Annotated in this window: 185 protein-coding genes, 2 tRNA genes, 3 rRNA genes and 4 pseudogenes (2 of these 194 running past the window's edge); 109 read left to right on the top strand and 85 right to left on the bottom strand. The window is 58.8% G+C overall.

The window, feature by feature from the left end; all coding sequences use genetic code 11:
• On the top strand, positions 1-1,043 hold the 3' portion of the coding sequence (locus VY732_RS20535; protein ID WP_331691621.1) for an aminopeptidase P family protein. The gene continues 766 nt to the left of window position 1, outside the view; the window shows 1,043 of its 1,809 coding nt (coding positions 767-1,809); the start codon falls outside the window, past its left edge; its stop codon occupies positions 1,041-1,043.
• Positions 1,044-1,086: 43 nt separating this feature from the next.
• On the opposite strand, the gene VY732_RS20530 is transcribed toward VY732_RS20535, so the two are convergent.
• Positions 1,087-1,683, bottom strand: a complete 597-nt coding sequence (locus VY732_RS20530) for a 2-hydroxychromene-2-carboxylate isomerase (protein WP_331691620.1) — start codon at positions 1,681-1,683, stop codon at positions 1,087-1,089.
• Between the two features lie 36 nt (positions 1,684-1,719).
• Positions 1,720-2,448 (bottom strand): SDR family oxidoreductase, encoded by a 729-nt coding sequence (locus tag VY732_RS20525; protein WP_331691619.1) that lies wholly within the window; start codon positions 2,446-2,448, stop codon positions 1,720-1,722.
• 91 nt (positions 2,449-2,539) lie between these two features.
• On the opposite strand from VY732_RS20525, the gene VY732_RS20520 reads away from it, so the two are divergent.
• Entirely contained in the window at positions 2,540-3,103 is a 564-nt protein-coding gene (locus VY732_RS20520; RefSeq protein WP_331691618.1) for a TetR/AcrR family transcriptional regulator, read from the top strand.
• A gap of 1 nt (position 3,104) precedes the next feature.
• Here VY732_RS20520 and VY732_RS20515 read toward each other — a convergent pair whose 3' ends face one another.
• Entirely contained in the window at positions 3,105-3,386 is a 282-nt protein-coding gene (locus VY732_RS20515; RefSeq protein WP_116030587.1) for a hypothetical protein, read from the bottom strand.
• Between the two features lie 168 nt (positions 3,387-3,554).
• A complete protein-coding gene (gene rhtA, locus VY732_RS20510; protein WP_110720978.1) occupies positions 3,555-4,442 on the bottom strand; it encodes a threonine/homoserine exporter RhtA in 888 nt (295 codons plus the stop codon).
• 612 nt (positions 4,443-5,054) lie between these two features.
• On the opposite strand from rhtA, the gene VY732_RS20505 reads away from it, so the two are divergent.
• The 6 genes from VY732_RS20505 (at position 5,055) to mrdA (ending at position 12,401) form a co-directional block, all read left to right on the top strand.
• Positions 5,055-6,591: ribosomal RNA gene (locus VY732_RS20505) — 16S ribosomal RNA — on the top strand.
• A gap of 123 nt (positions 6,592-6,714) precedes the next feature.
• Positions 6,715-6,791 (top strand) — tRNA-Ile (locus VY732_RS20500).
• 10 nt (positions 6,792-6,801) lie between these two features.
• Positions 6,802-6,877: transfer RNA gene (locus VY732_RS20495), tRNA-Ala, on the top strand.
• A 234-nt stretch (positions 6,878-7,111) separates the two neighbouring features.
• Positions 7,112-10,005 (top strand): 23S ribosomal RNA (locus VY732_RS20490).
• Positions 10,006-10,170: 165 nt separating this feature from the next.
• Positions 10,171-10,286 (top strand): 5S ribosomal RNA (rrf, locus tag VY732_RS20485).
• The 16S, 23S and 5S rRNA genes sit together here with 2 tRNA genes alongside, the layout of an rRNA operon.
• A 222-nt stretch (positions 10,287-10,508) precedes the next feature.
• Positions 10,509-12,401: a penicillin-binding protein 2 gene (mrdA, locus tag VY732_RS20480; RefSeq protein ID WP_116030939.1), complete on the top strand. Its 1,893-nt coding sequence runs from the start codon at positions 10,509-10,511 to the stop codon at positions 12,399-12,401.
• A gap of 49 nt (positions 12,402-12,450) precedes the next feature.
• Here mrdA and VY732_RS20475 read toward each other — a convergent pair whose 3' ends face one another.
• The 4 genes from VY732_RS20475 to VY732_RS20460 all read right to left on the bottom strand — a co-directional run bounded on the left by VY732_RS20475 (position 12,451) and on the right by VY732_RS20460 (position 14,977).
• Complete coding sequence (locus tag VY732_RS20475; protein WP_331691617.1) at positions 12,451-13,122, bottom strand: hypothetical protein; 672 nt, start codon at positions 13,120-13,122, stop codon at positions 12,451-12,453.
• 85 nt (positions 13,123-13,207) lie between these two features.
• Positions 13,208-13,414, bottom strand: coding sequence for a helix-turn-helix domain-containing protein (locus VY732_RS20470; RefSeq protein WP_003226632.1), 207 nt, complete (start codon positions 13,412-13,414; stop codon positions 13,208-13,210).
• Between the two features lie 9 nt (positions 13,415-13,423).
• The gene (locus VY732_RS20465) at positions 13,424-14,029 is read right to left on the bottom strand and encodes a hypothetical protein (protein ID WP_123595014.1); all 606 of its coding nucleotides are present in this window, start codon (positions 14,027-14,029) and stop codon (positions 13,424-13,426) included.
• 309 nt (positions 14,030-14,338) lie between these two features.
• Positions 14,339-14,977 (bottom strand): NAD(P)H-dependent oxidoreductase, encoded by a 639-nt coding sequence (locus VY732_RS20460; RefSeq protein WP_331691616.1) that lies wholly within the window; start codon positions 14,975-14,977, stop codon positions 14,339-14,341.
• Between the two features lie 113 nt (positions 14,978-15,090).
• On the opposite strand from VY732_RS20460, the gene VY732_RS20455 reads away from it, so the two are divergent.
• A complete protein-coding gene (locus VY732_RS20455) occupies positions 15,091-15,531 on the top strand; it encodes a MerR family transcriptional regulator (protein WP_116030931.1) in 441 nt (146 codons plus the stop codon).
• A gap of 73 nt (positions 15,532-15,604) precedes the next feature.
• Here the strand turns inward: VY732_RS20455 and VY732_RS20450 are convergent, their stop codons facing one another.
• Together VY732_RS20450 and VY732_RS20445 are read right to left on the bottom strand one after the other, a co-directional pair.
• The gene (locus VY732_RS20450; RefSeq protein WP_116030929.1) at positions 15,605-16,009 is read right to left on the bottom strand and encodes a lysozyme inhibitor LprI family protein; all 405 of its coding nucleotides are present in this window, start codon (positions 16,007-16,009) and stop codon (positions 15,605-15,607) included.
• A gap of 57 nt (positions 16,010-16,066) precedes the next feature.
• Entirely contained in the window at positions 16,067-16,987 is a 921-nt protein-coding gene (locus VY732_RS20445; RefSeq protein ID WP_123595132.1) for an ADP-ribosylglycohydrolase family protein, read from the bottom strand.
• A 195-nt stretch (positions 16,988-17,182) separates the two neighbouring features.
• Between VY732_RS20445 and VY732_RS20440 the strand changes: the two genes are divergently transcribed.
• Together VY732_RS20440 and VY732_RS20435 are read left to right on the top strand one after the other, a co-directional pair.
• Entirely contained in the window at positions 17,183-17,671 is a 489-nt protein-coding gene (locus tag VY732_RS20440) for an SRPBCC family protein (RefSeq protein WP_137218658.1), read from the top strand.
• Positions 17,658-18,473, top strand: a complete 816-nt coding sequence (locus tag VY732_RS20435) for an aminoglycoside phosphotransferase family protein (RefSeq protein ID WP_331691615.1) — start codon at positions 17,658-17,660, stop codon at positions 18,471-18,473. Before VY732_RS20440 ends, VY732_RS20435 begins: the two co-directional genes overlap by 14 nt.
• Before the next feature lie 346 nt (positions 18,474-18,819).
• Here the strand turns inward: VY732_RS20435 and acnA are convergent, their stop codons facing one another.
• Positions 18,820-21,561: an aconitate hydratase AcnA gene (gene acnA / locus VY732_RS20430; protein WP_331691614.1), complete on the bottom strand. Its 2,742-nt coding sequence runs from the start codon at positions 21,559-21,561 to the stop codon at positions 18,820-18,822.
• Between the two features lie 222 nt (positions 21,562-21,783).
• On the opposite strand from acnA, the gene rlmM reads away from it, so the two are divergent.
• Positions 21,784-22,857, top strand: coding sequence for a 23S rRNA (cytidine(2498)-2'-O)-methyltransferase RlmM (rlmM, locus tag VY732_RS20425; protein ID WP_137218655.1), 1,074 nt, complete (start codon positions 21,784-21,786; stop codon positions 22,855-22,857).
• Positions 22,858-23,039: 182 nt separating this feature from the next.
• Positions 23,040-23,291, top strand: a complete 252-nt coding sequence (gene tusA / locus VY732_RS20420; RefSeq protein ID WP_007910424.1) for a sulfurtransferase TusA — start codon at positions 23,040-23,042, stop codon at positions 23,289-23,291.
• Between the two features lie 136 nt (positions 23,292-23,427).
• Here tusA and VY732_RS20415 read toward each other — a convergent pair whose 3' ends face one another.
• Complete coding sequence (locus VY732_RS20415; RefSeq protein ID WP_127929161.1) at positions 23,428-24,837, bottom strand: MATE family efflux transporter; 1,410 nt, start codon at positions 24,835-24,837, stop codon at positions 23,428-23,430.
• A gap of 159 nt (positions 24,838-24,996) precedes the next feature.
• On the opposite strand from VY732_RS20415, the gene pdxB reads away from it, so the two are divergent.
• Entirely contained in the window at positions 24,997-26,139 is a 1,143-nt protein-coding gene (pdxB, locus tag VY732_RS20410; protein WP_212621399.1) for a 4-phosphoerythronate dehydrogenase PdxB, read from the top strand.
• Between the two features lie 167 nt (positions 26,140-26,306).
• Here the strand turns inward: pdxB and VY732_RS20405 are convergent, their stop codons facing one another.
• Positions 26,307-26,486: a PA1571 family protein gene (locus VY732_RS20405; protein WP_038369402.1), complete on the bottom strand. Its 180-nt coding sequence runs from the start codon at positions 26,484-26,486 to the stop codon at positions 26,307-26,309.
• Positions 26,487-26,740: 254 nt separating this feature from the next.
• Here VY732_RS20405 and VY732_RS20400 point away from each other — a divergent pair, with 254 nt between their 5' ends.
• Both VY732_RS20400 and VY732_RS20395 read left to right on the top strand, forming a co-directional pair.
• A complete protein-coding gene (locus VY732_RS20400) occupies positions 26,741-28,525 on the top strand; it encodes an ABC transporter transmembrane domain-containing protein (RefSeq protein ID WP_331691613.1) in 1,785 nt (594 codons plus the stop codon).
• Entirely contained in the window at positions 28,525-28,827 is a 303-nt protein-coding gene (locus VY732_RS20395; RefSeq protein ID WP_331470857.1) for a Fic family protein, read from the top strand. Before VY732_RS20400 ends, VY732_RS20395 begins: the two co-directional genes overlap by 1 nt.
• Before the next feature lie 80 nt (positions 28,828-28,907).
• Here the strand turns inward: VY732_RS20395 and VY732_RS20390 are convergent, their stop codons facing one another.
• Positions 28,908-30,836: a transglycosylase SLT domain-containing protein gene (locus VY732_RS20390; protein ID WP_331691612.1), complete on the bottom strand. Its 1,929-nt coding sequence runs from the start codon at positions 30,834-30,836 to the stop codon at positions 28,908-28,910.
• Between the two features lie 214 nt (positions 30,837-31,050).
• Here VY732_RS20390 and VY732_RS20385 point away from each other — a divergent pair, with 214 nt between their 5' ends.
• A complete protein-coding gene (locus tag VY732_RS20385) occupies positions 31,051-32,973 on the top strand; it encodes an ATP-binding cassette domain-containing protein (protein WP_077573840.1) in 1,923 nt (640 codons plus the stop codon).
• Between the two features lie 174 nt (positions 32,974-33,147).
• On the opposite strand, the gene VY732_RS20380 is transcribed toward VY732_RS20385, so the two are convergent.
• On the bottom strand, positions 33,148-33,585 hold the full coding sequence (locus tag VY732_RS20380; RefSeq protein ID WP_077573839.1) for a universal stress protein: 438 nt from the start codon (positions 33,583-33,585) through the stop codon (positions 33,148-33,150).
• 103 nt (positions 33,586-33,688) lie between these two features.
• On the opposite strand from VY732_RS20380, the gene VY732_RS20375 reads away from it, so the two are divergent.
• From VY732_RS20375 to VY732_RS20345, 7 genes are all read left to right on the top strand, one after another.
• Positions 33,689-34,126 carry a hypothetical protein gene (locus tag VY732_RS20375; RefSeq protein ID WP_077573838.1) on the top strand — a complete coding sequence of 146 codons (438 nt, stop codon included), beginning with the start codon at positions 33,689-33,691 and terminating at the stop codon, positions 34,124-34,126.
• A gap of 517 nt (positions 34,127-34,643) precedes the next feature.
• Positions 34,644-36,791 (top strand): fatty acid oxidation complex subunit alpha FadB, encoded by a 2,148-nt coding sequence (fadB, locus tag VY732_RS20370; RefSeq protein WP_034156439.1) that lies wholly within the window; start codon positions 34,644-34,646, stop codon positions 36,789-36,791.
• Between the two features lie 32 nt (positions 36,792-36,823).
• The gene (fadA, locus tag VY732_RS20365) at positions 36,824-37,999 is read left to right on the top strand and encodes an acetyl-CoA C-acyltransferase FadA (protein WP_007910465.1); all 1,176 of its coding nucleotides are present in this window, start codon (positions 36,824-36,826) and stop codon (positions 37,997-37,999) included.
• Positions 38,000-38,097: 98 nt separating this feature from the next.
• On the top strand, positions 38,098-38,334 hold the full coding sequence (locus VY732_RS20360; RefSeq protein WP_007910467.1) for a DUF1653 domain-containing protein: 237 nt from the start codon (positions 38,098-38,100) through the stop codon (positions 38,332-38,334).
• Positions 38,335-38,448: 114 nt separating this feature from the next.
• A complete protein-coding gene (gene topA / locus VY732_RS20355; protein ID WP_077573837.1) occupies positions 38,449-41,079 on the top strand; it encodes a type I DNA topoisomerase in 2,631 nt (876 codons plus the stop codon).
• 143 nt (positions 41,080-41,222) lie between these two features.
• A complete protein-coding gene (locus tag VY732_RS20350) occupies positions 41,223-41,747 on the top strand; it encodes a DUF6586 family protein (RefSeq protein WP_007910470.1) in 525 nt (174 codons plus the stop codon).
• 106 nt (positions 41,748-41,853) lie between these two features.
• Positions 41,854-42,087 carry a hypothetical protein gene (locus tag VY732_RS20345; protein ID WP_003226592.1) on the top strand — a complete coding sequence of 78 codons (234 nt, stop codon included), beginning with the start codon at positions 41,854-41,856 and terminating at the stop codon, positions 42,085-42,087.
• Between the two features lie 94 nt (positions 42,088-42,181).
• Here the strand turns inward: VY732_RS20345 and sulA are convergent, their stop codons facing one another.
• Together sulA and lexA are read right to left on the bottom strand one after the other, a co-directional pair.
• Positions 42,182-42,655: an SOS-induced cell division inhibitor SulA gene (gene sulA, locus VY732_RS20340; RefSeq protein ID WP_016986749.1), complete on the bottom strand. Its 474-nt coding sequence runs from the start codon at positions 42,653-42,655 to the stop codon at positions 42,182-42,184.
• Between the two features lie 10 nt (positions 42,656-42,665).
• On the bottom strand, positions 42,666-43,274 hold the full coding sequence (lexA, locus tag VY732_RS20335; RefSeq protein ID WP_003226590.1) for a transcriptional repressor LexA: 609 nt from the start codon (positions 43,272-43,274) through the stop codon (positions 42,666-42,668).
• Between the two features lie 229 nt (positions 43,275-43,503).
• Here lexA and VY732_RS20330 point away from each other — a divergent pair, with 229 nt between their 5' ends.
• The 4 genes from VY732_RS20330 (at position 43,504) to VY732_RS20315 (ending at position 49,433) form a co-directional block, all read left to right on the top strand.
• Entirely contained in the window at positions 43,504-44,211 is a 708-nt protein-coding gene (locus tag VY732_RS20330) for a TetR/AcrR family transcriptional regulator (protein WP_007910473.1), read from the top strand.
• Between the two features lie 158 nt (positions 44,212-44,369).
• Positions 44,370-45,380 (top strand): beta-N-acetylhexosaminidase, encoded by a 1,011-nt coding sequence (gene nagZ, locus VY732_RS20325; RefSeq protein ID WP_116030902.1) that lies wholly within the window; start codon positions 44,370-44,372, stop codon positions 45,378-45,380.
• A gap of 12 nt (positions 45,381-45,392) precedes the next feature.
• A complete protein-coding gene (locus VY732_RS20320; RefSeq protein ID WP_016986745.1) occupies positions 45,393-46,130 on the top strand; it encodes an S-methyl-5'-thioinosine phosphorylase in 738 nt (245 codons plus the stop codon).
• Between the two features lie 9 nt (positions 46,131-46,139).
• Positions 46,140-49,433, top strand: a complete 3,294-nt coding sequence (locus tag VY732_RS20315) for a DEAD/DEAH box helicase (protein ID WP_331691611.1) — start codon at positions 46,140-46,142, stop codon at positions 49,431-49,433.
• 169 nt (positions 49,434-49,602) lie between these two features.
• Here the strand turns inward: VY732_RS20315 and VY732_RS20310 are convergent, their stop codons facing one another.
• The 3 genes from VY732_RS20310 to mfd are packed head-to-tail and all read right to left on the bottom strand — an operon-like array spanning position 49,603 to position 56,331.
• Positions 49,603-52,293 (bottom strand): DEAD/DEAH box helicase, encoded by a 2,691-nt coding sequence (locus VY732_RS20310; protein ID WP_116030898.1) that lies wholly within the window; start codon positions 52,291-52,293, stop codon positions 49,603-49,605.
• Between the two features lie 11 nt (positions 52,294-52,304).
• Positions 52,305-52,871, bottom strand: a complete 567-nt coding sequence (locus VY732_RS20305; protein WP_077573833.1) for a CsiV family protein — start codon at positions 52,869-52,871, stop codon at positions 52,305-52,307.
• Between the two features lie 10 nt (positions 52,872-52,881).
• The gene (mfd, locus tag VY732_RS20300; RefSeq protein WP_077573832.1) at positions 52,882-56,331 is read right to left on the bottom strand and encodes a transcription-repair coupling factor; all 3,450 of its coding nucleotides are present in this window, start codon (positions 56,329-56,331) and stop codon (positions 52,882-52,884) included.
• A 354-nt stretch (positions 56,332-56,685) separates the two neighbouring features.
• Between mfd and VY732_RS20295 the strand changes: the two genes are divergently transcribed.
• Positions 56,686-58,149: a glyceraldehyde-3-phosphate dehydrogenase gene (locus VY732_RS20295; protein ID WP_077573831.1), complete on the top strand. Its 1,464-nt coding sequence runs from the start codon at positions 56,686-56,688 to the stop codon at positions 58,147-58,149.
• A 170-nt stretch (positions 58,150-58,319) separates the two neighbouring features.
• On the opposite strand, the gene VY732_RS20290 is transcribed toward VY732_RS20295, so the two are convergent.
• A complete protein-coding gene (locus VY732_RS20290) occupies positions 58,320-59,621 on the bottom strand; it encodes an MFS transporter (RefSeq protein WP_016986740.1) in 1,302 nt (433 codons plus the stop codon).
• Between the two features lie 162 nt (positions 59,622-59,783).
• Between VY732_RS20290 and VY732_RS20285 the strand changes: the two genes are divergently transcribed.
• Positions 59,784-60,728: an FAD:protein FMN transferase gene (locus tag VY732_RS20285; protein ID WP_331691610.1), complete on the top strand. Its 945-nt coding sequence runs from the start codon at positions 59,784-59,786 to the stop codon at positions 60,726-60,728.
• Positions 60,729-60,925: 197 nt separating this feature from the next.
• Complete coding sequence (gene sthA / locus VY732_RS20280; RefSeq protein ID WP_064117858.1) at positions 60,926-62,320, top strand: Si-specific NAD(P)(+) transhydrogenase; 1,395 nt, start codon at positions 60,926-60,928, stop codon at positions 62,318-62,320.
• Between the two features lie 42 nt (positions 62,321-62,362).
• Here the strand turns inward: sthA and VY732_RS20275 are convergent, their stop codons facing one another.
• Both VY732_RS20275 and VY732_RS20270 read right to left on the bottom strand, forming a co-directional pair.
• A complete protein-coding gene (locus VY732_RS20275; RefSeq protein WP_016986737.1) occupies positions 62,363-63,085 on the bottom strand; it encodes a glycerophosphodiester phosphodiesterase in 723 nt (240 codons plus the stop codon).
• Between the two features lie 14 nt (positions 63,086-63,099).
• Positions 63,100-63,681: a PilZ domain-containing protein gene (locus tag VY732_RS20270; protein ID WP_016986736.1), complete on the bottom strand. Its 582-nt coding sequence runs from the start codon at positions 63,679-63,681 to the stop codon at positions 63,100-63,102.
• Positions 63,682-63,775: 94 nt separating this feature from the next.
• Between VY732_RS20270 and VY732_RS20265 the strand changes: the two genes are divergently transcribed.
• The 3 genes from VY732_RS20265 (at position 63,776) to VY732_RS20255 (ending at position 67,025) form a co-directional block, all read left to right on the top strand.
• Positions 63,776-65,026 (top strand): lipoprotein-releasing ABC transporter permease subunit, encoded by a 1,251-nt coding sequence (locus VY732_RS20265; RefSeq protein WP_077573829.1) that lies wholly within the window; start codon positions 63,776-63,778, stop codon positions 65,024-65,026.
• Entirely contained in the window at positions 65,019-65,717 is a 699-nt protein-coding gene (lolD, locus tag VY732_RS20260) for a lipoprotein-releasing ABC transporter ATP-binding protein LolD (protein WP_442968548.1), read from the top strand. The genes VY732_RS20265 and lolD overlap by 8 nt, the downstream gene beginning before the upstream one ends.
• Positions 65,718-65,780: 63 nt before the next feature.
• Positions 65,781-67,025: a lipoprotein-releasing ABC transporter permease subunit gene (locus VY732_RS20255; RefSeq protein WP_077573828.1), complete on the top strand. Its 1,245-nt coding sequence runs from the start codon at positions 65,781-65,783 to the stop codon at positions 67,023-67,025.
• An 87-nt stretch (positions 67,026-67,112) separates the two neighbouring features.
• On the opposite strand, the gene VY732_RS20250 is transcribed toward VY732_RS20255, so the two are convergent.
• The gene (locus VY732_RS20250) at positions 67,113-68,462 is read right to left on the bottom strand and encodes a heavy metal sensor histidine kinase (protein ID WP_123595028.1); all 1,350 of its coding nucleotides are present in this window, start codon (positions 68,460-68,462) and stop codon (positions 67,113-67,115) included.
• A complete protein-coding gene (locus VY732_RS20245; RefSeq protein ID WP_331691608.1) occupies positions 68,462-69,142 on the bottom strand; it encodes a heavy metal response regulator transcription factor in 681 nt (226 codons plus the stop codon). Before VY732_RS20245 ends, VY732_RS20250 begins: the two co-directional genes overlap by 1 nt.
• Before the next feature lie 164 nt (positions 69,143-69,306).
• On the opposite strand from VY732_RS20245, the gene copI reads away from it, so the two are divergent.
• Together copI and queF are read left to right on the top strand one after the other, a co-directional pair.
• Positions 69,307-69,834 (top strand): copper-resistant cuproprotein CopI, encoded by a 528-nt coding sequence (gene copI / locus VY732_RS20240; RefSeq protein WP_331691607.1) that lies wholly within the window; start codon positions 69,307-69,309, stop codon positions 69,832-69,834.
• Positions 69,835-69,895: 61 nt separating this feature from the next.
• Complete coding sequence (gene queF / locus VY732_RS20235; RefSeq protein WP_331691606.1) at positions 69,896-70,726, top strand: NADPH-dependent 7-cyano-7-deazaguanine reductase QueF; 831 nt, start codon at positions 69,896-69,898, stop codon at positions 70,724-70,726.
• A 173-nt stretch (positions 70,727-70,899) separates the two neighbouring features.
• Here queF and VY732_RS20230 read toward each other — a convergent pair whose 3' ends face one another.
• Both VY732_RS20230 and VY732_RS20225 read right to left on the bottom strand, forming a co-directional pair.
• Complete coding sequence (locus VY732_RS20230; RefSeq protein WP_122596978.1) at positions 70,900-71,163, bottom strand: DUF4404 family protein; 264 nt, start codon at positions 71,161-71,163, stop codon at positions 70,900-70,902.
• A gap of 108 nt (positions 71,164-71,271) precedes the next feature.
• Positions 71,272-71,892 carry a phosphatase gene (locus tag VY732_RS20225; RefSeq protein WP_077573822.1) on the bottom strand — a complete coding sequence of 207 codons (621 nt, stop codon included), beginning with the start codon at positions 71,890-71,892 and terminating at the stop codon, positions 71,272-71,274.
• A gap of 198 nt (positions 71,893-72,090) precedes the next feature.
• Here VY732_RS20225 and VY732_RS20220 point away from each other — a divergent pair, with 198 nt between their 5' ends.
• Complete coding sequence (locus VY732_RS20220; protein WP_116030884.1) at positions 72,091-72,780, top strand: MlaA family lipoprotein; 690 nt, start codon at positions 72,091-72,093, stop codon at positions 72,778-72,780.
• A gap of 52 nt (positions 72,781-72,832) precedes the next feature.
• Here VY732_RS20220 and VY732_RS20215 read toward each other — a convergent pair whose 3' ends face one another.
• Complete coding sequence (locus VY732_RS20215) at positions 72,833-73,132, bottom strand: PilZ domain-containing protein (protein WP_077573820.1); 300 nt, start codon at positions 73,130-73,132, stop codon at positions 72,833-72,835.
• 275 nt (positions 73,133-73,407) lie between these two features.
• Between VY732_RS20215 and rssB the strand changes: the two genes are divergently transcribed.
• Together rssB and rssC are read left to right on the top strand one after the other, a co-directional pair.
• Entirely contained in the window at positions 73,408-74,589 is a 1,182-nt protein-coding gene (rssB, locus tag VY732_RS20210; protein WP_016986724.1) for a two-component system response regulator RssB, read from the top strand.
• A complete protein-coding gene (gene rssC / locus VY732_RS20205) occupies positions 74,589-75,071 on the top strand; it encodes an anti-sigma factor antagonist RssC (RefSeq protein ID WP_003226553.1) in 483 nt (160 codons plus the stop codon). The genes rssB and rssC overlap by 1 nt, the downstream gene beginning before the upstream one ends.
• A 131-nt stretch (positions 75,072-75,202) precedes the next feature.
• On the opposite strand, the gene tal is transcribed toward rssC, so the two are convergent.
• Both tal and VY732_RS20195 read right to left on the bottom strand, forming a co-directional pair.
• Complete coding sequence (tal, locus tag VY732_RS20200) at positions 75,203-76,129, bottom strand: transaldolase (protein ID WP_038362268.1); 927 nt, start codon at positions 76,127-76,129, stop codon at positions 75,203-75,205.
• Between the two features lie 202 nt (positions 76,130-76,331).
• Positions 76,332-77,288, bottom strand: a complete 957-nt coding sequence (locus tag VY732_RS20195; protein ID WP_331691605.1) for a cellulase family glycosylhydrolase — start codon at positions 77,286-77,288, stop codon at positions 76,332-76,334.
• A 293-nt stretch (positions 77,289-77,581) separates the two neighbouring features.
• Between VY732_RS20195 and VY732_RS20190 the strand changes: the two genes are divergently transcribed.
• The 8 genes from VY732_RS20190 to VY732_RS20155 all read left to right on the top strand — a co-directional run bounded on the left by VY732_RS20190 (position 77,582) and on the right by VY732_RS20155 (position 87,240).
• Positions 77,582-78,022, top strand: a complete 441-nt coding sequence (locus VY732_RS20190) for a low molecular weight protein-tyrosine-phosphatase (protein WP_077573818.1) — start codon at positions 77,582-77,584, stop codon at positions 78,020-78,022.
• 39 nt (positions 78,023-78,061) lie between these two features.
• Positions 78,062-80,290 carry a polysaccharide biosynthesis tyrosine autokinase gene (locus tag VY732_RS20185; protein ID WP_331691604.1) on the top strand — a complete coding sequence of 743 codons (2,229 nt, stop codon included), beginning with the start codon at positions 78,062-78,064 and terminating at the stop codon, positions 80,288-80,290.
• A gap of 40 nt (positions 80,291-80,330) precedes the next feature.
• Positions 80,331-81,413 (top strand): glycosyltransferase family 4 protein, encoded by a 1,083-nt coding sequence (locus VY732_RS20180; protein WP_331691603.1) that lies wholly within the window; start codon positions 80,331-80,333, stop codon positions 81,411-81,413.
• A gap of 15 nt (positions 81,414-81,428) precedes the next feature.
• The gene (locus VY732_RS20175; RefSeq protein ID WP_095121071.1) at positions 81,429-82,541 is read left to right on the top strand and encodes a polysaccharide pyruvyl transferase family protein; all 1,113 of its coding nucleotides are present in this window, start codon (positions 81,429-81,431) and stop codon (positions 82,539-82,541) included.
• The gene (locus VY732_RS20170) at positions 82,538-83,770 is read left to right on the top strand and encodes a phosphoribosylaminoimidazole carboxylase (RefSeq protein WP_331691602.1); all 1,233 of its coding nucleotides are present in this window, start codon (positions 82,538-82,540) and stop codon (positions 83,768-83,770) included. The genes VY732_RS20175 and VY732_RS20170 overlap by 4 nt, the downstream gene beginning before the upstream one ends.
• On the top strand, positions 83,761-84,864 hold the full coding sequence (locus VY732_RS20165) for a hypothetical protein (protein WP_016986717.1): 1,104 nt from the start codon (positions 83,761-83,763) through the stop codon (positions 84,862-84,864). The genes VY732_RS20170 and VY732_RS20165 overlap by 10 nt, the downstream gene beginning before the upstream one ends.
• A gap of 12 nt (positions 84,865-84,876) precedes the next feature.
• Positions 84,877-85,923 carry an acyltransferase family protein gene (locus VY732_RS20160; RefSeq protein ID WP_331691601.1) on the top strand — a complete coding sequence of 349 codons (1,047 nt, stop codon included), beginning with the start codon at positions 84,877-84,879 and terminating at the stop codon, positions 85,921-85,923.
• A 186-nt stretch (positions 85,924-86,109) separates the two neighbouring features.
• The gene (locus VY732_RS20155) at positions 86,110-87,240 is read left to right on the top strand and encodes an SGNH/GDSL hydrolase family protein (RefSeq protein ID WP_331691600.1); all 1,131 of its coding nucleotides are present in this window, start codon (positions 86,110-86,112) and stop codon (positions 87,238-87,240) included.
• Positions 87,241-87,382: 142 nt separating this feature from the next.
• Here the strand turns inward: VY732_RS20155 and VY732_RS20150 are convergent, their stop codons facing one another.
• Both VY732_RS20150 and galU read right to left on the bottom strand, forming a co-directional pair.
• Positions 87,383-87,787 (bottom strand): mannose-1-phosphate guanylyltransferase, encoded by a 405-nt coding sequence (locus tag VY732_RS20150; RefSeq protein ID WP_331691599.1) that lies wholly within the window; start codon positions 87,785-87,787, stop codon positions 87,383-87,385.
• A gap of 29 nt (positions 87,788-87,816) precedes the next feature.
• Positions 87,817-88,650, bottom strand: a complete 834-nt coding sequence (galU, locus tag VY732_RS20145; protein ID WP_093433753.1) for a UTP--glucose-1-phosphate uridylyltransferase GalU — start codon at positions 88,648-88,650, stop codon at positions 87,817-87,819.
• A 391-nt stretch (positions 88,651-89,041) separates the two neighbouring features.
• Here galU and galE point away from each other — a divergent pair, with 391 nt between their 5' ends.
• The 6 genes from galE to VY732_RS20115 all read left to right on the top strand — a co-directional run bounded on the left by galE (position 89,042) and on the right by VY732_RS20115 (position 95,241).
• On the top strand, positions 89,042-90,058 hold the full coding sequence (gene galE, locus VY732_RS20140; protein ID WP_331691598.1) for a UDP-glucose 4-epimerase GalE: 1,017 nt from the start codon (positions 89,042-89,044) through the stop codon (positions 90,056-90,058).
• Positions 90,059-90,288: 230 nt separating this feature from the next.
• On the top strand, positions 90,289-90,525 hold the full coding sequence (locus tag VY732_RS20135) for a hypothetical protein (protein ID WP_007910552.1): 237 nt from the start codon (positions 90,289-90,291) through the stop codon (positions 90,523-90,525).
• A 144-nt stretch (positions 90,526-90,669) separates the two neighbouring features.
• Positions 90,670-91,731, top strand: a complete 1,062-nt coding sequence (locus VY732_RS20130) for a polysaccharide biosynthesis/export family protein (RefSeq protein WP_049802139.1) — start codon at positions 90,670-90,672, stop codon at positions 91,729-91,731.
• 11 nt (positions 91,732-91,742) lie between these two features.
• A complete protein-coding gene (locus tag VY732_RS20125; RefSeq protein WP_123595040.1) occupies positions 91,743-92,408 on the top strand; it encodes a YjbF family lipoprotein in 666 nt (221 codons plus the stop codon).
• Complete coding sequence (locus tag VY732_RS20120; protein ID WP_331691597.1) at positions 92,408-93,166, top strand: capsule biosynthesis GfcC family protein; 759 nt, start codon at positions 92,408-92,410, stop codon at positions 93,164-93,166. The genes VY732_RS20125 and VY732_RS20120 overlap by 1 nt, the downstream gene beginning before the upstream one ends.
• A complete protein-coding gene (locus VY732_RS20115; protein WP_331691596.1) occupies positions 93,163-95,241 on the top strand; it encodes a YjbH domain-containing protein in 2,079 nt (692 codons plus the stop codon). The genes VY732_RS20120 and VY732_RS20115 overlap by 4 nt, the downstream gene beginning before the upstream one ends.
• 887 nt (positions 95,242-96,128) lie before the next feature.
• Here VY732_RS20115 and VY732_RS20110 read toward each other — a convergent pair.
• From VY732_RS20110 to VY732_RS20100, 3 genes are all read right to left on the bottom strand, one after another.
• Positions 96,129-97,523 carry an undecaprenyl-phosphate glucose phosphotransferase gene (locus VY732_RS20110; RefSeq protein ID WP_007950006.1) on the bottom strand — a complete coding sequence of 465 codons (1,395 nt, stop codon included), beginning with the start codon at positions 97,521-97,523 and terminating at the stop codon, positions 96,129-96,131.
• A gap of 390 nt (positions 97,524-97,913) precedes the next feature.
• Positions 97,914-98,546, bottom strand: a complete 633-nt coding sequence (locus tag VY732_RS20105) for a winged helix-turn-helix domain-containing protein (RefSeq protein WP_331691595.1) — start codon at positions 98,544-98,546, stop codon at positions 97,914-97,916.
• Positions 98,547-98,825: 279 nt separating this feature from the next.
• The gene (locus VY732_RS20100) at positions 98,826-99,566 is read right to left on the bottom strand and encodes a winged helix-turn-helix domain-containing protein (RefSeq protein ID WP_331691594.1); all 741 of its coding nucleotides are present in this window, start codon (positions 99,564-99,566) and stop codon (positions 98,826-98,828) included.
• Between the two features lie 505 nt (positions 99,567-100,071).
• Here VY732_RS20100 and VY732_RS20095 point away from each other — a divergent pair.
• Complete coding sequence (locus VY732_RS20095) at positions 100,072-100,905, top strand: undecaprenyl-diphosphate phosphatase (protein WP_102902269.1); 834 nt, start codon at positions 100,072-100,074, stop codon at positions 100,903-100,905.
• Here the strand turns inward: VY732_RS20095 and VY732_RS20090 are convergent, their stop codons facing one another.
• Both VY732_RS20090 and dusA read right to left on the bottom strand, forming a co-directional pair.
• Positions 100,906-101,277: a DUF2388 domain-containing protein gene (locus VY732_RS20090; protein WP_331691593.1), complete on the bottom strand. Its 372-nt coding sequence runs from the start codon at positions 101,275-101,277 to the stop codon at positions 100,906-100,908.
• Positions 101,278-101,352: 75 nt separating this feature from the next.
• The gene (gene dusA / locus VY732_RS20085; protein ID WP_331691592.1) at positions 101,353-102,348 is read right to left on the bottom strand and encodes a tRNA dihydrouridine(20/20a) synthase DusA; all 996 of its coding nucleotides are present in this window, start codon (positions 102,346-102,348) and stop codon (positions 101,353-101,355) included.
• A 175-nt stretch (positions 102,349-102,523) separates the two neighbouring features.
• Between dusA and VY732_RS20080 the strand changes: the two genes are divergently transcribed.
• Positions 102,524-103,225: a hypothetical protein gene (locus tag VY732_RS20080; protein WP_331691591.1), complete on the top strand. Its 702-nt coding sequence runs from the start codon at positions 102,524-102,526 to the stop codon at positions 103,223-103,225.
• A 237-nt stretch (positions 103,226-103,462) separates the two neighbouring features.
• Here VY732_RS20080 and VY732_RS20075 read toward each other — a convergent pair whose 3' ends face one another.
• Both VY732_RS20075 and VY732_RS20070 read right to left on the bottom strand, forming a co-directional pair.
• Positions 103,463-103,909 (bottom strand): hypothetical protein, encoded by a 447-nt coding sequence (locus VY732_RS20075; RefSeq protein WP_139353616.1) that lies wholly within the window; start codon positions 103,907-103,909, stop codon positions 103,463-103,465.
• Positions 103,910-104,738: 829 nt separating this feature from the next.
• Positions 104,739-104,960: pseudogene (locus VY732_RS20070) on the bottom strand (hypothetical protein).
• A 440-nt stretch (positions 104,961-105,400) separates the two neighbouring features.
• Here VY732_RS20070 and VY732_RS20065 point away from each other — a divergent pair.
• The gene (locus VY732_RS20065; RefSeq protein ID WP_116255973.1) at positions 105,401-105,763 is read left to right on the top strand and encodes a DUF6124 family protein; all 363 of its coding nucleotides are present in this window, start codon (positions 105,401-105,403) and stop codon (positions 105,761-105,763) included.
• Between the two features lie 86 nt (positions 105,764-105,849).
• On the opposite strand, the gene VY732_RS20060 is transcribed toward VY732_RS20065, so the two are convergent.
• From VY732_RS20060 to VY732_RS20050, 3 genes are all read right to left on the bottom strand, one after another.
• On the bottom strand, positions 105,850-107,265 hold the full coding sequence (locus VY732_RS20060) for an amino acid permease (protein ID WP_160041167.1): 1,416 nt from the start codon (positions 107,263-107,265) through the stop codon (positions 105,850-105,852).
• A gap of 124 nt (positions 107,266-107,389) precedes the next feature.
• The gene (locus VY732_RS20055; RefSeq protein WP_331691590.1) at positions 107,390-108,442 is read right to left on the bottom strand and encodes an ornithine cyclodeaminase; all 1,053 of its coding nucleotides are present in this window, start codon (positions 108,440-108,442) and stop codon (positions 107,390-107,392) included.
• Between the two features lie 50 nt (positions 108,443-108,492).
• Positions 108,493-109,527 carry a histone deacetylase family protein gene (locus VY732_RS20050; RefSeq protein ID WP_331691589.1) on the bottom strand — a complete coding sequence of 345 codons (1,035 nt, stop codon included), beginning with the start codon at positions 109,525-109,527 and terminating at the stop codon, positions 108,493-108,495.
• A 119-nt stretch (positions 109,528-109,646) separates the two neighbouring features.
• Between VY732_RS20050 and VY732_RS20045 the strand changes: the two genes are divergently transcribed.
• Positions 109,647-110,147: an Lrp/AsnC family transcriptional regulator gene (locus VY732_RS20045; protein ID WP_093433799.1), complete on the top strand. Its 501-nt coding sequence runs from the start codon at positions 109,647-109,649 to the stop codon at positions 110,145-110,147.
• A gap of 77 nt (positions 110,148-110,224) precedes the next feature.
• On the opposite strand, the gene VY732_RS20040 is transcribed toward VY732_RS20045, so the two are convergent.
• Positions 110,225-110,593: a DUF7079 family protein gene (locus VY732_RS20040; RefSeq protein ID WP_331691588.1), complete on the bottom strand. Its 369-nt coding sequence runs from the start codon at positions 110,591-110,593 to the stop codon at positions 110,225-110,227.
• Positions 110,594-110,771: 178 nt separating this feature from the next.
• Between VY732_RS20040 and VY732_RS20035 the strand changes: the two genes are divergently transcribed.
• The gene (locus VY732_RS20035; RefSeq protein WP_038362448.1) at positions 110,772-110,984 is read left to right on the top strand and encodes a hypothetical protein; all 213 of its coding nucleotides are present in this window, start codon (positions 110,772-110,774) and stop codon (positions 110,982-110,984) included.
• A 3-nt stretch (positions 110,985-110,987) separates the two neighbouring features.
• Here VY732_RS20035 and VY732_RS20030 read toward each other — a convergent pair whose 3' ends face one another.
• The 3 genes from VY732_RS20030 to VY732_RS20020 form a co-directional block, all read right to left on the bottom strand.
• Positions 110,988-111,776, bottom strand: a complete 789-nt coding sequence (locus tag VY732_RS20030) for a transporter substrate-binding domain-containing protein (protein ID WP_331691587.1) — start codon at positions 111,774-111,776, stop codon at positions 110,988-110,990.
• A 109-nt stretch (positions 111,777-111,885) separates the two neighbouring features.
• On the bottom strand, positions 111,886-113,157 hold the full coding sequence (locus tag VY732_RS20025; RefSeq protein ID WP_123595090.1) for a hypothetical protein: 1,272 nt from the start codon (positions 113,155-113,157) through the stop codon (positions 111,886-111,888).
• Between the two features lie 128 nt (positions 113,158-113,285).
• On the bottom strand, positions 113,286-113,756 hold the full coding sequence (locus tag VY732_RS20020; RefSeq protein ID WP_331691586.1) for a hypothetical protein: 471 nt from the start codon (positions 113,754-113,756) through the stop codon (positions 113,286-113,288).
• Positions 113,757-113,921: 165 nt separating this feature from the next.
• Here VY732_RS20020 and VY732_RS20015 point away from each other — a divergent pair, with 165 nt between their 5' ends.
• Both VY732_RS20015 and VY732_RS20010 read left to right on the top strand, forming a co-directional pair.
• Positions 113,922-114,587: a ribonuclease T2 gene (locus tag VY732_RS20015; protein ID WP_123595092.1), complete on the top strand. Its 666-nt coding sequence runs from the start codon at positions 113,922-113,924 to the stop codon at positions 114,585-114,587.
• 273 nt (positions 114,588-114,860) lie between these two features.
• Positions 114,861-116,432, top strand: a complete 1,572-nt coding sequence (locus VY732_RS20010; RefSeq protein WP_123595099.1) for a sensor domain-containing diguanylate cyclase — start codon at positions 114,861-114,863, stop codon at positions 116,430-116,432.
• A gap of 146 nt (positions 116,433-116,578) precedes the next feature.
• On the opposite strand, the gene VY732_RS20005 is transcribed toward VY732_RS20010, so the two are convergent.
• Positions 116,579-116,878 (bottom strand): hypothetical protein, encoded by a 300-nt coding sequence (locus tag VY732_RS20005; protein ID WP_077573787.1) that lies wholly within the window; start codon positions 116,876-116,878, stop codon positions 116,579-116,581.
• Between the two features lie 188 nt (positions 116,879-117,066).
• Between VY732_RS20005 and VY732_RS20000 the strand changes: the two genes are divergently transcribed.
• Positions 117,067-117,507 (top strand): carboxymuconolactone decarboxylase family protein, encoded by a 441-nt coding sequence (locus tag VY732_RS20000; RefSeq protein WP_108225718.1) that lies wholly within the window; start codon positions 117,067-117,069, stop codon positions 117,505-117,507.
• A gap of 140 nt (positions 117,508-117,647) precedes the next feature.
• Here VY732_RS20000 and VY732_RS19995 read toward each other — a convergent pair whose 3' ends face one another.
• The 3 genes from VY732_RS19995 to VY732_RS19985 form a co-directional block, all read right to left on the bottom strand.
• On the bottom strand, positions 117,648-119,240 hold the full coding sequence (locus tag VY732_RS19995; RefSeq protein WP_331691585.1) for a DHA2 family efflux MFS transporter permease subunit: 1,593 nt from the start codon (positions 119,238-119,240) through the stop codon (positions 117,648-117,650).
• Entirely contained in the window at positions 119,237-120,346 is a 1,110-nt protein-coding gene (locus VY732_RS19990; protein ID WP_331691584.1) for an HlyD family secretion protein, read from the bottom strand. Before VY732_RS19990 ends, VY732_RS19995 begins: the two co-directional genes overlap by 4 nt.
• 96 nt (positions 120,347-120,442) lie before the next feature.
• Complete coding sequence (locus VY732_RS19985) at positions 120,443-121,207, bottom strand: AraC family transcriptional regulator (RefSeq protein ID WP_331691583.1); 765 nt, start codon at positions 121,205-121,207, stop codon at positions 120,443-120,445.
• Between the two features lie 99 nt (positions 121,208-121,306).
• Between VY732_RS19985 and VY732_RS19980 the strand changes: the two genes are divergently transcribed.
• From VY732_RS19980 to VY732_RS19915, 14 genes are all read left to right on the top strand, one after another.
• Entirely contained in the window at positions 121,307-122,440 is a 1,134-nt protein-coding gene (locus VY732_RS19980; RefSeq protein WP_331691582.1) for an MFS transporter, read from the top strand.
• A 108-nt stretch (positions 122,441-122,548) separates the two neighbouring features.
• A complete protein-coding gene (locus tag VY732_RS19975; protein WP_331691581.1) occupies positions 122,549-124,276 on the top strand; it encodes a ShlB/FhaC/HecB family hemolysin secretion/activation protein in 1,728 nt (575 codons plus the stop codon).
• A 109-nt stretch (positions 124,277-124,385) separates the two neighbouring features.
• Positions 124,386-128,855, top strand: coding sequence for a hemagglutinin repeat-containing protein (locus VY732_RS19970; protein ID WP_331691580.1), 4,470 nt, complete (start codon positions 124,386-124,388; stop codon positions 128,853-128,855).
• A 1,665-nt stretch (positions 128,856-130,520) separates the two neighbouring features.
• The gene (locus VY732_RS19965; RefSeq protein WP_116030947.1) at positions 130,521-130,895 is read left to right on the top strand and encodes a c-type cytochrome; all 375 of its coding nucleotides are present in this window, start codon (positions 130,521-130,523) and stop codon (positions 130,893-130,895) included.
• Between the two features lie 117 nt (positions 130,896-131,012).
• Positions 131,013-132,191: a 4-hydroxybenzoate 3-monooxygenase gene (locus VY732_RS19960; RefSeq protein ID WP_212621452.1), complete on the top strand. Its 1,179-nt coding sequence runs from the start codon at positions 131,013-131,015 to the stop codon at positions 132,189-132,191.
• Between the two features lie 46 nt (positions 132,192-132,237).
• Positions 132,238-132,951, top strand: a complete 714-nt coding sequence (locus VY732_RS19955) for a glutamine amidotransferase-related protein (RefSeq protein WP_077573779.1) — start codon at positions 132,238-132,240, stop codon at positions 132,949-132,951.
• A 29-nt stretch (positions 132,952-132,980) separates the two neighbouring features.
• Positions 132,981-133,646, top strand: coding sequence for a LysE family translocator (locus tag VY732_RS19950; RefSeq protein WP_161986593.1), 666 nt, complete (start codon positions 132,981-132,983; stop codon positions 133,644-133,646).
• Between the two features lie 31 nt (positions 133,647-133,677).
• On the top strand, positions 133,678-134,490 hold the full coding sequence (murI, locus tag VY732_RS19945; RefSeq protein WP_331691579.1) for a glutamate racemase: 813 nt from the start codon (positions 133,678-133,680) through the stop codon (positions 134,488-134,490).
• A 91-nt stretch (positions 134,491-134,581) separates the two neighbouring features.
• Entirely contained in the window at positions 134,582-135,193 is a 612-nt protein-coding gene (locus VY732_RS19940) for a glutathione S-transferase family protein (RefSeq protein WP_331691578.1), read from the top strand.
• Positions 135,194-135,334: 141 nt separating this feature from the next.
• Positions 135,335-136,858 (top strand): anthranilate synthase component I family protein, encoded by a 1,524-nt coding sequence (locus tag VY732_RS19935; protein WP_331691577.1) that lies wholly within the window; start codon positions 135,335-135,337, stop codon positions 136,856-136,858.
• A complete protein-coding gene (locus VY732_RS19930) occupies positions 136,839-137,444 on the top strand; it encodes an anthranilate synthase component II (protein ID WP_331691576.1) in 606 nt (201 codons plus the stop codon). The genes VY732_RS19935 and VY732_RS19930 overlap by 20 nt, the downstream gene beginning before the upstream one ends.
• Positions 137,445-137,545: 101 nt before the next feature.
• The gene (locus VY732_RS19925) at positions 137,546-138,037 is read left to right on the top strand and encodes a sigma-70 family RNA polymerase sigma factor (RefSeq protein ID WP_077573773.1); all 492 of its coding nucleotides are present in this window, start codon (positions 137,546-137,548) and stop codon (positions 138,035-138,037) included.
• A gap of 88 nt (positions 138,038-138,125) precedes the next feature.
• A complete protein-coding gene (locus tag VY732_RS19920; RefSeq protein ID WP_331691575.1) occupies positions 138,126-139,109 on the top strand; it encodes a FecR family protein in 984 nt (327 codons plus the stop codon).
• A 98-nt stretch (positions 139,110-139,207) separates the two neighbouring features.
• Positions 139,208-141,634, top strand: a complete 2,427-nt coding sequence (locus VY732_RS19915) for a TonB-dependent siderophore receptor (RefSeq protein ID WP_331691574.1) — start codon at positions 139,208-139,210, stop codon at positions 141,632-141,634.
• 85 nt (positions 141,635-141,719) lie between these two features.
• Here VY732_RS19915 and VY732_RS19910 read toward each other — a convergent pair whose 3' ends face one another.
• Positions 141,720-142,871, bottom strand: coding sequence for an MFS transporter (locus VY732_RS19910; protein WP_331691573.1), 1,152 nt, complete (start codon positions 142,869-142,871; stop codon positions 141,720-141,722).
• Positions 142,872-143,248: 377 nt separating this feature from the next.
• On the opposite strand from VY732_RS19910, the gene VY732_RS19905 reads away from it, so the two are divergent.
• Positions 143,249-144,232 (top strand): diaminopimelate epimerase, encoded by a 984-nt coding sequence (locus tag VY732_RS19905; protein WP_331691572.1) that lies wholly within the window; start codon positions 143,249-143,251, stop codon positions 144,230-144,232.
• Positions 144,233-144,247: 15 nt separating this feature from the next.
• Here VY732_RS19905 and VY732_RS19900 read toward each other — a convergent pair whose 3' ends face one another.
• The 8 genes from VY732_RS19900 to VY732_RS19865 all read right to left on the bottom strand — a co-directional run bounded on the left by VY732_RS19900 (position 144,248) and on the right by VY732_RS19865 (position 157,029).
• The gene (locus tag VY732_RS19900; protein ID WP_077573768.1) at positions 144,248-145,564 is read right to left on the bottom strand and encodes a T6SS immunity protein Tli4 family protein; all 1,317 of its coding nucleotides are present in this window, start codon (positions 145,562-145,564) and stop codon (positions 144,248-144,250) included.
• On the bottom strand, positions 145,564-148,968 hold the full coding sequence (locus VY732_RS19895) for a hypothetical protein (protein WP_331691571.1): 3,405 nt from the start codon (positions 148,966-148,968) through the stop codon (positions 145,564-145,566). Before VY732_RS19895 ends, VY732_RS19900 begins: the two co-directional genes overlap by 1 nt.
• On the bottom strand, positions 148,965-151,457 hold the full coding sequence (gene tssI, locus VY732_RS19890) for a type VI secretion system Vgr family protein (protein ID WP_331691570.1): 2,493 nt from the start codon (positions 151,455-151,457) through the stop codon (positions 148,965-148,967). Before tssI ends, VY732_RS19895 begins: the two co-directional genes overlap by 4 nt.
• A 231-nt stretch (positions 151,458-151,688) precedes the next feature.
• Positions 151,689-152,936 (bottom strand): cytosine deaminase, encoded by a 1,248-nt coding sequence (gene codA, locus VY732_RS19885; RefSeq protein ID WP_331691569.1) that lies wholly within the window; start codon positions 152,934-152,936, stop codon positions 151,689-151,691.
• A gap of 15 nt (positions 152,937-152,951) precedes the next feature.
• Entirely contained in the window at positions 152,952-154,223 is a 1,272-nt protein-coding gene (gene codB / locus VY732_RS19880) for a cytosine permease (RefSeq protein WP_331691568.1), read from the bottom strand.
• 245 nt (positions 154,224-154,468) lie between these two features.
• Complete coding sequence (locus VY732_RS19875) at positions 154,469-155,281, bottom strand: alpha/beta fold hydrolase (protein WP_331691567.1); 813 nt, start codon at positions 155,279-155,281, stop codon at positions 154,469-154,471.
• 226 nt (positions 155,282-155,507) lie between these two features.
• Positions 155,508-155,864 (bottom strand): 6-carboxytetrahydropterin synthase QueD, encoded by a 357-nt coding sequence (gene queD / locus VY732_RS19870; RefSeq protein WP_007915588.1) that lies wholly within the window; start codon positions 155,862-155,864, stop codon positions 155,508-155,510.
• A gap of 85 nt (positions 155,865-155,949) precedes the next feature.
• Positions 155,950-157,029 carry a patatin-like phospholipase family protein gene (locus tag VY732_RS19865; protein WP_331691566.1) on the bottom strand — a complete coding sequence of 360 codons (1,080 nt, stop codon included), beginning with the start codon at positions 157,027-157,029 and terminating at the stop codon, positions 155,950-155,952.
• 246 nt (positions 157,030-157,275) lie between these two features.
• Here VY732_RS19865 and VY732_RS19860 point away from each other — a divergent pair, with 246 nt between their 5' ends.
• From VY732_RS19860 to VY732_RS19845, 4 genes are read left to right on the top strand one after another with little or no spacing between them, the layout of a single operon-like run.
• Positions 157,276-157,584, top strand: coding sequence for a PepSY domain-containing protein (locus VY732_RS19860; RefSeq protein ID WP_331691565.1), 309 nt, complete (start codon positions 157,276-157,278; stop codon positions 157,582-157,584).
• Positions 157,584-157,895: a PepSY domain-containing protein gene (locus tag VY732_RS19855; RefSeq protein ID WP_331691564.1), complete on the top strand. Its 312-nt coding sequence runs from the start codon at positions 157,584-157,586 to the stop codon at positions 157,893-157,895. The genes VY732_RS19860 and VY732_RS19855 overlap by 1 nt, the downstream gene beginning before the upstream one ends.
• A 3-nt stretch (positions 157,896-157,898) precedes the next feature.
• Complete coding sequence (locus VY732_RS19850) at positions 157,899-158,567, top strand: response regulator transcription factor (RefSeq protein WP_016986295.1); 669 nt, start codon at positions 157,899-157,901, stop codon at positions 158,565-158,567.
• Complete coding sequence (locus tag VY732_RS19845; protein WP_331691563.1) at positions 158,564-159,877, top strand: sensor histidine kinase; 1,314 nt, start codon at positions 158,564-158,566, stop codon at positions 159,875-159,877. The genes VY732_RS19850 and VY732_RS19845 overlap by 4 nt, the downstream gene beginning before the upstream one ends.
• Before the next feature lie 383 nt (positions 159,878-160,260).
• On the opposite strand, the gene VY732_RS30030 is transcribed toward VY732_RS19845, so the two are convergent.
• Positions 160,261-160,965: a methyl-accepting chemotaxis protein gene (locus tag VY732_RS30030; RefSeq protein ID WP_370872671.1), complete on the bottom strand. Its 705-nt coding sequence runs from the start codon at positions 160,963-160,965 to the stop codon at positions 160,261-160,263.
• A gap of 201 nt (positions 160,966-161,166) precedes the next feature.
• Positions 161,167-161,223: pseudogene (locus VY732_RS30025) on the bottom strand (hypothetical protein); the annotation flags it as partial.
• 1,440 nt (positions 161,224-162,663) lie between these two features.
• On the opposite strand from VY732_RS30025, the gene VY732_RS19835 reads away from it, so the two are divergent.
• The 3 genes and pseudogenes from VY732_RS19835 (at position 162,664) to VY732_RS30015 (ending at position 165,861) form a co-directional block, all read left to right on the top strand.
• On the top strand, positions 162,664-163,980 hold the full coding sequence (locus tag VY732_RS19835) for a Na+/H+ antiporter family protein (protein WP_116030645.1): 1,317 nt from the start codon (positions 162,664-162,666) through the stop codon (positions 163,978-163,980).
• A gap of 198 nt (positions 163,981-164,178) precedes the next feature.
• A pseudogene (locus tag VY732_RS30020) lies at positions 164,179-164,955 on the top strand (cache domain-containing protein); the annotation flags it as partial.
• Positions 164,956-165,039: 84 nt separating this feature from the next.
• The gene (locus VY732_RS30015) at positions 165,040-165,861 is read left to right on the top strand and encodes a methyl-accepting chemotaxis protein (protein WP_409077500.1); all 822 of its coding nucleotides are present in this window, start codon (positions 165,040-165,042) and stop codon (positions 165,859-165,861) included.
• Between the two features lie 208 nt (positions 165,862-166,069).
• Here VY732_RS30015 and VY732_RS19825 read toward each other — a convergent pair whose 3' ends face one another.
• Positions 166,070-167,005 (bottom strand): LysR family transcriptional regulator, encoded by a 936-nt coding sequence (locus tag VY732_RS19825; protein WP_077573756.1) that lies wholly within the window; start codon positions 167,003-167,005, stop codon positions 166,070-166,072.
• 113 nt (positions 167,006-167,118) lie between these two features.
• On the opposite strand from VY732_RS19825, the gene VY732_RS19820 reads away from it, so the two are divergent.
• The 3 genes from VY732_RS19820 (at position 167,119) to VY732_RS19810 (ending at position 169,181) form a co-directional block, all read left to right on the top strand.
• A complete protein-coding gene (locus VY732_RS19820) occupies positions 167,119-167,604 on the top strand; it encodes a DMT family transporter (RefSeq protein WP_016987941.1) in 486 nt (161 codons plus the stop codon).
• Positions 167,605-167,607: 3 nt separating this feature from the next.
• Positions 167,608-168,060, top strand: coding sequence for a DMT family transporter (locus VY732_RS19815; protein ID WP_116030641.1), 453 nt, complete (start codon positions 167,608-167,610; stop codon positions 168,058-168,060).
• 956 nt (positions 168,061-169,016) lie between these two features.
• The gene (locus VY732_RS19810) at positions 169,017-169,181 is read left to right on the top strand and encodes a metallothionein (RefSeq protein WP_077573617.1); all 165 of its coding nucleotides are present in this window, start codon (positions 169,017-169,019) and stop codon (positions 169,179-169,181) included.
• A 25-nt stretch (positions 169,182-169,206) separates the two neighbouring features.
• Here VY732_RS19810 and VY732_RS19805 read toward each other — a convergent pair whose 3' ends face one another.
• On the bottom strand, positions 169,207-169,479 hold the full coding sequence (locus tag VY732_RS19805) for a hypothetical protein (protein WP_077573616.1): 273 nt from the start codon (positions 169,477-169,479) through the stop codon (positions 169,207-169,209).
• A 39-nt stretch (positions 169,480-169,518) separates the two neighbouring features.
• Positions 169,519-169,746, bottom strand: coding sequence for a DUF6555 family protein (locus VY732_RS19800; protein WP_034154602.1), 228 nt, complete (start codon positions 169,744-169,746; stop codon positions 169,519-169,521).
• A gap of 136 nt (positions 169,747-169,882) precedes the next feature.
• On the opposite strand from VY732_RS19800, the gene VY732_RS19795 reads away from it, so the two are divergent.
• The 3 genes from VY732_RS19795 to VY732_RS19785 all read left to right on the top strand — a co-directional run bounded on the left by VY732_RS19795 (position 169,883) and on the right by VY732_RS19785 (position 172,047).
• Positions 169,883-170,665, top strand: a complete 783-nt coding sequence (locus tag VY732_RS19795; RefSeq protein ID WP_077573615.1) for an AraC family transcriptional regulator — start codon at positions 169,883-169,885, stop codon at positions 170,663-170,665.
• A gap of 221 nt (positions 170,666-170,886) precedes the next feature.
• On the top strand, positions 170,887-171,060 hold the full coding sequence (locus VY732_RS19790; RefSeq protein WP_331691562.1) for a DUF1427 family protein: 174 nt from the start codon (positions 170,887-170,889) through the stop codon (positions 171,058-171,060).
• A gap of 30 nt (positions 171,061-171,090) precedes the next feature.
• A complete protein-coding gene (locus VY732_RS19785) occupies positions 171,091-172,047 on the top strand; it encodes a quinone oxidoreductase family protein (protein WP_331691561.1) in 957 nt (318 codons plus the stop codon).
• A gap of 123 nt (positions 172,048-172,170) precedes the next feature.
• On the opposite strand, the gene VY732_RS19780 is transcribed toward VY732_RS19785, so the two are convergent.
• Together VY732_RS19780 and VY732_RS19775 are read right to left on the bottom strand one after the other, a co-directional pair.
• On the bottom strand, positions 172,171-173,193 hold the full coding sequence (locus VY732_RS19780) for a purine-nucleoside phosphorylase (RefSeq protein ID WP_331691560.1): 1,023 nt from the start codon (positions 173,191-173,193) through the stop codon (positions 172,171-172,173).
• A gap of 15 nt (positions 173,194-173,208) precedes the next feature.
• Entirely contained in the window at positions 173,209-174,168 is a 960-nt protein-coding gene (locus VY732_RS19775) for a nucleoside-specific channel-forming protein Tsx (protein WP_116030633.1), read from the bottom strand.
• A gap of 510 nt (positions 174,169-174,678) precedes the next feature.
• Here VY732_RS19775 and VY732_RS19770 point away from each other — a divergent pair.
• The 3 genes from VY732_RS19770 to mnmH all read left to right on the top strand — a co-directional run bounded on the left by VY732_RS19770 (position 174,679) and on the right by mnmH (position 187,588).
• Complete coding sequence (locus VY732_RS19770) at positions 174,679-185,202, top strand: autotransporter-associated beta strand repeat-containing protein (protein ID WP_331691559.1); 10,524 nt, start codon at positions 174,679-174,681, stop codon at positions 185,200-185,202.
• A gap of 248 nt (positions 185,203-185,450) precedes the next feature.
• Positions 185,451-186,485 (top strand): selenide, water dikinase SelD, encoded by a 1,035-nt coding sequence (gene selD, locus VY732_RS19765; protein ID WP_212621473.1) that lies wholly within the window; start codon positions 185,451-185,453, stop codon positions 186,483-186,485.
• Positions 186,485-187,588: a tRNA 2-selenouridine(34) synthase MnmH gene (gene mnmH / locus VY732_RS19760; protein WP_331691558.1), complete on the top strand. Its 1,104-nt coding sequence runs from the start codon at positions 186,485-186,487 to the stop codon at positions 187,586-187,588. Before selD ends, mnmH begins: the two co-directional genes overlap by 1 nt.
• Positions 187,589-187,707: 119 nt before the next feature.
• On the opposite strand, the gene VY732_RS19755 is transcribed toward mnmH, so the two are convergent.
• Positions 187,708-188,382, bottom strand: a complete 675-nt coding sequence (locus tag VY732_RS19755) for a histidine phosphatase family protein (protein ID WP_077573608.1) — start codon at positions 188,380-188,382, stop codon at positions 187,708-187,710.
• A 315-nt stretch (positions 188,383-188,697) separates the two neighbouring features.
• Between VY732_RS19755 and VY732_RS19750 the strand changes: the two genes are divergently transcribed.
• Together VY732_RS19750 and hemB are read left to right on the top strand one after the other, a co-directional pair.
• Positions 188,698-189,396: a glutathione binding-like protein gene (locus VY732_RS19750; RefSeq protein ID WP_331691557.1), complete on the top strand. Its 699-nt coding sequence runs from the start codon at positions 188,698-188,700 to the stop codon at positions 189,394-189,396.
• A 251-nt stretch (positions 189,397-189,647) separates the two neighbouring features.
• A complete protein-coding gene (gene hemB / locus VY732_RS19745; protein WP_077573606.1) occupies positions 189,648-190,622 on the top strand; it encodes a porphobilinogen synthase in 975 nt (324 codons plus the stop codon).
• 125 nt (positions 190,623-190,747) lie between these two features.
• Here the strand turns inward: hemB and VY732_RS19740 are convergent, their stop codons facing one another.
• Complete coding sequence (locus VY732_RS19740; protein WP_331691556.1) at positions 190,748-192,283, bottom strand: FAD-dependent oxidoreductase; 1,536 nt, start codon at positions 192,281-192,283, stop codon at positions 190,748-190,750.
• A gap of 283 nt (positions 192,284-192,566) precedes the next feature.
• Positions 192,567-194,771 (bottom strand): TonB-dependent receptor, encoded by a 2,205-nt coding sequence (locus tag VY732_RS19735; RefSeq protein ID WP_331691555.1) that lies wholly within the window; start codon positions 194,769-194,771, stop codon positions 192,567-192,569.
• A 292-nt stretch (positions 194,772-195,063) separates the two neighbouring features.
• Here VY732_RS19735 and VY732_RS19730 point away from each other — a divergent pair, with 292 nt between their 5' ends.
• A complete protein-coding gene (locus VY732_RS19730; RefSeq protein ID WP_331691554.1) occupies positions 195,064-196,155 on the top strand; it encodes a DUF1615 domain-containing protein in 1,092 nt (363 codons plus the stop codon).
• Between the two features lie 70 nt (positions 196,156-196,225).
• Here VY732_RS19730 and VY732_RS19725 read toward each other — a convergent pair whose 3' ends face one another.
• The 12 genes from VY732_RS19725 to VY732_RS19670 form a co-directional block, all read right to left on the bottom strand.
• Positions 196,226-196,666: a phage infection protein gene (locus VY732_RS19725; protein ID WP_331691553.1), complete on the bottom strand. Its 441-nt coding sequence runs from the start codon at positions 196,664-196,666 to the stop codon at positions 196,226-196,228.
• 135 nt (positions 196,667-196,801) lie between these two features.
• Positions 196,802-197,494 carry an anti-sigma factor gene (locus tag VY732_RS19720; RefSeq protein WP_331691552.1) on the bottom strand — a complete coding sequence of 231 codons (693 nt, stop codon included), beginning with the start codon at positions 197,492-197,494 and terminating at the stop codon, positions 196,802-196,804.
• On the bottom strand, positions 197,491-198,024 hold the full coding sequence (locus VY732_RS19715; protein ID WP_331691551.1) for a sigma-70 family RNA polymerase sigma factor: 534 nt from the start codon (positions 198,022-198,024) through the stop codon (positions 197,491-197,493). The genes VY732_RS19720 and VY732_RS19715 overlap by 4 nt, the downstream gene beginning before the upstream one ends.
• Positions 198,025-198,188: 164 nt before the next feature.
• Entirely contained in the window at positions 198,189-198,710 is a 522-nt protein-coding gene (locus tag VY732_RS19710; RefSeq protein WP_077573743.1) for a DUF3455 domain-containing protein, read from the bottom strand.
• Positions 198,711-198,877: 167 nt separating this feature from the next.
• A complete protein-coding gene (locus VY732_RS19705) occupies positions 198,878-200,512 on the bottom strand; it encodes an ABC transporter ATP-binding protein (protein ID WP_331691550.1) in 1,635 nt (544 codons plus the stop codon).
• Between the two features lies 1 nt (position 200,513).
• Positions 200,514-201,536 carry an ABC transporter permease gene (locus VY732_RS19700; protein WP_134174889.1) on the bottom strand — a complete coding sequence of 341 codons (1,023 nt, stop codon included), beginning with the start codon at positions 201,534-201,536 and terminating at the stop codon, positions 200,514-200,516.
• Positions 201,536-202,600 carry a microcin C ABC transporter permease YejB gene (locus VY732_RS19695; RefSeq protein ID WP_123594117.1) on the bottom strand — a complete coding sequence of 355 codons (1,065 nt, stop codon included), beginning with the start codon at positions 202,598-202,600 and terminating at the stop codon, positions 201,536-201,538. The genes VY732_RS19700 and VY732_RS19695 overlap by 1 nt, the downstream gene beginning before the upstream one ends.
• Before the next feature lies 1 nt (position 202,601).
• The gene (locus VY732_RS19690) at positions 202,602-204,467 is read right to left on the bottom strand and encodes an extracellular solute-binding protein (protein ID WP_331691549.1); all 1,866 of its coding nucleotides are present in this window, start codon (positions 204,465-204,467) and stop codon (positions 202,602-202,604) included.
• Between the two features lie 148 nt (positions 204,468-204,615).
• Positions 204,616-207,327, bottom strand: a complete 2,712-nt coding sequence (locus VY732_RS19685) for a TonB-dependent receptor (RefSeq protein WP_331691548.1) — start codon at positions 207,325-207,327, stop codon at positions 204,616-204,618.
• A 207-nt stretch (positions 207,328-207,534) separates the two neighbouring features.
• The gene (locus tag VY732_RS19680) at positions 207,535-207,936 is read right to left on the bottom strand and encodes an ExbD/TolR family protein (RefSeq protein ID WP_007918272.1); all 402 of its coding nucleotides are present in this window, start codon (positions 207,934-207,936) and stop codon (positions 207,535-207,537) included.
• A complete protein-coding gene (locus VY732_RS19675) occupies positions 207,936-208,622 on the bottom strand; it encodes a MotA/TolQ/ExbB proton channel family protein (protein ID WP_371044186.1) in 687 nt (228 codons plus the stop codon). The genes VY732_RS19680 and VY732_RS19675 overlap by 1 nt, the downstream gene beginning before the upstream one ends.
• Positions 208,623-208,689: 67 nt before the next feature.
• The gene (locus VY732_RS19670) at positions 208,690-209,514 is read right to left on the bottom strand and encodes an energy transducer TonB (RefSeq protein WP_331691547.1); all 825 of its coding nucleotides are present in this window, start codon (positions 209,512-209,514) and stop codon (positions 208,690-208,692) included.
• A gap of 1,117 nt (positions 209,515-210,631) precedes the next feature.
• On the opposite strand from VY732_RS19670, the gene VY732_RS19665 reads away from it, so the two are divergent.
• Positions 210,632-211,255, top strand: a complete 624-nt coding sequence (locus VY732_RS19665; RefSeq protein ID WP_331691546.1) for a glutathione S-transferase — start codon at positions 210,632-210,634, stop codon at positions 211,253-211,255.
• Positions 211,256-211,387: 132 nt separating this feature from the next.
• Here the strand turns inward: VY732_RS19665 and VY732_RS19660 are convergent, their stop codons facing one another.
• Positions 211,388-211,828 (bottom strand): CBS domain-containing protein, encoded by a 441-nt coding sequence (locus VY732_RS19660; RefSeq protein ID WP_008084932.1) that lies wholly within the window; start codon positions 211,826-211,828, stop codon positions 211,388-211,390.
• 198 nt (positions 211,829-212,026) lie between these two features.
• On the opposite strand from VY732_RS19660, the gene VY732_RS19655 reads away from it, so the two are divergent.
• A complete protein-coding gene (locus VY732_RS19655; protein ID WP_331691545.1) occupies positions 212,027-214,387 on the top strand; it encodes a DNA polymerase II in 2,361 nt (786 codons plus the stop codon).
• On the opposite strand, the gene VY732_RS19650 is transcribed toward VY732_RS19655, so the two are convergent.
• Positions 214,352-214,822, bottom strand: coding sequence for a DUF1810 domain-containing protein (locus VY732_RS19650; protein WP_007918280.1), 471 nt, complete (start codon positions 214,820-214,822; stop codon positions 214,352-214,354). The genes VY732_RS19655 and VY732_RS19650 overlap by 36 nt on opposite strands.
• Before the next feature lie 25 nt (positions 214,823-214,847).
• A complete protein-coding gene (locus VY732_RS19645) occupies positions 214,848-215,669 on the bottom strand; it encodes an aldo/keto reductase (RefSeq protein WP_331691544.1) in 822 nt (273 codons plus the stop codon).
• Between the two features lie 480 nt (positions 215,670-216,149).
• Between VY732_RS19645 and VY732_RS19640 the strand changes: the two genes are divergently transcribed.
• From VY732_RS19640 to VY732_RS19605, 9 genes and pseudogenes are all read left to right on the top strand, one after another.
• Positions 216,150-216,665, top strand: coding sequence for an Hcp family type VI secretion system effector (locus VY732_RS19640; RefSeq protein WP_007919523.1), 516 nt, complete (start codon positions 216,150-216,152; stop codon positions 216,663-216,665).
• A gap of 127 nt (positions 216,666-216,792) precedes the next feature.
• The gene (locus VY732_RS19635; protein ID WP_331691543.1) at positions 216,793-219,468 is read left to right on the top strand and encodes a type VI secretion system Vgr family protein; all 2,676 of its coding nucleotides are present in this window, start codon (positions 216,793-216,795) and stop codon (positions 219,466-219,468) included.
• Positions 219,429-219,698: a hypothetical protein gene (locus VY732_RS19630; RefSeq protein ID WP_331691542.1), complete on the top strand. Its 270-nt coding sequence runs from the start codon at positions 219,429-219,431 to the stop codon at positions 219,696-219,698. Before VY732_RS19635 ends, VY732_RS19630 begins: the two co-directional genes overlap by 40 nt.
• A pseudogene (locus VY732_RS19625) lies at positions 219,695-224,052 on the top strand (RHS repeat-associated core domain-containing protein); the annotation flags it as partial. The gene VY732_RS19630 and the pseudogene VY732_RS19625, both read left to right, overlap by 4 nt.
• Positions 224,053-224,133: 81 nt before the next feature.
• Positions 224,134-224,325, top strand: a complete 192-nt coding sequence (locus VY732_RS30010) for a GH-E family nuclease (protein WP_442968577.1) — start codon at positions 224,134-224,136, stop codon at positions 224,323-224,325.
• Positions 224,322-224,888, top strand: a complete 567-nt coding sequence (locus tag VY732_RS19620) for a suppressor of fused domain protein (protein ID WP_331691212.1) — start codon at positions 224,322-224,324, stop codon at positions 224,886-224,888. Before VY732_RS30010 ends, VY732_RS19620 begins: the two co-directional genes overlap by 4 nt.
• Before the next feature lie 181 nt (positions 224,889-225,069).
• Positions 225,070-225,555, top strand: a complete 486-nt coding sequence (locus VY732_RS19615; RefSeq protein WP_116030221.1) for a DUF4265 domain-containing protein — start codon at positions 225,070-225,072, stop codon at positions 225,553-225,555.
• A gap of 75 nt (positions 225,556-225,630) precedes the next feature.
• The gene (locus VY732_RS19610; protein WP_116030220.1) at positions 225,631-225,894 is read left to right on the top strand and encodes a PAAR domain-containing protein; all 264 of its coding nucleotides are present in this window, start codon (positions 225,631-225,633) and stop codon (positions 225,892-225,894) included.
• Positions 225,895-225,974: 80 nt separating this feature from the next.
• Entirely contained in the window at positions 225,975-226,370 is a 396-nt protein-coding gene (locus tag VY732_RS19605) for a hypothetical protein (RefSeq protein WP_331691541.1), read from the top strand.
• Positions 226,371-226,512: 142 nt separating this feature from the next.
• Here VY732_RS19605 and VY732_RS19600 read toward each other — a convergent pair whose 3' ends face one another.
• Complete coding sequence (locus VY732_RS19600; protein ID WP_150751157.1) at positions 226,513-227,661, bottom strand: aldose epimerase family protein; 1,149 nt, start codon at positions 227,659-227,661, stop codon at positions 226,513-226,515.
• 278 nt (positions 227,662-227,939) lie between these two features.
• Here VY732_RS19600 and VY732_RS19595 point away from each other — a divergent pair, with 278 nt between their 5' ends.
• From VY732_RS19595 to VY732_RS19585, 3 genes are all read left to right on the top strand, one after another.
• Complete coding sequence (locus VY732_RS19595) at positions 227,940-228,689, top strand: hypothetical protein (RefSeq protein ID WP_077573723.1); 750 nt, start codon at positions 227,940-227,942, stop codon at positions 228,687-228,689.
• Positions 228,690-228,865: 176 nt separating this feature from the next.
• Positions 228,866-230,080 (top strand): MFS transporter, encoded by a 1,215-nt coding sequence (locus VY732_RS19590; protein ID WP_331691540.1) that lies wholly within the window; start codon positions 228,866-228,868, stop codon positions 230,078-230,080.
• Positions 230,081-230,309: 229 nt separating this feature from the next.
• Positions 230,310-230,686, top strand: the 5' portion of a protein-coding gene (locus tag VY732_RS19585; protein ID WP_077573721.1) for a sulfite exporter TauE/SafE family protein. Its footprint extends 409 nt past the window's final position; 377 of the gene's 786 nt are visible here — the first part of the coding sequence; it begins with the start codon at positions 230,310-230,312; the stop codon falls past the right edge of the window.

The following is a 230,686-nucleotide window of genomic DNA, read 5'->3' as shown; positions in this document are numbered from 1 at the left end:
TGCGCGATTACAGCGAAGTCACCGACGCGCTGCGCTCCGTGCCGAGCGGTGCGAGCTTGCTGGTTGATCCGGCGCGCGTTACCAGCGGCTTGCTGGATAACCTCGACAGCGGCGTGAAGCTGGTCGAAGGCTTGAACCCGACCACGTTGGCCAAGTCGCAGAAAAGTGAAGCCGATGCTCAGCACATCCGCCAAGCGATGGAGCAGGATGGCGCCGCACTGTGCGAGTTTTTCGCTTGGCTGGAATCGGCCTGGGGTCGCGAGCGCATTACCGAACTGACCATCGACGAAAAGCTCACCGCTGCCCGTGAGCGTCGTCCGGATTACGTATCGCTGAGTTTCAACACCATTGCCGCGTTCAACGCCAATGGCGCGATGCCGCATTACCACGCGACCGAAGAAGAGCACGCGGTCATCGAGGGCGATGGTTTGCTGCTGATCGACTCGGGTGGACAATACCTCGGCGGCACCACGGACATCACGCGAATGGTGCCAGTCGGCACGCCGAGCGAAGAGCAGAAGCGCGATTGCACGCGCGTGTTGAAAGGCGTGATTGCGCTGTCGCGTGCACAGTTCCCGAAAGGCATTCTCTCGCCGCTGCTCGACGCCATTGCCCGCGCGCCGATCTGGGCCGACAGCGTGGATTACGGTCACGGCACCGGTCACGGCGTTGGCTATTTCCTCAACGTCCATGAAGGTCCACAGGTGATTGCGTATCAGGCCGCGCCTGCACCGCAAACGGCCATGCAGCCGGGGATGATCACTTCGATCGAGCCAGGCACCTACCGTCCGGGTCGTTGGGGCGTGCGCATCGAGAACCTGGCGATGAACCGCGAGGCGGGCAGCAGCGAATTCGGTGAATTCCTCAAGTTTGAAACCTTGACGCTGTGCCCGATCGACACGCGTTGCCTGCTGCCAGCGCTGCTGACGGAGGAAGAGAAACAGTGGTTCAACACCTACCACGCAGAAGTGCGTGAGCGCTTGAGTCCGTTGCTTGAGGGTGCTGCGCTGGAATGGCTGAACACCCGCACTGCGGCCATCTGATCGACTGGAATTCAGGCGCTGTTAGCAGCGCCTGAATGATCGCTTAGCCTTGGCGCAAAGCCTCTTCAACAAAGTCGAGCCGATCCTGGCCGAAGAACAGCTGATTGCCGATAAACATACTGGGTGCCCCGAACACACCGCGTTTAACCGCGGTCTCGGTGTTGTCCTTGAGTACGGCTTTGACGGACTCCTCGTTAGTCAGTGCCAGCACTTCAAGCGGATCGAAACCCTGTTCGCTTAGCACTGCGGCGACAGTCGCGGGTTCGTCCAGACTGCGTCCATCAACCCACAGCGCTGTGAACAGACAATCGATAAACGCCTGAAAGCGTTCTGGCTGACGCAACTGGATGCCAGTGACGGCACGCATCAACATCAGTGTGTTGATCGGGAAGTGCGGATTGAATGTCAGCGGCACCCCGTAGCGTTTCGCGTAGCGGTCCAGATCCTCGAACATATACCGACCCTTCGCCGGAATCATCGCTGGCGATGCGTTGCCGGTTGCCTTGAAGACGCCACCGAGCAACATCGGGATGTAGATCAGTTCACTGTTGGTTTCGGCGCAAATCTTCGGTAACTGGGTGTAGGCCAGATAGGTGGCAGGGCTGCCGAGGTCGAAATAGAACTCCACGGTTTTCGTCATTTTCGCGTCTCTGTCGTTATTGTTATGGCGGGGGGCTTACCAGCGTTCGTTCCAGGGGCGCAGATCCAGCTCGAACGTCCAGGCATCCCGTGGCTGACTGTGCAGATACCAGTAGTTCTCGGCGATGTGCTCGGGATTGAGGATGCCATCCTGATCTTTGGTGGCGTACTTCTCGGGGAAACTGTTGCGAATGAAATCGGTGTCGATCGCACCATCGACCACCACATGGGCGACGTGGATGTTCATCGGCCCCAGTTCCCGCGCCATGCTTTGCGCCAGTGCGCGGATGCCGTGTTTGGCACCGGCGAAAGCGGCGAACCCGGAGGCGCCGCGAAGTCCGGCGGTGGCACCGGTGAAGAGAATCGTGCCGCGATTGCGCGTGACCATGCGTTTGGCCACTTCACGGGCATTGAGAAATCCTGAGAAACAGGCCATCTCCCAGATCTTGAAATACTTGCGCGCGGTTTCCTCAAGGATGCTGCACGGCACGTTGGCGCCGATATTAAAGACAAAGGCTTCGATCGGCCCGAGGCGGGTTTCGATGTCTTCAATCAGCGCGATGACATCTTCTTCCTTGCGCGCATCGCAGGCAAAGCCGTGGGCATCGCCGCCTTCAGCCTTGATCGCGTCCACCAGCGGTTGCAGTTTGTCGGCGCTGCGTCGGGTGATGCAGGCGACGAATCCTTCTCTGGCAAAACGCTTGGCAATCGCTCCGCCCGTGGCATCGCCGGCGCCGACAACCAATACGACCTTCTTGTTATTCATGGGTGAATCCCTTTATTAAACGATCGTTAAGTGAACGAACGTTATGCTAGGATCCAGGCAACGTCAAGGCAGTCGATTCGAGGGCAAACACATGCGTTACTCCGCCAGTCACAAGCTGGAAACACGGGAAAAGCTACTGCAGAGCAGCGCGCTGTCAGCAAAGCGCTCCGGGTTTTCCACTGTGGGCGTCGATGGTTTGATGAAGGCTATCGGATTGAGTGGTGCGGCGTTCTACAGTCACTTTTCGTCAAAGGATGCGTTGTTCACCGCCATCGTCGAGCGAGAGCTGGGGCAAAGCCTTGAGCGACTGGGAGGCGAGGGTACGCAGGATCGTGAGCGACTGGCGCGTTGTCTCAAACACTATCTGAGCATGGCCCACGTAGAACAACCTGAGGCCGGTTGCGCGTTGCCGGCGCTGGGGGCAGAAATTGCCCGATCGGATGTGCAGGTGCGCGAACAGGCCGAGCTGTGGATTTGTCGGCTTCAACAGCGCTGGGCACAGATACTTGAGAGCGAGACCCTGGCGTGGTCGGTGCTGTCGCAATGCGTCGGCGCATTGGTGGTGGCGCGCATGCTGGCGACGCCGGACGTTCAGCAAGCGGTGCTGAAGTCCAGCCATGAAGAGATTGGCCGGCAGATTGCCGGGCAGCGCTGATCTATTTACAGATGACGATCATGCTGCGACTGGTGTAACCCGCAGGATTGAGACCGAACGGGTAATCGCCGGGCTCTTCCACGGCGTCACCGGATTTGGCGATAACCTTGTAGCCTTTCGGCAAGCAGGCGTTGGCGGCACTGGTGTAGCACTTGTCCCAGGAGGACGATAGCCCCGAACAGTTGATGTGCAGCCCTTTTTTTCCGCGTTTTACCTGAGTTTCCGAAGTCGCCGCACAACCCGCAACAGCCAGTATGGCGATCAGTATCAAAATTCGTTTCATTACCGTCCTTATAGCGGCCACGAGTCTGACGCTCGGGTTTGCCTGTGTTCGCTTGCGCTTTAAGCGTTTTGAAATCCCTGTCCGAAAAAATCCATGTCTGGCATTGGGTTACGGGTCTAAACATGGCCTAAATGCGCGCCAATTGCCAGACCTTCGTAAAAACCTCTTTCAATCAGCCGCGATGGCGGGTTTCGCAGCGCTACCCATGGTCATGGTGGCGCCGACGGATGCCAGAATAATGCACAGGATCGCCATCCATTGTGACAGCGTGAGGAATTCATGCAGAAACAGAAGGCCCGATAACGCTCCGAAGGCCGGTTCGATACTCATCAATGTTCCGAAAGTGCGTGCCGGGAGGCGGGTGAGGGCGACCATCTCCAGTGTGTAGGGCAGGGCGGTGGACAGGATGGCGACGCCAATGGCAATCGGGATCAGCGATGGGGTCAAAAGGGCTGCACCTGCATGCACAATGCCGATAGGGGCCACGAACAATGCTGCGATCATTACCCCTAAAGCAGCGGTCGTCACTCCGTTATCGGCGCCGGCCTTCTGACCGAACAGAATGTAAAGCGCCCAGCAGACACCCGCTCCCAGTGCATACCCGGCGCCTACCAGATCGATACCAGCGCTGGTTGCGCCTGTAGGAATGAGCAGCATCAAGCCTGCGGCGGCCAAGGCGATCCAGAGAAAGTCGATGGCGCGGCGGGAGGCATAGATGGCCACGGCCAGTGGCCCGGTGAATTCGAGGGCGACGGCAATTCCCAACGGCACCGTGCGCAATGACATATAGAAGAGGAAGTTCATGCCGCCCAATGCCATGCCATAGACAATGACCGTGCGCAATGATTTGGCGGTTAACCTGGCGCGCCATGGACGCAGTATCAACAGCATGATCACGCTGGCGAAGATCAGGCGCAGCGTGGTGGTTCCCTGAGCGCCAATGATGGGGAACATGCTTTTGGCCAGAGAAGCGCCGGACTGGATCGACGCCATGGCTATTAATAGCAGGCCAACCGGGAACAGCATTGAGGCAAGAGATCGTGGCTGGTCATTCATTACGTGGCGTCGTCCAAGGTGAGAGCAAGGCTTTATTGTTGATGTTGGGCAATATACTGCGCACTCGATCGAGTTACGTCTATATAGAAGAGGCCTTTTTCCACTGATCGATAGAAAAGCTAAATTAACAGTTGACGGCAGATTTCAGATGTCTATAATTCGCCCCACTTCCGGCGCAGTCGAAACGGAAAACTCCTTGAGATTCAACGAGTTATGTAGGTTTCGGCAGTGAGTTGCTTCAGTTCATCGAAGCCGAAAGGAAGTTGAAAAAGAGGTGTTGACAGCAGCGTGTAACGCTGTAGAATTCGCCTCCCGCTGACGAGAGATCGGAAGCGCAAGTGGTTGAAGTTGTTGAAGAATTCTTCGAAAGCTTCTGAAAATAATCACTTGACAGCAAATGAGGCTGCTGTAGAATGCGCGCCTCGGTTGAGACGAAAGATCTTAACCAACCGCTCTTTAACAACTGAATCAAGCAATTCGTGTGGGTGCTTGTGGAGTCAGACTGATAGTCAACAAGATTATCAGCATCACAAGTTACTCCGCGAGAAATCAAAGATGTAACCAACGATTGCTGAGCCAAGTTTAGGGTTTCTTAAAAACCCAAAGATGTTTGAACTGAAGAGTTTGATCATGGCTCAGATTGAACGCTGGCGGCAGGCCTAACACATGCAAGTCGAGCGGATGACAGGAGCTTGCTCCTGAATTCAGCGGCGGACGGGTGAGTAATGCCTAGGAATCTGCCTGGTAGTGGGGGACAACGTTTCGAAAGGAACGCTAATACCGCATACGTCCTACGGGAGAAAGCAGGGGACCTTCGGGCCTTGCGCTATCAGATGAGCCTAGGTCGGATTAGCTAGTTGGTGAGGTAATGGCTCACCAAGGCGACGATCCGTAACTGGTCTGAGAGGATGATCAGTCACACTGGAACTGAGACACGGTCCAGACTCCTACGGGAGGCAGCAGTGGGGAATATTGGACAATGGGCGAAAGCCTGATCCAGCCATGCCGCGTGTGTGAAGAAGGTCTTCGGATTGTAAAGCACTTTAAGTTGGGAGGAAGGGTTGTAGATTAATACTCTGCAATTTTGACGTTACCGACAGAATAAGCACCGGCTAACTCTGTGCCAGCAGCCGCGGTAATACAGAGGGTGCAAGCGTTAATCGGAATTACTGGGCGTAAAGCGCGCGTAGGTGGTTCGTTAAGTTGGATGTGAAATCCCCGGGCTCAACCTGGGAACTGCATTCAAAACTGTCGAGCTAGAGTATGGTAGAGGGTGGTGGAATTTCCTGTGTAGCGGTGAAATGCGTAGATATAGGAAGGAACACCAGTGGCGAAGGCGACCACCTGGACTGATACTGACACTGAGGTGCGAAAGCGTGGGGAGCAAACAGGATTAGATACCCTGGTAGTCCACGCCGTAAACGATGTCAACTAGCCGTTGGGAGCCTTGAGCTCTTAGTGGCGCAGCTAACGCATTAAGTTGACCGCCTGGGGAGTACGGCCGCAAGGTTAAAACTCAAATGAATTGACGGGGGCCCGCACAAGCGGTGGAGCATGTGGTTTAATTCGAAGCAACGCGAAGAACCTTACCAGGCCTTGACATCCAATGAACTTTCCAGAGATGGATTGGTGCCTTCGGGAACATTGAGACAGGTGCTGCATGGCTGTCGTCAGCTCGTGTCGTGAGATGTTGGGTTAAGTCCCGTAACGAGCGCAACCCTTGTCCTTAGTTACCAGCACGTAATGGTGGGCACTCTAAGGAGACTGCCGGTGACAAACCGGAGGAAGGTGGGGATGACGTCAAGTCATCATGGCCCTTACGGCCTGGGCTACACACGTGCTACAATGGTCGGTACAAAGGGTTGCCAAGCCGCGAGGTGGAGCTAATCCCATAAAACCGATCGTAGTCCGGATCGCAGTCTGCAACTCGACTGCGTGAAGTCGGAATCGCTAGTAATCGTGAATCAGAATGTCACGGTGAATACGTTCCCGGGCCTTGTACACACCGCCCGTCACACCATGGGAGTGGGTTGCACCAGAAGTAGCTAGTCTAACCTTCGGGAGGACGGTTACCACGGTGTGATTCATGACTGGGGTGAAGTCGTAACAAGGTAGCCGTAGGGGAACCTGCGGCTGGATCACCTCCTTAATCGACGACATCAGCTGCTCCATAAGTTCCCACACGAATTGCTTGATTCATTGAAGAAGACGATAGAAGCAGCTTTAAGCTCCAAGCTGATAGCTCCAAGCTAACAGTTACGCGCTCGAAATTGGGTCTGTAGCTCAGTTGGTTAGAGCGCACCCCTGATAAGGGTGAGGTCGGCAGTTCGAATCTGCCCAGACCCACCAATTTTGTTATGGGGCCATAGCTCAGCTGGGAGAGCGCCTGCCTTGCACGCAGGAGGTCAACGGTTCGATCCCGTTTGGCTCCACCATATAACTGCTTCTGAAAGTTTAGAAATGAGTATTCCCTTGAGAATATTGATTTCTAGTCTTTTGATTAGATCGTTCTTTAAAAATTTGGGTATGTGATAGAAAGATAGACTGAACGTTACTTTCACTGGTAACGGATCAGGCTAAGGTAAAATTTGTGAGTTCTCTTAATTGAGAAATTCGAATTTTCGGCGAATGTCGTCTTCACAGTATAACCAGATTGCTTGGGGTTATATGGTCAAGTGAAGAAGCGCATACGGTGGATGCCTTGGCAGTCAGAGGCGATGAAAGACGTGGTAGCCTGCGAAAAGCTTCGGGGAGTCGGCAAACAGACTTTGATCCGGAGATGTCTGAATGGGGGAACCCAGCCATCATAAGATGGTTATCTTGTACTGAATACATAGGTGCAAGAGGCGAACCAGGGGAACTGAAACATCTAAGTACCCTGAGGAAAAGAAATCAACCGAGATTCCCTTAGTAGTGGCGAGCGAACGGGGACTAGCCCTTAAGTGGCTTTGAGATTAGCGGAACGCTCTGGAAAGTGCGGCCATAGTGGGTGATAGCCCTGTACGCGAAAATCTCTTAGTCATGAAATCGAGTAGGACGGAGCACGAGAAACTTTGTCTGAATATGGGGGGACCATCCTCCAAGGCTAAATACTACTGACTGACCGATAGTGAACTAGTACCGTGAGGGAAAGGCGAAAAGAACCCCGGAGAGGGGAGTGAAATAGATCCTGAAACCGTATGCGTACAAGCAGTGGGAGCAGACTTTGTTCTGTGACTGCGTACCTTTTGTATAATGGGTCAGCGACTTATTTTCAGTGGCGAGCTTAACCGAATAGGGGAGGCGTAGCGAAAGCGAGTCTTAATAGGGCGTCTAGTCGCTGGGAATAGACCCGAAACCGGGCGATCTATCCATGGGCAGGTTGAAGGTTGGGTAACACTAACTGGAGGACCGAACCGACTACCGTTGAAAAGTTAGCGGATGACCTGTGGATCGGAGTGAAAGGCTAATCAAGCTCGGAGATAGCTGGTTCTCCTCGAAAGCTATTTAGGTAGCGCCTCATGTATCACTGTAGGGGGTAGAGCACTGTTTCGGCTAGGGGGTCATCCCGACTTACCAAACCGATGCAAACTCCGAATACCTACAAGTGCCGAGCATGGGAGACACACGGCGGGTGCTAACGTCCGTCGTGAAAAGGGAAACAACCCAGACCGTCAGCTAAGGTCCCAAAGTTATGGTTAAGTGGGAAACGATGTGGGAAGGCTTAGACAGCTAGGAGGTTGGCTTAGAAGCAGCCACCCTTTAAAGAAAGCGTAATAGCTCACTAGTCGAGTCGGCCTGCGCGGAAGATGTAACGGGGCTCAAACCATACACCGAAGCTACGGGTATCACCTTCGGGTGATGCGGTAGAGGAGCGTTCTGTAAGCCTGTGAAGGTGAGTTGAGAAGCTTGCTGGAGGTATCAGAAGTGCGAATGCTGACATGAGTAACGACAATGGGTGTGAAAAACACCCACGCCGAAAGACCAAGGTTTCCTGCGCAACGTTAATCGACGCAGGGTTAGTCGGTCCCTAAGGCGAGGCTGAAAAGCGTAGTCGATGGAAAACAGGTTAATATTCCTGTACTTCTGGTTATTGCGATGGAGGGACGGAGAAGGCTAGGCCAGCTTGGCGTTGGTTGTCCAAGTTTAAGGTGGTAGGCTGAGATCTTAGGTAAATCCGGGATCTTAAGGCCGAGAGCTGATGACGAGTGTTCTTTTAGAACACGAAGTGGTTGATGCCATGCTTCCAAGAAAAGCTTCTAAGCTTCAGGTAACCAGGAACCGTACCCCAAACCGACACAGGTGGTTGGGTAGAGAATACCAAGGCGCTTGAGAGAACTCGGGTGAAGGAACTAGGCAAAATGGCACCGTAACTTCGGGAGAAGGTGCGCCGGTGAGGGTGAAGGACTTGCTCCGTAAGCTCATGCCGGTCGAAGATACCAGGCCGCTGCGACTGTTTATTAAAAACACAGCACTCTGCAAACACGAAAGTGGACGTATAGGGTGTGACGCCTGCCCGGTGCCGGAAGGTTAATTGATGGGGTTAGCTAACGCGAAGCTCTTGATCGAAGCCCCGGTAAACGGCGGCCGTAACTATAACGGTCCTAAGGTAGCGAAATTCCTTGTCGGGTAAGTTCCGACCTGCACGAATGGCGTAACGATGGCGGCGCTGTCTCCACCCGAGACTCAGTGAAATTGAAATCGCTGTGAAGATGCAGTGTATCCGCGGCTAGACGGAAAGACCCCGTGAACCTTTACTATAGCTTTGCACTGGACTTTGAATTTGCTTGTGTAGGATAGGTGGGAGGCTTTGAAGCGTGGACGCCAGTTCGCGTGGAGCCATCCTTGAAATACCACCCTGGCAACTTTGAGGTTCTAACTCAGGTCCGTTATCCGGATCGAGGACAGTGTATGGTGGGTAGTTTGACTGGGGCGGTCTCCTCCTAAAGAGTAACGGAGGAGTACGAAGGTGCGCTCAGACCGGTCGGAAATCGGTCGTAGAGTATAAAGGCAAAAGCGCGCTTGACTGCGAGACAGACACGTCGAGCAGGTACGAAAGTAGGTCTTAGTGATCCGGTGGTTCTGTATGGAAGGGCCATCGCTCAACGGATAAAAGGTACTCCGGGGATAACAGGCTGATACCGCCCAAGAGTTCATATCGACGGCGGTGTTTGGCACCTCGATGTCGGCTCATCACATCCTGGGGCTGAAGCCGGTCCCAAGGGTATGGCTGTTCGCCATTTAAAGTGGTACGCGAGCTGGGTTTAGAACGTCGTGAGACAGTTCGGTCCCTATCTGCCGTGGACGTTTGAGATTTGAGAGGGGCTGCTCCTAGTACGAGAGGACCGGAGTGGACGAACCTCTGGTGTTCCGGTTGTCACGCCAGTGGCATTGCCGGGTAGCTATGTTCGGGAAAGATAACCGCTGAAAGCATCTAAGCGGGAAACTTGCCTCAAGATGAGATCTCACTGGAACCTTGAGTTCCCTGAAGGGCCGTCGAAGACTACGACGTTGATAGGTTGGGTGTGTAAGCGCTGTGAGGCGTTGAGCTAACCAATACTAATTGCCCGTGAGGCTTGACCATATAACACCCAAGCAATTTGCGTCGAAAGGCCAAGTTGCGGTGTGTGAAGACGAAACGAACCGAAAGTTCGACTGCACTTAAAAAAGCAGCACAAAACACCGAAAACTACCACATACCCAATTTGCTGAAGCGAGGCCAACTGGCCACGACTCAGTACCCGAATTTCTTGACGACCATAGAGCGTTGGAACCACCTGATCCCATCCCGAACTCAGCAGTGAAACGATGCATCGCCGATGGTAGTGTGGGGTTTCCCCATGTGAGAGTAGGTCATCGTCAAGATTAAATTCCGAAACCCCAATTGCGAAAGCAGTTGGGGTTTTGTTTTGCCCGCAGGAAAGTACTTCCAACGCATTGATCCGCCCCAACCGTCGCAAGAGTGGCCATTGGGGAAATTCCTTCTGAAGTGACCGGGCACTTTTTGGTATGGTGCAGCTCGTTTTTCAAGGACTGATGTCATGCCCACGGATCGGCAATCATTTATGTCAAAGAGTTGCTGTAGAAATGCCTGAACCCATCCCGATCAAGGATCACGAGAAAGAGACGCGTCTGGTCAACAAACGGTTGATCGCCTGCGCCATGTTCGTCTTCGCTGTCAGCTGCGCTCTGGTTGTGCGCCTGTACATCCTGCAAGTGGTGGAATTCGACTACCACTCGACTATCTCTGAGAACAATCGCGTCCATGTCTTGCCGATCCCGCCGACACGCGGTTTGATTTACGATCGTAATGGCGTGCTGCTCGCGGATAACCGTCCCAGTTTCAACCTGACCATCACCCGCGAACGCGCCACTGACGTCAATCAGGAACTGGACGAAGTCATCAATCTCCTGCACCTGCCTGCAGAAGATCGCACAGTCTTCGATAAAGCCATGAAGCAGTCTCGCCACCCGTTTACACCGGTGACGCTGTTCTATGAGCTGACGGAAGAGCAAATTGCCGTACTGGCCGTCAACGAGTTCCGCCTCCCGGGTCTGGATGTCGAGCCGCAGTTCGTTCGCCATTACCCGCTCGGCGCGCACTTCGCCCACTCGATCGGTTACGTTGGCCGTATCAACGAAAAAGAATCCAAGAGCCTCGACTCGGTGGAATACCGGGGTACTCAATCCATCGGTAAAACCGGCATCGAGCGTTTCTACGAAGCGCAGCTACACGGCCATGTCGGTTATGAAGAGGTGGAAACCAACGCCCAGGGACGCGTACTGCGTGTGCTCAAACATACCGATCCGGTTCCTGGCCAGAATATCGTCCTGAGCCTCGACATCAAACTGCAGGAAGCTGCCGAAGCCGCACTGGGTGATCGTCGCGGCTCAGTGGTAGCGCTCGATCCGTCGACCGGTGAAGTGTTGGCCATGGTCAGCAATCCCAGCTTCGATCCGAATCTGTTCGTCACCGGGATCAGCTCCAAGGAATACTCGGCACTGCGCGATTCGATCGACCGTCCGCTGTTCAACCGCGTACTGCGCGGGCTCTACGCGCCTGGCTCGACGATCAAACCAGAGGTGGCCATCGCCGGCCTCGACGCTGGTGTCGTGACGCCGCAGACCCGCGTCTTCGACCCCGGTTACTACCAGCTCCCGGACTTCGATCACAAGTATCGCAACTGGAACCACAGCGGCGACGGATGGGTGGACATGGACGCGGCGATCATGCGTTCCAATGACACCTATTTTTACGACCTCGCGCATAAACTCGGCATCGATCGCCTGCACGATTACATGGCCATGTTCGGGCTCGGCGAGAAAGTCTCGCTGGACATGTTTGAAGAGTCGCCCGGTCTGATGCCATCGCAAGCGTGGAAACGCGCGACTCGCCGGCAAGCGTGGTTCCCGGGCGAAACGGTCATCCTCGGCATTGGTCAGGGCTACATGCAGGTCACGCCACTGCAACTGGCTCAGGCCACGGCATTGATCGCCAACAAAGGAGTGTGGAACCGGCCGCACCTGGCCAAGACCGTCGATGGCGTCGCCCCGGTCGATGAGCATCCGATGCCGAACATCCTGCTCAAGGATCCGCGAGATTGGGAACAGGTCAACCATGGCATGCAGATGGTGATGCACGATGCCCGCGGCATCGCTCGGGCGGCAGCGGCAGGCGCGCAATACCGTATCGCCGGTAAGAGTGGTACGGCGCAAGTGGTGGCGATCAAGCAAGGCGAGCGCTACAACCGCGAAAAAACCCTCGAGCGCCACCGCGATAACGCCTTGTTCGTTGGCTTCGCGCCGGCCGAGCATCCGAAGATTGCGATTTCGGTGATGATCGAAAACGGCGAGGCCGGAGGTCGTGTTGCCGGCCCTGTGGTGCGGCAGATCATGGATGCCTGGCTACTTGATCAGGACGGCCATCTCAAGCCGCAATACGCGGCGCCGACCAAGGCGCCTGGAGACCCGCACGTCTAACGGTTCGCAGCCCCGGCTCATGCTGGATGAGCCGAGGTTGTGAGTTGCCCTATTTGCAGCGGTACCCCTCGGGCATCGTGACGGTGTAGTTGCGCTGCACACGATCCTCGAAGTTCAGGTTCTGCAAGCCTTGCTCTACTAGAAAGTCTTCGACCTTGGCGGACTGGCAGTCCTCGTTATACGACGAGGCGCGAAGCAGGTAGACCGTGCGTTTGCTGGCTTCATCCCGGGCCGTGGCATTGAATGTACTGAGCGTGGTGTAACCGGTTCGCTCCGAGGTACCTATCGGGCCGTAGGTCGTGTTGGGTGTACTGGTGCAGGTCAGTCGGTCGTCCTTTTTCTTGCTGTTCTTGCACACGGTAGAGGTGCTGGTCGGCACGTGCCCATACTCGGTGGCGGTATAACGATAAGTCACTTGTCGACTGCCAATATCGAGGCTGACCGTCATGTTTATCGGCGCATGGTTCTTTGGTAGGTTGGCGTCGCTGTAGACCTCCCGGTAGCCCCGGTCTTTCAGCGCGTTAACCATGTCGCGAAGATAGTAGCGGGCATTAAGCGCATTTTCGTCACTGCCGCCTACAGACGTCACCAGCACAGTTGCCTTTCGATCAAAATGATAATCCGGATCAGGTGTGGCATTTAGCGCTACGTCCATTTGTGTGGCGCAGCCGCTGATCAACGCTGTCAGTAAAAACAGCGCGCAGAATAAAAACCGGGTCATGACAAAGCCGCCTTACAAACTAAGGATTGAATAAGAGTTAAACGGTGTGGACTGACGACAATTAACTCGCGTGGATGCGCAAGGTTCAGTCTTTCTGGTATTCCAGCAGATCGCCAGGCTGGCAATCGAGTGCGGCGCAGAGTTTGTCCAGGGTGGCCATCTTCACGCCCTTGACCTTGCCATTTTTCAGTAACGACAGGTTGGCCTCGGTAATGCCCAGCAGCGCAGCTAACTCTTTCGAGCGAATTTTTTGCGTGGCCATGACAACGTCAAGGCGGACGATAATGGTCATTGTATTGTTCTATATGTATTGGCTTTGCTCATCGCTGAGTACTTTTGCATCGCGCATGATAATTGAAAACAAACAGAGCAATACGCCTTTGACAATCTCGTAGGCAGAAGTGGAAGACAGGCCGACCGAGAACTGAAAAATACGATCCCCTGGCGGCAGATCGATAGACAGGGCCAAACCTTGCAACGTTTCTACCAGCGGGTAGGCGGCCGGAGAAATGATGCACAGAATCCCCACTCGCCATAGCACCTTGATGTTGCGCTCGGTCCAGGTTTCACCGCGCGACAAGCGCAGGAAAAACAACCCTGTCAGCCAGAGCACGTAGGTCGAAAGCAGAACGGGCAGGAAATCCAGAACGACGAGCAACCCAGTGACGATTGGCGAGAGCCATGTTTCAGGGGCAAGCAGCGCACCTTCGACAAACGGGTCAAGTAATTGCGGCGAATTTTCGGCGAAGGCGTAGAGCAGAGCTGCGAGCATTTCATCAGTTTTGAAGAACCAGATCGAAGCGTTGCCACCGACCTCGGTCACCCCCAAAACCCAGACAAGAATCGCAGCCAGTAGTCCGACCCAATGCATGCGCTGCAGTGCCAATCCGTTGTTACGAGTACTCATGAAAAATCCTTGCGGTGTCATTGGAATGACTAATTCTCGATGTTAAATTATCGAATGGCAATAATAAATTGTTCTTGTTTTGTGAAGGGCAACGCTCGCATCGGAGGTGAGCTCCACAGAGTAGAGGTCAGTTCAATCGCTTTGGGGGGATTTCAATGTCGATAGGCTCTCGAAATTCGAAACAAGTCGAGCGCAGGGGAGGGACGCGACCCACTCGGTGGCCGCTGGTATCGATGATGGGGTCTGGAATTGATTAGAGCGGGGGGGCACACGCCAGAGGCATGTTTGAGTCGCCCGCTCTTACCGGGTTTATTTGATTTCGGTAACGAAGTTTTCCCGCGAGCGGCGAACCTTTTTCAAGTTGACCAACCAGTCTCCCTCAGTGGCTCGATGCCCCAGCGGCAGAATCACCACGCTACGCAGGTTGCGGGCTGCGAGTCCGAGGATTTCGTCGATCGCCGCAGGGTCAAAACCTTCCATCGGTGTGGCATCGACTTCTTCAAACGCCGCGGCGATCAACGCCGAGCCCAAACCGATGTAAGCCTGCCGCGCAGCCGCCTGATAATTGGCCTCTTTGCCACGTCCAGCGACAATGCCCAAGAGCATCTGACGGTAATTTTCCCATCCTTCGTTGATGGTTCCGCGAACTTCGTTAGTCAGGTCAAACATCATGTTGACCCGCTCGGCAGTGATGTCGTCCCACGCGGCAAATACAAGCAAGTGAGAGCAGTCGGTGACCTGCTCCTGGTTCCAGCTGACGGCTTTGATCTTTTCGCGAATCTCTGCATTGGTCACTACGAGCAATTCAAAGGGCTGCAGTCCACTTGATGTCGGCGTTAACCGCACCGCCTCCAGAATTCGCTCGATTTTTTCATCGGGCACTGTCCGGGATGGATCGAACTTTTTCGTTGCGTAGCGCCATTTCAGCAGGTCTGTCAGTGTGCTCATCATCAAATTCCATAAAGGTGAAGTTGTTCAGGTGGGTCAATAACGACTGGCTGTCGTGCTGAACCTGGGCTTATGCTAACGATTAAAGCCAACTTGAAGGTCAAGCAGTTTTTATGAAGATTGGAGAAGTTTCCAAGCGCACCGGTGTTGCCGCTTCGGCCATTCGCTATTACGAGGAACAAGGGTTACTGGAGCCTTCTACCCGTGACGCCAATGGATATCGCCATTACGCAGAGGCGGCTGTTGCCCGATTGATACTGGTACGCGACGCGCAGCGGCTCGGTTTTTCTCTCGACACCATTCGCGGTCTGTTCCTGCAGGATGGCAGTTGTTCGAAATCGCTGACCATTGAGCAAATCGATATCCGTATGGATGAGATACGCCAGATCGAGGCCAACCTGGCGATGCAACGTGAGGGATTGTTACGGCTAAGGCATGTGCTGGAGGAAAGTCTGCGCAGTGGTGCTCCTGTCGTGTGCGCGAGTGTGCACAGGGCCGAGTCGTATCGGCCTGAGCAAAACATGATCACGCGCAACGCGTTGAACGGGCGTTGACCCACATTTGAAATACATTCCAATATGGGAGCGAGTCTGCTCGCGAAAGATCCCTCAATACCGCCGCAAAAAATCAGGCCCCGGGCACCGGGCAGCTCATGTCACCTTCTTCACACTTCAAATACTGTTTCAACGCCTCAACCCGCACCTTGGTCACCCCCGTCAGACAACTGCTGTAAACCCACGGATAAACGCTCCCGCCAGTTACCCCGGACGATGAAAACTTGCACTCGGCATCCCGAAATCCGAGCCACGCCCGCTGCGCGCTGACCAACAGCTTCTTGCCATCCGGGTTGTCCTTCAAACGCCCGCTGATCTGCTGGTACACCGTGTTCAACTCTTTGTCCGCCGCTTTGAAGTCCTGCCCGGCGCACTGATTCATCGTCGCCTGGTCGCTGGCGTTGGCACAGTCGATGGCGGCATCGGCGAGGGGTGTAAACAGGAAGGGCATCAGAGTCAGAAGCAGGCGTGGGGACATGGTCAAGTCTCGCTGTATCGAAGATAAGTGCCGAGCAGTGTAGCGTCTGCTTTGCGCTTATTCAGGCAGGCGCAGTCGGGAGGCGTCGAGCAAACGGTCTGCTGTCGCCGCAATCTCTTCACCGTCGTGCAGCTTTTCCAGCCAGTGTTCAGGAATCCCCCGCACGCCGTAATAGGCGCCGGCCAACTGGCCGGTGATCGCGGCAGTGGTATCGGCGTCATCGCCCAGGTTGGCCGCTCGCAAAATGGCCGCTTCGAAGCTGTCCGTGTGGTGAAAGCACCACAACGCTGCTTCCAGCGACTGCACGCTGTAGCCACTGCCTTTGATGTCTGCCTCGGACAGACCGAGGAAATCGCCACGCCCAATTGAAGCGACCTTGGGTTGCGAGAAGCTGGCAAGGGGCAGTTGACGCAGTTCTGCTTTGCTCGCGCCTTCAAGCGCGCTGGCAATCAACCCGGCCAACAATTGGCAGCATTCGATGGCTTCTGGTGCTGCGTGGGTGGTTCGCGAACTGTCGGCGGCAAAGCTCTGGATTTGCCGGGCGTCGGGAAAGTAGAACAGCACCACCGGAGCCAAACGCATCAGTGAACCGTTGCCGGCGCTATAAGGGTCTGCAGAGCCAGCGAAGGGTTCTGCGGTTTGCTGATATTGCGCCAGCGCCTGACTGACGGTCATGCCGATATCGAAACATTCACCGGTCGAACTGAGGTAACCCCATTGCCACCAGTTGAGATAGCGGCCCATCTGATCGGCAGCATTGAATCCATTCTTGTTCAGCAGGCTTTCTGCCAGACACAGGGCCATCGAGGTGTCATCGGTCCACTGCCCTGGCTTGAGGTGGAACGGGCCACCGCCGACCATATCGGTCAACGGTTGGAATGATCCCCGTGGTTTGAACTCAACCGTAGTACCGACAGCGTCGCCGCATGCAAGACCGAGCAGGGCACCGCGGTAACGTTCAGCGAGGGATGGCGGCATGATTCGTCCTTGTGGATTCAGATTCGCTGGAAAAGGTAACAGTTTCGTTGGGCTGAAGGTGCCATGGTCCATCACGCACCGGTCAAAAAGTGCAGCTTGATGTGTCCTTGCTGATGAATGACTGCACCGCTCTGATACAACTTCACATTGGACATGTGGTCATACAGGCCTAGTGTTCAGAACAGGAGGTGACGTATGAAACCAGTACCCAATAGTTTCGAACGCAAGATCACGCTCAAGGCGCCGCGTTCGCATGTCTGGCGCGCATTGGTCGATGCCGAGGCGTTTGGCCAGTGGTTTGGGGTGGCGCTTGAGGGCAGGCGGTTTATTGCCGGCGAATGGACGCAAGGGCAGGTCACGTATCCGGGTTATGAACATGTGTTGTGGAATGTGCTGATCGAGCGGGTCGAGCCGCAGCAGTTGTTTTCGTTTCGCTGGCATCCGTATGCGGTCAATCCGAATATCGACTATTCCCAGGAGCCGACCACGCTGGTCAAGTTCGAGCTGCAGGATTACGAGGAGGGCACACTGCTCAAGGTCTCCGAGTCAGGCTTCGCGCATATTCCCGATGTTCGCCAGAAAGAGGCCTACTTCATGGACAGCCGTGGCTGGGAAGAACAGTTGAGCCGTCTCGAACTGTTTCTTTTCGAAAGCGCCAAGGCCCGCGAGCGTGACGGTGGCTGACATTTTCGAACCTTGGCTGAGGCGCTGGGCACTGGTGCCGGACGGCGCGCCGATCATCACGCCCGGCAGCCGTTTGTTACCGGTACGCCTGAACGATAGGCCGGCCATGCTCAAGGTGGCGCTGGATGTCGATGAAAAGTACGGCAATCGGCTGATGACCTGGTGGGACGGTGACGGTGCCGCGCAGGTGTTGGCGCATCACGAGGATGGTCTGCTGCTGGAGCGCGCCATGGGCAGCCGCTCGCTGATGCACATGGCAATGAATGGCGAAGACGACGAGGCGAGCCGGATTCTGTGCTCGGCGCTGGCACGATTGCATGCACCGCGTGAAACGCCGCCTCCGCCGCTGGTGGAGTTGGGTCCATGGTTTGCTTCACTGCGCATCGCGACTGCACAACATGGCGGCCTCTACGCCCTGAGTCTGCAAACCGCCGAAAACCTGCTCGCCAACCCACAGGATGTGGTGGTGCTGCACGGCGACATGCATCACGACAATGTTCTGGATTTCGGCGAGCGTGGCTGGCTGGCAATCGATCCGAAGCGGGTCAGGGGCGAGCGCGGTTTTGACTACGCCAACCTGATGTGTAATCCGGACTTGCCGACGGCGACGGATCCCGCGCGTTTTCGCCGGCAGCTGGATGTGATTGTCGAAACTGCCGGGCTTGATCACCGAAGACTGCTGCAATGGGTGCTGGCGTTCGCCGGTTTGTCGGCTGCGTGGTTTCTCGAGGATGACGCGCTGGAACAGGCCTCAGGGCAGTTGAAAGTCGCACAGATCGCGGCTTCCATGCTCGATGCCTGACAGGGCTAAGGGTTTTCGGAAGGGTTGCTATGGCGAATGTCTTACACGCGCTGGTAGCTTTTACGACTATTGCTGATTGGATCCACTGCGTAATCTACACACATCAACTGAGACACAGGGAGTGTTTCAGGATCACGGATGATCGACCATTTGCAAGGATCGCTGCCGACAGGGAGTCGATAATGGTCTTGGGAAAAACCCGCTTCGGCGGGTTTTTTTTCGTCCATGGAAAAGTGTACCCCTTTGTAGGAGCTGCCGCAGGCTGCGATCTTTTGATCTGGTTTTAAAGATCAAGATCAAAGGATCGCAGCCTGCGGCAGCTCCTACATCGGTTATGCGTGATTCGTCATGAGGCGATCAACTGGCGCAGGACGTAATGCAGAATCCCGCCCGATTTGAAGTATTCCACTTCATTCAACGTATCGATCCGGCACAACACTTCGATTTTCTCCTGCTTGCCATCCTCACGGGTAATCACCAACGGCAAGTTCATTCGCGGTGTCAGCTCGACGCCGGTGAGACCCTGGATTTCAAAGGTCTCCTTGCCGGTCAGGTTGAGGCTCTTGCGGTTCTGATCAAGCTTGAACTGCAGCGGCAACACGCCCATGCCCACCAGATTGGAGCGGTGGATCCGCTCGAAGCTTTCCGCGATCACCGCTTTCACGCCCAGCAGATTGGTGCCCTTGGCCGCCCAGTCACGGCTGGAACCGGTGCCGTATTCTTGCCCGGCAATCACCACCAGCGGCGTGCCCGAAGCCTGGTACTTCATCGCCGCGTCGTAGATCGCCAGTTTCTCGCCGGTTGGAATGTAGATCGTGTTGCCACCTTCTTCACCGCCGAGCATTTCATTGCGAATACGGATATTGGCGAAGGTGCCGCGCATCATCACTTCATGATTGCCGCGACGTGAGCCGTAAGAGTTGAAGTCCCGTGGTTCCACGCCTTTTTCGCGCAGATAACGTCCGGCTGGGCTGTCGGCCTTGATGTTGCCGGCGGGGGAGATGTGGTCGGTGGTTACCGAGTCGCCGAGCAAGGCCAGCACCCGTGCAGCTTTGACGTCTTTGATTTCCGGCAGCGGCCCGGAAATATCATCAAAAAACGGTGGATGCTGGATGTAGGTCGAATCGTCCTGCCACACGTAAGTCGCCGCTTGCGGCACCTCGATGGCCTGCCATTGTTCATCACCGGCAAACACTTCGGCGTATTCCTTGTGGAACATTGCCGTGCTGACCTGATTCACTGCATCGGCGATCTCTTTGCTGCTTGGCCAGATATCGCGCAGATACACCGGATTACCTTGCTGATCTTCGCCCAGCGGTTCGCTGCTGATGTCGCTGCGCACGCTACCGGCCAAGGCATAGGCGACCACCAGCGGCGGTGAGGCCAGCCAGTTGGTTTTCACCAGCGGGTGCACGCGGCCTTCAAAGTTGCGGTTACCGGAGAGCACGGATGCCACGGTGAGATCGGCTTTCTGGATGGCTTTCTCGATCGGTTCCGGCAGCGGCCCGGAATTGCCGATGCAGGTGGTGCAGCCATAACCGACCAGGGAAAAGCCGAGCTGGTCGAGATATTGCGTCAGCCCCGCTGCCTTGTAGTAGTCGGTAACCACTTTTGAACCCGGTGCCAGCGAACTCTTCACCCACGGTTTGCGGGTCAGTCCTTTCTCCACGGCTTTCTTCGCCAACAACCCGGCGGCCATCATCACGCTCGGGTTGGAGGTGTTGGTGCAGGAGGTAATCGCGGCGATGACGACCGCACCGTTTTTCAGACGATAGGTGTGGCCTTCGTATTCGTAATCGGTTTCCCCGACCAGATCGGCGTTGCCCACCGCGACACCACCACCGCCCTCACTCTCCAGACGTCCTTCTTCTTTGCTGGTGGGTTTGAATTGCAGATCGATGAAGTCGCTGAAGGCTTGCGGCACGTTTGGCAGCGAGACGCGATCCTGTGGACGTTTCGGTCCCGCCAGACTCGCTTCGACGCTACCCATGTCCAGCGCCAGGCTATCGGTGAATACCGGTTCCTGACCGGGCAGACGCCACAAGCCCTGAGCCTTGGTGTAGGCCTCGACCAGTTTCACCACTTGCGGCGGCCGCCCGGACAGGCGGAGATATTCCAAAGTCACGTCATCAACCGGGAAGAAGCCGCATGTCGCGCCGTATTCCGGGGCCATGTTGGCGATGGTCGCGCGGTCGGCGAGCGGCAGATCAGCGAGGCCGTCACCGTAGAATTCGACGAACTTGCCCACTACGCCTTTCTTGCGCAGCATCTGCGTCACCGTCAGGACCAGGTCGGTGGCCGTGATGCCTTCCTTGAGCTTGCCGGTCAGTTTGAAACCGATCACTTCCGGAATCAGCATCGACACCGGTTGCCCGAGCATCGCCGCTTCCGCTTCGATCCCGCCGACGCCCCAGCCGAGTACGCCGAGGCCGTTGATCATGGTGGTGTGCGAGTCGGTGCCGACCAGCGTGTCGGGGAACGCATAGGTGCGGCCGTCTTCATCCTTGGTCCACACGGTGCGGCCGAGGTATTCGAGGTTGACCTGATGGCAGATGCCGGTGCCCGGCGGCACCACGCTGAAGTTGTCGAAGGCGCTTTGGCCCCAACGCAGGAAGGCATAACGTTCGCCGTTGCGCTGCATTTCGATGTCGACGTTCTGCTCGAAAGCGCTGGGCGTGGCGAATTTGTCGACCATCACCGAGTGGTCGATCACCAGGTCCACCGGCGATAACGGATTGATTCGCTGCGGATCGCCGCCGGCCTTGGCCATCGCCGCACGCATGGCGGCAAGGTCGACCACGGCGGGCACGCCGGTAAAATCCTGCATCAGGACGCGGGCAGGCCGGTACTGGATTTCGCGGTCGGAGCGACGCTCCTTGAGCCACGCGGCGATCGCCTTGAGGTCGGCGCCGGTGACAGTTTTTTCATCTTCCCAGCGCAGCAGGTTTTCCAGCAGGACTTTCAGTGACATCGGTAACTTGTCGAGGTCGCCCAGGCTTTTGGCGGCATCCGGCAGGCTGAAATAGTGGTAGGTCTTGTCGTCGATTTGCAGTGTTTTAAGGGTCTTCAGACTATCGAGGGACGGCATTACGATCACTCCTTTGAATCCGCACGGCTACGGATTGAGGGGACGGGCAGAGCTATCAACGTAGCCCTGTTTTCATTAGCTGGCTAATAACTGGACTCTATGGGTAAGTCCAAGGTTCCGACATCGGCTATCATGCGCCGGTTTTCGTGACAGGCTTTGCTGCAACGCAAGGCCTGAGCATCGCGCAGGGGCCGAATCACCGCCCTCTGCCCAGGAGTAAGAATGAACACCCTATTCATGCATTGCCGGCCAGGCTTCGAAGGCGAAGTCTGTTCGGAGATTTCCGACCTCGCCGCGCAACTCAATGTGGCCGGCTACGCCAAGGCCAAAGCGGCCACCGCGTGCGCCGAGTTTGTCTGCACCGAAGAAGATGGCGCCGAGCGCCTGATGCGCGGTCAGCGTTTCGCCGAACTGATCTTCCCGCGCCAATGGGCGCGCGGGGTTTTCATTGATCTGCCGGAAACCGATCGCATCAGCGTGATCCTCGCGCACATGGCCGAATTCCCGGTGTGCGGCAGTCTCTGGCTGGAAGTCGTCGATACCAATGACGGCAAAGAACTGTCGAACTTCTGCAAGAAATTCGAGGGCCCGCTGCGCAAGGCGCTGACCGGCGCCGGCAAACTGGTGGAGGACGCCAGCAAGCCGCGTCTGCTGCTGACCTTCAAGAGCGGTCGTGAAGTGTTTCTGGGTATGGCCGATGCCGGTAACTCGGCGATGTGGCCGATGGGCATTCCGCGCCTGAAGTTTCCGCGTGAGGCACCGAGCCGTTCGACGCTGAAGCTGGAAGAGGCGTGGCACCACTTCATTCCGCGTGATCAGTGGGAAGATCGTCTGCACAGCGACATGACTGGCGTTGATCTTGGCGCCGCACCGGGCGGCTGGACCTGGCAACTGGTCAACCGCGGCATGCTGGTGACCGCCATCGACAACGGCCCGATGGCCGAAAGCCTGATGGACACCGGCCTGGTGCAGCATTTGATGGCCGACGGTTTTACCTTCAAACCCAAGCAACCGGTGGACTGGATGGTCTGCGACATCGTCGAGAAACCGGCACGTAACGCCGCGATGCTCGAAGAGTGGATCGGCGAAGGGCATTGCCGCGAGGCGGTGGTCAACCTGAAGTTGCCGATGAAACAACGTTACGCCGAAGTGAAGCGCTTGCTCGAGCGCATTGCCGATGGCTTCAAGGCACGCGGGATCAAGGTCGATATCGGCTGCAAACAGCTGTATCACGATCGCGAAGAAGTGACCTGCCATTTGCGCCGGCATGACATCAAGAAACCAAAATCCCGCTGACACACCGCAAAACCCTGTGGGAGAGAGCCTGCTCGCGAAAGCGCAATCCGATCCAGCAATGATGTTGGCTGATACGACGCCTTCGCGAGCAGGCTCGCTCCCACAGGGTGTGTGGTGTAACGCCACAGATGACCGAACACCCGGCAATGCGCGACAATGCCGGCCAGTTTCAGGAGTGAATCATGAGTGAAATGATCGATACCCCGGTCGACGGCACCCTCGACGCCACCGGCCTCAATTGCCCGGAACCGGTGATGATGCTGCACCAGCACATCCGTGACCTGGTACCCGGCGGCCTGCTCAAGGTGATTGCCACCGATCCATCGACCAAACGCGATATCCCCAAATTCTGCGTGTTTCTCGACCATGAACTGGTGAGCCAGCACGAAGAGGCCGGTACTTACCTGTACTGGATCCGCAAGAAACACGCCTGAATCCCAAGCGAACGCAAAACCAAATGTGGGAGCGAGCTTGCTCGCGAAAGCGGAGTGTCAGTCACTGTAAATGTCGACTGAATCACCGCATTCGCGAGCAAGCTCGCTCCCACTTTTTTTGTCCTGTGTTAATGGCTTAGCCTGCGCTACGACTGATCCGAATCCGCTTGCGCGCACTGCGCGTCAGGCGAATCGACAGCATCAACGCTGCGCAGCTCAGGCCAACGATCAGACCCTGCCACAAACCGCTCGGGCCGCGTGGCTCGCCGAGCCAGTCGGTCAGGCCGAGGGCGTAACCCACCGGCAAACCAATCCCCCAATAGGCGAACAGGGTCAGGATCATCGTCACCCGAGTGTCCTGATAACCACGCAGCGCGCCGGCAGCGGTGACCTGAATGGCGTCGGAAAACTGGAACAGCGCCGAGTACACAATCAGCATCGCCGCGATGTGAATCACCGTCGGGTCAGCGGTGTAGATCGCCGCAATCGGCTCGCGCAGTAACAGCATCATGCTCGCCGACAGGCAGGCGTAAGCCAGCGCGGTACCCATGCCGACACCAGCGGCAAAACGCGCCTCTCGCGGTTCTTCACGACCGAGTGCCTGACCGACACGCACGGTAACGGCCATGCCCAGCGAGTAGGGAATCATGAACACCAGCGAGCTGACGTTCAGTGCAATCTGATGCCCGGCCACCACCGTGGCGCCGAGGCTGCCGATCAGCAGCGCGATCACGGCAAAAATGCTCGACTCGGCAAACACCGCGATGCCGATCGGCAGACCAATCGCCAGCAGACGCTTGATCACCGCCCATTGCGGCCAGTCGAAACGGCTGAAAATCTCGCTCGAACGATAGGCCGGGGCCCAGCGCTCATAACCGGCCAGACCCAGCGCCATCACCCACATAACGATCGCCGTGGCCCAACCGCAGCCGACGCCGCCCATCGCCGGCACACCGAAGTGGCCATAGATGAAGACGTAGTTCAGCGGAATATTCAGCGCCAGACCACACAGGCCCAGCACCATCGCCGGACGCGTGCGACCGATGCCGTCACTGGTGCAGCGCAGCACGTGATAGAACGCCACCGCCGGCAGGCCGCTGGCGATGCCATGCAGATATTGCATGCACGGGCCGATCAGCTCGGGATCGACCTTCATCAGGTGCAGCACCGGCTCGGCGGCGACCAGCATCGCCGTCGCAATCAGCCCTACCACCAGCGCCAGCCACAACGCTTGACGCACGAGCGGGCCGATTTCGCTGTGAGTGCCAGCGCCAAAACGCTGGGCGACTTTCGGCGTGGTCGCCAGCAGGGTGCCGGTCATCAGCAGAAACACCGGCACCCAGATCGAGTTGCCCAGCGCCACCGCCGCCAGATCCTTTGGCCCGACGCGGCCAGCCATCACCGCATCGACGAAGCCCATGGCCGTGGTCGCCAATTGCGCGATGATGATCGGCAGCGCGAGGGCCAGCAGGTTCTTGAACTCCAGGCGAATCCGCGCGGGGCGGGTCAGGGAAACAGCGACAGGTTGATCAGTTACAGAATTCACAGGCAAAGCGTCCACAGGTGTTGATGCGCAAGGCGCCGCATTCTACGCCGCTGACGTTACAGTCAGGAAAAATCCTCTGTTGCGGATTTGTAAGCGCAAAGCCCGCTGGCCCGGCAACCGATCTGCACCTAAACTGCCGATCCGCCTAAGGAGCCCGCCATGCTGATTGTTGCCGACGAAAATATCCCGCTGCTCGATGCCTTTTTTGCCGGTTTCGGCGAGATCCGCCGGGTACCGGGCCGTTCCATCGACCGCGCGACGGTCGAGCAGGCCGACGTGTTGCTCGTGCGCTCGGTGACCAACGTCAATCGTGCGTTGCTCGAGGGCAGCAAGGTGCGCTTTGTCGGCACCTGCACCATTGGCACTGATCATCTGGATCTCGAGTACTTCAATGAGGCCGGCATTACCTGGTCCAGTGCGCCCGGCTGCAACGCCCGCGGCGTGGTTGATTACGTGCTGGGCAGTCTGATGACGCTTGCCGAAATAGAAGGTCTCGATCTCACTCAACGGACCTACGGTGTCGTTGGTGCCGGCGAGGTAGGCGGGCGCCTGATCAAGGTCCTGAAGGGCCTGGGCTGGAACGTCAAAGTCTGCGATCCGCCGCGTCAGGCTGCCGAGGGCGGTGAGTACGTCAGCCTCGAGCAAATCATTGAGCAGTGCGACGTGATCAGTCTGCACACGCCGTTGACCCGCAGCGGCGGCGGGGCCACTTGGCATCTGTTCGATCAGCAGCGTTTGCAGCAACTCAAACCCGGCGCTTGGTTGATCAACGCAGCGCGTGGTCCGGTTGTGGATAACGCCGCGTTGCGCAAAGTGCTGTTGGAACGTGAAGACCTGCAAGCCGTTCTCGACGTCTGGGAAGCCGAGCCTGAGGTTGACACGGCGCTGGCCGAACTCTGCGTATTGGCCACGCCGCACATCGCCGGTTACAGCCTCGACGGCAAACAGCGCGGAACGGCGCAGATTTATCAGGCGTATTGCGCATTCAGCGGCCAACCGGCAGTTATCCAACTCAGTGATCTGTTGCCGGCACCGTGGTTGTCTGAAGTGACCCTGCATGCTGACAGCGATCCGGCCTGGGCGCTGGCGATGTTGTGCCGTGGGGTGTACGACCCGCGCCGCGATGACGCGGATTTTCGCCGCAGCCTCGTAGGCAATGTCGGTGAGCAGCGGGCGGCGTTCGACATGTTGCGCAAGCAATATCCGGTGCGACGCGAGATTGAAGGGCTGAAGGTGCGGATTGAAGGGGAGTCGCTGGCGTTGGCGAGAATTGTGGCGGCGCTGGGGGCGGTGGCCGTCTAGATACCGGGTCGGCCCTTTCGCGAGCAGGCTCGCTCCCACAGGAGATCTTCAGCGAATAAAGGTCCATGTGGGAGCGAGCCTGCTCGCGAAGGCCGCGCCACAAATACCTGATCTGCAGACAGAAAAAACCCGGTCAAAAGGACCGGGTCATGAAGACGGTGGCTATATCACTCTTGTTCGGCAGGCTTGACCAATCGCTTCTCCAGTTCGCTGCACGCTTGCTGGATCATTTCTTCAGTGATCGGTACTTCACGCCCATCCTTATCCAGTATCGAGCAACCCAGAGATTGGCCGGGCTTGGTGCGGATCACTTCAATTTTGTCTTCGCTGCTGTGTTGCAAGGACATGGCCTGTCTCCTCATCAGGTTGTGTGCCTAGGGTAAAACCGCCACGTGACCGGGCTGTGACAATTCCCTGCGGTCTGTCAGTGGGGCATCTCCACTCAAACAGAAACGACCGCTCGTCTCAACCGGGACTTTAGACCAATAGTAACTATGGCCTAGTCTTTGGGGGCATATTTAACCTGACTCATTGTGATTTACAGAGTTCCGCTCCAAGAAGGTTTAGGCTAGCCCTTTCACCAACACGGATGTGTACCTGAATGACCCCGAAGCTTTCTTCACGACACCGTCGGGCCCTGCGTCTGACCACTCGATTTCTGGCCCCTTACCGCTGGCAAGTCATCGCTGCGCTGCTGGCATTGATCGTCACCGCCGCCGTTACGTTGTCGATGGGGCAGGGCATCAAACTGTTGGTCGACCGCGGCTTCATGACTCAGTCGCCGCATCAGCTCAATCAGAGCATTGGCATCTTCATGTTGATGGTGCTGGGCCTGGCGGTCGGCACGTTCGCGCGGTTCTACTGGGTATCGTGGATCGGCGAGCGCTGCGTGGCCGATATTCGTCGTGAAGTGTTCAACCATCTGGTCTATCTGCATCCGGGCTTTTACGAGAACAACCGCAGTTCGGAGATCCAGTCGCGACTGACCGCCGACACGACGCTGTTGCAATCGGTGATCGGCTCGTCGCTGTCGATGTTCCTGCGCAACCTATTGATGGTGATCGGCGGTGTCATTCTGTTGTTCGTGACCAATGCGAAACTCACCAGCATCGTGGTAATTGCCTTGCCGTTCGTGGTGGCACCGATTCTGATTTTCGGCAGGCGCGTACGCAATCTGTCGCGGTTGAGCCAGGACCGGGTCGCCGATATCGGCAGCTATGTTTCCGAGACTCTCGGCCAGATCAAAACCGTGCAGGCCTACAACCATCAGGTGCAGGATGAGCGCCGTTTTGCGACAACCGTCGAGGACGCGTTCGATACGGCGCGCAAACGCATCTTTCAGCGTTCATGGATGATCACCATGGTGATCGTGCTGGTGCTCGGCGCGGTGGCGGTGATGTTGTGGGTCGGTGGCATGGACGTGATCGCCGGGCGCATCACTGGAGGTGAACTGGCGGCGTTTGTCTTTTACAGTCTGATCGTCGGCAGTGCGATCGGCACCTTGAGTGAGGTGATCGGTGAGCTGCAACGCGCGGCGGGTGCCGCCGAACGAATCGCTGAGCTGTTGGGTTCGGAAAATATCATTCAACCGCCCACCACCGGGCTGGTAACCCTGCCGCAGCGCGTGCGGGGTGAATTGCAATTGCAGGAAGTACGTTTTTCCTATCCGTCGCGTCCTGAAAGCTATGCCGTCAACGGCTTGAACCTGACCATCCGGGCCGGTGAGACGCTGGCGCTGGTGGGTCCATCCGGCGCCGGCAAGTCCACGGTGTACGATTTGCTATTGCGCTTTTATGACCCCGTGGAAGGGCGGATCATGATTGATGGTGTGCCGCTGACCAGCCTTGATCCGCTGGACCTGCGCCGTCACTTCGCCTTGGTCTCGCAGTCGCCGGCGCTGTTTTTCGGCAGCGTTGAAGAAAATATTCGTTACGGCAATCCGGGGGCGACGCTGGAGCAAGTCAAGGACGCGGCAAAAATTGCTCACGCCCACGACTTCATCGAGAAAATGCCCAACGGTTATCAGACCCATCTCGGCGATGGTGGCCTCGGCCTGTCCGGTGGTCAGCGTCAGCGTCTGGCGATCGCCCGGGCATTGCTGGTCGACGCACCGATCCTGCTGCTGGACGAAGCCACCAGTGCCCTCGATGCGCAGAGCGAACACCTGATTCAGGAAGCGCTGCCGAGCCTGATGCAGAACCGCACCACGCTGGTGATCGCGCATCGACTGGCCACTGTGAAAAACGCTGACCGGATTGCAGTGATGGATCAGGGCAAACTTGTCGCCATTGGTACTCATCAGGAACTGATTGCCAGCAATCCGCTGTATGCGCGGTTGGCGGCGTTGCAGTTCAATGATGGAAAAGTAACGGTTGATCAAGTCTGATGGACACTGCTCGTATCGGGCATTATGGCGCTAATGAGTCAGCAAGCGACCTAGTGACCGACTCAGTAACCGACCTAGTAGCGAGATTATTGTTAACGCTGGGGCCCCGTTCTCTGAGGATCAGTGATCTGATGGCAGAGATGAGCCTGGTCCACAAGGCTACGTTCAGATCCAACTATCTCAAGCCGGCCTTAACCGCTGGAATGATCGAAATGACCGATCCTCAATCACCCAAGAGTCCAACCCAGAAATATCGGCTTACTCAACTTGGCAAAATGATGGTTAAAAAGTTGAAGTGTTAATTTGGCAGCCGACAGCTCAATAAAAAATGCCCGTATCTCGCGATACGGGCATTTTTCGTTATCCGGCATTAAGCGCTGGATTACTGATCATCAAAATACCGCTCATGCCAATCCACCAGCGGCTGTGGCGAGTTGAGCTTCTGGCCGTAGATCACCGAGTACGACAACACGTTCTGCACGTACTGACGGGTTTCATCGAACGGGATGCTTTCCACCCAGACGTCAAAGCTCAGGTGATCAGCGCCGCGTAGCCATTGGCGCACACGGCCGGGGCCGGCGTTGTAGGCGGCGGAGGCGAGGACGCGGTTGCCGTTGAACTGGCTGTGCACCTGGCTCAGGTAAGCGGCGCCGAGCTGGATGTTCTTGTCCGGATCGAGTACCTGCTGCGGCGAGGCCAGCGGGATGCTGAACTTGCGCGCGGTTTCCTTGGCGGTGCCGGGCATCAACTGCATCAGGCCGCTGGCGCCAACGCCGGAGCGGGCGTCGTCCATGAAGGCGCTTTCCTGGCGGGTGATGGCGAACACCCAGCTCGAATGCAGACCACGCACCTTGGCTTCACGCACGAGAGTTTCGCGGTGGGCCATCGGGAAGCGGATATCCAGATCGTCCCAGTACTGCGCCTGGCTGATGGTGCGGATCGCCGGGAAGTACCATTTCAGGTCGTAAGCCAGTTTCGCCTGGGCAACCATTTCATCGCGATTGAAGTGGCGGCTGACGTGATACCACTCGCGACGACCGTCGACGATCTGCCCGCGAGCATGGAACTCCAGCGCGCGGCGCACGCCCGGGGTGTTGCGCACCTTGTTGATCAGCGCCTGACTGAGGACTAGCGGCTTGTTGTTCAGCGAGTACGGCGATTGCGAGCGGTCGGCGGCGAGGAAGCCGTAGAAATCACGTTCCCGCGCGAGGCCTTTGTACAGCGTCTGTGCTTCCGGGTTCTGCGGCTGGGCCAGTTCCAGACTGCGTGCCTGCCAGTAGCGCCAGCGGTTGGTGGTGGCCAGATCCTGCGGCAGACGGCGAGTCAACTGATACGCATCGTCCCAACGGGCCAGACGCAGCAACAGGCGCAGACGCCATTCCGAGACAGTGTTGTCACGCAGTTCCGGGTCGTACTTGGTCATCACATCCAGCGCGCGGCTGTCGAAACGACGAGCGAGAGTCAGGCCGATTTCCCGGGCGATCGCGACTTTTTCATCGCGAGAGAAATGCATGCTGCTGGCGTAACCGTCGAGCAAGGCCATGGCCTTGTCCGGATCCTGGCGCGCCAAACGGCGCAGGCCGAGGCTGACCACGTCGGACATCGGCTCATCGGCCGGGGTGAAACGTGAAGGCTGATTGAGCAGCTCCGGTTTCTGCGCGACATCGACCAGCAAACGACCGCGTGGGGCAAGGGTGGTCAGGCCGTTGACCAGGCTGTTGGCCAGCGGATAGTTGCGGGCCTGAGCGGCGAGTTTGGTGCGCTCCCAGCGTTTCTGCTCGGTGAGCTGGCCGTCGGCAGCCCAGATGCCGAACAGCGCGTCGCACGCAGCGGGTTGCGATTTGCCGGTCAGCCAGAGCTTGTCGGCGTTGGCGTAACCCTCGGCCTTGTGGTTGCTGCTGATCTGGTACTGCGCGTTGAGGCAGTCCAGTTCAGTGAAGTTGAGTTTCGAGTCGTAGTACTTGACGAAGGTCGCCCAGTCGCCTCGGTCGGCGAGCCAGCGCAACCAGCGCAGTTTCATCCAGTTGGCCTGGGGCAGGTCACCGTGTTCGGCGAGGAATTTTTCGATTTCCGCATTGCTCGCGGTCTTCAGACGCGCGGTCAGTTCGTCGTAGGCCAGATACGGCTCCAGCGGGTAATCGGCCAGCGCCTGGCTGTAGCGCAAGTACGGGCCGGTATCGCCCTTGGCCAGCGCGCGCTTGGCTTCATCGTAATACTGGCGTTGGGTGGACAGGTCCACCGCCTGGGCGGATTGAGCGGCAGCGGCGGTAAGTAGCAAACAGGACAAGACACTGAAAAGGCGACTGCGCATGAGACATCCGGGCAGAGAAATCATGACAAGTGCCGACCTCGGTCAGCACTGAATTGTCTGTAGCTTAGCCTTTTGCCAGCAAGCGGCGAAAGCTTTGCGGGCCTCGCAGCACAAGTTCGCAACAAATGTTGTGCAGAGTGCTTCGACAGACAAATTGCCGGCCTGCTGAAGCCCTAACTCAGGTAGAATGCGCGCCCGGTTTTTGGAGAAGCTCATGACCCTGCTCAAATTCAGCGATGTGTCCCTTGCGTTCGGCGCTATGCCGTTGTTGGACAAGGTGTCCTGGCAGATCGCCCGTGGTGAGCGGGTGTGCATCATCGGCCGCAACGGCACTGGCAAGTCCAGCATGATGAAACTGGTCAAGGGCGACCAGAAGCCCGATGAAGGCTCGGTGTGGCGTGCCCCCGGTCTGAAAATCGGCGAATTGCCGCAAGAATTGCCAGTGGCCGACGATCGGACGGTGTTCGACGTGGTCGCTGAAGGCCTGGATGGCGTGGGTGCGTTGCTCGCCGAGTATCATCACCTCGCGCAGAACTGCGTCACTGAGGAAGACCTGAACAAGCTTATGCACGTTCAGCAAGACCTCGAAGCCCGTGATGGCTGGCGTTTGCAGACGCTGGTCGAAAGCACCTTGAGCCGTCTGCAACTGCCGGCCGACAAGACCCTCGCCCAGTTGTCCGGCGGCTGGCGTCGTCGCGTGCTGCTGGCGCAGGCGCTGGTGTCCGAGCCGGATCTGCTGCTGCTCGACGAACCGACCAACCACCTGGACATCGGTGCGATTGCCTGGCTCGAAGAGGCACTGAAAGATTTCCAGGGCGCCGTGCTGTTCATCACGCACGACCGTTCTTTCCTGCAAAACCTCGCCACGCGCATTCTCGAACTGGATCGCGGCGGCCTGATCGACTGGAACGGCGACTACGCCAGTTTCCTCGTGCACAAAGAAGCTGCACTGGCCGCTGAAGAGACCGCCAACGCGCTGTTCGACAAGAAACTGGCCCAGGAAGAAGTCTGGATCCGCCAGGGCATCAAGGCGCGCCGCACCCGTAACGAAGGCCGCGTCCGCGCCCTGAAAGCCCTGCGCGTTGAGCGCAGCGAGCGTCGTGAACGCACTGGCAAGGCCAACATTCAGTTGGACACTGCCGACAAGTCCGGCAAGCAGGTGATGGTCCTCGAGAACGTGAGTTTCGCGCACCCGGGCGGCCCGTTCCTGATCAAGGACTTCTCGATGGTGCTGACGCGCGGCGACCGTATCGGTCTGCTCGGCGCCAACGGTACCGGCAAGACCACTCTGTTGAAACTGATGCTCAGCGGTCTGCAACCGACCAGCGGCAAAGTGGAAGAGGGCACGCGGATCGACGTGGCGTACTTCGACCAGTTGCGCCATCAACTGGATCTGGAAAAGACCGTGATCGATAACGTTGCCGAAGGTCGCGACTTTATCGATATCGACGGCCAGAGCCGTCACGTGCTGAGCTACCTCGGCGATTTCCTGTTCAGCCCGCAGCGTGCCCGCACGCCGGTCAAGGCGCTGTCGGGTGGCGAGCGTGCGCGTCTGTTGCTGGCCAAACTGTTCAGCAAACCGGCGAACCTGCTGGTACTCGACGAACCGACCAACGACCTCGACGTGGAAACCCTCGAGCTGCTCGAAGAAGTGCTGCTGACCTTCAACGGCACCGTGCTGATGGTCAGCCACGACCGGGCATTCCTCGACAACGTGGTCACCAGCACCCTGGTCTTCGAGGGTGAAGGCAAGGTGCGTGAATACGTCGGCGGCTATCAGGACTGGATCCGTCAGGGCGGTTCGCCGCGTCTGTTGGGCGTGACTGAAAGCAAGTCGGGCAAGGCTGACCTGAATTCGGCGGTGGTCACTGCCGAGCCAGCAGTGGCTGCAGCGCCTGCGGCAGCGGCTCCGGCGGCGAAGAAAAAGCTGAGCTACAAACTGCAGCGTGAGCTGGAAGCGTTGCCGGGCGATATCGACGCCAAGGAACAGCAGATCGCCGCAGTGGAGGCCGAGATGGCTGAAGGCGGTTTCTATCAGCGTCCACCGGCTGAAACAGCCAAGGTGATTGCTTCGCTGGAGCAGTTGCAGGCTGAGCTGGATGCGTTGATGGAGCGTTGGGCCGAGCTGGATGCCTGATTGATCCGGATGTGAAAAAGCCCGGCGTTCAGTGATGAACGCCGGGCTTTTCATATGTAAACGCAGTTCCCTTGTAGGAGTGAGCCTGCTCGCGATAGCGGTTTGGCATTCAACGGATTCGTCGACTGTCAGAGCGCTATCGCGAGCAGGCTCACTCCTACATGGAAAGGTGTTTCAGCGTTTGACCAGGTGGACGGCGAGGACGTCGCATGGCGCGCCGTGCAGCACGTCATTCGCGGTCGAGCCGAGCAACAGCGCCAGACCATGTCGGCCATGACTGCCGACCACGATCAGATCGCACGTTTGTTCTTTGGCGAAATGATGGATTTCCTGGCGTGGCTGGCCATAGGTCAGATGGCAGTTGGCGCCCTCAAGCTCTGAGTATTTGGCTTTCAGGCGCTCCAGGCGTTCCTTGGCCTGATCGAACTGCTGTTGTTGCAGTTGTGACAGATCCATCGGCACGTCGCCGCCGAATGCCATGGCCATCGGCTCGACGATATGCACCAGCGAAAGCTTGGCGCCATTGCTTACCGACAGCTCGCGGGCGCGGTGAATCACAGGGTCGCACTCTTCGGTCAGATCTACGGCGACCAGGATGTGGTGGTAGGGCATGAGGTGCTCCTCGTGAGGTTTCAATATTGTTAAGTATGGCTGGTTTCAAGCGCATTGGTTCCAAAGTGACACAATGCGCTCACCGAGAATTGGGAATAGAGATATGACGGTCTGGTTGGTGGTGTCAATCCTGCTGGTGGTTTTAAGTCCGCTGGCGTGGTTGCGCCCATCGCGCGCGCAAAGCGGTCGCATCGCCCTGCGTATGGAGGCACGACGCATCGGTCTGGCCATGCAGTTGGCACCTCAGGAATGGCCACACTGGCTGGCGCAAGAGCCACCAAACCCGTGCGCACAGTATCATCGGCCGCGCCGTGGCAAGTCGCCTGCCTGCTGGACTTACTGGCAGAAAACGCCGGGTATCTGGGTTAATCAGTGGCAGGAAGTCTGCGAAGATCGGGCGCTGCTCAATCATTTCGAAAAGTTGCCGGGCAACGTTTTCAAAGTCGAGGCAGACAAGCAGATGATCGCCTTGTATTGGGGCGAGAAGGGCGACGCCACGGTTTTGCTGGATATCGATGCCACTCTGAAAGCGCTGGCATGACGCGCGGACTTTTCCCACTGCAACGGTGGGGAACGTCCGGCAGACGCGCAATAAAAAGCCCGACATGATTCATCGGGCTGGGGTGGCCAGGCAGGCCGGAAATCTTTTTGATGCTGAGTCAGTCAGCGCATTTCTCTGTCGTCCACCCAGCGTAGCCCTTTAAACAAGGGCTGCCGCGAATTAGGGCGACTTTTCTAACTATTGATTCTATGAATGGCTTCACATGCAGACGCGTGTTGCGGGTCTTCGTCTTACAGAAATGACCGCAAAGTCGCATTTCAACCCGTATTTTGGGCGATTGACAATTGTCGGAAATTCCGTGAAGGTGACGTACCCAAATCAAACGGGCGTATGAATTGAGCGTTTGTCTTACAGACTGCTCCTACAGAATCCCGACTATCGCGTTGGCGGGTGTGCCGGGTGGATTGGCGTTAGCATCGACGAAAAAGCGTCCTGCCGAGCCATTCGCCTGCGTCCGACGTGTACTGTTCAGCTTCCATATCGTGGAGATCAGTTGATGATTTACGAAGGTAAAGCCATCACGGTTAAAGCTCTTGAAAGTGGCATCGTCGAATTGAAATTCGACCTCAAGGGTGAGTCCGTCAACAAGTTCAACCGTCTAACCCTGAACGAACTGCGTCAGGCCGTAGACACCATCAAGGCAGATGCTTCGATCAAGGGCGTGATCGTCAGCAGTGGCAAGGACGTGTTCATCGTCGGCGCCGACATCACCGAATTTGTCGACAACTTCAAGCTGCCGGATGCCGAGCTGGTTGCTGGCAATCTCGAAGCCAACAAGATCTTCAGCGATTTCGAAGACCTCAACGTCCCAACCGTAGTGGCCATCAATGGCATCGCACTGGGCGGCGGTCTGGAAATGTGCCTGGCAGCTGACTATCGCGTCATGTCGACCAAGGCCAAGATCGGTCTGCCGGAAGTCAAACTGGGCATCTACCCAGGCTTCGGCGGCACCGTGCGTCTGCCGCGTCTGATCGGTGTCGACAACGCCATCGAATGGATTGCCTCCGGTAAGGAAAACCGCCCTGAAGACGCGCTGAAAGTCAGCGCTGTCGACGCCGTGGTTGCTCCGGAGAAGCTGCAGGAAGCTGCCCTTGAACTGATCAAGCGCGCCATCTCCGGCGAGTTCGACTTCAAGGCCAAACGTCAGCCGAAACTTGAAAAACTCAAGCTGAACGCCATTGAACAAATGATGGCTTTCGAAACCGCCAAAGGTTTCGTCGCCGGTCAAGCTGGCCCGAACTACCCGGCGCCGGTTGAAGCGATCAAGACCATCCAGAAAGCCGCGAACTTCGGTCGTGACAAGGCGCTGGAAGTCGAAGCTGCAGGTTTCGTCAAACTGGCCAAGACCTCTGCCGCGCAGAGCTTGATCGGTCTGTTCCTGAACGATCAGGAACTGAAGAAAAAGGCCAAGGCCTACGACGAAATCGCCAAAGACGTGAAGCAGGCTGCTGTACTCGGCGCCGGCATCATGGGTGGCGGTATCGCTTATCAGTCGGCCTCCAAAGGTACGCCGATCCTGATGAAGGACATCAATGAGCACGGTATCGAGCAGGGTTTGGCCGAAGCCGCCAAACTGCTGGTTGGCCGCGTTGATAAAGGTCGCATGACCGCTGCGAAAATGGCTGAAGTGCTCAACGCCATTCGTCCGACCCTGTCCTACGGCGACTTCGGTCACGTCGATCTGGTGGTCGAAGCTGTCGTCGAAAACCCGAAGGTCAAGCAAGCCGTGCTGGCTGAAGTCGAAGGTCAGGTCAAAGAGGACACCATCCTCGCGTCCAACACCTCGACCATTTCCATCAGCCTGCTGGCCAAGGCCCTCAAGCGTCCGGAAAACTTCGTCGGCATGCACTTCTTCAACCCGGTGCACATGATGCCGCTGGTGGAAGTGATCCGTGGCGAGAAGTCCAGCGAGCTGGCCGTTGCCACCACCGTTGCCTACGCCAAGAAAATGGGCAAGAACCCGATCGTCGTCAACGACTGCCCGGGCTTCCTGGTCAACCGCGTGCTGTTCCCGTACTTCGGCGGTTTCGCCAAGCTGGTCAGCGCCGGTGTCGACTTCGTCCGTATCGACAAGGTCATGGAAAAATTCGGCTGGCCGATGGGCCCGGCATACCTGATGGACGTGGTCGGCATCGACACCGGTCACCACGGTCGTGACGTCATGGCTGAAGGCTTCCCCGACCGCATGAAGGATGACCGTCGCTCGGCCATCGACGTGCTGTACGAAGCCAAGCGCCTGGGTCAGAAGAACGGCAAGGGCTTCTATGCCTACGAGGCCGACAAGAAAGGCAAGCAGAAGAAAGTTGCCGATCCGTCGGTACTGGAAGTGCTCAAGCCGATCGTTTACGAGCAGCGCGAAGTCACTGACGAAGACATCATCAACTGGATGATGATCCCGCTGTGCCTGGAAACCGTGCGTTGCCTGGAAGACGGCATCGTTGAAACTGCCGCCGAAGCCGACATGGGTCTGGTCTACGGTATCGGTTTCCCTCCATTCCGTGGCGGTGCGCTGCGCTACATCGATTCGATCGGTGTTGCCGAGTTCGTTGCCCTGGCTGACCAGTACGCTGATTTGGGCGCGCTGTACCACCCGACCGCGAAACTGCGTGAAATGGCCAAAACCGGCCAACGGTTCTTCGGTTAAGCGTCCCAACTTTTGAGCGAGAGTGAAATTTTATGAGCTTGAATCCAAGAGACGTCGTGATTGTCGACTTCGGTCGTACTCCGATGGGCCGCTCCAAGGGCGGCATGCACCGCAACACCCGCGCCGAAGACATGTCGGCGCACCTGATCAGCAAATTGCTGGAACGCAACGCCAAGGTCGATCCTGCTGAAGTCGAGGACGTGATCTGGGGCTGCGTCAACCAGACCCTGGAGCAGGGCTGGAACATCGCGCGCATGGCGTCGCTGATGACCCAGATCCCGCACACTTCGGCTGGCCAGACCGTCAGCCGTCTGTGTGGCTCGTCGATGAGTGCGCTGCACACCGCTGCGCAAGCGATCATGACCGGCAACGGTGACGTGTTCGTGGTTGGCGGCGTCGAGCATATGGGCCACGTGAGCATGATGCACGGTGTCGATCCGAACCCGCACATGTCGCTGTACGCGGCGAAAGCCTCGGGCATGATGGGCCTGACCGCGGAAATGCTCGGCAAAATGCACGGCATCACTCGCGAACAGCAGGACGCTTTTGGCGTGCGTTCCCACCAGTTGGCCCACAAGGCCACCGTGGAAGGCAAGTTCAAAGACGAAATCATCCCGATGCAGGGCTACGACGAGAACGGTTTCCTGAAACTGTTCGACTACGACGAAACCATTCGTCCGGAAACCACCCTGGAAAGTCTGGCGGCTCTCAAGCCTGCCTTCAATCCAAAGGGCGGCACCGTGACTGCCGGTACTTCGTCGCAGATCACCGATGGTGCTTCGTGCATGATCGTGATGTCGGCGCAACGTGCACAGGACCTGGGTATCCAGCCAATGGCGGTGATCCGTTCGATGGCAGTGGCGGGTGTGGATCCGGCAATCATGGGCTATGGTCCAGTTCCGGCAACACAAAAAGCCCTGAAGCGTGCGGGCCTTGGCATCAACGATATCGACTTCTTCGAACTCAACGAAGCTTTCGCCGCACAGGCCCTGCCAGTGCTGAAAGATCTGAAAGTGCTCGACAAGATGAACGAGAAGGTTAACCTGCACGGCGGCGCGATCGCCCTGGGTCACCCGTTCGGTTGCTCCGGTGCCCGTATTTCCGGCACCTTGCTGAACGTGATGAAGCAGAATAGCGGCACCTTCGGGGTGGCTACTATGTGCATTGGTCTCGGCCAAGGCATCTCCACCGTCTTCGAACGCGTCTAAGCGTCTCGTTGATGGAAGCCGGGGCCAAGTGCCCCGGTTTTTGTTTTTGTGGATTTATTTTGTTTTTATTTTGAAAAAATTTGAGTGAGGGCCAAACCATGCCGATACAACCTGGGCTCTACCAACATTACAAAGGTCCGCAGTACCGTGTATTCAGTGTTGCGCGGCATTCCGAGACCGAAGAAGAAGTGGTCTTTTACCAAGCCCTGTATGGCGATTACGGCTTTTGGGTACGCCCTCTGAGCATGTTTCTCGAGTCAGTCGAGGTTGACGGCGAGCAGGTGCCACGCTTTGCTTTGGTGCAAGCCGAACCGAGCCTTTTTTCCAAGGCATAAGGCGAGTGCGCGCAGAACCCTGTGCTTGACCTCACCTTGTATCAACTATATATAGCGGTGCCGCGTCAGGCGCCAACCGCCTTTCACTTCTAGAATTCAGGAATTTTCTGATCCATGGGCAAATCGCTGGTCATTGTGGAATCCCCGGCTAAGGCCAAGACCATCAACAAGTATCTGGGTAACCAATACGTGGTGAAGTCGAGTATCGGCCATATCCGAGACCTGCCCACCAGCGGTTCGGCTAGCGCCAGCAAAGAGCCAGCCGCCAAGCGCGGCAAGGCTGCTGCGGGCGAAGGTCCGGTGCTCTCGCCGAAAGAGAAAGCGCGCAAGCAGCTGGTCTCGCGTATGGGTGTCGATCCCGATCATGGCTGGAAAGCCAAGTACGAGATCCTCCCGGGTAAAGAGAAGGTGATCGAAGAGCTGCGCCGGCTCGCCAAAGATGCTGACACCATCTATCTCGCAACCGACTTGGATCGCGAGGGGGAAGCCATTGCCTGGCACCTGCGCGAAGCCATCGGTGGTGACGACAGCCGCTACAAGCGCGTGGTGTTCAACGAAATCACCAAGAAGGCGATTCAGGAAGCCTTCTCGGAACCGGGCGAGCTGGACATCGATCGAGTCAACGCTCAACAGGCGCGTCGTTTCCTCGACCGCGTTGTGGGCTACATGGTTTCGCCGCTGCTGTGGGCAAAGATTGCCCGTGGCCTGTCCGCTGGCCGTGTGCAATCGGTTGCTGTGAAGCTGGTGGTCGAGCGTGAGCGCGAAATTCGTGCGTTCAACCCGGAAGAGTACTGGGAAGTGCATGCCGATCTCGGCACCACCAAAGGCTCGACCGTGCGTTTCGAAGTAGCTCGCGAGAAAGGCGAAGCCTTCAAGCCGCTCAACGAAGCTCAGGCCATGGCCGCGCTGGAGAAGCTCAAGTCTTCCAGCTACAGCATCGTCAAACGCGAAGACAAACCGACCAGCAGCAAGCCTTCGGCGCCATTCATCACGTCGACCCTGCAACAGGCTGCGAGTAACCGCCTGGGCTTCGGCGTGAAGAAAACCATGATGATGGCTCAGCGTCTGTACGAAGCCGGCTACATCACTTATATGCGTACCGACTCGACCAACCTCTCGGCCGATGCCGTGGCAATGGCGCGCACTTACATCGAAGACGAGTTCGGCAAGAAGTACCTGCCGGAAACGCCAAACGTCTACAGCAGCAAAGAAGGCGCGCAAGAGGCTCACGAAGCGATCCGTCCTTCCGACGCCAACACCACGCCGAGCAAGCTCGCAGGCATGGAGCGTGACGCTGAGCGCCTCTACGAGCTGATCTGGCGCCAGTTCCTCGCTTGCCAGATGCTGCCGGCGCAATATCTGTCGACCACCGTCAGCGTCGGCGCTGGCGATTTCGAGCTGCGCGCCAAGGGCCGTATCCTCAAATTCGACGGTTACACCCGCGTCATGCCGCAGATTGCCAAACCCGGCGACGACGACGTTCTGCCTGATATGGCGCAGGGCGATGTGATGAAGCTGATCAAGCTTGATCCATCGCAGCACTTCACCAAGCCACCGGCGCGCTACTCGGAAGCCAGCCTGGTTAAAGAAATGGAAAAACGTGGCATCGGTCGTCCTTCGACTTACGCTGCGATCATTTCGACCATTCAGGATCGCGGTTACGTGACCTTGCACAACCGTCGTTTCTACTCGGAAAAGATGGGCGACATCGTCACCGAGCGTCTGTCGGAAAGTTTCTCGAACCTCATGGACTACGGCTTCACCGCCGGCATGGAAGAGAACCTCGATGACGTGGCGCAGGGCGAACGCGACTGGAAAAGCGTGCTGGACGAGTTTTACGGCGATTTCAAAAAGAAACTCGAAGTAGCCGAAAACCCGGAAAGCGGCATGCGCGCCAACCAGCCGGTCATGACCGACATTCCGTGCACGACCTGTGGTCGTCCGATGCAGATCCGTACTGCGTCGACCGGCGTGTTCCTCGGATGCTCGGGCTACAGTCTGCCGCCGAAAGAACGTTGCAAGGCCACCGTCAACCTGGTGCCGGGCGATGAAATCGCTGCGGACGACGAAGGTGAGTCGGAATCGCTGGTTCTGCGCGGCAAGCATCGCTGCCCGATCTGCAGCACGGCGATGGACGCTTATCTGCTCGATGAGAAGCGCAAGCTGCACATCTGCGGTAACAACCCGGATTGTGCTGGCTACGAAATCGAAGAGGGCAGCTATCGCATCAAGGGCTACGAAGGTCCGAGCCTGGAATGCGACAAGTGCGGCAGCGAGATGCAGCTCAAGACCGGCCGTTTTGGCAAGTTCTTCGGTTGCACCAACCCTGAGTGCAAGAACACCCGCAAGCTGTTGAAAAGCGGTGATGCAGCGCCGCCGAAGATGGATCCGGTGAAGATGCCTGAGCTGAAATGCGAAAAGGTCAACGACACTTACATCCTGCGTGACGGTGCCTCTGGTCTGTTCCTGGCCGCCAGCCAGTTCCCGAAAAACCGTGAGACCCGTGCTCCGCTGGTGATCGAGATTGTGCCGCACAAGGACGAAATCGATCCGAAGTACCACTTCCTCTGCGACGCGCCGAAGAAGGATCCTGATGGTCTGCCAGCGGTCATCCGCTACAGCCGCAAGACCAAGGAGCAATACGTGCAGACCGAAGTCGACGGCAAGCCTACCGGTTGGAAGGCGTACTTCGACGGCGGCAAGTGGACGGTTGAAGACAAGCGTACGAAGCCAAAAGCTGAGTAAGCCTTAGCCTGATACTGAAAGGCCGCATGAGAACCCTTGGGTTTTCAGGCGGCCTTTTTGTTTTGTGCTTGCGGTGGGATTGGCTGATCCACGACACTGTCCGGCCTGTGTGAAGCAATTATTTCGTTGTGGAGAGCGCCGTCATGGCTCACGAACTCTATACCCGTACCAATCAGAAGATCTATTTCGCCGGCCTGTCGCTCGAAGCCTTGGCTCGTGCTGAAGAAGGGCGTGCGATGAATTCTCTGGCGTTGATTCAGGCTGGGCGTGAATCGGCGCTGTTTCACCTGTACGGGGCCTTGCTGGGGCTTTGTCATGAGATCGCGGGTTTCTATCGTCTGCCGCAGGCCAATGCGCCGCGGGCGGAGATGCTGCTGACGCGTGAAGTGCTGGAGTCGATCGCAATTCCCGAACTGGCCGAAATGGTTGAGTTGGCGGGCAATTCTGAAACCTGGTTGGCGAAACTGCTGGCAGCGCATTCGGCGCTGTTTCAACCGCCACGAGTGCCGCACAAGCCGAAGGGTGATGTGACGCAACCGTTGATTCAGGCGATTAATCTGGACGAAGAAGAAGCGCCAGAAGAGTTGAGTCGAGAGGAGCTGGAGAGCTGGCGGCAGAACTTGAAAGGTCTGGCGATACGTTTCCGCGAAGGCTTGAACGAGTGCTGAGGGCGATTGACACGGTGGCAATCTGAAACATGCTGCTGGTCAAGATCCCGAGCGAAGCCTGAATGATGTCTATATAATCCCTGCCTTTCGTGGAGAACAGACCTATATGCCAACGTCCTTTCTAGAAATTGTCGAGTTACCCGACGGCCGAATCGAGCTGCGCAGGGCCGAGGACGAGGGTTCTCTGGTGACGCTGGATTTCTCCGAGGATGCCAAGGCGTTCCTGCAAGGTCAGCATGTGGAGATCGCCAAGGCGATGTTAAGCGTCGGCGTGCAAATGGCCGGGCGCATGGTCGAAGGCGAGTTTGATAAGGAAGAAGGACCGCGGGTTCTTCATTGATCCCCGTCTTTTTACTTTTTGACGTTACCGCTTCAGATCGGCTTCTCTGTCCCTGGAGAAGCCCTGCGCTTCACACAGCGCGTGTAAGCACCAATCAACCCAAACGAATATTCAGGCTCTGAGCATCGCCCGTGCGTGCGGCGTTGATCAGTTGTTGCCGTGAATTTGCGTTCAGCGGGTTGAGCCAAGTGACTACGGTATGACTGCGACCCAGCTTCAGGGCTTCGCATGCCAGTTGCTGAGCGCTTTGAGCGCCTCTTGGTTGCAGCAGCAGAATACGCTCGCGATTCAAACCGGCATCCCGCAGCCATGTTTGGGTCAGGCTCGCAGGAGGCGCTATCAGCGTCAGCCAGCGTGCGTCCTGATCTTCACTGAGTTCGCGAAGGATCGGGGCAAGCAGGTTCAGGCAGTTCCCGGTAGCACCGCGCAGTGACAGCTCGCTGAATACTTCAGGTTCGGCAATCCACGGGCGCTCGACGACCTCTTTGAGGATCGGCGCCATCGGTTGTGCCAGAAACGCTTCGAATAAAGGCAGTTGTGTTTGCTGAGGGGGGTGTGGGAACTGCATAAAGCCTCCTTTAGCGGCGAATGACGCCGACACTCAAGCCTTCGATCACCAGTTCCTGATCTTTCAGGTCGACTTCGATAGGGGCGAACTCAGGGTTTTCGGCAATCAGCCAGACCTTGCTGCCTTCACGCTTGAAGCGCTTGACGGTCACTTCATCGCCAATGCGGGCGACGACAACCTGGCCATTACGCGCTTCGCGGGTGGTGTGCACGGCGAGGAGGTCACCGTCGAAAATGCCGATGTCCTTCATGCTCATGCCGTGCACGCGCAACAGATAGTCGGCGCGCGGATGGAAGAAGGCCGGGTTTATATTGCAGGACTCTTCGATGTGCTGCTGGGCGAGGATCGGCGCGCCGGCAGCGACCCGGCCAATGATCGGCAGGGTAGAGTCGTCGGCCTTGGCTTCGAAGCCGGGAATGCGAATACCGCGCGAAGCCCCTGGGGTCATCTCGATGGCGCCTTTGCGGGCCAGTGCCTTGAGATGTTCTTCTGCCGCGTTCGGCGACTTGAAGCCCAGTTCCTGAGCGATTTCCGCGCGGGTTGGCGGGTAGCCGTTGTCTTCGAGGCAACGTTTGATGAAGGCCAGAATCTCGGCTTGGCGTGGCGTCAGCTTTAGCATATTGATCGCTCTGTCTTTTTATACAGTGACTGGGATTATATACAGTGAAGCGTCCTTGGCAATGCCCGTTTTTTTGCCGGCCGCCAGACGGTCGGCAGCCTTGCTTATTAATGCATCGGTCTTGTGTGGTTAAATAGCTGACCGACCATTCCCAAAACGAACCGGCAGGCTTGACAAGGCACAGGCTGAAACGTATGTTTCAAACAAGTGTTTGTCAGGCGGAGTAGCCATGGCCCAGTCGGAAACCGTTGAACGCATTCTTGATGCTGCCGAGCAGTTGTTCGCGGAGAAAGGTTTCGCTGAAACCTCGTTGCGTTTGATCACCAGCAAGGCTGGCGTCAACCTGGCAGCAGTGAACTATCATTTCGGCTCGAAAAAAGCCCTGATCCAGGCGGTTTTTTCGCGCTTCCTCGGGCCGTTCTGCATCAGTCTCGATAAAGAGCTGGAGCGCCGCCAGGCCAAGCCTGAAAACAAGCCAACTCTTGAAGAGCTTCTGGAAATCCTCGTCGAGCAAGCCCTCGTGGTTCAGCCACGCAGCGGCAACGACTTGTCGATCTTCATGCGTCTGCTCGGCCTCGCGTTCAGCCAGAGCCAGGGCCACTTGCGTCGTTATCTGGAAGACATGTACGGCAAGGTTTTCCGTCGCTACATGTTGCTGGTCAACGAAGCCGCACCACGCATTCCGCCGATCGAGCTGTTCTGGCGCGTGCACTTCATGCTCGGCGCTGCCGCGTTCAGCATGTCCGGTATCAAGGCCCTGCGCGCGATCGCCGAGACCGACTTCGGCGTCAACACTTCCATCGAACAAGTGATGCGTCTGATGGTGCCGTTCCTCGCTGCAGGCATGCGCGCCGAAACCGGCGTCACCGATGCCGCCATGGCCACCGCGCAACTGCGTCCGCGTAGCAAATCAACGCCGGTCGCCGCCAAGGTTTAACCGCACACGGGTGGGCGCGGCAGCTTGTATCCGCTAAGCTAGCCGCCCATGCCGACTCTCGTTCTGAACCCGAAATCCATAGAAATTGCCAACCTGCCGAGCATGGCTCACGGTAGCGATTTCCTGCGGGTCGGGTTTTTCGTTTTCAAGGAATCTCTATGACTGCTGGCCTGCAAGGCTCGTTGATGGTGGACGTCGCCGGTACCTGGCTGACGGCCGAAGATCGCCAATTGTTGCGTCAGCCCGAAGTGGGCGGCCTGATCATTTTCGCGCGTAACATCGAGCATCCACGTCAGGTGCGTGAGCTCAGCGCATCGATTCGCGCGATTCGCCCGGATCTGCTGTTGGCAGTGGATCAAGAGGGCGGTCGCGTGCAGCGCCTGCGTCAGGGCTTTGTGCGTCTGCCGGCCATGCGTGCCATCGCCGATAACCCGAATGCCGAATACCTCGCCGAGCAATGCGGCTGGATCATGGCCACCGAAGTACTCGCGGTCGGGCTCGACCTGAGCTTCGCCCCGGTGCTCGATCTGGATTACCAGCGCAGCGCCGTCGTTGGCACCCGTTCGTTCGAAGGTGATCCCGAGCGCGCGGCACTGCTCGCCGGAGCGTTCATTCGCGGCATGAACAGCGCCGGCATGGCGGCCACCGGCAAACACTTCCCTGGTCACGGCTGGGCAGAAGCGGATTCCCATGTCGCGATCCCCAACGACGAGCGCAGTCTCGACGAAATCCGCGCCAACGACCTCGTGCCGTTCGCCAGACTCAGCAAGCAACTGGCCGCGATCATGCCAGCGCACGTCATCTATCCGCAGGTCGATTCGCAGCCCGCCGGCTTCTCTCGCCGCTGGTTGCAGGACATCCTGCGCGGCGAGTTGCAGTTCGACGGCGTGATTTTCAGCGACGACCTGTCGATGGCCGGTGCTCACGTGGTCGGCGACGCAGCCAGTCGCATTGAAGCCGCACTGACTGCCGGTTGCGACATGGGCCTGGTCTGCAACGACCGCGCTGCCGCAGAGCTCGCCTTGAGCGCCGCGCAACGCATGAAGGTCAAGCCATCGGCCCGAATTGCCCGTATGCGTGGCCAGGCATTCGCCAGTACCGATTACCGTCAGGATCCGCGCTGGCTCACCGCCATCGGCGCGCTCAAAGACGCTCAACTGATCGATTAAGGATTTTTCGCTATGACGGTTTACGCAATCATCGGTGGCACCGGCCTGACCCAACTCGAAGGCCTGACCATTCGCCAATCGCTGGCAGTGGACACGCCCTACGGCGCGCCATCGGCCGACGTGCAGATCGGCGAGTACGCCGGCAAGGAAGTGTTGTTCCTCGCCCGTCACGGCCACCCGCATCGCTTCCCGCCGCACAAGGTCAACTACCGCGCCAACCTGTGGGCGTTGAAGCAGGCCGGTGCCGAAGCGATCATCGCTGTAAACGCCGTGGGCGGGATTCATCCGGCGATGGGCACCGGGCATTTCTGCGTGCCGCACCAGATCGTCGACTACACCAGCGGGCGCGAGCACACCTTTTTCGCCGATGACCTGGAACACGTCACCCACATCGACTTCAGCTTTCCTTACAGCGAGCCGTTGCGTCAGCAATTGATCGCCGCTGTGGCTGCTGAAGGTTGCGAGTACAGCGATCAAGGCGTGTATGCCTGCACTCAGGGCCCGCGTCTGGAAACGGTCGCCGAGATCGTGCGTCTGGAACGTGATGGCTGCGACATCGTCGGCATGACCGGCATGCCGGAAGCGGCACTGGCCCGCGAGCTGGATTTGGATTACGCCTGTCTGGCGCTGGTGGTGAACCCGGCGGCGGGCAAAACCACCGAAGTGATCACCATGGCCGAGATCGAGCAGGCCTTGCACGATGGCATGGGCAAGGTGAAGTCGGCGTTGGCGCGGGTGTTGGCCGGCTAAGGACTGCCCATGAGCATTCTCATCGAACGGCTTAAGTCATTGGCCTGGCCCCGGGTATTCACTAGCAGCGCGCTGGCCAAGGCCCGGGCTTATGCCGCCGATGATCGGGTAGAGATCATCGAGATCGATGACAGGAAGATCGAGGCGTTCTGCGTCGGTTCGGAAAATCAGGCGTATGAACAAACCATTTACCTGTCCGAAGATCGGTTGGGTTCGGTCAACTTGCGTTGCCTGTGCACCTGTCCTGTCTCAATCGACTGCAAACACTGCGCTGCGGTGCTCTATCACCTGCAGGGCAGTAATCATGAAGCGTCTGAAAGTGACGCACAGATCCCTTTGGGGCGGGCGCTGGAGCATTGGCTTTCGACGATTCCCGTGCCGGCCAAGCCCGCCGAAGAAGGCGCGCAAACCGCAGGCACGCGCCTGTTTTACAAGCTCAAGCCAACGTCAGTGAGCGGCAAGTGGCTGCTCGATATTTTCAAGGTTTCCCAGCTCAAGAGCGGCGAGTTACGCGAAGTCAAACCGATGTATTCGCTAGCGGAAATGCTCATGCGTCAGCCCGGCTACCTGTCCGAGCTGGATCTGCGCGTCGCCAGGCTGCTGGTTGCCATGCACTCCCATCACGCCTATTACAGCGGCTATCCGCTGGAAGGCAGCAGCGGCGCCGAACTGCTGGAAATGCTCCTGCGCACCTCGCGGCTGTTCCTCGATTTCGAGGATCTGCGACCGTTGGTGCCGGGCGCGAAGCGCATCGGCCAGTTCGCTTGGGCCGAGCAGGCAGACGGCGGTTTCCGTGCGCAGTGGAGCAGTGCCGAGGCTGAGCAGGAGACCGTGCTGGCGCTGGAGCCGCTTTATTACCTGGATCGTGAACAGCGGCAGATTGGCCCTCTGTTCAATGAACTGGAAGAAAAACTGGCCAGCCATTTGACGCTGGCACCGGATATTCCGGCGCGTCAGGCGATGCAGTTCAGCCACCGCATGAGCGCCGCGACGAGAATCCCGCCGCCCCACCAACTGACCGAACGAGTCATCGACGACGTACTTCCGCAGCCGCAACTCACCCTCGTCAGCGGTCGGGAGCGCTCGCGCTGGGAATACATTCTTGAGCACCGCGCCGCCCTGGTGTTTACCTACAACGGCCAACCTACGGTGGATCGCAACCCGGAAGTGATGATCCTCAACGGTACCGAAACCCAGCGCATTCAACGCCAGCCTGCGGTGGAAAAGAAACTGCGCCAGATCCTGCAAAAGCTCGGCTTCAAGAAAGCCACGCGCAAGAGCTCGCTGGATCGTCCCGGCGAGATGTTTACGTTGCCGGATGATTCCGCCTGGCTCGGGTTTATGCACGAAGGGCTTGCCACGTTGCGCGCCTCGAACTGGGAAGTGGAGATGAGTCCCGGCTTTCATTTCAATGTGCAACCGGTTGAGCACTGGTACGCCGAGGTCGAAGAAGAGGCTGGGCATCAGTGGTTTGATTTGCAGTTGGGTATCGTCGTCAATGGCCAGCGCTACAGTTTGCTGCCGATCCTTCTGCACTTGTTGCGCACCCAGCCGCGCTTGCTTGACCCGGTCAATCTGGCACAGCGCAGCGATGACGAAAAGCTCTTGATCGAACTGAAGCCCAGCGGCTTTGGTGACTCTTCGGGCGCCAAGGTCGCGCTGCCGCTGAGTCGGGTCAAGCCGCTGATGGCCACGCTGGGCGAGTTGTACCTGGGTGGTCATCAGGGCGATGCACTGCGTTTGAGTGTCCCGGATGCCGCGCGCTTGAGTATGCTCGATGGCGTGCCGCTGGATTGGCAGGGTGGCGAGCGGCTGCGCACCTTCGCCAAGCGCTTGCAGAATTCCAGTCACACCCACGTCGCTGCGCCGGCCGGCCTTAACGCGCAACTGCGCCCGTATCAGCTCGAAGGCCTGAACTGGATGCAGACACTGCGCGAGCTTGAGGTCGGCGGCATTCTGGGCGATGACATGGGGCTGGGCAAAACGCTGCAAACCCTGGCGCACTTGCTCACGGAAAAACACGCCGGGCGCCTCGATTGCCCGGCACTGGCGGTGATGCCGACCAGCCTGATTCCCAACTGGCTCGACGAGGCCGAGCGTTTCACCCCCCAGTTGAAAGTATTGGCGCTGCACGGCACGGGGCGGCAAAAGGATTTCGCTAATCTGGCTGAGTACGATCTGGTGCTGACCACTTACGCCTTGCTGCCAAGGGATTTGGAGACCTTGCAGCCGCAGCTGTGGAGCGTACTGATTCTCGACGAAGCGCAGAACATCAAGAACCCGATCAGCAAAGCGGCGCAAGCGGCCCGTGACCTGCAGGCCCGCCAGCGTTTGTGCCTGAGCGGCACGCCATTGGAAAACCACTTGGGCGAGCTTTGGTCGCAGTTTCATTTCCTCATGCCCGGTTGGCTTGGCGACAGCAAGTCCTTCAATCGCGATTACCGCACGCCAATCGAAAAGCACGGCAATGTTCAGCGTATGCAGCACCTGACAGCGCGCATCAAGCCGTTTTTGCTGCGCCGCAAAAAGGATCAGGTCGCCACGGAGTTGCCGCCGAAAACCGAAATTGTCCATTGGGTGGATCTCAGTGACGGCCAGCGTGATGTCTATGAAACGGTGCGCGTGGCGATGGACAAAAAAGTCCGCGACGAAATTGCCCGCAGTGGCGTGGCGCGCAGTCAGATCATCATTCTCGATGCCTTGCTCAAGCTGCGGCAGGTCTGTTGCGACTTGCGCCTGATCAACATGCCGATAACAGCAAAGGCACTGCGTTCCGGCAGTGGCAAGCTGTTCAGCTTGATGGAGATGCTCGAAGAACTGCTCGGCGAAGGTCGCAGGATCCTGCTGTTCTCGCAGTTCACCTCGATGCTTGCCTTGATCGAGGAAGAATTGCAGCAACGTGACATTGCCTATTCGTTGTTGACCGGTGACACCACGGATCGGCGCACACCGGTGAAGGATTTTCAGGGCGGCAAGGTGCCGCTGTTTCTGATCAGTCTGAAGGCCGGGGGGACCGGTTTGAACCTGACCGCTGCGGACACGGTGATCCACTTCGACCCTTGGTGGAACCCGGCGGTGGAAAATCAGGCCACCGATCGTGCGTATCGAATCGGGCAAAACAATCCGGTGTTCGTTTACAAGCTGATTGCCCGTGGCACGGTAGAGGAAAAAATCCAGGCGTTGCAGCAGGAGAAAGCAGCGTTGGCCGGGGCGGTGCTTGAAGGCGGGACGACGGGTGGCTGGAAGCTGGAGCAGAGTGACATTGAGGCGCTGTTTGCGCCGTTGCCCGTTTCCAAGGGTTGAGCCTGGGTTTTAACCGTTAGACCGAGGTGAGCCATTCGCGAGCAGGCTCGCTCCCACATTAGATTTGTGTGATTCACAAAATCCCTGTGAACACTGGATTGGTGAATGCCACAGATCCAGTGTGGGAGCGAGCCTGCTCGCGAAAGCTATTTAACAGACGAAAAAGATTTCAACGCTTATCGAGCTTGTCCGGCAACGGCGCAAACAACGCTTCAATGTCATCACTCTGCAACTTCCAGTCCCCGGCCTTGCGCCCATCCAGCACGCCCGCCGCCAAGTCGGATTTTTCCTTTTGCAGGTGCTGAATCTTCTCTTCCACCGTGCCCCGGGCAATCATCTTGTAAACGAAAACCGGTTTCTCCTGACCAATCCGATACGCCCGATCTGTCGCCTGATTCTCGGTCGCCGGGTTCCACCACGGGTCGTAGTGAATCACCGTGTCCGCCTCGGTCAGGTTCAAACCGACGCCGCCGGCCTTCAGGCTGATCAGAAAGATCTGACGCTTGCCGCTCTGGAATTCCTTCACCGGAGTACGTCGATCGCGGGTCTGGCCGGTCAACAGTGCGTAGGAAACGTTACGTTTTTTCAGCTCTTCTTCGATCAAGGACAACATCGAGGTGAACTGCGAAAACAGCAGGATCCGCCGGCCTTCCTCGAACAGCTCCTCGAGCATTTCCATCAAGCTGTCGAGCTTGCCCGAGGTGCTGCCGCGAGCGGGCAGGGTGGCGTCGTTGACCAGACGCAGATCGCAGCAAACCTGACGCAGCTTGAGCAGCGCCTCAAGAATGATGATCTGGCTGCGCGCCACGCCTTTGCGGGTGATCTCGTCGCGGACTTTCTTGTCCATCGCCAAGCGCATGGTTTCGTACACATCGCGCTGCGCTTCGTTGAGATCGACCCAGTGGATGATCTCGGTTTTCGGCGGCAACTCGGTGGCGACCTGCTCTTTGGTACGGCGCAGCAGGAACGGTTTTATCCTACCGTTAAGGTGCTGAAGTCTGACCTCACTGCCGCGCTTTTCAATCGGCACCCGGTAATCGGCGTTGAAGCTTTTCACGTCACCGAGCCAGCCCGGCAGCAGGAAGTGGAACAGCGACCACAGCTCGCCCAGGTGGTTTTCCAGCGGCGTACCGCTTAGGCACAACCGTTGACGTGCATTAAGCTCGCGCGCGGCCTGGGCGGCTTTGCTGTTCGGGTTCTTGATGTACTGCGCTTCATCCAGCACCAACACATGCAGCGGCTGCCTGGCCAGACGTTCGACGTCTTTGGGCAGCAGCGCGTAAGTGGTGAGGATCAGGTCGTAATCCGCCAGATTGTCGAAGTGCTTTTTGCGCGTGGCGCCGTACAGCGCAACCACTTTCAGTTGCGGGGTGAAGTGCGCCGCCTCATCGAGCCAGTTCGGAATCAGACTGGTCGGCATCACCACCATGCACGGGCGATCGAGGCGACCGGCGTTTTTCTCACTGAGAATATGCGCCAGAGTCTGCAGGGTTTTACCCAGACCCATGTCATCCGCAAGAATCCCGCCGACCTCCAGTTGCCGCAGCGACTGCATCCAGCTCAAGCCTTCAAGTTGATACGGGCGCAGCGTCGCGTTCAGGCCTTGCGGCGCTTCAACGCTGAAATCACGAATATCGCGCAGGCGCTGAGCCAACGTGCGGATCTGCTCGCCACCCTCCCACAGCAGCGGCAGGCCTTCCAGCGAATTGAGGCGGGTGGCATCGGCCTTGCTCAGGCGCAGGGTGGTTTCGCCCGGTTCCTGCAGATAGAACTCGCCGAGCGTCATCAGCACTGGTTTCAACCGGCCTAGCGGCAGCGCTACCTGCAACGGCCCGTGCTCGGTGTTGCGCTGCGGAATATTGACCAGAATCAACTCGTCATCGCGACGGCGGGCGAGGCGTTCCGGGTTGAGGATCTCCGCGTGCGAGCGCATCAGGTTGAGCAGAATCGGCAACAGGCTAAGACGCTCACCGTTAACGATGATACCCAGCTCCAGATCAAACCAGTCGCGCTCCGGCACCTGTTCGACGGTGGCGTACCAGTCATCTACTGCAGTCAGGTCGAAGCCGAATTCCTCGTCGATCTGCAGTTCCCAGCCTTGGGTTCGCAGTTTCGGCAGATCGTTAAGAGTGAAGGTCAGCCAGGCGCTGTCATTGACCATCTCATACAGTTCGCCCGCGCTTTCCGGCAGCGCTTTGCTCTGGCGTGTGGCGATGCGAAAACCGAGGATTCTTAACTGTTCACGGTAGGACTGTTCGACTTCCGGGTGACGTTTTATCCGCAGCGTCTGGGTTTCCTGACGAATCAGGATGTCGCTGTTCTTTTGTCCGCTGACGTATTCATCCAGATAGCTGAACGACAGCGCCGCGCGATGCTGAATGTAGCGCTGCATCTTGCCGTTGCGCGGTTCGAAAGCGCTGAACTCGACGCTGGCCAGCCACAGACGTGGCAACGGCTGCACGTTATCGACCAACACTTGCGGTGGCGCTTTCGGGCTGCGGTTTTCCAGCACGGCTTGCAGCTTTTCCAGCAGTTCGGCGTCTTTGGCGGCGGCGGGGTAATCGAGGGTTTCCTGCACTTTCAGCAGCACCGCTGCGCAATGTTTGCAGTTGCTGCGCACCGGGCAGGTGCAGCCGGCATCGACCAGCAGCAAGGTGCCTTTGGCTGACTCGCGCAGGTGAATGGTCTGACGGTACACGTTACCGCCAGAGCCTTCGCAACTGGCGGTGATGGTCGCATCGCCGACTTGCGCGATGCGTACCCGGTTTTCCAGGGCGTAGCGGCGGCCACGCTCCAGGCTCTGTTCCTTGAATCGGCTGACCCAGGAGGGCGCCAACGGTTTACTCAGCGGCGGGTTCATAAGGACTTCGATCAGTCCGGAATCGCTTCAGGTGCTTCCCGTGGCGCAGGCGCGGTCAGGGAAGTGATCTTGATCAGCAGGGCCAGATGGCCGTTGTCGAGATAGTTGAGTTGGCCGTTCTTGGTGTGGCTGTCCTGTTTCAGGCGCTCACTGGCGGTGACCAGGCCATTGGCGTCGATCTGATTGACCCAGAAGTCGGCGTTCACATCGGTGAAACGCCCCAGTTTCATTTCCAGCGTGCCCTCGATCGGGAACTGGCCGAACTGCTCCTGACCGTCGCTGACCGCGACTTTCGCCGGTGCTTCGCCGAGGGTTTGCTGCCAGGCCTTGTGCATCAGCACGCTGTAGTCGCCGCTGGCGGTGAGCTTGGTGACCACATCATTCAGCGCAGGTGTGCGCTGGCTGTCATCGGCCAGGCGCTGGGCGCCAGCGGCCCAGTCTTCCGGCGCGGCACGGCTGACGATCGCCGGCACGGCGTTCTGCCGGACCAGAATCATTTCGACCTGATACAGGTCATCGGCATAAACCGAAGGGACTGCCAAAGTCAGCAGCAAAGTCAGCGAACGAAACAGGCGCATTGGGCGTCCTTCAAACAGATTTCGGGAGGAGGCGCTCAAACAGCGCCTCTACAGTATTAAAGCGCTCTTCCGGGCGTTCCATCGGCACCTGGAACTTGAACATCGTCGCACCTTCGAATTTGTAGCGTTTCGGCTGGCTCTGGATCAGCTTGATCAGCGTCATCGGATCGACCGGCGTTTGCGCTTCGAATTCGATGCGTCCACCTTGCGGGCCGCCATCGACTTTCTTGATGCCCAACTGCTCAGCCTGCAGCTTCAATGCCGTGATGCGCACCAGATTCTTTGTCGGTTCCGGCAGCAAGCCAAAGCGGTCGATCATCTCGACTTGCAGATCCTTCAGGCCTTCCTCGTCGGTGGCCGAAGCGATGCGCTTGTACAGAATCAGGCGCGCGTGAACGTCCGGCAGATAGTCTTCCGGAATCAGCGCCGGCACCCGCAGGTTGACTTCCGGGCCACCGCCCAGCGGTTGATCGAGGTTCGGTTGCTCGCCCTTGCGGATCGACTTCACCGCGCGTTCGAGCATCTCCATGTACAGCGTGAAACCCACAGCCTGAATCTGCCCGCTCTGGCCATCGCCGAGCAGTTCGCCGGCGCCACGGATTTCCAGGTCGTTGGTCGCCAGTACGAAACCGGCGCCGAGATCCTGCGTATTGGCGATCGCTTCCAGACGCTTTTCCGCATCGGAAGTGATTTGCTGGCGCGGCGGCGTCAGCAGGTAGGCGTAAGCCTGGTGGTGACTACGGCCGACGCGACCACGCAACTGGTGCAGTTGCGCCAGGCCGAACTTGTCAGCGCGCTCGATGATGATGGTGTTGGCGCTCGGCACGTCAATGCCGGTCTCGATGATGGTCGAGGCGATCAGCACGTTGAAGCGCTTGTGATAGAAGTCGCTCATCACCTGTTCGAGTTCGCGTTCGCGCATCTGCCCGTGACCGATGCCGATACGTGCTTCCGGTACCAGTTCGGCGAGATCGGCGGCGCATTTCTCGATGGTTTTCACGTCGTTGTGCAGGTAGTAAACCTGACCGCCACGCAGCAGTTCGCGGAGCAAGGCCTCTTTGACCGTGCTCTTGTTCTGCTCCATGACGAAGGTGCGCACGGACAAGCGTCGCGCCGGCGGCGTGGCGATGATCGACAGGTCGCGCATGCCCGACACCGCCATGTTCAGCGTGCGCGGAATCGGCGTCGCGGTCAGCGTGAGAATGTCGACTTCGCTGCGCAGGGCCTTGAGCTGTTCTTTCTGACGGACACCGAAACGGTGCTCTTCGTCGATGATCACCAGCCCGAGATTCTTGATTTTGACGTCGTCGGACAGCAGTTTGTGCGTGCCGATAACGATGTCGATCTTGCCTTCGGCCAGATCGGCGATCGCCGCGTTCACTTCCTTGGCCGATTTGAAGCGGCTCATTACTTCTACGGTCACCGGCCAGTCGGCGAAGCGATCGCGGAAGCTGTTGTAGTGCTGCTGGGCGAGCAGGGTGGTCGGCACCAGGATCGCCACCTGACGACCGCCGTGCACGGCGATGAACGCCGCGCGCATGGCCACTTCGGTCTTGCCGAAACCGACGTCGCCGCAGACCAGTCGATCCATCGGTTTCGGCGCGAGCATGTCTTCGCGCACGGCTTCGATGGTCGACTGTTGATCCGGGGTTTCTTCGAACGGGAAACCGGCGCTGAACGTTGCGTAGTCGGCTTTCGGATCGGCAAATGCGTAGCCTTCGCGAGCGGCGCGGCGGGCATAGATGTCGAGCAATTCAGCGGCAACGTCGCGTACCTGTTCGGCGGCTTTGCGTTTGGCTTTCTGCCAAACCTCGGAGCCGAGGCGGTGCAGCGGGGCCAGGGCATCGTCGCTGCCGGTGTAGCGCGCAATCAAATGCAGGTTGGCCACCGGCACGTAAAGCTTGGCGTTCTCGGCGTATTCGAGGGTGAGGAATTCGGCAGCCTGATTGTCGATTTCCAGAATGGTCAGGCCCAGATAACGGCCGACACCATGATCGATGTGCACCACCGGCGCGCCTTCACGCAGCTCGGTGAGGTTTTTGATCACCGCGTCATTGCTGACGTCGCTGCGCTTCTCGCGGCGACGACGTTGCATCACGCGTTGGCCGAACAGCGGACTTTCCGCGACCAGTGCCAGCGCCGGGTCATCGAGCATCAGACCTTCGTCGAGCGGGGCAATGGTGATTGCCAGACGATCCTTGCTCGCGATGAAGTCCGGCCAGCTGTCGACGGTTTTCGGCCGCAGCTTCAGGCGTTCAAGCAACTCCAGCAGCACTTCGCGACGGCCCGCGGATTCGGCGGTGAACAGCACGCGCCCGGGGAATTCATCGAGAAATGCCGACAGCGCTGCCAGCGGTTGCGTGGCTTTCGCTTCAATCGCCAGATTCGGCAGTGCCTGCGCGGGGAAGCGCTCGCGGCCGACGCCGGTTTCCACGTCTTGCTGGCTGGCGACCACGCGTGGCCAGCTCTTCAAGCGAGCAAAGCAGTCTTCTACCGGCAGGAACAATTCGGCGGGTGGCAATAAAGGACGCGATGGATCGACGCGCCGCTCTTCATAGCGATTGCGCACATCGTTCCAGAAATTCTCCGCCGCTTGCTCGATGCCCGGCAGCGAGAACACTTGCGTGTCCTGCGGCAGGTAATCGAACAGCGTCGAGGTTTCGTCGAAGAACAGCGGCAGGTAGTACTCGATACCGGCTGGGGTGATGCCGCTGCTCAGATCCTGAAAGATCGGGCAGCGCCGGAAGTCGACGTCGAAACGCTCGCGGAAGCGTGCCTTGAAACGGGTGACCGCGTCTTTCTGCAGCGGAAACTCACGGGCCGGCAGCAGCTTGACCGAATCGACCTTGTCGATGGAACGCTGGTTTTCCGGATCGAAGGTGCGCAGGGTCTCGATTTCGTCATCGAACAGGTCGATGCGGTAGGGCAACTTGCTGCCCATCGGGAACAGGTCGATCAGCGCGCCGCGTACGGTGAACTCGCCGTGTTCATAGACGGTGTCGACGTAGCGATAGCCACTGGCTTCGAGCCGCGCACGCATCTGTTCAACGTCGAGCTTCTGGCCGACATCCAGTACCAGACTGCTGCCGAGCAGGAACTTGGTCGGTGCCAAGCGATGCAATGCCGTGGTAATCGGCACCACCAGCACGCCATGTTCCAGCTCCGGCAGTCTATATAGGCTAGCGATGCGCTGGGAAATGATGTCCTGGTGCGGCGAGAACAGGTCGTAGGGCAGGGTTTCCCAGTCGGGGAAATGCAGTACGGGCAAATCCGGGGCGAAGAAACTCAGCTCCTGTTCCAGTCGTTCAGCACTTTGGCTGTCGGCGGTCAGTAGCAGGGTGAAGCGCTTGGCAGCGCTGGCAGCCTCGGCAATCGCCAGGCTGAGGGCAGCACCGGGCAGATTGCCCCAATGCTGTTTACCTGCCTCGGCAGGGAGTAGCGGTAGACGCAGAACGGGCACGGAAGGTTGAGCTCCAGGCTTTGCGACAAAGTCGGTAATTGTAGCGGCGTCCGGTGCCGCCTGTCAGTTGCAGACTACGTCTATCTTCGCTGTTTGGACGAAATGTAGTGGTAACCATAAAAACCAGCCGTTTTTTTGTGGTTATGTAGTGCCAAAAGAGGCTGGTGTTACGGAGGGTTACAGACATCGTCTAACAGTCGTCGAAAAATTGACAGCGCTGGAAGCCGCGTATTTACTGGGCTGGCGCGAGGCGTGATTTTTTTGAAAGGGATTTTGTTACCGATTTCGCGACAAGCGCGCATTGCTGAATGAGGTTGTCGGCGGCATAATGTAGCCCCTTTTTTCTGCCCCTACATGTGGAAGGTTACCGTGACTCAGAAGCCCGACCAGTGTCTTGGTGAATGGATCGACCGTGAAGCACTCGCAGAAGCGATGATTCCGCTTATCGGTCAGCTCTACCGCAATAACAACGTGGTGAGCTCGATCTATGGCCGCAGCCTGATCAACCAGTCTGTCATCGCGATTCTCAAAGCTCACCGCTTTGCGCGCCACCGTTCTTCCGACGACAGCGAACTCTCCGTCCACGAAACATTCCCACTGCTCAAAGCCATGAGCGAGCTCAAGCTCGGCGCGGCTTCGGTAGATCTGGGCAAGTTGGCGTTCAAATTCCGTAACGAAGGCAATGGCCGCAGCGCCGAGCAGTTCGTTCGTGAAGAGATGGCTGACGTGGTTGGCCAGCAAAACGCTTCCGCACGTAAAGGCACCGACGTTGTGCTGTACGGCTTCGGTCGTATCGGCCGTCTGCTGGCGCGCATCCTGATCGAAAAAACCGGTGGTGGCGACGGTCTGCGTCTGCGTGCCATCGTCGTGCGCAAAGGCGCCGACAACGACCTGACCAAACGCGCCAGCCTGCTGCGTCGCGATTCGGTACATGGTTCGTTCAATGGCACCATCACCATCGACGAAGAAAACAACACCATCACCGCCAACGGTAACCTGATCCAGGTGATCTACGCGAAGAACCCGACTGAAGTGGATTACACCCAGTACGGCATCAAAGACGCGCTGCTGGTGGACAACACCGGTGTATGGCGTGACGCCGATGGCTTGGGTCAGCACTTGCAGTGCCCGGGTATCGACCGCGTTGTTCTGACCGCGCCTGGCAAGGGCAAACTGAAGAACATCGTTCACGGCATCAACCACGGTGAAATCACCGCTGAAGACAAGATCGTGTCCGCCGCTTCCTGCACCACCAACGCCATCGTGCCGGTGCTGAAAGCTGTCAACGACAAGTTCGGCATCATCAACGGTCACGTCGAAACCGTTCACTCGTACACCAACGACCAGAACCTGATCGACAACTTCCACAAAGGCGATCGCCGTGGCCGTAGCGCCGCGCTGAACATGGTCATCACCGAGACCGGTGCTGCCACCGCTGCTGCCAAGGCCCTGCCTGAGCTGGCCGGCAAGCTGACCGGTAACGCTATCCGTGTTCCGACGCCAAACGTGTCGATGGCCATTCTCAACCTCAACCTTGAGAAAGCCGCCACCCGTGAAGAGATGAACGAGTACCTGCGCTACATGGCGCTGCACTCCGATCTGCACAAGCAAATCGACTTCGTCAATTCGCAGGAAGTGGTTTCGACTGACTTCGTTGGCTCGCGCCACGCCGGTGTGGTCGACGCTGAAGCGACCATCGTTCAGGATAACCGCGTTGTTCTGTACGTCTGGTACGACAACGAGTTCGGTTACAGCTGCCAGGTTATCCGTGTGATGGAAGACATGGCCGGTGTAAACCCGCCAGCGTTCCCGCGCTAAGCGATAGCTACACATGAAAACGCCCCGACTTTGGTCGGGGCGTTTTTGTTTGTGTGTCAGTTGGATCTGTGATGCCAGTCTAGGCCTCATCGCGAGCAGGCTCACTCCTACATGGGGATTTGTGAACGACGCAGATCCAATGTAGGAGTGAGCCTGCTCGCGATAGCTATTTAACGAGCTCCGCCGGGTATGGCGGCCTGCGCAGTGCGCAGTTCATGTTTATTGCCACGGAACAACACCAGCGTCGCAATCAGCCCCAACACCGCCGCGCCACTGAGCCAGATCCCCGGCGCAGCCTTGTTATCCAGCACATGAATCAGATACGTGCACGCCGCCGGGGTAAACCCGCCGAACGTCGCTGTCGCCAGACTGTAGGCCAGCGAGAACCCGGTCGTACGCACTTCCACCGGCATGATCTCGGTCAGTGCCACCACCATCGCGCCGTTGTACGAGCCGTACAGGAACGACAACCACAACTCGACGATCAGCAAATGGCTGAAGCTCGGGTTCGCCACCAGCCACGACAGGGCAGGGTAAGCGGTCAGGATCGCCAGAATCGTCGCTGCCAGCAGTAAGGGTTTTCGGCCGATCTTGTCAGACACCGAGCCCATCACCGGCAACCAGAAGAAGTTCGACAGGCCGATGCACACCGTCACCAGCAATGCGTCGAAATCCGACAGGTGCAGCTCGGCTTTGCCGAAGGTCGGGGTGTACGCGGTGATCAGGTAGAACGACACCGTGGTCATCACCACCAACGCCATGCCGGCGATGACAATGCCAAAGTTCTGCCCGATCGAGCGGACGATTTCCCGCAGGGTAGGGCGGTGTTTCCGCGCCTGGAATTCCGGGGTTTCCTCCAGCGAGCGGCGAATGACGAAGATCACCGGCACAATCATGCAGCCGATCAGAAACGGCACGCGCCAGCCCCAATCACCCATTTGTTCCGGACTCAGCCAGTGGTTGAGGCCAACGCCGAGCAAACCGGCGAATACCACCGCCGCTTGCTGGCTCGCAGACTGCCAACTGACGAAGAAGCCCTTGCGGCCCGGTGTGGCAATCTCAGCCAGATACACTGACACGCCACCCAGCTCCACGCCGGCCGAGAAGCCTTGCAGCAAACGACCGAACAGTACGATCAGCGGCGCGGCGACGCCGAGGGTGGCGTAGCCCGGAACGCAGGCAATCAGTACCGTACCGGCAGCCATCAATGCCAAGGTGATGATCAAGCCTTGGCGGCGGCCATGACGGTCGATGTAGGCGCCGAGGAAAATCGCCCCCAGCGGACGCATCAGGAAGCCCGCGCCGAAGGTCGCCAGCGAAAGCATCAGCGAGGCGAAGGCACTGTCGGTGGGGAAGAAGGTTTTGGCGATGGCCGTGGCGTAAAAGCCATAGACCATGAAGTCGAACATTTCGAGAAAGTTGCCGCTGACAACGCGAAAGATCGCTTTGCCTTTGCCCGTGGTGGAGGACATGTTCAGGTACTCGCTATTGGATTTTGTATAAAGATGTTGCAGATCCTTTAATTCATAATGGCCGCCGCGGTTTTACGGAGAGATGAATAATTGTTCACTGGACGGTTGTTTGGGCTTGTGATTCTGGCTGGCGTATTGGCTGGCTGTGGTAATGGCGAGTCCATGGAAAGCTTTGGCGGGCCTACCATGGGCAGCACGTATTCAATCAAGTACGTGCACCACGCTGGCATGCCTGAAGCGACGCGGGTTCGCAGTGAAGTGGAGGGCATCCTCGGCGAAGTCGACCGGCAGTTGTCCACTTATCGCAATGATTCGGACATCGAGCGCTTCAACGCTTTGCCCGCCAACAGCTGTCAGAAAATGCCTGGGTCGGTACTCGAATTGGTCCGCACAGGCGAACAACTGTCAGCGCAAAGCGAAGGCTCCTACGACCTGACCGTTGAACCGCTGATGAACCTCTGGGGCTTTGGCCCACAAGGCCGCGAAGAGAAAGTCCCTGACGCCGCTGCGCTGGCCGAAGTGATGCAGCGAGTCGGTCACCAGCATCTGCATATCAGTGGCGATCAGTTGTGCAAGGATGCCGCCGTCGAAGTCGACTTCAACAGCATCGCCGCCGGTTATGCCGTCGACACCATCGCGGCCAGGCTCGACGCATTGGGCATTCACGATTACCTCGCTGAAGCGACGGGGGAGTTAAAGGCAAAGGGTCGAAAGCTTGACGGCTCATCGTGGCGCATCGCCCTGGAAGAACCCCGCGACGATCAACAAGTCGCCGAGCGCATCATCGATGTCGACGGCTACGGCGTTTCCACCTCCGGCGACTACCGCAACTATTTCCTGCAGGACGGCCGGCGCTATTCCCACACCTTCGATGCGCGCACCGGTGCACCGGTCCTACACGACCTGGCGTCAGTCACGGTGATTCATCCTTCAGCGCTGATGGCCGATGGACTATCGACGCTGTTGCTGATTCTCGGCCCCGAAAGGGCGTGGGACTATGCCGAAAAACATGACATTGGTGCATTCTTTGTGATTCGTGCCGATACAGGTTTTGTCGTCCGCACCAACGCGGCTTTCGAACGCCTCAGTGGCAAGAAAACTGACTGAGAACAATACGAAAGCTGGCGTTGTAGTGCAGGCAAAAGTAGCCTACGACGCGACCAAGGGTTAATGTGCGCGGCGTTGACGCTTCTATAGACTGTGTCCGGGTTCTTGATTGACCCCCAATTGTTCCTTCGCGCCGCCGTTCGGCGTGATTTAGCCGCCGGTGCTGCTGGCACCGCGGCCTGTTCTGAGGAGTACGCATGGCTGTCTACAACTACGACGTGGTGGTGCTGGGTTCCGGCCCGGCGGGAGAAGGCGCGGCAATGAACGCCGCCAAAGCAGGGCGCAAGGTCGCGATGGTCGACAGCCGTCGCCAGGTCGGCGGCAACTGCACCCACCTCGGCACCATCCCGTCCAAGGCACTGCGTCATTCGGTGCGGCAGATCATGCAGTTCAACACCAATCCCATGTTCCGGGCGATCGGCGAGCCACGCTGGTTCTCCTTCCCGGACGTGTTGAAAAGCGCCGAGAAAGTCATTTCCAAACAAGTCGCTTCGCGTACCGGCTACTACGCCCGTAACCGCGTCGACGTGTTCTTCGGCACCGGCAGCTTCGCCGATGAGCAAACCATCGAAGTGGTTTGCGCCAACGGCGTGGTCGAGAAGCTGGTGGCCAAGCACATCATCATCGCCACCGGTTCGCGCCCGTATCGCCCGGCGGACATCGATTTCCACCACCCGCGTATCTACGATAGCGACACTATCCTCAGCCTCGGCCACACACCGCGCAAACTGATCGTTTACGGCGCTGGCGTGATCGGTTGTGAATACGCGTCGATCTTCAGTGGTCTGGGTGTACTGGTTGAACTGGTCGATAACCGTGGTCAGTTGCTGAGCTTCCTCGACTCGGAAATCTCCCAGGCGTTGAGCTATCACTTCAGCAACAACAACATCACCGTGCGCCACAACGAAGATTACGATCGCGTTGAAGGCGTCGACAACGGCGTGATCCTGCACCTCAAGTCCGGCAAGAAGATCAAGGCCGACGCCTTGCTCTGGTGCAACGGCCGTACCGGTAACACCGATCAATTGGGTCTGGAAAACATCGGCGTCAAGGTCAACAGCCGTGGCCAGATCGAAGTCGACGAGGCTTACCGCACCTGCGTGCCGAACATCTACGGTGCCGGTGACGTGATTGGCTGGCCGAGCCTGGCCAGTGCCGCCCACGACCAGGGTCGATCGGCCGCTGGCAGCATTGTCGATAACGGTAGCTGGCGCTTTGTGAATGACGTGCCGACCGGCATTTACACCATTCCGGAGATCAGCTCGATCGGCAAGAACGAGCAGGAGCTGACCCAGGCCAAAGTGCCGTATGAAGTCGGCAAAGCGTTCTTCAAGAGCATGGCGCGTGCGCAGATCGCCGGTGAGCCGCAAGGCATGCTGAAGATCCTGTTCCACCGTGAAACCCTGGAAGTGCTGGGCGTTCACTGCTTCGGTTATCAGGCGTCGGAGATCGTCCACATCGGCCAGGCGATCATGAGCCAGCCGGGCGAGCTGAACACCCTGAAGTATTTCGTCAATACGACGTTCAACTACCCGACCATGGCCGAAGCCTATCGGGTAGCGGCGTACGACGGCCTCAACCGGCTTTTTTGACGGGCTCCGGCCGGTGGCCTGAGCCGGCCGGGGAGACCGATTTCAGCAATTCTCGAGGGTGGCAGTGGCCAAACCGGGAAAGTCTGTAATCAGGCTGTCAACGCCGAAGTCGGCGAGTCTGCGCATCAGCGCAGGCTCGTTGACGGTCCACACCGACACATGCAGCCCCTGACGCTGCGCCTTCTGCAGGCGTTCCGGCGTACACAGTGTCCAGTTCAGCGCGAGAATCTCACAGCCATAGCTGGCCGCGACCTTCAACGGGTCTAGCCAAGCGTATTCGGCGACCAGTCCGCGCGACACATCCGGCACCAGATCCAGCGCCGCTTTCAGCACTTCCCGCGAACTCGAGGTGATGGTCACCTTGTCGAGCAGGCCATGCCGTTGGGCCATTTCACGAATCGCCAGCACCGTGGTTGCCGCGCGAGTGCGTGAAGCGCTTTTGACTTCCAGCTGCCAGTGCTCGAAATCGCACTTCTCGAACAATTCTTCCAGCGTCGGAATCGGGCAGGGTTTGATCCAGCCCGGGCCGCCCTTGCGCGCGTCGTAAGTCACCAGTTCGGCTGCGCTGTGCTCGACAACCTTGCCGCGGCGTTCCGTGGTGCGTTTGAGGGTCGGGTCGTGAATGACCATCAACTCGCCGTCCTTGGACAGGTGCAGATCGAGTTCACAGCGGCGCACGCCGTGCTTGAGACATTCCTGAAAACTGCTCAGGGTGTTTTCCGGTGCTTCGCCCTTGGCGCCGCGGTGGCCGTAGATGAGGGTCACGGTTCTTCCTTAAATTAAATGCCTGATTCGTTCTGTTCGCGGGCCAGACGTCGTTCCTGGGCCTGCTTCTGCAAGATATAGCGGGCGAGCAACTGGCGCTGGGCATCGGTCAAGTGTTCGAACTCGGTGCCGACGTCGTACCCCTCGCCCTTGCGGTCGCAATGGGTGACGCGTGCGCGCAGGAGCAGGCCGAGAGCTTGCGGCATCAGCACCAGTTTCACCGACAGGTGTGCCCCGGTGGCAATCGGCGTCGGATACTGAAAGTCGATCCCGCCTTCGGAGATGATCACCGGTTGCGGCTCGCCGATATGGCCGAGCACGGTCAGGGCGACCACCTGACTGAGCAGGTCGATGCGCTTGTTCTGGGATTTCAGGAACGCGGCGATGGCCCGGTCGCGCTCGCTGATCTGGCGCAACAGGTGCTGCGACTCGAATTCGCTCAGGTGCAGTTCGCTGAGCAGGTTGAAGAGTGGGGAAGCATCCTGCAACACTTCCTGGCCTGCGGCTTCGGGAGCGGACAGGGGCCGAATTTCCAGTGCGATCGTGTCCTCGATACGGTAGTATTCGCGGCGATCTTCTTCATCTAATGTCGACATGGCGAACCCATGGTAGCGGCGGTGGTCTGAGTGTAAAGCTGGTTATCGACCCCCGCCACAAGGACGTTCCTTTTCCCTCCGAACAAGCCCCGACATGTTCAGACCTCTCTTCGTATTTATCGGCACGCGTTATACCCGTGCAAAGCGTCGCAATCATTTTGTGTCATTCATTTCCCTGACTTCGATGATCGGGCTCGCCCTTGGCGTGGTCGTGATGATCGTCGTGCTCTCGGTGATGAATGGCTTCGATCATGAGATGCGCACCCGCGTGCTGGGCATGGTGCCCCACGCGACCATTGAATCCACTGAGCCGATCAACGATTGGCAAAGCCTCGCGACCCAGGTCAAGCAGAACCCGCAGGTGACGGCAGTTGCGCCGTTCACCCAGATGCAGGGCCTGCTGACCAATAACGGTCAGGTGTCCAAGGTGTTGCTCAACGCCATCGACCCTGCGCTTGAGCGTAACGTGTCGATCATCGACAACTTCATGAAGCAGGGCAAACTCGACGATTTGACGCCGGGCAGCTTCGGCATCGTCATCGGCGACAAGGCCGCGACCAAGCTCGGCGTGGGCATCGGTGACAAGGTCACCTTCGTCGCGCCGGAGGTCAGCGTGACCCCGGCCGGGATGTTTCCGCGCATGAAGCGCTTCACCGTGGTCGGCATCTTCCATGTCGGCGCCGGCGAGCTCGACGGCTATCTGGGCGTCACCAACCTGCAGGATCTGGCGAAGATGCACCGCTGGAAACCGGATCAGGTGCAGGGCATCCGCCTGAAGTTCGACGATTTGTTCCAGGCGCCACGGGTGGCATGGAACATCGCCCAGCAGCTTGGCGAAGACCATTACTACGCCCGCGACTGGACCCGCACCCACGGCAATCTGTATCAGGCGATCCGCATGGAAAAAGCCATGATCGGTCTGCTGTTGCTGCTGATCGTCGCCGTTGCCGCGTTCAACATCATCTCCACGCTGGTGATGGTGGTCAACGACAAAAAGGGCGACATCGCCATTCTGCGTACGTTGGGCGCGACGCCGGGCACGATCATGCGCACGTTCATGGTGCAAGGCACGGTGATCGGTGTGGTCGGCACGGCGATTGGCGCGGTGCTCGGGATTCTCGCGGCGCTTAATGTCAGCGCGGCGATCTCGGCGCTGGAAGGCCTGATCGGCCACAAATTCCTTAATGCTGACGTGTATTTCATTGATTATCTTCCGTCGCAGGTGCAGAGCCAGGACGTGGTCATGGTCTGTGCGGCGGCGTTGGTTCTGAGTTTCCTCGCCACCCTGTATCCCGCCTGGCGTGCCGCGCGCACCCAGCCGGCGGAGGCGCTACGTTATGAGTGAGTCGGGCATGAGTGAACAAGCAATCTTGAGCTGCCGCAACCTGGGCAAATCCTACGAGGAAGGCCCGGAATCGGTAGAAGTGCTGGCCGGCTTGCAACTGGAGTTGCACCCGGGCGAGCGAGTGGCGATCGTCGGCACCTCGGGTTCCGGCAAAAGTACTTTGCTCAACCTGCTCGGTGGTCTGGACACACCGACCAAGGGCAGCGTCTGGCTCGACGGTGAAGAACTGTCGGCACTGAGTGAGAAGAAGCGTGGCCTGCTGCGTAACCGTGCGCTCGGTTTCGTTTACCAGTTCCACCACTTGCTGCCGGAATTCACCGCGCTGGAAAACGTCTGCATGCCGCTGCTGATCGGCAAGACGCCAATCCCGGAAGCCCGTCAGCGCGCCACCGCGTTGCTCGAGCGCGTCGGCCTCGGCCATCGTCTGGAGCACAAACCGGCGGAACTGTCCGGTGGTGAGCGTCAACGTGTGGCCATCGCCCGAGCCTTGGTGAACAAGCCGGCTCTGGTGATGCTCGATGAGCCGACTGGCAACCTCGACTCCCACACCGCGCAAGGCATTCAGGATTTGATGCTGGAACTCAGCACCTCCATGCGCACGGCGTTCCTGGTGGTGACCCACGACATGAACCTGGCTCGCCAGATGGACCGCGTACTGCACCTGCAAGAAGGTTGCCTGACGCCCATCTGATTGGCTGAAACCCGGCGCCTGCAACGGCGTCGGGTCTTTTATTTTTATACGGTGCCCCAGCGAATGTTCAGACCGTTATCGATCTTTATCGGCACGCGCTATACCCGCGCCAAGCGCCGCAATCGCTTTGTTTCGTTCATTTCGATGACCTCGATGATCGGCCTCGCCCTCGGCGTGCTGGCGATGATCGTGGTGTTGTCGGTGATGAACGGCTTCCAGCGCGAAATGAGCTCGCGCATCCTTGGCATGGTGCCGCACGCGACCATCGTTGGTGTAAAGCCGATTGATGACTGGCAGCCAGTGGCTGCCGCCGCGATGAAGAATCCTGAAGTGACTGCCGCCGTGCCGTTCACCGAGATGGAAGGCATGCTCTCCTATAAGGGCCTGATGCAGCCGATCCAGATCAGTGGCGTCGATCCGGCGCAGGAAGGCAAGGTGTCGATCGTTGCCCAGCACATTGTGCAGGGGCGTCTGGATGCCTTGAAACCGGGCGAGTTCGGCGTGGTGATTGGTGAAATCACCGCACGACGTTTCCGCCTCAATGTCGGCGACAAAATCACCCTGATCGTCCCGGAAGTCAGCACCGCGCCGGGTGGCATCACCCCGCGTATGCAGCGACTGAACGTGGTCGGCGTGTTCAAGGTTGGTGCTGAACTGGACGGCTCGATGGGCCTGATCCACGTCGCCGATGCCGCGACCATGCAGCATTGGGAACCGAATCAGGTGCAGAGCGTGCGCCTGGCGGTGAAAGACCTGTACGCCGCGCCGAAAGTCTCCTCGGACATCGCTGCCGGGTTGGGCGCCGAGTTCAAGGCTGATGACTGGACCCACACCCAGGGCAGCCTGTTCAGCGCGATGAAAATGGAAAAAACCATGATCGGCCTGTTGTTGCTGATGATCGTCGCGGTGGCGGCGTTCAACATCATCGCGACCCTGATCATGGTGGTGAATGACAAGGGCGCGGACATCGCGATCCTCCGTACCATCGGCGCCACGCCCCGGCAGATCATGGCGATCTTCATGGTGCAGGGCACGGTGATCGGGATTGTCGGTACGATCATTGGCGGTGTGCTCGGCGTGATTGCGGCACTGAATGTCAGTCAGATCGTGGGCTGGATCGAGCGAGTCAGCGGGCAGCACATCTTCAGTTCGGATGTGTATTTCGTCAGCAATTTGCCGTCGGAATTGCAGGCTGGGGATGTGCTGTTGATCTGCTCGGCGGGCTTTATTCTCAGCTTCCTGGCGACGGTGTATCCGGCCTGGCGGGCGGCGAAGATCGAGCCGGCTCACGCCCTGAGATATTCGTAAACCTTTAGACCGCTTTCGCGAGCAGGCTCGCTCCCACAGGGGATTTGTGAACGACGCAGATCCAATGTGGGAGCGAGCCTGCTCGCCTCAATCTCCCTTGGGCAGCTCAATCACAAACCGCGTCCATCCCGCTTCGGATTCGCAATGAATCTGCCCGCCATGGGCACGGACGATCGACTGCGTAATCGCCAACCCCAACCCCGCATGTTCACTGCTGCCTTCCTGGCGCGCCGGATCGGCCCGATAAAACCGGTCAAACAGCCGTGGCAACAACTCTGCAGAAATTCCTTCGCCACTGTTTTCGACTGAAATGCGCACAGCGCTCGGTTGATCAACGATCCGCAAACTCACGTAGCCCTCAGCGGGGGTAAAGCGCAGCGCGTTATCGAGCAAATTCGATAAGGCCCGGCGCAACATGCTGCGATCACCCTCGATCCGCGCATGGCCCTCGCGCGTCAGCTTGACCCCGGCGTCCTCCGCCAGCGGCGCAAAAAACTCCAAAAGCACATCCGTTTCATCCGCCAGCTCCAGCGGTTCACGCTTGGGCATCAGCAAACCGTGGTCAGCCTTGGCCAGGTACAACATGTCGTTGACCAGTTGCGCCATCCATTGCAGTTCTTCGAGGTTGCTGTGCAGCGCTTCGCGGTAATCCTCGATCGGCCGTGGGCGGGTGAGGGTGACCTGAGTGTGGGTCAGCAGGTTCGACAGTGGGGTGCGCAGTTCATGGGCGATGTCGGCGGAAAACGCCGAGAGCCGCTGAAACGAGTCGTCGAGGCGTGCGAGCATGGCGTTGAAGCTGTGGGCCATTTCCGCAAGCTCTGGCGGGATTTGTTCTTCTGGTAGTCGGGCATTCAGCGATTGTGCGGAAATCCCACGGGCGACTGCACTCATGCGCCGCAATGGCCGCAAGCCGCTGCGTGCGGCCCAGGCACCGAGCAAAGCAGTGGCAAGCGCCGAGAGGCCGACGGTCAGCCAGATCAGATGTTGCATGCGCTGGAGGAAGTGCTGGTGATGGGTGATGTCCAGCAACAAGGACAATTGCGGCGAGTCGGGTTTTTCCGGGTAGAGCGGGGCGTTGAGTACGCGGTAATCGGTACCGTCGTTGCTGATCGTCGACAGACCGGTTTGCTGCGGTAAATCCTTGGGAATTTGCGTCGAACTGTCATACCAGCGCTGGCCGTCGGCGCCGGTAATGCGCAACGACAGATCGGCCTGGCGACTCAGCTCATCCGCCAGCCGTGCTTCACGTTGGCCGGGTTGAAGATCCTGCAAAGCGCGGCGCAGGCCGATCAGCTTGCCGTCCAGTTGCTGCTGGTCGAGTTCAATGAAGTGCGCCTCGCTGGCGCGGTTGAACAGCACGCCGGCGAACAGTGAAACCACGGCGGTGCAGGCGGCAAACAACAGGGCCAAGCGCGAACTCAGGGACATACGACGCATCAGGCGCCACGCTCTTCGAGCACATAACCCATGCCGCGCACGGTGTGGATCAGTTTGTTGGGGAATTCGTCATCGATTTTCAGACGCAATCGGCGGATCGCCACTTCGATGACATTGGTGTCGCTGTCGAAATTCATGTCCCAGACCTGTGAGGCGATCAGCGATTTCGGCAGCACCTCACCCTGACGGCGAAGGAGCATTTCCAGAAGGGCAAACTCCTTGGCGGTCAGGTCGATGCGCTGGCCGCTGCGCTCGACCCGGCGGCGGATCAGATCCAGACGCAGGTCGGCCAGTTGCAGACTGGTTTCCTGGGTTGTAGCGCTGCCGCGACGCAACAGGCTGCGCACCCGCGCCAGCAGTTCGGAGAAGGCGAACGGTTTGACCAGATAGTCGTCGGCGCCCAGTTCGAGACCATGCACTCTGTCCTCTACGGCGTCTTTGGCCGTCAGAAAAAGTACCGGCGTATCCAGCCCGGCGCTGCGCACTGCGTGCAAAATCTGCCAGCCGTTGCGGCCCGGTAGCATCACGTCGAGGATCAGCAGCGCGTAATCTCCGCTCAGCGCCAGTTGCTGACCGCTGTTGCCGTCGGCCACCAGTTCCGTATTGAACCCGGCCTCGGTCAGGCCCTGGCGCAGGTATTGGCCGGTTTTCGCTTGGTCTTCGACGATCAACAGTTTCATGGGCGACTCGGTTTTGTTCGGGGTGTAGAAACGAAAGCTTTATACCTTGAGAGCAGGCGACAGGCGCCAACCTGACAAAGTTGTAATCTGCCTGTCAGGTAGATGCCAGCGCAGGCCGGCTAAAGTTTCCCACAGGCTGAACCTTATCTTGTTGGAGAACGACCATGTTTTTACGCCAATCCTTGGCCTTCTGTTTGTTGGCAATGAGTTCGTCGGCGTTTGCAGCTCCCGCGCACACCTATGACTTCGGCCAGCCAGCGCCTGCCGCCAAAGCCACGCGCAGTATTGAAGTGGTGTTGAACGACATGTCGTTCGACCCGAAGGCGATTCAGGTCAAGGCCGGTGAGACCGTTCGTTTTGTGCTGGTGAATAAAGGCCAGCTGCTGCACGAATTCAACCTCGGCGATGCAGCCATGCATGCCCGACACCAGCAGGAAATGTTGCAGATGCAGCAGAGCGGCATGCTTACGCCTACCGGCATGAAAGAAATGTCCCACGATATGGCGGGGATGGATCACGCAGCGATGGGCCATGGCATGAAGCACGACGACCCCAACAGCGTGCTGGTCGAGCCGGGCAAGACTGCCGAGCTGACCTGGACCTTCAGCAAGGCCACCAGCCTGGAATTCGCCTGCAATATTCCCGGGCATTATCAGGCGGGCATGGTCGGCAAACTGACTGTCAGTCAGTAAGCACTCAAAGGCGCGGGCAAAGGCTGGTAGAATCCGCTGATTATTCAGTCAGGTTTCCGCCATGCATCCCGCAGCCGAACACTCGCCGCTGGGCAAATCCAGCGAATACATCGCCACGTACACGCCGTCCCTGCTGTTCCCGATTCCGCGCACCGCGAAATGGGCCGAGCTGGGTCTGACCGCCGAAACCCTGCCGTATAAAGGTGTGGATTTCTGGAACTGCTTCGAGCTGTCGTGGCTGTTGCCGTCGGGCAAACCGGTGGTGGCGATTGGCGAATTCAGCATTCCGGCGGACTCGCCGAATATCATCGAGTCGAAGTCGTTCAAGCTGTACCTGAACTCGCTGAACCAGACGGCGTTTGCCGACGTTGCGACATTGGAAGCGACGCTGGTCAAGGATTTGTCTGCCGCCGCCGGCAAACCGGTGGGCGTGCGGGTTCGCAGCCTGAAGGACGTTGAAGCGGAGGGCGTCGTGGCGTTGCCCGGCGTGTGCATCGACGATCTGGATATCAGTGTCAGCAACTATGAGCATCCGCGCCCGGAACTGCTGCGTTGCGATGAATCGCGGATTGTTGAAGAGACGGTGTATAGCCATCTGCTCAAATCCAACTGCCCGGTGACCAGTCAGCCGGACTGGGGCACTGTGGTGGTGGAATATCGTGGCTCGGCGCTGGATCATGCGAGTCTGCTGGAATATATCGTCAGCTTCCGTCAGCACTCGGACTTCCATGAGCAGTGTGTGGAACGGATTTTCCTTGATCTGCAACGACTGCTGAAGCCAGAAAAGCTTACGGTATTTGCCCGTTACGTGCGTCGCGGTGGCCTGGACATCAACCCGTATCGCAGCACTGAAAGCGTACAGCTGCCGAACCACCGGCTCGTGCGTCAATAAAGATCAACTGTAGGAGTGAGCCTGCTCGCGATAGCGGTGTGTCAGTTGAAGATGGTGTTAACTGACACACCGCTATCGCGAGCAGGCTCACTCCCACAGGGGAATGCATTGCAAATCGTAGACATGAAAAAGCCCTGCCAGTGATGGCAGGGCTTTTTGCGTTTCGGGGGGAATCAGATCCCCATGCTGCCCAGCGCGTTGACGATATTGCGCAGGGTGCCGGCAATCGCTGGGTGTTCGACTTCGAAGCGTTCAACCGCCAGATTCACGCCATCGGCGATGCTGGCGTCTTGAGTGGCATTTTCCAGTTGAATTTCGGACTCAATTTGCGCCATCAGCACACGCAGGTCTTCACGCTCAACTTCCGACAGCGGCGGATTCTGCTCCAGTTGCTCGCGCAGGGCATTCAGCTGTTTTTGCAGTTCTTGGGCGGGCATGGTGGTTTCCTTTTATCAATAGGCACTGGCATTGACCGCAGCCGCGCGCCAAAGGTCTATGGCTGACCTTTAGATTAATCCACTCCCGGCAAACCTGCATGATCCCGATCAGGGCTTTTCGCCTTTGAGCCGGCGCAGGCTGATGTCGGCGAGACAGGTGTCGAGCTCGCCCAGATGATCGATGACCGAATGCACGCCGAGGCCGAATAGTTGCATCGTCGCCTTGCCACGCAGTTGTTCGCGTTCTTTCTGGCTCAGCGCTTGCCATTCCCCCGGCGCCAGGCCGCACAGCGAGCCGCAGGAGGCGAGGCCGATGGTCCACAGCCCGGCATTCAGGCCGGCCTGCAACAGGCGCGGCTCACCGCTGACCAATACGCAACCGTCCAGACTGCTGACGTTCAGATCCATCAGGGCCTGCCAGCAAGCGTTCGGCGCAGGCCATGGATTGATTGTTGCCGAATATTGCGCGGGTTTGATCCAGGCCGGTAGCGAGTTTGATAACGATTGGGCGAGGGCAGGGGGCAGTTCATCCAGCCAGGCGCAGGGAATCTGCTGGCGCTGCAAAATGTGCAGACTGTCGAGCGCGCCCGGCGTGGCCTCGGCATATTCGGGCCGGGCGACGGTATTTAGACGAGCGCGAGCACCGAAATCCACCAGACAACCGCTGAGTCCAAACAGTACAGCGGTCAGGCTCGGCGCGGCGACGGGCAATGTTTCGGCGTGTGTCATGGCAGCGTCCCTGAAATAGCGATAAGGCTAGGCTGTGCCGGTGACAGTTGGATGACAGCTGTGTGAACGGCGACGCGAGAAGCGTCCTACAGACTGCTGCATTGCGCAGACTGTCCAAACGGGCTTTTACGCTTATACTAGCGGCCTGAACACCCGGACCCAGATGTCCGCGACAGTACAAATCCAAGGAGTTTTTCTATGCGCTGGAGCAATCCGCTCGCTCAGCTTTGTGTATGTGCCGGCCTGTTGCTGGCTCCGTTCGCCACTCAGGCGGCAACGGAAGAAGACCCTTGGGAAAGCGTCAACCGTCCTATCTTCGAGTTCAACGACTTTGTTGACACCTACGCGCTGAAGCCACTGGCGCAGGGTTACGAGTTCGTGACTCCGCAGTTCCTCGAAGACGGCATTCACAACATGTTCCGCAACGTCGGTGATGTCACCAACCTTGCCAACAACATCCTGCAGGCCAAACCGGCCGCTGCTGGCGTTGACACTGCGCGTCTGATCTTCAACACCACGTTTGGTCTGCTCGGCTTCTTTGATGTCGGCACCAAAATGGGCCTGAACCGCAGCGACGAAGACTTCGGTCAGACCCTCGGTTACTGGGGCGTAGGTAGCGGTCCATACGTGATGCTGCCGCTGATGGGGCCGAGCACTTTGCGTGATGCGCCTTCCAAGTACGTCGACAGCTACACCGGTATGTACCGCTACATCGACCACGTGCCTACCCGTAACTCGATCTTCGGTCTGAACATCGTCGACACCCGCGCCAGTCTGTTGTCTAGCGAAAAGCTGATCAGCGGCGACAAGTACACCTTCATCCGCAATGCCTACTTGCAGAACCGCGAGTTCAAAGTGAAGGATGGCCAGGTCGAAGACGATTTTTAATCGCGACCGGTAAAAAGGAAGGCGACCTCAGGGTCGCCTTTTTTGTGTGTAGCTATTTCATCTTCAGAATGGTCAGACCGAGCTTCTGGCCGCCGCCATCCTGTGCCCTGACCCAGACCACTTCGGTCTCGGCCTCAAGGCCGCTGAGTGCGGCGTGATCGGAGTCGATGCGTACGCTCAAACGGTCGCCAACCGCGAACTGGCGCGGCGCTTCGACCTGCATGCCGCTGCTGGAGAGGTCGATGCACACCCCTGAAACCTCATCTCCTTCATGAATCAACACGACATCGGCATCGACCCGCATGCGGATGAAATCGCGCTTTTCGCTGTAGTCCCGACTGGTTTGACTCATAGGTTCGTCCTTCCATTGGGTTACGGTTTGAGCTGTTCTTATAACTCTCGGTGATTTGACAAGTAAAGTCGTCAAGCGACCATCGGCGCATGCTTGAAACGCTCTGCGGATGGGAGTACCGTCTGCGCCTTAGAAGGGCACCTCTGGTGTAACCGCGTTTGCAGACAATGCTCGAAAGCGGTGCAGCAGAGAGGCTAGAAAGCGAATCCAGTAGTCTGCGCAGGGCCCGATGCCCCGCCAACTACGCCAACCTAATTCTGGCGCCGTTTGCCCACATGCCAAAAACCAGTGCCACGCTGCTGATAATCGATGATGACGAAGTAGTGCGCGCGAGCCTCGCGGCCTATTTGGAAGACAGTGGTTTCAGCGTCCTGCAGGCCAGCAACGGCCAACAGGGTCTTCAGGTATTCGAGCAAGACACGCCCGACCTGGTCATCTGCGATCTGCGCATGCCGCAGATGGGCGGTCTCGAACTGATCCGTCAGGTCACCGAGCGGTCACCGCAGACGCCGGTGATCGTGGTGTCGGGTGCCGGCGTGATGAACGACGCGGTCGAAGCCCTGCGCCTGGGCGCAGCCGATTACCTGATCAAGCCTCTCGAAGATCTGGCTGTGCTCGAGCACTCTGTGCGCCGGGCCCTGGATCGTGCGCGCCTGCTGCTGGAAAACCAGCGCTACCGCGAGAAGCTGGAAAAGGCCAACCGCGAGCTTGAGGCCAGCCTGAACCTGCTCCAGGAGGACCAGAACGCCGGTCGCCAGGTGCAGATGAACATGCTGCCGGAAAGCCCGTGGAGCATCGACGAGTTCAAGTTCGCACACCAGATCATCCCGTCGTTGTATCTGTCGGGTGATTTTGTCGACTATTTCCGTGTCGACGAGCGCCGGGTCGCGTTTTACCTGGCAGATGTCTCCGGTCATGGCGCCTCTTCAGCCTTCGTCACTGTGCTGTTGAAGTTCATGACCACGCGCTTGCTGTTCGAATCCAAGCGCAACGGCACCTTGCCGGAATTCAAGCCTTCGGAAGTCCTTGGTCATATCAACCGGGGGCTGATCAGTTGTAAGCTGGGTAAACACGTCACAATGGTCGGTGGAGTCATCGACGAGGAGACCGGTTTGTTGACCTATAGCATCGGCGGCCATCTGCCGTTGCCTGTGTTGTACACGCCTGACAGTGTTCGTTATCTCGAAGGGCGTGGTCTGCCGGTGGGGCTCTTCAATGAAGCCACCTACGAAGACCACGTGCTTGAGCTGCCGCCGACGTTCAGCCTGACGCTGATGTCCGATGGCATTCTGGATCTTTTGCCAGAACCTACGCTCAAAGAAAAAGAAGCCGCTTTGCCTCAACGGGTGAAGTCGGCGGGCGGCAGCCTGGATGGTCTGCGGCAAGTGTTTGGATTGGCCACGCTAGGGGAGATGCCGGATGATATCGCCCTGTTGGTGTTGAGCAGGAATCTTTAATGAGTACCGGTAGAATCCAGTTCGCCGAGCAGGACGGCACCTTCGTCCTCAAGTTCGTCGGTGAAGTTCGCCTGACCCTGTGTTCGGCGTTGGATGCGACTATTGAGAAAATCTTCACCGCGCTGAATTTCAACGCGATCGTGATCGATTTGACCGAAACCCGCAGCATCGACAGCACGACGTTGGGCCTGTTGGCCAAACTGTCGATCCTGTCGCGGCAGAAGGTCGGCCTGCTGCCGACTGTCGTCACCACCCACGAAGACATCACCCGTCTGTTGCAATCGATGGGTTTCGAGCAGGTGTTCAACATCGTCAACCACCCGGTGCCATGCCCGGAGTGCCTGGACGATCTGCCGGATCAGGACCAGTCGGAAGAAGTGGTGCGGATCAAGGTGCTCGAAGCGCACAAGATCCTCATGGGCCTCAACGACTCCAATCGTGAAGCGTTCCATGACCTGGTGAATGCCCTCGAACGGCATTGATCTCATGACGTGATGTTGTCTGGGCTGGCCCCTTCGCGAGCAAGCGGTCGCAAGAACACTAGAATTATCCAGCAGCCATAAAAAAGGGCGAATCCACCAGGATTCGCCCTTTTTCATTTCACCCACTCAAATCACAGCTTGGCCTGCAACAGCGCCTCAAGCTTCTCCTGGTCGCGAGCAAACTGACGAATGCCCTCAGCCAGCTTCTCAGTGGCCATCGCGTCTTCGTTGGACAACCAGCGGAACTGCGCTTCATTGAGGCTGAGACGGGCTTCACCGGCGTTGCCCGGGGCCAGTTTGCGCTCCAGCTTGCCGGTGTCGGCGGCCAGTTTATCGATCAGGTCCGGGCTGATGGTCAGGCGGTCGCAGCCGGCCAGTTGCTCGATCTGATTGAGGTTGCGGAAGCTCGCGCCCATGACCACGGTCTTGTAGTCATTGGCCTTGTAGTAGTTGTAGATGCGGGTGACCGACTGCACGCCCGGATCATCAGCGCCGGTGTAGTCGTTGCCGTTGGCCTTCTTGTACCAGTCGTAGATGCGGCCCACGAATGGCGAAATCAGGAACACCCCGGCGTCAGCGCAAGCGGCGGCCTGAGCGAAGGAGAACAGCAGGGTCAGGTTGGTCTGGATGCCTTCCTTCTCCAGCACTTCGGCGGCGCGGATGCCTTCCCAGGTCGAGGCGATCTTGATCAGTACGCGATCACGGCCAATGCCGGCCTTGTCGTACAGCTCGATCAAGCGATGCGCGCGTTTCAGCACTGCGTCCTTGTCGAACGACAGGCGTGCATCCACTTCGGTGGAGATGCGGCCCGGAATCACTTTGAGAATTTCCTGACCCACTGCGACGCCGAAACGGTCGCTGGCCAGGCCGACATCGCCCTTGCAGTCGCTGACGCAGGCGTTCAGCAGCTCGGCGTAGGCCGGAATGGCCGCCGCTTTGAGCAGCAGGGAAGGGTTGGTGGTGGCGTCGACCGGTTTGACCCGGGAGATCGCTTCGAAGTCGCCGGTGTCGGCAACAACGGTGGTGAATTGTTTGAGTTGTTCCAGCTTGGAAGTCATGGGCGTGCTCTGTCCTATGGGTCTGATGACATTACCCGAGCGCTGACGGCCACTCAAGGGTAGGTGCGTGTATCGATGGCCCCTGCGGCAACAACCTGAAAACGATTGTTTGAAAGGCGGGGCGCGGTATCGATGAATACGATGCCAAAACGGCCAACAGGTTCAAAGCAACCGACCTGCGTACAGGTCGGTTGGACACGCACTATTGAGCGTTCAACAGGGCTTCGACCGACATGCGCGCCGGTTTCGGTTGCCCGTCGGACGTCAGCAGGCCGAAGTTCTTCTCGCGATCGTTACTGCCCGAATCACTGTTCTTCCATTCGTAGATGGACGTCAGCGGGATGTTGAGTTTTTTAACATCGCCGATAAACGCGTTGATCTTGCTCGCCTGGCCTTCAGGCCCGCCGTTGGAGGCCAGTGCCGAAATACCCCACTCACTGATGATCCCGGGCACATGAAAGTTCTGCTGAATGAAGTTCTGCGCGTTGCTGATCTGCGTAACCGTCATGCCGTAGGGGTGATAGGACACAGCGTTCAGGCATTTGGGGTATTCGCTGACGATGCGACTCAGTGCCACCGTTGAAGCAGAACCTGCGCTAGGTGGGCGGGCGAAACCGTAACCGATCACCGGCGTCGATGGCGGCTGTTCTTGCAGCGCCTTGCACACGCCGCTCATGAACGGCACAAACGTGGTGTCGAAATTGCGCGTCGGCCAGTAGGTTTCCAGGTCCGGTTCATTCCATAGCTCGATCGCCACCAGTTGCGCGCTGTACGACTGTTGCAGCCCCGTCACGGCTTTGGCGAAGCCTTCACCGGCAGTGGTCAGCTCGGCGCTCGATGTGGCGGGCAACGCCTTGATCGCGCGGACCGTCAGCAACACCGGCAGGCCTGCAGATTGCGCCGCCGCAAAGGCATCGCTGACCTGTTTCTGATACGTCTTGGCCGTCAGGCTGTCGCTCCACACACCGAAGCGGACAAAACCGAAGCCGGCCGACTTGATCTGCGCGGCGTCGGCGGCCGTGAAGTTCTGGATCTTCACCTGCACGCCGATGTTCTTCGCCGGAAGGTTGGGAAACAGTTCGCTGGCGTGAACCTGAGTTGCAGCCCCGGCCATCATCAGTGCCAACGCGCCGAGTTTTTTGAGATGTGTTGTTTTCATGTCTGCTCTCCCGAAGAGAAGTGACAACTGCGAATAAATGATCTCGTTGCTCAATTTTCGAGTGAGGTGATGGCACTTAGTGCGCGAATGTTATTTTTTGTCGGAAAACAATCACGCGAAAATCACAGTTATTTTTAGTCCGCTAATTGTGGTTGGGGGGCTTTTAAACGCTGTGGTACTTAATGCTTCGGTACTAACAGGGCGAATCTATTTCCGAGTGAAGAAAGATCTGAGGGTTCATTAAATTGCTCTCGGGATGTTGGCCGTTTGACATTACACAGGAAAGTAAAACCTTGTTCAGAAAGATCCTTGTCGTTTGCGTGGGCAATATATGCCGTAGTCCGACGGCAGAACTGATGCTGCGTAACGCGCTGGCCCCCTCAGCGATCACCGTCTCCTCCGCAGGCCTGTCGGCACGGGTGGGCGAGGGCGTCGAAGCGTCCGCCCGGCAAGTGCTCGAAGACCATGGCCATAACGCCGAAGGCTTCATCGCACGGCAACTGACCGCAGACATCGTCAATGAATCAGACCTGATTCTGGTCATGGAAAAACAGCATGTTAATCAAGTATTGAAGATTGCCTCTCATGCGAGGGGCAAAGTATTTCTGCTCGGCAAGTGGCAGAGCGAGCGCGAAATACAAGATCCGTATCGTCAAGGCAAGGCCGCTTTTATTCATGCCCATGCATTGATTGAAGATGCTGTTAGCTCATGGGCACAACGCCTCGCGCGTTGATGAATATTCTTCAGATCAATGAATGGTAAGAACAGACTTATGCAGTTACCGTCCGTCATCGGCACCCGCGACAATGATCAAGACAGTATTGATCTGCTCGGTATATTCGGCAGTTTGATCGACCAGAAATGGTTGATCGGTGCACTGACCGGCGCCTTCATGGTCACCGGTGTGGCCTACGCGGTATTGGCCACGCCTGTGTACCTGGCGAATGCGCTGGTGCAGGTCGAGCCGAAAAAGAACGACATGCTCGGTTTTTCCGACCTCAACAGCATGCTCGGTGGGCAATCGCCGTCGGTGACCGAAATCGGCATCATCAAATCCCGCGCGGTGATCGGCAAAACCGTCGACGACCTGCGCCTGGACATCGATGTCACCCCGAACACCTTCCCGATGATTGGCGGTTTTCTCGCCCGGCGTTATCGCGGCGAGACCGAGACCAGCGTCGCCGCGCCGCGTTTCGGTTTGAACAGCTACGCCTGGGGCGGTGAGCGCCTGGAGTTTGCCCGGCTCAATCTGCCCAAAGAACTGCTCGGCAAGAAACTCACCCTGATCGCCGGCGAACAGAAGCACTTCCAGTTACTCGATGACAACGACAACCTGCTGGTCGAAGGCATCGCCGGCGAAGCCTTTGCGCAGGACGGCGTAGAAGGGCAGATCAGCCAGTTGCTGGCCAACCCCGGCACGCGTTTCGAAGTGGTGCGCAACCCACGGATCGTGACCATTCAGGGTTATCAGGACGCGCTGGATATCTCCGAGCAGGGCAAGGAATCGGGGATTATCAAACTGGCGCTGGCCAGCAGCGACGCCGCCGAAGCGGTGAAGATCCTCAACAAGATCGCTGCGCTGTACGTCGACCAAAACGTCCGTCGCACCTCGGCGGAAGCGGCGCAGAGCCTGGCCTTCCTGCAAAGCCAGTTGCCGCAGGTCAAACGTGATCTGGCCAAGGCCAGCGATGCGCTGAACGCCTATCAGACCCACGGCAAGACCGTGAACATCTCGCTGGAAACCCAATCGGTGCTCGGTCAGTCGGTGGCGCTGGAAACACGGATCTCCGAGCTGAAAATGCAGCAGGCGGAGATGGATCGCAAGTTCACCAAACAGCACCCGGCCTATCGCGCGTTGATGAGCCAGATTGGCGAGTTGACCCAGCAACAGAAGTCGCTGGAAGGCAAAGTCGGCGATCTGCCCGCGACACAGCAGGAATTGCTCAACCTGACCCGCGATGTCGAAGTCGCTTCGCAGATCTACACGCAGTTGCTGAACAAATCCCAGGAGCTGGACATCGTCCGCGCCGGTGCCGTGGGTAACGTGCGTCTGGTCGACGCGGCGGATGTCGACCTGACCAGCCCGGTCAAACCGAAAAAAGCCCTGATTGTGCTGATTGCCACATTCCTGGGGGCCTTCGTCGGCGTCGCTCTGGTGCTGCTGCGCAAATCCTTGAGCCGTGGCCTCGAAGGCCCGGAAGCCATCGAACAACTCGGTTTGCCGGTGTACGCGTCGATCCCGTACAGCGCCTTGCAGGATGAAGAGGACAACAAAAAAGGCCGCGCCCGCGACGGTGTCGACAAGCCGGCATACCTGTTGGCCCTGCGTAACCCGACCGACCTGTCGATCGAATCGATCCGCAGCCTGCGCACCTGCCTGCACTTCGCCGGCCTCGATTCGACCAACAACCGCATCATGATTTCCGGGCCGAGCCCGCAAGTCGGCAAGACCTTCGTCTCGTCCAACCTCGCAGCGGTCATGGCGTTGAGCGGGCAGCGCGTGGTGCTGATCGATGCCGACATGCGCAAAGGTCACCTGCACAAAACCCTCAACACGCCGATCACCAACGGTTTGTCCGACCTGCTGGTCAAGCGCTGCAGCATCGATCAGGCGATCAACAAAGTCGAAATCGACAACCTGCACTTCATCAGCCGTGGCCAGGTGCCGCCGAATCCGTCCGAGCTGTTGATGCACGCCAACTTCCGCGAGCTGCTGGCGGAACTGAGCGAGCGCTACGACCTGGTGATCATAGATACACCGCCGCTGCTGGCGGTGACCGATGCGGCGATTGTCGGCCGTGAAGCGGGGATCAGCCTGATCGTTACGCGCTTCGGGGTGAACCCGGCCAAAGAGATCGAACTGACCATTCGCCGCTTCGCGCAGAACGGTATCGAGTTGAAAGGCGCGGTGTTCAACGGCGTCGAGAAGCGTGCCGCCAGCTACTACGGCAATGGCGGCTACGGCTATTACAACTACGAATACGCGTCCGACAAATCCTGACTGTCAGCGACTGTTTTTTCCTGTTTGAAGTGGGTGATTTGTGAAGAAAATACTGCACGTGGCAGAGACGATCAAAGGTGGCGTCGCGACGGTGATCCGGACGATTTCGGCTTCGCCTGAAGGCGATGCGGCGAACTACGAGCTGGTCTATCTGGTTCCGGATGATCAGGCCAAAGAGTTGCACGGCATCGGCGCGCAACAGATCCGCACCTTCCCGCGTACCGGGCGCAATGTGCCGTCGCTACTGCGTTTTGCCTGGCGCCTGACCCAGGTGATGCTCAAGGAAAAACCCGATGTGGTGCATTTGCACAGCACCTTTTCCGGAGTCATCGGCCGGTGCGTGTGTGTGCTGTTGCGACCGTGGCGCAAGCCGAAAATCGTCTACTGCCCACACGCGTTTTCGTTCCTGATGGAAAGCTCGCCGACCAAGCAGAAAGTCTATGCGTGGATCGAGCGAGTCCTGCAGAAAGTCACCGACGTGATCATTTGCGTCAGCCAGTACGAACTCGACAAAGCCGCGCGCTTCGGCATCGAGCGCAAGCGCATGAAGCTGATCTACAACGGCATTCACCGCAAGGATGACGCGCCGAAAGCGGCGAGTCCCGAGCCGATTCATCTGCTCTTCGTCGGTCGCCTCGATTATCAGAAAGGCTTCGACGTGCTGCTCAAGGCCTTCGCCAATGTGCAGCGCAAAGACTTGAAACTGACCGTGGTCGGCAGCGCGGTGAATGAGGACGCGGTGGAGTGCCCACCGATGGACTCTGTTGAATACCTGCCATGGGTCACGCCGAGCGAAGTGCAGGCGCTGTACCAGAAAGCCGATGCGCTGATCGTGCCGAGTCGCTGGGAAGGTTTCGCCATGGTGCCGCTGGAAGGCATGGCCATGGGCTTGCCGGTAATCGCCAGCAACTGCACGTCGCTGCCTGAACTGGTCACCAATGAAGTCTCCGGTTATGTCTTCCCGTCCGGTGATCACCAGGCATTGGCTGATGTGCTGACGATCATCCAGAAGCCACGCCTGCTCGATCTCGGCAACCAAGGACGGAGCATCGTCCGCGAGCGTTTCAGCGCCGCGCTGATGATTCGCCAGACCTACGACCTGTATCGCGCTCCCACTTTTTAAGTAGAACTCAAGCATATGAACGTAACGATTTTGCATGGCTACAGTGCGTCCAACTCCGGTGACGGCCTGCTCGTCGATCTGGCCATCGCCCTGGTGCAGCGCAACTTTGGCGAAGACACCGCGATCAGCGTGGTGGCTTCCGATCCGGACTCTTTCAGCTACTTGCCGCACCCGCGCTTCGACGCGCCGGTGATGGCGGCCAAGGGCTTGGGCCGGGTCAAGCAAGCGGTGTTTCTCAATCAGTCCTACGCCGGGCTGGCGGATCTGCTGAAGAAAACCGACCTGATCGTCGGCGTCGGCGGCGGCTACATGCGCTCGAAAAGTGCCTTCGAGCACATCAAGTTGAAGCTCGGCCACGCCAAACAACTGGAAACCGCGATCCTCAGCAAAGTGCCGTCGGTGTACCTGCCGCAAAGCATCGGCCCGTTCCATGGCGAGAGCAGCAAGATCGTCGAGCACTACGCCAGCGCCGACGCGGTGTTCGTGCGCGACAACCGCTCTTCGGCGATTTTCGATGCCTGTGCCAACGTCTACCGCGCGCCGGATCTGGCCGTGCAGTCGCTGGCGAGCAAAATCCTTCAGCAAGCGAAGTTCACCCGCTGCGCGTCTTCGCCAGCCACGGTCTGCGTAGTACTGCGCAAGCCGCCGGAGTGGAGCAAGGAAAAGAAAGTCGCTTACGTGGCCAATCTGAAAGTGCTGCTGCAGCGCCTGAAGAACAAAAGCAAAGTCGTCTGCGCGGTACAGAGCGCGGTACGCGGCAACGATGACGGCGCGTTCTATCGCGAGCTGGGCATCACTGAAGATCTGCTGTCGTTGAAGGCGACGATTGCCAAATACCAACCGGACCTGGTGATTTCCGTGCGTTTGCACGGCGCCATCGAATCGCTGCTCTCGGGCGTGCCGGCGTACCACATCAGCTATGAACGCAAGGGCTTTGGCGCCTATCAGGACATGGGTGTCGAAGACTGGGTGATCAACGGCGGCGACATCAATGTCGACACCATCATCGACACGGTTTACGCACCGAATGCGCTGTCGAATTTCGGCAAGCGCCTGACCGACACCTGCCGTGAGATCGAGGCGAAAACCGTGGCCATGGACGACATCATCAAGGGTGTCGTTCGATGATATTTCGGCTGCTGCTTCGCGGCGGAGCGTTAGGCGCGAAGTTTTTGCTGGTGTTGGCGATCACCCATTACCTCGGTTATGAGGCGCTGGGCTTCTACGGCGTGGTGGTCGCGGCATCGCTGATTGCGTCGAAGTTCTACAGCGTCGGTTTCAGTTCCGAGATCAATCGCTTGATCAGCGTTGGCGGCAGTTCGCGCCGGGTGGTCGATAAAGTCCTGCTGCTGTATCTGGCGGTGGGGCTGTTGTTGTCGGTAGCGACGGTGCTGATCTATTCACTGTTCCAGACAGTTGAAGCGCCGGCCGCGCTGATCCTTTGCGTGACGCTGGTGTTGCTCACCGAACACCTGTCGTTCGAGATCAATTCCTTCGTGTTTTCTGCGCAGAAAGCCACGGCGGGTGCGCTGCTGTTTTTCATCAAGACCGGCCTGTGGGCGGTGTTGGCGGTGGGCGGGATGATGCTCGACTGGGTGTCGGGAATCGCCAGCGTGTTGTGGCTGTGGGTCGCCGCCAACGTGCTGGTGATCATCGCCGGTTACCTGATCGTGGTGAACGTGCACAAGGGCCGGGTCGCCGGTACGTTGGCCACGGCCACCGTGTGGAAGGCCGGGTTGCCGTTTTACCTCGGCACCGGTTTGATCGCGCTGAGTCAGTACGCCGAGCGCTTTCTGATCATCGATCTGGAGCCCTACGCCAGCCTCGGTAAATACGTCTACGCGTGGTCGGCGGCGAATACCTTGCAGGCGTTGTCGTATGCGGTGGTGGCGGTGGTCGGGATTCCGGTACTGGCCAAGCGTTTTCAGGCTGATCAGCAGGCATTCACGGTCAAGCAACTGTTCATCAACAAGTGGGTGATGCGCTCGCTGGTCGTGTCGGCTGCGGTGGCGGTGGCGATCTATGTGTTTTTCAACGTGGTGCTCGATTACGTCGCCACCAGCGTGCCGCGTCCGGACAACGCGATCCTCGGCGTACTGATTTTCTCCTTCGCCTTGCGCGCGATTGGCGACATCGTCTGGGGCGGGTTGATTGCCTCGAGAAACAGTCGCGTATCGCTCGCCAGTGCGGCGATCTGCCTGTTGGTTTCAGTGCCGGTGAGCTGGGTGCTGATCAAGCATTATTCGATCTACGGCGCGGCGTGGGGCAATGTCTTCGCGATCATCGTGCAGCTTGGTGTAATCGCCGTACTGACCCGCGTGACCGGTGCGAAGAAGGCTGCCGTGTCATGGGCCTGAAGCTGCCGTGCATCGAGTTTCGTGGCAAGCGACTCGATTCGTATGTGTCGTTCCTGATCCTTTTCACCGGGCTGTTTCTCTCGGTGGCGATGCCGCTGTTGATCCCGCGTGATCCGGGGCCGGATGCGATGACCTTGTGGTCGTCCTACGCGCGTGCCGACAACTGCAATTTCTGGAACCCGTTCTCGCCGGATCGCTCGTCCTACGAGTGTTCGGCGTTCCTGCTGCGGCCCACCGGGATCAACCTGACCAATGCCTGGGCCTACGGCATGTTCTGCAACTTTTTCCTCACGGCGATTCCGGTGGTGGTGTTTCGGCGCATGCCGTTGGCGATCTTCGGCACGCTGTGTCTGTGGGGGATTGTGCGCTCGTTCTTCCTGGAGAACCTGACCAAGGAAATCATTGTGTCGGTGGCGGTGTTGAGCATTCTGCTCAGCTCGCTGACGCGTAAATATCGCGGTGGGTTTTTCCTGTCGGCAGTGATCTACGGCGTGCTGATCCGGCCTTACTGGATTCTGTTTTCGCTGTCGTGGGTGGGCGTCTGTGTGATGAAAAAGTACGTGTCGCGCACGACGTTCTTCCTGATGCTGTTCTTGTTTTATCTGGCAGTGGCGATGTCGATCCAGCTCGCACTGGGCTTTCCGGTGTCATCGATTCGCGCCAGTAACAACGAACTGCGCACGGCGGGCGAGGAGGGCTCGAAATCGTTGATCGTTTCGTGGCTCAGTGGCAGCGACTTCGTTTCGCAGGCGCTGGACTCGATGATCATCTTCTTCCGGTTGTCGTTCCCGGTAGAGCTGATTCTGCTGTCCGGGCCTGGGCAAGTGATCTTCGTGGCGTTGATGATCATGACCGCGTTGCTGCTGTTCAAAGTCATCACCTCGACTGATTACAAAGGCGCGCCGATCCAGACCAAACCCAAGGAACTGATCGCGATTCCGCTGGCGTTTCTACTGGTGCAAGGGCTGTTCGAGCCGGACTTCGGCTCCTTCGCCCGACACTTCTCGATGGTGGTGCCGGTGTTGTTCGTGGGTCTGGGCTTGATGCTGCGAGCGAACAAACCGGTGCAGGTTGAATCACGAATTCTGAATTGAGGCAGGTGCTTTATGTCGAGCAAGAAAAAGTCCCTGGAGATTGAAACCCTGCGTGGCCTGGCGTGCCTGCTGCTGGTGCTCTATCACGTCATCGGCCCGCTGGGTGGCGGGTTGAAGATCGATATCGGCTCGCCGTTCCGGGTGATCGCCGATTCGATGGTGTACGTGCGCATGCCGTTGTTCACCTTCATTTCCGGGTACATCTATTCGATCTACAAAATCCGTGGCAATGACTTTTCCGCGTTCTTCAGCGGCAAGGTGCGGCGCTTGATCGTGCCGCTGTTTTGCGTCGGCGTGCCGTTTTCGGTGCTGCAGGCGGTGGGGCCGGGGGTGAACAAGGACGTCGGTGTGATCGACGCTTTGTTGTCGTTCTGGGTGCCGATCAACCACTTCTGGTTCTTGCAGGCGGTGTTCATTATTTTCATGTTCGTCGGGCTGCTGGAGTGGCGCGGGATGCTGCGCTCGGCGACGCGTCTGTATGGGCTGTTTGCGTTTGCGGCTGTGTTGTTTCTACTGCCGCCGTTCAAGTTCGATGCGTTCGGGATTAACGGCGCGATTTATCTGTTGCCGTTTTTCGTCGCGGGGATGATTGGTCAGGAGAATGTCGACCGGTTGAAGCAGACGTTCAAAGTGATCGGGCCGCTGGTGTTTGTGTTGATCTCGCTGACGTTGTTGTATGTCGCGGCGATTGATCGTGAGTTGATTGTTGATCGACGCAGTCTGATTGGTTTGACCGTGGGTTGCGTGTCTTGCATCGCCTTGCTGTCGAGTGATATGCGCTCCAAGGCGCTGACGCGGCTGGGTGGTTATTCCTATGCGATCTTCCTGTTCCATGTGCTGTTCGCGGCGACGTCGCGGTTTGTGCTGGGGCGGTTGGGGGTGAAGGATGAGAGCTTGCTGGTGCTCGGTGGCTTGAGTTGTGGCTTGCTCGGGCCGGTGGTGTTGTCGATGGTTTTCAGTCGGTTCAATTTCACTTCGGTGCTGTTCCTTGGGGAGCGGGCGGCGAAGAAGAAACCTTTGGCGCCCATCACTCCGGTGGTGCAAACCCACAGCAGCTAAGAGCTTCGCGAGCAGCGGATCTTTGTCGAACACAATTCCTGTAGGAGTGAGCCTGCTCGCGATAGCGGTCTGTCAGTCAGCATTTCATTACCTGACCCAACGCTATCGCGAGCAGGCTCACTCCTACAGTTGATCTGTGTACCTCCCGGTATTCAGTGGGCCATTTCAGACTGAAGGAAATTTTGCATGTTGGCAGTAGATGACGCGCAACCCGTCGCAGCGTCGGTGGTTCAGGTCGGCGATGCGCGCGAGCGTTTTGCGCAGTGGCGTGAAGGCCAGGCCGGCAAGGTGTTGTCGGTCTCGGTGATCGGCGACAGCTACAGCGCCGGGCAGGATTTCTACCTGAACAAACTGGTGCAGCGCGTGGCCGGAGAGGTTGGTTTTGCCGGGCCGGGTTACGTCGGTTTCAACCACGGCGCGGCGCTGGGCGGCACCCATTTCAAATACACCCGCAGCAGTGACAAGTACTTTGGCGGCGACTGGAAGGTTTCAGAGCTGGGCCAGGCGAGTCCGGACAGTCGCACGGTAACCGGCCGGCCCGGCGCATGGTTGCAAGTGGATGCGAGTCCGACGCCGCGCATCGATACCGCTGTCACTCAGGCGAAACTGCTGTATCTGGGCAACGGCGAATCCAGCGAGATCCGCTATCGCTGGTCTCCCGCGCAAGACTGGCAACCGCTGAAGCTTGAAGGATCAGGGGTTCAGGAAGTCGCGCTGACAGGTCTTTCGGCAGCGAAAGACTGGTCCTTCAAACTCGAGGTCGTGAAGGGCGCGCCGACGTTGTTCGGCCTGTGGATGAGCAACGAACAGAACGGCGTTCGCGTCTCGAAACTGGCGGCCTCCGGTGCGGCCTCTGCGGACTTCTATCACAAGGATCCGCAATGGCAGGTGCAGTGGAAAGCTGCGGTGTTGAAGATCCCCGCTGATGTTTACCTGATCATGCTCGGTGGCAACGATCAGGGCTTCGGCGTGAAGCCCGCGCAGTATCTGCAGAACGTTCAGGGACTGGTGGGCATGCTGCGCGAGATTCAACCGCAGGCGAGCATTAACTTGATCATGCGCCAGGACACCACACGCTCCAGTGCGTATCCGATGTCGGCGTACGCGCAGGTACTTGAACCGTGGGCGCGTGAGCAGCATCTGGGGTACGCCAATCTGCAATGTGCGTTTGGGCCGGACGTCAAACGCTACGCGGCCGCGATGATCGGCCCGGACAAGATTCATCCGCTGCCGGCCACGGGCGGGAAGGTGATTGCTGATTACTTTTATGGCTGGATCATGGGCGCCAAGGATCGTTGCGACGCCGCCCCTAAATAACACGCAAACCCCAGAACGGTGATCGTTCCCACGCTCCGCGTGGGAATGCCGCCCGGGACGCTCCGCGTCCCTTCGCTGGGTGACGCAGAGCGTCACTGGATGCATTCCCACGCGGAGCGTGGGAACGATCAGTTGAGGGGCGTTACTCGAAGGCGTCTACTTGCTCGAGCAACTCCGCAATCTTCTGCGGCATCAAGCGCGTATCGCAGCGCGTCTCAACGTTAATGATGATCGCCGGATCGTTACAGCAGATCCGCACACGAAAACGCCAGTCGCTGAAAATCACTTTCAAACCATCACTGTCATCCATTTCCAACGCCTGCTCGCCATAGAGCTTTTTCAAATGCGCGAGCAGCGGATACGGATCGCGCAACGGCCGGCGGATATCACCGGATGCCGGAAACACGCCAATGCGCTCCACCAGCAGAATCGTGCCCAGCCAGGTTTCGTTGGCGCTGGGCAACGGTTGATGGCGGGACAGCCAGCTCATCACCCCGAGGTTACCCACCTCGCGTTCAATCTCTACGGAATGTTGTGCAATGTTCATGGTGGCCTCGTTGGGGGAAGGGAGCCGTCTCAGCGGCCCTTGAGATAGACGTTTTCGTAGCAGAAATTGGTTGCCTGCAAGTAACCCTCGGCGTCACCGCAGTCAAAGCGCAGGCCTTTGAATTGGTAGGCCAGCACGCAACCGTTCTGCGCCTGCTTCATCAGCGCGTCGGTGATCTGGATCTCGCCGCCCTTGCCCGGTTGGGTGTCGGCGATCAGGTCGAAGATGTCCGGGGTGAGGATGTAGCGACCGATGATCGCCAGGTTCGACGGCGCGTCCTGTGGGGCCGGTTTTTCCACCATGTTGTTGACCCGATAGATGCCGTCGGACATCAGCTCGCCGGCAATCACCCCGTACTTGTGCGTCTGGTCGGCCGGGACTTCCTGGATGGCGACGATCGAGCAGCGGAATTTCTTGTACAGCTCAATCATCTGCGTAAGCACGCCGTCACCCTCGAGGTTCAGGCACAGGTCGTCGGCCAGCACCACGGCAAACGGCTCATCGCCGATCAGTGGGCGACCGCTGAGAATCGCGTGGCCCAGACCTTTCATTTCCACCTGACGGGTGTAGGAGAAAGTGCAGGTGTCGATCAGCTCGCGGGTGCCTGCGAGGAATTTCTCTTTCTCGGTGCCACGGATCTGGTGTTCGAGTTCGTAGCTGATGTCGAAATGGTCTTCCAGCGCACGCTTGCCGCGACCGGTGACGATGGCCATGTGCTGCAGACCGGCGTCCCGCGCTTCTTCAACGGCGTACTCGATCAACGGCTTGTTGACGATTGGCAGCATCTCTTTCGGCATGGCTTTGGTGGCCGGCAAGAAACGCGTGCCGTAGCCGGCAGCGGGGAACAAACATTTACGAATCATAAAAGTATCCTGGACAGTCATGGAACACAGGCGACAGATGCGCGCCCTAATAAAGGGCGCGTAAGTTTCAATGTTGGATTGAAGGCTTACTTTAATACCTGAGTCAGGTTATTAATGGCAAATGCCAGTGACGGTAAAACACGACAATGTTATGAGATGTCGGTAAGTGCGTTATTGGTTATTTTTAGTCGGTATCTGTTGATAGTGATGAGTGCACAGGGAGTGCTAATAAGTACCAAGCAATACAGTGTGACCTGCAAAAATATTTATTGCCAGTCATTGAACTAGTTTTGTTTTCGGTTGTTGTCGCCTGTTTGTGTGGATTGTGACACATCTTCAATAAATCAGGCTTGACACGCTACTTGTCACTCATCCAAAGACGGATAGCACTATGAAGATTCTGGTAACGGGTGGTGCCGGCTATATCGGCTCGCATACCACACTTGCATTGCTTGAAGCAGGTTATGAAGTTGTTGTACTGGATAATCTTTGCAACAGCAGTGAAGCCGCGTTGCACGCCGTTGAGGGCATTTGTGGCAAGAGTGCCTGGATGATCCGCGGCGATGTCTGTGACCGCGCACTGCTCGACCGGATTTTCCGCGAGCACAACATCGAAGCGGTGCTGCATTTTGCCGGCCTGAAAGCGGTCGGCGAGAGCGTGCGCAAGCCGCTCGAGTACTACGAGACCAACGTCAGCGGCAGCATCAATCTGTGCCAGGCAATGGCGGTGGCGGGGGTGTTTCGCCTGGTGTTCAGTTCGTCGGCCACGGTGTATGGCGAGCCCGAGCAGATGCCGATCCGCGAGGATTTTCCCACCGGCAATCCGACCAACCCCTACGGCCAGTCGAAGCTCATCGTCGAGAATGTCCTGCGTGATCTGAGCCTGGCCGAGCCGCGCTGGAGCATCGCCTTGCTGCGCTACTTCAACCCGATCGGCGCCCACCATAGCGGCGATATGGGCGAAGACCCCAACGGCATCCCGAATAATCTGGTGCCTTACATCAGCCAGGTCGCGGTCGGCAGCCTTCAGGAGTTGTCGATCTTCGGCAACGATTACCCGACCATCGACGGTACCGGGGTGCGTGATTACATCCACGTCGTCGATCTGGCCGACGGGCATTTGAAGGCCTTGCAGTCGATCTCCGAACGCACCGGCATTCATACCTGGAACCTTGGCACCGGCGATGGCTACAGCGTGCTGCAAGTGCTTCAGGCCTTCGAACAGGCCTGCGGGCAACCGGTGCCGTATCGGATGATGCCACGTCGCTCCGGGGATATCGCCGAGAGTTGGGCCGATGCTTCCAAGGCTGCGAAGGAACTTGGCTGGAAAGCCACGCGCAACTTGCAGGATATGGTCACCGACACTTGGCGCTGGCAATCGAACCATCCTCAAGGCTACTTGCGATGATGGCCATTTAACCCAATGTTATTTTCAGTCAGCTTGTTAGATAACGTCGGGAAATTACACTGGCAATGCCTTTTGCAAGTCCGTAGATATAAACCTGCCGTTCGACTTTTATCAGTTGGGTAAGACTGTGAAAGAACAACGGATCTTGTTCGCGCTTTTTGCGGACTTGAACTCACCACCGCTAACTCAGGCCGGTTTTATAACAGGTCGAATGTTAGAAAGGAGTTGATATGAAAAAAGTGATGGCAGTTGCCCTGTTGACGATGTTGAGCAACTGGGCTGCCGCCGCTGAAGCACCGCTGACAGCGGTAACCAATGTAGGTGGCAACGTGGCGGCTTCTCAAGCGCCCGCAGCCAGTACTGCAATGGTTGCCAGTGCTGTAGCGGCGTCTAACAGCGGTGGCAGTGCCAACGGCGGTACCACCGGTACGACGGGTACCACCGGTACAACCGGCACGCATAACTAACAGGAAGTTCTGTTAGTGCAGTACAGGGTCGCCCGACGCAAGTCGGGTGACTTTGTTTTTGGATTCGCCCTTGAATAGCGTAGTGCCATTATGACTCGTAGTGTTTATCTTTTAATGTTGGCAAGTCTCGCTTTGCAAGGTTGCATGTTTTCCCCCGGTCAATACCTCAGCACCAGTGACATCACCCGCCAGGGTGCCAGCGAAAGCAGCCGGGTCGAGCTGATCCCGATCACGCCCAAGCTGATTGCCATGAACCGCGCCACGCAAAAGCGTGAGTCGCTACCGCCGGAGCTGCTGGCAACGCCGGCCGAATACCGCATCGGCAACAACGATGTTCTGTACATCACCGTGTGGGATCACCCTGAGCTGACGGCCCCGTCCGGCGCGCAACAACAGATCGATGCCAACGGCCGTCTGGTGCGCTCCGATGGCACGCTCTATTACCCGTTCATCAAGGAAGTCCAGGCCACCGGCCGGACTATCCAGCAACTGCGCTCGGACATTGAACAACGGCTGTCGGCGTTCATCGCCGAGCCGCAAGTGGATGTCGCGGTGTTGCGTTTCGCCAGCCAGAAAGTCGTGGTCACCGGTGCGGTGGCCAAGGCCGGCCCGCAAGCGATTTCCACCAATCCGCTGAGCGTGGTCGAAGCCCTCGGTTCGGCCGGCATCGATACCAACAACGCCGATTTGTCCGGGCTGCTGCTGACGCGTAAGGGCCGCACTTATCCGCTCAATCTCGACTCGCTCAATCAGCAGGATTCCGAGTTGCAGAACGTCTACCTCAAGGGCGGCGATCAGCTGTATCTGCCGTACAACGACAACAAGCGCATCTACGTGATGGGCGAGGTCAATCAGCCGCGTGCGCTGAGTTTCAAGACCGCGACGATGAACCTCACCGACGTGCTCGGTTCGGTTGGCGGCCTGGCCCAGACCACCTCCAATGGCAACGCGGTGTACGTCATTCGTGGCGTGGAAAACCTCGATGTCGAACCGGCGAAGATCTACCAGCTGGAAGCCGAATCGCCGACCGCCATGGCGCTCGCTTCGCACTTCGAAGTGCGGCCTCAGGACGTGGTGTATGTCGGACCTGCCAACGTGACTCGCTGGAACCGTCTGATCAGCCAATTGGTGCCGTCGGCATCGATTGTCGGCACCGGCGCTTCCGCTGCGAAGAACTGGAGCGAATACAGTAACAACAGCAAATAAGGTCGCCGACTTTGAACATTTTGAAAGTTGGCCTGTGCCTGATGGCGGCCTCGTTGCTGTGCGGCTGTAACCCGCTGATGAGCGCTTCGTTGAATAACCTTAAAGCGGCGGTCGTCGGCCCGGATGAAGTCGACGTGTCGGCGGCCGAAGTGGCCGGGGTCAATTATCCGCAAATGAAACTGACCACGCCGTCCGGCTCCGGGGTGCTGGCGCTGGTGCGCGAGCGCGAAGACCTGCAGTTCTGGGTCGCCTCGGGCAAACAGGTTCTGCTGCTGCGCAATGGCCTCGCCGTGCGCACGATTGGCCTGGGCCTGGAAGGCGATCTCGATGGCACGCGGCTGGCCGATGACTCGCCGTTCAAGCAAGGCCTGCATCACGTCGCGGACGGTTTCACCACGCGGCGCTGGATCGACCTCTACAAGGGCCAGGAAGTCGGCGTGATCGTCAACAGCCGCTTCTCCCGTCGCTCCGAACAGACCCTGAAGATTCTCGACAAGGAATACACCGTGCTGCGTGTCGATGAGCACATTGACGCCCCGGCCATCGGCCTGAGCGCGACCAATCGTTACTGGGTCGACCCGCGTGACGGTTTCATTTTGCAGAGCGAGCAGCAACTGACCTCGCAGTTGCGCGTCAAGGTTGTGCAACTGACCCCTGATCGCAGGCACCTGCCGTGATGCGCCTGAAAATGTTAGCGGCGAACCTGATGCTGGTCGCGAGTGTGAGTCAGGCGGCGGTCACGGTGTCGGGTGATGTCGCCAATCCCGGGCCAGTCCCGTTGCCACCGGGCGGACGCTTGCTCGATGTGATCAGCGAAGCCGTGCCGAATGCCGAAGGCTATTGGCTGGCGGGCGGCTTGCTGCGCCAATCGCTGATTGAGGAGCAGACGCGGCTCAAGGTCGGTGTGCTGTTTGATCTGGATGTGCTGCAACGCATGTCGATGCTGTTCGACCGGCCAAGTCGGGCGGCGCTGGCGCAGCGCATTGCCGAAGAAGTGCGGCAGATGCCGGTGACTGGACGGCAGATCGCCGACCTCGATCCGGTCGCGTTGGAGGTTGGCTTCGCGCGCAACATTCGCCTCGATGACGGCGATCGTCTGATCTACCCGAAACGTGTCGACGAAGTGCAAGTGCTCGGTGCCGTCGCCGAGCCGTGTCACTTGCCGTATCAGCCGTTGCAGGAGGCCCGTGAATACCTGCAAGGCTGTTCGATTCTGGCCGATGCCGAAGCCGATTACCTGTGGCTGATCCAGCCCAATGGCGCTTCGCAACGTGTCGGTATCGCCCACTGGAATCGCGAGTCCGGGCACTTTCCCGTGGCCGGCAGCAAGATTCTGGTGCCGTTGAAAAATGATGATCTTGATCCGCCTCTTCCTGAACTGAATCAGCAGTTGGCCGAATTCATTGCCACGCAGCTGGCCGAGGTGGTTCGTTGAAGTTACGTTTTGCAGCTGTGTTGTTATTGCCCTGCGGTCTGGCCCATGCCGAGCCGCGCATTACCCAGAATGACTTCGGTGGCACCGGTCTGTTGCAGACGCCGACCGCGCGCATGGCCCCGGCCGGCGAGTTGAGCGTCAACGCCAACCGCACCGATCCGTACAGTCGCTACAGTGTGTCGTTGCAGCCGCTGGACTGGCTCGAAGGCTCGTTTCGCTACACCGCGATCACCAACCGGCCGTACGGCTCGGAGGCCCTCAGCGGCAGCCAAAGCTATAAGGACAAGGCGGTCGACGTCAAAGTCCGGCTGTGGCAGGAAAGCCACTGGCTGCCCGACGTGGCGCTGGGCTTCCGAGATATCGGTGGTACCGGTTTGTTCTCCAGTGAATTTTTCGTCGCCAACAAGCGCTACGACAACTTCGATTTCAGCGCCGGGATTGCCTGGGGTTATCTCGGTAATCGCGGCGATATCGACAACCCGTTGGGCTACGTCAGCGATCGCTTCGATACCCGTCCGGCCCTCGAAGGCACCGGTGACGTCAACTCGGGTTCGTACTTTCGTGGACGGCCGTCATTCTTCGGTGGCGTGAGCTATCAGACGCCGTGGGATCGCCTCAGCCTGAAACTCGAATTCGAAGGCAACGACTACAAGCACGAGCCGAAGGACAACGAGATCAAACAGGACTCGCCGATCAACCTCGGCGCGGTGTTCAAGGTGACCGATTCGGTCGATGTCAGCGCGGCGTGGGAGCGCGGTAATACGGCGATGTTTGGCGTGACCTTCCACACCAATTTTGTCAGCCGCAAGGCACCGGCGAAGACTTACGACCCGACCCCGGAACCGCTGCCGGCGAAGGCACCGAACACAGCGATGGATCAGGTCAACTGGGCCAACGTCTCGCAGCGTTTGCAGCAGAATGCCGGCTACAAGGTCGAGCGCATCACCCAGCGTGATTCCGAGCTGATCGTCTATGGCGAGCAGCAGCGCTACTTCCATTCGTCCAAGGCTGTGGGCAGGGCGAGCCGGATTCTCGACAACAGCGTCAACGACGACATCGACTGGTTCACCGTGGTCAACAAGCGCTACGACTTGCCGCTGGAAGAAACCAGCGTGCCGCGTCAGACCTTCCGCGAAGTGATCAACAACGAAGAGCCACTTGAATCGCTGCACCGCACCACCGAGATCAACCCGGCGATGCCGCACAACGAGAAAACCCTCTACACCGAAGCGCCGCAGCATTTCAGCTATGGCGTGGGGCTGGGCTTCAAGCAGAACGTTGGCGGCCCGGACGGCTTGCTCTATCAATTGAGTGCCGATGCCGACGCCGAATATCGCTTCAACCGCAACACCTGGTGGAGCGGGCTGCTCAGTGCCAACCTGGCCAACAACTTCGACAAATTCAGCTACGACGCGCCGAGCGGTCTGCCGCGTGTGCGCACGGATTTGCGTCAGTACCTGACCACGTCTAACACCACCATGCCGTTGTTCCAGGTCAGCCATGCCGAGCAGTTGGATAAAGACTGGTACGGCATGGTCTATGGCGGTTATCTGGAATCGATGTTTGCCGGTGTCGGCGGTGAAGTGTTGTTCCGTCCGACCGGTGAGCGCTGGTCGGTGGGCGCGGACCTGAACTGGGTGCGGCAGCGCGATTTCGATCAGGGTTTTGCCCTGCGCGATTACTCGGTGGTGACCGGGCATGTCACGGCGTATACCGATTTGCCGTTCGATACCTTGGCGGCGGTGAGCGTCGGGCGTTATCTGGCCGGAGACTGGGGCGGCACGCTGGACATCTCGCGCGAGTTTTTCAATGGCGTGCGCTTTGGCGCGTGGGCGACGATCACCACGGCGGGCAGCGCGGAGTATGGCGAAGGTAGTTTCGACAAAGGCATCTACCTGTCCATCCCGTTCGACGAAATGATGAGCATGTCGACCATGCGCCGCGCCAACCTGGTCTGGGCCCCACTGACCCGTGACGGTGGCGCGCGACTGAGTCGCAGCTACCAACTGCACTCGATGACCGATAGCCGGGAAGGGGATATGTTTTATCGTAATTTCGAGAAGATCACGGAGTAAGCGCAGATCTCCCGAACACCCTGGAACCCGTAGGAGTGAGCCTGCTCGCGATAGCGTCCGTACATCCAACATCAATGTTGCCTGACCCACCGCTTTCGCGAGCAAGCTCGCTCCCACATTGGTTATTTGTCACACCACAAATCCCAAGCCAACCACAAACCCCCTGTAGGAGTGAGCCTGCTCGCGATAGCGTCCGTACAGTCGACATCCCCGTTACCTGACCCACCGCCATCGCGAGCAGGCTCACTCCTACATTGGCTATCTGTCGCACCCAAAATCCCCAGCCAACCACAAACCCCCTGTAGGAGTGAGCCTGCTCGCGATAGCGTCCGAGCAGTCGACATCCCCGTTACCTGACCCACCGCCATCGCGAGCAGGCTCACTCCTACATTGGCTATCTGTCGCACCCAAAATCCTGGAGCAATCCCGAATCCCTGTGGGAGCGAGCCTGCTCGCGAAAGCGTCAGCACAGTCAGAATCATCATTGCCTGACCCACCCCCTTCGCGAGCAGGCTCGCTCCCACATTGGTTATTTGTCACACCACAAATCCCAAGCCAACCACAAACCCCCTGTAGGAGTGAGCCTGCTCGCAATAGCGTCCGTACAGTCGACATCCCCGTTGCCTGACCCACCGCCATCGCGAGCAGGCTCACTCCTACATTGGCTATCTGTCGCACCCAAAATCCTGGAGCAATCCCGAATTCCTGTGGGAGCGAGCCTGCTCGCGAAAGCGTCAGCACATCCAACATCAATGTTGCCTGACCCACCGCCTTCGCGAGCAGGCTCGCTCCCACAGTTTTGCACTCACCCGCAATCCAGCGCCGCTACCAAATCCCACGCACAAAAAAGGGGACTTTCGTCCCCTTGCGGTATCCAGCTTCGAACCTCAGTAAATATCCTTCGACAACAACGTAAACGGCGTCTTCACCAGGATCTTCAGATCCAGCCACAACGACCAGCTGTTGATGTACTGCAGGTCAATCTCCACACGTTTCTGCATCTTGTCGATGGTGTCCGTCTCACCGCGGCAGCCGCTGATCTGGGCCAGGCCGGTGATCCCCGGTTTAATCCGGTGACGCGCCATGTACGCGAGGATTTTCCCCGAGTAGTAATTGTTGTGCGCGACGGCGTGCGGGCGCGGGCCGACCAGGGCCATGTGCCCTTGCAGCACGTTGAACAGTTGCGGCAATTCATCCAGCGAAGTACGACGGATAAAGCGGCCGACTGCGGTAATGCGCGAGTCATTACGGCTGGCCTGCTTCACGTCACGGTCATCGTGAACACGCATCGAGCGGAACTTCCAGACCTTGATCACCTTGCCATTCCAGCCATGGCGATCCTGCTTGAAGAACACCGGGCCAGGCGAGTTGATCTTCACCGCCAGCGCAATGATCAGCAGGATCGGACTCAGCGCGATGATCGCCAGGAACGCCACGGTTTTCTCGACCAGACTCTTGCTCAAAGCAGCAGTAGGGCGGCTGGTCAGCGGGCTCTCGTTCAAGTAGATCGCCGGCAGACCGTCCACGACCTTCACCGAGTGATTGAGTAGGGTCAGACTGTTCAAGTCCGGCACCCACACCACATCAACGTTGGCCCCTAGCAAGTCACCATAAATCGCCTCGATTTTCGCTGCTTCACACAACGGCAGGGTGATGTACAAACGACGAATGTCATGCGCCTCGATCAGCTCCAGCAACTGTTCCTGATCGCCAACTACACGCGGTGCATCCGAACCCAGCGCAGACACATCACCATTGCTGACCAAACCTACCAACGGCAGGTTTTCCAGTTGGCTGAGCTTCTTCGCCAGCCCCAACGCCAGTTCGCCGGTGCCGACGATCAGCGTCTTGTGTTCGCTTTTACGCGAACGCTGGTAGTACTTGGAAAACGCATGCAGCGGCGCGTAAAGAAACGCCTGACCGAGGAAGCCATACACCGCCCAGCTCAGAATCACCTGCCGCGAAAACAGCTCATCGGCCTGGCAGACAAAGGCGATGCACGCCAGCGCCGCCATGGTCATCGACCAACCCATGAACAGCCGACCGAGACCGGTCAGGTAATTGTCACGCTTGCGATACACACCGCTAAACGTATAAGCCGGCACCGACGCCAGTACCGCCAGGGTTGCACACATCCGGTAGTAGAACGCGACCGTCCCGGTGTGTTGCTCGGCGAGTATGAACAGCAGCGTCACCACAAAGCCCTGTGCCAGCGCCCATTGGCCCCAAAAGGTCAGTCCCTTGAGGCCTGTGCTTCGATTGATACTTAAAGAAAGATCCATACGGTATCCCCAAAAGACGTCCATTCAGGTTTCAACAGTTGAAATCCGAGTTGTTATGCAGACTTATTGTTTTTGTTCTAACGAGTGTCCTGAGGTAACAACATCGATATGCCGAACTGTCGTCAGTCAATAGACTAAGTTATTGGCTGGAATGGTGTCTGACGAGTTCTAACAAGATGGCAAAGTGCCAACTTTTTAATAATTAAATAGAAGGATGTTAGAAAAGGTCGTAGAGGAGGGGGTGAATAAATGATGTTGTATTTGTTACTGTTGGAGGGTGGAGGCAGGGAATGTTTAATTCAGGGAGGAAGATGAAGCCAAACAGAGTGCTCTTGTTGTTTTTGTAATCGCACTTTTTTCTGTTTGTTCTGTTCGTAGACGTCTTGCGGGTTACGCGACGACTTCCTGAATCAGGCAATAACCGCGGTTTCTGACGGCACGAAACAGTCGCTCTCCATTACTGGCGCTTTTGAATTTGTCTTGCAGGCGACTCAGGCACATTTCCAGACCGCGATATTGTTCCGGTTCTCGACCGATGCTGAGGATCAGCTCGTCACGACTGACAACACGTTCTTCATGGCTGAGCATTTTTCTGACCAATGCTGTTTCCAGGCCCGTCAGGTTGATTTCAACACCTTCTTTGATCAGTGCACCCTGAGTCGGGTCAAGATGCCAGGTTTCATTGCCGGGCATATCACCTTCAATGGCAGGCGGCATATTGCGGGTTTCCCCGGTATTGGCCGGGACATTCTGGAAAGGATTGGCCGATTGCGCGGCGCGCCATTCGGACTCAAGCGTGGCCAATATTCGCTGAGTATCATGTTCGATACTGCGCGGGGCGTTTTTGCGACTGATGCCTGGATATGTGAACTCCATCACCATTGGAGCGGAAGAGGGCGAATCAACCCCTTCAAACGAATTGAAACGTTCACTGGACAGCATGCTCTCCAATTCACGTTGCGACGTTGTACTGTGAGTCACGACAACAAAATATTTCCTTGGGAGGGTTGTACTAGTTTCCATGTCTCTCTCCTAAATACACACCAAAATTGGCTAAAAGATAAATCGGCAGGCGAGCAATGACTTCCTCGGAAGTAATCGATAGGCAGGGTCTGGGCCCAAGAATGGCCCTCGATAAATTCCACTCGATCTGCTGCTATGTTATGGAGTTTTATTGTTATGGGTCGTGTTGTCGCGCTCATTCAATTGCTTGATTTCAAACAGGCGTGAAGCAGAAACGGAGCTATATGGTTGCATTAGACGATCCTTCGTACGTATGCAAAAGGGATGGCTGCCCGAGAGTCAGGCAGTCGATATCAGACCCCGCAGCAGGCGATAGCCATAGCCGCGAATGCTCTGAATCGCGTTTGTACCATACATGTCCTTGATTTTTCCACGCAAGCGACTGATTGATTTCTCCAGTGCGCGAGGGTCGTAGAAATTGGTATTGAGGCCCATGATGCTGGCAATTTCATCATGGCTCAGAATGTGATTACTGGTTTGCGCGAAGGCTTCGAGGATCTTCATTTCGGCAAACGAGATATCGAGTTTCTTGCTGGTGCCCATCAGGCAGATACGGGTCGGATCAAGCGTCAGATCGATATCGCGTTGCCATTCTTCGCTGTTGAAGAACTCGCCCAGCAACTCGGCGCCATCGTCGGAAAGGGTATTGAGCTTGATACAAACATCCGCGCCAGCCAGATAATATTTGATCTTGTTGAAGGCGCCGCGACCGGTGATGACCGCGCAAATGATCGGCTTCAAGTTGTCGTTGCGCAGGTTCTCGACCAGCGCAAGATTGTCTTCGAGGGCCTGGGGGCTGTCGATAACCAGGAAGATCGCTCGATACGAACCAGACTGTTCATTCAACTGATATGAACTAGTGTACGCATCGGCTTCGAGCGCCATATCAGTGCGTAAATGCTGGGCGACTAGCGCTTTGAAATGTTCAGCCACGCCACGGGTACGACCCAGAGTAAGAACACCGGGTTCGTCGTTTGTCGGGCGCGGACTTCTAGTCGCTAAGTTCCCTGAGAGCATCATGCATTGACTCGAATTAAGTGCTGACATCGGGATGTTAAAGCACCGGTTCTCATCTGTGACTGACAATTGGTAACATTCACGCGATTTTTAGACGTGGCTCCCGAGTTTTCTAACAATAATTAAGCTTTTCAAGCTTTTAGTTGATTTTCTCGGAGGGGTGAACTACTGCTTAGATGATGGCGATATGCAATGGTGCCACTATTTTGAGCTTATTGCGATAGCCATGTCCATGTCTAATTGCCACTGTCTGGCCATCCCTGAATAATGTGATATTGATCACACTTTATTGTCAGAGCAACTTTTTTCTGCAAAAAGGCCTAAATATTTTCTGCGTAGTTCGTCAGTCGACGATTATTAACATGGCTTGAGTGTGTCTTTTAATAAGACGTAATCTTTGTGGCTGATGAACTTTTGCGTTTATGTAGGTCAATGGTCTCACTGCAGATACTCAACCCCTGAGTGTTATTACCCGGTCGCTCGCCAAGAGCGCTCTGACGGAGGATTAATGGATTTCTGGACCCTTTTCCAGGTGTTGATATTAGGTGCGGTAGAAGGCCTGACCGAGTTCTTGCCGATCTCGAGTACCGGCCACCAGATCATCGTCGCCGACCTGCTGGAATTCGGCGGCGAACGCGCCATGGCCTTCAACATCATTATTCAACTGGGTGCCATCCTTGCCGTCGTCTGGGAGTTTCGACCGAAGATCTTTGAAATCATCAAAGGCCTGCCCACCGAACGTAATGCCCAGCGTTTCACCCTCAACTTGCTGATCGCCTTTCTACCCGCCGTGGTCTTGGGCGTATTGTTCGCCGACGCGATCCACGAATACTTGTTTAACCCGATCACTGTCGCCGTGGCACTGGTCGTCGGCGGCATCATCATGCTGTGGGCCGAACAGCGCAGCCATGTGATCAGCGTCGAACACGTTGACGACATGCGTTGGTCTCACGCACTGAAAGTCGGATTCGTACAATGCCTGGCGATGATTCCCGGCACCTCGCGCTCCGGCTCGACCATCATCGGCGGCCTGCTCTTCGGCCTGTCGCGCAAAGCCGCCACCGAGTTCTCGTTCTTCCTCGCCATGCCGACCATGGTCGGCGCCGCCGTGTACTCCGGCTACAAATACCGCGACCTGTTCCAGCCCAACGACCTGCCAGTCTTCGCCCTCGGCTTCGTCACCGCGTTCATCTTCGCGATGATCGCCGTGCGCGGCTTGCTGAAGTTTATTGCCAACCACAGCTACGCCGCGTTCGCCTGGTATCGGATCGCGTTTGGTTTGTTGATTCTCGCAACGTGGCTGTTTGGCTGGGTCAACTGGACCGCCGCAGCGGCCGCCTGATCACTGAGCGCTGATCAACGCCGCAACGGCGAGATCGTTTAACGCCGAATCCGACGACTCATGGCGATAGCGCTGCAAGGCCGACGTGAAATACGCGGCCTGCAGCATGCCGTCGCTGGCCAGATAGAGTCGCGCGTCTTCCTGTTCTTCAGCAGAGTAAACACGCTTGTGACTGTCAGTCGTTTCCTGGCTAGACGAAATAGGTGCGAGGATTAAAGACACCAAAGTGAAGCCGGAAAACTGCGTCACCTCCCACGGCGTATCAGTACGGCCCATGCAAAAGCCATCGCAGTGCGCATAAACGTCGGAATTGAAGCTGAACAAGGCGAGGAGGGTGAAGCGCTTGAAAGCAGAAAAAGTAAACGCGGGCATAAATGAAAGACATCCTGTCAGTACATCAAAACGCCGGGCAACGCTCATGCGTCGCCCGCACACTCAAACCATCAATCAACGACCTTCAAGTAACTCGGCCGCCTGATCCAGCAACGCCAGCGGATCCTTGGCCTTGTGAATATCCACCGACAACAACTGACGGAATTTCCGCGCCCCCGGGAACCCCGTGCCCAGGCCCAGCACATGCCGGGTGATGTGATGCATCGCCCCACCGGCCAGCAAATGCTCGGCTATATAAGGACGCAACTGCGCCAACGCCTCAGCCCGACTGATCACCGGCGCCGAACTGCCAAACAACTGCTGATCCACCTCCGCCAGCAAATACGGATTGTGATAAGCCTCACGCCCCAACATCACACCGTCAAACGTCTGCAAATGCTCATGGCAAGCCTCCATCGTCTTGATCCCGCCATTCAGCACAATCTCCAACCCCGGAAAATCCGCCTTCAGCTGCGCCGCCACGTCATAGCGCAACGGCGGAATGTCACGATTCTCCTTAGGCGACAACCCCTCCAGAATCGCAATCCGCGCATGCACGGTAAAACTGGTGCACCCGGCATCGCGGACGGTGCCGACGAAATCACACAGCTCCGCGTAACTGTCCCGACCGTTGATGCCGATGCGGTGCTTGACCGTCACCGGAATCGACACCGCATCACGCATCGCCTTCACACAATCCGCCACCAGTTGCGGGTGACCCATCAGGCAGGCGCCGATCATGTTGTTTTGCACACGATCGCTTGGGCAGCCGACGTTCAGGTTCACCTCGTCGTAACCGTGGTCCTGGGCCATGCGGGCGCAGGCGGCCAGATCCAACGGAACGCTGCCGCCGAGCTGCAACGCGAGAGGGTGCTCGGCTTCGTTGTGACGGAGGAAACGTTCGTGATCGCCGTTTAGGAGCGCGCCGGTGGTGACCATTTCGGTGTAGAGCAGGGCGCTCTTCGACAGGAGGCGTAGGAAGAAACGGCAATGGCGGTCGGTCCAATCCATCATGGGGGCGACGGAGAAGCGGCGAGAGAGTGGGGCGGGTGCGGCGGGAATAGGGAACATTAGGGGTACGGAATCGGTGTGGCTGGGAGGTGGGGGAGTTTATCAGGAATGGGAGGAGGGGGCTTGGGGGCAGGAATGGCAGAGTGGGTTTACTGCGTCCTACTTCTGGACCTGCTGAGCTTGCTCGACCTGCATTGGATTGAGCGAGACAAATCCAATGCAGGATTGATAGCATGTGGCTATCAATATTCACATCCTTGTAGGAACGGAATCCATGTCGAAAAAAATCCATGCGTTAGTGCTTTGCCTGGCCGGCCTCGTTGGCGCTATGCAGAGTGCCGTTGCAGCTGACAACCTGTTCAAGAGCTACGGCTACGACACGCCAATCACGAAATACACCGAGGCTGGCGGTTACTATGATTGCTCGGAAGAGGTGGGCGCGCCCGCCCGGTGTATTGATGACGTGGATTTCATTGATCAGAAATTCACCGCTGGCTTGGTGTTCAGCGGTGACAAGCTGATTATGGTTTCCCTTTTCGCGCCCTATGAGCGTGAACTGTTCGGGCGTGCCATCGGTGCGCTGGCCAAGTCGTTCGGTCTGGTCGCACTGGCTGACGGCAAGTCGATGCTGGATCTCGTCGATCTGGCGGCTAAAGCTAAAAGCAAGGATGAGTACACCGCTAAACTCACCAACTACGAAAGTGTTGCTCTAAACGCCAATAATCTGACCTATTCGTTTATCGAGGGCGCCGCCTCGATCAAAGGGACACCTAGCGTTTCTGGTTTGATGGCAGCCGCGCCTGCGAATGTCAGGGGGGCTGATCTGATTGTCACGGGCGAGGGCGAGGAATCGGTCATCATGATCAAGTTTTCTTTCCCGAAACTTGACGAGAACAAGCTTGTTGAGCAGACCAAAAAACCGGTTGAATCTTTCTGAGTTTGATACTTTGGCGATTAATACGCCTCGCTAACAGTAGAAAGGGATAGATTTGTTTGTTTATTTTTAGACGATAAATAAATCTGTCCCCATTGTTGGTCCCCATTGTTGTCCCTATTGTTCCGTCAACTAAGGCAGCTATTGGCTAATAGCTGCCATTCGCGAAAGTCCGCTTTCAGCTACTCGGCATTCGGAAAGCCCAACAAAACAGGTAGTACACCAATAAGTAGAACAATACTACGAAGGATCTTGGGAATCCGGATCATTTATCGTTATTAAAGCACTTTGCGTTTCGCTGACTTTCTCTACTTCGGAGCTAGGAACTCTTTCTTTGATTTTTGCTATCAGTTCTTTTAGGCCACCCTTCATTTTGCCTGCAACAATAAAGCAGCAGGCCGATATTAAACCGGAACAAATTGCAATTATCACATATACAATAAATAGTCTGTCGTCGGAAATTGGCGTGGAAAGCAGAACCGACAGAAAGGAAAGAAAAGCAGAACCTAGAAAAAACGCTAAGTTAGTCAGCGTACTGGAAGGTGCTCCGTGCTCAATTGTTTGCAGTTCGGCATCTGTTATTTCGAATAAAGAAATTGATCCCACCCGCCCGCGACGGATAACCACTTCTTCAGAGTCTTGTTTTTTCATCGCTGCTTCCTTGCTCACAGGTTTTTCTTCAGCCATTCATTTCTGCATCGAGAATTCTTCCATGCTGCCTCCACGCCAGATTTTATTACAAAAAGCCTATCGCTTTCTGTTATATGCTCTCCAAGTTTAAGTCTTATATCTTTAGCCTTTTCTTCGGTGACAATCGCCCATGTGGAGTAGGTTATTCTTGCCCACCCTTTGTAGGACTTGATGCCATTAGATAATCTCTCAAATTTTGAGCTTTTGTTTTCTGTACTTAGTTCAAAGCTAATTATGTAGCACGTCATACTGGTCCTTGTTGACTTATATCCTAACTGATTTTTTAGGTTTTGAGTTCGGCTAATCTGAGATGGTATGTATTGATTTAAGGCCCTCTGTGCGCACCTTCCATTGCCTCTCATGAAAGGCGTAATGATGTCACGATCGCTACGTCACAGTCATCTAGTATGTTCAACTGACCCCCTCCACAGAAAGACCGGCTTCATTTTGATCATCCAGAACGCCCTCCGGTTGATTCTAGACGACTTACTCTTGTAGAAAAAAACCACGGAATCATGCGAGGGCGCTTGTGGTGATTTCTATTGAAGCTTTGGTTCAAAGTCGATCAAGAGACCAAGGGAAGCTATTCTCAGGGAGAAAAGGTGGCCCCGCACGTCGTGTCTGGCAGAAAACGGCCTCTAGTGTGTAAAAAACCTTCGCCAGCATTGAATAACGTGCGTTTACGTTAAATCTTAAATTTGTAGCCGCGTCAGCAGATGCGGATTTCGCATAGAAGCGCGATTCCAATTTTAGTTTTGAGTACCTGTCGCGCTCAAAAAACGTTTTTACACAACCTCAGCCGATTGCAGCCTCCCAGGATGAGCCCTTAAAACCGACGGAGTCGCGTAATCGCATCTTTAATCGCTTGGGCATTTGTATCCAAGGTTTCCATGGCCATGAGTGCACTCTCTGCAACACCTTGGACGCCATTCTATGAAAGCCACTTCGTATCCTCCTCCATTGCCGCTCCTAGCGCATGCTGATTGTGTAAAAGCAATGCCAGTGCATCTGCAGTGGCAATGTTGGTGAAAAAAGGGGACGGATTTATTTATGGGAAGGGGTGAAAAAAGGGGACGGATTTATTTATGGGAAGGGGGCATTTGTTTCAGTTCACCCAGGCGAGTCCTTCAACAGCACTGTGCTTGTTTAAAAACACCTAGGTGCTGCCTCTAATGCCCTACACCACCTTGCGCCTCCCCCTACACCTAAGACAGAATCCCCCGGCTTGTGCCTCTAGCCCGCAGGTTCTATCGTCCCTACGTCACTGAAAACCAGTGATCGGGTTTGGTAGCCCGTCTCCGTCAGAAGCACAAGACTACTGTCTTGCGACGACGTTTCTCGTCTTCGTTTTATGGTGGTCATGCGCGGGGCGTCTTCGGATGCGCCGGGGTTCCTGACGACCGGTCTACCAACCTGCGTATGGCCTCCACCCTTCGTTTGGTAGCGAGAGTGATGGCTCCTTTTCGTTAATCCGTCAGGAGTTACACCATGTTCAAACCAACACCGAATCCACCAGAAACCGATCCCGCATCCCCCTACGATTCCCTCAACCCCAAAAAACTCCACGAAGCCGCCGAGCGCGCGCTCGATCACTACCTCCTTCCCGCCGGCCACATCATGGCCAGCGTCAACGAGCCCGAGCGCATGTACCTCGCCAACCCAAAGTACGACTCGGAATCCCTATTGGCCAACGCCAGTGAAACGCTGAGTTCCGCTTCCGAAATGCTCAACAACTTCGCCGCTGCACTCGAGCCCTCGCACCGCAAAACCGCGCTGGGCATTGCTCAGGTGGTGATGTTGGGGGAGTTGGCGGTGAATCAGGCGTTGGATAACGTTGAGGTGAAGGCGTAAAGCCTGTGCCGCCGTGGGCAGGTGAAATGCTCGTTCACTGATAACAAAAAGCCGTCACTTCCAGGTGACGGCTTTCTCTCGCAGATCTAACCAAACTGACCCGCCGACTCAACCGCAGATTTCGGCTTCCTCAACCGCGTCAACTGGTAAGCAATCCCCAACCAGACAAACCACCCCGGCATGACCATCAGCGCAATCCGCGTATCAGGCCGCAACGCCAGCAACCCCAGCACAAACCCCAAAAACGCCAACGAAAACCAAGCCATCGGCACACCGCCGGGCATCTTGTAAGCCGACTTCGCATGCAGATCCGGGCGTTTTTTGCGGTAGGCGATGTAAGACGCGAGGATGGTCGACCAAGTGAAGATCACCAGAATCGCCGACACGGTGGAGACGATGGTGAACGCGGTCATGACTTCCGGCACGATGAACAGCACCAGCACGCCGACCAGCATCAACAACGTGGTGAACGCCAGGCTCAGCAGTGGCACGCTGTTGCTCGACAGTCGGCGGAATATGCCGGGGGCGTTGTCCTGATTGGCCAGCCCGAACAGCATACGGCTTGAAGAGAACACGCCGCTGTTGGCCGAGGAGGCCGCTGAGGTGAGGACCACGAAGTTGACGATGCCGGCCGCTGCGGGGAACCCGGCGACGAGGAACAGTTCGACAAAGGGGCTTTTGACTGGAGAAACCTGTTGCCACGAGGTCACGGCAATAATGCAGGTCAGCGCGAGTACGTAGAACAGGATGATCCGCAGCGGAATGGAGTTGATCGCTTTGGGCAGGGTTTTCTCTGGCGATCGGGTTTCGGCGGCGGCGGTGCCGATCAGTTCGGTGCCGGCGAAGGAGAAGATCGCCATTTGAAATCCGGCGAAGAAGCCGAACAAGCCGTTAGGGAACGCCGCCTGTTTGTCCACCAGGTGACTCAGGGACGCGGTGACGCCACTGGGCGAGACGAAGGAGCTGGCGATCAGCACGGTGCTGACGCCGATCAGGGTTACGACGGCGATGATCTTGATGATCGCGAACCAGAATTCCACTTCACCGAACAGCCTGACGGTCAGCACGTTGAGGGCGAACAGGGTTGCCAGCATGCCGACGGCGGGTATCCACGCCGGTACGTCGGGGAACCAGTACTGGAAGAATCCGCCGACCACGACGGCGTCGCCGATCACCGCCACGCTCCAGCTCAGCCAGTACGACCAGCCGAGAAAGAATGCCGCGCGCGGGCCGAGGTAGGCACCGGCGAAGTCGGCGAAGGTTTTGAAGTTGAGGTTGGACAGGAGCATTTCGCCCATGGCGCGCATGACGAAAAACACGAACAGGCCGATGATCATGTAGATGAGGATGATCGACGTTCCGGAGAGGGCGATGATCTTTCCGGAGCCCATGAACAGGCCGGTACCGATGGCACCGCCCATGGCCATTAACTGGATGTGACGATTGCTGAGCGTACGCTGCAGCGCGGGCTGTTCAGGCAGCCCGGAAGGGGTCGATTTCATTGCAAAACCTCTTGATTTTATGTTTTTGAGTTTTGGCAGAAAGTAGGTGTCGAGCGTTCTTGTTAGAGGTACAGCGGCTGATCACAAGGTGAATCGCCCCCTGTGGTGGGGGCGGCGATTGCGATCAACTGACGGTGCGCAGACGCGAGGCTTTGGCCGGTTGCGGATCCAGCAATTGGAAGAGGTTTTTGATGTTGGCCGGCGTCGGCACCAGGTGGATGCGCTGACCGATTTGCTGTGCCTGCGCAAGGTCTTTCAGGTAGCGCAGTGAGGAAAAATCTTCCAGGGCAAAGCCCACCGAATCGAACACCGTCACCTGCATGTCGTTCTCGCGTCCGGCGACTTCGCCCAGCACAATGCGGAAAAACTCGACCACCGGGGAATCGGCGTCCAGTTGCTGAATGTCGCCTTCAATGCGCGTTTGCGGCTCGAACTCGACGATGACCCGGGCGTTGCGCAGGATGTCGGCGTGCAGTTCGGTTTTACCCGGGCAGTCACCGCCGACCGCGTTGATGTGCATGCCGGGCTCGATCATCTCCGGCGTCAGAATCGTTGCGTAGGCTTTGTCGGCGGTGACCGTGGTGACGATGTCCGCGCCCTTGACCGCGTCCTTCACCGAGCTGGCCAGAATCACTTCGATCTCCGGGAACGCTGCGAGGTTGTGCTTCAATTTGAGCGATGCGTCGCGATCAATATCGAAGATGCGGATCTCGCTGATGCCCAACATTTCATGAAAGGCCAGCGCCTGAAATTCACTTTGCGCACCGTTACCGATCAGGGCCATCGAGGTTGCGCCGGGCCGAGCCAGCGATTGCGCCACCAGCGCGGAGGTTGCCGCTGTGCGCACGGCGGTGGTCAAGGTCAGTTCGCTGAGCAGGGTCGGATAGCCACTCTGCACATCCGCCAGCAGACCGAAAGCCATGACCGTGAGCAAGTTCTGCTGGCCGTTGTTCGGGTGGCCATTCACGTATTTGAATGAGTACTGCTGGCCATCGTCGGTGGGCATCAACTCGATCACGCCGTCTGCCGAGTGATTGGCCGTGCGCGGCGATTTATCAAACTGCGCCCAGCGTGCGTAATCCGCTTCGATGTAGCCGGCCATTTCGCGGATGGCGCGGCGGATACCGACTTGGGTGAACAGGCGTGCAGCATCATCGACATCAATAAAAAGCGTCATGTTCTTGTTCTCCGATCCAGTCATTGAAAGGTTGTAGAGCGGCGGGCGGCTCAGTTGCGTTTGCTCTCGAAACCGTGCAGCACGTTGACGGCGTTGATGCCGATTTCATCGACCATGTAGCCGCCCTCCATGACGAACAGGGTCGGGCAGCCGACGCTGGCGATCAGTTCGCCGATGCCAATGAAGTCCTCGCTTTCGAGCAGGAAGTGGCTGATGGGGTCGTCCTTGAACGTGTCGACACCGAGGGAAATCACCAGCACTTCAGGCGCGAACTGCTGGAGCTTTTTGCAGGCGTGGAGCAGGGCGTTACGGTAGCTCTCCCAGGTGGTGTTTTTCGGCAGGGGATAGTTGAGGTTGTAACCCTCGCCGACACCCGCGCCGACTTCGTGGCTGTAGCCCGAGAAGTACGGATAGGACACCGCCGGCTCACCATGCAGCGACACGAATAGGACGTCGCTGCGTTGGTAAAAAATGTTCTGGGTGCCGTTGCCGTGATGGAAGTCGACGTCGAGCACCGCGACACGTTTGGCGCCCTGAGTGATGGCTTGTTGCGCGGCAATGGCGGCGTTGTTGAGGTAGCAATAACCGCCCATGTATTCCCGCGCGGCGTGGTGGCCGGGCGGGCGGCACAGGGCGAAGGCGCTGTCGTGGCCTTCATCGAGCAGGGCCAGACCAGTGAGGGCAATATCGGCGCTGGTCTTCACCGCTTGCCAGGTCGTCGCGGTGATCGGCGAACCGGCATCCATCGCGTAGAAGCCGAGCTTGCCGTCGATGAACGTTGGTACGTGCTCGCCGGCCAGATCGCGCACCGGCCAGACCAGTGGCAGGGCGTCGTGGGTGCGACCGGTTGCGCGCCATTCGCCCCAGGCAGTTTCGAGAAAACTGACGTAGCGTTCGCTGTGCGCGTTGACGTAGCACGAGCGATCAAACGTGCGCGGTTCGACGATCTGGCCGAGGCCGACCTGTTTGACGCGGTTGTGCACGGTGTCGGCCCGACTCGGTTGTTCGAACGACGGTTTGAGCACGCCGTCTTTCAATTCGGTGCCATGGTGCAACCGGTGGGAATCACTGAAAACTGTAAACATTCTGCGCATCCGTTATTGTTAGCCAGTGCAAATATTCTGTTCCGGCTTGGCTGCGCTTTCTTTGCTTTGTGTTCGTGATTAAGTCGATTATTCGGGCGTTTTTACTCAGGAATGGCGTCATGCAGAAAAAAATATCCAAACGCATCAGCCTCGACGAGACCGACCTGGCGATTCTCGAGTTGTTGCAGGAAGACGCCAGTATTTCCAACGCTGAACTCAGCGAGCGGCTGTCGCTGAGCCTTACGCCGTGCTGGCGACGGCGCAAGCGCATGGAGGAGGCGGGGGTGATCAAGGGTTATCAGGCCAACCTTGATCGGCGGATGCTCGGGCTGGATATCATGGCGTTCGTGCACATTCGTTTTTCCACCCACGCCGACCACGCACCGGACGCCTTCGAGGCGGTGATTGCGCAATTGCCGCAGGTGGTGGCCTGTCACAAGATCACCGGCGATGCCGATTATGTGTTGCAGGTATTGGCCGAGGATCTTGATAGCTACAGCGACTTCATTGAGCAGGTGCTCAGGCGTCAGGTGGGGATTGCCTCCATTCAGTCCAGCCTGGCGTTGCGCGAGGTCAAGACTGGCAGCCGGATTGCGATTCCTAAACCGGGAAAGGACTAAGTGGGCAGAGGGGCAATCATCTTTTCAGTTTCAACGCGTTGTAGGTTGTTGATGCGCCATTGCCACGCAGGGCTGTATCAACTCCAGCCTTTGCAGTGAGCGGTAATCTCTGCCCAGACTTCCCGATAGCTGAATCGCAACCACGCGGTGTGCAGCTTATGCAGTTGCCGCCGAATCCAGCTGTTCGTGTTTGCGAGCAGCATTTGCTCGATGTCCCTGTTCAACGCATCAGGTTCGAAACCTGTCCAGACCGGCGGGAGTACACATTCCAGGTTCCAGGCGCAGACGACGGCAACTTCGGCATACAGAATGTCTTTGACTTGTTCCGGGTCGTAGCCCTCGACTTCGCGGGCGATGTAGGGGTAATCGACGCCGGTGTCGACGAAGATGTCGGAGAGGGCTGCGCGGATTTTGTATAGATCGGCGTGGCTCAGTTCTCGTCTCAAGCATGGGCCTCCTGGCGTTGAATTGCGCTGATCCGATTGCACGTGGCGGTTCTTGTCTGGTGGTTAGTCGATTCTGAACGCGCGCTGTCGATCAGCAAAGTTTCATCTTGCCGCGTGCCAAGCAGGCCTAGTCTGCTGAGACAAGATCGTCGCTGTTCATCCCGAGGGGAATCGTGCCATGCGCCTTAATGTCGTCAAAGTGCTGTTGATTGCTGCTGCAGTATCGGTGTTGAGTGCCTGTTCGGGCGCGGGCGGCCTGACCACCACCCGTTGTTTCTCCAGCGACTGTCAGTCGCCGGAGGGGCGCAACGCCAATACCTTGAAGTTCGGCGGCAACAGTATCGGCAGCAGTCTCAATCAATACAGCTCCGGGATGTTGCATGACGATTGAGGATTACTGCGCGGCCGGTACGGCGATCCATTCGCTCAGGGTTTGCTGATACTTGCCGGTGACTTTGCTCAAGTGCAGCCACTGATCGACATACAGTTTCCAGCTGATGTCATCGCGCGGCAGCAGATAAGCCTTCTCGCCATATTGCATGTACTGATGCGGATTCACCGCACACAACCCCGGTTTGAGTTTCTGCTGATACAGCGCTTCCGAGGCGTCGGTAATCATCACGTCGGCCTGGTTGTCGAGCAGTTGCTGGAAGATCGTCACGTTGTCGTGCAGGGCCAGTTGCGCTTTGGGCAGGAACGCGTGGACGAAGGCTTCGTTGGTGCCGCCGGCAGGTTCGACCAGGCGCACGCCGGGCTGGTTGATCTGTTCGACCGTCTGGTACTTGCTGACATCGGCGCAGCGCACCAGCGGGATCTTGCCGTCGGTGTCGAGGGTGTTGCTGAAGTAGGCTTTTTTCTGACGTTCGAGAGTCACCGAGATGCCGCCCATGCCGATGTCGCACTTGCCGGCCTGCATGTCCGGCATCAGGGTTTTCCAGGTGGTTTGCACCCATTGCACTTTGACCCCGAGGCTGTCGGCCAGCGAGCGGGCCATGGCGATGTCGATGCCTTCGAAATCGCCGTCGGGGCGTTTGAAAGTGTAGGGCTTGTAGTCGCCGGTGGTGCACACGCGCAACTGGCCTTGTTGCTGGATGCTGTCGAGGTGCGAAGGGGTTTGCTCGGCATGGGCGCCGGCGGCCAGGGTCAGAAGGCCGCAGAGGATCATCGTTTTTGGCATTGTCATTGTGATCGGGTTTCTGAGAAGGATGGTGGCCCAGTGTAGTGAAAGGCCTTCTCGGGTGTCATCCCGCGCCCGGACTCAACGTACCGGGCAACGCCGCCAGCGCCAGCTTTCAGTTGGCTGAGTAGGGGATTACAGTTTTGACAGGTTCAGCCAATTGCTCAATGCGGCGTTGGAGCTGGAGAACCTGTGGCGATAGGTGAATCGGCTTGAGAATGGCTGAGCGCAAGTGATCCCAGCCAACGACGTGTTCAGCACGCTGCTGCCAGCTGAGTAGCGGCGCAAGCCCTGGACGCAACGGTTTCTGAGTGACCTTGCTGTTACGTGTGGCGATGCACAAGCGGGTGTAGCGAGGCAGGTCATACAGGTTCAATCGCTGCAGGTCTCTGCTGCACAGCAGCAAGATGTCGCCAAAGGCGAACAATGGAAACGCCGTGACTTCGACCTTTTGTTTTTCATTGAGTCGGGTTTGCCACTGCCGGTTATCGACATCGCTCAGACTGATGTTTTCGTCGAGTATGAAACGCGCCGGCGGTTGACGGATGGCCAGTTTTCCAGCGGCTGCATAGGTGATGCTTGGCATCGCACTTGGCCATAGCAGTAGAAACCCGCAGAACAGCACCAACGCGGCTGCGAATCCATTGGTCATCCGCGTGTAGACATGACCTTTGCTGATGTAAAAAATGAAAACCGGGATGAGACTGAAAACGAGTGTGCCCAGGCAGAACGAGCCGACTACCACGAGTGCGTGAGGGGTGTCTTCGCCGACGTAGGTTGAAATAATCAGTAATGCCGGCAGCGACGCAAAAAACACGGCGAAGACGATGATCAGGCCGATAAAGATTCGAAAGCCGTTTTTCTTCCAGGCATTCATTCCCTTGGTGTTTTTGTTGAAAATCTTTCGAAAGGGTTTGCGAAGGAAAAGTGCGAAATAGGCGATTTCAGTAACCAGAAAAACGATCGCCATCGAACTCTCTGCACTGAATCTGTTTGAGAACATGAAAAGCAGAACAGTGAATGCACAAAAGCCCAGATAAAAGGGCACCAGCAACCAACTGGCAATCCGATTGTGTTTTTTGGGTACTTTTTCGAACATCGACACGGTGAGGCCGTAGAAGCAGGCGCTGCTGGAAAGGACGACCAGATAACCCAACATGATGGCTACAATCAGAAGTAGCCAGATGGCAAGCACCGACTTGGCATCGATACCGGCCAGGAAAAGATCCGTACGACCAATCGCGCGCGTATACGCATACAGCGCATAGATCGCCAAACCTGCACCGAGGAAACCTAGAGTGACGGTGATCTGGCTCCAGTAATCAAGAATACGTTTGAAATTGCGCTTGAAGAACTGCGTAAACGTTGGTGCGGGCGAAGCATCCATGCGATCAAGATTCCATCGGGTTTGATTGGTGGTTCTGTAACGACAAATGGCCAGATTTCTTTAGAAATCTGGCCATTTGTCCTTGTTCTTTGCTCAGGGCAAAAGGCTTTGTCAGTGATGGAGAGAGTCTAAAGTCCCAATCCTTCCTGCACCGCCAGCAAAAGATTGTTTTCGGTCAGCGCGATGGCATCCAGTTGCTGGCCTGTTTCAATCGACTGCACCCACCAATGGCTTTCACCGTGTTCATCCACGGTACGCAGCAGATAGGTGTCCGTGGCTGACGGGATGATCTGCACCCGGCCGGCGCCATCCTCGGTAAACCGCGCAATGGGATCAAAAGTCAGGGTTTGATGATTGGCTTCGATCACCAGTTGGTCGATGGCGTAATCGTGGGATTCACCATCGGGCGAGCTTTCGCAAACGTGGGTCGGATTGCGGCGAATCTTCAGGCCGACTTCAGTCACCGGCTGCAGCCACGCCTCGATGCGGTGGTACAGGTCGTACACCTGCGCCGGCCAGCAATCGATCTCCAGCGCGGCATCCGCATGCGTGTGCCGGGTTTGCTTGAGTTTGGCGGCGAGTTCGTCTGCTTTACTCATTTCGGATCCCTTGGTTTGATGTCTGCCTGTTAATCGTAGACCTTTCAACGGCGTACGGCGTTGCCTTGCGTCATGCGCTTGCAACACAAGCGTGTCGAAATCAGCGCTGGCCAAGTCTGGTCAGGATCGAAAACCACGGACGCAGGCGTCCCAAGGAGCGGGTAGATGAAAAAGCTGTTTACAATTTTGGCAGTGATTGCGCTGACGGCCGGTAGCATCGGTTTGAGTTCGGCGCGCCAATCGCAGTCGAGCAAAGCCCAGGCGGAATCGGTGGCGGGGGTGTTCGATTACTACCTGCTGGCGTTGTCCTGGTCGCCGACCTTTTGCCTGACGCACAAGGATGACTCGCAGTGCACGGGCAAGGGCTACGGCTTCGTGCTGCACGGTTTGTGGCCGCAATACGCCAAGGGTGGCTGGCCGGAATCCTGCCCACCGCTGACCACGCTGAACGCGGCGCAAACCAGCCAGGGCCTGACGCTGTTCCCGACCAAAAAACTGCTCGACCACGAATGGTCCAAGCACGGCACCTGCAGCGGCCTCGGTGCAATGGGCTACCTGGATGAAGCGGACAAAGCCGTGGCGGCGGTGAAAATCCCCGATGAGCTGCAACCGTTCAGCTCCTCGTATTACTTCGAGGCCCAGGAAATCGCCGACTTGTTCCGTAAAGCCAACCCGGGGATTCCGGCCGATGGCATCGCGGTCATTTGCAGCGGCCCGGAACTGTCGGAAGTGCGCGTGTGCATGGGCAAGGATCTGCAGTTCGGCGCCTGTGGCAAGGGTGTGAAAACCCAGTGTCGCGCGGGGGATATCCGGGTGCCGCCGTCGCGCTGATCTGACTCGAGGTCGAAAGGACCACACTGACTCTGTGGCGAGGGGGCTTGCTTCCTCGCCAATCCACAAATGCAGCGCCTGGCCCTTCACAACTGACTAACCCGAAAGAGGCAATCGAAAATAAATCGGCGAACAGCGATCATCCAAACTCGTTGTGCGCCGATATACCTGGGCGGAAGCGGGGCGTTTGCCCCGTAGATTCCGGTGGGCTACGCTCACAAACATAAGGGTTTCCCCGCTGGCGCCCTTGTCGTACCTGCCCAGGACTTGCTTTTGCCTATCCCTATTCACGATCCGCATCAGGCCCCCGGAGGCACCCTTAAACGCCTGCCGCTGCGCAAAGCGGCGGTGCTGTTTATCGTTGCGGTGGGGTTGTGCCTGTCCGGTTTGCTCTACCTGCAACTGGAGCAGTCGCGACGCCAGGATCTGGCGGTGGCGAAAATGGCGTCGAGCAACCTGACCCGGGCCATGGCGCAGCAGGCCGAGGACACCTTTCTCGCCGCCGATCTGGTGATGACCAGCTTGGTCGACTGGATTCAGGACGACGGGTACGGCACTGCGCAAAAGCCGCGCTTGCAGAGAACCTTTGCCCGGCGCGTGCAGCAACTGGATCAGTTGCACGGCATGTTTCTCTTCGATGCGCAGGGCCAGTGGGTGATTACTTCGTTCGCCGATCTGCCCCGTGGCGATGGCGTGGCCGATCGCGAGTACTTCAAGTTTCACCAGCAGAACGCTTCGACGCTGGCGCACATCGGCCCGGCGATTCGCAGCCGCGAGAACGGTGAGTGGATCATCCCGATTTCCAAACGCATCAATGATCACGCCGGCAATTTCCAGGGCGTGCTGCTGGCCGGGATCAAGATGTCGTACTTCGATCGCTTCTTCGAAAGTTTCAGCCTCGATGACCAAGGCATCATGTTTCTCGGTCTGAGCGACGGCACCTTGCTCGCTCGCCGACCGTTTGATGAAAACCTGATCGGCACCTCGCTGGCGCAAGGGCGGATTTATCGCACGTTACTGCCTGAGGCGGCGGCCGGCACGGCGATGATCAACTCGGTGGTCGATGGCGTGGTGCGTTTGTACGGCTATCGACGCTTGTCGGCGTATCCGTTGGTGGTGTCGGCGGCGACCTCGCGCGATACGATTCTCGAGGGCTGGTACGCACGCGCATTCCAGTCGAGTGTGATCGTCGCCTTGGTGATTCTCGGCATCGGCCTGTTTGGCTGGGTGTTCATTCATCAGGTGCGCGATGGTGAACGGATCGAAAAAAACCTGCGCAAGGCCCAGCGTACGCTGGAGCAGATCGCGACCCATGACAGCCTGACCGGGCTGGCCAATCGACGTTTGTTCGAGCGTTCGCTGGAGGTTGAATTCGCTCGTGGCGCGCGGCAGGTCAGTCCGGTCAGTCTGATCATGCTCGATATCGATTTCTTCAAACGCTACAACGACGCCTATGGTCATGTCGCTGGCGATCATTGTCTGACGCAGGTCGCCCAAGTGCTGCAGACGTGCTGCCAGCGCAAGTCCGATCTGGCGGTACGCTACGGTGGCGAGGAGTTTGCGGTGCTGTTGCCGGACACCGATATCAACGGCGCGCTGGCGATTGCCGGGCAGATCCGCCGCAGTGTGATCGACAAGCACATCATCCACAGCGGCTCGCCAACCGGTTACCTGACGGTGAGTCTGGGTTGTTATTCATTTATCCCGAGCGGCAATGACAGCCCGGAAGTGTTTATCCAGCGCGCCGATGCGGCGCTGTATCAGGCGAAAAATGCCGGGCGCAATCGCGCGGCAGTGCTGTCACTGGACAGCGGCCTGGCCGAACTGATGCGCTCCGATCGCTAACTCAGGCACAACACAACCCCTGTGGGAGCGAGCCTGCTCGCGAAGAGGTCGTGTCAGGCGAATAAAGGTTATCTGACACAACGCCTTCGCGAGCAGGCTCACTCCTACATTGGATAGCGTGCTTATTTGGGATGGCTCTTGTTCGTTCAGCCGCCAGTGCCACCGCCCGCGCCGCCAGTCCCGCCACCCGCCGAACCGGTGCCGCCGCCAGCCCCGGAGCCCGAACCACTAGCCCCGCCATTGGTGCCGGTCCCGGATCCCATACCCGAGGAACCACTACCGCCCGAAGGCGCGCCCGGGGTGTTGTCTGGCGGCGTGGTGGTGCTGGTCGGGCCGCCGGATTTGGTGCCGGTGGCGTCAGCGCCATCGTTGGCGGCGAAGCTGGCGGCCGATGCCGTGGCCAGCAGGCCGGCGAGCAATAACGAGGTGAGTTTGCGCGTGATCATGATCCGTCTCCAGAAAGGGCATTTACCTGATATTGGTCTGATGCGCAGAACCCTTGGTGCCGATTGGCTGACGAGTGGTCAGCCGAGAAAACCGAAGTGGCCTCCTGATCTTCTGGAATATTGGCTATTTGTCGAACCGGGCGTGAGGGCTAACGTAGCCACACATTCACTTGCTGCCCGGAGCCACCATGCAACCTCGTACCGATTTCTACACCGCCTCCCCAGACGCCCTGAAAGCGATGATCGCCCTGGAAACCGCGGTGTCCAAACTGCCGCTGGAAAAAAACCTGATCGAACTGGTCAAGTTGCGTGCTTCGCAGATCAACGGCTGCGCGTTCTGCATCGACATGCACACCACCGATGCGATCAAGGGTGGCGAAACTCCGCGCCGTTTGTTCGCGGTGACGGCATGGCGTGAAGCGCCGTTCTTCAGCGACCGTGAACGCGCTGCGTTGCTGTGGACTGAATCGCTGACCCAACTGAGCCTGACCCACGCGCCGGATGAAGATTACGACGTGGTCGCGGCGCAGTTCACACCGAAGGAAATGGTCGACCTGACCGTGGCGATCAGCACGATCAACAGCTGGAATCGTTTGGCCGTGGGATTCCGCAAAACCCCACAAGCCTGAGTAAACACACACAAATCCCTGTAGGAGTGGATGTCTGCTCGCGATGGCGATGTGTCAGTCGACATTTGCTTCGCTAACACACCGCTATCGCGAGCAGGCTCACTCCTACAGGGGGAAGTGGATGTCTGCAAAAATAGGGATCAATGCCCATCCGCACTCGGCGCCGCCGGTGGTTGCACCTTGCGCATCAAGGGCACCATCGCCGTGGCGATGACGAAGCACACGCCGATCATCAAAAACGTGTCGCCGTAGGTCTGGGTTTGCGCCTCGCGGTAAGTCAGCAGCCACAACTGGCGCAGGCTAGCGGTAACACCGACGTCGCCGCTCTGGCCCAGCGCTGCAAGGTTGCCGCCGACCTGCGACAGCCACTGATTCATCGCTTCATTGCTGCTGTTCAAATGCTCGGCCAATCGCGTGAAGTGCAGGTTGGTGCGGTCATTGAGAATGGTCGCGCACGCCGCAATACCAATCGCACCGCCGAGATTGCGCATCAGATTGAACAACCCCGACGCATGCTTCAAACGTGCCGGCGCCAACCCACCCAAGGTCAACGTCACCGCTGGCGGCACCGCCAGTTGCTGGGCAATCCCGCGCAACGCTTGCGGCAGCATCAACTCGCCGGCACCCCAGTCGTGGGTGATCGGGCTGAACTCCCACATCGACACCGCAAACAAACCCAGACCGACCATCATGATCCAGCGCAGGTCCATGCGATTGGCCAGAAAGGCATACAGCGGAATCGCCATGATCTGGAACACACCGGTGGAGAAAACCGCCAGACCAATGTCCAGCGCGCTGTAGCCACGTACGCGGCCGAGGAACAGTGGCGTCAGGTAAATCGTCGCGAACAGGCCGATGCCGGTGACGAACGAGAAGAAGCAGCCGAGGGCGAAATTGCGATCCTTCAAAGCACGCAGATCGACGATCGGATTGGCCACGTGCAAGGTGCGGCCGATGAATGCCAATCCGGCGAGGCCGCTGATCCACGCCGTGGTCAGAATGGTCTGATCGCTGAACCAGTTCCAGCGCGGACCTTCTTCAAGGGTGTATTCCAGGCAGCCGAGAAACAGCCCGAGAAAGACCATGCTCAGATAGTCCGCACCTTTGAGCAGGGACAGTTCCGGCTGGTCGATCTTCACCAGCATTGGCACTGCCACAGCAACGAAAATCCCCGGCACAAGGTTGATGTAGAACAACCAGTGCCACGAGGAAATATCAGTAATCCAGCCGCCAATCACCGGCCCCAATGTCGGTGCCAGTGACGCGACCGCACCGATGGTCGCGGCGGCGATTACCCGTTGTTTGCCGGTGAAGAAAAAGAACGCCGTGGTGAACACCAGCGGAATCATCGAGCCGCCGAGAAAACCTTGCAGCGCGCGAAAGGCAATCATGCTCTGGATGTTCCAGGCGATGCCGCAGAGCAAACTCGCCAAGGTAAAACCGACCGCCGAAGCGCAGAACAACCAGCGCGTCGAGAACACCCGTGACAGCCAGCCCGACAGCGGAATCACGATGATTTCGGCGATCAGGTAACTGGTCTGCACCCAGGCGGTTTCGTCGGTGCCGGCGGAGAGTCCACCGCCGATATCGCGCAGCGACGCCGAGACGATCTGGATATCCAGCAGCGCGATGAACATGCCGATGCACATGGTTGCGAAGGCGAATACCTTGGTCGCGGTCGCCATGTCTGCCGCGTTGAATGGCTGTGCAGGGGCGGCGAGGGCGGTGCTCATGGTGCGACGGCCACGGCGCTGGTTTCCGGTTGCGCGCGGGTGTCGACTTCCGCCGTTACCGACAGGCCCGGACGCAAGTGACCGAGCACGCCATCAGCCGGGTCGAGGAGGATTCGTACTGGCACACGCTGGACGATTTTGGTGAAGTTGCCGGTGGCGTTTTCCGGCGGCAGCACACTGAATTGCGAACCAGTGGCGGGGGCGAGGCTGTCGAGGCGACCGTGGAATTCCTGACCGGACAGCACGTCGGCACGGATGCTTACGCGCTGGCCGGGTTTCATCCGCGCCAATTGGTCTTCCTTGAAGTTGGCATCGACCCACAAGCCGCTGGCCGGCACCACTGACAGTTGTTGTGAACCGGCCTGGGCATAGGCGCCGACCCGCGCGCGGCGATTGCCGACCACACCATCGACCGGCGCGCGAAGTTCGGTGTAGCCGACATTCAACTGCGCCAGATCACGTTCGGCGCGGGCTTGCTGAAGGGCGGCGCGGGCCTGTTGTTTCTGGGTGTCGATCACCGCCAGTTGACGTTGCGCGGCAAGCAGTTCGGCCTGGGCGCGGGCGCTCAGGGCTTGTGCGGTTTTGAAGGTGGCGTCGGCGCGTTGTGCGCTTTCCACGGACACGGCATTGGTGGTCACCAAGCGTTTGTAGCGCGCGTTGTCATCCCGCGAACGCGCGGTTTCTGCGCCGGCGGCGTCGATGCCGGCGCGGGCTTGGCCGATCACTGCTTGTTGCAGTTGTTCGGTGGCGTCGAGGTTGGCCAGCAGCGCTTCTTCGGCGGCGACGGCACCTTCGGCCTTGGCGAGGTTGGCGCGATAGTCACGGGCGTCGAGACGGATCAACACATCGCCGGCCTTCACATGCTGGTTGTCGCTGACCAGCACTTCATTGATGTAACCGGCGACTTTCGGCCCGATCACCGTGACATCGCCACCAATATAGGCATCGTCGGTTTCTTCGAGAAAACGCCCGGCGCCCCACCAATGCACGGCGTACACGCCGGCGAAGATCAGCGCGAGCAAACCAGCGCCGGCAAGCAGCAAGCGTTTGAGCAGGGGCGGCTTGGTCTTCACCACAACGGGTTCGAGAGTGGGCATGCTGGTCATGGCGGGTTACCTGCGTGATCGGGTCGTTATTACGGCTGTAATATGACGCAGGTAATATTTGGTCGCAAATGATTTCTGCCGCCGATCGTCAGTTGTTCACTTGAGCCAGTGGCCCGGTGTGTGGCCGGTCATGGATTTGAAGAAGGCGATGAAGGCGCTGTCGCTGGCAAAACCCGTTTCGAAAGCGCAGTAACTCAGGCTGCGTCCGGTGGCGAGCAATTCCATCGCGCGCATCAAGCGCCACTGCTGGCGCCATTGCTGATAACTCATGCCGGTTTCGCGCTGGAAGATTCGTCCGATGGTGCGACTGCTGGCGCCGATCTGCTGCTCCAGCACTTGCAGTTCCGGTGGCAGTCGATCCGGCGTTTTCAGCAGCGGCGCTAGGCGCTTGTCCTGAGGTAACGGCAACAGCATCGGTTGCTGCGCCGCTTCAGCGATTTCGCTCAGGCACAGGCCGAGCAGGTGGGCGAATTTGCCTAGCTGCCAATCGGTGTTGAAAGCCGCCAGCGCCATCGGTTCCAGCACCGCACGCAACAACGGGCTGACTTCAATCACGCAGACCTGCTGCGGCAACTCGGCGCACAGTTCGGGGATCAAGTAGATCGAGCGGTAATCGACACTTTGCTGCATCACCGCACGATGGCTGATGCCCGGCGGAATCCACGCCGCCCGCGACGGCGGCAGCAGACACAATTGCTGCGCCAGGGTAATTCGCGTGCAGCCTTGTCGCGTGTACAGCAATTGCCCGCGTTGATGACGGTGCAAGCCGGAGTCGTGATCACCCAAGGTCGAGGCGATACCGATCACCGGTACCTGAAAGCGATCAGCGTCAAAGGTTGCGTGGGCGTCGAGCCAAGCCATGGGTTGTCCGATTTCATCGATAAATTGGCAGGATTCGGATAATACGCCACTCACCGATTCTTAAACTCCTCGGCGGCTTAATGCGAGGAGTGATGAACAATGAACAACAGACATTTCCTGTGGCTAGCGATTGCGCTGCTGATGTTTCCGCAGATCGCACAAACCCTGTACAGCCCGGCGCTCGGCGATATCGGGCGCGTGTTTAATGTTGGCCCGCAAGCGGCGGCGCAGACGTTGTCAGTGTATTTCCTCGCGTTTGCCGTCGGGGTAGTGGTGTGGGGGCGTTTGTGTGATCGCATCGGTCGGCGCCCGGCGATGCTTGCGGGCTTGGCAATCTATGCGATTGCCACGCTTTTAGGCCTGCGGGTCAGCAGTTTCAACGGCTTGCTACTGGCGCAGGTGTTGGCGGCTTTCGGTGCGGCGGTGGGTTCGGTGGTCACGCAAACCGTGTTGCGCGACCGCTTCAAAGGCGCCGAACTGGCGCAGGTATTTTCGTTGGTGGGCATCGCGCTGGCGGCCAGCCCGGCGATTGGCGTGTTCACGGGGGCCAGTCTGGTTCAGGTTTTCGGTTATCGCGGTGTGCTTGGCGCGTTGCTGTTGCTGGCAACGCTGTTGTGGCTGTGGAGCTGGTACACCCTGGCGGAAACCCGGACAGCGCCAACCGGCCATGTCGGTTTGTTCGAAACCCTTGGGCGCATGTTGCGTGACCCGGGAATCTGGCGCTCGGCGCTGTGGATCGCCTCGTTCAACGTGGCGTTGTTCAGTTATTACAGCCTCGCTCCGTTCATGTTTCAGCGGCTGGAGGTGGACGCCAGTGTGTTCGGTTACAGCGGCGTGATCCTCGCGCTGGGCTCAGGTTTTGGAGCATGGCTCAACCGGCGTTTATTGACGGCCGGGTTCAAGGCATTGCAGTTGATTCGCCTCGCGGGTGGCATCGCGTTGCTCGGTGGTGTGGGCGTGTGGTCGCTGCAGAACAGTGTCGCGTTCGTCCTGCCGATGCTGCTGGTGGTATTGGCGTTTGGCCTGGCGATCCCCAACGTTCTCGGTTCGGCGCTGGCCGATTACGCTGATCGGCTGGGCACTGCCGGGGCGTTATTGGGCTTGCTTTATTACCTGCTGATCGGCGCCGGGCTGATGCTCGCGGGCTGGTTTCAAGCCCTCGGGGAAACCCTGATAGCGTGCAGTGCCGTGGCCTTGCTGCTGACAATAAAGTCAGGCAAAGCAATTGTTTAAGAAATGTAAGCGCTGTAGGAAGCGTCTTGCATTTGTGTAGGAGGGCTCCGACTATCACGATCATTGATGACATGGCATTACGCCATTTTATGATCGCAAGGATGTTGCGTGCCGTATCCGTTTCGCGCTGTTTTCCGCCGTCGTTCCGCGCTTTGCCCGCTGCTGTCGGCCTTTGTGTTGAGTGTCTGTGCCTCCTCGAATGAAGCGGCCGAACCTGTCGCGCCGGGCCAGGAAGTGCTGCGCCAGCAGCAACAGCAACAGCGCGATCTGCAACAACTGCAACTTGAACAAAGAAAACGGCAATTGCAGCGCGGCGCGTTCGGCCCGACGCCGATCATCCCGGCCATCCCGCAAACCGTTGCTCCCGATGAACGTTGCTGGCCGTTGAGCGGTACGCGCATCGGCGGCGTCACGCTGATCGACAGCGACAAGCTCAATGCGCGAATCAAACCGCTGCTGGCGCCGTGCATGGGCGTCGGCCAGATCAATCATCTGCTCGCGACCATCACCGCGAGCTACGTCGACAAGGGCTACATCGCAAGCCGCCCGTATTTGGTCAGCGCACCGGCAGCGGGGCAGTCGCTGGATATCCGTGTTGACGAAGGCTACATCGAGTCCATCGAACTGGCCGATCAAAGTCTGCCGGTTTCGTTGGGTGGCGCGTTCCCGGGAATGCTCGGCGAGCCGTTGAACCTGCGCGATCTGGAACAGGGCCTTGATCAACTCAATCGCCTGCGTTCGATCGATCTCACCGCCGACATCGCCCCCGGCAGCCAGCCCGGCGCCTCAAGAATCATTCTGCGTTCGCGCACTTCCGCGCATTCGCGCTGGGCCTTGAACGCCGGGATCGACAATCTCGGCAGCGCCAGCACCGGACGTGATCGCGACACCGTCAGCCTCAGTCTCGACAGCCCGCTGCAACTCAACGACCTGTTGAGCATCAGTGCCAGCGACACCCTCAATCAGGGCGACCGCTACAGCCGCAATGCCAGCCTGTATTACGCGATCCCTTACGGCTACTGGACGTATAGCGTGTTCGCCAGCCACGCCGAATATCGCGCGCCGTTCAAACTGCCGAGCGTGACCTTCCACAGTACCGGCATCACCGACCAAGTCAGTCTGCGCGCCGACCGTGTGTTGTGGCGCGATCAGAGCCGTCAGCTCAGCGCCAACCTGCAACTGGCGCACAAAGATGTCGACAGCTATCTGCAAGACGTTCGCCTCGGCATTCAGAGCCCGACCCTGACCGTGGCCGAGGCTGGACTCAATCTGTTCTGGCTCGACCGCGCGGTGTGGAACCTCGATGTCAATTACGCCCAGGGCCTGCGCTGGTTTGGCGCCGACGATGATTCGCAGCAGCAGATCAACAATTTGCCCAAGGCGCAGTTCCGCAAGTACCGCGCCGGCCTCAGCCAATGGCGTAACGGTCAGCTTGGCGCGCAGGCCTGGCAGTGGCAGAGCCAACTCAATTTGCAATACAGCCCGGATCCGTTGCCAGCGATCGAACAGCTTCTCGGCACCGACGATTCGGCGGTGCGTGGCTACCGGGTCAGCAGTGCCTCCGGCGCCAGCGGCGCGATCTGGCGCAACACCTTGCGCCTGCCGCTGCGCAGCGAATGGCCGCTGCAGATCACCCCGCGTGTGGGCCTCGACCACGGCTGGATCAAGGCTGATCACGGCGCGCAGGGCCAACGCCTGAGTGGCGCCAGTGTCGGCGTGAATCTGGGCTGGAAGAATCTGCAAGTGGACGTCGATTACCAACGCGCCCTCAACACCCCGAACGGTCTGCAGCACGAGCCTGAAACCTGGCTGATGCGCGTGGGCCTGCAAATCTGAACAAAGCAGTGAACAAAGCAGTGAACAAACAGCCGTCGGATCTGAGCGCGTCAGCCACGGCCAAGACTAAACGCGCAACGTGATGCCGTACTCACATGGAGACGTTTTTATGCCAGCACACACCTTTGCATTTCATCTTTCGCCTCGGGGCAAATTGCGCTGGGCGATTGCGAGCCTGTTCTTCGCCGTGCACCTGCCGAGCGCGATGGCCGGCGGCGTCGTGGTCGCACCGGGACCCGGCGGCACCGCGCAATTGCAGACCCAGGGCGGTGTGCCCATCGTCAACATCGTCGCGCCCAATGGTTCGGGCCTGTCGCACAACCAGTTCCTCGACTACAACGTCGACCGCCAAGGCCTGGTGCTGAACAACGCCTTGCAGGCCGGGCAATCGCAACTGGCCGGGCAACTGGCGGCCAACCCGCAACTGCAAGGCCAGGCGGCGAGCGTGATCCTCAACGAAGTGATCAGCCGCAACCCGTCCGCCATCAATGGCGCGCAGGAAATCTTCGGCCGGCCCGCCGATTATGTGCTGGCCAACCCCAACGGCATCTCGGTGAATGGCGGCAGCTTCATCAACACGCCGAATGCCAATCTCGTGGTCGGTCGTCCGGAATTGAATGACGGCAAACTGCAAAGTCTGAGCACACGCGACGCCAGCGGTCAGTTGCAGATTCACAGCGGTGGCCTGCGCAACGGTGAGGGCTCGATCAACCTGATCGCGCCGCGTATCGACAGCCAGGGTGCGATCACGGCACGCGATCAGTTGAACCTTAAGGCCGGGCGCAATCAGGTTGATTACGCCAGCGGTCAGGTGAGCAACGTCGATCCATCGGGCAATACTTCCGATCAGCGCATCGACGCCAGCCTGTTTGGCGCGATGCAGGCCGGCCGTATCAATATTGTCAGCACCGCCGAAGGTGCAGGCGTGCGGGTGGGCGCGGTGCAAGTGGCCGGGCGTGACGGCGTGCAGATTCGCTCGGCCGGTGACTTGAGTGTCAGCGGTGAAGCCGTGGCTAACAGCCTCGACGTGACCCGCGCCGGTATTCGCAGCAGTCAGGGCGACGTCGCTTTGCACAGCGGCAAGGATCTGACGTTGGCCGCGACTGATGTTGGCGGCCGCGACGTCACGCTCGATGCAAAACGCAACCTGACCCTGTCGACGGTCGAAAGTCGCAAGCTTCAGGAAAAGCGTGAAAACTGGAACAACAGCACCATCGGCATCACCTGGGAAACCTACGACCGCACCCAGACCGACAGTGAGTCGCGCCAGCACGGTAGCCAGATTATCGCCAGTCGCGACGCCAAACTGGCGTCCGGCAGAGACACTGAACTGAAAGCCGCCAAAGTCGAAGCAGCGAACAATCTCGACGTGCAAAGCGGCGGCGATCTGCGCCTGACCGCCGCCACTGAAAGCCACACGCAAACCGATCAAGGCAACCACCGCAAGCACCTGTGGAAAGCCGATTGGAACAGCAGCAGCGAAGAGCAGCGCAGCGTCACCAGCCAGTTGAAGGCCGGTAACATCGCCCTGCAAACCGCCGCGTTGTTGCGCTCCGAAGGTGCCGAGTTGAGCAGCGCCGGCGACATGCAACTGGCCGGTAAACAGGTGGAAATAACCACCGCCACACGGACCAATCGCAGCAGCGACAACCGTTACTCCGGTGACTTGGTCGGCGGCGGTTTCTTCGGTAAGACCGGTGATGCCGACAAGGGCAAGACCCAGCATCAGGGCAGCAAGGTCAACGCCAGCGGCAAACTGATCGTCAAGGCTGACGATGTGCGCATCAGCGGCAGCCAGGTGCGCGGCGGCAGCGATGCCAGCGTGATCAGCGATAAAGGTTCGCTGGTCATCGATGGCGTGCAGGACACCTCGCACAGCAACAACCATGACAAGGACAGCAAGTTCTTCGGCATCACCAAGGACGAGTCGCGGCAGAACAGCCAAGACAGCAGCACCGTGGGTAGCGAACTGGTGTCCGACAGTAACCTCAAGCTCAAAAGCGCCAAGGACATTGAAGTCGCTGGTTCGACCGTCAAGGCCGAAGGTGCATTGACCGCCGATGCAGCGGGCGACATCAACGTGCATTCTGCGCAGAACACTCACGACAGCACTGACACCACGCACACTCGTGGCTTCGATGCGTACGCCAAAGAGCAAACGCCGGAGCAGTATCGCGCCGGGGTTCACTACGAAGACAAACAGCAAACCGTTACTAGCAACGACGTCACTCAGCAAGGCTCCAGCCTCAGCGGTGGCAGTGTGCAGGTGAAGGCGGGCGGTGACGTTACGCTCAAAGGCGCAGAGGTGAAATCCACTGCTGGCGACACGACCTTGAGCGGCAAAAACGTCTCGTTGCTGGCCGAAGCCGACAGCCACAAAACCTCCACCGACACCTCCAGCACCGGCGGTGGTTTCTACTACACCGGCGGCCTCGACCGTGTCGGCAGTGGCGTCGATTTCGCCCACAGCACGGCGCAGGATTCCACCAGCAAAACCACCGCGCAAACCACCAGTGTGCAGAGCAGCGGCGGCCTGACGATCAATGCCGACAAACTCGCTACCGAAGGTGCACAACTCAAGGCCGGCAACGGTCTGAACATCGCCGCCAACGAGATCGACAACCGTGCGGCCAGCAACACTGACAGCAGCACGCATAGCGAGAGCAACTGGTCGGCGGACATCGGCGCCAACGTCGAATACAAAGACATTGCTCGGCCGATCGCAGGCGCGGTCAAGGATGTGCTCAACGGCAAGGTGCCGGACAAGGACGCACTGGCCAATCTCGGTCAGCCGAACGTTGGTATCGACGTCGCAGTCGGTCACGGCAGCGCCAGCAAAACCGAGCAAAACCACAACGCCGTAGTCAGCCGTTTTGATGGCAGCACTGTCGATGTGAAGACCACTGGCACGCTGCACGACCAAGGCACGCAATACAACGCCGGTGCCGGCCAAGTGAACATCAGCGCAGACCAACTGCTTGCCGATGCCGCGAGCAACACGCACAACAGCAGCGCTAACGCGGTGGATGCCAAGGTCGATGTGCGCGTCTACACCAAGACCGGCGAAGACGTGAACGTCGCTGGCAGCGGCGCGGGTGGCAGCAGTGTTTCGAGCAAGGACAGCACCAGCGCCGTGGTCGGCGGTTACGCCGGCAGCCAGGGTGTGAACATCAAGGTCGGTGGCGATGCGCAGTTCGCAGGCAGCCGTTTCGACGGCGTGCAGGGCGGTGTAAGCATCAAGACTGGCGGCGATCTGGCGCTTAATCAGGCCAACGACCGGCAGAGCAGCAATAACAGCAGTCTGCGCGGCAATGGCTCGCTGACGGTCGGCACCTTGCCGGGCACCGATGGCACCAACGTTGATGTCGGCGCCGGTTTCCAGCTCGATCACACCGGCAAGCAGAGTGCTGACACGCAGGCCCATGTGGCAAGCATCACCAGCAACGGTCCGGTGCAGTTGAGCAGCGGCGGCAATCAGGTGCAGCAAGGCGCGAAAGTCGACAGCGCTGGCGCCATTGATCTGCACGCTGACGGCAAGCTCGATCTGCAAGCGGCCACCGACACTCACACCGCCACCGGCAGCAACCTCGGCGGCGGCTTGAAGGGTGGCGGCAGCAAAACCAGCAGCGAGAAGAGCCGTGATCAGGGCGGTAATCTGAGCGGCAATTTCAATATCGGTCGGGTCAACGAGGATTCGAAAACCCTCAGCGGTGGCCAACTCAGCAGCCAGAACGGCATCGCGCTGAGCGGTGATTCGATTCATCTGCAGGACACGCAAGTCAGCGCACCGAACGTCAGCATTGATGCGCAGAAGGGCGGTTACGTGCAGGAGTCGGCGCAGTCCACTGACAACCGCAATAACTGGAATGTCGCGCTGAATGCCGGCGGCAACCTGAGCAGCAAAACCCCGACCGCCGCTGATGAGAAGGCCAGCAGCGATCACGGTTTCAACGCCGGGGCGAAAGTCGGTGTGGATTACTTGCAAGGCAGCACGCAGCAGAACAGCCAGATCAAGGCTGACGGTGTGGTGCTGAACAGCGGTGGAGATGCACAGCTGGCGGGTGCGCGGATCGACGCTAAAACTGTCAGCGGCAAGGTCGCGGGTGATCTGAGCGTCGAAAGCCGTCAGGACTCAAGCAACCACGCCAAGGTCGATGTCGATCTGGGCCTGACCGCGAAGAAAAATCCACCGAGCGATAAAGAGAAACTCGCCGGCACTGATTACAAACCGACACTGAAAGCGCAGGGTGAGTACGCGCACAAGGACAGCGTGGCGCAGGCGTCCGGGATCAATGCCAGCCAAGGCGTGAGCCTCGCAGTTGGCGGCGCGACACAACTGACCGGCGCGCGGATTTCGGCGACGCAAGGGAAGGTTGAACTGGGTGGTTCAAATGTCAGCAGCACGGATCTGAGTAACCGTGACTACGGCGTGAAAGCCGGCCTTGATCTGCCGCATAAAGCCGCGGAAAACGTACCAAAGGTTTCCCTGGAAAACGGCAACCTGAAAGTCGGTCCGGTCACCCTCAGCGGGCATCTGGACACCCAGACCCTGCAAGCCGGGATCGACGAAAAAGGCTGATCCAATGGCCCGTGGTGGATGCACTTGAACCTGCATCCACCCCCAAACCCTGTGGGAGCGAGCCTGCTCGCGAAAGCGTCCGTTCAGTCAATGCAATAAGTGACTGATGTAGCGCCTTCGCGAGCAGGCTCGCTACCACATTGGTTTTGCGCCGGTCGTTTAACCGCGATCAGCTTCTGAATCTCAGCGCCAAGGCTGATTCAACACCGGCAAAAAATGTGGGAGTGAGCCTGCTCGCGAAAGCGACCGTTCAGTCAATGCAATGGTGACTGATGTACCGCCTTCGCGAGCAGGCTCGCTCCCACATTGGTTTTGCGCCGGTCGTTAAACCGCGACCAGCTTCTGAATCTCAGCGCCAAGGCTGATTCAACACCCCCAAACCCTGTGGGAGCGAGCCTGCTCGCGAAAGCGTCCGTTCAGTCAATGCAATGGTGACTGATGTACCGCCTTCGCGAGCAGGCTCGCTCCCACTTTGGTTTTGCGCCGGTCGTTTAACCGTGACCAGCTTCTGAATCTCAGCGCCAAGGCTGATTCAACACCGGTAAAAACTGTGGGAGCGAGCCTGCTCGCGAAAGCGTCCGTTCAGTCAATGCAGTAAGTGGCTGGTGTAGCGCCTTCGCGAGCAAGCTCGCTCCCACATTGGTTTTGCGCCGGTCGTTTAACCGTGACCAGCTTCTGAATCTCAGCGCCAAGGCTGATTCAACACCGGTAAAAACTGTGGGAGCGAGCCTGCTCGCGAAAGCGTCCGTTCAGTCAATGCAATAAGTGACTGATGTAGCGCCTTCGCGAGCAAGCTCGCTCCCACATTGGTTTTGCGCCGGTCGGTGAACCGCGATCAGCTTCTGAATCTCAGCGCCAGGGCTGACTCAACACCGGTAAAAACTGTGGGAGCGAGCCTGCTCGCGAAAGCGTCCGTTCAGTCAATGCAATAAGTGACTGATGTAGCGCCTTCGCGAGCAAGCTCGCTCCCACATTGGTTTTGCGCCGGTCGGTGAACCGCGATCAGCTTCTGAATCTCAGCGCCAGGGCTGACTCAACACCGGCAAAAACTGTGGGAGCGAGCCTGCTCGCGACAGCGTCCGTTCAGTCAATGCAATATGTGGCTGGTGTAGCGCCTTCGCGAGCAGGCTCGCTCCCACATTGGTTTTGCGTGAGAGGTTAGACCTCGGTCAGCTTCTGTGTCTCAGAGGCTGGGCGTCCACAATGCAGGCTGCTATTCGTACTCGGCAGTGCATAAATCGCACATGGGACTGTCAAATTTAATTTTTGAATATTGACATATTCGGAAACAAGTGTGAGATTACCGGCCACGAGTAAGGATGTACTCGTGGCAATAAAAATTATAAGCGCACAGGGATTGGCATGTTTCATACCTCCGTTGTAAATACGTACTCACCTCCGCTTGCCTTTTCCCCCAAGGCACTCCGCGCATTTTTTATTTTTCCTCGACGGCGTTCCCGTGACAGGTTTTATTACGTCCCGGTTGCGAGATAGTTTCTCTGCCGTTTACCACAGCTCGATAAAAAGTACCTGCGACACAACCCTTGGTTGTGTGCGTAGTTGTGTGTGGTTTGTTTTGTCTTTGAATTGATGCTGGTGATTGGAGACTTTGCGGGGAATAGCGGCAAATCAAGAGCTGATGTGTTCAGCAAGGCCAGAGTCAAAATGAAAAAGACATTAATTCCTTTATTAGCTGTATTAACACTGATTCAAACGTCACTTGCCTTTGCGGATATGGGCAACGGCAAGAACCTTTATTCACAACGATGTGCCGTATGCCACGGAGCCGATATCAAGGGTACAGGGCCACTGGCCAGAAAAAGCACCCCCCCAACACCTGATCTGACCACTGCCGCTTTCAAGAAACGCCTCAATGATTATCCGGGCGTTATTGTTTCGTCGATCATACTTCGTCCAAGTGGAAGTCTGATTCCAAAAACCTTGCGAGAGAATGCTGTGAAGATCCCGCCACATGCCTGGACTATTAATGATCTGCGCGATTTGAATCAGTACATGAGTGGATTGATTTCAAAGAAATGACCATCTTGAAGTGAGCGATGGACACGTTAATCCAAGAGCCGCTTCAACGTGTTTGCGAACGCGTTATTCAGTGAAAAGCTTTTCGCTTCAGACCTTATAACTCAGAGGGACAAACCCATGCGGACAAAGGTTGCAATCGTTGGAGCAGGCCCGGCCGGATTGATGTTGGGGCAGCTTCTTACGCTTATGAATATCAGCAACGTCGTTGTTGAGAGTCGATCAAAAGCATACGTAGAAGGCCGCAGTCGCGCCGGCCAGATAACCCCCGCTACGGTGCAGATTCTCACTGAAAGTGGTGTCGGTTCGAGGATTGCTTCTGAAGGAATGGTGCATTCTGCGCTGCAGTTTCATTATGACGGAGCGACACGCGAGCTGGATTTCCAGGCGCTCACCGGACGCACGGTGACCATTTACGGACAACAGGAAATTATCAAGGACCTGGTAGCAGCCCGTTTAAAAAGCGAGTCGCCACTGCTGTTCGATGCTGCCGACGTTCAGGTTCACAATACCGATGGAAACGCGCCTGCCGTTTCCTTCAGGCATGACGGCAGACAACAGACGCTTGAGTGCGACTTTGTTGTCGGCTGCGACGGCTTTCACGGCATTTGCCGCCCACACATCGCTGACGCGCTGACCTGTTTTTCGCACACCTATCCTTTTGCCTGGCTGGCGGTTCTCGCCGAAATGTCACCCATTTCACCGGATGTGATCTTTTCCAGTCATGACACCGGGTTGGCATTGTTCACCATGCGCTCCCCGAAAGTTTCAAGAATTTATCTGCAGTGTGCTCCGGATGAAGATCCCAATGAGTGGTCTGCCACGCGCATCTGGGAGCTTTTGCAATCACGGATTGAAGGACGGCCGGAGAAAGTCAACGGCGGGGCAATCATCGAAAAAAGTATTGTGCAACTGAGAAGTTTTGTTGCTGAAAAGATGCAGAAGGGCAGGTTGTTCCTCGCGGGCGATGCCGCGCACATCGTGCCGCCTTCTGCAGCCAAGGGGCTGAACCTGGCCGTCTCCGATGCCAACATTCTTGCTCGCGCCTTTGAGCATTTTTATGCCAACGACAAGGATGATCTCTTGCTGTCGTATTCCGACATTGCCTTGAAGCAGGTGTGGCGGGATGTGCAATTTTCCCACTCGATGGCGATGTTGCTGCATCGTTACGATGACAACGCTCAATTCCACAGACGACTTCAGATCGCTGAACTTGATCGCATTCTCGGGTCTGGCCCGGCGGCGCAGAATTTCGCCGAACTGTGGGTCGGCAATCCTCCCTTCGCCGCATCGATTTAAATCAACCCGGGATCAAGTTGATCAACTGAACACAGGGAGTTGTGCAATGGATCAAACACGCAAGGTCCTGATTATTTTGCATCAGGAACACTCTACGCCTGGCCGGGTAGGTGTCCTCCTGAGTCAAATGGGATTTGAGCTGGATGTCCGCCGGCCGCGATTCGGTGATCCGCTTCCGCAGTGCATGGCAGAGCACGCCGGCGTGGCCATTTACGGCGGCCCGATGAGCGCCAATGACAACGACACGTATATTCGCGACGAGATCGACTGGTTAGCCAAGCCATTGAAGGAAGGCAAGCCGTTGCTGGGGCTTTGTCTGGGCGGGCAAATGCTGACTCGACACTTGGGGTCACGCGTCTACCGACTGGATAGCGGGACAACGGAGGCCGGTTATTACCCGATAACACCGCTTGCTGCTGCTCACGAGATAACGGCTGACGCCTGTGCACCTTTTCCCGACCATGTTTATCAATGGCACAGCGAAGGCTTCGATTTGCCGACAGGCGCCACGCAACTTGCCGCAGGCTCGACCTTTCCGGTTCAAGCCTATCGATATGCAACTAACGCCTACGCGTTGCAGTTTCACCCGGAAGTGACTTACGAGACGATCGATCGTTGGTCGACGCTGGGCACTGAACGCCTCAAAGCACCGGGTACCAAGCCTGCAGCCGAACATACTGCGGGTTGGCATCAACATGACTCCGCGGTGGCGACCTGGATCAAAGCGTTTCTTCCCAAATGGATCGGCTCGCCTGCTTGATAACTGAGTGTCCGAGTATCAAAACCCGGATGAATAACATCAGTGATGAATTAATTATCCTGGATTCGCTACGTGTGCGGGGATTGCGCAGTATGGACTTTCAACTTTGGATATTGTTTTGCGTGGTATTTCTTTCGGCCGCGATACTGCCTGGGCCGAATGTTGCCTTTTCCATGGCACAAGCCCTGGATCACGGTTTCAAGGAATCATTTCCGGGTGCCATTGGTTTCGGCCTGGCCAGTGGCGGGCACGCCGTTATAGTTCTATCCGGTCTGGGGATATTGGTAAGAGATAACCCCGGTATTTTGTTCTGGCTGAAATGGCTGGGTGTTGTCTATTTGCTCTACCTCGCTTTTAAAGCGTTGCGTTCGCACTCCCAGGTTGCAGTTGCAACTTCGCGCAAGCGTACCCCTCTGCAAATGTTTACCGGGGCCATGATTGTTTCATTTACAAATCCCAAGGGTATTTTGACCAACATCATCTTGTTCCCGACGTTCATCGATAAGGGCTTGCCCTATATCCCGCAGTGCATTGCATTGGTGGCGACGGCGATATTCATCTCTACCTCGGTATATGCCCTGTATATGCTGATGGCGGGGCATGCGGCGAAGATTCTTCGCACAAAACGCCAAATGAGTGTGGTGACAGGTGTTTTATATGTCGGCGTCGCTGCGGCCATTGCGACCACCATCTGAAAACTTATGAGCATTCAAGGAGGGATTCAGATTGATTGGTGTATTTGATTTCGGCAGCGGTGGCTTAACAGTGATGCGTGCGTTTGAGGCGGTCTTGCCCAATGAGCAGTTCGTCTATTTGGGCGATCATGGAAACGCGCCCTATGGCAATGATGCCGCCGACGATATCCATGATCTGACCCAGGCTGCCATGACGCGCCTTTTCAAGTATGGCTGCGCACTGGTAATCATCGCCTGTAATACGGCGGTAGCCACCAGTCTGCAAAGATTGCAGCAGACGTGGCTTCCTGAGGTTTATCCCGATCGCAAGGTAATCGGCGTTGTTGCACCTGTCGCCGAACAGATCGCCAAGGCTACTTGTGATGATCCGGTGCAGAGCGTCGCGGTTTTCGCGACCCAGCACACGGTTCAGTCAAATATCTTTGCGCTGCAAATCAGTAACCGGCGTCCCGCTATAAAAGTCTACCAACAAGCCTGTCAGGGCCTGGCGTTGCTCATTGAGCAAAGTGCGCCTGAGGACGTAGTGCGAACTGAGATTCGTAACCATATCAATGCGCTCCTGAACGCTGCTCCACACGTTCCGGACGTTTGCATACTGGGCTGTACGCATTATCCGATTGTTGAACATCTATGGCGCAGCGAACTGCCGGATTCCATGCGGCTGATTTCCCAGTCCAACGCCGCCGCTGAGAGCCTGGTTGAATACCTGAAAAGCAACCCTCGTTTTTCCAGTGCAAGAGCGGGCGGCAACACGTTCTTGACGACCGGCGACGTTGAAACAGTTTCACAACGGGCTTCTTTGTTCTACGGGGCGAGGGTGGCGTTTTCAAGCATTGATGTGTAGCTGATCGCAGCAAGTTTCGCTCTTTGTCCCCGCGTGGCACACGGAGTGGAAGGTTAGATAAAACGGATAATCAATACTTCAGGAGAAAGCGATGAAACTGGTTGGCATGATGGGCTCACCCTATGTTCGGCGCGTGGCCGTTTCGATGCGGCTGATGGGGCTGGAACATGAGCATCGGCAGATCTCGGTGTTCCGCGATACGGATGAGTTTCGAACCATCAATTCGGTGGTCAAGGCGCCGACGCTGATTTGCGAAAACGGCGAAATGATCATGGATTCATCGATGATCCTTGATTATCTGGAGTCGCGGGTCGCACCGGACCGTAGTCTGATGCCGAAAGATTCGGCGGAGCATCAAAAGGTACTTTCACTGATTGGCCTTGGTCTCGCGGTTTGCGAAAAAGCGGTTCAGCTTGAATATGAGTACAACAAACCGGTCGCGTATCACTATGAGCCTTGGCAAACGCGCGTCACCGAGCAATTGCATGCCGCACTGGCGCTTCTGGAAAAGGCTGCAGCCAGCGCCAATCCCTGGCTTGCAACGGCACAGCTGTCTCAGGCCGATGTCACCGTGGCCGCTGCCTGGCGCTTCACCCAGTTCAGGGTGTCCCATTTGGTCGAGGTCCAAAGTTATACCGCGCTTGCCGCGTACGCTGACCAGGTCGAGCGACTGCCGGAGTTTGTTGCTACGCCCCTGAAATAAGCCCTGTGCCTGCCCCGGTGTCGGGGCAGGCCGTATCACCGCACCGTACAGAATCCCTCTCAATCGCAATGGCAAATCTGATCGCAGGGCTTTGTCGCTCTTGGCCGATCGGTTACTGCGTGATCAACCGGAGACACAAGGATGTTGAGCCTAGAAGATTTTTTTGCCTACGGCGAAGCGGGGTATACCCACGTGCCGCTTTGGCAGAGCCTGCCGTTGCCGACAGGGGTCGAAGCCATTGCGCTATACCAGGTTTTAGCCAACTGCGGGCAAGACTATCTGTTCGAAACCGGGCACTGGCACGAGGGTGTGTTCGAGCAGGCGTACTCGGTGATTGGCCTGCCTTGCAATCAACGCGTCGAACTCGATGAGGGCGTCTTGCGCGTGTACCGCGACGGGCAGATTTCGGCGACGATTGAATGCGCTGATCCGTTGGCAGAACTGGGCAAGTTGCAGCAGGACTTTCGTATTCCGCAATGCCCGGGTCTGCCTTCTTTCAGTGGTGGATTCTTTGGCTATTTCGGTTTCGAAACGACTCGGTTGATCGAACCGCGTCTGCGTCGAGTGCCGCGCAAGCCCTCAGGTTTTCAGCTGCCTGATGTATTGCAATTGATCAGCATGGATCTGGTCGTGCTGGACCACCGCGCGCACCTGGCTTATTGCATCGTGCATGAACGCCCGAAGGCGCTGGGCGATTATCAAGGTGGCCAGGACCGGCTCAATCGACTCGTCGCACATCTGCGTCCACTGCTCGTACCGCCTGCACCCGGCGGACACGTGTTTGAGGTGACAACACCGGCCGCCGAGTCGGCGTTCCCGCAGCCTGCGTTCGTGGAGGCCGTGGCACGGATCAAGGACTACATCGCGGCGGGCGATGTGATGCAGGTGGTTTTATCCCAGCGCATGAGCCTGCCTTTCGAGGAGGACGCTGTCGCGCTCTACCGGTCCCTGGCTGATCTGGGCCACACACCCTACCGCTACTTGTTGAATCTGGGCGACTGCCAGGTGGTCGGCGCCTCTCCGGAAATGTTGTTTCGGCAGGATCAGCAAACGGTGACCACCCGGCCAATGGCAGGTACACGCCGGCGGGGCAGTGGGATGGTCGAAGACCATCGACTCAGGGATGAACTGCTCGCTGATCCGAAGGAAATTGCCGAGCATATGATGCTCGTCGATCTGTCGCGCAATGACCTCGGCCGGTTGGCTCGCGTGGGCAGTGTGCAGGTGACGCAGTTGCTCAATGTGGAATATTTCTCCCATGTCATGCACATCGTCTCAACCGTGACCGGCGACGTAACTGACCACGTCACCGGGCTGGATCTGCTCAAAAGCATTTTCCCCGCAGGTACGCTGAGTGGCGCGTCGAAGGTGCGTGCACTGGAAATCATTGCCGAACTGGAACCGCATTCTCGCGGGGTGTATGGCGGCGCGATCGGTTATCTGGACTGGAGCGGCCGCGCCGATCTGGCGATCACCATTCGAACCGGACTGCTGCACGACGCTCGACTCTACGTTCAGGCCGGCGCCGGCGTGGTGCAGGATTCGGTAGCCGATCGCGAGTGGCAGGAAACGCTGGAGAAAAGCCAGTTGCTGCGGGTTGCCGCCGGCCGCTGTCAATCGATCGCCCAACGTCAGGAGTTGCCGTATGCACTTAATGATCGATAACTACGACTCCTTTACCTACAACATCGTGCAGTACCTGGGCATGCTCGGGGCTGAGGTTGAGGTGCGTCGCAATGACGAAGTGACCTTGGCCGACATCGAAGCGCTGGCGCCAGAGTCCTTGATTGTCTCCCCTGGGCCGTGCTCGCCAACTGAAGCGGGCATTTCCCTTGCGGCCATCCATCGTTTCGCAGGCCGTTTACCGATATTGGGCATCTGTCTGGGTCATCAATGCATCACTGCTGCTTTCGGCGGTGAGGTGCGCAGGGCGCGGCAGGTGCTGCATGGCAAGGTTTCCCGTATCAGTCACGACGGTCGTGACCTGTTCGACGGCTTGCCTGACAACTTGCAAGTCGCGCGGTATCACTCGTTGGTGGCCGGTGTCTTGCCCGACGAATTGCTGGCTACTGCGCACGTGCTGGATGACGACGGCATGCCGGGTGAGATCATGGCGCTGCGGCACCGCGAATGGCCGATCCATGGCGTGCAGTTTCACCCCGAGTCATTGATGACGCCGCAAGGTCTGGCGATGTTGGCCAATTACCTGCAACTGGTTGAGCGAGGCCGTCTGACCACGGGCGCGCCCTGAGCGCTTGCTGCCCGGACGGTCGGTTTGAGGAATCCATTGCTTCGTCTTAATAGTAACCATTACTATTCACACCCCTTTCCTCAGCACGTCGCCAACCCCCCATGCGTCCCCGCAGACCCGGCTTTTTCGAGCATTACGAAGAGTTGATCGGCACCTGGACTCGTCGCCTGCGCAACCGTTCGCAGGCCGAGGATCTGGCGCACGACACCTTTGTGCGGGTGCTTGAGTCCGATTCGGCAGCGGTGCAGCAGCCACGGGCGTATTTGCATCAGACCGCGCGCAATATTGCGGTCGACGGTTATCGGCGGGAGGATCGGCGCGGCGCCATGGAGTCGCAGGCAATCGATCACAGTGAGTCGTCGTCCGGCGACCCGGAGCATTACATGCAGGCGATCCAGCTGGCCGACTCGATCGAGCGGGCGCTCAGCGAGCTGCCGGTCAATTGCCGGAAGATTTTCGTCTGGCAGAAGATCGAAGGCCTGACCCAGGCCGAAATCGCCGAACGCCTGGGGCTGTCCAAGAACATGGTCGAAAAGTATATGATCCGCACCCTGCGGCATCTGCGTGATCGCCTCGACGGGCTGCAATCGTGAATGTGCTTCATGGCGAAAAGATCGCAGCCTTCGGCAGCTCCTACAGAGGGCTGTGTGTCTTTATATTCCCGGCCAAACAGGACATTCCATGATGGATACGCGTGATTGCGCGTGCGGGCAAACAACGGTGCGCGATGACGCGGCTCGCTGGTTTGTGCGTTTGCAGGAGCCGGCCGTCAGTGCCGACGAGCAGCAGCGCTTCGACGCCTGGCTGAATCAACATCCGCAGCACCGTGATGAGTTCCAGTTGCTGCAGGGGCTGTGGACGGCGGCTGATTTGCTGCCAGCGCCACGCCTCAAAGCGCTTGCTGAAACGCCGCCAACTCGCCGCGAACGCCGTCCGTTGTTGCGTTATGCCGTGGCCGCGAGTGTGCTGGCGGTGGCGCTCGGGCTGGGTTTGTTCAGTGGTTTGAATCACCCGGGCGGCTACCGCGCCGAGTTCGCCACAGCGTTGGGCGAGCGCAAACATGTGGCGCTGCCGGACGGTTCGGTGATCGATCTGAACAGCCGCAGTCGCTTGCAGGTGCGCTATGAAAAGGATCGCCGAGTCATCGAGTTGAGCGAAGGCGAGGCGATGTTCAGCGTCGCGCACGATACTTCGCGACCGTTTGTGGTCGAAGCCGGCCAGGGCAAGGTCACGGTCACCGGCACGCGTTTCGATGTGCGCCGCGACGTCACGCAAACCCGCGTGGCGGTGGAGCAGGGCACAGTCAACGTGCAGGGACGCGATGCGCCGGATAATCAGTTCATCAGCCTGACCGCGGGCCTCGGCACCTATGTCGATGCGCAAGGCAAAGTCGCCGCGGCCTACGCGGTCAACGCGGCGGAGCTGACGGCGTGGCGTGGCGGCAAACTGGTGTTCAACAACGCCAGCCTCAGCGAAGTCGCGGCCGAAGTGTCGCGTTATCGTGAGAAGCCGTTGACAGTGATCAACCCGGACGTGGCCAGTCTGCGCCTGACCAGCGTGTTCAAGTCCGACAACACCGACGCCTTGCTCAAAGCCTTGCCGAGCATCCTGCCGGTGGCCGTACGCACGCTCGCGGATGGCAGTCAGGAAATAATTTCAAAATAAAATTCAGGTTTTTTTCGAGTTCATCGTCTTCCTGTTCAACTGCAACTGGTTTGCATTAACAGCCGCACACTCTTGCGATCCACAGGACTACGTACGACGTGAAAAACACCACAGCCAACAACAAAAAATCCCCTTGGTTACCGCTGGCCCTTGCGCTGGCGGTCAACGCAGCGATGCCGCTGGCGTTTGCCGGCGAAGCCATTCATATCCGTGCGCAGGCGCTGGGCCAGGCCCTGAGCGAGCTGGGTCAGCAGACGTCGCTGCAAGTGTTTTTCAGTCCGGACCTGGTCGCCGGCAAACAGGCGCCGGCAGTTGACGGTGATATCTCTCCGGAGCAGGCGTTGCGTCAGTTGCTGCAAGGCAGTGGTCTGGATTATCAGATCAACGAAGGGTCGGTGACCCTGTCGCCAGCCGCGACTTCCGCCCCTGGCAATGGTCCGCTGGAACTCGGTGTGACCGACATCAAGGTGGTCGGTGACTGGCTCGGTGATGCCAACGCTGCGGTGGTGCAGAACCATCCGGGCGCACGTACGGTGATCCGCCGCGAAGCGATGGTCGAGCAGGGCGCGATGAACGTCAGTGACGTGCTCAAGCGTGTGCCGGGGGTGCAGGTGCAGGATTCCAACGGCACCGGCGGCAGCGATATTTCCCTCAATGTCGGCGTGCGCGGTCTGACCTCGCGCCTGTCGCCGCGCTCCACCGTGCTGATCGATGGCGTGCCGGCGGCGTTCGCCCCGTATGGCCAGCCACAACTGTCGATGGCGCCGATTTCCTCGGGCAACCTCGACAGCATCGACGTCGTGCGTGGCGCCGGTTCTGTGCGTTATGGGCCGCAGAACGTCGGCGGGGTGATCAACTTCGTCACCCGCGCGATTCCGGAAAAAGCCACCGGTGAAATCGGCACCACGCTGGAAACCACTCAGTACGGTGGCTGGAAACACATCGACACCGCGTTCCTCGGCGGCACTGCCGACAACGGCATGGGCGTGGCGTTGCTGTATTCCGGCGTCAATGGCAACGGTTACCGCGAGCGCAACAACGGCAACGACATCGACGACGTGTTGCTCAAGACCCACTGGGCGCCGACCGAGCAGGACGACTTTAGCCTCAACTTCCACTACTACGACGCCACGGCCGACATGCCCGGCGGTCTGACGCAGAAACAGTACGACGACAAACCGTACGATTCGGTGCGTGACTACGATCAATTCACCGGGCGGCGCAAAGACGTGTCGTTCAAGTGGATCCGTCAGATCGACGAGCGCACCCAAGCGGAAATCCTGACGTATTACACCGACAGCTTCCGTGGCAGCACCATCGCCGCTCGCGACCAGAAAACCCTCAGTTCATACCCGCGCTCGTATTACACGCTGGGCATCGAACCACGGGTGTCGCGGGTATTCGATGTCGGCCCGACCACCCAGGAAGTCAGCGTCGGTTATCGCTACCTGAAAGAGGCGATGCACGAATCGTCGAGCCGTGTGGCGCTGGTCAACAACCAGCCGGTGCTCACACCGACCTCCGATGGCCATATATTCCAGGACCGCACGGGCGGCACCGAGGCCAACTCGGTGTACATCGACAACAAAATCGACGTCGGCAACTGGACCATCACCCCCGGCATTCGCTTCGAACACATCAGTACCGACTGGCATGACCGCGCGGTGCTCGATACGGCGGGCAAACCGGTGCAGGCGAAAAACCGCAGCATCGAGAGCAATGAACCGCTGCCGGCGCTGAGCGTGATGTATCACCTGTCGGACGCCTGGAAACTGTTCGCCAACTACGAAACCTCGTTCGGCAGCCTGCAGTATTTCCAGCTCGGCCAGGGCGGTTCGGGTGACCAGACCGCCAATGGCCTGGAGCCGGAAAAGGCCAAGACCTACGAGATCGGCACACGCTACAACGATGACGTGTGGGGCGGTGAAGTGACGCTGTTCTACATCGACTTCGACGACGAGTTGCAATACATCAGCAACGACGTCGGCTGGACCAACCTCGGCGCGACCAAGCACCAAGGCATCGAAGCCTCGGTACATTACGACATGGCGGCGCTGGATCCGCGTCTCGATGGCTTGACCGCCAATGCCGGCTTCACCTACACCCGCGCCACGTATGAAGGCGAGATTCCGGGCTTCAAGGGCCGTGATCTGCCGTTCTATTCGCGGCAGGTGGCGACCGTCGGTTTGCGTTATGACATCAACCGCTGGACCTACAACCTCGACGGTTTCGCCCAGTCGAAACAGCGCTCGCCGGGTACTGGTGTGAATGCCGATGGCAGCTTCAACGGCAACTACATCACTGAAGGCACGGCGGACGGGCAGTATGGCGACATTCCGGGTTACGTGACCTGGAACGTGCGTGGCGGCTATGACTTTGGGCCGCAGGTGTCGAATTTGAAGCTGGGCGCCGGGGTGAAAAACGTCTTCGACAAGCAGTACTTCACCCGCTCCAGCGACAACAACTCGGGGATGTATGTCGGCGCACCGCGCACGTTCTTTGTGCAGGCCAGTGTAGGTTTCTGATAGACCGCATCAGCTTCTTCGCGAGCAGGCTCGCTCCCACATGGATCACTGAGATCCTGTGGGAGCGAGCCTGCTCGCGAAGCTTTTAGACTTTAAGGACTTTGCCGCCTATGGCTACTGCAACCAACAGCACCGCCATCAAGCCAAAGGAGAAACTCAGACTGCTGGCATGGGCGACAAAGCCGATCACCGCCGGCCCGGCCAGAATCCCGGCATAACCGAGCGTGGTAATCGCCGGCACGGCGATGCTCTCCGGCATCACCGTCTGCTTGCCCACCGCCGTGTACAGCACCGGCACGATGTTCGAGCAGCCAGCGCCGACCAGCGCGTAACCGACCAGCGCCGCTTCCCAGCTCGGTGCGAACGTCGCCAGAAACAGGCCTGCCGCCGCCAACAGACCGCCAAACAGAATGATCCGCGTGGCACCGACAATCCGCACAATCCGGTCACCCATCAAGCGTCCGGCGGTCATGGTCAGGGCAAACGCCGCATAGCCCAACCCCGCGTACGCCGTGTCGATCCCGCGTTCCTGCGCCAGAAACACCGCGCTCCAGTCCAGTGCCGCGCCTTCGGTGAGAAAGACGATGAAGCACATCCCGCCGATAAACAGCACGATGCCGTGCGGCACTGCGAACGCAGGCCCCGAGCTTTCACTGCCGTAGGGCAACATGTGCGGCACGCACTTGAACAACGCCGCGATCAGCACCACGACCACCACCAGCATGGCGGCCAGTGGCGTCAAACCCAGGCCGAGCAAGGCACTGACACCCGCCGCGCCGACAATCCCGCCGAGACTGAACAAGCCGTGGAAACCCGACATCATGTTCTTGCCGCTGGCGCGCTCGACGATAACGGCTTGCAGGTTCACCGTCGAATCCACCGTGCCGAGGCCGGCGCCAAACATGAACAGCGTGGCGATCAGCGCCGGTATCGACGACACCGTCGCCAGCAATGGCAGCGCCGCGCAGATCAACAACGTGCCGCCGGTGGCGACGCGGCGACAGCCGAAGCGTGTGGCTAGAATCCCCGCCAGCGGCATCGCCAGAATCGAACCGACGCCGAGGCACAACAGCAACAACCCCAACGTGCCTTCATCCAGTCCGGCGCGCGCCTTGGCGTACGGCACCAATGGCGCCCACGCGGCGATGCCGAGCCCGGCGATGAAAAAGGCGATGCGCGTGGACATCTGTTGCAGGCGTCCGGGGACGAAGCTGTCTTGAGGGTTGAGGCTGGTCATATCGATCCTTGGCAAAAAACATCGCGTCCCCGAAGGACAGTGATTCAGCGACGAGGTTCGATCGCCGGCCATTCGGGGAAGTACAGGCAACATCGTAACCTGTGGGAGCAAGCCTGCTCGCGAAGGCGGAGTGTCAGTTTAAAAAATATCGGCTGACCCACCGCTTTCGCGAGCAAGCTCGCTCCCACATTGAATGGAGCGGGCTCACTAATCAGCGGTCATGCGCCGATTCCTGTGGGAGCGAGCCTGCTCGCGAAGGCGGTATATCGGATAAAGAAAATATCGGCTGACACACTGCATTCGCGAGCAGGCTCGCTCCCACAAGGGATTGCGTTTTACAGTGGAGGCTTGAGGGAATCTAACAGCAAGGGCCGGTGATGACGCAGTTCTACGATGCACGGGGCAATATTTACGGGGTGATTTCGCCGCAGGCATTGCGCGAGGCGGGCATTGATTTACCGGCCAGTGCCGCGCAGTGTGCTGCGTCGAAACAGGCCTGGAGCCGCGCCGCCATCACGCTGTGCTGCGACTGGCCCGAAGGCCAACGCCCGGCGACCAGCAAATCCCATCGCAGCGACGGCCTGCTGATCGGCCCGTTCCAGACGTCGGCGCCGTTCGACGTATTGATCGTCAACACCGACGGTACGCTCGCCGAGCGCAGTGGCAATGGCCTGACGATTTTCTCGCAGGCGCTGACCGAACAAGGCTTGATGCCGGAGGAGGGCGCGTTGTTGCGCGTGCATCATGACAAGGGTGACGCGGTAGAAACCTCGGTGAAACCGGCTGAAGTCGAAGGTGTTCAAGGTTACTGGCTCGACCTTGGCCAACCCGGTTTCGGGCCGGATGCCGTCGGTGCACAGACTGTTGAAGGCATTGCGTTCAACGGTCAGCAAGTGAGCCACGTCCAACCGTTGGCACAACTTGATCCTGCCTGGGGACACAGCCAATTCGTGCGTATCGGCAACCCGCATTGTGTAACGCTGCTCAGCGATGCGGCTGCTTTGCCGAGCAACGAGCAAATGCGTGAATCACCCCTGAACGAAGGATTGACCGACATCGCCTACGCCATGCCCGTCGGTGCCGGCGATCCATGCCCGGCAGGCGTCAATCTGCAATGGGCAGTACTGGAATCACCACAGAAAATCCTCGCCCGGGTGTTCGAGCGTGGCGAAGGGCCGACCGCGTCATCCGGCACCAGTGCCAGTGCGGTGGCCTGCGCGGCCTGGCGTGTGGGTTGGGTGGCGGCCGGTGAAGTGCAGGTGGTGATGCCCGGTGGCACAGCACCGATCCTGCTTGACGCAGAACACGGGCAATTGCGCGGCGTCAGATTGTTTGGTACCGCGCGACGGATGGCGCACTGAACGCCGTGCACGGGGTTATTTCTGGGTGGACTCGGGAAGAGGGCGCACGCTTTGCAGCGTATGCATCAGCAGCGTTTTTACCTGTTCAAAACCCAAAGGTTGATGATTCGCGAAGCTTTCGACTTTCAGCACCAGCGCAGGACTGCTCTCGGAGTTTGTATGCCCGGCAGTAAGAGTGAAGCGTTCCGCGGTTTCTCTTTCGCCGTTATCCGGATCAATACCTCTATAGCGGGCACCGCCAATAACACCGTCAATAGCGCCGATTTTGGCAGGTTCAGGGCCAAACCTGTTGCGTTCAACGGCGTTCGCGAACGGATTGGCAAACATTGTGGAGGTTAACAAGGGTAAAAGCTTCAGCGCTTTATCACTTTCATTGCTCAAGTTCAGGCTGTAAAGAAGGCGCGGATTTTTGGTGGGATGCCATGCCAGCGTAACAGCGTAATTCTCGCGGCCATTGTCGGCAATAAAGCCGAAAGGCAAGCAAAACCCCGGCTCTTGCGGTATTTCGAATGGGGCTCGCGGGCGGAAATTTGCCAGTACTGTCTGGACTTTGGGTTTCAGTGTTTCCAGCGCTTGGTCAGTTTGGTTACCTGGCGTACTGTCAGTGACGGTGAAACGGTAGACGTGGTCGCCACGCCAAAGCAATGCGACCAGTTTTCCGGGGGCCCAGGAAATCTGTGCATCGGCTATGTCCCAGTCCACATAACGCTCTTGCTCAAATTGGGCATCAGACGGATAGGTGGCGAGCTCTTTTTGATAAGTTTCAAGCTCTGACTGGAGTTTCTCGGTGGGCCGCCCACTTTCGGTAAACGCTGCGATGGTGCCTCTGAGCAGGACGGTCTCTGAATAGAGTTTGCTCAAGCGTACGCGTTTGTCTTCCAATGCATACCGTTCAGCTTTCAAGGCGTTGAATTGTTCTGGGTTACTCTGCTCCAGCTCCCATGTCAGCGCTTGTTTGATGGCGTCTATTTTTTTTTCTATGGCGCGTGTTTGCGCGCCTTCCATGTCAGGGCCATGGCGATCTTTCAACTGCTGAAAAACCGCCAGTGTTGTCGGTGGACTGACCTCGATATCGAAGAGATAGCCATTTTTCCGGAAAGGGCTGTCGCCATAGCTCAGTTGCTTTTCGCTGGGGTCAATATTAGGCGAATAGATTCCAAAGTCCGGATAGTTCCAGTGCCCGCCGGCGACGTGCCATTCAATGTCTCCCGGTACATCGAACAGCGTCCGGCCGAGGCACTCGGTACGCCATTTCGGGTTATCTGCAGGGGCTGCATTTGCCCAAGCCTCAGCTGGCGTCAAAAGTGCCAGCATCAGGGGGAGATGGCGCATCAGGTTCTTTCCTTGCTCTGAGTGTCTTGCGCTAAAACGGCATAGTGCTGAGATGTTGCAGCTCTGTCACGCGTGGGTTCGATTTTCGCCAGGATCGTAAGGTTGAACCCTGAGTTATTGTTTTCGTATTTCGTCCAATGGATCGGAAGTGCGGTGATGAATCCACATACTGTGGTCGGGTGCTTGCCGGCCATGGTGCTGAGCCAGAATTCTTTTTCAAAGGGCATGGCGTTGCTTGCACCTTTGACCGCGGCGCTAGAAGAGGGCGGTGCGACCGATACCTGTCCCCACAGTGGCCAGATGGATGCGTCGTTGCGAGGGACGTGGCGAAAAGCCTGCTCATAGGCCTCTGCATTGCTGAAGGCCTGACGCTGGATCGCTTGCCATGTCGCGGCCGCTGCGGGGGTTGCGATGACTTTCTCCAGATCACTGGCGGGTTGTACCGAGTTTTTTCGTGGTTGTGCATTCAAGGCAAAAATTTTTCGCCATAAATCTGTGCGCAATTGTTTGACTTGAGGGCATACCGGATATTGCATGCGGCCATTGATCGAAGTGGGAAGTGAGGTTGATCCAGCCACGACAACAGCCAATTCCGAGTCTCGATCTCCCATCTGACTACGATCATTTATGTTGGCGCTGCCAAGAATGGCGATCCGATCATCAGCGATCAGCAATTTGCTGTGAATGTAGATCTGTTCTGTGACCGGTTGCTGATTGATTTCCTCCCAGGAGCGCAAATTCAAAAGGGTCAGGTAGCGGCTCCAGTCTTCGTCTTCAAACACTCTCTTCGTTTCGGTGCGGTCTTTGAAAAACTTGATGGACTCTATGGCTTGAGTCTCTGTTTTGCCCCTGTCCATTTGAGCTTTTATGGCCATCGCTCGTTGGATACGCTTGATCAGACTCTGCTCTCCCAGAGAGAGACTTTGCATGGTCAAGTGCACTTGAGTCATCAGGTTCAGGGCATTCAATGGACCTTCTGGATGAACGGGAAGCACCATGTAAACGTGAAAGTTCTCGCCCATTTCGATTGCCCGTTCGATACGCTCAGCGAGCGCCTCGCAGAGAGGGTTCTTGATCGCATTTTGGGGTGTTTGCATGCCTTTGAGTATTTCGACGGTGGACTGGTTGCTCAGTACCTGCATCACTCCCTGTGTGAACGTCTCCGCCTCTTTGTTGCGAATCATTCTGGCAAGTTCGAAGTAATCCACATTGGCCAGGCTTTTGGGATTGTCTTGTAGATTCCCCAACCGCAGCCTGTCCTTGTATATCTCGTAGCCGGGAAGGCCTTCAATCTTCATCAGGCTTTGCATGGGGCCCGCAGTGACAGCAGCAGTTTCAGCACTGTCTGCACCATATTCACTCTGGAAAAACTGGTTTTCAATGTAGATGAAGTGCTGCGCGCCAGAGATAGCCTGAAGCATCGCCTGCAAGCAGTTGGCTTGCACGCCGTTGGGGGCAGCAGACGTCAGGTTATGCCCTGCCTTGGCAGCGCCTTGTCGCTCTTCGTTGCGCATGCGCATCGGGGCGCTGCGAAGAACCTGTACGTTCATTTCGCCCGTGGGCGCGACACGTTCGGGTTGCGCAAGATAGTGAGCCTTGAAAGGGACAGGCTCGAGGTTTTTCGTCGCAAATTTCAGCAGACCGATCAGCGCGCTTGGCATTTTTTGCACCTTGCCATCAAAGCGAGCCTGCAAACTGTTCCATCGGCCAATAAAGTTGCGCGACAAGTCATAAACAGAGCTGCCCTCCAGGCGCATGTGGACGTCATGCCAAGGCATTCGCGGCTGCGTTTTGTCGTCGAGCATCATCCCACCACGCGGCAGCAGGCGAGTCGCTGGATCGGCCAGGTACGAATAGGGCTCGTCCTTTTGAGTCTCACTCAAACGATCAAGTACCGAATGCAGATAGAGGATGAATGGCGTGGCGATCTGCTCAAGTTCCTGCAGGGCTTTGGCAGTAAGAATCGGAGAAGGTGTGTTGTTGATCCAGGCGTAAAAAGCCCCCAGTCCAGTCTGCTGGATCCATAGACTGGTCAGTTCGCTGCCCTCGTTCAACAACTTGTCCGTGAGCTGCCCTCCAGACTTTATGATTTGCGTGGCCCAAGTCGACAGGTCCTGTTGCAGTTGATCCAACTGCGGAGTGACTCTTTGCACCCACATCTGGACTTCACTCTTGAGCTGGCCGACCTGATTTTGCAGTCTGGCGCGGCCCGATTGAGTCATGGACGTCAGCATCGGAACTTTCTGTTGCGCGCGTACCAACCAGTCTTCGACTCGTTGCTGAATGGCTGAAGCTTCTTGCGGTTTTTCCAGCCACACACCGATCGCCAGACTTATGGATTTTGCCTCCTGACGCAATTCAGTCAGGGTACTGTCGGTTTTTTTCAGGGTCTGAGCTTCTTGATCGATAGTGTTAACCGCGCCGTCCAGTGAGACCTTCCATTGACGCAGGGTGTTTTTCCAGGCTTCCAGGTTGTCACCGGTCATCTGTCTTTTAACAAACTCGGCAATATAAAGGACGCTTCCGGTGGAGTACGCAGCGCCTGCGCCAAGCAAGCGCATGCCATCCTTGCCCTTGTCCGAGAACCACTCACCCACCTCTTTTTTTGCCTGACGGAGTACGTTGAACATTTTGTTGTCCATGGCCCAGGCCAGCTTGCGCTGGGCTTTGCTCAGCACATCGCCTTCCAGCAACGCTGCGCTGATCAACTCGACGGTCGTCATGTAGGGGTATTGTTGGTGTGGATCGATTTCCTTGAGCGCAGGGATGCAAGGGTTGTAAAACTCGTTCGCAGTTCTTCCATCGGCGGCAAGCCGAAAGTTGTTGTCATCACGACGGCCATAGGCGAGGTCGATTCCGCCGACGTAAGCAACTTCGTTGTCGATCACTACCATTTTCTGATGGTGAGAAAAGAACAGGCCGAGACTACCCATATCACTTTGCTGGATCGCTGGCAGACACCAGACTTTTTTCTTCTTGAGACCTGCGTTCAGAATAAATGCAGCCACCATGGTTTCCAGGTCGCCAGTATCGACGGCAGCCTTGGGGGACAACCACGGCATGAGGTAGATATCCGGCGTCTCACCTTTTTTTCGCAGAGCGTGATTCAGGCAGTCCCAAAGACGGGTGTCACCCTCAAGGCGGACTTCGTAGTTGATTTGCCAACCGGAAATGAAAATCGACTTTTTGGCGTTTTTAATCGCACTGGCGACGTCTTTGAAGTAATCGCTACCGGTAGTGAAAAATTTGACCAGGTTGCCCGGGCGCTCTGGTGAAAAGGCTTCGCCATACGTTGAGTTACCCTTGATGAACCAACCTGGTGCAGAAGTGGCAGTGAAGGCTTCTCCGTCTTTCGAGTTCAGCTGGTTCAGTTGTTTGGACTGAATGCCGTTCAAATGGCTCATGCCTTGAATTCCTTTAACTTGTCGAACAGTGCGATGCCGTCAGCCATGGTCAGGTTCTCCAGGGCACTGCGCTTGTCGGTGCTGGCTTGCGCATGATCTGGATTCGCGTGGGGCTCGCTGCTGAAGTCCATGCTGGCCAATGCCAGCATTTCACGCTGAACCTCTGACCACCCCGTGTCGGTATGCGCTTTCAGGGCGACACACTGGCCTGGGTACACCAACCAGAACAGTTCCGGATTCTGCGAGTATTCGAGGGAGAGTTTTTTCTGCGCCTCCTCGGAAAGAATGACCCTGCCGTCGTCATCGGTTTCGCCTTTGGCAATGACATCACTTTCGGGTACACGGCCCAGTTTCTTCCAGGTGGGCTCACTCATTTTGATGATTCGCCACGCAGTATTGGCCAGCGCGAAGGATCCCTCGCCTGGCCTGTCCGCTAGACGAATATCGAAACGAAGGTTTTTCTGTTCGACAGGTGCGACGGGTGATTGCGCATTGCCCTGAGCGCGATCCATCAGGTGGCCTGCCTTGTCCTTATCCACAGGAATCGGCAGGGTGGGTGTCAGTATCGCAATCCCCGAACCACTTCCAGCCGCACCCCCGGCATTGATTTTCACCACTGGGCCGATCACCGTGATGCCGCCGCCATCGAGTTTGATGAAGCTGCCACCGGCCTTGATTGTCAGCTCCGTACCGGCCTCAATCACCATTTTATCGCCAGCCCTGAGATGGATTTCCTGGCCAGCGCTGGTCAGTTGGGCGGTGCCGAGTTTGACGTGCTGGTTCTGGCCGACGGTCAGGTGATCGTTGGCTTTGACCTCAACCTTGCGGTCGGAAATCGTGGTGCGGTGTTCTTCGGCCTTCAGCTCGGTGTAGATGTTCTTCACCACCGTGTCGTGACGTTCATTGCCGACGCGAATCTTCTGGTCATGCTCAACGTTCTCATCCCAGTCACGCTGCGCATGAATGTAGATCTGCTCCGCACCTTTCTTATCTTCAATACGCAGTTCGTTGTAGCCACCGCCACCCGGTGAGCTGAGTGTTTTGAACACGCTGCGAGTCTTGTTCGCCGGCAGTGCATACGGCACCGGGTTTTCCTTGTGGTACAGGCAGCCGGTCACCAGCGGTTGGTCGGGATCGCCTTCGAGGAAGGTGACGAGGACTTCCATACCGATGCGCGGAATGCTGATGGCGCCGTAGCGGTCGCCGGCCCAGGAGCTGGAGACGCGCAGCCAGCAGCTGGTTTTGTCGTCGGCGAGGCCTTCGCGGTCCCAGTGGAATTGCACTTTGATGCGGCCGTATGCGTCGCAGTGGATTTCTTCGCCTTTGGGGCCGGTGACCATGGCGGTCTGGCTGCCGAGCACGCGCGGTTTCGGGTGTTCGAGGGCCGGGCGGTAGAACACGTCCCACGGGGTGGCGAGGAAGGTGTTGCGGTAGCCCTGATGGAAGTCGTCTTTGTTGTCGGTGGTGTCGCTGGTCACGCCTTCTTCGAGGACTTGCGGTTGTTTGCCTTCGTGGAAGATTTCGGTGAGCAGCCACAGGTCGTTCCACTCGCTGCGCGGGTGGTCGGACATGGCCATGAAGTGGCCGCTGACCAGTTTGGTCTGGTCGCCGCGACCTTCGGCCTGACGGTAGTCGGCGCGGTGGCGTTCGAGGGCGCGCTGGCTGAGGAACTTGCCGCGCGCGCGGTCGATGAAGCGGCCGGGGTAGTCGTAGTCTTCCAGATCTGGCTCGGCGTCTTTGCTATCGAGAGCGCCTTCGGGTTTGTACGCGGCTTCCATTTGCAGGCGCGGTTTTTCGAAGTCGTAGTCACGGCGCGTGGTGCGGCTGGTGCGGGTTTCCAGGCGCAGTTTGAAGCCTTTGATCACCGGTTCTTCGGCGACCATGCCGCTGCCTTGCACGTACGCGGTCGGCTGGCCGAGGTCGGGGAACACGGTCTGGTCGTCGCCGAACACCAGCAGGTGGGCCTTTTCGCTGTGCTGGAAGTGGTAGTGAATGCCTTCCTCTTCGCACAGGCGCTGGACGAAGTGCAGGTCGGTCTCGTCGTACTGCACGCAATAGTCGCGATCCGGGCATGGCTGACTGAGCTGGAAGCTATACGCGTTGCCCTTGATGCCGTGTTCTTCGAGGATCAGCGCGATGATTTTCGGCGCCGACATCTGCTGGTAGATGCGCTGGTTGGTGCGGTGATGCAGGTATTGCAGTTGCGGCACCATCGACACTTTGTAGCGGGTCAGGCGCTTGCCGGCATCGCCTTGGGCAACGCGGTAGATCTGGCCGTGGATGCCGGAGCCCTGTGGGTCGAACGCCAGAAAAGCTTGCTTGTGCAGGAGCTGTTCGAGGTCCAGATCAGGGTTTTCGCTGACCAGTTCGAGGTCGAAACGAAACGGCTGGCTGATGCCTTCGGTGCCAGTGAACGACAGCACTTGCAGGTCGCCGACGTAGTCTTCCACTTTGAGGCTGAAGTGGGTTTCGTTAGCGGGGTTGAACATCTCAGGCTCCTTGAGATTTACGCCGGTCATCCACGGGCGTTTTGCATCGGTCTGGAGAACGCAGACAGGAGCTGGATGTTAACGGGAAAAAGTTGCGCAAAAAGTTGCGCACATGGGAGGAGGTCCCCGGTGTATAAGGGTAAAAAGGAAGTGATTCAGAATGTTTCTTGGCGAAGTGCCATCAGTCAAGCCCGAAAAGGCGTGGTTTTCGGGCTTGTTTTGTAAGTCCGTTCAGATCAGTTGCGGGGCAAATTCCACCACCGGCATCTGCCGCTTCATCAACACCTTGCCACTGCGAATCGAATACAACGGCAAGCCCTGACTGCGGATCACCTCGTAATCGCTGTCCGCCGAGAGAATCAGCAGATTCGCCGGACGCCCCTGTTCCAGGCCATATCGCTCACCCAAATGCATTGCTTTGGCGCTGTTGTCGGTGACCAGATCCAGCGCACTTTGCAGGTTGCGGTAACCGAGCATGTGGCAGATGTGCAGTCCGGCTTCGAGCACCCGCAGGATGTTGCCATTGCCCAGCGGATACCATGGATCGACGATGGAATCCTGGCCGAAACACACGTTCATACCGGCTTCGAGCAGCTCATTCACGCGGGTCACGCCACGGCGTTTCGGGAAGTTGTCGAAACGCCCTTGCAGGTGAATGCTTTCGGTCGGGCAGGAGACAAAACTGATCCCGGAATGCCCGAGCAGACGAAACAGTTTCGCGCAGTAGGCGTTGTCGTAGGAGCCCATCGCCGTGGTGTGACTGGCGGTGACGAGGGCGCCCATGTCGCGACTGCGCGCTTCTTCGGCGAGCACTTCGAGGAAGCGCGAATGCGGGTCGTCGGTCTCGTCGCAATGCACGTCGACCAGGCAACCGGTGCGCTCGGCCAGGTCCATCAGGAACTTCACCGAGCTGACACCCTGATCGCGGGTGTACTCGAAATGCGGAATGCCGCCGACCACGTCGGCGCCCATGCGGATCGACTCTTCCATCAGCTCGCGGCCATTGCGGAACGACTCGATGCCTTCCTGTGGGAACGCGACGATTTGCAGGTCGATGAGGTGACGGCTTTCCTCGCGCACTTCGAGCATGGCTTTCAGTGCGGTGAGTTGCGGGTCGGTGACGTCAACGTGGGTGCGCACGTGCTGGATGCCGTGGGCGGCCAGCGTTTGAATGGTTTTTTTCGCGCGGGTCTTGGTGTCTTCTTCGGTGATGGTGACCTTGCGCTCGCCCCAGCATTCGATGCCCTCGAACAGCGTGCCGCTCATGTTCCAGCGCGGCTCGCCGGCGGTGAGGGTGGCGTCGAGGTGAATGTGCGGCTCGACGAAGGGCGGCACCACCAGATTGCCGCCGGCGTCGAGGTCATCCGGACCGAGGGTCGGCGCTTCGGTCTGCCGGGCGATGCTGCGGATCAGGCCGTCTTCAAGGTGCAATTCGTGCAAACCTTCCTGGTTGCGCAAACGGGCGTTGATGATGTGCATCAGGCGAATCCTTTTTTATAGGTCTTGGAGTGGCGCGGCCGCGCTGCGTGCGCCGAGCACGCCGGTGACGATGACATACGTTAGCGCGGCAGCAGCGATCCCTACCAGCGGCGCAACCCACGGCGAGTTGAACGCGGCGACGGTGCCGACCGCATAGGCCCCGAGCCCCGGCCAGTTGAACGCCGGTAACCGTGCGTCGGCCAGACGCGGATAGTGCCCGCGCCAGCGGTAGAAAAAGTCCGCCATGATCACTCCGCCGATCGGCGGAATCACCGTGCCGAGCAGAATCAGGTACGGCACCAGCATGTCGTACATACCAAGCAAGGCGAGCAGGGTGCCGATCACTGCGCCGGCGAGGGTCACGGTTTTGCGTCGGCCGGTGCGCAGCAGGTTGCAACCAGCGACGGCGAAGTTGTAGATGGTGTTGTCTTGGGTGCTCCAGATGTTCAGCAACAGCATGGCCATCGCGGCCATGGCGAAACCTTGCAACAGCAGCACTTCAACCACGTCCGGTTGTTGATAGACGATGGCGCCGTACGCGCCGATCAATACCATCAGGCCATTGCCGATGAAAAAACCGATCAGACTGGCCAGCACCGCGACGCGCGCCGAACGCGAGAAACGTGTCCAGTTAGTCGCCTGAGTGGCGCCACTGACGAAGGTGCCGAACACCAGGGTTATCGCCGTCGACCAGTCCAGCGATCCGCTCGGCACCACGCTGAGCAACCCCTCGAACCCACCGACTTTCACCGTCGCCACCCACATCGACAGCATCAGCAGCAACATCATCGCCGGCACCGCGATGTACGACAGAATCTCCAGCCCGCGATAACCGACGTACGCCGTGGCGCAGAACATCAGGCCGAACAACACCATCAGCCCGAGTACCGTGCCTTCATCGAGATCGAAGTATTTGCCGATGACTACGGCTGCCGTTGCCGTGCCCCAGGCGTACCAGCCGATCTGGGTGAAGCCGAGGATCAGGTCGCTGAGCTTGCTGCCGACTTCGCCGAAGCAGAAACGCCCCATCAGTACCGAGTTGAGGCCGCTCTTGAAAGCGATGTAGCCCAGGCCCGCCGCATACAGACCCAGCAGCAGATTGCCGACGATGATCACCGCCATCATCTCGCTGAAACTGAAGGCCACACCGAGCTTGCCGCCGGCAAACATGGTTGCAGTGAAAAACGTGAAGCCCACTAACACCATGGCCGTCGAGGCCAGGCCTTTGCGCGCGTGCATGGGGACTTCGCTGAGGGGGTAATCGTTGCCGGGATCGTTCTGCGTCATGGGGCGGTCCTTGCTGGAAGAGAGGAGACGCGGGGGAGGGTTGCAGTGGTCGTGCCAAATGCCGGTTGGCGCGGGTTATGTATAGACGAGTCGCGCGGATTGGCGCGAAAGCGGTGCACCTGAATGCACCCAAGCCCAATGTGGGAGCGAGCCTGCTCGCGAAGGCGGTGTGTCAGGCGACATCTGCAGTGGCTGATATTGCGCTTTCGCGAGCAGGCTCGCTCCCACAGGGGGAGGGTGTTGGCTCAGAGGAAGCGCAGCAGGGCGGCGACGATGGCTTCGGGAGCGTCTTCCTGGACGAGGTGGCCGGCATTGGCAATCGGCTGGAATTGTGATCCCGGGATCATTTGATGTAACGCTCGGCCACGCTCGATGGGAATCCACTGATCGTCTTCGCCCCAGAGAATCTGCACCGGGCAGCGAATTGTCGGGTACAGCGGTTCGGCCTCGCGGGTGTAGCGTTCGTCCATCTGCGCAATCTGCCGATAGAACGCCGCTTGCCCCGGATCGCCGAGCCACGGTTGTACATAGGGAGCGAGTTCGTCGTCAGGAATATCCCGTTGAATCGCCCCACGAATATAGGTCGGCACGATGGCGCGCTGGATGTAATCGGGCAGGCCGCTGAAGGCCGCTTCATGCTGACGAACATGCTGCACGAACGGCGAACCCCACGGCGTCAGCGCCACCGGATCGATCAGCGTCAGGCTGCGATAATCCTTGCCGTTGAGCAGATGCGCTCGCAGCACAGTGGCGCCGCCAAAGTCGTGAGCGACGACGTCGGGGTTTTGAATATTCCAATGGTCGAGTAACTGCGCCAAGAGTTGATTTTGCACACCGAGGGAAACATCGGAGTCGGGCTGCTCGGAGCGCCCGTAGCCCAGCAGATCGAAGTAATACACGCGATGAGTCGTGAAAAAGTGCGGTGCAATCCGGTGCCACACGTACGACGAAAACGGCGTGCCATGCACGAACACCAGCGGCGGGCCGTCGCCGTGTACGGCGTAACGCACCTGTCGGCCATTGAAGTCAAAGACCTGATCCAGCAGCCAGTCCGTCATGGGCTTGTCCTCTTGGCGGGTGGGAGCCAAAAAGCATAGGCGTAAAAAAACAGCCGTGAAGGCTGTTTATTCATTCACTGACACGCCGCTTATCCCTGTGGGAGCGAGCTTGCTCGCGAAGGCATTGTGTCAGTCAATATTTATTTCACTGGCAAACCGCATTCGTCGGAACGCCGCCCGGAGCAAGCTCGCTCCCACAGGGTTATGCAGTGATTTCTGGATCGGATTACTCACCGCGATAGATGCAACCGCTGGTGCACGTCTCGTGAATACGGATCGCGCTCAATTCCGGCAGCAACGGCTTCATTTCATTCCAGATGAATTTGGCCAGCACTTCGCTGGTCGGGTTTTCCAGGCCGGGAATGTCGTTCAGATAGTTGTGATCCAGGCGCTCGTACAGCGGCTTGAAGATCGCTTTGATCTCGGAGAAATCGCGGATCCAGCCGGTGTGCGGATCGAGGTCGCCGCTGAGGTGAAGCGCCACTTTGAACGAGTGACCGTGCAGACGCCCGCACTTGTGGCCGTCCGGGACGTGCGGCAGGCGGTGGGCGGATTCGAAAGTAAATTCCTTGAAGATTTCCACAGTATTTTCGGCTCTGTTCAGATGGCGTTCGCCGCAGCGATTCGGGCAGGCGGCGAGTTTACCAGCTTGTGTTTGGCCGTGCTGACTAAAGGGTCAGCAAGCGCTCGGCGAGGCGACCATTGGCAGTCAGTTCGAGGAATTCATCGCCGAGGCGGCGGCTTTCGTCCATCGCCGCGTGCCAGTATTTCTGCCGGCCCGCTGCGTCGCCCATAAAGCGTTTGAAGTCATTGCGGTCGGGCAGTTTGCCGTAGGGCAGGCGCGCCAGATATTCCTTCGACGGTGCAAGCAACAGCACGTCCTGCAAGCGTTCCACCGAGGCCTTGCGCCATGGCAGAGTCTTGTCGAACCAGCCGGGAATCACTCGATCAGTGAAGTGCGGATAGAGCACGATGCCGTCGCCGCTGTAGGGCAGATCCAGATGATAGTCGAGCAGACCACCGTCGCGGAAAGTGCCGGCACCAGCACCCGGCAGGTCACGCACGCCTTCCATGACCATCGGGATCGAACCCGAGGCGAGCAGGGCCTGGCGCAGGTTACCGGCATTCAGGGCGACGAAGCGCGACGGGAAATCGTTCAGCGCATTCACCGGCGGGGCGAGGCGCGGGTCGTGGATGATCAGCCGTTCGAAGTGCCGCGACAGCCGCGCGCGACCGCGCAGGTTGTCGGCAATCACCGAGCCCAGCGCCAGACCGAGGCGCCCGCGATGGTCGTCGGCCAGACGCCCCTGACTTTTCACCACCATGATGTTCAGCCGGTAATGGGCGTTGTCGAGGATGCTCGCGTCGCGGCCATCGAGCAGGTCGTTGAGCATGCGTTGCGAGCTCTGACTGATCTCGGCCATGGTCACGCCTTTGTTGAAATTCTGCTCGGCGTACAGATGGCCGAGACGACGGATGCCTTCGGCGGCGTCCGGCAGACAGGCACTGGCGAAGCGCCAGGAACCTACCGAGGCGCCGATCAGCGAGCGTTCACGTGGCGCGGCGGGCAGCCATTCACCGAACAGCGCCAGATCCAGCCCCTGAATCCCCAACGCCTTCGGCCCACCGGCAGCGCCGGGCAGGGTGCCGACGTCGGCGGCGTTCAAACCCTGGGCACGAATGCGCGCCATGGCGCGTGGGCCGGCCTTGAGGGTGAGGGCGGGGAATTTGATGTGGATGTCGGTCATACCGGTCTCGATCGTTAGCAAGCGAACAATTATAAGCACATGTTACAAAACCTTGTAGGAGTGAGCCTGCTCGCGATAGCGGTGTGTCAGTTAACACTTATTTGACTGATAGACCGCTATCGCGAGCAGGCTCACTCCTACAGGGGTTGTATGTTGATTCAGAGCAATGATGGCAATTCAGTTTCAGTTAAGTTGATCCCGTTAAGGTGCCCACCGTTAAGCAACACATAAAAATACGGAGACACCATGAAAACCCTGACTGCCCTGTCCATTGCCTCGATCATCGGTCTCACTGCCAGCACTGTTCACGCCCGCGATCTCGGCCCTGACGAAGCCCTGCGTCTGCGCGACGCTGGTACTATCGTCTCCTTCGAGAAGCTCAACGCCACCGCGCTGGCCAAACATCCGGGTTCGACGATCACCGACACCGAGCTGGAAGAGCAGTACGGCAAGTACATCTACCAGATCGAAATACGTGATACGCAGGGCGTCAATTGGGATCTGGAATTAGACGCGGTGACTGGGCAGGTTCTCAAGGATCATCAGGATACGTAATGAAGGTTAATGTTCGCGCCACCCGCCGCACGGCGTTGGCGCTGGTGCTGTTTTGCTCGACGGCCATGGCCCGCGACCTCGGTCCGGACGAGGCGCTTGATCTGCGCAAGCAGGGCGTGATCCTGCCGCTGGAGCAAGTGCTGCAGCAGGCGATGGATCGCTATCCCGGCGCAAAACTGCTGGAAGTCGAGCTGGAAGAAAAACACGACGTCTACATTTATGAAGTCGAGTTGCTGACCGTCGAAGGTGTCGCGCGCGAGCTGCACCTGAAGGCCGATACCGGCGAACTTGTGAAAGACAAGGAAGATTGATCGATGCGTTTGCTATTGGTGGAAGACCACGTACCGCTGGCCGACGAACTGCTCGCCGGCCTGCAACGCCAGGGTTATGCGGTGGATTGGCTGGCGGACGGTCGTGATGCGCTGTATCAGGGCAGTAGCGAGCCGTATGACCTGATCATTCTCGACCTCGGCCTGCCCGGCGTGCCGGGGCTTGAAGTGCTGGCGCAGTGGCGCGCCGGTGGTCTGGCGATTCCGGTGTTGATCCTCACGGCGCGCGATTCCTGGGCCGAGCGCATCGAAGGCCTGAAGGCCGGTGCCGATGATTACCTGACCAAACCGTTTCACCCCGAAGAGTTGCAGTTGCGCATTCAATCGCTGTTGCGCCGCTCCAAGGGCCAGTCCAATCAGCCGACCTTGCAGGCGGCCGGGCTGCATCTGGATGAGGGCCGCCAGTGCGTGGTGCGCGACGGCGCCGATATTCAACTGACCGCCGCCGAATTCCGTTTGTTGCGCTATTTCATGCTGCACCCGGAGCAGATCCTCTCCAAAAGCCACCTCGCCGAACACCTCTACGACGGTGAAACCGAGCGCGACTCCAACGTCCTCGAAGTGCACGTCAATCATCTGCGGCGCAAGCTCGGCAAAAGCGTGATCGAAACCCGTCGGGGCCAGGGTTACCTGTTCGGCGGGCAAGCTTCGTGAGGTCGATCCAGCGCCGTTTGAGCCTGGGTTTGATCAGCGTGATGGTGGTCGTCGGTGTAGTGGTGGCGCAAACCAGTCTGTGGTTGTTCGAAGTGGGTTTGCAGCGTTATCTCGAAGCCGGTTTGCGCAACGACAGCGAAAGTTTGCTGGTGGCATTGGTGCGTGGGCCGCAAGGCCTGCAACTGGATGAGCGGCATTTGTCACCGGCCTATCAGCGGCCGTTTTCCGGGCACTATTTCCGCATTGATTTTGCCGACAGCCATTGGCGTTCGCGTTCGTTATGGGATCAGGATCTGCCGCTGCTCGACCATCCCGGTCTGCACAGTAATCTGCAACTGGGGCCGGACGGTCAGCAATTGCTGGTGCTGCGCTCGGATTATCGACGCCTGGGCCAATCGATTTCGATCAGCGTCGCGCAGGATTACACGCCGGTGCGCGAGAGCTTTCAGCGCATGCGTCAGATCGGGCTGGGCCTGGGTCTGGCGGCGTTGCTGTTGATTCTGTTCTTGCAGCGCTTGACCGTACGCCGCGCGCTGAAACCGCTGGAAAAGGCCCGCGAACAGATTGCTCAGTTGCAGCAGGGCCAGCGTTCACAACTCGATGATCAGGTACCGGTGGAGCTGGAACCGCTGGTGGCGCAGATCAACCATTTGCTCGCGCACACCGAAGACAGTCTCAAGCGTTCACGCAATGCCTTGGGCAATCTCGGGCACGCGTTGAAAACGCCATTGGCGGTGCTGTTGAGCCTGGCGTCCAGCGAAAAACTCGATGCTCATCCTGAGCTGCGCAAGGTCCTCAAGGAACAGCTGGAGCAGGTGCAGCAGCGGCTCAATCGCGAATTGAACCGGGCACGGCTGTCCGGTGATGCACTGCCGGGGGCGCTGTTTGATTGCGATGCGGAGCTGCCGGGGTTGCTGGCGACGTTGAACATGATTCATGGCGAGCATCTGGCGCTGAGTTATGTCGCGCCGGCGGGGTTGCAGTTGCCGTGGGATCGAGAGGATTTGCTCGAGTTGCTCGGCAATCTTTTGGACAACGCCTGCAAGTGGGCGGACGCCGAGGTGCGTCTGAGTGTGATCGAACGTACGGATGGATTTGCCTTGAGCGTGGAAGATGACGGCCCGGGGATTCCCGAAGAACAGCGCGCTCAGGTATTCAATCGTGGCACGCGGCTGGATGAACAGACCCATGGGCATGGCCTGGGGCTGGGGATTGTCCGCGATATTGTCGAGACTTGGGGCGGGTTGCTGGTGTTGGGTGAGAGTGAGTGGGGCGGGTTGAAGGTGGTGATCGAGTTGCCTCGGCGGTGAGTCTTTAGAAGCCCCTCACCCTAGCCCTCTCCCGGAGGGAGGGGGACTGACCGCGTTGTTTATTCGAGGTACACCGACGTGAGATACCGAGTCGAACTCAGGTTTTGAAAGCCTCCCCGTGATCGGAGATACCGAGCCGAACTCAGATTTTGAAAGCATCCTCGTGATCTGAAATGCCGAGCCGAACTCAGGTTTTGAAAGCATCCTCGTGATCTGAAATGCCGAGCCGAACTCAGGTTTTGAAAGCATCATCGTGATCTGAAATATGGAGTCGAACTCAGGTTTTGAATGGCACGGAGATCGGCTCCCTTTCCCCCTCGCCCCCTTGGGGGGAGAGGGCTGGGGTGAGGGGGGAATCCAACTGACACCCCACAACCTTCGGATCACACCCGGAACTGATCCATCAAACTCTGCTGCTGATTCGCCAGGCTATTGAGCGACTGGCTCACCCGCGCCGACTCATTCGCCTGCCCGGACAGCGACTCGGTGACATCGCGAATCGTCGCCACGTTGTTATTGATCTCTTCCGCCACCGCACTCTGCTCTTCAGCGGCACTGGCAATCTGCAGGTTCATGTCGCTGATCACCGTCACCGCATCGCCAATCTGGCGCAGCGCGGTCACCGCTTGGCCAACCTGTTCGACACTGCCCTGAGCCTGACGATGGCTGTTGCCCATCGACCCGACCACATCCTGCGTACCGCTCTGCAACTGCTCGATGACCTGACGGGTTTCTTCCACCGATTCCTGTGTGCGGCGGGCGAGGTTGCGGACTTCGTCGGCGACCACGGCAAAACCACGGCCAGCCTCACCGGCACGGGCCGCTTCGATCGCGGCGTTGAGCGCCAGCAGGTTGGTTTGTTCGGCGATGGCGCGGATGGTTTCCAGCACCGCGCCGATTTTCTCGCTGTTGGCGGCGAGGCCTTCGACCTGCACCATCGCTGCGCTCATGTCGGCGGCGAGGGTGTCGATGCTCGCGGTGGTGCGGTCGATCACCGTCAGGCCCTGACGGGTAGCGCGATCGGCATCCTTGGCCGCTTCGGCAGCCTGCGCGGCGCTGCGGGCGACGTCTTGCGCAGTGGCGCTCATTTCGTGGGATGCGGTGGCGACCTGATCGACCTGACGGTATTGCTGTTCCATGCCAGCGCTGGTCTGGGTCGCAATCGCTGAGGACTGATCGGCGGTGTTGCGCGCATCCTGCACCGAGCGTTTCACCTCGGCGATGATCGGCTGCAACTTGTCGAGGAACTTGTTGAACCAACCGGCCAACTGACCGAGTTCGTCCTTTTTGTCGTAGGCCAGACGGCGGGTCAGGTCGCCTTCGCCGCTGGCGATGTCTTCGAGCATATGTGCCACGCCGAGGATCGGTTTGGTCACGCTGCGCGCCATCAGCCACACCAGCAGCAAGCCGATCAACGCCGCCAGCACGCCAAGGCTCAGTTCGATCAAAGTGCCCGAGTTATTGCTGGCATCCAGTTGTTGCTTGAGCGCCTCGGCGCGGCTGACCAGGACCTTTTCCGGTACGTCGAGCAACACGCCCCACGACGGGCCCCCGGGAATCGGCGGGAACGGCGACAGCACTTTCAACTGACCGTTGCTGTGCAGGCTGCTGACGCTGCTGCTGGAGGCAAGTTTGCTCAGCAGTTCGGCGCCACTGATTTTGTCGACGGCATCCAGACGCTGACTGAGTTTGCCGGCATCCGGGCTGTAACCGGCGAGCAGGCCGGCGGGGCTGATGATGCTCACGGCGGTCTGGCCGTCATAGAGCTTTTTGCTCGCGCCCTGGCTGATCGCTTGCAGGCTGTTGAGATTGATGTCGACCGACAGCGAAGCGATGACTTTGCCATTGACCATCAGCGGGAAGACGATGCTGGTCATCAGCACTTTTTGCCCGTCGATCACATAGAAGTAGGGTTCGATTACGCACGGCTTGAGCGTAGCGCGCGGGCAGGTGAACCAGGCGTTCGCGGCTTGGCCGCTGGGGCCGGTGCTGGTGTCGGCCATGTCGCTTTCCGGCAGGGCCATCGAGGTGACTTTGCCTGGCGTTGGTTGCGACCAGTACAGGGCGAAACGGCCCTTGTCATTGCTGCCCAATTCGGCTTGGCCGGCGAACAATTCGTCCTTGCCGTCCAGCGCGTTGGCTTCGAACACCAGCGACAGGCCGAGCAGGTCCGGGTTGGCCTGCAACGCCGATTTGACCTGACGGGTCATGTCTTCGCGCAGGTCGAAGGCATCGAGAAAGCGTTTCTCGGCCTGTTCACGCAGGAACAAAACCTGGCGCGAGAAACCGTGGCCGTATTGATAGGCGTCCATGAACTGCTGGCGAATGCCGGCAGCCTGCACCTCACCTTGCGACTCGATGCGCGCTTGCGCCGACTCGGTGAGCATTTCCATGCTCGAAGCTTTCACCAGTGCAGAACTGTGCTCCATGCGATACAGCGAAAGACCGACCAACAGGGTCACGATACCGGCCAGGCAGAGGCCGGCGAGCAGGGTGATTTTCCATTGGATGGAAAGTTGTCTGAGCGACATGGAGACGTCCTTATTCGATAAATATCTGAGACTTTGCACTGTAACGGCCGCAAATCGGCTTTCTTTATCCTTGAAACTCAATATGACGGATTGCCGCACCCGAAATCGCCCGCTCGCTTTGACACTGCGGCCACTCTGCGGCACAGTGCGCGCCCTTCTAATAAGACCCTCTTTGCAAATCCGCCGGTGAACCGTTGGCGGACTCATCCTGTCTGGCGGTGTGTTTTCCACCGCAGTGTTTTTTGAGGTAGTGAAATGAATGCAGTCATAGCGGCAGTCGGCGTCATGCTGATTCTCAGCCTGTCCCGCGTGCACGTGGTGATCGCCTTGATCGTTGGCGCGCTGGTCGGCGGCCTGACCGGTGGTCTGGGCATCGATGCCACGCTCAAGGCGTTCAACAGCGGCCTGGGCGGCGGGGCGACGGTGGCGTTGTCCTACGCGTTGCTCGGCGCTTTCGCCGTGGCGATTGCCAAGTCTGGCCTGGCCCATGCGCTAGCCGACAAGGCCCTGGCGATGGTCGACCGTCAGCATGCGACTGGCGGTGGCAGCGTCAAATGGCTGCTGATCGGCCTGTTGTGGGTGGTGGCGATCGCTTCGCAGAACATCCTGCCGATCCACATCGCGTTCATTCCGCTGCTGGTGCCGCCGCTTCTCTATGTACTGACCAAGCTGCAACTCGACCGCCGCTTGATCGCCTGCGTCATGACGTTCGGTCTGATCACCCCGTACATGTTCCTGCCGGTGGGCTTCGGTAACATTTTCCTCAACGAGATTTTGTTGGCGAATGTTGCGCGCAGCGGCGTCGACATCAGCGGCATCAACGTCACCCACGCCATGGGCCTTCCGGCGCTGGGCATGGTCTTTGGTCTGGCGATGGCGTTTATCAGCTACCGCAAGAAACGCGTGTACGACCTGGCGAAGATCGAGCAGGTCGAGCAAGTCGCGGTGCAGTACAACCCGCTGAGCCTGATGATTGCCGGTGTGGCGATTGCCGCTGCGTTCATCGTGCAGTTGCTGCTGGACTCGATGATTATCGGGGCACTGGTCGGTTTTCTGATCTTCTCGGCATCAGGCATCGTGAAATGGCGCGAGACCGATGACCTCTTCACCGAGGGCATGAAGATGATGGCGATGATCGGCTTCATCATGATCGCCGCGTCTGGTTTTGCCGAAGTGATGAAGGCCACTGGCGAAGTGCAGACGCTGGTTGAATCCTCGGCGTCGTGGATCAATCACAGCAAGGGCATCGGTGCACTATTGATGCTGCTGGTCGGGTTGCTGGTGACCATGGGCATCGGTTCGTCGTTTTCCACTGTGCCGATTCTGGCAGCGATTTTCGTGCCGCTGTGCGTGCAACTTGGCTTCAGCCCGATCGCGATTGTATGCATCGTCGGTACCGCTGGTGCGTTGGGCGACGCCGGTTCGCCTGCTTCGGATTCGACGCTGGGCCCGACCTCCGGCCTGAATATCGACGGTCAGCATCACCACATCTGGGACACCGTGGTGCCGACGTTCCTGCACTACAACCTGCCGCTGCTGGCGTTCGGCTGGGTGGCCGCGATGGTTCTTTAAACCCCACGTCTCCCCTGTAGGAGTGAGCCTGCTCGCGATAGCGGTGTATCTGTCAGTACATCTGCCAACTGATACACCGCTATCGCGAGCAGGCTCACTCCTACAGGGGATTGGGGAAATCCCTGACTCAACTTTTGCTTGCGCGTGCCGTTAAAGCCTTTAACCACGCCAATAAAACCAAAAGAGTGAGCTCCCACAATGCGCCTGAGCCTCAAGGCTAAAGTCCTCTCCCTCGCCGTTCTCCCGGTGTTGCTCTTTGCGCTGGTCATCAGCCTGACCACGCTGTTCATCCTCCAGGAACAGGCGCACAAAGAGGTCGAACAGACCCGCGAACGCCTGCTCGGCGACGCCAAAGCCACTTTGCAAAGTTACGTCGCCGTGGCCATGACCACGATCAAACCGCTGTACGACGCGGCGGCTCCCGGTGATAACGAGGCGCGAGCGCAGGCGATCAAACTGCTGTCGGGTATTCGCTACGGCAAGGACGGCTACTTCTTCGGCTACGACTCCGAGACCGTGCGCCTGTTCAAGGCTAATGACCCCGAAGGCGTGGGCAAAAGCTTCAAGGACAACCGCGATCCGAACGGCGTCTACGTCAATCTCGGTCTGGTGAAAGTAGCGAAGGACGGCACGCACTATCTGCAGTACAGCTCGCCACTGCCGGGGAATGCCAAGGTGCTGGTGCCGAAACTCGGCTACACCGAATATCTGGCCAAGTGGGACATGGCCGTCGGTACTTCGGTCAACCTCGACGGCATCGAGGCACAAGTGGCGTTGGTCGAAGCGCAGGTGCAGGAACGTGTGCAAGGCGTGGTGCTGAGCATCGTCGGCGTGGCGGTGGTGGTGTTGTTGGTGATTGCGGCAGCGGGGATGCTGCTGGCCAATACCATTTTGCGTCCGCTGAATTTGATGAAGGCCAACCTCGATGACATCGCGGCGGGCGAGGGCGATCTGACCCGTCGACTGAACATCACCAGCCAGGACGAACTCGGCGAACTGGCCGGCTCGTTCAATCGCTTCGTCGACAAGATCCATGGCCTGGTGCGGCAGATCACCGAAATGACCACGCAACTGACCGGGCTGGTGACGCAGGTGTCGGATCAGGCCCAGCGTTCGGATCAGGCGATGGAACGTCAGCGTCACGAGACCGATCAGGTCGCCACGGCGATCAATGAAATGTCCGCCGCCGCACAGGAAGTGGCGAAGAGCGCGCAGAACGCCGCCGTCGCTGCTCAGCAGACCGACGAAGAAGGCCAGAGCGCCAAGCGTGTGGTGGCCGGCAGCATCAAGCAGATTCATGCGTTGGTGGATGATATTCGTAGCAGCGGCGTGTCGCTCGACAGCCTGCAGCAGGACGTGACGTCGATTGTCGGCGTGCTCGGGGTGATTCGTTCGATTGCCGAGCAGACCAACCTGCTGGCATTGAACGCGGCGATTGAAGCGGCGCGGGCTGGTGAAGCCGGGCGCGGGTTTGCCGTGGTGGCGGACGAAGTACGGGCGTTGGCCAGTCGAACGCAGATCAGCACCCAGGAAATTCAGGGCATGATCGATCGTTTGCAGGCGGGCACGCAATCGGCGGTCGAAGCGATGCGCCGCTCCAGCGAGGCGGGTGACGGCACTTCACAGCAAGCCAATCAGGCCGGGGCTTCGCTGGATGCGATGGCCGAGCTGATCGCGACGATCAACTCGATGAACGCGCAGATTGCCAGCGCGGCGGAGGAGCAGACGGCGGTGGCCGAAGAGATCAACCGCAGCGTGCATCAGATTGCGGTGGCGGTGGACAGCGTGGCCGATGAAACGCAGTTGGGTGCGCAGACGTCGCGCAGTCTGGCGGAGCTGGGGCAGCGCCTTGGCAAACTTGTGGGCCAGTTCCGGATCTGACAGCGTGAAAAGCCCCTCACCCTAACCCTCTCCCGGAGGGAGAGGGGACTGATTGGGGGATGCTTTGGAACTACGCCGACCTGAAACAGCTTTACCGAATCCATAATCGACAGAATCTTTCCGGTCGATGGATGCCCCGAGACACCTCGGTCAGTCCCCTCTCCCTCCGGGAGAGGGCTAGGGTGAGGGGCTCTTGATCTTCATCCCCTCAAGGCCTGTCCCAGTAGGGCACTTCACCAAAGCATTCGACAAAGAAATCAATCACCGTCCGCACCTTCACCGACAACCTCCGGCTCCCCGGCCACAACACCGCAATCTGCTGCGGCTCCAGGCTGTTCGACACCTGATACTCCCCCAACACCGGCACCAGCGTGCCGTCGCGCACCGCTTCGCCAATCAGCCACGACGGAAACATCACCAGCCCCAAACCCTGTTCAGCGGCTTGGGTGAGGGTGTCGGCGTGGTTGCCGGTGATCGGGCCTTTGACCGAATAGGGCGTCCATTCCTCACCATCACGACGGAAAAACCAGCGCTGCTGGCCGGTCGCGCCTTTGTAGGCCAGGCATTGGTGTTGCGCCAGATCTTCGGGTTTCTGCGGTGTACCGTGGCGCTTGAGATACGCCGGACTGGCCGCGACCTGAAAGCGATGCGGCGCGAGAATCCGTGCCTGCATGCTCGAATCGTGCAACGGGCCGATGCGGAACAACAGGTCGGCGCCTTCCTGCAACGGGTCGACGTAATGGTCGGTCTGCTGGATATCCAGTTGCAGCTTCGGATAACGCGCACATAACTTGCCCAGCCACGGCGTCAGATGGCGCTGGCCGAACACCACCGGGGCGTTGATGCGCACCAGGCCGGTGGGTTCGCTTTGCTGTTCTTGCAACGCTTGTTCGGCTTCTTCCAGTTGCACCAGTACCAGCCGCGCATGATGACCGAGCATGCGCCCGGCTTCGGTCGGCGTGACGGCGCGGGTGTGGCGGTAGAGCAATTGCTGGTTCAACGCCTGCTCCATCAATTGGATCTGCCGGGAAATCGACGAGGGCGCCACACCTTCGCGGCGGGCGACTTCGGAAAAACTACCGTGATCGAGCACGGCGACAAACAGCCTTAGCGCCTTGAATCCGAGTTCGTTGAGCCCGTGCATCGTTCGTCCTGCTGTGCGAGTTGCGCAAAAGTGTTGTCCGGATGCTCCCATTTATCGCACAGCTTGGCCAGTCGATAATCCGCGCCATCGTTTACTTGAGTGGAAGGTTGTTTATGCAGACGTTGGATGAGGTGAGTGTCAGCGCACCGGCGACGAAATCCGGATTGCGCTTGTTGTTGCTGCCGCTGGTGATTCTCGCGGGCATGGGCTTGTCGGTGGAGGCGGGGTTGCTCGGGCCGTTGGGTGTGCAGGTCGGGCATCTGTGGGCGACCTTGAGCATCTTCGGGGTTGGCTCGGCGATTCTGTTTTTGCTGCTGTTGTTTGCGGGGCCGCAAAAAGGCCCGGCCCTGACTGATCTGCCGCGTTGGCAGTTGATCGGTGGGTTTCTGGGGCCGATGTATGTGGTGGTGCTGACGTTGGCGACGCCGCATATCGGCATTGCCATGACCATGATCGCGATTCTGTCCGGTCAGGTGGGCAAGAGTGTGCTGATCGACCATTTCGGCTGGTTCGGTGCGACGCGCAAGAAGGTTAATGCCGAGCGCTGGCTGGCGTTGGGGTTGATTGTGGTGGCTTTGGTTTTGATTGCGCGGGGGTGAGTGATGAGTCTGATTATTTTGTTGGCGGTGGTGGTGTTGGCCGGTGCGGTGTTGAGCGTGCAGGCGGCGATCAATGGGCGTCTGGGCGAGTCGGTTGGGGTGTTGCGCAGTAGTTTGTTGACGTTTGTTGTGGGCGCCGTAACGACTGGGTTGTTGATTTTGTTTTTTGAGCCGGCCCATGCGGTGAGCCTGTTGGATGTGCCGAAGTGGCAGTTGACGGGGGCGTTGTTTGGCGTGGTGTACATGATGGTGATGGTCGGGGCGGTGCCGGTGGTGGGGACGGCTGTGGCGACGGTGGCGGTGATTGTCGGGCAGTTGGGGATGGGGATGTTGATTGATAATTTTGGCTGGTTGGGGAATCCGGCGATTGAGTTGTCTGGTTCGCGGATTTTGGCGATGGTGTGTTTGGGGGTGGCTTTGGTGTTTATGTATAGGAGTTCGCGTGCTGCTGAGTGATTTGGATTGGGGGCATATCCGTTGCTTCGGGTGTTGCTGATTAGGGTTCCGCCCTTACGGCGGGTCACTTTTTCCAGACGCCGAAAAAGTAACCAAAAAGGCTTGCTCCTACGTGCGGCCCGCTCGCTGGGGCTCGGGGTTCCTTCGCTCCGGGATCGATCCGGGCGCAGCGTCTCCGGTTTGCTTCGCTGCACCTCCTCTCGCTGTGTTTGGCTGCGCCAAACGGTCGCTGCGCTCCCACGCCCGGATCAATCCCTCCACTCAGCCTTCCGACGTCGCCTTACAGATCAAGATCAAGAGCAGGCGAGCTGACACTCGGCCTATTGAGTGGTGAGGAGCGGGTGTTCGGCTTTGGTTTTGTGGTGGGGCTGCCCCTCACCCCAGCCCTCTCCCGAGGGAGAGGGGGCCGATGGTGGGCCTTTCAGAATCTGAGTTCACCGCGGTAGCGCACGTCGGCTTATCTCTCCCAAACACCTCAATCAGTCCCCTCTCCCTCCGGGAGAGGGCTAGGGTGAGGGGCTCTTGATCTGGCTTGTGATCTTGCTTTGGCTTTGGCTTTGGCTTCGGCTTTTGATCTTTTGCCCCTTCGGCAGGCCGAGCGGAGGTGTTCATCCGGGGGGTGGGCGCGAAGCGCCGTGCGGCGAAGCCGCACACATCGAGAGGAGGTGCAGCGAAGCAAACCGTAGGCGATGCCCCCGGATGGACACCGTAGCGAGGGAACACTGAGCCTCAGCGAAGTGCCGTACGCCGGGGCAAGCCTTTTTGGTTACTTTTTCGGCGTCTGGAAAAAGTGACCCGCCGTAAGGGCGGAACCCTAAGCAGCCGTTACCGCAGCAACGGATATGCCCCCAAACCCCCAACCCCCCCCAACCCCCCAAATCTCCGACAGCTTCTACACTGGTTATCACGGCTCGCCCCTCAAGCCCCAGACAACCCCCACCCAAGGAGTCTGTCCCATGCCCGATAGAAAATGCGATTGTCCCAACTGCAAGTGCACCATCAAAGAAGGCGATCATGCCTACGCCGTCCACGGCAAACACTATTGCTGCGAGGCCTGCGCCCACCACCACAAAAGTGGTGAAGAGTGTTCAACCAAGGGCTGTAAATGCGCCCACGGATGAACAACGACGCATAAAAAAGTGGAGCCTAATCAGGCTCCACTTCCAGTTTCAGACTTTCATCCTCCAGCCGCTCGGTATGCCGCACCGTGCCCTGCAGCCGTCGGCCCTCAACCCTGACCACCACGGTTTTCGCCTGGTCGAGATCTTCCGGCAGCGGTGCCGGCACTCGCAGGGCAAAGCAAAACGGATCATCTTCGACCGCCTCCAGCCCAACGCGGCAGTCCACGCTTTTGGTGATCCGCCCGAACAGCGTATCGAGGCCGTAGTCCAGATGCGCCGGGCTGCTGATGTTGCTCATGGTGCATTCCCCCGAATGATGCCGATCGCCAGGCAGAGCTTAGCTGGTCGGTCGCCACACGACGTTTTCCACGCCGAATTTTTCCGCCATCGGTTTGCTGGTCTTTTGCACCTTCTCACGGCCAAAACGCGGGATGCGGCCGACCCCGGCGTCGCAGCTTGCCCAGTGCCACGCCTCGGCGTTGTCCATCTTGTCCGAGCGGATAATGAACGATTTGGGCGTGCCGTGAAGGGTGTAGTCGATGACATAGAGTTTTGCGTTGTTCATAAAGCCCGTATTCCTCCCTGTGGTAATAGAGGGATCGCGGCGCACCGGGAAAATTCACTCGGATTGTCCGACGGTCTCTATCGTTGGCGACGCCGTGGCGCACTGGTTACCATGGGTTTTCCGCCAACCCCAATGAATGCTCGCCATGGCCCTTGCAGCACCGCCCGATCTCAGTGATACCGATGTGCCCGTGCAACGTGTGGCGCGGACCTATCCGCGCGGCTTGTTTATCGAGCCGCATGAGCATGTCTGGGGGCAGTTGCTGTATGCGATGAGCGGGGTGATGTGGGTCGAGACGCCGCACGAAGCGCTGGTGGTACCGCCGCAGCGCGCAGTGTGGTTGCCGCCGGGTGTGCCGCACGGGATTCGGGTGGTGTCGGATCTGCAGATGCGCAATATCTACCTGCGCCCGGCGCTGGCGGCGACACTGGATCAGACGGTGCAGGTGATCGAGGTCGGTGGGTTGCTGCGCGAGTTGATTGTCGGGCTGGTGGAGCAGGGCGACAGTGGTGATCCGGCGTATTACGAAGCACTGGTCGGGTTGGCCTTGCTGGAGCTGAAACGCGCAAGGCGTTCGCAGCTGAAGATCCCCATGCCGGACGACTCCGACCGGCGCTTGATGAATCTGTGTCAGGCGGTGATGGCGGCGCCGTCGCTGGAGATTCCCTTCGAGCAGCATGCGCAAAATGCCGGAGCCAGCGTGCGCACGTTGGCGCGGTTGTTCAAAGACAGCCTCGGCATGGGCTTCGCCGAGTGGCGGCGGCAGGTGCAACTGGCGACGGCGGTGGCGGAACTGATTCAGGGCGTGGCGGTGAGTGTGATTGCCCGGGAACTCGGCTATTCACCCAGTAGTTTCAGCGACATGTTTCGCCGCGAATTGGGTGTCGCCCCCTCGCAATTCATGACTCACAGCGGATGATCAGACTGGCCTAAGACCTGTAGGCCTTCGCCTGCTCGCGATAGCGGTGTGTCATTCAACTATGCATCAGCTGACACACCGCTATCGCGAGCAGGCTCACTCCTACAATGGACTGTGTTGGCTCCAAAGGTTTGTCCGAAATTCAGAAGTCCTTGGCCGATTCCATCCCGGCCGGTTCCCTAAACTCTGTCCATTCCCTTCAAACGGCGGAGTGACTCCCCATGAACTACCTGATTTCGCTGGCCATCGGTCTCGGCGTCGGCCTGCTCTATGGCGCGCTGGACTTCCGTTCTCCGGCGCCACCGGCCATCGCGCTGGTCGGCTTGCTCGGCATGCTGGCCGGTGAGCAGCTGTGGCCGATGGGCCGGCAATTGGTCGCCGGTTGGTTGCCCTGAATTTCCTCTTTTCCTTCGGTGGATGTCCTCATGAAAGCACTGCAATTCGATAAAACCGGCGACCTGTCTGCCCTGCGTTACGTGGAGGTGCCGACCCCGGCACCCGGCGCTGACGAAGTGCTGGTGCAGATCAAGGCTGCCGGGCTGAATCCCAGCGATGTGAAAAACGTCCTCGGCCGCTTCCCCTACACCACGCTGCCACGGATTCCCGGCCGGGATTTCGCCGGTGTCGTCGTCGAAGGCCCGCAGGCGTTGATCGGTCAGGAGGTCTGGGGCACTGGCCGTGAGCTGGGCTTTTTTGCCGATGGCTCGCATGCCGAGTTCGTCAAACTGCCGGCCAATGGTGTGGCACACAAACCCTCGCACCTGAGTTTCACCCAGGCGGCCAGCCTCGGCGTGCCTTACACCACAGCGTGGGATGCGCTGGAACGCAGTCTGGTAACGGCCGAAACGCGTTTGCTGGTGATCGGCGGCGGGGCGGTGGCCACCGCTGCTTTGGCGCTGGCGAAAGTGCGTGGCGCGCAGTTGCTGGCGGCGGCGCGGCGCCCGGAGCAGGTGGCGGAGTTGCAGGCGCAGGGTTATCAAACGATTCAGCTGGATAAGCCCGAAGACCTTGGCGCGCAGGTCAACGCGGTATATCGCGGCGGCGCCGATGTCATCTTCGATACCACTGGTTTCTGGCTGCCGGCGTCGGTGGCGGCATTGGCTACCTTCGGCCGGATCGCGATCATCGCCGCGCCGGTGGACGGGCATGTGCAACTGCCGGCACTGGCGCTGTATCGCAAGGGCGGTTCGGTGGTCGGGATCAATTCGCTGCTTTATGGCGTTGCAGCCTGTGCGGCGATGCTCGAGCAGTTTGGGCGGTTCTTTGATGAAGGCTTGCTGCCGTTGCCGCAAGGGTTGGTCGAAGCGCCGTTGGCCGAAGGCCTGGCGCGCTACGCCGACGTCAATCAAGGCAGCGGCGACAAAGTCATCCTCATTCCCTGACCCACCGCAAAACCCCGTGTAGGCCTTCGCCTGCTCGCGATAGCGGTGTATCAGTCACCCATGTATCAACTGACACACCGCGATCGCGAGCAGGCTCACTCCTACATTAGATCGGTGTCGAGCTCAGGATTGCGGGACGCCGTTTACCCATGCCGACCAATGCTTGAGGATGTCCTGCACCAGCGGATTACCCGCGCGATAGAGGTTTTCCAGCGCCGGCACAAAGCCGCCCTGATCGGCGTACTTGAGCAGGTTGTCCACTTCACTGCCGCCCGGCTCAGGACGGTCAAAGTCGGAGCCAGCACGCACCACGGCGAGGCGTTGCACGTCGACCAGTCCTTCGCGACCGGCACGCAGCAAGGCCTCATAGGTCGAGTTGTCTTCCTGTTGCGTCGTGCAGTATTCGCCCTTGTTGTCGGTGAGCAACTTGGTCCAGACCTCAGCCCGTTCGCTCAGGCGCGTGCCGGAAAACCAGGTGTTGCCGGCCAGTGTGTCGCAGCGCGTCACCACCGGTGGTTGATTGGCCGGGGCTGACGGATATTTAAGGCGCCATGCTGCCGATTCCTTGCTCTCGCTGAGCTCGACCTTGTGGCTCAGGGCGAAGGCCCTGGCTTGCAGTTTCGGGTTGAGTTCAAAGACTTCGGTCTTGTAGTCCAGCGGCGGTTTTTCGTTCGGGCCTTTGGTGTTGATGCCCAGATAACCGGTCGGCCAGCTCGACGGCGTATCACGCGAATCGATCTCCCATTGCGTGCCGAATTCCACCAGATAGTGCGCCCATGCAGCGGTGCCGATGGTCCCGTGTTTCGGGCTGATCCCGGCAATGCCGGCGATCAGGAAGTAGCTTTTGCGCAGGTCGAATTTCGGCGACAAGGCCAGCGCCAATGTCGACGCGGCTGCGTTGGTCTGGCCCATGCCGGTGGTCAACAGACATACCTGCTGCGCATTGCAGCGGATGCTCGGGTACTCGGCGGACAGGCCCGGCACGCGGATTTCCTGCTTCAACTCCATGCGATCAATCCAGTGTTGTGCCTCGGGGGCGAACATGGTGATCAGCACAACTTTCGGTTGAATCGGTGCCTCGGCCGCCCAAGCGGTGGAAGAGAGCAGGGCCGCGCCGGCCAGGGTCAAACGCATCATTGCTTGCATGGAAAACTCCTTGATTCAGAACTGATAACCGACGCCGGCGTAGTAACCCCAGCCGTTGGAACGCGCACGGAAATTGCCGTCGCCAAAATTCAGCTCGCTGCCGTCCTCCCAGTTGCCGCCGTTGTGGAAATAACGGCCGACCAGGGTGAAGCGCAAGTGGGTGAACGAGTAGAGCAAGACGTTGGTCGCTACCGTCGCATTGGCCGTGCGCGCAGGGTTGTCCTTGTGGATGTCCGAGCCGAAATCGAAGTTGGTGAAACCGATGTAGGTCAGCGAAGCGCCGTTGCTGAATTTGTCGATCGGCACGATGTACTTCAGTTGCGCGCGATAGCCGTCCCACGAATATTCATTGCTCGCACCGTAGTTTTCCCACTGGTAGCGACCATAGAGGTTGGCCGACAGGTTGACCCGCGAGTGGGTATCGATGTCGGTGCCGAAACCGCTGTAGAGGGTGTTGGCGCGATTCTCTTTGCGGCTGCCATGGTCGTAGATCCAGTCGAACGCGACGTACCATTCCTTGAACGGGCCGATGGCCAGGCTGCGGCCGGCGAGGTAGTCGATGGAAATGCGCGGTTCGTGCTCCATAAACACTGGTGAGCCGTGATCCCACACGCCTTTGTCGTGGCTGTTGCCAATGTTGAAGATCTTCGGAATGTCGATGTAGCCGTATAACTCGAACGGGCCTTTGCGGCCGAAGTACTCGTATTCCAGATAGATGTCGTCGGCCGGTTGTGGGCCGAAGCTGATGTCCTTGCTGCCAATCAACATCAAGTCCTGGTTGTACCAGTCCGACAGGTAGGCGCCTTTTTTCGGCGGGCTGGCTTCGGGGCTGAGTGCTTCGCCCTGGGCGGATTCTTCTTTGCTTGCCGGTTGCGCCTGCGCGCTGTGGCTGAGAAGTCCGGTAACGCCGGTCAGTAGCAAGGAAACAGCAAACGTGCACGAGAAAGGTGCGCGAACAGGGCATGCGATGGCCATTCAAAGTCCTTTTTTGCGGATCGAGGCCCGTGTTCCGTGGGCTTGTACGGTTTTGTTACGAAAACGTTGGTATTGACGTTACGCAAACGTTTGCATAAGGCGTACCAGTTTTCTCAATGCCATGAAATATCGATGAATTCGCAAATTTAACTGACGGATTGATCAGGTATGCCTGCTCACCGCGAAACCCCTGTAGGAGTGAGCCTGCTCGCGATAGCGGTTTATCAATAAAACGTGGGCTGACTGACACACCGCCATCGCGAGCAGGCTCACTCCTACAGGTTCTGCGACAGGCCGAAGACCCATGGATACGGGCTGAAACGCTGATTCCAGAACCCTCTAGTATTAAAGTATTAACACCATTTAATCCGTGCCCCATTGCCGGGCGTCTACTAGCTTTGTCCCCAATCAACGGTTTTGTAATGACCGTCGCAGTCTTGATTCGCGTGTGGAATAAGTACGGCTCTGCGCGCCCTCAAGGAAGAAATTGGCCACGACAAGGAGTAGCCCGTGGAAGCAAGGTTTGGTGTCGCCCTCGTTTCGCGCTTTTCCCCTCTTTCCCTTGCTGTGCACTTGAGCGTTGCCGGGCTGTTGTTCGGCGGCGTCAGCGCACCGGCGTTGGCCACTTGCTCCACGGCGGGTTCGACGGTGACCTGTACCGGCGTGCCCAGCCTGCCGCTGTTTCTCAACAATTTCTCCAGTGCCACCAGTGGCCTGACGGTCAACGTCAACAGTGGGGCGCAGATGAATGCGACCCTCGGCGGCCATGTGATGGACCTGACCGGGGTGAACATCTCCCTGAACAACTCCGGCACGATTGACCCGGCGTTGCTTGGCCTGGTCTCGGTGTTGAGCGGCGGCGCGTTCATCGGCACCGGTGCAACGAGCACGGTCAGTGTGCTCAATAACGCCAGCGGGATCATCCGTGGTACGGGCATGCTGCTCGGGCTCAACCTGACCAGCATCGACGGCCTGGCCCTTTCGGTTAACAACGCGGCAACCGGCACCACCAGCATCACCAACAACGGCACCATCACCTCGACAGGACTCTCGATCGGCGGCATCACCTTGGCCGACACTCCGGTAGTCGGCGTCTACGGTGGTTCGCAGGTCAACATGACCAACAGCAGCACCGGTGTGATCAACGGCCGGATCGCCTTCGAAACCTCGGCGGCGGGCAACACTTTCACCAACGCCGGTGCGATTACCGGCGGTGTGTCGATGGGGGCGGCGAGCACCAACACCTTCACTGCGGTGACCGGCTCCAGCGTCAACGTCGGTGACGGTGTACAGATCAGCGTCGGCCTCGGCGGTTTGATCGGCATCAACCTGACCTTCGCCCCGACCGGCACGGTCGATGGCGGCGCGGGCGGTACTAACAGCCTGATCCTGCAAAACCCGGCTGGCGTCGGCGGCGGTATCACCGGGACTGGCACGGCATCGAGCGCCACCTACATCAACTTCAACAACCTGACCCTCAACAGCGGCACCTGGACCTTGCAGGGGCCACTGGTCAGCGGCGCGACCACGCTCAACGGCGGTATCGCGAATTTCAACAACAACGCCACCTTCGGCAGCGGTGTGCTCACCTCCAACGGCGGGGTTCTGCAGGCCAGCAACGCCGGGTTGAACATTAGCAATCTGATATCCCTCGGTGCCGGCGGCGTCACCGTGCAAGGCAGCAATGCGACCACCCTGAGCGGGGTGATTTCCGGCAGCGGCGGTTTCACCAAGGCCGGTACCGGCCAGCTAAACCTCAGCGCCGCCAACACCTATCTGGGCAACACCACGCTCAATGGCGGCACCGTGCAGTTGGGTAACAATCAGGCGTTCAGTACCGGCGCGCTCAACGTCACCGGCGCGACGACCCTGAGCGCGCCGGGCACGATCAGCCTGGCCAACGCCATCAGCCTCGGCGGCACCTTGACGGCCGGCGGTACTGGTGCGCTGACCCTCGGCGGCTTGATCAGCGGCAGCAGCGGCCTGACCAAAACCGGCAGCGGCAGCCTGACCGTCAGCGGCGTCAACACCGGGTTCACCGGCACCACCACCCTCAGCGCCGGCAGCCTGCTGGTGACCAACAACAACTCGCTGGGTAGCGGCGCGCTGAACACGGCCACCGGTACCAGTCTCGACAGCACCGCCAACGTCACCCTGGCCAACAACATCGCGATGACCGGCGCGCTCAACGTGCTCGGCAGCAATGCGCTGACCCTCGGTGGCGTGTTGTCCGGCACCGGCGGCATCACCAAATCCGGCAGTGCCAGCCTGACGTTGACCGGCAACAACAGCAACAGTGGCAACACGCTGCTCAATGCCGGCAGCCTGTTGGTCGGCAGCAACACCGCGCTGGGCACTGGCGCGCTGAATGCGGCGGCGGGTACCACACTGGATGCGACCACGGCGGTGACCCTGGCCAACGCCGTCGCGTTGGCAGGCGATCTGACCCTTGGCGGCACGCAGGCATTGGGCCTGAGCGGCGTCGTCAGCGGCGCCGGCAACCTGATCAAGAACGGCACGGCGAACCTGAGTCTCAGTGGCAACAACACCTTCTCTGGCGGCACCGCGCTGAATGCCGGCACGCTGATTGTCGGTTCCAACACCGCGCTGGGCACTGGCGCGTTGACCACGGCGGCGGGCACTACCCTCGACGCCAGCACGGCAGTGGCGTTGGCTAACGCGGTCTCCCTGGGTGGCAACCTCAACGTCGGCGGCAGCGCCAACCTGACCTTGGGCGGGATTGTCAGCGGCAGCGGCGGGCTGACCAAAAACGGCGCGGCCAACCTGATTCTCAACGGCACCAACACCTTCCTCGGCGCGATCGCGTTGAACGCGGGCACGATTACCGCGGGCGCCAACGCGGCGCTCGGCAGCGGCAACATCACCGTCGGTGGCGTGGCAACTCTGGACAGCAATGCCGCTGTGACACTCAACAACGCGGTCATTCTCAACAACAGCCTGGGCATTGGCGGCAGCAACGCGCTGACCCTCGGCGGGGTGATCAGCGGCGCCAGCCAATTGGTAAAAAACGGCGCAGCCAATCTCACGCTCAGCGGCGTCAACACCTACAGCGGCGGCACCACGCTGAATGCCGGCAGTCTGACGGTCGGCAACGGCGCAGCACTGGGCACCGGCGCGTTGTCGGTGGAAGGCGCGGGCACGCTCAACAGCGGTTCGGCCGTGACCCTGAACAACAACGTGATTCTCAACGCCAACCTCACCGCTGGCGGTGCCAACGCACTGACCCTTGGCGGGGTGATCAGTGGCAGCAATGGTTTGATCAAGACCGGCGCATCGAGCCTGACCCTCAATGGCAATAACACCTACACCGGCACCACGGCGCTGAATGCCGGTTCGCTGGTGGTCGGCTCCAGCACGGCCCTCGGCACCGGCACACTGAACGCCTCGAACGGCACCACCCTGGATGCCAGCACTGCGGCAACGCTGGCCAATAACGTCAACCTCGGCGGCACTCTGACCCTGGGTGGCAGCAATGCGCTGACCCTCGGCGGCGTGGTCGCCGGTGTCGGTGGACTGACCAAGAACGGCGCTGCCGACCTGACCCTCAACGGCGCCAACACTTATTTTGGCAACACGGCGTTGAACACCGGCAAACTGACCGTCGGCAGCAACACCGCGCTGGGCTCCGGCACGTTGAACGCGGCCGCCAACACCACGCTGGACGCCAACACGGCGGTCAGCCTGAATAATGCCGTGGGACTCGCCGGTGCCTTGAACATCGGCGGCGCCGCCAATATGACCCTGACCGGTCTGGTCAGCGGCGCCGGCAGTCTGGTGAAAGACGGCGCGGCCAATCTGATCCTCAACGCCGCCAACAACTACCTCGGCGGCACCACGCTGAATGCCGGCACCCTGACCGTCGGCAACAGTTCGGCGCTCGGTTCCGGGGCGCTGACCGTCGCGGGCGCCGCGACGCTGGACAGCAATTCGCCGCTGGTCAGCCTCAACAACGCCGTCGTCCTGAATGCCGCACTGAGCGTTGGCGGCACGCAGAACCTCACCCTCGGCGGCGTCACCAGCGGCACTGGCCAGTTGATCAAGGACGGCGCGGCCAATCTCACCCTCAATGGCAACAACACCTTCAGCGGCGGCACCACGCTCAACGCCGGCACGCTGACATTGGGCAATGCCAACGGTCTGGGCAGCGGCGCATTGATCGTCGGCGGTGCGGCGACTCTGGATAACAGCGCCTCGTTCGGCATCGGTAATGCGATTACGCTGAATGCCGGACTGACTATCGCCGGCAACAACGATTTGAGTTTAAACGGCATCATTGACGGTGCCGGCAGCCTGACCAAAAACGGTTTGTCGGACCTGACTCTGGCCGGCAACAACACCTTCACCGGTGCGCTGAATATCGTGTCCGGTAGCGTCACTACGCTCAACAGCAATGCGCTGGGCAGCACTTCCGGGGTCAACATCAGCGCCGGCGCCGGGCTGAATCTGGGCAGCGACGCTAGCCTCGGCGCGCTGACCGGCAGCGGCAGTGTGCAATTGACTGGCAGCAATACTCTGACCGTCGGCGGCGGCAACGTCACCAGCACCTTTGACGGCGATCTCAGCGGCAGCGGCGGCCTGGTCAAAGTCGGCACCGGTACCTTGAACCTCACCGGGATCAGCGGCATCACCGGCAATACCGCGATCAATGGCGGCACCGTCGACCTCAGCGGTTCGCTGGCCAGTGCACAGGTCAACGTCAACACCGGTGGCACGCTCACCGGCACTGGTTCAGCGCTTGGTAGCGTCAACGTCAACAGCGGCGGTCATCTGGCGTTGTCGTCGGGCAATCAACTGTCCGCCGGTGCGCTGTCCCTCGGTGCGGGCAGCAATGTCGATGTGGCGTTGGGCACGCCGTCGACCACTTCGCTGATGAATGTCGGTGGCAATCTCACCCTCGACGGCAATCTCAACGTCACCGATGCCGGCGGTTTTGGCGTTGGTGTGTATCGCCTGTTCAACTACACCGGTGCCCTGACCGACCTCGGTCTGGATGTCGCCAGCGTGCCGGTCGGCTACGGCCTCGGCGATCTGCTGGTGCAAACCGGCGTCGCCAATCAGATCAACATTCAAGTCTCCGCGCCGAACAGCAACATCCGTTACTGGGACGGCAGTCAGACCATCGCCAACGGCGTGGTCGATGGCGGCAGCGGCACGTGGAATGCGGTCGGCACCAACTGGACCGATGCCAATGGTTTGGTCAACCAACCGTGGGCCGGCGACTTCGCGGTGTTCCAGGGCACCGCCGGCACGGTGACGGTGAACGGCACGCAAGCGTTCACCGGCATGCAATTCCTCACCGACGGTTACAACCTGGTCAACGGTGCAGCGGGGCAACTCACAGCGGTCAACGGCACCGGCGGCACCACTTCGTTGCGCGTCGATCCGGGCGTGACGGCGACCATCAATGCCAATATCGATGGCAGCGGCATCCTCAATAAACTCGACGCCGGCACCTTGGTGCTCGGTGGTGCCAACACCTATACCGGCGGCACGCAACTGGATGGCGGCAAGATCATCGTCGGCAGCAATACGGCGCTCGGTACCGGCACGTTGACGGCGAATGCCGGTACGCAACTGGACAGCAACGCAGCGGTGACACTGGCCAACGCCGCGACGCTCAACGGCAACCTCACCGTGGTCGGCAGCAATGCGCTGACCCTCAACGGTGTGCTTGGCGGCACGGGTGGCCTGATCAAAACCGGCACGGCGAACCTGACCCTCGGCGGCAACAACGCCTTCCTTGGCCCGGTAGCCTTGAACGCCGGAGGACTGATTCTGGCGTCGAACTCGGCGCTGGGTTCCGGCACGTTGAACGCGGCGGGCGGCACCACGCTGGATGCGAGCACGGCGGTGTCGGTTAACAACGCGGTCAACCTGGCTGGCAATCTCGGCATCGGCGGCACGGCGGATCTGACCCTGGCCGGTACGGTCAACGGCGCCGGCAGCCTGAGCAAAAACGGCGCAGCCAACCTGACCCTCAGCGGCAACAACAACTTCCTCGGCGGCACCACCCTCAACGCGGGCACCCTGACCGCTGGCAGCAATTCGGCACTGGGTCTGGGCAATCTCACCGTAGCCGGCGCCTCGGCGCTGGACAGCAACAGTGCGCTGAGCCTGGGCAACAACGTCGTGCTCAACGCCAATCTGAGCAACACCGGCAGCAACAATCTAACCCTCGCAGGTGTGGTCAGCGGCGCGGGTGGCTTGATCAAGGACGGCGCGTCGAACCTGACACTCAACGGCATCAACACCTTCACCGGCGGTACCACGCTGAATGCCGGCACGCTGACCCTCGGTACGGGCGCGTCGCTGGGCAGCGGCGCGCTGACCGTGGCCGGCGCTTCGACCCTCGACAATTCCGCGCCACTGGTGCTGGCCAACAACCTCAACGTCAATGCCAATCTGGCCCTGGCCGGTAACAACAACCTGACCCTCGGCGGCATCATCGCCGGCGCCGGCACGTTGACCAAGAACGGTCTGGCCGACGTGACCCTGAGCGGCAGCAATACTTTCAGCGGCACCTTCGATGTGCTCGCCGGCAGCCTGACCACGCTGAGTGGCGCGGCGCTGGGCAACAACGCCACGGTCAATCTCGCGGGCGGCGCGGCGTTGAATCTCGGTGCTTCGGGCAGCCTCGCCAGCCTCACTGGCAGCGGCACGGCGCTGATCGGCACGGGCAATACGTTGAGCCTCGGTGGCAACAACGTCAGCAGCACCTTCGCCGGCATCCTCAGCGGTGACGGCAGCCTGAGCAAACTCGGCAGCGGCACCCTGACCCTCAGTGGCATCAGCGACCTCACTGGCGACACCAACGTCAACGCCGGCACCCTGCAGGTCAACGGCTCACTGGCCAGCGGCAATGTGCTGGTCAACAGCGGCGGCACTCTCGGTGGCAGCGGCACCTTGAGCGGTGCCGTGACGGTGGCCGATGGCGGTCATCTGGCGGGCGTCACCGGCAGTACGCTGAGCGTCAGTTCGCTGCTGTTCAACGGTAATTCCAACTTCGACGTCGGCCTCGGCACACCGGTATCCGGTGGCGGCAATGCGCTGGTCAATGTCGGCGGCAACCTGACCCTCGACGGCACCCTCAATGTCAGCGATATCGGTGGTTTTGGCAGCGGCGTCTATCGCCTGATCGACTACACTGGCGGCCTGACCGACAACGGCATGCTCTTCGGCACACTGCCGGGCAGCGTCAGCCCGGGCGATCTGACCCTGCAAACCGCACTGGCCAATCAGATCAACCTGCTGGTCACCGCGCCGGGCGTCACCGTGCAGTTCTGGGACGGCAACCAACTGGTGGCCAACGGTTCGGTCGAAGGCGGCAGCGGCACCTGGGGCACCGGCACCACCAACTGGACCGACGTCAACGGCACCACCAATCAGGCCTGGACCAACAGTTTCGCAGTGTTCCAGGGCGCGGCCGGCACAGTGACCGTTAACGGCGCGCAAACCATCACCGGCATGCAGTTCGTCACCGATGGCTACAGCCTGGTGAATGGCGCGGCGGGCTCGCTGAATCTGGTCAACGGTTCGCTGGGCAATGCCACGGTGCGGGTTGACCCGAATGCCACGGCAACCATCGGTGTCGCGCTCAACGGCAGCGGCACGCTGGGCAAATACGACAGCGGTACGCTGGTGCTCAACGCGGCCAACGGCTACACCGGCGGCACGGCGCTCAACGGCGGCAAAATCGTGGTCGGCAACAATGCCGCGCTCGGCACTGGTGTGTTGACCGCTGCTGACGGCACAGCGCTGGACAGCAACGCGGCCGTCAGTCTGAGCAACGACGTGGTCGTCAACGGTGGTTTGACCGTTGCCGGTTCCAACGCCTTGACCCTCGGCGGCGTGGTCAGCGGCAGCGGTAGCCTGATCAAGGCCGGCGCTTCGAGCCTGACCCTCAACGGCAGCAACACTTACACCGGTGGTACTCAACTCGCCGGCGGTACGCTGATCCTCGGCAACAACAGTGCCCTCAGCAGCGCTGCGCTCAACGTGACCGGCAACGGCACGCTCGACAGCACCTCGGCGCTGCAACTGGCCAACGCCATCAACCTTGGCGCGCAACTGACCCTTGCCGGCAATCAGAACACCACGTTGATCGGGGCTGTGACCGGCACCGGCAGTCTGCTGAAAAACGGTAGCGGCGATCTCGTCCTCAGTGGTGCCAATACCTACAGCGGTGGCACCACGCTGAACGGCGGCACGACGCGCGGTGACACCAGCAGCCTGCAAGGCGCGATCGTCAACAACGCGACCCTGACCTTCGAGCAAAACGCCGATGGCAGCTACACCGGCAATCTCACTGGCGCCGGAACGCTGAACAAAGCCGGCACGGGTGATCTGCTGCTGGCCGGCAACAATACCTTCACCGGCAACACCTCGGTGCAGGCGGGCAACCTGATCGTCAACGGCGTACTCAACAGCGCCAATGTCGACGTTGCCAGCGGTGCGGGCATCGGCGGCGGTGGCCAGTTTGGGGGGGCCGTGCAACTGGCCAGCGGCGCGACGCTGCTGGGTGGCGCTACGGCTACGCCATTGTCAGTCGGTTCGCTGGCACTGTCCTCGGGAACCAATCTGGATTTCAGTCTCGGCTCGGCGGCCAGTTCGACCACGGTGGTCAATGTCGCCGGCAACCTGACCCTCGACGGTACGCTGAACATCAGCAACGCCGGCGGTTTCGGCACCGGGGTTTATCAACTGTTCAGCTACGGCGGCAGCCTGACCGACAACGGTCTGGTGTACGGCAGCCTGCCGGTGTCGGCGGCCAATCTGACCCTGCAAACCGCGATTGCCAATCAGATCAACCTGCTGGTGCAAGGCACGCCGGGTGAGGTGCAGTTCTGGAACGGTGGCACCACCAATCCGGACGGCAGCATCGGTGGTGGCAGCGGCGTGTGGGGGCCGGGCACCAACTGGACCGATCCGAGCGGTACTCAGGCCCTGGCTGCAAATGGTCAGTTCGCGGTGTTCGGCGGTCAGGCAGGTACCGTGACCGTGCAGGGCAATCAGAACTTCACCGGCCTGCAATTCCTCTCCGGCGGCTACAGCCTGGTTCCGGGGGCTGGCGGTACGCTGACCCCGGTCAACGGCACGGACGGCAGCCTTGCACCGGTGCGCGTCAACGCCGGCGCGAGTGCGGAAATCTCCGCGCCGCTGGTGGGCACGGGCGGCATCGAGAAGCTTGATTCCGGCACGCTGGTATTGAGCGGCGCCAACACCTACAGCGGTGGCACCACGGTCAGCGGCGGTACGCTGGTCGGTAACACCACCAGCCTGCAGGGCAATATCCTTAACAACGCATCGCTGCTCTTCTTGCAGAACTTCAATGGTCAGTTCAACGGATCGCTGCGCGGACTTGGCGCGATGCTCAAACGCGGCACCGGCACCTTGCTGTTGACCGGTGATAATCCGTTCAGCGGCACGGTCGCGGTCGATCAAGGCGTGCTGCAAGTCGGCAGCCGTGCGGCGCGGGCTTCGTTGGGTGGGCAAGTCACCGTGGCCAATGGCGCAGGGTTGAGTGGTAACGGCAGTGTCGGTTCGGTGGTCAACCATGGCGTTGTCGCCTCGGGCTCCGAAGCAGGCACCCTGAGCGTGGCCGGTAACCTGACCAACGCCAGCGACGGTGTGCTGGCGCTGACGGTCAGCTCGCCAACCGCGACGCCACTGGCAATCGGCGGCAGCGCAACGCTGGGCGGCGCCTTGCAAGTGAACTCGCTGGCACCGTTCACCGGCAACACCACGTACTCGCTGATCACGGCGGGCGGTGGCGTGAACGGCACCTTCAGCGCTGCGGACCTGCCGCAATATGCGTTCCTTAACAGCGCACTGGTGTATGACGCTAATGCGGTGAACCTGGTGGTCAGCCGCAACGGCAATTCCTTCGCCGATGTCGCCGCCACTGGCAACCAGTTCCGCACCGCCACCGCGCTGTCGAACAACGGCCCGGCGGGCGCGGCGTTGCAGAACGAGATCGTCAACCTCAGTGTTGCCGGTGCGCGTAATGCCTACGACAGCCTGTCCGGTGAGATCCACGCCAGCACCGCCAGCGCCATCCTCGAGGATTCGCGCTATGTGCGTGACGCGGTCAACGATCGCATGCGCCAACCGTCATGCAGCGCCGCGGATGATCCACGCCGTGCCCTGGCGCCAAGTGGCAACCAACTGAGCAGCAACGGTTGCCACGGCGAAATGGTTGGCTGGGCGCGGGCGCTCGGTGCCTGGGGTGAGTCGGATGGCGACAGCAACGCGGCGAAACTCGACCGTAACCTCAGCGGCTTCATGCTCGGCACCGACAAGCAACTCGATGACCAGTGGCGCGTGGGCATGGCCGCCGGTTACACCCGCAGCGACCTCGATGCGCATGATCGTCGCTCGGATGCCATCGTTGAAAGCTACCACCTGGCGGCGTACCTCAACTCGCAGTTCGATGCCTTGGCGGTGCGCCTCGGCGCGGCTTACAGCTGGCATGACATCGAGACCAAACGCAACGTCAGCGTCGGCAGCTACAACGATCGCCTGAAGGCCAATTACGATGCGCGCAGCGCCCAGGTGTTCGGTGAAGTCGGTTACGCGATTGAAGCCGGCGGCATTGCCCTCGAGCCGTTCGCAGGGCTCGCCTACGTCAACTACGACACCGACAAGGCCAAGGAGAAAGGCGGAGTAGGGCGCCTGGAGGCGGATGCCGATCAAGACATCACCTTCTCGACCCTCGGTGTGCGCGCCGGCAAAGTCATCACCCTGGCCAACGGCGGGCAATTCACCCCGCGCGCGGCCATCGGCTGGCGCCATGCCTTTGGTGACACCAAGCCTGATGCTGACCTGACCTTCATCGACGGCGGCGCCTCGTTCAGCACCCAGGGTGTGCCGATTGCCAAGGACAGCGCGATTGTTGAAGCGGGGGTCGACTTCCAGATCAGCCCGACCGGCAAACTCGGCGTCGGCTACTCGGGCCAACTGTCGAACGACAGCAACGACCATGCGATGACCATCAGCTTCAGCTTGGGCTTCTGATTTAGGGTCGAAGCACTTTTAGCCGCCCGTAAGGGCGGTTTTTTTTGCCTTGCCTCAAGCTGCTCGTTCCCACGCTCTGCGTGGGAATGCCTCTAGGGACGCTCCGCGTTCCGGCTCCGTAAGGGACGCGGAGCGTCCCGGGCTGCATTCCCACGCGGAGCGTGGGAACGATCGGATAACTGTTGGCTTTCGGTCCGGCCGTCCGTGCTCTGCTAGAATCGCCCCCATCAACAGCCTGAGACTCCCCCATGAGCGAGCCGATTCGTCTGACCCAATACAGCCACGGCGCCGGTTGCGGCTGCAAGATTTCCCCGCAGGTGCTGGAAGTGATTCTGGCCGGCAGCGGTGCGCAGAACCTTGATCCGAAACTGTGGGTCGGCAACGCCTCGCGCGATGACGCGGCGGTGTACGAGATCGATGCCGAGCGCGGTGTGGTCTCGACCACGGACTTCTTCATGCCGATCGTCGACGACCCGTTCGACTTCGGCCGCATCGCCGCGACCAATGCGATCAGCGATATCTATGCGATGGGCGGTGATCCATTGATGGCTATTGCCATTCTCGGCTGGCCGGTCAATGTGCTGGCGCCGGAAGTGGCGCGTGAAGTGATTCGCGGCGGCCGTGCCGTTTGCGACGCGGCGGGCATTGCGCTGGCGGGCGGGCATTCGATCGACGCGCCTGAGCCGATCTTCGGCCTCGCCGTCACCGGTCTGGTGGAAAAGCGCCACATGAAGCGCAACGACACCGCCACCGCCGGTTGCCTGCTGTACCTGACCAAACCGTTGGGCATCGGCATCCTCACCACCGCCGAGAAAAAAGGCAAATTGCGCGCCGCCGACGTTGGCGTGGCTCGCGACTGGATGTGCACCCTGAACAAACCCGGCAGCCGCTTCGGCAAACTCGCCGGCGTTACGGCGATGACCGACGTCACCGGTTTTGGTCTGCTCGGGCATCTGGTGGAAATGGCCGATGGCAGCCAGCTCACCGCACGCATCGCCTATGACCGCGTGCCGCGTCTGGACAGCGTCGAGTATTACCTCGATCAGGGTTGCGTGCCCGGCGGTACGCTGCGCAATTTCGACAGCTACGCGAGCAAGGTCGGCCGTGTGCAGGAGCTGCATAAACGCGTGCTCTGCGACCCGCAAACCAGCGGTGGTCTGCTAATCGCCGTGACGCCTGAAGGCAACGAAGAATTCCTCGCCGTTGCGGCCGAACTGGGCCTGAACCTGGCGCCAATCGGCGAACTGGTTGAGCGACAGACGAACGCAGTCGAGGTGATTTGATGCTCCGCGACTGCACTGACTACCGAGACATTTTCCTCAACGACCGGCCGCTGATGGATGCCCGTGCGCCGGTCGAGTTTCACAAGGGCGCGTTCCCCGGTGTGATCAACCTGCCGCTGATGAACGACGTCGAACGGCAGAAGATCGGCACCTGCTACAAACAGCACGGGCAGCAGGCCGCCATCGAGTTGGGTCATCAATTGGTCTCGGGAGCGCTGAAAGCCGAGCGTATCCAGGCCTGGGCCGATTTTGCCCGTGCCCATCCTGAGGGTTATCTGTATTGTTTTCGTGGCGGCCTGCGCTCGCAGATCACCCAGCAATGGCTGCGTGACGAAGCCGGTATCGACTATCCGCGTGTCGGCGGCGGCTACAAGGCAATGCGCAACTTCCTTATCGACACCCTTGAGCAGGCCATCGCGCAATGTGATTTCGTCCTGCTCGGCGGCATGACCGGTACTGGCAAGACTGAAGTGCTGGTGCAACTGCAAAATGGCCTGGACCTTGAAGGTCACGCCAACCATCGCGGCTCCAGCTTCGGCAAGCGCGCCACCGGGCAGCCGTCGAACATCGATTTTGAAAACCGTCTGGCCATCGACATCCTCAAGAAACGCGACGCGGGTATCGCGCAGTTTGTGCTGGAGGACGAGAGCCGGGTGGTGGGCAGTTGCGCCTTGCCGCTGCCGTTGTATCAGGGTATGCAGCAGTACCCGATGGTCTGGCTGGAAGACAGTTTTGACGATCGCGTCGAGCGGATTTTGCGGGATTATGTGGTGGATCTATCGGCGGAGTTCGTGGCCGTGCATGGGGAGGAGGGTTTTACCTTGTTCTCCGAGCGCCTGCTGGAAAGCCTCAACAATGTGCAAAAGCGCCTCGGAGGCGAGCGTCATCGGCGGATGCTGTTGTTGATGGAAGAGGCGTTGATCGAGCAGGGGCAAAGCGGGGCGGTGGACTTGCATCGCGGCTGGATCGAAGGGTTGCTGCGTGAGTATTACGACCCGATGTATGTGTTTCAGCGCGAGAAGAAGGGCGGGCGGATCGAGTTTGCCGGGGAGCGTGGGGCGGTGCTTGAGTATCTGCGTGAGCGGGCCAGCCAGAAAGATTGAGGCTGTAGCGGCTGGCCTCTTCGCGAGCAGGCTCGCTCCCACAGGGGATTTGTATTTCACGCAAATCCAATGTGGGAGCTAGCCTGCTCGCGAAGAGGCCAGGTCAGACTACACAGCAATCAGGTCGGGCAGGTTTCCTTGCCATGATCCAGCCCCTGCTTGTAACTGTGGCTCTGCAGACTGGCCTTGCCGTTGTGCCAGGTCAGGGTCAGTACATACAGCGAGTCAAAATCGTTGCCCGCCCAGTCCTCGGTGATGTTCTGTTTTTCGCCGAGCGCTTTGCCCGCCACCTTGTTGATCAGCTCCGGCAGATAGCCGTGGGACCACGCGGTGTAAATCGTCGAGTTGTGATACTTGTCTTCCAGCAGTTCGCGGGCCAGATCGCTGGTGTCGTTGGCCGAAAACTCGATGTTCACCGGCAGGCCGAGCTTGATCGCCGCCGGGCTGATGGTCATCAACGGACGGATGTAGCTGTAGGAGTTGTCCAGCTCACCTTCCTCGACATTGCGTGTCGGGTTGGCGGCGAACACGTAATCGGCCTTGCCGAATTTTTCCGGCAGCAGCGTCGACAGGTCGATGGCGCGGTTCAGGCCCTGACAGTTGAGCTGGCCGAGACCGCCCTCGGGCTTCTCCGCGTGGCGCAGGAACACCAGGGTCTGGGTGCCATCCGCCGGTTGCGCGCGGCTTTCGCTGGACTCAAGCGACAGGAATAGCGCACTGACGGCCAGCAGGGAAGGCAGGGCCACATACGCACGGTGTTTGAAGCGTTTGGCGAATCGCATAAGGTTCGTCATCAAATAGAAAGTTCTTCAGCTGATTCAATTAAGGCTGACAAACCTTTACACCACGGGCTCCCAGCACCGGGTGTTTTCCCTGTCGTGAACGGCTTCCTTTGCAATAAAGGCATAGCTCAGAGTCCCCTGAGGGCCATTGGTTCGATCGCCCGAGTGCGCAGCACTCTAACGGCAACGTTAAGCGGCCTGGTGGCAGGTTAACGACAGGATGTTGCGGATTTAAGTAGGTGCAACGACGCTGGCAAAAAGAACCCGCGCTAGAGCGTGTGATCCTGGATTATGCTCAGGACTTTAATTTGTGACTGGATGCTTCCCATGACCGATCTGTCCGCGTTCCCGATCACCCAGAAGTGGCCGGCGCAGTACCCTGACTGGATTCAGCTCTATTCCCTGCCGACGCCCAACGGCGTCAAAGTCTCGATCATGCTCGAAGAAATCGGCCTGCCGTATGAGCCACACAAGGTTGCTTTCGATACCCAGGATCAGTTGTCTGCCGAGTTTCTGTCGCTGAACCCGAACAACAAGATCCCGGCGATCCTCGACCCGCACGGCCCCGGAGACCAGCCGCTGCCGTTGTTCGAGTCCGGTGCGATCCTGATTTACCTGGCCGACAAAAGCGGCCAGTTGCTCGCGCAGGAAGGCGCGCTGCGTTACGAAACCATTCAGTGGCTGATGTTCCAGATGGGCGGCATCGGCCCGATGTTCGGTCAGCTCGGCTTCTTCAACAAGTTTGCCGGCAAGGATTATGAGGACAAGCGTCCGCGCGATCGTTACGTCGATGAAAGCAAACGTCTGCTCAAAGTGCTCGACGGTCGGCTCAAGGGCCGTGACTGGATCATGGGCGAGCGTTACACCATTGCTGATATCGCCACGTTTCCGTGGGTGCGTAACTTGATCGGGTTTTATGAGGCCGGTGATCTGGTGGGCATCAGCAACTTCCCGAATGTTACCCGCGTGCTTGAGCGATTCCTCGCCCGCCCAGCGGTCATTCGCGGCCTGACCATCCCTTCCTGACTACACACATAACCCCTTGTAGGCCTTCGCCTGCTCGCAATAGCGGTGAGTCAGTCAACATTGATGTCGAATGACACATCGCTATCGCGAGCAGGCTCGCTCCCACAAGGGAATGTGCAAAGTCCGAGGGATTATTACACCCCCAGTAATGCACTCTTGATTGATCCAGGTTTGTACCCCGCCCCCCGCAAGGCATAAGCTTCGCCCCCTACGACTTTCGTCTCATCTGCCGTTTTCAGGAAAGGCCCTCCATGTCCAGTCAGTTCCCCGAAGCACGTCCCCGCCGTCTGCGCCGCAATGCGAGCCTGCGCAGCCTGTTCCAGGAAACCGAGTTCAGCCTGAATGATCTGGTGCTGCCGATTTTCGTCGAGGAAGAAATCGATGACTTCGTGCCGATCAACAGCATGCCGGGTGTGATGCGCATTCCCGAGCGCAAACTGGCCAGCGAAATCGAGCGTTACGCCCGTGCCGGCGTCAAGTCGGTGATGACCTTCGGCGTGTCCCACCATCTCGATAGCAACGGCAGCGACACCTGGCGCGAAGACGGTCTGGTCTCGCGCATGTCGCGCATTGCCAAAGATGCCGTGCCGGAGATGATCGTGATGTCCGACACCTGCTTCTGCGAATACACCGATCACGGCCACTGCGGGGTGATGCACAACCATGAGGTCGACAACGACCAGACACTGATCAACCTCGGCAAACAAGCCGTGGCGGCAGCCCGCGCCGGTGCTGACGTGATCGCGCCGTCGGCGGCGATGGACGGTCAGGTGCGGGCGATTCGTCAGGCGCTGGATGCGGCTGGATTTACTCAAATTCCGATCATGGCCTATTCGACCAAATTTGCTTCGGCACTGTACGGCCCGTTCCGCGAGGCCGGTGGCAGCGCGCTGAAGGGCGACCGTAAAAGCTATCAGATGAACCCGATGAACCGCCGCGAAGCCCTGCGCGAATCGCTGCTCGACGAGCAGGAAGGCGCCGATGCGCTGATGGTCAAACCGGCCGGTGCTTACCTCGACATCATCCGCGATATCCGTGAAGCCTCGAACCTGCCGCTGGCGGCGTATCAGGTCAGTGGCGAGTACGCGATGATCAAGTTCGGCGCACAGGCCGGGGCGATTGATGAGGATCGTGTGGTGCGTGAAAGTCTGGGCGCGATCAAGCGCGCGGGTGCGGATTTGATCTTTACTTACTTTGCGATGGATCTGGCCTTGGCCGGGATCTAAGCAACACCGCAAATCCAAACTGTAGGAGTGAGCCTGCTCGCGATAGCGTCTTGTCAGTCAACATTAATGGCGGCTGATACACCGCTATCGCGAGCAGGCTCACTCCTACAGGGTTTTGTGGTGGGTCAGGGGCAGTTGAAGTAGGGCCGGATGCCGTGATCGCGGAAGTAGCGTTCAATCACTTTCGGATCCGCGCTGTTCTCGGCAATCGCCACATACGTATCCGGGCGCAGCAGATAAAAGCCATTACGCCCCAATCCTGCCGTTTCAAACGCCGGACGCCAGTCGAACACATGCAGCGGCAAATGATGTTCGTGGCACCAGGCAATCATTTCGTCGCTGGTGTCGCCGTAGACATGCACTTGCCAGCACGGTTGCCTTAGCGGTTCGTAATTATCCCCCTCACCATCATGCGCCCAGGGCAAACGGTCACCGCCGTGGACGTGGCCGGCTGCGCCCTGGCTCAGCGGCATGCCGCGGTAGTTGAGGGTGACCTGCGACACCGTGCGAAAGAGGAACTCGCGACTGGCCTCGAACGAAGCCATTTTCGGGATCAGAAACGGCGCCACGCGCATGCGCAGCAGGTCCGCCATACGTCCCTCGGCAGTGACAAAACTGAAGACTTTGTCGGTGGTTGACACCAGCCTGCGGGCGAAGGCCATGCGTTCGGTTTCATAGCTGTCGAGCAGGCCTGGTTCGGCAGCGCCGCTGAGCACGGCGGCAAGTTTCCACGCCAGATTGATCGCGTCGCCGATGCCGGTGTTCATGCCCTGACCGCCCGCCGGGCTGTGCACATGTGCGGCATCGCCGAGCAGAAACGCGCGGCCACTGCGAAAATGCTCGGCCACGCGGTGATGCACACGGTAGGTCGAGAACCAGTGCACGTCTTCGATATGCACTTTCAGGTGTTCGATGGCGCGGCTGCTGACATCGGAAAACTCCAGGCTTTCGGCGCGATCCGCACGCTCGTCACGCACGGTGCCGATCAGCCTTGCGCGGCCTTCGCCGGCGAGAGGAAACACGGCGAGAAAGTCTGCTTCATCCAGGTCCAGGTGCAGCTCGCCGTTCATTGCCGGGCCGCTGGCCTTGACGTCCGCGACATAGAAAATCTGCTGATAAGTGCCGCCGGGGAACCCGGTGTCGAGGGTTTTGCGCACCACTGAGCGGGCGCCGTCACAGCCGGCCAGATAACAGGCCTGGCAGATTTCCTGCTCGCCATCGGGCAGGCGTAAATGCGCGGTGAGGCCGTCGCCGGTTTCTTCGAAGCTTTCCAGCGTGGTGTTGCGTTCGACCGTGACGCCGTAGTCCTCGAGGCGCTCGATCAGCAGCCGTTCGTGCTCGTCCTGCGGGAATATTTCGACGAACGCATAGGGCGTCAGGCCTTCGCCAATGCGGTTCAGCGGTAATTGCGCGACCGCTTTGCCGTTGACCCAGAAATTCGCCGCCGCCACCCGATGACCGTTGCGCACCACGGTGTCGGCGAGGTCCAGTTGCCGGTACAACTCGAGGGTGCGAGCCTGCACCGCCAGCGCTCGCGAAGTGGTGCCGGGCGCGGAGGTTTTATCGATGATGCGCACGCGCACGCCGAGTTTGCTCAGCCACAGGGCCAGCACCAGCCCGGTCGGGCCAGCGCCGATGATCAGGACGTCGCTGCGGTTCATGGGCCTGTCCTCCGTTTGCTGTGCAGCAAGTATGGATCAGAAGGAGAGGGTGGCCAGTTCATCGGCCAGACGGGGATGTCTTGATGGTGTTCGGCTGGGGTGCTGTTGTGTGACGTAAATAGTAGCCCCTCACCCCAGCCCTCTCCCGAGGGAGAGGGAGCCGATTGGTGGGCTTTTCAAGTGTGCGTTCAACTCGGTGGCACACGTCGGCGTAACTCGAAAGAACACCGCAATCAGTCCCCTCTCCCTCCGGGAGAGGGCTAGGGTGAGGGGCTTTTCAGCCTTAGAAATCAATAGTCCCGGACAACTTCGCCACCCGCGGCTCACCCTGAGTCAGATACCCACCCTGAGCCGATTCCCAGTACTTCTTGTTCGCCAGATTCTCCACGCCCAGACGCACGGTCACGTCCTTCTCCGACACCTTGAACGCATAACGCGCACCCGCATCGAAGCGGTTCCAGGTCGGCAGGCTCAGATTGTTCGCCGCATCGGCATATTGACCGCCGGTACGCAGCATCCGCGCATTCAGCGCTACGCCTTGCAGGCCCGGCACGTCCCAATCCGCGCCAGCGTTGAACTGGAAGGTCGGCACACCGATCGCACGATTGCCGTCGTTGGCGCCGTTGAGGGTGTTCTTCAGTTCGGTGTCCATCAGGGTCAGGCCGCTGATCAGGCGCAGGCCCTGAACCGGCTCGCCGAACACGTTCATTTCCACGCCTTTGTTGACCTGCTCGCCTTCACGCACGTAGGTGCAGGTGGTGGCGCTGTCGATTTCGCAGTAACCATCGCTCGGCTGTTCGATGCGATAGACACCCAGGCTCGCGCCGTAAGTGCCCATGTCGACTTTCACCCCGACTTCGGTCTGTTTGGAACGCGCGGGTGCATAGACTTCGTTGCCGTTGGTCACACGGAATCCGCCGGAGCTGGTCGGCGAGGTCGGGCCCTGTGCCAGGCCTTCGATGTGGTTGGCGTAGAACGACACGTGTTCCCATGGCTTGAACACCACGCCGTACACCGGCGTGGTGATCGATTCGTCGTAGCTCGACTTGCGATCGCCGCTGCCCCAGCTGGCGTAGTTGTAGCCTTGCACCACCAGTTGCTGGCGGCGCAGGCCGGCGGTGACCAGCAGGCGATCATCGAAGAAACCGAGGGTGTCGGAAAGCGCGATGCTGCGGTTGAAGGTCTTGCCGACGATGCCCGGATCATTCAAGTCGCCACCGGCAAAATTGCCCACCGGCGACGGCGTTTGCACCGGGTGATAGATGTTGTTGGCGTATTGGGTCAGATCGAAATCGTATGCGCTGCGCTGCTCGGCCCAGATACCGGTCAACCCGAAATTGACCTTGTGACTGATCGCGCCGGTATTGAATTTGCCGTTGAGGCCAGCCATGACGCTGGTGTTGTCTTCATCGTGGGGGACGAACGAACCCGTGGTAAACGAAGCACCGCTGTTGCCAACCAGAGTGGTCGAGTTGTAGCGCCCGACTTCGCGGGTGTGCTTGGCGCCGCCGGCCGCGTAGGCGGTCCAGTTGTCGTTCAGGTCATATTCGGCGCGAAGCATGCCGAAGGTGTCTTCGATGTCGGTGTAGCCCCACTTCGGCGCGTAGTTGGTGTCGGCCGATGGCGCATCCGGAATGTGCGTGGCAGTGCCAAGGTTGACCGAGCTGCGGCCACCGTTGACGCGTTCTTTCTGGTAGGCGAAGTCGCCGGAGAGGCGCAGGGCGTCGCCGCGGTAGTCGAGGCCGATGGCGAACAGTTTCGAGCGCTGGTTCTCGTGATCGATGCCGGTGTCGCCTTCACGCTGGGACAGGTTGATCCGTGCACCGAAGCGGTTGTCTTCACCGAAGCGCTGGCCAATGTCGAAGTGATGACCGATGCGACCTTCGCTGTTGATGTCGGTGGTGTAACGGCGCAGCGGCACGTCACCGGCGCGCTTCGGTTGCAGGTTGACGCCACCGCCGATGCCGGAACCGGTCGGGGTCACGCCGTTGATAAAAGCGTTCGGGCCTTTGAACACTTCCACGCGCTCCAGCGCATCGGTGGAAATGATCTGCCGTGGCAGCACACCGTACAGGCCGTTATAGGAAATATCGTCGCCGTTCAGTGGCAGGCCACGGATCATGAAGACCTGCGCCTGGTTGGAGAAACCCGAGGCCTGACGCACCGACGAATCGTTGAGCAGCACGTCGGCGACGTTTTCGGCCTGCTGATCCTGGATCAGTTGTTCGGTATAAGAGGCGGCGCTGAATGGCACGTCCATCATGTCCTGATTGCCGAGCACGCCGAGTTGACCACCACGGGCGACCTGACCACCCGCGTAAACCGGGGGCAGGGCGTTGGGCGTCGGGGCCTGAGCATTAACGTTGACGTCGTCCAGCACCAGCGCTTTGGTATCGCCTTCAGCGGCGTGAGCGGTGACAGTCAGGGAGCACAGCAGGGCGAGAAGCGTCGGGCGAAACGGGACGGCGAGTCGAGCTGGAGCGGGCATGTAGGGACCTGGAGGCACGCGGCCGGTGAGAAAAATAAGGGCGGCGCGGGAACTCCTTGCGCAAATGCGACTCCAGGTGCAAATGATAGGTTTTCTCAGTAACGTTTTGCAATCAGTTTGTCATCACCTCTTCAAAACCCATATTCCTGTGTAGGAGCTGCCGCAGGCTGCGATCTTTTGATCTTGTTTTTAAAATCAAAGTCAAAAGATCGTCCGATCGCGGCCCGAGCCTTCGGCAGCTCCTACACGGATTGTGTATGGTGTTCGGGCTTAATGGACTGGATGGAGCAACATGCACAACCTTCGATTACCGATCACGCTCGCCGCATTGCTGGCGCTCGCCGGTTGCGCGGGGCAGCGCAGCCAGGAACCGGTGCCGCGTGCACCCGCTGAAGTGAAGGCCGAGATCGTACGGCTGATGCCGGCCAAGACTGCCGATCGCCAAGGCTGGGCCACCGATATCTACGCCGCATTTGCCGCGCAGAACATCAGCCCGACCACGCAAAACCTGTGCTCGGTGCTGGCCGTTGCCGAACAGGAATCGACCTTTCAGGCCGATCCCACCGTGCCCGGCCTGGGCAAAATCGCCCGCGACGAAATCGACCGTCGCGCCGCGAAAGTGCATATCCCCAGCCTGTTGGTCAGCGGCGCTCTGCAGGTGCGTTCCACCAACGGCAAGACCTACAGCGAACGCCTGAACGCGGCGCGCAGTGAAAAAGAACTCAGTGGCATTTTCGACGACTTCATCGGCCGGGTGCCGATGGGCCGTACGCTGTTCGGTGGCTTCAACCCGGTGCACACCGGCGGGCCGATGCAGGTCAGCATCGAATTTGCCGAGCAGCACGCCAAAGACTATCCATACCCGGTAGACGGTACGATTCGCCGCGAAGTGTTCAGCCGCCGTGGTGGCATGTATTTCGGCATCGCGCATTTGCTCGGTTATCCGGTGAGCTATCGCGAGCCGTTGTACCGATTTGCCGACTTCAACGCTGGTTGGTACGCCAGTCGCAACGCGGCGTTTCAAAACGCGGTGAGCCGCGCCTCGGGCATTCCGCTGGCGCTGGATGGCGATCTGATCCGCTACGACTCGATCATGCCCGGCGGCACGGAACTGGCGGTGCGCACCCTCGGCAAGTCATTGGGCATGCGCAACCCGACCATTCGCGATCAACTGGAGAAGGGCAAAACCCTGGAGTTCGAAGAGACCAAGCTCTATCAGCGGGTGTTCGAACTGGCAGAGCAAGCGGAGGGGAAGAAGCTGCCGCGTGCGGTGTTGCCGGGGATCGTGCTGCAGAGTCCGAAGATCACCCGAAAACTCACGACCGCGTGGTTCGCCAAGCGCGTGGACGAGCGTTACAAACGCTGCATGGTCAAGGCCGGATAAATCAGGCAGACATAAAAAACCCGGCCAAGGGAGCCGGGTTTCTCTGGGGTGTTGCGCTTGCCGCCATTCATCAGGCAACGCGGCGTTCGATCAGACGATCCGAGCCACCTTCAGCAACGCGGCGTTCAAGCAGACGATCCGAGCCACCTTCAGCAACGCGGCGTTCGATCAGACGATCAGCGCCACCTTCAGCAACGCGGCGTTCGATCAGACGATCCGAACCACCTTCAGCAACGCGGCGTTCAAGCAGACGATCCGAACCACCTTCGGCGACGCGGCGTTCGATCAGACGATCCGAGCCACCTTCGGCGACGCGGCGTTCGATCAGACGATCCGAGCCACCTTCGGCAACGCGACGTTCAAGCAGACGATCCGAGCCACCTTCAGCCACACGGCTTTCGATCAGTTTGTCCGAACCGCCCTCAGCGATCAGGGTGTGGGCCGGGGTAGCGGCGAAAGCGTTGATAGCGAAGACCGAGAAAGCGATACCGAGAAGAGTTTGGCGTTTCATGATGGTGTGCTCCGGGGTGTTGTTGGTTGGTATGGAGCCGATGTTACGCCGGAGATTTTTTATGAGAACTTCATTGCCGTGATGATGAACATCGACAGCAATGATGGTTGATGTAGGAGCTGCCGCAGGGGAATTTTACAAGACTTTGACGGCGCGCCCGATCGCCTGAATCGGCCCGGTCGGTTTGCCGATCGGCGAGCCATTGGCGCCCTCAAGTGTCAGCTCGAACAGCTGATTGGGTTGCAGCGGCGGCAGCTTGTCCAGCGGCACTGATAAAGCCTCGCCTGGCTTGACCAGCCCCAGCGACACCGGCCCTTGCCAGCCATCAGCCTTGGTCCAGAATTCCAGCGCCTTGTCCGCTGGCACCTCAACCACGCCGAGCGGAATCAGCTGAATCTCGTGCGAATTGCTCGCCTGAATCACCCAGCCCGGGGCTTTGTCTTGCGGCGCCACCAACACCACTAGATAACTCGGTTTCGGCGTGGTCTGGGTCAGCAGGATCGAACCCAAAATCAATGTCGCGGCCAGTCCGGCCGCACTCAAGCCGCGCCAGAGTGGCAGCAGATTCCACCATGAGGTCGATAACGTTTTTGGCGTGAGTCGTTCAAGGCTGCGTTCGATCCGCGGCCACAACAGCGCCGAGGGTTGTTGCGCGGGCGCCAGATCGGTCAGCTCCAGCAGACGCCGTTCCCAGGCATCCACCGCTGCACGCAGTTCGGGGTCGTTGGGCAAGCGTCGTTGCACCTCGATCCGCTGTTCAAAAGAAAGCGTGCCGAGCACATATTCGCCGGCCAGTTCATCGCGGTCTTGCGCCGATTCGCTGGTCATCCCATGCACTCCCGCAAGGCATTGAGGCTGCGCTTGATCCACGCCTTGACGGTGCCGAGCGGCGTGTCGAGGCGCGCGGCAATCTGCGCGTGGCTGTAGCCGTCGACGTAGGCGTGAAGAATGCAGTGGCGGCGTTGTGGCTCGAGTTGTTCGAGGCAACGATGAATGCGTGCCGAATGCGCATGGGCGTCGAAGCCGTCATCGTCCGCAGCCACGTCGTGGGTCTCACTGAACGGCGTTTCCCGACCGTGATCACGCAGCAGATTCAGCGCCAGATGCCGGGTCACACTGAACATCCAACCACGCGCCGAACCGCGCGCCGGGTCAAACCCCGCCGCGCCGTTCCAGATCTTGATGAAGGCCTCATGAACAATGTCCTCCGCCAGCGCCGTGTCGCGCACCAGCCGCTTGGCCACACCGAGCAGACGCGGGCCTTCCTGCACATACAAATCGCGCAGGGCCGACCGCTCGCCACGGGCACAGGCAGCGAGGCGGGCTTCGTAATCGAATGTGGATTCGGCTAAAGGCATGTCGTGCAATCTAGCTTACATTCCGCAAACATCCAGACAATCCAATTCCCCTTGTAGGAGTGAGCCTGCTCGCGATAGCGGTGTATCAGTAAAGAATAGGTCGGCTGACACTCCGCTATCGCGAGCAGGCTCACTCCTACAGGGGATTTGTGGTGTTCCGGGGATCAGTTCGCCGCCCAGAAAATGTAGTCGGCCTGATACTTCACCACTTCCTGCTTGCCCTTGTTCGCCGCTGTGCATTCGCTGCCCGGCGCCACGCCGCCCTTGAGTGCGACACGCTGGATGTAACTCACGCCACTCATCGCGCCTTTGCCTTCTGCGGGATTGGCCTTGACCAGTTGATAGGGCAGGTTGCCCGGGCTTGATGGCGCCACGGCCAATTGTGTGCCGGTGACCTTCGAACCGTCCTTGGCCTGCCAGGTGGCCGGCGGGCCAAAGTAGGTGCCGACCTGTTTGCCGCTGCGGTCATTGAGCACCGCTTTCGGGCCGACGAAGGTCCACTCGGTCTGCCCTGGAGTATTGGCTTTGTCACGGCATTCGTAAGTGATCTCACCGACGCCGGTGGTTTCCATCGCGATCTTGTGGCCGTCCGGGACTTTGATCGCGTCGGGATAGTTGCTTTGGGCGAAGGTCGTCGAGGACAGGGCGAGCAAACCGGTAAGGCCAATCAGCTGGGTGATGTTCATCAGTGTTATCTCCGAAAGGGTAGACCGCTGACAGCCGAAGAGGGCTGTTATAAGGACTACCCGTGACGGAGGCGTTTGGATGCAGTGCCCGGAAAATAAATTTCAATGACTCACCACCATCCCTGTAGGAGTGAGCCTGCTCGCGATGGCGGTGGGTCAGGCAGCACTCATGTCACTGGAATACCGCTATCGCGAGCAGGCTCACTCCTACAGGGATTTGTGTCGGGCTTGAGGCCGGAGGCTTTCAGGAGTTCCTGGGTGTAGGGGTGTTTGGGCGCGGCAAAGATTTCCCGCGAAGAACCCTGCTCAACCACTTTGCCATCCTTGATCACCATCAAGTCATGCGCCAGCGCATGCACCACTGCCAGATCATGGCTGATGAACAAATACGTCAGCCCATGTTTGATCTGTAATTGCCGCAACAACTCCACCACCTGCTTCTGCACCGTGCGATCCAGCGCCGAGGTCGGCTCATCAAGCAGAATCAGCGCCGGTTCCAGCACCAGTGCGCGGGCGATGGAAATGCGTTGGCGCTGGCCACCGGAAAATTCGTGGGGATAACGATGCCGGCTCTGCGGATCGAGGCCAACTTCCTCCAGTACGCGAATCACCGCCACCTCACGCTCGGCTTCAGTGCCGATGCCATGGGTCAGCAAGCCTTCGGCAATGATCTGCTGCACCGACATCCGTGGGCTGAGGCTGCCGAACGGGTCCTGAAACACCACCTGAATTTGCCGCCGTAACGGCCGCATCAGACGCTGGTTGAGCAGGCTCAGTTGCTTGTTGCCGAAACGGATATTGCCCTCGGACTCGACCAGCCGCAGGATCGCCTGACCTAACGTCGACTTGCCCGAACCCGACTCGCCGACAATCCCCAAGGTCTTGCCCCGTTGCAGGGTGAAGCTCACGCCATCCACCGCTTTGATGTAATCCTGCTGTCGACTGAACAACGCTTTGGGCAACGGAAACCACACCTTCAAATCGTCGACTTCGAGCAGGTTGTGATCGTACTCACTGGGCACTGGCGCACCGCTGGGCTCCGCCTCGATCAACAAGCGGCTGTAAGGATGCTGCGGCGCCCGAAACAGCGTTTCGCAATCGGCCTGTTCGACGATCTCACCGTGACGCATCACGCACACCCGTTGCGCGATACGGCGCACCAGATTGAGGTCATGGCTGATCAGCAACAGCGACATACCAAGGCGTTGCTGCAACTCGATCAGCAACTCGAGAATCTTCTGCTGCACCGTGACATCCAGCGCCGTGGTCGGCTCATCGGCGATCAACAGTTCCGGCTCGTTGGCCAGCGCCATGGCAATCATCACCCGTTGCCGCTGACCACCGGAGAGTTGATGCGGATAGGCTTTCAAGCGCTGCAACGGTTGGCGGATGCCGACCAGCTCCAGCAGCTCCAACGTCCGTTCACGTGCAGCGCGGCCCTTGAGGCCTTTGTGAATTTCCAGCACTTCACTGACCTGCTTTTCTACCGTGTGCAACGGATTGAGTGAGGTCATCGGTTCCTGGAACATCATCGCAATGCGGTTGCCGCGCAAACCGCGCATCTGCTGCTCGCTGGCGTGCAATAAATCCACGCCGTTGTAGCGGATCGCGCCGCTGCTGCTGACGTTCTTGCCCGGCAACAAACGCAGAATCGAATGCGCCGTCACCGACTTGCCCGAGCCGGATTCACCGACCAGTGCCAGGCATTCGCCCCGGCGAATATCCAGGTTCAAACCATGCACCACTGCCTGCCCGGCGAAGGCCACGCGCAGATCGCGAATCTCGATCAAATTGTCTTTCATGTCAGCTCCGGGGATCGAATGCATCACGGCAAGCCTCACCAATAAAAACCAACAAAGACAGAATCAGCGCCAGGGCAAAAAATGCCGTCAACCCCAGCCACGGCGCTTGCAGATTGCGCTTGGCCTGACCGATCAATTCGCCCAGCGACGCGGTGCCGGCGGGCATGCCGAAGCCGAGAAAATCCAGCGCGGTCAGCGTGGCGATGGCGCCGGTCAGAATGAACGGCAAATAGGTGAGGGTGGAGGTCATCGCGTTGGGCAGGATATGCCGGCACATCAGTTCGTTGTCGGTCAGGCCCAGCGCTCGCGCAGCTTTGACGTATTCCAGATTGCGCCCACGCAGGAACTCGGCGCGCACCACATCAACCAGCGCCAGCCAGGAAAACAGCGCCATGATCCCCAGCAACCACCAGAAACTCGGCGAGACGAACCCGGACAAAATGATCAGCAGATAGAGCACCGGCAACCCCGACCAGATCTCCAGCACGCGCTGCCCGAGCAAGTCGACCCAGCCGCCGTAATAACCCTGCAACGCCCCGGCGACAATGCCGATAAACGCACTGATGCCGGTAAGGATCAGCGCAAACAGAATCGAAATCCGCGTGCCGAAAATCACCCGCGCCAACACGTCACGCGCCTGATCATCGGTGCCCAGCCAATTGCTCGACGACGGCGGGCTCGGCGCCGGTTCGCTGAGGTCGTAATTGACCGTGTCGTAGCTGAACGGAATCGGCGGAAACAGCATCCAGCCGCCCTGATCCTCGATCAATTTGTGTACGTAACTGCTGGCGTAATCCGGCTGAAATGGCAGCTCACCACCGAAGTCGGTTTCCAGGTAATCGCTGAGGATCGGGAAGTAGAAAGCGTCGTGATAACGGATCACCAGCGGCTTGTCGTTGGCGATCAATTCACCGCCTAGACAAATCAGGCATAGACCAATAAACAGCCACAGCGACCAGCGTCCACGGCGGTTGGCCTTGAACTGCGCAACGCGACGTTGACCAAGAGGAGAAAGAGTGAACATCAGGCAGTCCTCGCCGAGAAGTCGATGCGCGGGTCGAGCAGGGTGTAGCAGAGGTCGCCGATCAGCTTGATCAACAGGCCGAACAGGGTGAACAGGAACAACGCACCGAACACCACCGGGTAATCCCGCGACACTGCTGCCTCGTAACTCATGCGCCCGAGGCCGTCGAGGTTGAAGATGGTTTCGATCAGCAAGGAACCGGCGAAAAACACCTCGATCAGTGCCGACGGCACACCGGCCACCACCAACAACATCGCGTTGCGAAACACATGGCCGTAGAGCACGCGCCTCTCGGTCAGACCCTTGGCCCGGGCGGTGATCACGTACTGGCGGCTGATCTCGTTGAGGAAGCTGTTTTTGGTCAGGATCGTTAACGTGGCAAAGCCGCCGATCACCAGCGCCGTCACCGGCAACACCAGATGCCAGAGGTAGTCGCCGACCTTGCCCAGCGTGCTCAGGCTGTCGAAGTTATCCGAGACCAGGCCCTGCACCGGGAACCAGTTGACGTAGCTGCCACCGGCGAACACCACGATCAGCAGAATTGCGAAGAGAAACGCTGGCATCGCGTAGCCGATGATGATCGCCGTGCTGCTCCAGACATCAAACGCGCTGCCGTTCTTGATCGCTTTGCGAATGCCCAGCGGGATCGAAATCAGGTAGGTGATCAACGTCGCCCACAAGCCCAGCGACAGCGATACCGGCAGCTTCTGCGCAATCAGATCGGTGACCTTGGCGCCGCGAAAGAAACTGCTGCCCAGATCCAGCTGCGCGTAGTTTTTCAGCATCAGCCACAGGCGTTCGTGCATGGGTTTGTCGAAACCGTAATGGTGTTTGATCTCCTCGATCAGCGCCGGATCGAGACCACGGCTGCTGCGACCCGCGCCGCCAACCGCAGCAACCTCGCCACCACCGCCCATGCTGTGCCCGCCGAAGCCTTGCAAGCGGGCGATGGCCTGCTCGACCGGGCCACCCGGCGCGGCCTGCACGATAAGGAAATTGACCACCAGAATGCACAGCAGCGTCGGGATGATCAGCAGCAAACGTCGACTCAGATAACGCAGCATGTCATTGGCCTCCCGCGAGTTGGCTGTGCATCTGCTGCGTGTTCAGCGCCTTGGCCGATACCTCCCACCAAGTGTTGAGGCCTTCGTCGTACGCCGGTTGCACGGGCGGCATGCCGAAGCGGTTCTGATACACCGTCGGCGTGCCTTTGGAGTAGTAGTTGGGAATCATGTAGTAACCCCATTGCAGCACCCGATCGAGGGCGCGGGCGTAATGCACCATGGCTTCGCGGGTGTTGGCCTGGACCAGTCCGTCGATCAGTTGATCGACCGCCGGGTTGGCCAGCACCATCGAGTTGGAACTGCCGATTTGTGTGGCACTTTGCGAGGCATACAGGCTGTACAACTCGCGGCCGGGAGAGACGATCGGATCGCCGCTGCGCGGGAAACTGGTAACGATCATGTCGTAGTCGCGGGCGTTGAGGCGGTTGACATATTGCGCCGAATCGATCCGGCGCAAATTCAGGGTGATGCCGATCTGCGCGAGGGTGCGTTTGAACGGCAGCAACATGCGGTCGAAGCCGCCCTGACCGTCGAGAAAGGTGAACTCCAGCGGCTCGCCCGCAGTGTTGACCAGACGATTGTGTTGCGGCGTCCAGCCAGCCTCGGCGAGCAGCTTCAGCGCTTGCAGTTGCTTGTCGCGGATGTAGCCGCTGCCATCGGTTTTCGGTGCCTGATAAACCTCGGTGAAGACCTCGTCGGGAATCTGCCCACGCAAAGGTTCGAGGATCTTCAATTCCTCGGCATCAGGTAGCGCGGTGGCGGCCATTTCGCTCTTCGGCCAGAAGCTGTTCTGACGCACGTAGAAGCCGCGCATCATCTGTTTGTTGGTCCACTCGAAATCCCACAGCAGGCTGATCGCCTGACGCACGCGGCGATCCTCGAAGATCGGGTTCTGCAGGTTGAACACGAAGCCCTGAGCGGCGGTGGGTTTTTCCGGCGCCAGAATCGACTGCTGCAAGCGACCGTCACGCAGTGCCGGACCGTCGTAGCCGACCACGTATCCGGATGAGGAGAACTCACGGTTGTAGTCGAACGCGCCGGCCTGCAGCAGTTGCCGGGCGACGTCGGTGTCACCGTAGAAATTCACCGTGAGCGTGTCGAAGTTGTACATCCCGCGACTGACCGGCAGGTCTTTGCCCCACCAGTCCGGATCGCGTTGAAAACTGATGCTGCGCCCGGCGTCGACCTTGCTCACCCGGTACGGGCCGCTGCCCAGCGGCGGCTCGAAACCGCCGCCATTGGCGAAGTCGCGGGTCTTCCACCAGTGTTCGGGGACCACGCGCATCGTCGCCAGATCCAGCGCCAGGGTGCGGTTGAGGTTGTTCTTGAAGGTGAAGCGCACCTGCCGTGGGCCTTCGATCAGCACGTCCTGGACGTCGGCGTATTGCTGGCGATAGCTCAGGCTGCCCTTGGTCATCAACAGGTTGAAGGTGTAGCGCACGTCTTCGGCGGTGATCGGCGTGCCGTCGGCGAAACGTGCTTTTGGATTGAGGGTGAAACGCACCCACATACCTTCGGGATCGCGCTCGATCTGTTGCGCGACCAGTGCGTAGACGGTGTACGGCTCGTCGAGTGAACGGAACGCCAGCGGCGAATACACCCAGTCATTGACCTGCACCACGGAAATGCCCTGATCGGCATACGGACTGATGTAGTTGTACTGGCCGATCTCCATCGACGCGCGACTGAGCGAACCGCCCTTGGGCGCCTTGGGATCAACGAAATCGAAGTGCTGGAAGTTCGCCGGATACTTCGGCGCCTCGCCGTACACCGTCAGCGCATAACTACCGCCTGCCAGCGCCGAGGTGCCGGTGCATAGCAGCGCACTGCCCAGAAGCAGGCCCGCCATGTTGCGCAAAAAACTCATGCAATCACTCCTTAATTCCTGAATGCACACAAATCAAAACTGTAGGAGTGAGCCTGCTCGCGATGAGGCCAAGTCAGACCCTGCAAGGTTGACTGAAAAAACGCTATCGCGAGCAGGCTCACTCCTACAGGAGTTGCGGTGCTCTTGGTTAGAAGTGGTAAGTCATGCGCGCAAACAAGGTGCGCCCCAGCGGGTCGGTGTAACGCGGGTCATAGCCGCTCTGGAAGTTGTAGGCCTGGTTGGAGAACGGTGGGTTGCGGTCGAACACGTTCTTCATCCCGGCATCGACATCCAGCACCTTGTTGAAGGTGTAACCGGCCGACAGATCCCACACCGAATACGACGCCACGCGCGCGTGGGTGTCGCGGTCGTAGTCGTTGTAACCGGTGGTGAAGCGGTTGGTCAGCGCCGCCCGCGCCGCGCCGAAGGTCCAGCTGCCGGTGAGGTTGTGCTTCCAGCGCGCGATCACGCCGTCACCCTGAAAGTCGCCGACCTTGTCGGTGAACGGGCCTTTGATGGTGCTCTGGAAGTCGTATTCATCGACGTAGGTGCCTTGCAGGCCCAGACCGAACTGACCGTACGGCGTGTTCGGAAAGCGGTAATCCAGCGACACATCGACACCGTTGGTTTCAACGATGCCGAGGTTGGCGTTGCCGGTGACGATGTAGTTGAGCGTGCCGTCAGCATTGCGCACGAAGCGATCGGGGTAGGAACCGGCCTGATCAAACACGGTGGATTCCGGGAACGGCTGGATCTGGTTGGAGATGTGAATCCACCAGAAATCCAGACCTACCGAGAGGTTGTTGATCGGCTGGTAGACGAAGCCGAGGGTCACGTTGCGTGCTTTCTCCGGGGCAAGGTCCTCGTTGCCGCCGATCTGGTTGAGGAACTGCTGACCGCAATCGCGGCCGCCGTTGCGGCCCGGTTGTACCACGCCGCCGGTACACAGCACCGGGTCGTTGTAGTAGCCCTGGGTGAAGGTGATGCTGCGCGGCGAATACAGCTCGTACAGCGACGGCGCACGGAAGCCTTCACTGTACGCGCCGCGTACCACCAGCTCTTTCAACGGCTGATAACGGAACGAGTATTTCGGGTTGGTGGTGCTGCCGAAGTCACTGTATTTGTCGTGACGCACGGCGGCGGACAGTTCCAGGCTGTCGAGCACCGGCACGTTGATTTCCGCGTACGCAGCTTTCACGCTGCGGTCACCTTCGACACTGCCAGCCGGGTCGATGCCGAGGCTCTGGATGTCGCCGGCGAACGACTCGAAGTCCTGATGGAATTTCTCTTTGCGGTACTCGCCACCCAGGGCCAGACCGGACGGGCCGGCGCCGAACCAGTCGCCGATTTCACGACTGATACGACCATCGAAACCGGCTACACGGCCCACAGCAGTGGAATAGGCGCCGTGATACGCCGCGTTATCGATGTACTGCTGACCGGCGGCGGACTGCGGGCCGAACGGGTTGAGCAAACCGCTGGCCAGACCGTTGATCATCGCTTGATCGCTGACATACCCGCTGGTGACGCTGGAGACGATTTTGTTCTGGTTGTACGAGGCGCCGACGTTGTAATCCCAACCGCCAACCAGTCCATCGAAACTGAGCAAAAAGCGCTGGCTGGTGTTCTGGTCTTTCGATTCGCGCGGGCCGGCAGCGGTTTCGCGCCAGTTCACATCGACCGGTTGGGTCGGGTCGAGGGCGAAATCGGTGGGCGCCGGGGTGATGCCGTTGCCGGGATAGTAGGGCGACGAAGAATCGAGGCTCAGACCGGTCAACGGCGCAGGGCCGATCGCCGTGGCGTTGTTGTTGCGCGACCAGAAGTATTCGAGGTTGACGTTGTGATCGTCGCCGAGTTTGCCGGTGGTCTTGCCGAAGAACGAGGTCTTCTCGGTCTGTGGCACCAGGTCGATGTATTCGCGGGTGCTGAAGCGGCACAAGCCGTCGCGGGCGATCAGGTTCGGCCCGTTGCAATTGCTGTTGGCCAGCGGGTTGGTGGCGTTGCCGTTTTGACTGTAGTTGCCGGGGAACGCGGTGCCCGAGGTCTGATCGAGGCCGCGACCGGGCGCGTAGTCAGTGGCAAAAGAGCGGTCGTTGGCGTCGAGGTTCTGCTGCTTGTTGTAATTGAACACGCCGAGGACGTTGAAGCGGTCTTCTTCCAGATCGCCGTAGCCCCAACTGGCGCTCATGTCTTTGGTTGCACCGCCGCCGCTGTGAGTCGGGGTTTCGCCGCCGAGGGTCAACTGGCCGTCGGTCAGGGATTTCTTGGTGATGAAGTTGATCACGCCGCCGATGGCGTCGGTGCCGTACAGGGCCGAGGCGCCGTCACGCAGGACTTCCACGCGTTCGATGGCGGCAAACGGGATCATGTTCAGATCTACCGCACCGCCAGCCGAGTTGGTCCCGGACAAGGCGTTGTTGGCCAGGCGTCGACCGTTGAGCAGCACCAGCGTCTTGTTCGCGCCGATGCCGCGCATGTCGGCGAACGAGGCGCCGCCAGTGGCTGCGCCGACCGAGCCTGCGCTGTTGTTGATCGACTGGCTGCCAGTGATGCGCTGCACCAGTTCGGCGGTGGTGGTCACGCCTTGTTTGCGCAGCTCATCGGCCTTGAGAATGGTGATCGGCACCGCCGTTTCCGCATCGACCCGGCGAATCGCCGAACCGGTCACTTCCACCCGTTGCAGTTGCGTGGTCGGCGCTACCACTGCCGCTGCCGCCGGGACGGAAGCGTTGTCGTCCTCGGCCGCCTGCACAGTCCCGGCGCCCATCCCCATGGCCACCAGATACAACGGAACAAAACGGTGACGAGAAATCGTTGCCACCAAAGGTTTGAGCGTGAAGCGTGGAGTGTTCATCAGCATGGTTATTTCCGACTTTTTAGACGTTATCGAATTGGCCTTGTGAGCCCCTCATTGCTCCGCTATCGGTGATACCGCGTGCGGAAAACCACTTTCTTCAAGCAAGCCGATCCCCTCCGAAGACGCGTGGCGTTTTTTCGGTCGGCTGATTGCGACAGGATTCAGCGGGCGGTGGCGGGCGCGTCTCTCAAGACGCGGCCGCCACCGCACTCAGTGGGTGGTCATCACCGATATTTTGGTAATGCCCGAGCGTTCGATCGACGCCATGGCCTTGGCCACCTGGCCGTAATTGACGGCGGAGTCGGCCTGCAACTGCACGCGCACCTCGGCGTCCTTGGCCTTGACCTCTTTGAGGCTGGCTTCCAGCGATTCCGGCGCCAGCTCGGTCTTCGCCAGATAGAACTTGCCGTCCTGATCGACGCTGACCACCACCGGGTCTTTCTTTTCGGCGGGGGCGACGGCATCGGTTTTCGGCAGGTTGACTTTGATTGCGTTGGTCATCAGCGGCGCGGTGACGATGAACACCACCAGCAACACGAGCATCACGTCGACCAGTGGCGTGACGTTCATTTCGCTGAGCACTTCATCGCTGTCTTGCGTAGAAAAAGACATCAGCTGGCCTCCCGCACGGCGGCTGTGGTTTTGCTGGCGATGGCCTGACGGCTGATGGAAAACGCACTGCGCGAGGCGAGGGCGTCGAAGTCGTGGGCGAAGTCATCCATGTCCGCCGAGGCCAGTTTCAGTCGGCGCAGAAAGAAGTTGTAAATCAGCACCGCCGGCACCGCGACGGCGATGCCGACACCGGTGGCGATCAGCGCGTGGCCGATCGGCCCAGCCACTGCTTCAAGGCTGGCCGAACCGGTTTCGCCGATGCTTTTCAGCGCTTCCATGATTCCCCACACGGTGCCGAACAGGCCAATGAACGGCGCGGTGCTGCCGATACTGGCGAGGATCGCCTGGCCGTTTTCCAGCGAGCGGCGTTCCTTCTGGATCTGCTGGCGCAGGTTGCGTTCCAGGCGATCCGAACGGTTGATGGTGTGCGCCAATTGCTGGGTGGTGCGCGGCGAATCTTCCACCAGCAGCGCCTCGAAACCGCTGCTGGCGATGCGCGCCAGAGCGCCCGGATACTGGCTGGCGTGTTCGGCGGCGGTGAGCAGATCCGGCGCGCCCCAGAAGGCCTTGGTGAATTGTTTGTTCTGCGCTTTCTGCCGCAGGTACTGCGCCGACTTGACCAGCAGGATCGCCCAGCTGACCACGGAAAACAGCACCAGACCCCAGAGCACGCCGGGGACAATCATCGAAGACAAATCGTTCATGGTGACACCTCGCTTGCGTTATTCGGTTGTGCGTTGATTGAGCGTTCGGTTATTGCGGCAATTTGAAATCGATGGTCTGGGTGGCGAAGCCGTCGATCGGCGTGTCACCGCGTTTGGCCGGAATAAACTTCCAGTTCTTCACAGCGGCGACGGCGGCGTCATCCAGTTGCGGCTTGCCGCTGGATTTGGTCACCGTCACCGTGCCGGCGCGACCGTTGGCGAGTACCTGAATGCGCAGCACCACGCTGCCTTCCCAGTTGCGCCGCAGTGCCAGCGACGGGTATTCCGGCGGCGGGTTGCCGAGGCTGGCGAGGCCGGAGATCGCTGCTGATTCCTTGACCGGACCCGGCGCAGCGGCAGGGGCCGGCGGTGCGCTAGGTGTCGCAGGTGCAGCAGGAACGGCCGGTTGTGCCGGGGCGGGTGGGGCTTTCGGCGGTTCGACCTTTTTCTCCGGTTTCGGCTTCTCGACCGGTTTCGGTTTTTCGATCGGCTTGGGTTTCTCCACCGGTTTCGGCGGTGGCTTGACCGCGTCCTCGTCTTCCACCGGTTGTTCAGGTTCCGGCGGTGGCGGCGGAGGAGGCGGGGGTGGTGGTTCCGGCGTCGGCGGTGCCGGTGGCGTCGGGCTGGTCAGCTCGACGGTCATTTCCGGAATCTGCGGTGGCGTTGGCAATGGCTCTGTTTTGGATTGCTGGAGAAACCACCAGGCGCCGCCATGTATCAGCGCCGACACAGCCACCAGCAACACCATCTGCTGTTTGTTCAGCCCGCCAGGTTGCGAGGTATTGGCTTTAAACGCCGGCCTGCCCGGTGGCGGCGGAATTGGCGCTTCCCGCAACGGCCCCGGTAGGGTTCTGTGCTTTACCGCATCGTTCATTAAAGCTCCCTCGGGTTGATGAAGGGCAATAAGGTGCCGTCCGAACATCCGGGGGATGTTCGAGTGGGTGGGTGCAACTTTCTTCACGGTGAGCAGAAGCCTATAGTTAGTTGAACTATCCGGTTAACAAGGCTTGTGCAAACTTACTGGCTTAGCGTCATCGACTTCGAGTGTTCATTGGCCATTCCCTGGTTGTTCTTCTATTGCGTAAGACAACGGTCGGTGTCTCATGCTTGTTACACATAGCAACCGCTGTGCCACATGTTGCTGAAATGTAGAGTGCGTATTTCATGAGTGTTACCCATGTCGCATTTATATAAGTTTCGCCACTGCCGTGGTTTTTATCCGGCGCACAGACTCCCGTTACTCCTGTTGGCGGAGCTTTTTCAGAGGCGAGTCAAGCTGTACGCGGTATCCCGCTGAATGGCGGGATAGAGCGGCGTCGTGACTGGCGGTCCGGGCACTTGCTGGTGCGCGGCGGACCGATTTGGTGCAGGTCAATGTTTTAGCGGCTCACGGGGCATGTTCCTTGTTGTTGTTTAAATGAAATCACTGTTTGAACTACTGAATAGTTAAAGTCTGTGGAGCAGTTTTGGTGCACTTGCAATGGCGCCGAAAGTTATTGTTCGACAATCCTGCTGTCGTTCAATGCACACTGCATTTGTGCAATAACTGCCCAAGTCTTATTTAAAAAATAAATAGCACGCTGCCGTCGGCCAATAACTCATTGCCGAACGCAGTGCGCTGTCGAGGTGTCAGGTAATAAAGTAATTGTGAGGGCAGCCGGGACTGTTCGAATGAACTCGGCGGCGAACGGATAAATGCAAAGAGGCTGTGATGCGGCAGAGCGTTTGAAGATTCACGCGGTGAACTCCTTGTTGCCAGCTCGGATACGCGAACTTTTGGTTCGGTATCGCACCTTACAAGAACGCGGATAGCATTCGATGATTGCTCTTGGTGCGGGATGGGCACCGCCAGCGCTGTTTTGCGAGGTTTGAATTCGCAAGTCGCGAGTGCATGGGAAAACCGTGCCAAAACCGATACACAGACAGAATTTTTCTACATCCGCGCTACAGCCATCTACCCTGTGGCAATGGCCTTTTCGGGGGGATTGGATATGTACCAGCTCTACGGGCACAGAAACTCAGGCGCCGCCGCCATCGAAGCGGCGCTGGAACTGTGCCAGATCGCTTACCGCTTCATTGATATCGAAGCCAGCACCGAAGCCGCCGAGGCGCTGGCCCAGCTCAATCCACTCAAGCAGATACCGACTTTGCAACTGCCCGACGGCAGCGCCATCACCGAAAGCGCGGCGATCCTGATTCATCTGGGCCTGACGTTTCCCAAGTCCGGCCTGCTGCCGGTCAGGGCGGATGATCGCGATCAGGCGATTCGCGGCCTGGTGTACATCGTCAGCAATTGCTACGCGGCGATCGGCGTCGTCGATTACCCGGAGCGCTGGCTGCTGATGCCTGACGAAGCCTCACGGCAGAATCTGATCGCTGGCGCGCGTGAGCGCTTGCACTGGAGTTGGGAGGTGTTTGCCGACCAGTTTTCCGCCGAGCTGTACCTGGATGACGAAACGCCGGGGGCGCTGGATGTGCTGGCGGCGGTGGTGACACGCTGGGCGGGCAGTCGCGAGCATTTGCGCCAGACGCGACCGGGGTTTTATGCGTGGTTGCAGCGGATTGACCGGCACCCGGTGCTGGCGCCGGTCTTTGCCCGGCATTGGCCTTCTTGAACACACCGCAGATTCAAATGTAGGAGTGAGCCTGCTCGCGATAGCGGTTTGTCAGCTAAAAACAAGGTGACTGACAGAACGCTATCGCGAGCAGGCTCACTCCTACAGGGGGGGGCGGCGGTGTTTTTGAGGTTATTCCCCGCGAATGTACTGCTCCAGCTGCTTGATCAGCTCCGCCTGTTCGGCAATCGCTTCCTTGACTAGGTCACCGATCGACAGCAAGCCGATCAGCTTGCCGTTCTCGACCACTGGCAAGTGGCGCAAGCGTTTGTCCGACATGATGCCCAGGCAGGTGTCGACGGTTTGGTGGGTGTCGACGGTGATCACGTTCGCCACCATGATGTCGCGCACCGGTGTGCCCACGGATGAGCGGCCATGCAGCACCAGTTTGCGCGCGTAATCGCGTTCGCTGATGATGCCGACCACTTTGTCGTCTTCGACCACCAGCAAGGCACCGACGTTTTTCTCGGCCATCTTCATCAGCGCTTCGAGCACCATGTGATCGGGTTTGATCTGGTGCACTTCCTGATTCTTCTGATCTTTGAGCTTGAGCAGTTGGGCGACGGTCTTCATGGCGGTTACTCAGGTGTTGTCGTTGTTATCCAAGCATCGTAGACGCAAGCGCGCAGGGCAAGGTGGCAAAGCGGCAGATAACACGCAAAAAACGTCATTCGCCGGTTTTTTCCGTGGTTGGCGCCGATTTATCGCCAGAGTCATCCCAGGCAATGCCGCGTAGAATGCCTCTCTGATTCAATTCCTGAGGTTGCAGTGGTGGATTTACCGCAGGGCTTCGTCCTGACCCGGCATTGGCGCGATACCCCGGCCGGCACCGAAGTCGAGTTCTGGCTGGCGACCGACGCCGGGCCGCGCCGTGTGCGCCTGCCGCATCAGTCGTCGGTGGCGTTTATCCCCGCCGAGCAGCGCGCAGCGGCCGAACGCCTGCTGCACGATGAAAAGAATGTAGAACTGCGCCCGCTGGCCCTGCAGGATTTCGAACATCGCCCGGTGCTCGGTCTGTATTGCCAGCAACACGGCCAATTGATGCGCCTGGAAACCGCGCTCAACCGCAACGGGGTCGACGTCTACGAAGCCGACGTTCGCCCGCCGGAACGCTACCTGATGGAGCGTTTTATCACCGCGCCGGTGCGGTTCAGCGGCACGCCCGATGCCGACGGCGTATTGCTCAACGCCCAGCTCAAACCCGACCCCGATTACCGACCGAAACTGCGCCTGGTCTCGCTCGACATCGAAACCACCGAAACCGGCGAGTTGTATTCGATCGCCCTCGAAGGCTGCGGCGAACGTCAGGTGTACATGCTCGGTGCGCCGAACGGCGATGACAGCATCGTCGACTTCGACCTTGAATACTGCGACTCGCGCACGGTCATTCTGAAGAAACTCAACGACTGGTTTGCCCGCCACGACCCCGACGCGATCATCGGCTGGAACGTCGTGCAGTTCGACCTGCGCATCCTCCACGAACATGCACGGCGCCTCGGCGTGCCGCTGAAGCTCGGCCGTGGCGGCGAAGAGATGCAGTGGCGTGAACATGGCAGCCGCAATCACTACTTCGCCTCGGCGGCGGGGCGACTGATCATCGACGGCATCGAGTCCCTGCGTTCGGCAACGTGGAGTTTCCCCTCGTTCAGTCTGGAAAACGTCGCCCAGACGTTGCTCGGCGAAGGCAAGTCCATCGACAACCCGTACCAGCGCATGGACGAAATCAACCGCATGTTCGCCGAGGACAAACCGGCGCTGGCCAAGTACAACCTCAAGGACTGCGAACTGGTCACGCGGATCTTCGCCAAGACCGAACTGCTGACCTTCCTGCTGGAGCGCGCCAGTGTCACCGGTTTGCCGGCGGACCGCAGCGGCGGCTCGGTGGCGGCGTTTACCCACCTGTATATGCCGTTGATGCATCGGCAGGGGTTTGTCGCGCCGAACCTCGGCACCAATCCGCCACAGGCCAGCCCAGGCGGTTTCGTCATGGACTCGCAGCCGGGTTTGTACGAATCGGTGCTGGTGCTCGATTACAAGAGTCTTTACCCGTCGATTATTCGTACCTTTCTGATCGACCCGGTCGGGTTGATCGAAGGTTTGCAGCACCCGGACGATAACGATTCGGTGCCGGGCTTCCGTGGTGCGCGTTTCTCGCGCACCCGTCACTGCCTGCCGTCGATTGTCTCGCGCGTTGCCGAGGGCCGCGAGACCGCCAAGCGCGAACATAACGCACCGCTGTCGCAGGCACTGAAGATCATCATGAACGCTTTCTACGGTGTGCTTGGCTCCAGCGGTTGCCGCTTCTTCGATACGCGGCTGGCCTCATCGATCACCCTGCGCGGTCACGAAATCATGCTGCGCACGCGCAAGCTGATCGAAGAGCAGGGCCACGCGGTGATCTATGGCGACACCGATTCAACGTTTGTCTGGCTGCGTCGCCCGCACGGACAGGAAGAGGCGGCGAACATCGGTCATGCGTTGGTCAAGCACGTCAACGACTGGTGGCGCGAGCACGTGCGCGATGAATACGGACTGGAAAGCGCTCTCGAACTGCAATTCGAAATTCACTACAAACGCTTTCTGATGCCGACCATTCGCGGTGCCGAGGAGGGCAGCAAGAAGCGCTACGCCGGTCTCGTCACCCGTGCCGACGGCAGCGATGAAATGGTCTACAAAGGCCTGGAGACCGTGCGCACCGACTGGTCGCTGCTGGCCCGGCAATTCCAGCAGGAGCTCTACGAGCGGATATTCCAGCGCAAGCCGTATCAGGATTACGTGCGTGATTACGTACGTAAAACCCTCGCCGGTGAATTCGATGATCGCCTGATCTACCGCAAGCGCCTGCGCCGCACCCTCGACGATTACGAGCGCAACGTCCCGCCGCATGTGCGTGCGGCGCGGCTGGCCGATGATTACAACGCCCAGCACGGGCGCCCACGGCAATACCAGAATGGCGGCTGGATCAGCTACGTCATCACCCTGGCTGGCCCCGAACCGCTGGAAGTGCGCCGCGCCGCCATCGATTACGACCACTACATCACCCGGCAACTGCAACCGGTGGCGGATGCGATTCTGCCGTTTGTCGACGACGATTTTTCAACCCTGATCGGGGGGCAGTTGGGCCTGTTTTGAGTCAAGCAACTGCAGCGTCCATTCATCGAGAATGCCGTGGAAGTAGCGTTCCAGCGCCTGATTGAACACGCTGTCTTCAGCGCAAAACTGCGCGAACAGGGTCATCGAGGAATGAAATTTCAGGTCATCGGGATGGCCGAAAATCTCCGCGATCGAACGCTGTTGCACCTTCAGCACTAGCTGCGTGCACGTACGCAGCCGCGCGCCGAGCAGCTCGTGGGCCAGGTAGGCCCGAGCTTCCTCGGCCGAACCGATGGCGTAGCGCCGGGACATTTCGCTGCCGCCCAGGCCGGCGAACTGCGGGAAGACAAACCACATCCAGTGGCTGCGCTTGCGGCCCTCATCGAGTTCGCGTTGCACGCGCTCGAACACCGGGTCCTGGGCCTGGACAAAACGTTGCAGGTTGAACGGGTCGTACTGATCAGTGCTTCTCATCGCGAAGCCCTCGCCAGCCGCTGGCTCAAACCATGGCCAGCCGCTGCTTGCGTTGTGGCGCTTGAAACGCCTGGTCCAGCGCCGCCAGATCCCCGGCCTCCAGTTGCAGTTGCGCGGCTTGTGCATTGAGTTGCACGTGTTCCGGTCGCACAGCCTTGGGAATCGCAATCACACCATCCTGACGCAGAATCCACGCCAGCGAAACCTGCGCGGGGGTCACACCATGACGAGCGGCAATCTCATTCAGCACCGGTTCAGCCAGCATCGCGCCGCCCTGGCCGATCGGACAGTAAGCCATCAGCGGCAGGCGCTGATGTTGGCACCATGGCAGCAGATCGAATTCGATGCCGCGCTCTTCGAGGTTGTAGAGCACCTGATTGGTCGCACAGGCCGAGCTGGACAGCTCTTCGAGATCCTCGACATCGAAATTCGACACGCCCCAACGGCCGATCTTGCCGTCCTCGCGCAGACGTTCGAAGGCCTCGACGGTTTCTTCCAGCGGATACTGGCCGCGCCAATGCAACAGATAGAGGTCGATGTAATCGGTGTCGAGCCGACGCAGACTGCGCTCGCAGGCCTGCGGGATGCCTTTGCGGCTGGCGTTGTGCGGGTAGACCTTGCTCACCAGAAACACCTGATCGCGCAGGCCGGCAATGGCTTCACCGACCACGGTTTCGGCACCGCCCTCGGCGTACATTTCGGCGCTGTCGATCAGGGTCATGCCCAGCTCGATCCCCGTGCGCAGCGCTGCCACTTCACGCTTGTGCGCCGAACGGTCTTCGCCCATGCGCCAGGTGCCTTGGCCAATGATCGGAACCTGGACGCCGGCCAGTTCGAGGGTACGCATGCAAACCTCCTTGCTGAATGTGTCGATACCTTTTAGTGGGCAGCAGGATAGCGCAGGGGTTCAAAAAGCAAAGAGATCGCGGCCTTCGGCAGCGCTTTCCTTATGGGTACCGGTTTCCCATGGTAGGAGCTGCCGAAGGCTGCGATCTTTTGATCTGGCGCTCTTCCTTATCCATCCACGGGCAAGTGCGCAAGAAGTTGCGCAGTGCCTTGCCTATTTTCACCCGGGTAGGTCTCTGCAGGCCGCGTAGCTCGTGGCCTCCAGCCAAGTGCGCAACTTCTTGCACACCACTGCGCAAGAAGTTGCGCACTTTCCCTTGTTTTTCATTGGCTTAGTCACAGGAAAAGATCAGTCGATGAGCTCGGGGCCTTGATCTGTATGGGTTGCATGAAAGCTGGCATGAAGTTTGATGGCTCAAGGCCACTCCGGTGAGCGATGGTGCCCGCCGGGTACGTCTTTTTGAGCAAGGAGAGCATCCCCATGGCAACACCAGCGTACATGTCCGTCACTGGCGAAAAACAAGGCCTGATCACTGCAGGCGCTTTCACCGCTGACTCCGTAGGCAACACCTACCAGGAAGGCCACGAAGACCAGGTTATGGTTCAGGCTTTCAGCCACGACGTGATCATCCCGCGTGACCCACAATCCGGTCAGCCAACCGGTCAGCGCGTTCACAAGCCAGTCGTGATCACCAAGGTCTACGACAAGGCTTCGCCTCTGCTGCAAGCGGCGCTGACTTCCGGCGAGCGCATGAGCGAAATCGTTATCCAGTGGTTCCGTACTTCTGCTCAAGGCACCCAAGAGCACTACTACACCACCAAACTGGAAGACGCGATCATCGTCGCCATCAACAACAAAATGCACAACTGCCAGGATCCAGGCAACTCGCACTTCACCCACCTGGAAGAAGTGCAGTTCACCTACCGCAAAATCACCTGGACCCACGAAGTATCCGGTACTTCGGGTTCCGATGACTGGCGTGCTCCAGTCGTTTAATTACGGCTGATGGTTGTACCGCTTCGACCGGTTATGCCGGTCGAGGCACCTTCATTACTTAAAGAATTTACGTTGCCAGCTCCTTTAAGCGCTGGCGACCGTCGCAGCACTGCGCGAGGAACAAGGGATGTTCTCACCGGCCAACCAGCCTCATTTCAATCTGACCGTCGATGGCATCGACAGCGACTTCCAGGTGCTGTCGTTCACCGGTCGTGAGGCCCTCAACACGCCGTTCGAATTCGAGCTGGAACTGGTCAGTGAAAAGGCCTCGATCAACCTCGAAAGCGTGCTGCACAAACTGGCATTTCTTCAGCTGTCGCCGAGCGGCAGCGGGATTCACGGGCTGGTCTACAGCATCGCCCAGGGCGAGGCGGGCAAGCGCCTAACCCGTTACAAAATCTCCTTGCGCCCGCAACTGGCGTACCTCGCGCACCGGGTCAATCAGCGCATTTTCCAGCAGATGACCGTGCAGCAGATCATCAGCCAGGTCCTGGAAGAACACGGCATCCTTGCCAGCGATTACCACTTCCAACTCAGCGCGATTTATCCCGAGCGCATTTACTGCGTGCAGTACGACGAGTCCGACCTGGATTTCATCCAGCGCTTGTGTGAAGAAGAGGGCATTCACTACCACTTCCAGCACACGTCGAGCGGGCACAAACTGAGCTTCGGCGATGACCAGACGGTGTTCCCGAAACTCGCGCCAGTGGCCTATCAGCAGGACTCCGGACTGGTTGCCGACAAACCGGTGGTCAAGCGTTTTGGCCTGCGCTTGGCCACGCGCACCAGCCGCACCACGCGCCGAGATTACGACTTCGTCAAACCGAAAATCGAGCTGGAAAGCGACGCCAAAAGCAGCGCCCAACCGGACCTCGAAGACTACGATTACCCGGGCCGTTTCGTCGATCGCGAGCGTGGCAAGCATCTGGCCAATCGCGCGCTGGAACGCCATCGCAGCGACTATCGTCTGGCCGAGGGCAACAGCGATCAGCCGATCCTCGTCAGCGGACATTTCCTCGCCCTGACCGACCACGCCAACCCGACCTGGAACGACCTGTGGCTGCTCACCGAAATCTTCCACGAAGGCAAGCAGCCGCAGGTGCTCGAAGAGTCGGTGACCAGCGACACCACCGACCTCAAGGACGATTTCCACCAGGGCTATCGCAACCGCTTCAGCGCCATCCCGTGGGACGTGCCGTACCGTCCGCCGCTCGATCACCCGAAACCAAAAGTCCTCGGCACCCAGAGCGCGGTGGTCTGCGGCCCTGAAGGCGAAGAGATCTACTGCGACCAGTACGGCCGGGTGAAGGTGCAGTTCTTCTGGGACCGCGAAGGCAAGCACGACGACATGACCAGTTGCTGGATGCGCGTGGCGTCGAGCTGGGCGGCCGAGACCTTTGGCTCGATCAATATCCCGCGGGTCGGCATGGAGGTGTTGATCACCTTCTTGGAAGGCGATCCCGATCAGCCGCTGATCACCGGTTGCCTGTACCACGGCGCGAATCTGCCGCCGTACAAACTGCCGGATTTCAAGACCCTGGCCACGGTCAAGAGCAAGGAATACAAGGGCAGCCGCGCCAACGAATTACGCATCGACGACACCACCAGCGAGATCAGCATCGCGTTGCGCAGTGATCACGGCGCGAGTGCGATCAACCTCGGTTACCTGACCCATCCACGCCCAAGCGGTGGTCAGCCGCGCGGTGAAGGTTTTGAACTAAGAACCGATCGCCACGGCGCCGTGCGTGCGGCGGCCGGTCTGCTCATCACGACTGAGCCGCGCCCGAACGAATCCAAGCACCACAAGGATCTGCCGGAAACCGCTGAACGCCTCGCCACGGCCAGCGATCAGCAGGACGGATTCGCCGTTCAAGCCAAAGAGTTGCAAGCCCAAGAGGCGGGCGATCAGGACGACGTCGCCAAAGCGCTGCACGTCCAGCATCAAGGCGTGCTCGGCAGTGGCCCGGCAAACCTCACCGCCAACGAATTCCCCGAATTCACCGAACCGCATCTGGTCCTCGCCAGCCCGGCCGGCATCGCCCTGACCACGCCACGTTCCAGCCACATCGCCACCGGCGAACACCTGGCGCTGAGCAGCACCGGCCACACCAGTCTGTCCATCGGCAAACGCCTGCTCGCCAGTGCCAGTCGTGGCATGCGCCTGTTCGTGCAGAGCATGGGCTGGCGGCTGGTCGCGGCCTCCGGCGACATCGATGTGCGTGCGCTGAAGGACAGCATCAACCTGCTGGCCAAACTCAACATCACCGCCAACGCCGATCGCATCACCATCACCGCGAAAACCGAACTGGTGATTCAGGGCGGTGGCAGCGCCACCACCTACAACGCCGGCGGCATCACCCACGCCACCAGCGGCCCGTACACCGCGCACGCGGCGAACTTCGCCTACACCGGCGCGAAAAGTCTCGCCGGGGTATTCCCGGAACCACCGAAACCCGGCAAGGGCAACCTTGAATTGTTCAACCAGTACGCCGGGCGCCAAGGCATCAAGGAAGGCGATTACGAAGTCATCGATGCGCTGGGCAAAAGCATCAAAGGCAAGCTCGACGGCAAGGGTTTCGCCAGTGTCGCCGGTGCTGCACCGGGGCCTGCGCGGGTGCTGTTCGGCAAGGATCCGGCGGACACCTGGAGCGATGGCAGTTACATCGGCAAGCCGGAGTGGCCGTTGAATCCGCCGGGGCCGAAGACGTGCCGAGTCAGGTGCAAGCAATGGTCGCTCAAGTGTTGCCGAGCAAGAGTTGGGACATGTTGGAGAAGGGCAAGGACATGGCGCAAACAGGGATGAGTGCGATGCAGACGGCGCAAGGTGCGATGCAAACGGCGCAGCAAGTGAAGGGTGTGGTGCAGGGCGGCGTGGCCGGGTTGCCGAAATTGGCGAGTGCGGCCATGCCGAGTGCGTCGGGGATTTTGGGGGCGGCGGGTAAGGCCGGCAAGTTGCCGAGCCTGCCTGCACCGAGTCTGCCAAAACCTTCCTTGAAAACCCCGGGCCTGTTGGCGGGTGAGATGCTGTCATGACTACTGAAGTAGCTGCTGTAAAACGTGAACCTCAAGTTGCCATCGTTCCCCTGAATGCCATCGACATTCAGGATGTCGCCAGCGGTGCGGCAACCTTCGACGCCTGGCTGCAATCCGCCAGTGGTGGTGTGGTCACTCTCGACCGGATCAAGAATGTCGCCGGGGCCTTACCAGTGGTGGGCAACATCATGGCGTTGGTTGATGCGCTGGGTGACATCGTCACGCTGTCGAACGCGCAGAAACGCGACCTGTTGGCCTGGGCCAGTCTGGGCATCAACCTGATCGGTGTTTTGCCGCTGCCACCGGCGATGGCGGCAGCCCGTATGACCCTGCGTCCGACACTGTTCCTGGTGCGTCAGGAGATGAAGGCCAGCAGCAAGATGCTGCTCAGTTCATCGGTCATCGAAGTCCTGATCGGCCACTTGAACGAGTCCATCATCGGCACCCTCGATGACTTCGTTGAACAGGCCAAAGGCAAGCTGCCGGGTATTCTGGCGGACGCTGGCAAGCTGGGCGAGGACGTCATTAACGAAATCGCCAAAGGTCTCGATACGGTGGCCAATGGCAAGCTTGATGCCAAGGGCGATCTCAATGCGGCCGGCGCACAAGCGAGTGCAGCGGTCGATCAATTCAAGAATGATCCCCTTGCATCGTTCGGCAACATCTTCGGCGCCGCTTGCAGCGCTTATAAAGCCGCAGGCAAAGGTTTGGCCAACAGTGCAGCCGATCACCTGCTGCCCGATGACGTGAAGAAGCGGGTTGCTACGGAAACCGCAAAACTGCGAGCGATGGGCCCGGAGCTGCGCACCCAGTTGAGTAAGCTGGACGACGAGTCCGTTCAGAACTCCATCGGCTGGTTGCTGTTGATACTGTCCAGTGCCGTGGCTCTGTGGCGCAAGCGCAATGCCCATGGTCAAGGGGCCGGTGTCAAACCAGATCAGACCAGTCAGGCCAAGCGCACTGCCTCGGAAGGGGCGCTGGGAGCGACGGGCCGACAGGCTCCGGCGACTCACGCCCCTAATCCGAAAAGAAACTGTGCCTGCTCCAGCACCCGTCACAGCATTAACTTTGCCCTGGGTTCGGAAAGCCTCAGCCATACCGATTTCAGTTTACCCGGGGCTTTCCCGGTTGTGTGGATGCGTACCTACAATTCACGTTTGGGTGCATACGACCAAAACGAACTCGGCGCCCGCTGGATCAACGAGTTCACCACACGTTTCGATTGCGTGGATGATGGCCTGACCTTCTACGGCGCCGATGGCCGCGATCACAGCTATCCGTTGCCCAAAGTCGGTCTGTTCCACTACGACGCCATCGAAAGTATCACCCTCGTTCGTGCCAGCGAAGATCAGTTGCTGGTGTGCCGTGGTTTCGAGCGCAAGGAAACCTACGTCCGCCGTGGCCAGCGCTATGTGTTGACCAATATTTCGCTGCGAAATGGCGCCGGGATCATGCTGCACTACGAGCATCGTCACGATGAGCAGTCGGTGCTTTCGGACTTGATCACTTATCAGGAAAACGACTTCACCAAAGTCCACCTGCACCTCGGCACGCTGATCGACGATCACGGCCGACTGACCGGTCTCTGGGAAATCCGCGACGGTGAACCGCAGCGACAACTTTGCGCCTACCAGTACGATGCCTATGGCGACCTGATTCAGGCACAAGACGAGAACGGTGCAGTCTGGTCGTATCAGTTCGAGCATCACCTGATCACCCGCTACACCGACCGCACCGGGCGCGGCATGAACCTGCAATGGGACGGTTCAAGCGCCAAGGCCAAAGCCGTGCGCGAATGGGCCGATGACGGCAGCTTCGACACGCGTCTGGAGTGGGACGAAAATATTCGTCTGACCTATGTCACCGACGCCCTCGGCAACGAGACCTGGCACTACTACGACATCCTTGGCTACACCTATCGCATCCGCTACGCGGACGAGCGTTCGGAATGGTTCTTCCGCGACGAGGCGAAGAACGTCGTGCGCCACGTGCATACCGATGGAAGCACGGATCGCTACAGCTTTGACGAGCGCAGCAATCTTCTCGAACATATTCGCGCCGATCACACCGTGATGCATTACGCCTACGACGACCAAGACATGCTGATCAAAATCAGCGATGCCGAGGGCGGTCAGTGGCAACGCGCCTATGACGACCAAGGCAATCTGGTCGCAGCGCTCGATCCGCTGGGCAACAAAACCGAATACGCCTACAACAAGGCCGGTCAGCCCACGGCGATCAAGGATGCCAACGGTAACGAAAAAGCCCTCGACTACAACGACGCCGGGCAACTGGTCGAGTACGTCGACTGCTCAGGCAAGACCAGCGCCTGGGAATACAACGAACTGGGGCAGATGATCTGCTTCACTGACGCTGCTGGAAACGCCACCGAATACGAATACAAGGCCGGCCAACTGGTGCTTATCAAGCACCCGGACAAGACTGAAGAACGCTTTGAACGTGACGCCGAAGGCCGGTTGTTGACGCATGTCGACGGTCTCGATCGCTGCACCACCTGGAGCTACAGCGCGGCCGGTTTGATCGCCGAACGTGTCGATGCCGCCGAGCAAACCCTGCGCTATCGCTGGGACCGTCTCGGACGGCTAACCACCCTGGAAAACGAAAACGAACAATGCGCGCACTTCCACTATGACCCGGTCGGTCGACTGCTGGAGGAAAGCGGATTTGACGGGCGCAGCACTCGCTATCAGTACGACCCGATAACTGGTCGCCTCGCCCAATTGATCAATGGCAAACGCATCATCTCGGCGAGCTTTGACCCGATGGGCCGCCTGATCGAGCGTCGTGCTACCCAGGGCGAGCAGTCACAAAGCGAGACTTTTGCCTACGACGGCAACGGCAATATGGTGCTGGCCGACAACGCCGACAGTCGCCTGCAATGGTTCCACGACCCGGCCGGCAATCTGCTGCGCGAACACCTACATTACCTCGGCCTGGAAAAACCCACCGTCGCGATCTGGCAGCACGAGTACGACGTGCTCAACCAACGAGTCGCCACCGTGCGCCCCGACGGCCACCGCGTCAGTTGGCTCACTTACGGCAGCGGCCATCTGCTGGGCATGCGCCTGGACGAGCATGAGCTGATCAGTTATGAACGCGACGACCTGCACCGCGAAGTTGCCCGTCATCAAGGTAACCATTTGCTACAAACTCAAAGCTGGGACCCGGCCGGTCGCTTGCAGGAGCAACTGCTGGGGCGCAGCGATGACAAAAGCACTCTGCTCAAGCGCGAATACAAATACGACGCTGCCGGCCAACTGACTGACATCAACGACAGTCGTCGCGGCCCGCTCGCCTATCGCTACGATCCCGTCGGCCGACTGCTCAGCGCCGTGACGCGTCAAGGCGTTGAAACTTTCGCCTTCGACCCGGCCGGTAACCTGCTGGATGACAAGACTGCCGAAATCCGTCGCCCACTGGATCTGACGCCACCGCGCAGCAAACTGGTCGACAACCTGCTGCGCGAATACGCCGGCACCCACTACGACTACGACGAACGCGGTAATCAGATCCAGCGCTGGCACAACGGCCAACGCAGTGATCTGCGTTGGGACCTGTTTGATCGACTGGTGCATTTCGAAGATCCGCGCCTGAGCGTGGATTTCGCTTACGACGCACTGGGACGCCGCCTGTACAAAAACTCCCGAGCGCACTACAAACAGCGCCCGGAAGCCGGTTCCCTCTGGAACAGAAACGAGCACGCCCGCAAACAGCGTGAACTGGGCTGCGGTTTTACGCTTTACGGATGGGACGGCGACAATCTTGCGTGGGAAAGCAGTCTGGCGCAGGGCGATGGCGAGCCGGGACGCACGGTGCATTACATCTTTGAACCGGGCACCTTCATACCCGTCGCTCAAGCTGTGCGCCACGCGCCGATCAACCTCATGGGCCAGCCGGATTACAGCGGTGAATACAGCCTTGATGAGGATCCGTTGTGGAATCACAAAGCCACGGCATTGCCGTTTGATGCGTTGGCCTGGTACCAGTGCGATCACCTGGGAACACCGCAGGAACTGACGGACTCACACGGCAATATGGCTTGGACCGCGCAGTATAAGGCGTGGGGCAGGTGACGGAGCAGCGTTCAGAATGGGCGCGACAGCATGGTGTGACGAATCCGATACGGTTCCAGGGGCAGTATCACGATCATGAGACTGGGCTGCACTACAATCGATATAGATACTATGATCCGAGGGTTGGGCGGTTTATTTCGCAGGATCCTATTGGCTTCGCGGGCGGCATTAACATCTACCAGTATGCGCCAAACGCCAATGGTTGGATTGATCCGCTTGGATTGGTTAAAGGTACAAATGAAAAAGGTCAGGTCACGAGTCGTGGAGGATGGAGAAAGGCATCTGTAAGGGACGCATGGAATAGTGCCCTTCCCGGACCGAACGGAGGCAAAATCTGTCCTGTGTGCGAAACAGAAGTAGAAGTTGCCCCAGGAACAGGTCCGCGAGATTGGGATATGGATCACCATCCCGATCCGTGGAGCAAAAGAGATTTCCCAGACGGCGTAAGTCGAAAAGAGGTTCTCGACAATTACCAGACGGGCGTTATTCTAAAATGCCCATCCTGCAACCGTAGAGAAGGAAATCGAAAATGAGCATTATTGAACATATAGAGAAGCACTTTGGGAAAATTTACCAAGGGTGGGACTTTTCTGAAGGTGCACATTCTTATCAAGTAGTTGAGTGTCGGGATGGTAGTGTGGAAGGTGTTGTCACATTTTGTACGCTAGGCCTTTCACATGTAGGGCTTAAGTCTTCGGTGTCTGCACAAGTAATACACCACGAATTGTTATTGTCTATTGATCAGAATGAGATTCCCAAGAATGCAGTGGCAATCGTAAAGCAACTTGCAGATGATGCTATTGGCTCCACTTACGCCTTGTTGAATAATCAGTTAATACAGAGGGGGGGAGTTGTTTTCGATGATTACTCGCTCTCTGCTGTATGGATCAAGCCTCCGGTTTTTTTTGGAGATGAATCATTTTCTTATACTGGGCTTGATACGCATGGCCTTACATGCGTTTTTGCGTGGATTGTTCCAGTATTTGACTCGGAACTTAAATATATTGAACAAAAAGGTGCGGATGCTTTTGAAGTGTTGCTTGAAGAAACATCGATTGATTTGTTTTCATTAAGTAGGGATAGCTTGGTCGCTTGAATTTGTAGTGCAAGGTTTCTTTACTCCGTTTTCTGTGGGTCATGGAGATAGGTCGGGATAAAGAGCGTTCTCAGAGGTGGGCTGCGTTTTTATAATTAATTAAACGTAGTCTGTCCCAGTAAAAAAGTCGCCATCTAAAATAAGGGGGGCTGTGTTGAGCGTGGAAGTTATGGAGCACCCTATGCTAGATGAGCAATCAGCAGAACTTATTCGTGTGTATGCCGGAAAAAACTCAAAAGGTCCGGTATTTGAAGAGCTGCCGGCTCGCAAAATTGATGAGCATACGTATGAGCTTCTGTCTTCCCCTGGCCTGGCTTTGAACTTAGCAAGAGGAGATATAGTTTCGTTAGAAAATCCTCAGACACACGTCGAGGTTTTGAAGAGAGGGGGCAATTTTTGTATCCACATCTACTCCAAGTACTTTTCGCCAGAGCGGCTTGAGGCGCTTGAGGCTGATGTTGCAAATGAGCTCAACGGTACCTTGGACGGCGTATATAGAGGGAATTTGTCATTAGCAATTCCCGCAAAAAATGGAATGGACCGGATTGCAAAATTTTTTAATGCCTTCCATGAACAGACCGGGGTTCAGTGGTACTACGCGAACATCTACAAAAATATCGATAACTCAGAAGACGAAACGCTGCTCAATTGGTGGCTGAATAGTTAGGGGTTTTCGCTTGTAGAACCAGCCAATGGATAGCTGAGTAGCCGCATTCAGCTTACAAGTCAAAGGAGTGACAACATGAAAGACGCCATTCGCTTGGGCGACTCCACCACTCACGGTGGCAAAGTCCTCGAAGCCTTTTCCCAGACCGACCTAAACGGCAAGCCCATCGCCGGGGTTGGCCACAAAGTCAGCTGTACTCTGTGCAAAGGCATTTTTCCGATTGCCGAGGGCAGCAGCACCTACACCGTCGATGGCACACCCATCGCACTGGACGGCATGAAAACCGCCTGCGGCGCTGCGCTGATTGCCAGTGGCCCGAAAGGAGCGGTGGTCAGTTGAATCCGCGAGGGTGAGCTCTTCGTTCGCCCTCAGGAATACTGCAAGTAAACAACCTGGCTTCATCCATTAAAGGAATAAACATGAAGAACACCGCTTTGATCCTCGCACTGACCGCCACTCTGGGCACCGTCAATGTTGCTCACGCAGAAGGGCCGGACGCCGCTACGTTGAAAGGAATGTACGATACTGGGCGCAACATGTCCGGGTTGATTAACCATTGCGTTGACAAAGGTTTCCTGAAGGCTGAAAGCACTGCGAACGCCAATAAAATGGTGGCGTTTGTTGCCGGTATTCCAGGGCAGATGGACAAGAGCGACGGCGATAAGAACGAGGCTCATGGTCGCAAGGGTGAGGTATTGGACGATGGTCAATACAAAACCCTGGAGGCCAATCTGCCGCCGAGTCTGACGCTCAAGCAATGGTGCGAGCAGGCGGATCAAGGCATGCGTCAGGGATTAGAGCGTGTGGGTCTGTAATCATCCCTGATGATTGATTGTTCCCACGCGCAGCAACGGAATGCCTCTAGGGACGCTCCGCGTTCCAGTTCGCGAAGGGACGCGGAGCGTCCCGGGCCGCATGCCTTTGCTGCGCGTGGGAACGATCAGGTGCACGGGCAGGTTATTTTGCGGAGAACTTCAGCACGACGCTGTGGCTGTAAGTCTGCCCCGGATCAAGCCGAGTACTCGGGAAGTCCGGCTGATTCGGTGAATCCGGATAATGCTGAGTCTCCAGAGTAAACGCGCCCCAGTGCGGATAAACCTTGCCACCCTTGCCCTTGACCGTGCCGTCGAGGAAGTTGCTGGTATAGAACTGCACACCCGGTTCCGTGGTGAACAACTGCAGCACGCGACCGGACTGCGGGTCACTCACCTCAGTCGCAACTTTGCCGATGTCACCCTTGGTATCCAGCGCCCAGTTGAAATCAAAGCCACCCTGTTTCGGCTCAGCGAATTTCAGCTGCGGATGATCAGCCTTGATGTGCGTGCCGATTGCGGTCGGTTTGCTGAAGTCCATCGGCGTGCCGGCCACGGGTGCCAGTTCGCCGGTCGGGATCAGTTTGGCGGTGACCGGGGTGTAATGGCTGGCGTGCAGGGTGGCGACCTGTTTGAGGATGTCGCCATTGCCGGCGCCGGCGAGGTTGAAGTAGCTGTGGTTGGTCAGGTTGAGCACGGTCGGTTTGTCAGTGCTGGCCTTGTAGTCGATGCGCAGTTCGTTGTTGTCGGTGAGGCGATAGGTCACTTCGGTAGTGAGGTTGCCGGGGAAACCCATTTCGCCGTCGGCCGAGAGATAGGTCAGGGTCACGCCGACCGAATCCTTGTCCTTGGTTTCCTGGGCTTTCCAGACTTTCTTGTCGAAGCCCAGCGTGCCGCCGTGCAGCGCGTTGGTCTTGTCGTTCTGCGGCACTTGATAGCGCTTGCCGTCGAGTTCGAACGCACCTTCGGCGAGGCGATTGCCGAAGCGGCCGATGGTCGCGCCGAAGTAGGCGGTGCCTTTCTGGTAGCCCTGCACATCATCGAAGCCGAGCACGACGTCGTCGAACTTGCCGTGCTTGTCGGCGACTTTCAGCGATTGCAGGGTCGCGCCGTAGGTGATGACGGTGGCCTGCATGCCGTGGCTGTTGCGCAGGATGTATTGCTCGACGGGCGTGCCGTCATTGGTTTTGCCGAAGGCTTTGTGTTCGGCGCTGAGGCCGGCCGCGTTGGCGGAGAGGGTGGCGATCATCAGGGACAGTCCGAGGCCGGAGAGCAGGTGACGGGATTGAAGCATGGTTGACCTTCCTTTTTGTTGTTGTTTTTGAAAGCGGCGTTCTATCGGTATGTTAATCACCGAAAAAACAAAGTAGTCATACTAAATACTCATCAGGTGAAAATTTATAGCTGATTAATCGTTTATTTCAACAATAAAGACAGACTAAATTGCAGGTCGTGGCAGGTGGAAGGACGACCGGGCATTCGGCGCACTGCACTTTTTCGCAATCGGCGGCTCTATCCATGGCCAGGATGCGGTGACTCCCGCCGCACAGGAATGTGCCTGTTCGAGATTTCATGCCGAGAGCTTTTGCCCTGATCGCTGCTTTTTTCCGCCGCCCGTGCCTGTTGCTGGCGTGTTTGTCGTCGCTGTTTTTCAGCGGTTGCAGTCACCAGGACGGCAACGGCTTCTTCAACCAGATGCGTGAAGGGAAGCCGCAGGAGTTCCTGCAGACCAGCGTCGACCGCATGGCCACGCTAGCGATGCGCGACAACCTCAGCAGCCTCTATCGCTTGCAGGGCAAGCTGTACTTGCGCAACCCGGAAGAACTGCGCAAGTCAGGCTTTCTCAACATCCATGCCGCGGTGAAACAGGTGCGTCAGGCCATCGAGCAGCAACAGCCGTTGCCGGTGCTGGGCGGGCGCAAGGATCTGGCGGCGCTTAGCTATGCGATGAGCCCGGAGTTTCTCGGTGACCGCGTCGGTGCGTTCATCTATGCCATCGGCAGCATGCTGGTCACCGCCCATGGCAATCGCACTGAGTTCTACATGACCGACGCGATCAACCCGACGTTCGTTCACAACGCTGCACGCAATATCGAAAAAGCCACGTGGATCTTGTCCCAGCGACAGAACAAGGAAGGTCAGCCGCTGCTGTTTTCCAACGAGATCTCGGAGGAGGGCAGCAACCTGAGTTTCGCCACCGAGTTCGGCAAAATCGTTGCGCGGCTGGACCTGATCACGCAGATGCTTGATGAGCGTTACCGGCGGATCGGCCTTAATTATGCGCAGAGTTTGCTGTTCCTGAATTTCTTGCCGGTGCAGTGAGTGCAAAGCAACAATGTGGGAGCGAGCCTGCTCGCGAAAGCGGTGGATCAATCAACACTTCATTGCCTGAAAGAGCGCATTCGCGAGCAGGCTCGCTCCTACATTGATCGAATAGCTACGGTTGTTTTTGTATACAATCCGTCACCGCTATTGATCAAAATGGAGCCGCACCCGTCATGACCGACCCCGCCAGCGCCGATTTCACTCGCGTCGACCGCACCGCCCGTGCGGACAAACTGCCCTATGCCGCGTTGCTGGCGTTCGCCATGACCGGGTTCATTGCCATCCTCACCGAAACCCTGCCAGCCGGGCTGCTGCCGCAAATCGGCGCCGGGCTCAACGTCAGTGAAGTGCTCGCCGGGCAACTGGTGACACTCTATGCGCTCGGCTCGATCGTCGCCGCGATCCCGCTGACCGTCGCCACACGCGGCTGGCCTCGGCGCCGGGTGTTGTTGATGACGGTCGCCGGGTTTCTGATATTCAACACTGTCACCACATTCTCCAGTCATTACGGTCTGACCCTGGCTTCGCGCTTTCTCGCCGGGATGGCGGCGGGGTTGTCGTGGGGGATCATGGCCGGTTATGCGCGAGGCATCGTGCCGGTGCATCAACAGGGGCGGGCGCTGGCGATTGCCATGCTCGGTACGCCGGTGGCGCTGTCGTTGGGCACGCCGGCGGGGACGTGGCTGGGCAATCTGATCGGCTGGCGCGCGTCGTTCGGGATCATGTCGGCGCTGGCTCTGGTGCTGGCGGCGTGGATTGTCGTCGCAGTGCCGGATCGTCCGGGGCAAACCAGCGAGGAGCGTCTGCCGTTGCTCGAATCGCTGCGCCTGCCGGGCGTGCGGCCGGTGCTGTTCGTGGTGCTGACGTGGATGCTCGGGCACAACATTCTCTACACCTACATCGCGCCGTTTCTGATGCAGGCCGGGCTGGCTGACCGGGTCGATCTGGTGCTGCTGGTGTTTGGCCTGTGTTCGCTGGTGGGGATCTGGATTATTGGCATGCTGGTTGATCGCTGGCTGCGCTGGCTGACGTTGATCAGCCTCGCAGTGTTTGCGCTGACGGCATTGGTGTTGGCGCTGGCGTCGCCGTCGCCGCTGATTATTTATGCCTGCATGGCGGTGTGGGGATTGTCGTTTGGCGGCTCGGCCACTTTGCTGCTGACCTCGGCGGCGGACTCGGCCGGTGATCACGTCGACGTGGTGCAGGCGATGCTCACTACCTCCTGGAACGTAGCGATTGCTGGCGGCGGGTTGTTCGGCGGGTTGCTGCTGGATCGGGCAGGGGCGATGTCGTTTCCGTGGGCGCTGCTGATCCTGTCGCTGATCGCGCTGGCCACGGTGTGGATCAACAAAAACCACAGCTTCAAACCGGGGCGGCGAGTGCATTGATCTAAGGCTCACCAAAAATCCCCTGTAGGAGTGAGCCTGCTCGCGATAGCGGTCTATCAGTGACGAACTCAGTGACTGAAACACCGCTATCGCGAGCAGGCTCACTCCTACAGTAAAGCGATGGTGAGCTCGATATGGCATAACGATAGACCGCATCGATATATGTGGTTATAAGAAAAATCGCTATGCTGCAGGCCAGATTTTTCCTGTCGTTTTTCTGGACGTGTTAATGGAATTGGCGAATTTCGGCCTGGTGATTGCCGGGCTGGTGGTGGGGTTTATTGTCGGCATGACCGGTGTCGGCGGTGGTTCGTTGATGACGCCGATCCTGTTGTGGTTCGGCATCAACCCGGCAACGGCGGTGGGCACTGACCTGTTGTACGCCGCCATTACCAAATCCAGTGGCGTCCTCGTTCATCGTAAAAACAAGAACATCGACTGGGCCATCACCGGTTGGCTGACCCTCGGCAGCGTGCCGGCGGTGGCCATGACCCTGTGGTTCCTCAGCACCCTGCACACCGCGCCGGACGCGATGAACGCCATCATCAAACAGGCGCTGGGTTTCGTCCTGTTCGCCACCGCGCTGGCGATCTTCTTCAAGAAACG

The sequence above is a fragment of the Pseudomonas sp. ZY71 genome (assembly GCF_036542145.1).
GTDB classification, from domain to species: Bacteria; Pseudomonadota; Gammaproteobacteria; order Pseudomonadales; family Pseudomonadaceae; genus Aquipseudomonas; species Aquipseudomonas koreensis_A.
This window is presented reverse-complemented; position numbering and strand designations above follow the sequence as displayed.

Coding starts and splice junctions, on each gene's coding strand:
- VY732_RS20530 (WP_331691620.1), bottom strand. CDS start 1,683: ATGACGAAAACCGTGGAGTTCTATTTCGACCTCGGCAGCCCTGCCACC.
- VY732_RS20525 (WP_331691619.1), bottom strand. CDS start 2,448: ATGAATAACAAGAAGGTCGTATTGGTTGTCGGCGCCGGCGATGCCACG.
- VY732_RS20520 (WP_331691618.1), top strand. CDS start 2,540: ATGCGTTACTCCGCCAGTCACAAGCTGGAAACACGGGAAAAGCTACTG.
- VY732_RS20515 (WP_116030587.1), bottom strand. CDS start 3,386: ATGAAACGAATTTTGATACTGATCGCCATACTGGCTGTTGCGGGTTGT.
- rhtA (WP_110720978.1), bottom strand. CDS start 4,442: ATGAATGACCAGCCACGATCTCTTGCCTCAATGCTGTTCCCGGTTGGC.
- mrdA (WP_116030939.1), top strand. CDS start 10,509: ATGCCTGAACCCATCCCGATCAAGGATCACGAGAAAGAGACGCGTCTG.
- VY732_RS20475 (WP_331691617.1), bottom strand. CDS start 13,122: ATGACCCGGTTTTTATTCTGCGCGCTGTTTTTACTGACAGCGTTGATC.
- VY732_RS20470 (WP_003226632.1), bottom strand. CDS start 13,414: ATGACCATTATCGTCCGCCTTGACGTTGTCATGGCCACGCAAAAAATT.
- VY732_RS20465 (WP_123595014.1), bottom strand. CDS start 14,029: ATGAGTACTCGTAACAACGGATTGGCACTGCAGCGCATGCATTGGGTC.
- VY732_RS20460 (WP_331691616.1), bottom strand. CDS start 14,977: ATGAGCACACTGACAGACCTGCTGAAATGGCGCTACGCAACGAAAAAG.
- VY732_RS20455 (WP_116030931.1), top strand. CDS start 15,091: ATGAAGATTGGAGAAGTTTCCAAGCGCACCGGTGTTGCCGCTTCGGCC.
- VY732_RS20450 (WP_116030929.1), bottom strand. CDS start 16,009: ATGTCCCCACGCCTGCTTCTGACTCTGATGCCCTTCCTGTTTACACCC.
- VY732_RS20445 (WP_123595132.1), bottom strand. CDS start 16,987: ATGCCGCCATCCCTCGCTGAACGTTACCGCGGTGCCCTGCTCGGTCTT.
- VY732_RS20440 (WP_137218658.1), top strand. CDS start 17,183: ATGAAACCAGTACCCAATAGTTTCGAACGCAAGATCACGCTCAAGGCG.
- acnA (WP_331691614.1), bottom strand. CDS start 21,561: ATGCCGTCCCTCGATAGTCTGAAGACCCTTAAAACACTGCAAATCGAC.
- rlmM (WP_137218655.1), top strand. CDS start 21,784: ATGAACACCCTATTCATGCATTGCCGGCCAGGCTTCGAAGGCGAAGTC.
- tusA (WP_007910424.1), top strand. CDS start 23,040: ATGAGTGAAATGATCGATACCCCGGTCGACGGCACCCTCGACGCCACC.
- pdxB (WP_212621399.1), top strand. CDS start 24,997: ATGCTGATTGTTGCCGACGAAAATATCCCGCTGCTCGATGCCTTTTTT.
- VY732_RS20405 (WP_038369402.1), bottom strand. CDS start 26,486: ATGTCCTTGCAACACAGCAGCGAAGACAAAATTGAAGTGATCCGCACC.
- VY732_RS20400 (WP_331691613.1), top strand. CDS start 26,741: ATGACCCCGAAGCTTTCTTCACGACACCGTCGGGCCCTGCGTCTGACC.
- VY732_RS20395 (WP_331470857.1), top strand. CDS start 28,525: ATGGACACTGCTCGTATCGGGCATTATGGCGCTAATGAGTCAGCAAGC.
- VY732_RS20390 (WP_331691612.1), bottom strand. CDS start 30,836: ATGCGCAGTCGCCTTTTCAGTGTCTTGTCCTGTTTGCTACTTACCGCC.
- VY732_RS20385 (WP_077573840.1), top strand. CDS start 31,051: ATGACCCTGCTCAAATTCAGCGATGTGTCCCTTGCGTTCGGCGCTATG.
- VY732_RS20380 (WP_077573839.1), bottom strand. CDS start 33,585: ATGCCCTACCACCACATCCTGGTCGCCGTAGATCTGACCGAAGAGTGC.
- VY732_RS20375 (WP_077573838.1), top strand. CDS start 33,689: ATGACGGTCTGGTTGGTGGTGTCAATCCTGCTGGTGGTTTTAAGTCCG.
- fadB (WP_034156439.1), top strand. CDS start 34,644: ATGATTTACGAAGGTAAAGCCATCACGGTTAAAGCTCTTGAAAGTGGC.
- fadA (WP_007910465.1), top strand. CDS start 36,824: ATGAGCTTGAATCCAAGAGACGTCGTGATTGTCGACTTCGGTCGTACT.
- VY732_RS20360 (WP_007910467.1), top strand. CDS start 38,098: ATGCCGATACAACCTGGGCTCTACCAACATTACAAAGGTCCGCAGTAC.
- topA (WP_077573837.1), top strand. CDS start 38,449: ATGGGCAAATCGCTGGTCATTGTGGAATCCCCGGCTAAGGCCAAGACC.
- VY732_RS20350 (WP_007910470.1), top strand. CDS start 41,223: ATGGCTCACGAACTCTATACCCGTACCAATCAGAAGATCTATTTCGCC.
- VY732_RS20345 (WP_003226592.1), top strand. CDS start 41,854: ATGCCAACGTCCTTTCTAGAAATTGTCGAGTTACCCGACGGCCGAATC.
- sulA (WP_016986749.1), bottom strand. CDS start 42,655: ATGCAGTTCCCACACCCCCCTCAGCAAACACAACTGCCTTTATTCGAA.
- lexA (WP_003226590.1), bottom strand. CDS start 43,274: ATGCTAAAGCTGACGCCACGCCAAGCCGAGATTCTGGCCTTCATCAAA.
- VY732_RS20330 (WP_007910473.1), top strand. CDS start 43,504: ATGGCCCAGTCGGAAACCGTTGAACGCATTCTTGATGCTGCCGAGCAG.
- nagZ (WP_116030902.1), top strand. CDS start 44,370: ATGACTGCTGGCCTGCAAGGCTCGTTGATGGTGGACGTCGCCGGTACC.
- VY732_RS20320 (WP_016986745.1), top strand. CDS start 45,393: ATGACGGTTTACGCAATCATCGGTGGCACCGGCCTGACCCAACTCGAA.
- VY732_RS20315 (WP_331691611.1), top strand. CDS start 46,140: ATGAGCATTCTCATCGAACGGCTTAAGTCATTGGCCTGGCCCCGGGTA.
- VY732_RS20310 (WP_116030898.1), bottom strand. CDS start 52,293: ATGAACCCGCCGCTGAGTAAACCGTTGGCGCCCTCCTGGGTCAGCCGA.
- VY732_RS20305 (WP_077573833.1), bottom strand. CDS start 52,871: ATGCGCCTGTTTCGTTCGCTGACTTTGCTGCTGACTTTGGCAGTCCCT.
- VY732_RS20295 (WP_077573831.1), top strand. CDS start 56,686: ATGTGGAAGGTTACCGTGACTCAGAAGCCCGACCAGTGTCTTGGTGAA.
- VY732_RS20290 (WP_016986740.1), bottom strand. CDS start 59,621: ATGTCCTCCACCACGGGCAAAGGCAAAGCGATCTTTCGCGTTGTCAGC.
- VY732_RS20285 (WP_331691610.1), top strand. CDS start 59,784: ATGGAAAGCTTTGGCGGGCCTACCATGGGCAGCACGTATTCAATCAAG.
- sthA (WP_064117858.1), top strand. CDS start 60,926: ATGGCTGTCTACAACTACGACGTGGTGGTGCTGGGTTCCGGCCCGGCG.
- VY732_RS20270 (WP_016986736.1), bottom strand. CDS start 63,681: ATGTCGACATTAGATGAAGAAGATCGCCGCGAATACTACCGTATCGAG.
- VY732_RS20265 (WP_077573829.1), top strand. CDS start 63,776: ATGTTCAGACCTCTCTTCGTATTTATCGGCACGCGTTATACCCGTGCA.
- lolD (WP_442968548.1), top strand. CDS start 65,019: ATGAGTGAGTCGGGCATGAGTGAACAAGCAATCTTGAGCTGCCGCAAC.
- VY732_RS20255 (WP_077573828.1), top strand. CDS start 65,781: ATGTTCAGACCGTTATCGATCTTTATCGGCACGCGCTATACCCGCGCC.
- VY732_RS20250 (WP_123595028.1), bottom strand. CDS start 68,462: ATGCGTCGTATGTCCCTGAGTTCGCGCTTGGCCCTGTTGTTTGCCGCC.
- VY732_RS20245 (WP_331691608.1), bottom strand. CDS start 69,142: ATGAAACTGTTGATCGTCGAAGACCAAGCGAAAACCGGCCAATACCTG.
- copI (WP_331691607.1), top strand. CDS start 69,307: ATGTTTTTACGCCAATCCTTGGCCTTCTGTTTGTTGGCAATGAGTTCG.
- queF (WP_331691606.1), top strand. CDS start 69,896: ATGCATCCCGCAGCCGAACACTCGCCGCTGGGCAAATCCAGCGAATAC.
- VY732_RS20230 (WP_122596978.1), bottom strand. CDS start 71,163: ATGCCCGCCCAAGAACTGCAAAAACAGCTGAATGCCCTGCGCGAGCAA.
- VY732_RS20225 (WP_077573822.1), bottom strand. CDS start 71,892: ATGACACACGCCGAAACATTGCCCGTCGCCGCGCCGAGCCTGACCGCT.
- VY732_RS20220 (WP_116030884.1), top strand. CDS start 72,091: ATGCGCTGGAGCAATCCGCTCGCTCAGCTTTGTGTATGTGCCGGCCTG.
- VY732_RS20215 (WP_077573820.1), bottom strand. CDS start 73,132: ATGAGTCAAACCAGTCGGGACTACAGCGAAAAGCGCGATTTCATCCGC.
- rssB (WP_016986724.1), top strand. CDS start 73,408: ATGCCAAAAACCAGTGCCACGCTGCTGATAATCGATGATGACGAAGTA.
- rssC (WP_003226553.1), top strand. CDS start 74,589: ATGAGTACCGGTAGAATCCAGTTCGCCGAGCAGGACGGCACCTTCGTC.
- tal (WP_038362268.1), bottom strand. CDS start 76,129: ATGACTTCCAAGCTGGAACAACTCAAACAATTCACCACCGTTGTTGCC.
- VY732_RS20195 (WP_331691605.1), bottom strand. CDS start 77,288: ATGAAAACAACACATCTCAAAAAACTCGGCGCGTTGGCACTGATGATG.
- VY732_RS20185 (WP_331691604.1), top strand. CDS start 78,062: ATGCAGTTACCGTCCGTCATCGGCACCCGCGACAATGATCAAGACAGT.
- VY732_RS20175 (WP_095121071.1), top strand. CDS start 81,429: ATGAACGTAACGATTTTGCATGGCTACAGTGCGTCCAACTCCGGTGAC.
- VY732_RS20170 (WP_331691602.1), top strand. CDS start 82,538: ATGATATTTCGGCTGCTGCTTCGCGGCGGAGCGTTAGGCGCGAAGTTT.
- VY732_RS20165 (WP_016986717.1), top strand. CDS start 83,761: ATGGGCCTGAAGCTGCCGTGCATCGAGTTTCGTGGCAAGCGACTCGAT.
- VY732_RS20160 (WP_331691601.1), top strand. CDS start 84,877: ATGTCGAGCAAGAAAAAGTCCCTGGAGATTGAAACCCTGCGTGGCCTG.
- VY732_RS20155 (WP_331691600.1), top strand. CDS start 86,110: ATGTTGGCAGTAGATGACGCGCAACCCGTCGCAGCGTCGGTGGTTCAG.
- VY732_RS20150 (WP_331691599.1), bottom strand. CDS start 87,787: ATGAACATTGCACAACATTCCGTAGAGATTGAACGCGAGGTGGGTAAC.
- galU (WP_093433753.1), bottom strand. CDS start 88,650: ATGATTCGTAAATGTTTGTTCCCCGCTGCCGGCTACGGCACGCGTTTC.
- galE (WP_331691598.1), top strand. CDS start 89,042: ATGAAGATTCTGGTAACGGGTGGTGCCGGCTATATCGGCTCGCATACC.
- VY732_RS20135 (WP_007910552.1), top strand. CDS start 90,289: ATGAAAAAAGTGATGGCAGTTGCCCTGTTGACGATGTTGAGCAACTGG.
- VY732_RS20130 (WP_049802139.1), top strand. CDS start 90,670: ATGTTTTCCCCCGGTCAATACCTCAGCACCAGTGACATCACCCGCCAG.
- VY732_RS20120 (WP_331691597.1), top strand. CDS start 92,408: ATGCGCCTGAAAATGTTAGCGGCGAACCTGATGCTGGTCGCGAGTGTG.
- VY732_RS20110 (WP_007950006.1), bottom strand. CDS start 97,523: ATGGATCTTTCTTTAAGTATCAATCGAAGCACAGGCCTCAAGGGACTG.
- VY732_RS20105 (WP_331691595.1), bottom strand. CDS start 98,546: ATGGAAACTAGTACAACCCTCCCAAGGAAATATTTTGTTGTCGTGACT.
- VY732_RS20100 (WP_331691594.1), bottom strand. CDS start 99,566: ATGATGCTCTCAGGGAACTTAGCGACTAGAAGTCCGCGCCCGACAAAC.
- VY732_RS20095 (WP_102902269.1), top strand. CDS start 100,072: ATGGATTTCTGGACCCTTTTCCAGGTGTTGATATTAGGTGCGGTAGAA.
- VY732_RS20090 (WP_331691593.1), bottom strand. CDS start 101,277: ATGCCCGCGTTTACTTTTTCTGCTTTCAAGCGCTTCACCCTCCTCGCC.
- dusA (WP_331691592.1), bottom strand. CDS start 102,348: ATGTTCCCTATTCCCGCCGCACCCGCCCCACTCTCTCGCCGCTTCTCC.
- VY732_RS20075 (WP_139353616.1), bottom strand. CDS start 103,909: ATGGCTGAAGAAAAACCTGTGAGCAAGGAAGCAGCGATGAAAAAACAA.
- VY732_RS20065 (WP_116255973.1), top strand. CDS start 105,401: ATGTTCAAACCAACACCGAATCCACCAGAAACCGATCCCGCATCCCCC.
- VY732_RS20060 (WP_160041167.1), bottom strand. CDS start 107,265: ATGAAATCGACCCCTTCCGGGCTGCCTGAACAGCCCGCGCTGCAGCGT.
- VY732_RS20055 (WP_331691590.1), bottom strand. CDS start 108,442: ATGACGCTTTTTATTGATGTCGATGATGCTGCACGCCTGTTCACCCAA.
- VY732_RS20050 (WP_331691589.1), bottom strand. CDS start 109,527: ATGTTTACAGTTTTCAGTGATTCCCACCGGTTGCACCATGGCACCGAA.
- VY732_RS20045 (WP_093433799.1), top strand. CDS start 109,647: ATGCAGAAAAAAATATCCAAACGCATCAGCCTCGACGAGACCGACCTG.
- VY732_RS20035 (WP_038362448.1), top strand. CDS start 110,772: ATGCGCCTTAATGTCGTCAAAGTGCTGTTGATTGCTGCTGCAGTATCG.
- VY732_RS20030 (WP_331691587.1), bottom strand. CDS start 111,776: ATGACAATGCCAAAAACGATGATCCTCTGCGGCCTTCTGACCCTGGCC.
- VY732_RS20025 (WP_123595090.1), bottom strand. CDS start 113,157: ATGGATGCTTCGCCCGCACCAACGTTTACGCAGTTCTTCAAGCGCAAT.
- VY732_RS20020 (WP_331691586.1), bottom strand. CDS start 113,756: ATGAGTAAAGCAGACGAACTCGCCGCCAAACTCAAGCAAACCCGGCAC.
- VY732_RS20015 (WP_123595092.1), top strand. CDS start 113,922: ATGAAAAAGCTGTTTACAATTTTGGCAGTGATTGCGCTGACGGCCGGT.
- VY732_RS20005 (WP_077573787.1), bottom strand. CDS start 116,878: ATGATCACGCGCAAACTCACCTCGTTATTGCTCGCCGGCCTGCTGGCC.
- VY732_RS20000 (WP_108225718.1), top strand. CDS start 117,067: ATGCAACCTCGTACCGATTTCTACACCGCCTCCCCAGACGCCCTGAAA.
- VY732_RS19995 (WP_331691585.1), bottom strand. CDS start 119,240: ATGAGCACCGCCCTCGCCGCCCCTGCACAGCCATTCAACGCGGCAGAC.
- VY732_RS19990 (WP_331691584.1), bottom strand. CDS start 120,346: ATGACCAGCATGCCCACTCTCGAACCCGTTGTGGTGAAGACCAAGCCG.
- VY732_RS19985 (WP_331691583.1), bottom strand. CDS start 121,207: ATGGCTTGGCTCGACGCCCACGCAACCTTTGACGCTGATCGCTTTCAG.
- VY732_RS19980 (WP_331691582.1), top strand. CDS start 121,307: ATGAACAACAGACATTTCCTGTGGCTAGCGATTGCGCTGCTGATGTTT.
- VY732_RS19970 (WP_331691580.1), top strand. CDS start 124,386: ATGCCAGCACACACCTTTGCATTTCATCTTTCGCCTCGGGGCAAATTG.
- VY732_RS19965 (WP_116030947.1), top strand. CDS start 130,521: ATGAAAAAGACATTAATTCCTTTATTAGCTGTATTAACACTGATTCAA.
- VY732_RS19960 (WP_212621452.1), top strand. CDS start 131,013: ATGCGGACAAAGGTTGCAATCGTTGGAGCAGGCCCGGCCGGATTGATG.
- VY732_RS19955 (WP_077573779.1), top strand. CDS start 132,238: ATGGATCAAACACGCAAGGTCCTGATTATTTTGCATCAGGAACACTCT.
- VY732_RS19950 (WP_161986593.1), top strand. CDS start 132,981: ATGAATAACATCAGTGATGAATTAATTATCCTGGATTCGCTACGTGTG.
- VY732_RS19940 (WP_331691578.1), top strand. CDS start 134,582: ATGAAACTGGTTGGCATGATGGGCTCACCCTATGTTCGGCGCGTGGCC.
- VY732_RS19935 (WP_331691577.1), top strand. CDS start 135,335: ATGTTGAGCCTAGAAGATTTTTTTGCCTACGGCGAAGCGGGGTATACC.
- VY732_RS19930 (WP_331691576.1), top strand. CDS start 136,839: ATGCACTTAATGATCGATAACTACGACTCCTTTACCTACAACATCGTG.
- VY732_RS19925 (WP_077573773.1), top strand. CDS start 137,546: ATGCGTCCCCGCAGACCCGGCTTTTTCGAGCATTACGAAGAGTTGATC.
- VY732_RS19920 (WP_331691575.1), top strand. CDS start 138,126: ATGATGGATACGCGTGATTGCGCGTGCGGGCAAACAACGGTGCGCGAT.
- VY732_RS19910 (WP_331691573.1), bottom strand. CDS start 142,871: ATGACCAGCCTCAACCCTCAAGACAGCTTCGTCCCCGGACGCCTGCAA.
- VY732_RS19905 (WP_331691572.1), top strand. CDS start 143,249: ATGACGCAGTTCTACGATGCACGGGGCAATATTTACGGGGTGATTTCG.
- VY732_RS19900 (WP_077573768.1), bottom strand. CDS start 145,564: ATGCGCCATCTCCCCCTGATGCTGGCACTTTTGACGCCAGCTGAGGCT.
- VY732_RS19895 (WP_331691571.1), bottom strand. CDS start 148,968: ATGAGCCATTTGAACGGCATTCAGTCCAAACAACTGAACCAGCTGAAC.
- tssI (WP_331691570.1), bottom strand. CDS start 151,457: ATGTTCAACCCCGCTAACGAAACCCACTTCAGCCTCAAAGTGGAAGAC.
- codA (WP_331691569.1), bottom strand. CDS start 152,936: ATGCACATCATCAACGCCCGTTTGCGCAACCAGGAAGGTTTGCACGAA.
- codB (WP_331691568.1), bottom strand. CDS start 154,223: ATGACGCAGAACGATCCCGGCAACGATTACCCCCTCAGCGAAGTCCCC.
- VY732_RS19875 (WP_331691567.1), bottom strand. CDS start 155,281: ATGACGGACTGGCTGCTGGATCAGGTCTTTGACTTCAATGGCCGACAG.
- VY732_RS19865 (WP_331691566.1), bottom strand. CDS start 157,029: ATGACCGACATCCACATCAAATTCCCCGCCCTCACCCTCAAGGCCGGC.
- VY732_RS19860 (WP_331691565.1), top strand. CDS start 157,276: ATGAAAACCCTGACTGCCCTGTCCATTGCCTCGATCATCGGTCTCACT.
- VY732_RS19855 (WP_331691564.1), top strand. CDS start 157,584: ATGAAGGTTAATGTTCGCGCCACCCGCCGCACGGCGTTGGCGCTGGTG.
- VY732_RS19850 (WP_016986295.1), top strand. CDS start 157,899: ATGCGTTTGCTATTGGTGGAAGACCACGTACCGCTGGCCGACGAACTG.
- VY732_RS30030 (WP_370872671.1), bottom strand. CDS start 160,965: ATGAGCGCCACTGCGCAAGACGTCGCCCGCAGCGCCGCGCAGGCTGCC.
- VY732_RS19835 (WP_116030645.1), top strand. CDS start 162,664: ATGAATGCAGTCATAGCGGCAGTCGGCGTCATGCTGATTCTCAGCCTG.
- VY732_RS30015 (WP_409077500.1), top strand. CDS start 165,040: ATGACCACGCAACTGACCGGGCTGGTGACGCAGGTGTCGGATCAGGCC.
- VY732_RS19825 (WP_077573756.1), bottom strand. CDS start 167,005: ATGCACGGGCTCAACGAACTCGGATTCAAGGCGCTAAGGCTGTTTGTC.
- VY732_RS19820 (WP_016987941.1), top strand. CDS start 167,119: ATGCAGACGTTGGATGAGGTGAGTGTCAGCGCACCGGCGACGAAATCC.
- VY732_RS19815 (WP_116030641.1), top strand. CDS start 167,608: ATGAGTCTGATTATTTTGTTGGCGGTGGTGGTGTTGGCCGGTGCGGTG.
- VY732_RS19810 (WP_077573617.1), top strand. CDS start 169,017: ATGCCCGATAGAAAATGCGATTGTCCCAACTGCAAGTGCACCATCAAA.
- VY732_RS19805 (WP_077573616.1), bottom strand. CDS start 169,479: ATGAGCAACATCAGCAGCCCGGCGCATCTGGACTACGGCCTCGATACG.
- VY732_RS19800 (WP_034154602.1), bottom strand. CDS start 169,746: ATGAACAACGCAAAACTCTATGTCATCGACTACACCCTTCACGGCACG.
- VY732_RS19795 (WP_077573615.1), top strand. CDS start 169,883: ATGCTCGCCATGGCCCTTGCAGCACCGCCCGATCTCAGTGATACCGAT.
- VY732_RS19790 (WP_331691562.1), top strand. CDS start 170,887: ATGAACTACCTGATTTCGCTGGCCATCGGTCTCGGCGTCGGCCTGCTC.
- VY732_RS19785 (WP_331691561.1), top strand. CDS start 171,091: ATGAAAGCACTGCAATTCGATAAAACCGGCGACCTGTCTGCCCTGCGT.
- VY732_RS19780 (WP_331691560.1), bottom strand. CDS start 173,193: ATGCAAGCAATGATGCGTTTGACCCTGGCCGGCGCGGCCCTGCTCTCT.
- VY732_RS19775 (WP_116030633.1), bottom strand. CDS start 174,168: ATGGCCATCGCATGCCCTGTTCGCGCACCTTTCTCGTGCACGTTTGCT.
- selD (WP_212621473.1), top strand. CDS start 185,451: ATGAGCGAGCCGATTCGTCTGACCCAATACAGCCACGGCGCCGGTTGC.
- mnmH (WP_331691558.1), top strand. CDS start 186,485: ATGCTCCGCGACTGCACTGACTACCGAGACATTTTCCTCAACGACCGG.
- VY732_RS19755 (WP_077573608.1), bottom strand. CDS start 188,382: ATGACGAACCTTATGCGATTCGCCAAACGCTTCAAACACCGTGCGTAT.
- VY732_RS19750 (WP_331691557.1), top strand. CDS start 188,698: ATGACCGATCTGTCCGCGTTCCCGATCACCCAGAAGTGGCCGGCGCAG.
- hemB (WP_077573606.1), top strand. CDS start 189,648: ATGTCCAGTCAGTTCCCCGAAGCACGTCCCCGCCGTCTGCGCCGCAAT.
- VY732_RS19740 (WP_331691556.1), bottom strand. CDS start 192,283: ATGAACCGCAGCGACGTCCTGATCATCGGCGCTGGCCCGACCGGGCTG.
- VY732_RS19735 (WP_331691555.1), bottom strand. CDS start 194,771: ATGCCCGCTCCAGCTCGACTCGCCGTCCCGTTTCGCCCGACGCTTCTC.
- VY732_RS19730 (WP_331691554.1), top strand. CDS start 195,064: ATGCACAACCTTCGATTACCGATCACGCTCGCCGCATTGCTGGCGCTC.
- VY732_RS19725 (WP_331691553.1), bottom strand. CDS start 196,666: ATGAAACGCCAAACTCTTCTCGGTATCGCTTTCTCGGTCTTCGCTATC.
- VY732_RS19720 (WP_331691552.1), bottom strand. CDS start 197,494: ATGACCAGCGAATCGGCGCAAGACCGCGATGAACTGGCCGGCGAATAT.
- VY732_RS19715 (WP_331691551.1), bottom strand. CDS start 198,024: ATGCCTTTAGCCGAATCCACATTCGATTACGAAGCCCGCCTCGCTGCC.
- VY732_RS19710 (WP_077573743.1), bottom strand. CDS start 198,710: ATGAACATCACCCAGCTGATTGGCCTTACCGGTTTGCTCGCCCTGTCC.
- VY732_RS19705 (WP_331691550.1), bottom strand. CDS start 200,512: ATGAAAGACAATTTGATCGAGATTCGCGATCTGCGCGTGGCCTTCGCC.
- VY732_RS19700 (WP_134174889.1), bottom strand. CDS start 201,536: ATGTTCACTCTTTCTCCTCTTGGTCAACGTCGCGTTGCGCAGTTCAAG.
- VY732_RS19695 (WP_123594117.1), bottom strand. CDS start 202,600: ATGCTGCGTTATCTGAGTCGACGTTTGCTGCTGATCATCCCGACGCTG.
- VY732_RS19690 (WP_331691549.1), bottom strand. CDS start 204,467: ATGAGTTTTTTGCGCAACATGGCGGGCCTGCTTCTGGGCAGTGCGCTG.
- VY732_RS19685 (WP_331691548.1), bottom strand. CDS start 207,327: ATGCTGATGAACACTCCACGCTTCACGCTCAAACCTTTGGTGGCAACG.
- VY732_RS19680 (WP_007918272.1), bottom strand. CDS start 207,936: ATGTCTTTTTCTACGCAAGACAGCGATGAAGTGCTCAGCGAAATGAAC.
- VY732_RS19675 (WP_371044186.1), bottom strand. CDS start 208,622: ATGATTGTCCCCGGCGTGCTCTGGGGTCTGGTGCTGTTTTCCGTGGTC.
- VY732_RS19670 (WP_331691547.1), bottom strand. CDS start 209,514: ATGAACGATGCGGTAAAGCACAGAACCCTACCGGGGCCGTTGCGGGAA.
- VY732_RS19665 (WP_331691546.1), top strand. CDS start 210,632: ATGTACCAGCTCTACGGGCACAGAAACTCAGGCGCCGCCGCCATCGAA.
- VY732_RS19660 (WP_008084932.1), bottom strand. CDS start 211,828: ATGAAGACCGTCGCCCAACTGCTCAAGCTCAAAGATCAGAAGAATCAG.
- VY732_RS19650 (WP_007918280.1), bottom strand. CDS start 214,822: ATGAGAAGCACTGATCAGTACGACCCGTTCAACCTGCAACGTTTTGTC.
- VY732_RS19645 (WP_331691544.1), bottom strand. CDS start 215,669: ATGCGTACCCTCGAACTGGCCGGCGTCCAGGTTCCGATCATTGGCCAA.
- VY732_RS19640 (WP_007919523.1), top strand. CDS start 216,150: ATGGCAACACCAGCGTACATGTCCGTCACTGGCGAAAAACAAGGCCTG.
- VY732_RS19635 (WP_331691543.1), top strand. CDS start 216,793: ATGTTCTCACCGGCCAACCAGCCTCATTTCAATCTGACCGTCGATGGC.
- VY732_RS19630 (WP_331691542.1), top strand. CDS start 219,429: ATGTTGGAGAAGGGCAAGGACATGGCGCAAACAGGGATGAGTGCGATG.
- VY732_RS19620 (WP_331691212.1), top strand. CDS start 224,322: ATGAGCATTATTGAACATATAGAGAAGCACTTTGGGAAAATTTACCAA.
- VY732_RS19615 (WP_116030221.1), top strand. CDS start 225,070: ATGCTAGATGAGCAATCAGCAGAACTTATTCGTGTGTATGCCGGAAAA.
- VY732_RS19610 (WP_116030220.1), top strand. CDS start 225,631: ATGAAAGACGCCATTCGCTTGGGCGACTCCACCACTCACGGTGGCAAA.
- VY732_RS19605 (WP_331691541.1), top strand. CDS start 225,975: ATGAAGAACACCGCTTTGATCCTCGCACTGACCGCCACTCTGGGCACC.
- VY732_RS19600 (WP_150751157.1), bottom strand. CDS start 227,661: ATGCTTCAATCCCGTCACCTGCTCTCCGGCCTCGGACTGTCCCTGATG.
- VY732_RS19595 (WP_077573723.1), top strand. CDS start 227,940: ATGCCGAGAGCTTTTGCCCTGATCGCTGCTTTTTTCCGCCGCCCGTGC.
- VY732_RS19590 (WP_331691540.1), top strand. CDS start 228,866: ATGACCGACCCCGCCAGCGCCGATTTCACTCGCGTCGACCGCACCGCC.